Origin of the sequence: Ideonella paludis (assembly GCF_018069865.1) — a bacterium.
Taxonomy (GTDB): Bacteria; Pseudomonadota; Gammaproteobacteria; order Burkholderiales; family Burkholderiaceae_C; genus Ideonella; species Ideonella paludis.
In genome coordinates this window covers 57,672-288,357 of the sequence record NZ_JAGQDG010000001.1, presented here as the reverse complement: position 1 = coordinate 288,357, position 230,686 = coordinate 57,672, and the positions used below count along the sequence as shown (strand labels likewise).

Genomic DNA, 230,686 nt, shown 5'->3' with positions numbered 1-230,686 from the left:
ATGCGCCCTGCACGGCCTCGGGCATTGTGCGGCGCCACCCGGACATTGCCTGGCTGCGCCGCCCCGAGGATGTGACGGCGCTGGCCCGCACCCAGGCCGAGTTGCTGGACGCGCTGTGGCCCCTGCTCAAGCCCGGCGGGCGCTTGGTCTATGCCACCTGCTCGCTCTTCAAGGCGGAAGGGCAGCACCAGATCGACGCATTTTTGCAACGCATCCCCCAGGATCAAGCCCGGCTAGACCCGGACTCTCCTGGCCATTGCCTGCCGCTGCCGGACAATGGCGCGGCTGCGACGGCTGTCGCCGCAGCCGACGGTTTCTTCTATGCGGTGTTGCACAAACCGACATCCTGAAGCGCCGTTTGACCCCCACCGGTCTGCCCTTTTGCTGCCATTGACGTGAACCCATTCGCTGCCCTGCTGGCTGTGGCGACCCGCCTTGCGCGTGGTCTGGCCGCGGCCATGGGTGCGTGGTGCATGGCGCTGTTCTTGCTGCTGCCCAGTGCGGCGGTGCAGGCGCAGAGCATGGAGCTGCCGACCTTGACCTTAGAGCGCCAAGAAGGCGCGCTGGTCTTGAGCTTTGTGGCCAAGCCGGCGCTGTCCAAAGCGGTGGAGGAAGCGCTGCAGCGCGGGGTGCCGGTCTATTTCGTGGCCGAGGCCCAGGTCAACCGGGTGCGCTGGTATTGGCGCAATGAGCGCATCACCCGGGCTTCGCGCACGTGGCGGCTGTCGTACCAACCCTTGACCTCGTCTTGGCGCGTCAGCTTTGGTGCGCTGAGCCAAAACTTCCCCAGCCTGAGCGAGGCCCTGGCCACCGTGACTCGGGCCACCGACTGGAAGATTGCCGACCCCGAGCAGTTGGACCTGGGTGAGCGCTACGAGGTGGAGTTCAGCTACCGGCTGGACGCCAACCAGTTGCCGCGCCCCATGCAACTCGACCTGGCGGCGCAGGCTGATTGGCGGCTGGCGATTGAGCGCAAGCTGAAGATCGACTACTGACATGAGGGTCTCGTCCAAGCGCTGGGGTTGGGGCATTGCCCTGCTGGCGGCGTCCGGGCTGGGCTTGGTGCTGGCAGCTTTGCTGTCACTCTTGGCCCAAGGGCCTGAGCGCTATGAACGCCATATTGGTTGGCTGTTCGTGGTCAATGCCGTGGTGGCCACGCTGCTCTTGGTGGTCATCCTCGTGGCGGCTGTCCGCTTGGTGGTGCGCCTGCGCCAGGGCAAGTTCGGCAGCCGCCTGCTCATCAAGTTGGCCGGCATTTTTGCGCTGGTGGGCGTGCTGCCCGGCGCGCTGATCTACACGGTGAGCTACCAGTTTGTGTCGCGCAGTGTGGAGGCCTGGTTCGATGTGCGGGTGGCCCGCGCGCTGGATGCCGGCCTGGCCTTGGGCAAGGGCACCTTGAACGCGATGGCCGACGACATGGGCGAGAAGGTGCGAAGTGCAGCCTTGCGCCTGAGCGAGCGCCGCAATGGCGAGCCTGAATTGGCCGCGCTGGAGCGCCTGCGCGAGGAATTGGGCGCCCAGGAAATGGCCATCGTGGGCGCCTCGGGGCAGATGTTGGTGACGGTCAGCACCCAGGCCGATGCAGAGCTTGAGCGGCCTTCGGCCTTGCTCTTGCGCCAGGCCCGGGGCAGCCGGGTCGCCACCGTGGTGGAAGGCCTGGAGGACGAAGTGGGCGGCAGCCCCAAAGTCGTCTCCAGAGTCCGCGTTTTGGTGCCCGTGCCCAGCAACAGCCTGAGCTTGGTGCCCGAAGGTGAGCGCTTCTTGATGGCGGTGCGGGTTTTGCCCGAGGCCTTGGCCCGCGATGCCTTGATCGTCCAAGCTGCCTACCGCGATTATCAGCAGCGCATCTTGGCGCGTGATGGTCTGCGTCGCATGTACATCGGCACGCTGACGCTCTCCCTCGTGTTGTCGGTGTTCGGCGCGGTGTTGCTGGCGGTGGTGCTGGGCAACCAATTGGCCAAGCCGCTGCTGCTGCTGGCCGAGGGCATGCGCCAGGTGGCGGCGGGCGACCTGAGCGTGAAGCCGGTGTTTGCCTCGCGCGACGAGCTGGGCGGCCTGACCCGCAGCTTTGCCGATATGACGGGCCAATTGGGCAGCGCGCGCGAGCAGGCCGAAGCCTCGCTGCGGCAGTTGGAGAGCGCTCGCACCCGGCTCCAAACCATTTTGGACAACCTCACGGCGGGCGTGATTGTGTTTGACCGCGACAAGCACATCGACACCGTCAACCCCGGCTCCACCCGCATCCTGCGGGCACCCTTGTCGGCCTATGTGGGCCGCGGCTTGGGCGAGGTGCCCGCGCTGGAGGCCTTTGCTCAAGCCGTTTGGCAGCGCTTTGATGCGCATGAGACAAGCCCAGAAGACGGTGAGCGCGACCACTGGCAAGACGCGTTTGAGCTGCGCGTGGGGGCCGACGACGATGTGCTGACCTTGCTGGTGCGTGGCGCCGACCTGCCGCGCGGCGCGCGGCTGATGGTGTTTGATGACATCACCGAAGTGGTGTCCGCCCAGCGCTCGGCCGCCTGGAGCGAGGTGGCGCGCCGCTTGGCTCATGAGATCAAGAACCCGCTCACGCCCATCCAGCTCTCGGCCGAGCGCTTGCAGCACAAGCTGGAAGCCAAGTTGGAGGCCACTGACGCCGCCATGCTCAACCGCTCGGTGGCGACCATCGTCAACCAAGTGCAGGCCATGAAGCAGTTGGTCAACGAGTTCCGCGACTATGCGCGCCTGCCCGCAGCACGGTTGGCCGCCATTGACCTGAACGCCTTGGTGGCCGAGGTGCTGGCCCTCTACGGCAACGAGCAAGACCTGGGGCAGTTGCAGGCGCGCTGCGAGCCGGCGCTGCCGCACATCCAAGGCGATCCGACGCAATTGCGCCAGGTCATCCACAACCTGGTGCAGAACGGTTTGGACGCCGTGTCGGGCCGCAGCGACGCCCGTGTGCAGATCAGCACCGAGCTGGCGCGCTTCGAGGATGGCCGCCCGCGAATGGTTCGCCTTAAAGTGACGGACAATGGGCCGGGATTCAGCGAGAAGGTGCTCAAGCGCGCCTTTGAGCCTTACGTGACCACCAAGAGCAAGGGCACCGGCCTGGGGCTGGCGGTGGTCAAGAAGATTGCTGACGAACACGGCGCGCGCGTTCGCATCGGAAACTTGGCCCCCACTGACGGGAGCGAGGCATTGGCCGGTGGTGCGCAGGTTTCGTTATCATTTTCAAGTTTTACAGCAGAGCAGGGACACCTTCCGGGGTCTGGCACCAGCTAAACCCCGCAGGCAAGGGACTTCATGGCAACCATTCTTGTAGTCGACGACGAAATGGGCATCCGGGCCCTCTTGTCGGAAATCCTCACCGACGAAGGCCACGCGATCGAGATCGCAGAAAACGCCACGCAGGCCAGAGCCGCGCGTGAGCGCAGCCGCCCCGATTTGGTTCTGCTGGACATCTGGATGCCCGATGTCGATGGCATCACCTTGCTCAAAGAGTGGGGCGCTACCGGTCAGCTGAACATGCCCGTCATCATGATGAGCGGCCACGGCACCATCGACACGGCGGTTGAAGCCACCAAGTACGGTGCCACCGCCTTCCTCGAAAAGCCCATCACCTTGCAAAAGCTGCTGCGTGCGGTGGAGCAGGGCTTGGCCAAGGCACCCGCCCGCGCGCCTGGTGCTTTGGGCAGCATCAGCCCCATCAGTGTCAATGTGCTGCCGGGCCAGCGCCTAGAGGCCGACCTGACGGTGGAGTCCGCCATGACCGGCGGCATGGGCCTGCCCAGCATGCCCGTCGATTTGGGCCCTCAGAGTGAACAGAGCTTTGACCTGGACCGCCCGCTGCGCGAAGCCCGCGATGCCTTCGAGAAGGCTTACTTCGAGTTCCACCTCGCCCGCGAGAACGGCTCCATGACCCGCGTGGCCGAGAAAACCGGGCTGGAGCGCACCCACCTCTATCGCAAGCTCAAGCAATTGGGCGTCGATCTCTCGCGCAACAAACGCGGCGGTTCGCACTGAGCGACGCCTGAATTTGCACACGCGGCCTCACAAAACAAGACAGCGCAAAAAGTCGTGCTAGAATAGCTGTCTTTCGTGGCCTGGTAGCTCAGTTGGTAGAGCAGCGGATTGAAAATCCGCGTGTCGGTGGTTCGATTCCGCCCCAGGCCACCAAAGAAATGCGGGATTAGCTCAGTTGGTAGAGCGATACCTTGCCAAGGTATAGGTCGAGAGTTCGAGCCTCTTATCCCGCTCCAAACGCACAGCAAAAAGCCAGGTTTCACGACCTGGCTTTTTTGCTTTTCAGCCCTGTTTTCTGCTCCGCTTGGGCGCTGCATCTGCGCCCAAGCCTGCGCGGGTGCCGCTCAGGGCGCGTCGCTGGCGCACACCCGGTTGCGGCCGCTGCTCTTGGCTTCATAGAGCAGCAGGTCGGCGCGTTGCAGCAGCTCATGCGCGGGCAGGCCGGGCGTCAGGCACAGGCCCACGCTGCAGGTGCAGCTCAGCACCCGGCCATCATGGGCGGTGGGCGACTCTTCCAGGGCTTGCCTGAAGGCCTCTGCCCGCGCTTTGGCCTCAGCGGGTGTGGTGGTGAGCATCACCGAGAACTCTTCGCCGCCCAGGCGCGCCACCAAGCCGTCATTGAAGTGGCGGGCCAGCAGTTGTGCCATGTGGCGGATCACCGCGTCGCCCGCCGGGTGGCCGTAGGTGTCGTTGACCTTTTTGAAGAAGTCGATGTCCAGCATCAGCGTGGCATGGACTTGGCCATTCACCGCCGCACTGCGGGCATGCAGCGGCGCTTGGTCATAGAAATGGCGGCGGTTGAACAGGCCGGTCAGGGCGTCGCGCGTGGCTTGCTCGCGCAGCGTGGCCACGCTGTCGAGCATGGCGATGTTCTGATTGACGCGGGCGCACAGCTCTTCATAGGTGAAGGGCTTGCCCAGGTAATCATTGGCGCCGAGCTTCAAGAAGCGGGCTGAGAGCGAGTTGTCGTCGCTCGACGAGACGCCAACGATGGCCAGGTGTTCGCGGTCATGCTTGCGGCGCAACTGGCCCACCAGGCCAAAGCCGTCCATGCGCGGCATGTGGCAGTCGGTGACCACCAAGCAGATGTCCGGGTGCTCTTTGAACACCTCCAGCGCCTCTTGCCCGTCGGCCGCCAAGTACACGGTGAGCTGCTGGCGCTCCAACCAGTTCTTCACCAGTTGGCGGGCCGCTGCGGAGTCGTCCACCACCAGCGCGGCTTGGCCGCGGTTGCACCAGAGGCGTCGGATCTGGTCGGCCACATAGCGAAAGACTTGGGTGTTGTCCTTGATGACATAGTCCACCGCGCCGCGCAGCAGCATGGACTCGCGCAGGTCTTTGTCGAAGCTGGCCGTCACGCCGATGGCGGGAATGTCAGCAGCGGTCAGGGTGGAGAGAATCTTGCCCGCGTCGGCGTCGGGCAAATGCAGGTCGGCCACCGCCACAAAAAAGGGCGCGTCCGCACCACGGGCGTCGATCAGCTTCCGGGCCTCGGCCAGCGTGCCCGCGGCTTCCACCGTGCAGCCCAGGCGCATGCGCAAGGTCTGGGCGGCCAGGTCGCGCACCAGCGCCTGGTCTTCAATCAATAGCACCGCACAGCGGCTGGCCAGCTCGTGGGCTGCGCTCATCGTTCACTCCCGTCTGAAGGGCGGCCTGCCACGCAGACCGCTGACGGGTTTTTCGGCCAAAAGACCTGACTCTGAAGGGGGTGTTGGCGCCGCCGCAGGGGCCTCAGGTGGCCAGGGTCCAGGCCAGTCCCAAGGCCGCGCACAGCGCCAGCGTCTCCATCACACTGCGCTTGAGCTTGAACAGCGCCAGCACGGCCACGCCCGCAATGACTGCGGCCGCCCCATCCAGCCCCCCTGCCCAGCCCTGGGGCCACAGGGCGTGATAGGCAAAGAACAAGGCCAGGTTCAGCACCACGCCCACCACGGCGGCGGTGATGGCGCTCAAGGGGGCGGTGAAGTGGAGCTTGCCGTGGGTGGACTCCACCAGCGGCCCGCCGGCCAGGATGAAGATGAAAGACGGCAGAAACGTGAACCAGGTCACCAAGCACGCGGCTACACAGCCGGCCAGCAGGCGCTGATCTGCCCCCCACAGCGCGGCCAGCTCGCTGCTTTGCCAGCCGCCCACAAAGCCCACAAAAGCCACCACCATGATCAGCGGCCCGGGCGTGGTTTCGCCCAGCGCCAAGCCGTCCATCATCTGGCGGCCATTGAGCCAGCCAAAATGCCCGACCGCCCCTTGATACACATAAGGCAGCACGGCATAGGCGCCGCCAAAAGTCAGCAGCGCGGCCTTGGTGAAGAACCAGGCCATCTGCGTCAAGGTGCCTTGGCTGCCGTAGAGGCTCCACAGCAGCCCAAAGGGCAGCAGCCACAGCAGCGCTCCGGCGGCCACCACCCCACTCAGGCGCCCCGGCGAGAAGCGGGCATGGGCGGGCGTAGGCGTGTCGTCGTCGATCAAAGCAGGGCCATAGCTGGCCTTGGCGCTGCCATGGCCACCGCCTAGGCTGAACTCATCAGGCCGCAGCCGCCCCCCCACAGCGCCCACCACGGCGGCCGCCAGCACAATGGCCGGGAAGGGCACATTGCCCGCAAAAATGGCGACGAAGGACGCGGCCGCAATCCCCCACAAGGCGCGGTTCTTCAAGGCCCGGCTGCCGATGCGGTGGGCCGCTTGCACCACGATGGCGGCCACGGCGGGCTTGATGCCGTAAAAGAGGCCCGCCACCAGCGCCACATGCCCCCAGGCCATATAGAGCCAGCTCAAGGCGATCAAGATCAGCAGCGAGGGCAGCACAAACAAGGCGCCGGCCACCACCCCGCCCCAGGTGCGGTGCATCAGCCAGCCCAGGTAGGTGGCGAGCTGCTGGGCCTCGGGCCCCGGCAGCAGCATGCAGTAATTGAGCGCATGCAAAAAGCGCTTCTCGCTGATCCAGCGGCGGCGCTCCACCAGCTCGCTGTGCATGATGGCGATCTGACCGGCCGGCCCACCAAAACTGATGAAGCCCAGCTTCAGCCAGAAGCGCAAGGCCTCGCCAAAGCTGACGGGGGCGGGAGCGACTTGAGTCGCTGTGTCGCCGGGCGTCATCGCGGCACCTGGAGTGCGGCGCGCGCGGCCAATGCCGGGCCGCGGGCGATGCAGCCCTCGACATGGTCATTGACCAAACCCATGGCCTGCATGAAGGCATAAGCGGTGGTGGGGCCCACAAACTTCCAGCCGCGCTTCTTTAAGTCTTTGGCCAAGGCGATGGCCTCGGGCGAGGTGGTCAGGGTGCGCAGCACGTCGGGCGTCAGCTTCTCAGGGCGGCTGCCAGGCGCGGGCTCAAAGCGCCAGAAATAGGCGGCCAGCGAGGGAAACTCTTGCAGCAATTCTTGCGCGCGGCGGGCATTGTTGAGGGCGGCTTCGATCTTGCCGCGGTGGCGCACGATGCTGGCATCGGCCAGCAGGCGCTGCACATCCTGTTCGTCAAAGCGGGCCATCGCGGCCGGCTCAAACTGTGCAAAAGCGGCTCGGAAGCCCTCACGCTTGTTGAGAATGGTCAGCCACGACAAGCCCGACTGAAAGCCCTCCAGGCAGATTTTTTCGAACAAGCGTCTGTCGTCGGTGACGGGAAAGCCCCATTCATGGTCGTGATAGGCGGTGTAGTGCGGGCTGGCGGCACACCAGCCGCAGCGCAGGGGCGTGGCGGTCATCAAAGGTCTATCTGTAGGTGCTGGGCCCAGTGTCGCGTCAGGGGCGTCAGGGCGCGGGCCAAGCGCCGCTCGTTGAGCAAGGCGCGGCCTACAGGGTGGCCGCCCAGGCGGGCGGCGGCGGCCAGCAGGGTTTGGTCGATCAGGTCGCGCTGGGCTTGGCTGCCGCCTAAGCGCCAGGCCTGGGGTCGCAGTGCATGCAAGGCGGCCAGGGCTTGGGCGAACTCGCCGCGTGCAAAAGCCAGCAGGCCGCGCATCAGCGGCAGGCCGACCTCGCGGGCCGGCAGGTGGTTGCTGCGTCGCACGTCTTCGGGCTCAAAGGCGCGGGCCGCGCAGCGGCCCAGCCATTGCTCGGCGCGGCCGGGCTCACCGGCCCCCAGCAAGGCCAGCACGCCATGCACATCGTGAAAGGCATGCCAGCCGGCTTCGTCCTTGCCCAGGGGCCACGCGTCCACCAATTGCGCAAAGCAGGCCTGCACGTCCATGCCCAGCAATTGCATGCGCCACAGCAGGGAGGCCGCGTCCATGCGCCGCAGAGCACTGTTGAGTGCCGGGCGGCTGAAGTGCGCATCGACCAGACGCTGCGCGCCGGCCATGTCCATGGCCTCCAGCCGGAACAAGCCCATATGCCACCACAAATGCCCGGCCAGCAAGCTGCCCTCCGCCCAACCCGGCTGGTGGTGGCGCAGCCAGGCCGCACCATCTTCACAGCGCCCTTGCATCTCCATCACATGGGCCACGGCATGCACGGCCCAGGGTACAGGGCGGCCGGGGGCAGTGGTGGCGCGGTGGCCCATGTCCTCGGCCAGCGGAAAGAGGTTGTTCTCTTGCAGGCCGAAGGCATAGAGGCCTAGCGCATAGGGGTAGAGCGGGTCGGCTTCGTCCCACTCGGGCAAGGCCTGAGCGGGGCGTTGGCGCAACTGCACCGTGTCGCCCCGCACCAAGTCCCACTCGTGGGCCCAGAGCAAGGCCAGCGCATCCCGGGGTTGGTCCAGCAGCAATTCGTCCCACAGCCGGCAGGCGTGGTGCCAGCGCCCTTCGGCCAGGGCCGCCACCGCAGCCAGGTGAATGCGCTCGCGGTCTACCGCGTCTTGGCTCAAGGCCTGGGCTTGCTCCAGCAGCAGGCCAATCTCATGGTCGTGGCCGTGGTCGCGCAAACTCAGCAGGTGGCCGGCTCGCATCACCAAGGGCAGCAGCCACTGCGGGTCGGCATCGTGGGCGCTGCCCAGCTCTGTGAGCGGGTCAGCGTCAAAAGCCATCATGCGCCGCAGCGCTTCTTCCACATGCCGGGCCGCCTGCTCGTCGGCGGTGCCGAGCAAAAGCTTGCGCGAGTCTCTGAGCAGAGGCGGGGCAGGCGGTGGCTTGGTCATCGGCCTACTGTATCGCGTCTGTTAAGCCGTCTCGTGACAAACCGGTTTCAGCGGCCAGGGGCGTTGCGCGGGCCTGAGCTGCTCCCAGAGGGCGGCCATGCGCAGCACCCCCAGGTCGTCATGCCGATGGCCGATGAACTGGACGCCCACCGGCAGGCCTGCTGAGGTGTAGCCTGCGTTGACGCTGATGGCCGGTTGCTCGCTCATATTCCACGGTAAGGTGTAGGCGATGTGCTCAAAAGGCCGCTCGGGGTCGTTCAGCGGGCTGGCCCATTCAGCGGCAAAGGCCACATCGGGGCTGACGGGTGAGAGCACAAAGTCCAGCCCTTGGCAGGCGGCCACGGCGCTGTCGCGCAGTACGCCCATCTGGCTGTAGCCCGTGAAGACCTCGGCCGCGCTGAGCCGCTCGCCGCGGCGTATCCACTGGCTGATGTAGGGCAGCACCTGGGCCTGGCGCTCGGGCGGCAGCGCGGCGAAGTCCAGCCATGAGCGCATGCGCCAAAAATTGTCCAGGCCGTCGATCATGGCGCGCGTCATGAAGGGCGCCATCGGCACCAGGGTGGCACCGGCAGCCTCCAGGCGGGCCGCAGCGTCGAGCACCACAGCGCGCACGCTGTCCGACAGCGGCGTGCCCCAGCCCGGGTCCAGCCACAGGCCAATGCGCAAGGCCCGTGGGCTCAAGCCGTCGAGCTGCAGCCACGGAATGTCTTGGGGCGGCAGGCTCATCGCGTCACGCCAATCGGGGCGCGAGAGGGCCGTCATGGCCAACGCAGCATCGGCCACGCTGCGGGTCATGGGGCCGGCCACGCGCCCGGCATAGGGCGGCTGGATCGGAATGCGGCCCAGGCTGGGCTTGAAGCCCACGATGCCGCACCAACTCGCGGGCAGGCGGATGGAGCCACCGATGTCCGTGCCCAGGTGCAGCGGCCCGTAGCCTGCGGCCGCTGCTGCAGCCGCCCCGGCGCTGCTGCCGCCGGGGTTCAAGCGCGTGTCCCAGGGGTTGCGGGCCAAGGCATGAAAGCTGGACAGGCCCGACGACAACATGCCCCAGTCGGGCATGGTGGTCTTGGTGATGAACACGGCGCCGGCTTCGCGCAGGCGTGCGGCGGGAGGGGCGTCGGCCGCGGCTGGCGTCAGCACGGTGGCTGCACAGCCCAGCGGTGTGGCGACGCCTTGGGTGGCAATGTTTTCTTTGAGGGTGACGGGCACGCCGTCCAGCGGCCCCAAGGCCTGGCCGCGTTGCCAGCGCTGCTCCGAGGCCCGGGCCATGGCCAGTGCGGCCTGCTCATCCGTGGCCCAGGTGGCCCGAAGCACTGGCTCACAGGCCTGCATCTGGGCCAGCACCGCTTGGGTCACCTCCACGGGCGAGCATTCACCCCGCGCATACAGCGGACCTAAGGCGCTGGCCTCTAAGGCGTGCAAGTCGCTCACTGCCAAGAGACCGCCGCCATGTCGTTGGCGAAGATCGGCGAGTTGTGCCACAGGCCCTTCAAGCCCTTTTTGGCCACGGCCGCTTGCTGAGGGTTGAAGATGTAGACATTCACCGCATCGGTGGCCAATTGCTTTTGCATCTGCGCGAACAGGCTGCTGCGTTCTTTGGCATTGGTGCTGGCCGCATGTTTGGTGGCCAGATCGCGGAAGGCCTTGCTGTCATAGCCGTAGTAGTACTTGGGGTCGGTGTAGATCATGTAGTCCAGCGGCTCCACATGGTTGATCACCGTCAGGTCAAAGCTGCCCTTGTAGGCGCCTGACAGCCATTGCGCCCACTCGACGTTTTCCAGCTTGGCTTGGATGCCGACCTTGGCGAGTTGCGCGGCCAACACTTCGCCGCCTTGGCGGGCGTACTGCGGCGGTGGCAGGGTCAGGGTCACCTCCAGCGGGGTTTTGACCCCCGCCTCCTTCAGCAAAGCGCGGGCTTTGTCGGGGTCATAAGGCGTGGTGGCGGTCAGGTCCACATAGCCCGCATCGGTGGGCGCAAAGTGGCTGCCGATGGGCACGGCTTTGCCATCCAGCACGCCGTCGATGAAGGCCTTGCGGTCAATGGCGTGGGCCAGGGCCCGGCGCACGCGCACATCGTCAAAAGGCTTGCGCTTGTTGTTGATGGCCATGATGCCTTTGCCGGCCGTCGCCCCCATCGTGACGGTAAAGCGCGCATCGCTTTGAAATTGCTTCAGGCTCTGGTTGGCCAAGCCACGTGGAAAGCCATCCACATCACCGGCCAGCAAGGCCGCCACCTGGGCGGCTGGGTCGCTGATGAAGCGGAAGGTCACTTTCTTGAGCTTGATGGCGCTGGCCTGGCGATAGCCGTCAAAGCGGCTCAGCACCACCGCATTGCCCTTCTTCCAGTCCTCAAACTTGAAGGGTCCGGTGCCGATGGGGCGCTGGGCTGTGCCGGCGGCTGACTTGGCGTCCAGCATCACGGCAGGGTTCTCGCCCAGGCGGAAGAGGAAATTGCCGTCTGGGTTGTTGAGGGTGAAGATGACGGTGTGGGGGTCGGGCGTGCTGACGGACGCGATGTTGTCGAACAGCGCCTTTTTGGCCTTGTTGGTCGAACCGTCGGCCTTCGCCCGCTCGACGGTGAATTTCACATCCGCCGAGTCAAAAGCCTCGCCGTCATGGAACTTCACGCCTTTGCGCAGGGTGAATGTGTAGGACTTGCCATCGGGCTCCATGCTCCAGCGCTCGGCCAGCAAGGGGCTGATCTGGCCGTCCACGTTGATCTTGGTGAGACCTTCCAGCACGTTGAGGTGGACGATCTCGCCGATGGCTGCCGCCGGCGCGACGGTCGGGTCCAGGCCTGGCGGCTCCAAGACCATGCCGACCACGGCCGAGGTCTTGCTGCTTTGCGCCTGGGCAGCCAAAGGGGCCAAGGCGACCGCGCTGGCCCCCAAGGCGCAGGCCAGTGCCCATGAGTGCAGGGGGTCATTGGAGATGGAGGGGCGCATGACGTGGTTTCCTTGGAATGAGGACGGGCGCATGGTGCCCGAAATTTAGCGCGTTGCCGGTGTTCGGCGCACAGGGTTTCCCGAGCGATGGGCAGAGGGCAGGTCAGGGCGGCGGAAGGGGTAGGCCTGGATGGAGAACATTGCTCTCGCGGGTGAGATTTGCATTTGCTGCCAACTTTGCCACGTCCGATGGGGCTAATCGCGGGCGAAGTTCTGAGGAGGGGCTGGGGCTAATCGCAACAAAGCGTTAAATTCTCTGGTCTGTCACGCAGACCCTGGGCTTGCCGTGATCAAGCCGTGGGCTCGGGTGGTCGATATGACGCCTTGGGCCACGATGTCGGGGTCTGAGTGGGCTGGAGTTGTACGCCATGAATACAAAAATGAATCGCTGGTCTCGCGCGCCCCTGTGGGCGGCTGTTTACGGTGTCTTGTTGGCCTTGACTGCCTGTGGCGGCGGCGGGGGCAGTGAGGTGGAAGAACCTGCGGCCAGCGTCGATCCGGATGAGCGCCGCGCGCCCACCGCAGCCCGCTCACCCCTGAACGCCCAAACCGCTGCGACTGCGCGCTGGTCTGCGCCGACGAAGCTGAGCCTGGTGCCCTCGTCGGGCTCGGTGCTGCCCAATGGCAAAGTGTTGCTGTGGTCGGCCAATAACCCCATGTCGTTTGGTGGCGGTGGCAGCACCTACACCACGGTCTATGACCCGGTGTCCAACACCGCCAGTGATCGGCTGGTGCAAGAGACGGGCCATGCCATGTTCTGCACCGGCACCACGCTGCTGGCCGATGGTCGTTTGCTGGTCAACGGCGGCAGCGACTCTGCGGCCACCAGCATTTATGACCTGAATGCGAACAGTTGGTCGCGTGGCGGCGAGATGAACATCCCCCGCGGCTACCAGGCCAACACCTTGCTGCAAGACGGCTCGGTGCTGACCTTTGGGGGCTCCTGGAGCGGCGGCACGGGTGGCAAGCACGGAGAGGTCTGGTCGTCGGGCTCGGGCTGGCGCACGCTGAGCGGCATGCGTATCGACTCCACCCTCACCAGCGACGGCCCGTGGGGCGGCGACTCCCATTACTGGCTGGTGCCTGCGGGCAATGGCAAGGTCTTGCATCCTGGCCCTGGTGTGCGCATGCACTGGCTGGACACCGCAGGCACGGGGGCGACCACCTACATCGGAGATCGGACTGACCCGTCCGTGCAAGGCGGCGCAGACGGCCCCAGTGTGGCGGGCAACTTGGTGATGTACGACATCGGTCGTGCGCTGAAGACGGGTGGTGTCCACAAGCTGGGGACGCCGGCTCGCAACAATGCCTTTGTGATCGAGTTCGACAAGGGCGTGTCGGTGCGCAAAGTGGCCAATATGGCCTTCCAGCGCGTCTATCACAACAGCGTGGTGCTGCCCGATGGCCGGGTGGTCGTGATTGGCGGCCAGACTTTTGAGGCCTCTTTCACCGACAACGATTCGGTGATGTCGGCCGAGATTTGGGACCCCACCACCGAGACCTTCACCACCTTGCCCAGCGCCATGTCGGTGCCTCGGAACTATCACAGCATCGCCATGCTGCTGCCGGACGGCCGTGTGCTGTCGGCGGGTGGTGGCTTGTGCGGTGGTTGCGCGGCCAACCATGCCGACTTACAACTGCTCTCCCCGCCTTACCTGTTCAATGCTGACGGCAGCGCCGCACAGCGCCCAGTCATCCAGACTGCGCCGAGCACGGTGAAGTACGGCTCGGTGGTGAACGTGGCCATGAGTGGCGCAGTCACCGACTTTGCGATGGTGCGCCTGGGCGCCACCACGCACACGGTCAACAACGACCAACGCCGTGTTCCGCTGGTCTCGGCCAGCATCGGCAACAACATCTACAGTGTGCAGATCCCCAGCAACCCCGGCTGGTTGCTGCCAGGCCCATGGATGCTGTTTGCGATGGACGCCAACGGTGTGCCTTCGGTGGCCAAAATCGTCACCATCAGCGCTGACGGTGTGCCGCTGATCCAGCCGGTGCCCTCGCGCAGCACGGACGCCTATTCGCCCGTCAGCTTCAACGTCAATGCCACGGCCTCACAGCCCGGCTTCAACTACAGCGCGACAGGCCTGCCGCCCGGTGTGACCATCGACAAGACCACGGGCGTGGTGTCGGGCGCTCCCACGGCCGGCGGCACCTACACCGTGACCGTCAGAGCAGCCAACAGCAATGGCGTCACCTCCACCACCTTTGAGTGGGTGGTGACGGGTGCTAGCAGCCAAGGCTCGGGCCTGATCGGCCGCTATTTCAATGGCCAAGCGTTGGGTGGCACCGCGGTGTATCTGCGCACCGAGAACGTGGACTTCGCCTGGAGTGCGGCTCCGGCCCCCGGCGTGGCGGTCAACGACTTCTCCGTGGAGTGGTCAGGCCAGTTGCAGGCCCCCACCAGCGGCACTTACCAGTTCCAAACCATCTCCGATGATGGTGTGCGTCTCACCTTGAACAACGCTTCGCTGATCGACAACTGGGTCAGCCATGCCACCACCACCAACACCAGCGGTTCGGTGCAATTGCTGGCCGGCCAGCGCGTGCCCATCTCTTTGAAGTACTTCAACGGCAATGCCTCGGGCACGGTCCGCCTGCTGTGGAAGAAGCCGGGCGCCACCGGTTTTGAGGTGGTGCCTGCTGAAGTGCTGTTTGGCGACCTCAGCATCGCCACCGGCCTGCGTGCGACTTACTTCAACAACACAACCCTGTCTGGTGTGCCGGTGTTGAGCCGCGTGGAGACGCCGAACTTTGACTGGGGTTTGGGCTCACCCGGCCCGAATGTGCAGCCCGATGGCTTCTCGGTGCGCTGGCAAGGCAGCATCGTCATCAGCACCAGCGGTGACTACGAGTTCCGCACCGAAGCCGATGACGGCGTGCGGATGTGGGGCGGCGGCATTGTCGACCCGGTGATCAACCGCTGGACCAGCCCTGGCGCTGTGGTGGGCGACACCGTCGGCCCGGTGGCACTGGCCGCTGGCCAGTTGGTGCCGCTGACCTTGGAATACTTTGACCAAGACAAGGCCGCCGTGGTGCGCCTGTTGTGGAAGACGCCGGGCTCCAGCACCTTTGTGCCGGTGCCTGCCAACAACCTGCTCTCCACCCTGGCCAATGCGGCGCCGGTGGTGCCGGCCATGACCAACCGCGAAGGCCTGCGCGGCGTGCCAGACACGCTGACCATCACGGCCCGCGACCCCGAAGCTCAACCCTTGGTGTACACCGCCAGTGGCCTGCCGCCCGGCATGAGCATCGCCGCCGATGGCGTGATCTCAGGCACCCCCACCGTCAGTGGCGTCTACAGCGTCATCGTGGTGGCCACTGACCCGGCACGCATGGCCGGCGAGGCCAGCTTCACCTGGACCATCAAGGAGCCCCTGGCGGAGGTGGACCCGATCGAGGCGCCGCCCATCTTGGCCGGCCAGACGGCCAACTATCGGCCCGTGGTCAAGGGGGCCGGCAGTGTGGAGTACCTCTGGCAGTTTGGGGACGGCAGCGCAGACCCTGCTGCGGCCACTTCACCCAATGCCGACCACACCTTCACCACGCCGGGCTTGTATGTGGTCAATCTGATCATCCGCAGCACCGTGGATGGCAGCCGCAAGACGGTGACCTTCCGTCAAGCGGTGACCACGCCCGTCACGGCCAAGGCGCCGCTGGCCAGCACCAACATCTTGATCGAGCCGCGCACCGATGTGGCGCCGCGCTTGTGGGTGCTCTCGCCCGACAACAACACGGTCAGCGTGTTTGAGCTGCCCAGCATGAACCGCTTGGGAGAAGTCTCGACCGGTGGCACCGGCCCCACGAGCCTGGGCCTGGTGCCCAATGGGCCGGTGGTGATCGTCAACCAGACCAGCGGCAATTTGGCGCTGATCGACCAAAACAGCGGTGGCATCTCCGGCTCGCTGCCCACACCGCGCGGCTCGCGGCCTTATGGCATCGTGTTCTCACCGCTGGGCGATTTCGCCTACGTCAGCCTTGAGGCGACCGGTCAGGTGGTGAAGTACGACCTGACGGGCGCCGCGGTGGGCACCGTGACGGTGGGTGGCAATCCGCGCCATCTGTCGATCTCGGCCGATGGCTCGCGTTTGTTTGTCTCGCGCTTCACCACGGCCCTGCAGCCGGGTGAAGCCACCGGCAAGGTGCGCGGTGACCTCAACGGCGTGAAGACCGGTGGTGAGGTGATTGAAGTCAGCACGGCGGCCTTCACCACCCAACGCCGCATCGTGCTGCAGCACAGCGACAAGCTCGACACCTCGGTCACGGGCAGCGGTGTGCCCAACTACTTGGCCGCGGCCGTGATTGCGCCCGATGGTAAGTCGGCTTGGGTTCCTTCCAAGCAAGACAACATCGGCCGCGGCATGCTGCGCAGCGCTCAGCAACTGGACTTCCAGAACTCGGTGCGCGCCATCAGCTCGCGCATTGACCTGACGGCCAACCAAGAGGACTACGCCGCCCGTGTGGACCACGACAACGCGGGCTTGGCCTCGGCGGCGGCGTTCCATCCCACGGGGGCCTACCTCTTTGTGGCGCTGGAGACCACCCGCGAAGTGGCCGTGGTGGACCCGGTGGGTCGCCGTGAGCTGTTCCGCATCAATGTGGGCCGTGCCCCGCAAGGTCTGACGCTGTCGGCCGATGGCCGCACGCTCTATGTCCAGAACTTCATGGACCGCAGCGTCAGCGTGGTCGACCTGAGCCCGCTGGTGCGCAATGGCCTGCTGGAGAGCAAGCCCATCACCACCGCCTCAACCGTGGTGACCGAGGCCTTGCCCGCCAACGTCCTGCTGGGCAAGCAGTTGTTCTACGACGCCAAGGACACCCGTCTGGCCCGTGATGGCTACTTGAGCTGCGCGGTCTGCCACGCCGATGGGGCGGACGACGGCCGGGTGTGGGACTTCACCGGCTTTGGTGAAGGCCTGCGCAACACCGTGGACCTGCGCGGCAAGGCCGGGGCCCAAGGCTTCCAGCACTGGAGCGGCAACTTTGACGAGATCCAAGACTTTGAAGGTCAGATCCGCAACTTCGCCCAAGGCTCTGGCCTGATGAGCTACAACGACTTCTATGGCGGCACGCGCAGCACGCCTTTGGGCGATCGCAAGACCGGCCTGAGCACCGACCTGGATGCCTTGGCGGCCTATGTGAAGTCCTTGACCACGCCGGTCGACAGCCCATGGCGCCAGGCCGATGGCAACCTCACCGCGACAGCGCAACTGGGTCGCCAGACCTATATCAATGCGCAGTGCGCTAGCTGCCATGCCACCCCTGGCTTCCCGGGTTCTGCGACACCGCTGCGCGATGTCGGCACCTTGAAGGCCAGCAGCGGCAACCGCCTGGGCGCCGCGCTGACCGGCATTGATGTGCCCTCGCTGGCGGGTGTGTGGGCCAGCGCGCCTTATCTGCATGACGGCTCGGCCGCCACGCTGGAAGATGCCGTGCGCGCCCACACCAAGAACACCATCCAGCCGCCTGCCGGCGAGATGGCTCAGTTGGTGGAGTACCTGCGCCAGATCAACGCGGACAGCGGCGCGCAAGCGCAAGCCGCAGCCCGGGCCAAGGCCGCCTCGACGGGCACGGGCGGCCTGAAAAAGGGCGGCGGCGGTTAACGCGTTCTGCGCTGTTTTCTTCCCAACACACAGGGGCCGCAGGGCCCCTGTTCTTTTTCAGAGCGCCGCTGCCAGCAGGCTTTGGGTGTAGGGGTGTTGAGGGTGGCGCAGCACTTCGTCGGTGGGGCCATGCTCCACCACCTGGCCGTGTTGCAGCACCAGCACCTCATCGCAGATCAAGTCCACCACCGCCAAGTCGTGGCTGATGAAGAGGTAGGTCACGCCATAGCGCTCCTGCAGGTCTTGCATCAGGTTCAACACCTGGGCCTGCACCGAGACATCCAGGGCGCTGACGGGCTCATCGGCGACGATGAGCTGCGGGCGAGTGATCAAGGCCCGGGCCAAGGCAATGCGCTGGCGCTGGCCGCCTGAGAACTCATGCGGATAACGTTCGGAATCAGTGGCATTCAGCCCCACGGCTTCGAGCATCTCAGCGACGCGGGCGTGCTGCTCGGCGCTGGACCCTAGGCGCAGGCCGCGCAAGGGTTCGGCCACGCTGTGGCCAATGCGCATGCGCGGGTCCAGCGAGCCAAACGGGTCTTGAAACACCATTTGAAAGCCGCGCCGCGCGGCCCGCAAGGCGGTGGGCGAGAGGCGGTGCAAGTCCTGCCCCTCAAAGCGCACGCTGCCGCAGTGGGGCGCCTCTAAAGCGCAGACCAAGCGCGCCAGGGTGGACTTGCCCGAGCCCGACTCCCCCACCACGCCCAAGTTCCGCCCCGCAGGCAGTGTGAAGCTGACGGATGCCAAGGCTTGAACCGTGGCCAGCCGCCAGCCCGCCGTGCGCGGCAAGGCATAACGTTGGCTGAGGGACTCGACCTGCAGCAAGGGCGTGCTCATGCAGCCTCCAAGGGGTGCCAGCAGCGCACGCGGTGCGAGGAGGCCTCGTCCATGCGGGGGGCTTGCTGATGACAGCCGGCTTGCGCCCGCCCGCAGCGTGGGGCAAAGGCGCAGCCTTGGATGTGAGCGGTGCTGGCGGGCACGCGCCCGGCCAGCACCGGCAGCCGCGTGCCCCGGGGCAGCCCCAAGCGCGGGCGGGCTGCCATCAAGGCTTGGGTGTAGGGGTGGCGGGGCCGGGCAAACACCGCGTCGGTGGGGCCCATCTCCACCACCTCACCGGCATACATCACCGCCACCTGCTGCACGCGCTGGGCCATCACCGCCAGGTCATGGCTGATCAGCAGCAAGCTCATGCCGTGCTCGGCCACCAGGTCACGCATCAGGTCCAGCACCTCGCGCTGCACATGGGCGTCCAAGGCGGTGGTGGGCTCATCAGCCACCAGCAGCTCCGGCCCGCAGGCCAGCGCCATGGCCAGCACCACCCGCTGGCGCTGGCCGCCCGAGAGTTGGTGCGGATAGGCCCGCAGGCGCTGGGCCGGCTGCGGCATGTGCACGCGCTCCAGCCATTGCAGGGCTTGGGCTTCGGCTTCGGCGCGGCCCAGCCGCTGGTGCAGCCTCAAGCCCTCGGCAATCTGCTGGCCAATGGTGTGCAGGGGGTTCAAGGCGGTCATCGGCTCTTGGAACACCATGGCCACCCGAGCCCCGCGCCAGGCGCACCATTCGGCTTCGTCCATGCGGTGCAGGGCCTGGCCGCCCCACCATAGCTCGCCGCTTTGTTGGGCGCCTTCTGGCAGCAAGCCCATCAAGGCCAGGGCCGTCATGGACTTGCCGCAGCCCGACTCGCCCACCAGCCCCAGGGTCTGGCCCTTCTCCAGGCTGAAGGACACCTCACGCAGCACCTGCGCGCCGCCGGGCAGGCGGACTTGCAACTGGTGCACCTGCAAGCCGCTGTGGGCGGTGGTCGGGGCGGTGGTGGGGCTCATGGCGTGGGCCGGGTGGGCGGCAGAGGCACCCAGCCCTCCGGTATCGCGGGCAGCGAGGGCCGAAACCAATCGACGCTGGCCAGCAACTGGCGGTGCAGCGCATCGAGCGGCGGCTCAGGCGCGTGCTCGGTGTAGCCCAGCGCGGCCAGTTGCGGGGCCAAAATCTGGCTCAGCCGCCAACGCTCAAACGGGCTCAGGCCCGAGCGGCCTTGGCGCTGCGCGACGGCCGGGTCCACCTCGCCCATGGCCCCGCGCTTCCAGGTTTCAAAGGGCATGAGCAAACGGCTTCGGCCCAGGCGGCGGCTGCGCCGGGGCGCGCGGTGCAAGAAGGCGCCGATGCGGGCCAGCTCCTCTTCGGGCTGCAGGCTCAAGTCTTCCAAGCGCACCATCAGCAGGGCTTCTGGGTGTGCTCGCGCAAACTGCCAAATGTGCTGCTGCGTCCAAGCCCAATCGCGCGCATAGTCTTCAATCGGCCGCCAGGTTTCGCCCCAGCCTTTGCCAGGCTCGGCCAGCTCACGCCGTGAGGCCAAGGCCGTGAAGGGCGAGCGCACCATGGCCACAAAGCGTGCTTTGGGAAAGAGCTTGAGGATGCGCTCCATATGCCAGACATGGCCGGGTGTTTTCTCCAGCCACTGGCCGTCTTGCAAGGCCTGGGCCGAGGCGGCTGTGGCGGGCAGCAGGGCTTCCATCAAGCGCATGAACAGCGCGCGCACGGGCGTGCCGCGCGCAGGCAGCAAGGCCTCTCGCTCGGCCTGCTTGAGCGGCAGATAAGGCGATAGCGAGCTCAGCAAGCCCTCGGCCTGGCGGCGCGTCAGTCGCTCGCCCTCGGGCAGGTGCTCGGGCAGGCACTCAAAGTAATGCGTCTCCGGCACGGTGGGCAAACCGAAGCGCTCGGCCACCAAGCGTTGGCACAAGGTGGTGCCTGAGCGTGCGAAACCAACAATAAAGGTGGGCATGAGCAGCTCCTAGCGATGGCGCAGTTTCGGGTCCAGCAGGTCACGCAGGCCGTCACCCAGCAAGTTGAGCCCGAGCACCGTGGTGGCAATCGCCAAGCCGGGCCACAGCGCCAGCAGCGGCGCATTGAACAACTGCAGTTGTGCGTCGGCCAGCATGCGGCCCCAACTGGGCTGCGGCGCCTGAGTGCCCAGGCCCAGAAAGGCCAGTGCGGCCTCGGCCAAGATGGCCAGGGCGCATTGGATGGTGGCCTGCACAATCAGCGGTGCGGCGATATTGGGCAACACATGGCTGCGGGTGATGGCCCAGGTGCCGAGGCCCGACAGCCGCGCAGCGAGGATGTAGTCTCGCGCCCAGACATTCAGGGCCGCCGCGCGTGTGACCCGCATGAAGACAGGGATGTTGAACAGCCCGATCGCGATGATGCTGGTGGCCAGGCCCGGGCCTTGGGCGGCGGCCAAGAGAATCGCGGTCAGCAGGGCCGGAAAGGCAAAGCCAAAGTCCACCGCACGCATCAGCACTTCGTCCACCCAGCCGCGCCGTGCGGCGGCGAGCAGCCCCAAGGCCAGGCCCAGCACCAGGCCCCAGCCCACCGCCAGCAAGCCCACCATCAACGCACTTTGCGCGCCCACCATCAGCTGCGAGGCGATGTCGCGCCCCAAGCTGTCGGTGCCCAGCCAGTGCAGGCTGCTGGGGCCTTGCAGCTTGTTAGGAATGTCCAACTCAGCCGGTGGGTAAGGCTGCCAGACCAAGGACAGCAGCGCCACGCCCGCCACCAGCGCCACCAGCACTGCGCCCAGCATGAAGCTGCGGTGGCGCAAGGCGCGCTGCCCCAGCGTGGCGGGCAGGGGCGGCGTGGCTGAGGGCGCGATGTGGGCCTGGCCTTGCGGGCTCATGAGCGGCCTCGCTTCAGGCGCGGGTCCAGCCACAGATAGAGCAGCTCCACCACAAAGTTGATCAGCACCACCAAGGCCACCAAGGCCATCACCACATCGCGCACCAAGACCAGGTCGCGGTTGCTGATGGCCTGGAACACCAGGCGCCCGACGCCGGGCAAGACGAACACGTTTTCCACCACGATGGTGCCGGTCAGCAGGTTGGCCATTTGCAGGCCCATCACGGTCAGCACCGGCACCATGGCATTGCGCAGCACATGCCGCCACATCACTGCGCGGCGGCTCAAGCCCTTGGCCCGCGCGGTGCGCACAAAGTCTTCGCGCATCACTTCCAGCACGGCCGAGCGCGTGACCCGCGCCAAGATGGCCGCCTGCACACAGGCCAGTGCCAAGGCGGGCAAGAGCAGCGCCTTCAGCCCGGCCATGAGCCCGCCACCGTCGTCCTCCGACCAGCCGGGAAACCCACCCGCGCCCACCCACTGCAGCTTCACCGCAAACAGCAAGATCAGCAAAATCGCCAGCCAGAAGTTGGGCAAAGCCAGGCCCACTTGCCCGGCGCTCATCACGGCCACATCGCCCAGGCGGCCGTGCCGTGCGGCAGCATAGACCCCGAGGCTGAGCGCCACGATGACGGTCAGCACCATGGCCATCAGCGCCAAGGGGCCGGTGACCTGCATGCGCTCGGCCAGCAGGGCAAACGTTGGCTCGTCATAGGACAAGCTGATGCCCGGCTGGCCTTGCAGCAAGCCGCTGACCCACTGCACATAGCGTGTCGCTGCGGGTTGATCCAGCCCCAGCTTTTGCGTGAGTGCCGTCACCGCCTCGGGCGTGGCGGATTCCCCCAGCATCACCTCGGCCGCATTGCCCGGCAGCCATTCCAGGGCCGCAAACACCAAGGCCGAGGCCACCAGCAAGGTCAGGCTCAGCGAGGCCAGTCGGCGAAGCAGCAGGGCAAGGGCACCCATGAGGGGAGGGTTGGCGTGGAGGGCGTGAAGGGCAGAGCTGCTTATGATGCCCGTAAAACCTCGACGCTTTGCGGGACTGCGCCATGTCTACCCTCTATCCCCCGAACTTGCAGCCTGCGGCCTTGGACGCCCGTGCGAGCCTCTTGATTGGTGGGCAATGGCGCGAGGCCACCCACACGCTGACCCTGCTCGACCCGTCCAGTGGCCAGGCGCTGACCCAGGTCGCGCGTGGCGGTGCGGCCGAAATCGATGCGGCCGTGCAGGCCGCGCAGGCGGCGCTGGTGGACGAGCGGCCCGAGGCCTGGGGCCGCTGGAGTGCGGCTGAGCGGGGGCGCCTGCTGCAAGCCATTGGCCGCGCGGTGGCCGAACACGCCCCCACCTTGGCGCACTTAGAGGCGCAGGATGTGGGCAAGCCGCTGCAGCAAGGCCTGGCCGATGCGCTGGCCTTGGCGCGCTACCTGGAGTTTTATGGCGGTGCGGCCGACAAGGTCAGCGGCGAGACTCTGCCCGTGGCGCGCGACCTCACGGCCTTCACGCTGCGCGAGCCGCATGGGGTGACAGGCCACATCGTGCCCTGGAACTACCCCATGCAAATCATCGGCCGCTCGGTGGGCGCGGCCCTGGCCATGGGCAATGCCTGCGTGCTCAAGCCCGCCGAGCAAGCGTGCCTGACGGCCCTGGCCTTTGCGCACTTGGCGCAGGCGGCCGGTTTGCCACCCGGCGCCTTGAATGTGGTCACCGGTTTGGGCGAAGAGGCCGGAGCGGCGCTCACCGCCCACCCGGGGGTGGCGCATCTGTCCTTCACGGGCTCAGTGGCGGTGGGCCGTGCGGTGCAGCGGGCGGCGGCCGAGCACACCATCCCCGTCACCTTGGAGCTGGGCGGCAAGAGCCCGCAGATCGTGTTTGCCGATGCCGACCTGGACGCGGCGCTACCGGTGCTGCTGCAGGCCGGTTTGCAAAACGCCGGGCAAACCTGCTCCGCCTCGTCACGCATCTTGGTGCAGGCGGCCGTGTTTGATGAGGTGGCCCGGCGCATGGCCGAGGGCTATCGCGCCCTGCGGGTGGGCCCGGCGCTGAGCCGGCCGGATGTTGGCCCCTTGGTGTCGGCCGAGCAACAAGCTGCCGTGCTGCGCTGCATTGACGTGGCGGGGCCCGCCCAGGTGCTGGCCCAATGCTCTTTGCCCGCTGATTTGCCAGCGGGGGGCTTTTATGTGCCGCCCACGCTGCTGGCGGGCTTGCCGCCCGAGCATGTGCTGGCGCAAGAAGAGATCTTTGGCCCGGTGCAGCTCTTGCTGCCCTTTGAGGACGAAGCCGAGGCAGTACGCATCGCCAATGGCACACCCTATGGCCTGGTGGCAGGGGTGTGGACCCGCGACATCAGCCGCGCCATGCGTTTGACCCACAAGTTGCACTGCGGCCAAGTGTTCATCAACAACTATGGCGCGGGCGGCGGCGTGGAGCTGCCCTTCGGCGGCGTCAAAGCCTCAGGCCACGGGCGCGAAAAGGGCTTTGAAGCCCTGTATGGCTTCTCGCGCACCAAGACCGTGGCCTTGCGCCACGGATGAGGCTCACTCAGTCGTTCAGGCCGTCGTGGCGGGCCGCGGCGGCGTAGAGGTCGGCGGCAAAGCCGGGGTCCGAACGCTCGACGCTGCGCGCCAGGCCACGCACCGCTTCGGCGTCACGCGAGCGGGCCAAGCGGGCGGCGCGGATCTTGGGGGCGCTGCTCAGGCGGGCCAGCAAGCGGGCGCCCGACAGAAAGACCTCGGCGGCGACACGGGCGCCACGCGGGGCGGTGATGCGGGGGCTGAGGCTAAAGGTTTGGGAGGTGATGGCAGACATGAATGACTCCTGCGGTTCAGGGCGTGAAAGACACCAGGGCCGATCAGGCGCGGGTGTGCGGGGTGCCCAAGCGGCGCAATTCGGCAGCCAAGGCGGGAAGATCGGGTTCGTACTGCTGGGCCAGATGGCGCAGATGCGGGGCGGCACGCAACTCGGCGGCACGCACCAGGGCGCGGCTCAGGTCTTGCCACGCTTGGTCCACTTGCGCTTGCAGAGCCTGGCGCAGCGACACCGCGCGCATGGCACGGGCTGGGCGGGGGGCGGGGGCAAACGTGAAAGTGGCGGCGGTCATGGCAATCAGCAGATCAAAGAAGAGATGGGCTGAAGCATAAGGGTTTGCACTAATGAGTGTCTATTGAATAATTGGCAGAAGTGATATCAATAAACCGAATATCTTGAGCAGCCTTAACTTCCGCACCCTGGACCTGAACCTTTTGCGCGTGTTTGACGCCGTGATGGCCGAAGGCAGCCTGACGCGCAGCGCTGTGGTGCTGGCCATGACGCAGCCGGCCGTCAGCCATGCGCTCAAGCGCCTGAACGAGTCGGTGGGGGAGCCGCTGTTTGAGCGCACCGCCCACGGCATGCGGCCCACACCCCTGGCGCAAACCTTGTGGCCGCAGGTGCGCGCGGCGCTGGGCACGCTGCAACAGGCTTTTGCGCCCAGCGCCTTTGACCCGGCGCGCGACCGCGTCGCCTTCCGCCTGGCCATGGCCGACGCGACCGCCGCTTTGCTGATGCCGGCCCTGGTGCAGGCCATTGAGGCACAACAGGCCCTGGCCAACTTGCGCGTGGTGCCCTTGGCCACGCGTGACCCACGGGCCATGCTAGAGCGCGGCGAGGTGGATGTGGCGGTGGGCTACTTCCCCGACGCCATGGCCGCTCTGCTGGCCCAGGGCGACGACGCGGCCCTGCGCCACCAGCGCCTCTACGACACCCACTATGTCTGCGTGATGCGCCGCGGCCACCCGCTGGCTGACCAACCGTTGACGCTGGAGGCCTATTGCGCTGCCCACCACTTGCTGGTGAGCTTCTCAGGCCGGGCCCATGGCTTTGTGGACCAAGCCTTGGCGGCCGTGGGCCAGCAGCGCCGCATTGTGTTGACGGTCAACCAGTTCTACACCGCTGGGCGCGTGGTGGCCGGCTCCGACTTGCTGACGGTGCTGCCGCAATCTTTTGTGGAAGCCACAGGTGCTGCGGATGCCTTGGTGGTCAAACCCTTGCCGCTGCCGCTGGGGCGCGTGCATGTGGAGATGATGTGGCACTTGCGCAAAGACGCGCTGCCCGCCCAGCGCTGGTTGCGCGGTCTGCTGGCGGGCATTGAGGGGCCGATGGTGGGCTGAACGCGGTGGCGTTAGCGGCCCATCAAGAGCAGCAGGCCGATGACGGCCGGCAAGGTCTGGATGAAGACGATGCGCTTGCTGGCCGTGGCGCCGCCATACAAACCGGCCACTGCCACACAGGCCAAGAAGAAGACCTTCACGCCAAAGCCCGCGTCGCCCAGCACCAAGCCCCAGATCAGGCCTGCTGCCAAGAAGCCGTTATAGAGGCCTTGGTTGGCTGCCAGCACCTTGGTGGCTTCCGCAAACTCAGGCGTCGTGCCAAAGGCGCGCCGCGCACGCGGGGTGGTCCAGAGAAACATCTCCAGCACCAGGATGTAGATGTGCAGGGCTGCAATCAGGCCCACGACGATATTGGCCGCCAGCATCATGGGCGTCTTCCTCAGTGAAAGCGGGTGATGCTAGCGGCGAGGTGCGGCGCGTTGTGGAGGGGGCGGTCTAAACCGTCGACGAGGAGAACTCGACTTGCAATCGGTGCCCTAAGACCGTTGGTGCAGCCGCAGCGCCGCTGGGCTTCCCCGCCGCTCATGTCCTCCGTCGTCAGCCTACGGCTTCCTCCTCCCCCTTTACTTCGCTCTGGGGAAGCCCAACGTCACTGCAGCCGGAAAGGTTGATGCGGGATGACGCTGAAGGCAGAAGAGGCGCGGCTCGGTGCCTATCAAATCACTACGGACCTCACCCCGCGCCAGAGCGGTCGGCGGGCAGGCATGGTGACAAACTCAGCAAGCTCACGAAAGTCGCCGCATTACTCGGGAAAACACACAGCGACATACCGACATGCGGCAGGGCTTGGGGGTGTGGTGTAGCGAAGTAAAGAAGGAGGCCGAAGGCCGGGTGACATGAGCGGAATCACGCCCCCAAGCCCTGCCGCACGCCTCAGCGTATGCACGCCTCCCGAACTTTGCGGTACGACTCAACGCTTGCACGAGTCGCCGCAAGCGCCGACACCTCGCGAGGTTTTACTTCAACACCTCAGCCATCGCCTGCGCCGTGCGCTCCACATTGCGGCTGTTCAAGCCGGCCACGCAGATGCGGCCCGAGCGCACCAAGTAGACGCCGAACTCCTCGCGCAGACGGTCCACCTGAGCCGGGGAGAGGCCGGTGTAGCTGAACATGCCGCGCTGGGTCAGGAAGTAGCTGAAATCACGGCCCGGCACCTTGGCGCTGACGATGGCATGCAGTTGCTCGCGCATTTGGCGGATGCGCACGCGCATCGCATCCAACTCCTCGCCCCACTGCGTGAACAAAGCTGGGTCGTTCAAGATGGTGGCCACCAGTTGGCCGCCATGCAGCGGCGGGTTGGAATAGTTGCGACGAACGGTGAACTTGAGCTGGCCCAGCACCAACTCCGCCTGCGCCTTGTCGGGGCACACCACCGACAGCGCGCCGCAGCGCTCGCCGTACACCGACAAGCTCTTCGAGAAGGAGTTGGCCACGAAGAAGGACAAGCCCGCATCGGCCAGGGCGCGGATGGCATAGGCGTCTTCCACCATGCCGTCGCCAAAGCCTTGGTAGGCGATGTCCAAGAAGGCGATCAGGCCGCGCTCGCGCAGCACCGGGATCAGCGCGTCCCACTGGGCGGCGGTCAGGTCCACGCCGGTCGGGTTGTGGCAGCAGGCATGCAAGAGCACCACACTCTTGGCGGGCAGACCTTGCAAAGTCTGCAGCAGCGCGTCAAAGCGCAGGCCACCCGTGGCCGGGTCGTAATAGGGATAGGTGTTGACCGTCAGGCCCGAGCCTTCAAACACCGCGCGGTGGTTGTCCCAGGTCGGGTCACTTACCCAGACGGCGCTGCCGGGGAACCAGCGGGCAATGAAATCTGCCCCCACCTTCAAGCCGCCAGACGAGCCCACGGTTTGAATCGTGGTCACGCGGCCTGCCTTCAGGGCGGCATGCTCGGCCCCAAACAGCAGGTTCTGCACGCCGCTGCGGAACGCGGCCAGGCCTTCCATTGGCAGGTAAGGCTTGGGGCCCACATTGGCTGCAATGCGCCGCTCGGCCTCTTGCACCACACCCATCACCGGAATGCGGCCCGCATCGTCAAAATAGATGCCAATCGACAAATTGATCTTGCCCTCGCGCGGGTCCTTCTGGAAGTTCTCGTTCAGGGTCAGGATCGGGTCGCCGCCATAGGGCTCGATGTGGGCAAACATGGGCTGTCTCGCAGATGAGGAGGAAAAGGAGTGCGCCCATTATCGGTGCAGCCCCACCTCCTGCGGCCCTGCGGTGGTGGGGGCCCGCCAGGTGCCCAGCAGCTGGTCCCACAGCGGCACACTGGTGCCATAGTTCAGCGCCTCGTCCGGCTGGGTGCTGTGGTGCAGGCGGTGCGCCTCGGCGCTGCCAATCAACCAGGCCAGGGGGCCGATGCGGCCGGCCACATTGGCATGCACCGCCACGCCTTGCAGCAGCATGAACATCGTGGCCCAGGCCAAGGCCTCCGCGCTGAAGCCCAGGGCCCACCACGGCAGCCCCCGTGAGGCCACATTCCATGCCAGGTTCAGCGGGTGCACGCGCACGCTGTTGCTGGTGTTGACCTGCGTGGGAGCGTGGTGGAGGCGGTGCCAGCGCCAGCCCCAGGCATTGCGGTGCGCCCAGCGGTGCAGCGCATAAGGCCCCAGCTCGCCAGCCAGCACGGCCGCCGGCACGGCCAGCCCCAGCGGCCAAGACGCTGCCCAGCCGGGGCTGTGGCCCAAGCTGGCCAGCACCTGGGCCAGCCACAGCCCGCCATGCTTGAGCATGCCGTCCACCACGGCAGCGGCCAGCAGCAGCGCGGCGTCCATGCTCATGGCCCGGGTGGAGGGCTGCCAATCGCGCCGATAAGGCCAGCGCCGCTCGGCCAGGCCAAAACCCAGCAAGCACAGCCCCAGCCAGACCGCCGTGGCCGTGGCGGGGGCCCCGTGAGCCAGGAGTGCTGCACCCACCGGTGTCCACAAGCCCAGGGCCAACAAGTGCGTCCAGTTCCAGCGCATGCGGTCGTCACAATCCATGGTCGAATGCCTTATCGTTGATGCCAAGCCTCGACTCTCTGCCCTGATGCCGCTGGCTGCATTAACCGCGGTTCATGTCTGTGATGACGCACGCCACCCCTCCTGACACCTCGACCTCGACCCCTGCCTGCGCCGTGTGCACGCCGGATTGGCTGGCCCAGCTCTTGGCCGAAGAGCGGCTGCGCGCCTATTGGCAAGCCTTGCCGCGCCTCAGCTTAGCGGCGGGTCAAGCCTGGCTAGCCGCGCCTGCAGCGGTGGCGGCCTGCTGGGTGGAAGAGGGCCTGCTGGCCACCGTGTTCGCAGGCCCCGACGGCCGCGAGCGGGTGCATCACTTTCACCCGGCGGCCCATTGGCTCGCCCCGCCGCTGGGCTTGCCGGCACAGGCTTGGCGCATCGAAGCCCAAGTGCCCAGCCGCCTGCTGGTGCTGAGCCCTCAGCAACTCGATCAGGCCAAGTCCTTGGAGGCCCGCGTGGCCGACTGGCTGCTGCAAGCCCTGATGGCCGAACGCCAACGCCTGACCCAGCGCGAACACCAATGGCTGATGCTCAGCGCCACCGAGCGCTATCTGCAGGTCTTGCAAGACGCGCCCTCGTGGCTGGAGCAGGTGCCCCAACACCGTTTGGCCAGCTATTTGGGGCTGACGGACGTGGGGCTTTCGCGCATCCGAAGGCGATTGCGTGAGGGCGCTTTGGCGGGGCCGGCCTCTTAAGGTGGCCCATCCCACCGCACCCACCGCCCATGCGGATGGCTGCGCGCCACATGGCGCGCTTGCAAGCCTGCTGCACCCGCTTCGGCCGTGACCCAAAAGGTCTGGGGGTGGGCCTGCTGGCGCCCGACGCCTTCGACCGGTGCAAGCGCAGGCGGCGGGCCAAACAGCGTGGTGGTAGTGACCACGTCCTCAGCGCTGACCCAGGTGGCGCGGTAGCGCTGCAGCAGCCCTTGCAGGGCAGCGCGGTGCTCGACTAAGTCAGCGGCGCAGGCGTAGTACAGCACCCAGGTGTTGAGGATGATGGGCCAGGTGTCTGCCGGCAGACCGGCCAGCCAACGGCTGAGCGTGTCGATACAGGCGGCACCGGCGCTGGCCTGCTGCAACTCGGCAGGCTGGGTGCGGGCCAGAGCGACCGCCGCATCCAAGCGTTGGCGGCGGGCCGTGTCGCTGGGCCACAAGCTGGCTTGCAGCCAGCGCACCGCTTCAGGCTCTTGCACATCGATCAAGGCGGGGTCCACCCCGGCGCGATGGCTGAGCGTGAACGCGGTGGGGGCCGTGGCGGCCTGCGGCCAGGGGCCGATGAGCTCGCAGTCCAGATGAGGCGCCTGCGGGAGGCCTGCGTTGACGTGCCCTGATGAGCGCCCGTGCTGATGCAGGCGGAAGTTCATCCACGGCAGGCCCAGGTTCAGGCCTGCGCTGCAACCAAAGTCGAACAGGGCCATGCGCACAGGGGTGGCGTGATCGGCCCGCAGACGGGCCAAGGCCATGTCCTGCAGCACCAGCCACAGCACCGCACAGCGCCCCACTTCGTTGGTCTGGGTGCTGCGCGTCTGCACCTGATGCGCCAGCGCAGTGGCGTGGATCTGCAGAAAGTCTTGCAGCGCTTCGGCCAAGCCCGGGGCATCAGCCGGCTTGTTGCCGCCCGCGCTGGCAAACCAAGCGCCCAAGGCTGAGGGCGCCGCCAACACTTGATCATGCACGGCGGCCAGCAAGAGGTTGGCTTTGCGCTGGGTGGGCGGTGCGGTGGCCAGCCAAGCACAGGCCTGGGGGGAGTCAGCCAGCAGCGCACACAAGCGCTGGTACAGCGGTTCTTCAGGGCAGTGGTGTTGGCCGAACTCGCGCAGCAGCGCGGGGATGTCATGCGTGTCCATGGCCTAGGAGCTTAAACACTGCGGCCATGCTCAAATGTCCAATGCTTGACATTCAGCCTAGAAAGGAGCGCCACGCACCATGGCAGACCTGAGCACCGCCCATCCCGCAGATTGGTTGGCGGCTATTGGCTGCCCCGTGGCATGGACGGCTGCGCAGCGCCAGCACCTGCAGCGCCTGGTGCCGCTCAAGCGTTTGGCCAAAGGGCGATTGGTCTTCGCGCAAGGCGCGCGCGTGACGGCGCTCTATGGCGTTCACAGCGGCGTGTTGGCCGCCCGCTTTCAGGGGGTGGATGGCCAAAGCTCGGTGCTGGCGCAATTGCCCCCGGGCGAGCTGTTCGGCCTGGCGGCCTTTGCCACCGCGCGCCCGTCCAGCTACGAAGCCCAAGCCCTGCGGGCCAGCACGCTGTGGGTCTTCGGCCCTGAAGCCTATGCCTTGCTGATGGACGAGGTGCCCGCCTTTGCGCGCTGGTTGATGGCCGAGTTCGCGCGGCGCTTTGATGGCAACCTGCAATTGCTGCAAGCTGCCCGCCACCGCAGTGCGCTGGAGCGTGTGGGCACGGTGCTGCAAGCGGCTGCACATGCGCAAGGGGATGCGGCGAAGACCCCAGATGGCGCACTGCGCTTGGCCATCACCCAAGCCCAAATTGCCGAACAAGCCGGGTTGAGCAGGCAAACGGTGAGTGCGGTGTTGGCGCAACTGGAGCAGGCAGGCAAGGTGCGGCGAGGTTATGGAGCCCTGTGGTGGTGGCCCAAAGGTTGACTGTTCGATCTTGGCGATGGCTGAGGAGTCACTGGTCTGAAGGCCTGTTGGTCCTCGCCCAGCGGAGGAAGCCCATACCAACCAGCATAGATGCACCCGGCGCCGCACTCGCCCAAAGAGCCAATTGCCATGGTGTGGCGGGTAACGGGAACTGAGCGAACGTCGTGGCAAGGAGCCCGACAAGGACAAGACTCGTCAGAAGTCGCCAAGTGGGTGTGTGGGCAATCAGGAAAGCGCAGCAGGCACCCAGCCCAAAGGAAACCGCTCGGATAAGGGTGTCTCCTGCCCAAAACGAGGTCACTCCAGCCACCAGAACAACCGAGGACTGCTGCGAGTCAGCATCGAGCCAATCCAACGACCTGAGGGGTAAGGTTGCGCCGATCAGCACTGTTGCTCCCAAGGAGACGAGCAGACCAAGCAAGGTCAGGAACCAGACAGCGTCAGTGAACGGGCGGGAATGGCGCATGGGCAGAGGCCGCGAATGGGTGATGGTGCCATTGTCGTCAAAGTGTAGGTTCACAATGCGCCTATGCTCCACCACCTCTCGCTCGGCGTTCGCGACCTCGCACACGCGGCAGCGTTCTACGACGCTTTGCTCTCCCCCTTGGGCTTTCGCCGTGTGTTTGAAGACGAAACGGCCGTCGGCTATGGCTGGGAGGATGGCAAGGACAAGCTGTGCCTGAAACTGCGCGACGAAGCCTCAGCACCGGGCCCAGGTTTTCATGTGGCCTTCAGCGCGCCCAAACGTGTGGCGGTTGAACAGGCGCATGCGGCTGCTTTGCGAGTGGGCGGCCGTGACAACGGCGCACCGGGCTTGCGGCCGCACTATGGCGCGCATTACTTCGCCGCCTTCTTGATCGACCCCGATGGTCACGCCATTGAGGTCGTGATCAACGCCCCTGCGTGACACACGCCGGCAAATAGGCCTGCACAATCTCTGGTGCCATGCGCAAGGCGTGCGGTTGCCCATGAGACGCGTCCCTTGGGGCACGGGCGAACAATATCAGGTGTCCGTCGCTACTTCGTCCCACGGCGCCCCACCGTATCCGATGATCCAATTGATTCCGTGGTGCCGCTCCTGAATGATGCCGATGTTCACGTTCGGGCAATCTCGATCATTGATGCGTGCGTCGCGTGCAGTCCAGTGCAGGTCGAGTAGCTCGTTTGACATTTCCCACAGTGACTCGTCTGATCGTCGGCGCGCACCTTCAATGAACTGCGTTGCAGATTCCTGAACCCAGGGCGGAAGGAGCGCCTTGAATGCAGCAGGATCGCAAACTTCCGTTGCGGCAGGAATTTTGGGCACCAAGTCCAGTGACCACAGCAGAAGCAGCAGGGCTTCACTTCTCCAAGAAGCATTGATGACTTGGCGCTCATTGGGCTCATCGGCTGTGATGAAGTCCAACTCGTTGGGCGAGAGCTCGACCCATAGGCCCGAACTCCTCAGCCATGCCACTAACTTCTGCTTGTCGTCACCGAGTGCGATGGCGACCACACACATCAGCACCAAGGCGCGCCTCGCAATGGTTTGGGCATCTCTCACACTGTCTTCCGGCGGATCGTCGAAGTCTTGGCCGTCCATCTCGGAACTCCTATTGAGATAGGAGGGCGCGAGCGGGTGAGCTGAAGCGGGATCTCGGGGCCACTTGACAAAGTGGACTCGCTGCGCATCTTGATGCGTGACCTCAAAGCCATGGCGCAGGTAAAAGGCTTGGGCGCGCACATTGACAGCCAAGGCCCGAAGCCGAACGGGTTTTCCAATGGCTTGTGCGGTAGCCACCACGTCAGCCAGCAATGCCGCGCCAACACCGACGTTGCGATGTTCATGGCCCAGGTAGAGCTTTTCGAGCAGCACGGCATCGTCCTGCTCTTTCACGGCAATGACACCAATGGGGGCACCGTTGAGCTCAACGATGAAGTGATGCTGAGGATCGAACTGCGCGATGAAGCCGTCCGGGTCGGCGGCGGGTAACCAGCAACCCCAGGTGGCCTCGGCGTAGGGCCGCATGGCATCTTCTTCAATGCGGTAGGCCAGCGGGCCATCAGAGGCCTTGGCGGGGCGCCACGTTAACGAGTGAGCTTGCGTCACTGCGGCAGTCTCCTGCTTTGAGGGGAAGGGTGGCATAGCGTAACCAAAGCCAGCGCATCCTTAGGTTCATCCACCCTTAACTGCTGCCCGGGTTCGCCGCCGTCTTGATCGACCCTGATGGTCACGCCATTGAGGTCGTGATCAACACCCCAACGTGACACACGCCGGCAAATATGCCTGCACAAACTCCGGCGGCATGCGCTTGGGCGCGCCGCTGCTGATGGCGATGCACACCAATTGCCAGCGGCCGCGCAGCACAGTGGTGGGGCTGCTGTCGCCGGGGTTTTGACGTAGCAGTTGAAAGTGGCGCTCCATGCGCAGCTTGCCGTCGCCGGGTAGGAGCCAAGTGGCCAGGGTCAGGGTGTCGCCTGCAAAGGTGGGCAGCAGGTAGTCGTACTCGCCACGCTGGATGGCCATGGCGCGGTCTAGGCGGTGGTAGTCGGCCAGGCTCAGGCCCAGCGCTTCGGAGTGCGCCCAGCCGATGCGTTCGCACCATTGCACGTAGACCGCGTTGTTGGTGTGGCCCAGGCCGTCGATGTCGGCCGGGCCGGGTGTGACGGCGAGGGTGAAGGGGTGAGGGTGGTCCCAAGTCATGGGCGCAGCATAGCGTCAAGCGCGTGCGGAGCGGCATGGGTGGCGGCGCTTCCCCACAAGTGTGGAAGAAGTGGAGTGGCGTCCTCTCTAGCATCCGCTTCGTCCATCAAACACGTGGAGGATTGCGATGAAAGCAAAGATGAGGGCGGGCGTTTTGGTCGGTATGGTCGGTGCGGTGTGTAGCCTGACCGTGATGGCTCCGCAGGCCTGGGCTGCCGCTGGGCAAGACATGGCCTACTATCCCGCCGAGTGGGGACGCATAGGGGCCAATCTGGTGACTTGGGATGTGGCTCCTGGTCGAGCCCTTGTGCTGTCGACCGTGGGGCGGCACCTTGGCCGCTATGTGGCCGACGACAAAGGGCGAACCATCACCTACGACCAAGCCAAAGTCATTCCGAACTACAGCACTTACTACGACAGTTGCAGTCAGTTCGTGCAGACCTCATACACATCCACCCGCATTCGCTTCAAGCAGTCAGAAGGCTCAGCGGACATGGGCAAGTCGCTCATCACGGCGGATGCTCAAGAGGTGGTGGAGACCGGCTGCGACAAAGGGCTGGTGGTTTGGTCGAGCACGGTGGACGATGCCGACACTTATGGCTACAACCATGTGCTGATGAGCCTCCGCCAAGGCCAGGCGGATTTGAAGGTCGGTGCCCGCATTGCCGGCATGAAGTCTGGCGCCATTTCAGACGGCAACGCGGCCTACATGTCCCCTGCGGACATTGCCACGCTGACGAAGGGCCGAGGCCTGCAGTTTGCTGATGCAAGCCAGACCTTCAGCTACCGTGTGGATGCACAGGGCTGGTGGGTCTTGGATCTGCCCAGTGGGCAGCGGGCGTACACGCGTCTGCAGACGGATGCGCAAGGCGGCCAAGTGTGGCTGATGGCCGATGTCGTGAATGGCAAGAAGCAGTGGGTGCAAAAAGCCTTGATGACGTCGGCGAAGCCGTCGTCCAAGTTTGGCAGCGTAGACGTTGCCGCGCGCAACTGGGAAGCGGGCTTTACGGTGGATGATCCGGGCTATGGGTTCTTCACACGCTTGCGCGCAGACGGCAGCGGTGAGCGAGGGAACCTGGATCGCGCCACGGGCGAGTTCATAGGGTCACCCTTGAACCGTTGGAGCTTGCAAGACGGCAAGGTCGTGCAAGACATTCGTGTATCGAGCGGGGCCTATAAGCGCTACAGAACCTGGCAATCCGTCAACAAGGTGGGCGATGTGCGTTGGGTCTTGGAGGACGATAGCTCCGTTTATCCCGACGGCAGCCCAGGCCCTTATGTGACCTTTAAACGGGTGCATCCGCAGCTGGACCGTGGCGATCCCCCTGCGGCCACGCAGCGCTCGGCAGGTGGCATGGTGAAGGGCCCGCAAGAGCTGGTTCAGGCGCAACGTGAGCGCCTGGGGCGAAGGAGTCCGCTCTGAGCGTGGGTGAATCCCCGGGCCCTGTGCATGCAGGGCCAGCGGTCAGCCCTTGAGCGCCGCCTCAATGTCGGCGGCCATCTTCTCAGGCGCGTCCTGCGGCGCATAGCGCTTCAGCACGCGCCCGTCTTTGCCCACCAAGAACTTGGTGAAGTTCCACTTGATGGCCTCAATGCCCAGCAGGCCCGGCTTCTCGGCCTTGAGCCATTGGTAGAGCGGGTGGGCGGCTTTGCCGTTGACCTCGATCTTGGCCATCATGGGGAAGCTGACGCCATAGTTCATCTCGCAAAACGAGGCGATCTCTTCATTGGCGCCGGGGTCCTGGCCACCAAACTCATTGCTCGGGAAGCCCAACACGGTCAGGCCTTTGCCGCCGTATTGCTCGTGCAAGGCTTGTAGGCCCTTGAACTGTGGCGTGAAGCCGCATTGGCTGGCGGTGTTGACGATGAGCAGCACCTGGCCCTGGTAGTCGGCCAGCTTCACCGGCTGGCCGGTGATGGATTGAGCGTCGAAGTCGTAGATCGTAGGCATGGTGAGCGATGGGCCTGTTGGGGCCTCTCTGGCGTGTGGGGCTGTGATGCTAGTCCCGCACCGTGCGCGCCGCTGAGCTGCGGCCCCTAAACCCGGGATGGGCTCAGGGCTTGCACCCAGGGGCGCCCTTCAGGGGGGATGGGGGCTCGCACGCTCAAGGGCGCAACGCTGCCAGCGCCGCACTGGCGATGATCAGCGCACCCCCCAGCGCCAGTTGCGCGTCCATCTGACCAGCGCCCAGGGCCAGGGCGGAGCCGGTGGCCCAGAGGATCTCGGTCAGCATGATGATGGAGGTGGCTTGGGCGGGCAGGCGCGAAGCACCGTACTGCAGCGCCAGGTTGCCGGCCAACATCACCACCACCAAGCCCAGCACCCAAGCGATCCACGGCGCGGCCGGCGGCGGCAAGCCTGCATAGCCCAAGCTCAGAGCCAGCACGCCCGAGACAATGGCACCGCCCGCAAACATGGCCAAGCCTCGTGCTGCCTCGCTGCGGGCGGATTCGCGCCGCAGCATGATGTTGTTCAGCGCAAAGCTCAGGCCGCCCAGCAGGCCCAGCAAGTCGGTCGGGTGCAGGGTCAGCGAGAGGCCGCCTTGGCGCGGCCACAGCACCATCAGCGCGCCGCCCAAGGCCAGCGCCACACGAGCCATGGCCATGGGTGTGATGCGCTCTTTGAGCAGCAGGCGCGCCAGCAGCACAGCCCACAGCGGCATCAGATAAAACAGCAGCACCACGCGCACCACATCGCCCTGGGTTACGCCCCAGTTGAAGCTAGCATTGGTGGTGCCGGCGGCCAGCACAATGATCCACAAGCTGGGGTGGGTCAGCACCTCTTGCCAGGCGGCGGGGCGCCAAACCGTCAGCACGCCCACCGCCAGGGTGAAGATGGCGGCGGTGGCCATCAAGGGGTGCAGGCCAGCAGCCTCCAGTTGGCGCATGGGCCACCACGCCAGGCCCCAGACCATGGCATTGATCAACAATGCGCCGACGGCGGGCAGAGGCAGGCGCGCAGGGCGATTCACGATGGGTCAGACGGGCCAGGGCCCGTTCAGGCTTGGCCGCGGGCGGCGCGGCGCTTGCGCCACCACATCACACCCAGCACCACCGCACCAATGCCCAGCAGCGCAAAAATGCCGTACTGGAAGCGGTGCAGGATGGCGAACATCCAATCGAAATTGCGGGCCCCAAAATAGCCCAGGTAGACCCAGATCGGCACGCTGATCAGGGCGGCCACGCCGTCCATCAAGAACCAGGTACCAAAGCTGACCCGGCGTGTCATGCCGGCGGTGAAGAACACCGGGGTGCGCAAGCCCGGCAGAAAGCGGGCCACAAACATCACCCAGCGGCCGTACTTTTCAAAAGCGCCCTGGGCGGCCTCGAAGCGCTCGGGGGTGATCAGACGCCGGACCCAGCCCCAGCGCATCACGCGCTCGCCCTGATAGCGGCCGACCAAAAATACCAAGCCATCGCCGATCATCACCCCGGCCATGCCCACGGCAAACATGGTGTGGACGTCGGCATAGCCCAAGCCGGCAATCACCCCGCCCGTCACCAGGGTCACGTCTTCAGGCACCGGGACACCAAAGCCACAGACCAGCAGCATGGTGAACACCGCCAAGTAGCCGTACTCGGTGAAGATGGGGAGCAGGACGTTGAATACTTCCATGAATCTCTGTGAACAGGGCCTGCTGGGGGCCGCGTTGGGCGGCCACGGGGCGCCACGATCCATCGCGGCCCGCCTTTATAGCAGCATCGGCGCAACCCGCCTTGACCTAGGCTTAGTGAATTGTTCGGCAGGGCCTCTGGCACACTGACTCGCTTGCCCTGTTTTGCGCCCGTGCTGCCATGCCCCGTCCTATCGAAGCCCTGATCCATCCCGACGCTCTGGCCCATAACCTCGGCCGTGCCCGCGCGCTGGCGCCCGACGCCAAAGTCTGGGCCGTGGTCAAGGCCAATGCCTACGGGCATGGCATCGAGCGTGCGTTTGAAGGCTTGCGGGGCGCGGACGGCTTTGCCCTCTTGGACTTGGCCGAGGCCCAGCGCCTGCGCGACCTGGACTGGCGCGGCCCCATTCTGCTGCTCGAAGGGGTGTTTGAGCCGCGCGACCTGGAGCTGTGTTCGCGCCTAGGCCTGTGGCATGCCGTGCACTGCACCGAGCAAATCGACTGGCTGGCCGCCCACAAAACCCATGTGCCGCATCGTGTGTTCTTGAAGATGAACACCGGCATGAACCGCCTGGGCTTTCGGCCTCAGGCCTTCCGGGCCGCCTGGGCCCGGCTGAATGCGTTGCCGCAGGTGGATGAGATCTCGCTGATGACACACTTCTCTGACGCCGACGCTGACCGCTTTGGCCAAAACGGCATTGCCCACCAAGTGGCAGCCTTCCATGAGGCTACGCACGACCTGCCGGGTGAGCGCAGCCTGGCCAACAGTGCCGCCACGCTGCGCCACTGTGCCGACGCAGGCGTGCGGGCCGACTGGGTGCGCGCCGGCATCATGAGCTACGGCGGCGTGCCGGACTTCCCCGAGCACGACGCCGCGCACTGGGACTTGAAGCCGGCCATGACCCTGCGCTCGCGCCTGATCGCGGTGCAAGAGGTGCAGCCCGGCGAGAGCGTGGGCTATGGCTCCAGCTTTGTGGCCGAGGCGCCTCTGCGCATCGGCGTGGTGGCCTGCGGCTATGCCGATGGCTACCCGCGCCACTGCCCCACCGGCACCCCGGTGCTGGTGGACGGTGTGCGCACTCGCACCGTGGGCCGCGTGTCCATGGACATGCTCACCGTGGACATCACCCACCTGCCCGCCGCCCGCCTGGGCAGCGAGGTGACACTGTGGGGCCAAGGCCCCCAGGGCTCGGCGCTGTCCATCGACGAGGTGGCCCGTGCGGGCGGCACCATCGGCTATGAGCTGATGTGCGCGCTGGCGCAGCGGGTGCCGGTGCGGGTGGACGAGGGCTGAGCAGGTGTGAAGGGCTTGGCGCGGGCTGTGGGGTGCAACCCACGCCCAGCGACAAGGCCTCACGCTAGGACTCGTTTGCCGCTCGTCTTGCGGCACCCTCTGGGGTACGGTGCGCGCATTGTTCACACCATCATTACCAGAGGACGTCGTATGGGAAGCGCATTGGCCACCTTGTTTGTGGGCTTGATCGTGGGTGCTGTGGCTCGGCTCTTGATGCCGGGCGATCAGAAAATCGGTTGGATCCTGACCTGTGTGCTGGGCGTGGCGGGGTCCTTCTTGGCCAGCACGGCCGGGCAGGCCATGGGCTGGTATGCGCCGGGCCAAGCGGCGGGCTGGATCGCCTCGGTGCTGGGCGCGCTGGCGCTGCTGTTTGTGGTGGGGCGTTTGGCGCGCGGCCAGGGCTGAGCACGCCGCGCCCGTGGGGGCTTGACGAGTTTTCTACAATCTCGTGATGAACACCTCCACCTCGCCCTACACCCGCGCAGCGGCCTTGCCCGCACTTCTGGCGTCCCGCATTGCCATCATTGATGGCGCCATGGGCACCATGATCCAGCGCTACAAGCTGGGCGAGGCGGACTTCCGCAACGCGGCCTTGCAAAGCCACCCCAAGGACCTCAAGGGCAACAACGATTTGTTGGTGCTGACCCGGCCCGATGTGATCCGCGAGATCCACGAGCAGTATCTGGCGGCTGGGGCCGACCTGATCGAGACCAACACCTTTGGCGCCACCTCCATCGCCCAGGACGACTACGACCTGGCGCCCCTGGTGCGCGACATGAACCTGGCCGCTGCCCGCATTGCCCGCGCGGCGGCGGATGCTTACAGCACGCCGGATCACCCGCGCTATGTGGCGGGCGCCTTAGGCCCCACGCCGCGCACCGCCAGCATCAGCCCCGAGGTCAACGACCCGGGCGCGCGCAATGTCAGCTTTGACCAGCTCAAGGACGCCTACAAAGAGCAAGCCCAAGCCCTGCTGGACGGCGGCGTGGATGTGTTCTTGGTCGAAACCATTTTTGACACCCTCAATGCCAAGGCCGCGATCTTTGCGCTGGACGAGCTGATGGAAGAAACGGGCGAGCGTCTGCCCGTCATCATCTCCGGCACCGTGACCGACGCGTCTGGGCGCATTCTTTCGGGCCAAACCGTGGCCGCGTTCTGGCACTCGGTGCGCCACGCCCGGCCGCTGGCTGTGGGCCTGAACTGCGCCCTGGGCGCCACCGTGATGCGGCCCTACATCGAGGAGCTGAGCCGCGTCGCGGGCGACACCTTCATCAGCTGCTACCCCAATGCGGGCCTGCCCAACCCCATGAGTGACACCGGCTTTGACGAGACGCCGGAGGTGACGGGCCGGCTGATGGGCGAGTTTGCCAAGTCGGGTTTCTTGAACATTGTGGGCGGCTGCTGCGGCACCACGCCGGATCACATCGCCGCCATCGCGGCCAGCGTCAAGACCTACCGGCCGCGCAGCCGCCACGACCCGCTGTTCAGCAGCTTGGCCGCTTAAGCCTGCCGGGCAGACGCACTCGCAGGCGGGCGCGTCAGTAAGGGCCGAAATCGCCGCCGACCATGGGCCGGGTCATGGCCGAGTCTTCGTCCGGGGCTTGGCGCGGCTGTTGCGCCGCGACTGTCTGGGCCTGCGCCCGCGCCGCCGAGCCGTGGATGACCTGCAGCAGCTTGCGCTCCAGGGCGTCGATCTCGTCTTGCATGGCGCGCACCAGTTGGCAGTAAATGCGCTGCTGGCGGCCGCTCTCGCGCAGACGCTCGGCCAAGCGCTGGGAGACGGCGATCAGCAGCTTGGTGGCCACTTCCGGGGCGTCATCCATCAGGCGACGCAAGGAGCGGCGTGACAGCGCAGCCCCTGTGACGGGCGAGCTCGCGACACAAGAGGCCGCACGCGGCGCGCCATCCAGCAGGCCCATCTCACCAATCAAATTGCCAGGGCCCAGCACCGACATCACGATGGGCTCGGTGCGGCTGACCACGGTGCTCTCCACGGTCACATCGCCGTGCAAGATCAGCAGCATGTAGCCGGTTTGCTCTTGGTCGCCCTCGCGGAACAAGAGCGCACCGTCGTCGTAAGACACCAAGCGCATATAGCTGACCACGCAGCGGGCCTCGGCGGCTGTCAGCTCTGAGAGTGCAGTGGGTGTGCGCAGCAAGGCCTCGGCCTTGGCCGCCAAGGTGGGCTCTTCGAGGATGGAGCGGGGCGCCAATGCGCCGTGCTCGGAGGCGGTGGAATCCATGGTCGAACGATAACCGCTTCAGCGGCCCTTGCGGCCTAGGTAAAATGGGGGGTTCCAAGGAGCGTTGCAGCAGTGCGGAATGCGTCACTGTCAGGCTTGGGCCATCCGGTCATGCGGACGATAACCACGCTCACCCCCGGGTGAGGTGCGTCTTGTGCAGCCGCGGCTTCCTGGGGCATTTTGAGCCATCCCGCCTGAATTGCCATGCCCAACTCCTTTGCAGCTCCCTCTCCCATGCGCCTGTCTGGCTTGGAGCCTGTCGTTCTCGACGACAACTCTTTGTTCCTGAACATCGGTGAGCGCACCAATGTCACGGGCTCCAAAGTCTTTGCCCGCATGATTCTGGAAGGGCGCTTTGAAGACGCGCTCTCGGTGGCCCGCCAGCAAGTCGAGAACGGTGCCCAGGTCATCGACGTCAATATGGACGAGGCCATGCTGGACAGCCAGGCGGCCATGGTGCGCTTTTTGAACCTGATCGCCTCGGAGCCTGACATTGCTCGTGTGCCCGTGATGATCGACTCGTCCAAGTGGAGCGTGATCGAGGCGGGCCTGAAGTGCATCCAAGGCAAGGGCATCGTCAACAGCATTTCGCTCAAAGAGGGCGAGGCCGAGTTCATCCGCCAAGCCACGCTGGTGCGCCGCTATGGCGCCGCCGCCGTGGTGATGGCCTTTGACGAGCAAGGCCAAGCCGACACCTTTGCACGCAAGACCGAAATCTGCGAGCGCGCCTACCGGGTGCTGGTGGACAAGGTGGGCTTCCCCGCCGAAGACATCATTTTTGACCCCAATATCTTTGCCATTGCCACGGGCATCGAAGAGCACAACAACTACGCTGTAGATTTCATCGAGGCCACGCGCTGGATCAAGCAGCACCTGCCTGGCGCCAAGGTCTCGGGCGGCGTGTCTAACGTCAGCTTCAGCTTCCGTGGCAACGAGCCGGTGCGTGAGGCCATCCACACCGTCTTCCTCTACCACGCCATCAAGGCGGGCATGGACATGGGCATCGTCAACGCCGGCATGGTGGGCGTGTATGACGAGCTGGACGCCGACCTGCGCGAGCGGGTCGAAGACGTGGTGCTGAACCGCAGGCCCGATGCCACGGAGCGCCTGCTGGAAGTGGCCGAGCATGTGAAGGGCGTGGCCAAGGACGACACCGCCCGTCTCGCCTGGCGCGCAGCGCCCGTCAAAGAGAGGCTCTCTCACGCGCTGGTGCACGGCATCACCGAGTTCATTGAGGTCGACACCGAGGAGGTCTGGCAGCAGATCAAAGCCGAGGGGGGGCGCCCCTTGCATGTGATCGAAGGCCCGCTGATGGCCGGCATGAATGTGGTGGGCGACCTCTTTGGGGCGGGCAAGATGTTCTTGCCGCAGGTGGTCAAGAGCGCGCGGGTGATGAAGCAGGCCGTGGCCCACTTGCTGCCCTACATCGAGGCCGAGAAGGCCGCGCTGATTGACGCCGGCGGCTCGGCACAAGCCAAGGGCAAGATCGTGATTGCCACCGTCAAGGGCGATGTGCACGACATCGGCAAGAACATCGTCTCGGTGGTCTTGCAGTGCAATAACTTCGATGTGGTGAACATGGGCGTGATGGTGCCGGCCCAGGCCATCTTGGCCAAGGCCAAAGAAGAGGGCGCCGACATCATTGGCCTCTCCGGCCTCATCACCCCCAGCCTCGAAGAAATGCAGCATGTGGCCGCCGAGATGGAGCGCGACCCCTACTTCCGCGAGCGAGCCATGCCCTTGCTGATCGGGGGCGCCACCACCAGCCGCGTGCACACGGCCGTCAAGATTTCGCCGCACTACAGCGCGCCGGTGGTCTATGTGCCCGATGCATCCCGCGCCGTGGGCGTGTGCTCCGACCTGCTCTCGCCCGAGCGCTCAAGCGACTACGTGGCTGAAATCAACGCAGATTATGAGCGGGTGCGTCAGCAGCACGCCAACCGCAAGGCCACACCCTTGGTCAGCCTGGCCCAGGCCCGGGCCAACAAGGCGCAGATGGATTGGACCGTGGCGCCGTCTAAGCCGCGCTTTTTGGGTCGCCGCGTGTTCAAGCAGTACGACCTCGCCGAGCTGGCCGCCTGCATTGACTGGGGCCCTTTCTTCCAGACCTGGGACTTGGCCGGGCCCTACCCGGCCATCCTGCAAGACGAGGTGGTGGGCGACGCGGCCCGCAAGGTGCTGGCCGACGGCCAGGCCCTGCTCAAGAAGATCATCGATGGCCGCTGGCTGCAGGCGCATGGCGTGATGGGCTTCTACCCGGCCAACACGGTGGACGACGATGTGATTGAGGTCTATGCCGATGAGACCCGCCAGCAGGTGCTGCTGCGCTGGGCGCCGCTGCGCATGCAGACCGAGCGGCCGGTGGTGGACGGCGTCAAGCGCCCCAATCGCTCACTCGCCGACTTCATTGCGCCCAAGGGCACGCAGCCCGACTACATCGGCCTGTTTGCGGTGACTGCCGGCCTGGGCGCCGAGGCCCGAGCCGCAGCCTTTGAAGCTGCGCATGACGACTACTCCGCCATCATGCTCAAGGCTCTGGCCGACCGCCTGGCCGAGGCCTTTGCTGAGCGCCTGCATCAGCGTGTGCGCACCGAGCTGTGGGCCTATGCGCCCGATGAGCAGCTCACGAACGAGCAACTCATTGCCGAGCAGTACCAGGGCATTCGCCCCGCACCGGGCTACCCGGCTTGCCCGGACCATGGGGTCAAGGCCGAGATGTTCAGTGTGCTGGCCTGCGACGAGATCGGCATGGGCCTGACCGAGAGCCTGGCCATGACACCGGCGGCCAGCGTCAGCGGCTTTTACCTCGCCCACCCACAGGCGGCTTACTTCAATGTGGGCCGGATCGGCGGCGATCAGGCCGAGGCCTGGGCCGCTTCGCTGGGGGTGGATGCCACGACGGCCTCGCGCCGCTTGATCACCGTGCTGGACGACAAGCCGGGCGCGTCGGCATAAAAGCTGGCATTGAGCTGGGTCTCGCGGATCACGAAGGCCCGATAGCGCTGGAAGAGGTCGGCATCGACCTCGCCGGCGTGGGTCCAGAAGTGGTCGAGATTGCCCACCTGCACCATGCCGGGCACATTGTAGAAGGCGTCCCCCAAGGTGGCCACCGGCGTGCCGTGGAACAAAGACTGCAAGCCCGTGGTGCTATTGACGGTGACCACGCCTTTGGCGGCCTTGAGCAAGGTGGGCAGGTGCAGGTCGTGCACGTAGCGCACCCGATCGCTGAGGCCGAACTTGGCCGCCGCCACCGCAATCTGCCGGGTGAAGTCGTTGTAGGGCCGGTCCATCGGGTGATGCTTGAAGACCAGCCAGTCACCGTGGTCCGCACGGGCGGCAAAGGACTCCATCACATCATCGATGAAGGGCAGCATGGACTCGTAGCGCGAGTGGTGCACGATCTGGCTGTCGTTCTGCACTTGAAGCGGCACCAAGAAAAAGCGCTTGTGTCGCTCGGGGGCGGTCAGTGCTGCCCACGTGCCTCGCTCCAGAAAGCGGTACTTCCATTTGCGCCAGTCGCCTCGCAGCCACAGCAAACCTTCCGGCACGGGTGAGAGGCTGCGGTGGTGGCTGTAGTGCGGGTACTGGGCCCGGGCTTTGTGCATGGCCCAGCCGTAGCGGGCGGCACATCGGGCCATCGTGGCAAAGCTCTGGCCGGTGGGCAGGGGCGCGGGAGTGGGCTCTAGGTCGAGCTGGCGATAAAACTCAGCCTCGGTCGGCAAAGAGGACTGGGCATTGACGCCGCCACGCTCCAGCGTGACGTAGTCCGGCCGAATATAGCCTTCTTCGAACACATAGACGCTGATGCCGGCCTCTTCGGCGGCTTCAATCGCCTGGGCATGCAAATGCCGGGATTGCCCGAACAGCACCAAGGCGTCAATATTCAACTCCGCCAGCAGCTCGCGAATGCGATGAGGCCAAGCGGCCAGCGGTGCCTGGAAGCGAATGACACCGGGGCCGTTGAAGTCTTGATCGTCGCCGCCGTTGAAGTTCACCTTCCAGACGGCCTGCCCCTGCGCGCGCAGCACCCCGGCCAGCCGTTCAAAGAACGGCCCCATCGGGCCTTGCAGCAGCAAGGTGCGCTGGTGGCTCAAGAGGAGGTGGAGAGACCGGGGAGGCATGGCGGTGATCTGAGGTGATCACAGGAAGGCCATTGCCGGGCGCAGTGGCTCCGTAGCGGCTCATGCCGCCTTAGACAAACTGTGCCCGGGCCAACGATCCCCCTGTGCTTTGCATCAGTCTAGCGGCAATGCCGCCAAAAGCAGACCCCCAATTTGGATGTCTCTGAGGGGTTCAGTTGGACGGGTTGGCACTATCTCGCAGCCGTTTGCCCCAGCGCAAGGCCATGCGCCAGGCCTGCCGCGGCAAGGTGGTGGAGGTCGGGCCTTCGGTGTCTCGCCAGTGCTGCAATTCATCCACCGCGCGCTCGGGTGTGCAGAAGTGGCCGCTGTGTCGGCTGACGTAGCTGGGATAGAGCACCAGGGTGGCCGCCGTCAGGCTGTCTAAATCTAGGGGGCGGCGGGGGCGCATCAAAGGCTGGCGGTCGTCCGTCAGGCCCCAGCCCGCATAGAAGGGGCAGCCCCATACCACCACGGGTGTGCCGCGCAACAGGGCCTCAAAACCAGCCAGCGATGTGAGTACGTGCACCTGATCTACCAGGCGCAGCAGCTTGTCCATGGGCGTGTCCGTGATGATTTCATCGCAGAAATGGACGGCACGGGCCTCTTTGGCGCCCGGCTCCCTGAGCTGTGCCACGACGTCCGGATGAGGCTTGTAGATCAGGTAGGCGTCGGGGCGTTCGGCACGCACCGCCTTGAGCAAGCCCAGGTTGGTGTTGATGCCGGGCGCGCCCCAGCGCAGGGCGGCGTCATCTTCCACCTGGCCGACCACCAGCACCACCGGCCGGGGGGTGTCGGGGCGGCTCCAGGCGGTTTGGCCGACGTTGTACTTGGTCACCCCCAGCGCCAAGATGCGCGCTCGCAGTTGCGCGGCGCGGGCCTTCAGGGCGGGGCTGAAGTCGGTGTTCAGCAGCAGGTGTTCCAGGTCGGAGGGCTGGCTGGCGTTGTAATAAAGCCCGCTGCGGTCCATCACCCACGACAGCGGGCGCACCAGGTCGGCGCCCAGGCCCACCGAGCGCAAAAAACCGTCTTCCAGCCGCACCACCTGCACGGGCGGGGTCAAGCCTTGCGCGGCGGGGGGCAGTTCACGCTGGCCCCACAGCACCAAGGTGCTGCCGGGCGCAATGGGCTTGCGTGGCCCTTGGAAACGCACCTCGCTGCCGGCGAAAAAGTCCTCCACGATGGGCCGTTTCCAGGCCGAAAAGCCCACCGCCACCACGCTGGGCGCAAAACGCTCGCGGCAGCGGCGCTGCAGGCCGACCCAGCTCAGCAGGTCTTCCACCGTGCAGGCCTGGCCCGTTTCCGGGCTGATGTAGCGCGGGTAGCGCGCCAGAGCGGCATGGGTCAGGGCCGCCAGGGAGCGGGCCTCGCGGCGCGCTGGGGCGGGAAGTTCATCCTGCGTCAGGCCCCAGCCGGCGTAAAACGGCATGCCAAAGCAGCGCACCGGCTTGCCCCAGAGCAGGGCCTCAAAGCCCATTTGAGAGGTGACGGTGTAGACCGCCGCCACATGCTCCAGCAAGCCGGGTGGGTGGGCATCGGTGGCCAGCCATTGCAGGCGCTGACGGGCGGCTGGGCTCAGGGTTTGACTGATTTGGCTGAAGTGCCCACGCTTGCGCCCGGCCAACACATCGGGGTGCACCTTCAGCAGGATCCGCGCCTGGGGGTGTTCGTCCAGGGCTGCCTGCAGCATCTGGGTGAAGCTGGCGGCCCTGGCCTGGCCGTAGGCGATCGACGCGTCGCCAAAGGTTTGGTCCACCACCAGCACATCGCCGTCGCGGGCCCATTCCGGGTGCTCGCGGGCATGGTTGTACTTGGAGGCGCGGGCCTCGCGCCAGGCGTTGACCAGGGCTTGGCCCCGAGCGGCCTCTTCCGCCGAAAGCGGCTGGCGGATCAAGGTCTCCAAGCGCGAAGGCTGGCTGGCGTCGTAGTAGATGCCTTGGTCATCCACTACCAGGGAGAGCGCCGGGCTGTCCGGCCCCAGCGCCATCGAGCGCAAAAAACCGTCTTCCAGCCGCAAAATCGGCAGGCCTTGTTCTTGGGCCCAGGCTTCGGCGCGTTCGGCGCTGGGCTTGCGGCCCCAGGCCAGCACGGCTTGGGCGTCGCCCACAAAGCGCGGGCGGGCGGGAATGACCCGCACCGGCGCCAGCAAGTCCGCCAGGGTCTCGTTGCTGGCCAGCAAACGCCCGTGCGCCAGCACGGCGCTCAGGCCGTGCAGCGGGTCTGCGGCATCCAACTCAGACATCAAGGGCTCACACAGGCGGGTGTCGGCACCCGCAGACGGTATCAGAGCCCTGAGGCCGCGAAGTGGGGGTTGTCCCAGCCGGGCTTGCCATAGCCCAGCAAGGCGCCGTCCAGCGTGCAGACCTTGCCGCCGGCGGCGCGCAGCACGGCATCACCCGCGGCAATGTCCCATTCCATGGTGCGGCCCAGGCGCGGATAGAGGTCGGCTTCGCCGGCGGCCACCAAGCAGAGCTTGAGCGACGAGCCAGCGTTGGTGCGCGAGGCCACGGTGCGGCCGTTCAGGAAGGCGTCGAGCGCGGTTTCATCGCCGTGCGAGCGGCTGGCCACCACGGTCAGGCCCTCGGCAGGCACGCTGCGGCAGGCGATGCTGCGGCGGCCTTGGGCGTCTTCCAGCCATGCGCCGTGGCCCTCGGCACCCCCGAACAGGCGGCCAATGGCGGGTGCATAGACCAGCCCAAGCACCGGGCGGCCTTGCTGGATCAGCGCGATATTGACGGTGAACTCGCCGTTGCGGCTGATGAATTCCTTGGTGCCGTCCAGTGGGTCTACCAAAAAGAAGCAGTCGCTCACTTCCGGAATGTGCCCTGCTGCGACGGCTTCTTCGGCCACCACCGGAATGCCGGGCGCCAGCTTGTCCAGGCCTGCCAAGATGACGGCTTCGGCCTTTTGGTCGGCCACGGTGACGGGGGAGTCATCGCCCTTTTGGGTCACGTCGAAGTCGGTGGCATAGATGTCCATGATGACTTGACCCGCGTCCCGGATCAGGGGCGTCAGGCGCTGCAGCAGGCCAGGCAAATCGTGGGCGACAGGGTGGCTCATCGTGTGGGCTTTCAAACAAGGGATGGGGCATTGTGCCTATCGCGTGCAAGAATTCGACCCCTAAAACATTTACTGTCCGGGTTTCCCTTGGATCACGCAGACGCCTCCGCACTCGATGTCAACGCACTCAATGCCCGCCGCAAGCGGGCGGTGCAGTTGCGCGTGGATGGGCTGAGCCTGACCCGCATCCAGGCTGAGACGGGTTTGTCCGTCCCCACCATCATCAAGGCCTACAAGGCTTTTGAGGGCGGCGGCTGGTCTGCCATTGAGGTGGCGGCCCGGGGCCGGCCCAAGGGCGAGGGCCGAGTGTTGGCGCCTGAGGCTGAGGCCGCACTGCGCGAGGCCGTTTTGCAAGGCCCGCCCGAAGCCGTTGGCCTGCCGGCCGGTTTGTGGGATGCCGCCGCCATTCAAGCCTTCAGCCTGCGCCGCTGGCAAGTGGCGCTGGAGGCGCGATCCGTCTCGCGCTTGCTGGCGCGCTGGGGCTTGAGCGTGCAGCCCTTGCGTGAGACTGCGCAGCAAGACCCAGACGCCCAGCGCTGGTGGCAAGAGGTCTGGATGCCCGCTCAAGGGCTGGCCTCTCGCCCTAAGACCGCCGAGCGTCTGCTGTGGATGGGGGCCTTGGCCCACCCGCAGCGCCCCGCCCCTGCGGGCTTGTTGGTGGCGGTCTGCCCGCGCGGCACGCTGCGCTGGCTGCCGGTGGCGCAGATGGCCCGCGCCACCGCCTATCAAGATTTTCTGGCGCGCCTGCCTGCGCTGCGCGCCGGCAACTGGCACGTGTTTTTGGCTGGGCCTGACCTCAGCCGAGCGCCCGAACTGACCGCTTGGATGTCGGCCCAGGCCCATCTGCGTGTCGAGCCTTGCCCGGTGCAGCCGCAATCCCGCGCGCTGGCTGAGCCGCAGCCCGAGCCCAGCCTCAAGGCCCCGGTGGCCTTGCTGCCCGCTGCGCCGCCGGCCAGGGCGTCAGCCCCCGCCATGCCGCAGCGCGTGGCGCGTTCTTTTTTTTCTACCCCCCAGCCTGTTCATCCGCCCGAAGAAAGGGACCATCCCATGAGCTTGACCCATTTGCAGCGACTGGAGGCCGAGAGCATCCACATCATGCGCGAGGTTGTCGCCGAGGCCGAAAACCCGGTGATGCTGTATTCCATCGGCAAAGATTCGGCCGTGATGCTGCACCTGGCCAAGAAGGCCTTCTTCCCTTCGCCGCCTCCTTTCCCACTGCTGCACGTGGACACCACCTGGAAGTTCCGGGCGATGTACGAAATGCGGGACCGCATGGCCAAGGAGTTGGGCATGGACCTGCTGGTGCACCACAACCCTGAAGCCAAAGAGTTGGGCATCAACCCCTTCACGCATGGCTCGCAAATCCACACCGACATGTGGAAGACCCAGGGCTTGAAGCAGGCGCTGGACAAGTACAACTTTGATGCGGCCTTTGGTGGCGCGCGTCGCGACGAAGAAAAGAGCCGCGCCAAAGAGCGCATCTTCTCCTTCCGCTCGGCCCAGCACCGTTGGGACCCGAAGAACCAGCGCCCTGAACTCTGGCGCCTCTACAACGGCCGCAAGCAAAAGGGTGAGTCGATCCGCGTCTTCCCGATCTCCAACTGGACTGAGCTGGACATCTGGCAATACATCTACCTGGAAAACGTGCCCATCGTGCCGCTGTACTTCGCGGCCAAGCGCCCGGTGGTGGACCGCGACGGCACTTTGATCATGGTGGACGACGAGCGCTTCCCCTTGCGCGAAGGCGAAGTCCCGATGATGAAAAACGTGCGCTTCCGCACCTTGGGGTGCTACCCGCTGTCAGGCGCGGTGGAGTCCGAGGCCGACACCCTGCCTGCCATCATTCAAGAAATGCTGCTGACCAAGACCTCGGAGCGTCAGGGCCGCATGATTGACCACGATGCGGCGGCGTCGATGGAGAAGAAGAAACAGGAGGGGTATTTCTAACCCCCCGGGATAGTGCCCCCACGCTCCCTGCCGGTCGCTGCCCCCCGAGGGGGCGCTCGGGTTGCTGAGGGAAACCCTCGCTTCCCGAGGCCAGACAGGCACTTCGACGCGCGGAGCAATTTCACAAGCACGCGCACGTCAACGGACACACGTATCAAGGAATCACCATGGCCCACGTTTCGGACCTGATCTCCACCGACATTGAGCAGTACCTCAAGCAGCACGAGAAGAAGAGCTTGCTGCGTTTCATCACTTGCGGGTCGGTCGACGACGGCAAGTCCACCGTCATTGGCCGGCTGTTGTATGAGTCGAAGATGCTCTTCGAAGACCAACTGGCCGCGATTGAGAACGACTCCAAGAAATGGGGCACGCAAGGTGGCGACATCGACTTTGCCTTGCTCGTCGACGGCTTGGCCGCAGAGCGCGAGCAGGGCATCACCATCGACGTGGCCTACCGCTTCTTCAGCACCGACCGCCGCAAGTTCATCGTGGCCGACACCCCGGGCCACGAGCAGTACACCCGCAACATGATCACCGGCGCCTCCACGGCCGATGTGGCGGTGATCCTGATCGATGCGCGCAAGGGCGTGCTGACGCAAACGCGTCGCCACAGCTATCTGGTCAGCCTGATCGGCATTCGCAAAGTGGTGCTGGCGATCAACAAGATGGACTTGGTCGACTACTCGGAAAAGGTCTTTAACCAGATCAATGAGGAGTACCGCGAGTTTGCCAAGCAGATCGGCCTGGGCGACATCACCTCTATCCCGCTGTCGGGCTTGAAGGGCGACAACATGACCTCGCCCAGCGAGAAGACGCCCTGGTACCACGGTCCCACGCTGATGGGCTTCTTGGAGACCTGCGAGATCGACGAGACCCGCCTGCAGAAGGAAGCCTTCCGCCTGCCGGTGCAGTGGGTCAACCGCCCCAACCTCGACTTCCGTGGCTTCTGCGGCGTCATCACCTCCGGCCAAATCAAGCCGGGCGACCGCATCCGCGCGCAGCCCTCGGGCCGCGAAAGCACCGTGTCGCGCATCGTCACGCTCAATGGCGACTTGCCGCTGGCTGTGGCCGGCCAAAGCGTGACCATCACGCTGGCGGATGAAATCGACATCTCGCGCGGCGACGTCATCTCCTCGGCCGAGTCGCCCGCTGAAGTGGCCGACCAGTTTGAAGCCACGCTGGTGTGGATGCACGACGAGCCCATGCTGCCGGGCCGCCCCTACCTGCTGAAGATCGGTACTCAGACGGTGCCCGCCACGGTGACCGAGCCCAAGTACAAGGTCAACGTCAACACCATGGAGCACTTGGCAGCCAAGCAGTTGGCGCTGAATGAAATTGGTGTGGTCAACCTGGCGCTGGACCGCCCGATTGCGTTTGACCCCTACACCGCCAACCGCGACACCGGCGGCTTCATCCTCATCAACCGCCTGACCAACAACACCGTGGGCGCGGGCATGATGCACTTTGCGCTGCGCCGCTCGCACAACATCCACATGCAGCATGTGGATGTGGACAAGGCGGCTCGCGCCAAGGCCAAGGGTCAGCGCCCTGGCGTGTTGTGGTTCACCGGCCTCTCGGGGGCGGGCAAATCCACCATCGCCAACTTGGTGGAGAAGAAGCTGCACGCCATGGGCCGCCACACCTATTTGCTGGACGGTGACAACATCCGCCACGGCCTGAACAAGGACCTGGGCTTCACCGAGGCAGACCGCGTGGAGAACATCCGCCGCATCTCCGAAGTGGCTCGCCTGATGGTGGATTCGGGCTTGATCGTGCTGACGGCCTTCATCTCGCCCTTCCGCTCTGAGCGGGCGATGGCGCGTGGCCTGATGGGCGAAGGCGAGTTCATCGAGGTGCATGTGGACACCCCGCTGGCGGTGGCCGAAGAGCGTGATGTGAAGGGTCTCTACAAGAAGGCCCGACGCGGCGAGATCGCCAACTTCACCGGCATCTCCAGCCCCTACGAGCCGCCTGAGAACCCCGAGCTGCGCGTCAACACCACGACGCAATCGCCCGAGCAAGCGGCCGACCAAGTGATCCTGCGCTTGAAGGCGCTGGGCTTGATCGACTGAAGCCCTCAGGCCTCGTCGCCTTGACGTCCGCCTTCTGAGCGCCCCTGCGGGGGGGCTCAGACAGGCTGGGACGTCCTGGCGTTTTGTTGAGAGGCAGGCGCCTTGCTGTCGGCGCCCTCTACCGTGAGCCCCCCCATGACGTTTGATCAAGGCCTTGTCTTCGCCAGCCTCGCTTGGCTGGTGGTGGAGTTGGTGCGCGACAAAAAATCGCCGGGCATTGTGTTTGCCTGTGTGGCCTTTTTGTATGTGATGCTGGACTACATCAGCATCAAAGACACCCTCAAGCAGTTCACCAACAACGGGCTGATCACGGTGGTGGTCTTGTTGCTGCTGTCCATCGTGCTGGACAAGAGCCGCATGCTGGAGCTGATTGCCGACCGCTTGGTGCGCGGCCCTTATCGCTGGGCCTTGGTCAAGCTCTATGGCGCCACCGCGCTGTACTCGGCCTTCCTGAACAACACGGCTGTGGTGGCTTCGCTGCTGGGGCCGCTCAAGTCCAACCGCGAGCACAGCGCGTCGCGCTTGCTGATGCCCATGTGCTTTGCCGCATCTCTGGGCGGCATCTTGACGCTGGTGGGCACCAGCACCAATTTGCTGGTCAACAGCTTGTTGGTCGGGCGCAGCATGCCGGAACTCAAGCTCTTGGACTTGTTTCCTGTGGGCATTCTGATCGTGGTGGCTTGCGGCTTGGTGATGGTCTTGGTCTATCCCAAGCTGCTCAAGGCACAACCGCCCGCCGAAGAGTCTGCCAGCGACTATTTCCTAGAGGCCGAGGTACTGCCCGACTGCCCCTTGATCGGCAAGACCATTGAAGAAGCGGGGCTGCGCAATCTGGGGCATCTCTTCCTGACCGAAATTCTGCGGGGCGAGTATGTGATTGCCCCGGTGGAGCCTGATCGCTTTGTGAATGCCGGTGACGTCCTGGTCTTCACGGGCGATGTGACGCGGGTGGATCTGCTGGCCCGCTTCCCGGGCTTGCGCACCCATGCGCATGACGACCATTTGCCGCTGGCCAATTTGGTGGAAGTGGTGGTGGCGGCCGGCTCCATGCTGGCGCGACGCACCATTCGTGAAGTCGACTTCCGCGCCCACTTTGATGCCGCCGTCATCGCCGTGCGACGTGGCAGTGAACGCCTGGGCGGCTCCATCGGCAACATGCGCCTGGAGGTGGGTGACGCCTTGGTGCTGGTGGTGGGGCAAGACTTTGAGAAGCGCAACAACCTCAGCCGCAACTTCGTCATCGTCTCTCAGCGCGAAGTGCAGAAGTTCGTGGACCCGCGCAAGAGCTGGTTCTCGCTGATCGGCTTTGTGGCGGTCATCGGCCTGTCGGCATTTGGCGTCTTCGATTTTCTGAAGGGCATGCTGGCGCTGCTCGCCGTGTTCCTGCTCTTGGGCTTTGCGCGGGTCGATGACTTGCGGCGCAATGTGCCTTGGGAGCTGATCATGATCATCGCCTCCTCGCTGGTCATCTCCGAGGTGATGGTCAACACCGGCGCAGCCACGATGATGGCCTCGGGCTTGCTGGCCGGGGCCCAAGATGCAGGGCCTTATTGGGCCTTGGCGGTGCTCTTGGTCGTCACCTGGATCTTGACTGAGCTGATGAGCAATAACGCCGCAGCAGCGCTGGCCTTTCCGGTGGCGGTGGGTGTGGCTGAGCAATTGGGCCTGTCTCCCATGCCTTTTGTGATGGCGGTCTTGTATGGCGCCAGTTGCAGCTTCATCACGCCTTATGGCTACCAGACCAATCTGATGATCATGGCCCCTGGCCGCTACACCATGGGCGACTTTGTGCGCACAGGTTTGCCGGTCGCGATCGCCTTTTTGGCCGTGGCTTTAGTGGCAATTCCGGTGTTTTTCCCCTTCAAGTAAGCAAGCGTTACGGCCTGCTACAGCAGCCTGGGCCGAGGGCCGATACCCCTGTCTGATCGACGCCGTGTGGACGGTGTCTTCGGAACAAGGTGGTCATCATGGGCAATCGGTCCCCCGCGCTGCTGGCGCGTGCAGTCATTCCGCGCCGTCTGGCGCAGGCCTTCAGTGCAGCGGTCTTGCTATCCCTGGCTGCATGTGGGGGCGGTGGCGGCGCTGAGCCCGCCGCCGGCTCCAACGAAACGCCACAAGGCAGCAAGCCTGCGCCCGCGCCGGCTCCCACCCCCACCAACCCGGCGCCAGCGCCCCAGCCCGCACCCGCACCCGCGCCGGTAGCACCTGCGCCCAGCCCGACGCTGCCCACCCGTGCCGACGCATTTCGCTTGGCCACACAAGCCACTTTCGGCCCCACCGAGCCCGTGATCGCGCAGATCCAGACGGTGGGCGCACCGGCCTGGGTGGACGCTCAACTGGCCTTGCCAGCCACGACCACGCACTTGCCGCGTTGGCGCGCGGCCACCGCCAAGGCCAAGCTGCTGGATGCCAAGGCCGTGGCCTCCTCCAATGAGTTGATCTCGTCGTTTTACGAGCGCGCGCTGAACGCCGACGATCAGCTGCGTCAGCGGGCTGCGTTTGCGCTCTCGCAGATTTTTGTGGTGTCACAGGCCGAGCTCGGTGAAGAGCGCGCCGAGGCTTTGGCGGATTACCAGGACATGCTGGCCCGCAATGCCTTTGGCAACTTCCGCACGCTGCTGCAAGACGTGTCCATGCACCCGGCGATGGGCCTCTACCTCTCGCACATCAAGAACCGCAAAGGCGACCCCTTGACCGGCCGCCAGCCCGACCAAAACTTCGCCCGCGAAGTGATGCAACTGTTCTCCATTGGCCTGTACCAACTGCGGCCCGATGGCAGCGTGGTGCTGGACGGGGCGGGCAAGCCTGTTGAGAGCTACAGCGCCGATGACATCGTGGGGCTGTCCCAGGTCTTCACCGGCTTCAGCTGGGGCGGTCCGGACCAGCAGAACCAACGTTTCTGGGGCTCCCCAGGCTATCTGGATGCCAACCGCTATGCGATGCCCATGCAAGGCTACTCGCGCTTCCATGAGCAAGGTGCCAAGTCCTTCTTGGGCACCGGTGTGGCGGCGCAGGGCGTAGCCGACCCAGCGGCCAGCCTCAAGGTGGCCATGGACACCTTGTTCAACCACCCTAATGTTGGGCCTTTCATCGGGCGCCAGCTCATCCAGCGTTTGGTCACCAGCCACCCCAGCCCGGCCTATGTGAGCCGCGTGGCGGGCGTGTTCGACAACAATGGCCTGGGCGTGCGTGGCGACATGAAGGCCGTCTTCAGGGCCGTGCTGCTGGATGAAGAAGCCCGCAGCGCCACGGTGGCCCAAGATGAGCGTTACGGCAAGCTGCGCGAGCCCGTGCTGCGCCTCACCGCCTATCTGCGCGCCTTCGGCGCCAAGTCCGACAGCGGCGTCGTCCTCATGGGCAACACCGACGACGTCACCACCCAGTTGTCGCAGACGCCCTGGCGCTCGCCCAGCGTGTTCAACTTCTATCGCCCAGGCTATGTGCCGCCAGGGGGTGAAGCCGCCGCCTTGGGCCTGACGCTGCCAGAGATGCAGATCACCTCGGAGGGCAGCACCGCCGGCTATGTGAACTACATGCTCTTGGCGCTGGAGCGTGGCGTGGGCCTCAAGGGGGCAGACGGCAAGGCCACACGGCCCGACCTGCAGGCCGACATCTCAGCGGCGATCGCGCTGGCCGACCGGCCCGAAGCCCTGCTGGCCCATGTTCACTCGCGCTTGCTGCCTGGGGGCGCCTCGGCCACCTTGAGCAACGAGACCTTGGCCGCCATCAACTCGGTGACCATCCCCGCGCCCAAGAACAACAACACCGCCGCCATTGAAAGCGCCAAGCGCAACCGTGCGCTGACCGCTTTGGCCCTGACCTTGGTCAGCCCTGAATTCATCGTCCAGAAGTGAACCCCATCATGACGCAACGCTCTGATCTTCTTTCGCGCCGCGAGGTCCTGCGCCGCGCTTCAGCGCTGGGCCTGGTGGCCCCGGCTGCCACGGGTTTGGGCCTGGGCTTGGCGGCCATGGGCAATGCCGCCGCTGCGGGTGCCACGGGCTACAAAGCGCTGGTGTGTGTCTTCATGACCGGCGGCAATGACGCCATGAACATGGTGCTGAGCACCGACGCAGCCACCTGGCAGCGCTATGACAGCGTGCGCGGCGGTGTGGCCGAGATCGCGCTGGCCGCGCCGGGCACGCCCGCCAAAGCCAGCAGCACGGTGCTGCATGAGCGCTTGGGCGGTGCTTTGGGTGTGACCGCCGTGGGCGGCGAGGGCTTGGCCTTCCACCCGGTGATGGGCGGCGTGCGTGACCTCTTCAATGCCAAACGCATGGCTGTGATGGCCAATGTCGGCCCCATGATTGGGCCACTGACCAAGGCCAACTACCTCAGCGGTGTGGGCGCACGCCCGGCCAAGCTGTTCTCGCACAACGACCAACAGACCATGTGGCAAGCCTTCGGCGTCGAGGGCAGCACCAAGGGCTGGGGCGGCCAGTTTGCGGACCTGCTGATGTCCGGCAACCAACGCGCCATGTTCAGTGGTGTGTCGGTCGCTGGCAATGCGGTGTGGCTCAACGGGGCCACCGTGCGCGGCTACCAAATGGGCCCAGCCGGCCCGGTCCGCTTGGGCGGCACCAGCGGCAAGGTGTTTGGCTCCACCGTGGTGCAGCAAAAACTCCAAGCCATCACGCGCAGCGCTGCCAACCCGCAGTTGTTGGAGCGCGAGCACGCGGCCGTGATGGCCCGTGGGCAAGATGCCGAGGCCGTGCTGTCCAGTGGCCTGCCCGTCAACGGCCCTTGGGGCACCACCGGCCAAACCGCCACCACCGACCCGCTGCTGCAGTATGTGGAGCCCGACACGGGCAAGTCGGTGCTCAACCCCTTGGCCTACCAGTTGCAAGCGGTGGCGCGCACCATCGCTGCGCGCGACACCTTGGGCATGACGCGCCAGGTCTTCTTCGTCAGCATGGGTGGCTTTGACTCGCATGACAACCAGCCCATCGCGCAGGCCCGCAACATGGCCAAGCTGGCGCATGCCCTGGCCTACTTTGACCGCACCTTGAGCAGCATGGGTGTGGACCAATCCGTCACCACCTTCACCGCCAGCGACTTTGGCCGCACCTTCACCAGCAATGGCGATGGCACCGACCACGGCTGGGGCGGTCATCACTTGGTCATGGGGGGCGCCGTGCGCGGCGGTGCGCTCTATGGCCGCATGCCCATCTTGGGTGCGGCCGACGGCAAGGGCGGCTACGACAGCCCCGACCTGCTGCCCTCGGGCGTCATCCTGCCCACCACCAGTGTTGATCAATACGCCGCCACGCTGGGCCGCTGGTTTGGCGTGGGGGATGCCGAGTTGTCCACCATCCTGCCGGGGCTCAACAACTGGTCGGCGTCGAGCCGCCAGTTGGGCTTCGTTTAACCCAGCACGGCGTCTCTCAGCAAGGGCGCGGCTGCGTCCTTGCCGGAGAGCAGCGGCGCCATGCCCACGTTAGGCCAGGCAATGGCCAAGTCGGGGTCGTCCCAGCGCACCGCGCCTTCGGCTTGCGGGGCGTAGTAGTCGGTGGTCTTGTAGAGAAAGTCGGCCGACTCGCTCAGCACCAAAAAACCGTGCGCCAAGCCCGCAGGGATCCACAGCTGGCGCTGGTTCTCGGCGTTCAACTCCACACCGACCCACTGGCCAAAGGTGGGGCTGTCGCGGCGAATGTCCACCGACACATCAAACACCGCACCGGCGGCGCAGCGCACCAGCTTGCCCTGGGCGTGCGGTGCGCGCTGAAAGTGCAGGCCGCGCAGCACGCCCTTGGCCGAGCGCGAGTGGTTGTCTTGCACAAAGGCCGTGTGGCCACCCACGGCGTCATCAAAGATCTTCTGGTTGAAGCTCTCCATGAAAAAGCCCCGGGCGTCGCCAAACAGCTTGGGCTCAAAAATCAGCACGCTCTCAATCGCGGTCTTCAGCACATTCATCTCTTTGCTCCTTCAGGCTTTGCGGGGTTTGACCAAGGCGGCGGCGCGCTTGGCTTGGGTGCGGGCCACCTCCACATCGGCGTCATGCACCAGGGCCACACCCATGCGGCGTTTGACAAAGCTCTCCGGCTTGCCGAACAGGCGGATGTCGCTGTTGGGCACCCGCAGGGCGTCGGCCACACCGTCGAACACAATGCCGGTGGCCTCGACGCCGCCGTAGATCACGGCGCTGGCGCCAGGGCTCTTCAGTGAAGTGTCGACGGGCAAGCCCAAGATGGCGCGGGCATGCAGCTCAAACTCGTTTTGCCACTGGGTGGTCAGGGTCACCATGCCGGTGTCGTGGGGGCGGGGCGAGACCTCGCTGAACCACACCTCGTCGCCCTTCACAAACAACTCCACCCCAAACAGGCCTTGGCCGCCCAGGTTCTCAGTGATGGTGCGGGCGATCTCGCGCGAGCGGGCCAGCGCAGTGGGGCTCATGGGGTGGGGCTGCCAGCTCTCGACATAGTCGCCGCTGACCTGCACATGGCCGATGGGTTCGCAGAAATGCGTCTCGACTTGGCCCTCAGCGCCCAAGGCGCGCACCGTGAGCTGGGTGATCTCGTAGTCAAAGTCGATAAAGCCTTCGACGATCACCCGGCCGTGGCTGACCCGGCCACCGGCCATCGCATAGTCCCAAGCCTTCTGCACATCGGCGGGGCCGTCAATCTTGCTTTGGCCCTTGCCCGAACTGCTCATCACCGGCTTGACGATGCAGGGGTAGCCAATGCCGGCGTCGATGGCGGCTTGCAGCTCGGCCAGCGAGTCGCAAAACTGATAGGGGCTGGTCGGCAGCTTCAAGGTTTCGGCGGCCAGGCGGCGAATGCCTTCGCGGTCCATGGTCAGGCGGGCGGCTCGGGCGGTGGGGATGCAGCGCACCAGGCCTTCGGCTTCCAGGGCTTCGAGCACCGGCGTGGCGATGGCCTCGATCTCCGGCACCACCAGCGCGGGCTTTTCGGCCTCGATCAGCGCCCGCAGTTGCGCCGGGTCGCTCATGGTGATGGTGCGGGCATGGTGGGCCACCTGCTGGCCGGGTGCGTGCTCATAGCGGTCCACCGCAATGGTCTCCACGCCCAGGCGCTGCAGCGCAATCAGCACTTCTTTGCCCAGCTCGCCTGAGCCCAGCAACATCACACGGGTGGCAGAGGGCGAGAGCGGGGTTCCTAGCGTTGTCATGGGCGGGTAGAGCAAAGGTTGAGGGCAAGCCCTGATTGTCGCTGCGTCTGCCCACGCAAAGCTTGCGGCATCATCCATCCATGGCTTCATCTGTGCTCACCTTGGATACCTTGCGCCGCTATGCTGTGGCGCGCAGTCTTTTCACGCCCACCACTTTGCCCAAGGCCTTGGCCCGCTTAGGCTTTGTGCAGGCCGACCCGCTGCGCGCCCCTGCCCGGGCCCAAGACCTGACCCTGCGCCACCGTGTGGTGGGCTACCGCGCGGGCGACTTGGAAGCCCGCTACCCCAAGCTGCCGATTGAAGAAGACTTTTTCGTCAACTACGGCTTTGTGGCGCGCGAGCTGCACCACCTGATGCACCCGCGCACGCCGCGCACCGTCTGGCTCCCCAGACAGGTCCAGCAAGCTCAAGAGGTGCTGGCCTTTGTGCGCGAGCGCGGCGTCGTCCGGCCCGCCGAGGTGGACGCGCACTTTGACCACGGCAGCGTCACCAACTGGTTTGGCGGCAACAGCAAGGCCAGCACCCAGTTGCTGGAAGGCATGCACTACCGCGGCCTGCTGCGTGTGGCGCGCCGCGAGGGCGGCCAGCGCCTCTATGCCGCGCGCGAGCACCAGCCCAGCCCCATGAGCCGCGACGCCATCATGGACGCCCTGGTCGATGTCATCGTCGCCAAATACGCCCCGCTGCCCGCCGCCAGCCTGGGCCAGTTGGTCAGCCACCTCTCGGGCGGCGTGCCGCAATGGCGCGACCACCGCAAAGCCGCCTTGCAACGCGCCCGCGCGCGCCTGCCCAGCGCGGTGGTGGACGGCATCACCTGGTTCTGGCCAGAAGGCGAAAACCCCGCCGCCAGAAAATATAGCGCAGATGAGCAGGTCAGGCTCCTGGCCCCTTTTGACCCCGTGGTCTGGGACCGCCGCCGCTTTGAACTGCTCTGGGGCTGGGCCTACCGTTTTGAGGCCTACACCCCCGCCGCCAAGCGCGTGCGCGGGCATTACGCCCTGCCGCTGCTGTGGCGCGACCAGGTCATCGGCTGGGCCAACGTTAGTGCCAAAGGCGGCGTGCTGCAGCCTGATGTGGGTTTTGTGGCGGCGGCGCCTAAAGACAAAGCCTTCAAGCTGGCCTTGGAGGATGAGTTGCAGCGCATGGCCGTCTTTTTGGGCTTGGGTGAATGAGCTGCACCATTCGCCCAGCGCGCGCTGAAGACGCCACAGATATTGCGACGCTCTTCCTCGCCACGCGAAAGGCCTGCATGCCTTATGCGCAACTGGCCCACGAGGATGACGACGTGCGCCACTGGGTGCGCGAGGTCTTGCTGCCCGCCGGTGGCGTGAGCGTGTTGAGCGACGGCGAGCAGGTTCTGGGCTTTGTGGCCAGCAGCTTGCAGAACGGCGAAGCGTGGATCGACCAGCTCTACGTGCAGCCCCACCTGCTGCGCCGGGGCGCGGGCTCTCATTTGTTGCAGCATGCGCTGAAGCAGTTGCCACGGCCTGTCCACCTGTACTGCTTCCAAGCTAATGTGGGGGCCAGAGCCTTCTACGAGCGGCACGGTTTTCAGGCCGTGGCCTTCAGCGATGGGGCTGCCAACGAAGAGCATTGCCCCGATGTGCGCTACCTGCTGACATGAGCCGAATCGCGTTAGCCCGCGCACTGTCCCTCATCGGCCACCCCGGCGTGGTGATGCCTCTGGCGCTGATGGTGTTGTCACGCCAAATGGGGGCTGCAGCGCAGGCCGCTTTGGGGGTGGCGGTAGGCATCACGGCGCTGGTGGTGCTCTACAGCCTGTGGCAGGTGAGGCGCGGCGCCTGGGCGCATGTGGACGCCTCACAGCGGCCAGAGCGTCTGCAGCTCAATCGTTTTGTCGCGGCGGTCTTGCTGGGCTCGTCGGCCTTGGCTTGGCTGAACGGCGCGCTCGCCTTGGGCGTGGGCCTTGCCGCCAGTGGCGGACTGGTGCTAGTGGCCCTGGCCCTACAGCGCTGGTGCAAGCTGTCGTTGCATGTGGGCTTTGCGTGCTTTGCAGCGGGTTTGATGTGGCCCAACGCTGTGGCCCTCGGTTTCGGTGCACTGCTGGCCGGTGGGGTGGCGTGGTCGCGTTTGGTGCTGCAGAGGCATGTGCCCAGAGACCTTTGGGTGGGGGCGGCGGTGGGAAGCTTGGCCGCGCTGCTGGTGCACGGGGTTCTGCCTGGGCTTCAATGAGTCCTCCACAAAGCATGCACCCATCAATAGGCGTTACGAGGCGCCGACACAGCGCTATAGTCATTGGGCTCGGAGCAAAGGTACCCTCCCGTAACTGCACAAGGCAGTTCAGTGAAATGCATGTTGCGCCAACGCTGACGCTGACCTAAGCAGAGGCTCAGTAGCCTGTTGCGGTCGAGAGGGCTTTCGGGCGACTGGCGTTTTTGACACGAAAGTTAGGCCCATGAGAGTTCGAGCGCTCCGAGTCATTCTGATCGCAGTTGTGGTGGTCTTGCTAGCAAGCTTGGCCCTGTTGCTGTCTGGCCGCAGGGTCTTGATCTGGGAGGTGAGAGTCCTTCCGGGCGATCATTACGCCGTTCCGGAGCATGGTGATCTTGGGGCTGCCAACAATGCCAGCCTAGTGTGCCGTTACTACACTGGTCGAAGCATTCAAACGTCGGTCTTTTGGTACTCCTCGAACGGGCTGTTGGGAAAGGACCAGTGCCCTTTCATAATGGCGAGACTATAGGAATCTGCGGCAGCGAAGAGGCTTGTAGACAAAAGCTTGAGCAGCTTGGTCTTTGCCAAATGGGGCTCATGGAGCAGCACGGCTGTGATCTCTCCGCCCAAGCGATCCCCTGCAGTGGATCATCCACTTCATTAGAACGTTATTTAGTAGCATGAAAGTCACCGAGAGACTTGTTGATGCACAGCTATTCGCTGCCACAATAAATTCTCAACTCGATGGGTTGCCCCTTCCCAATGAGACACGCGAATGCATTGCCACGGCGTTGTTTCAATTGACCATCGAACACTTCAATGCAGTAACGGTTCTGCTGGAGCGCAACTTGGGTGGAAGTGCTGCAGCTTTAGTGCGCCTTCAATATGAAGCCTTGATTAGAGGCTTGTACTTCTGGCACGTTGCCAGCGACGCAGAAGCCAAGAGCTTCATTGAGGGCAACGATCCCCCAAAGATCAAAAAGATGATTGAACGACTAGAACAGATGCCCCCATTTGTCTCAGGCGCTTTGTCAACCGTGCACGCACGTGAGTGGACCGCCATGAATTCATTTACCCATGGTGGCAGCGCCCAAGTCTTGCGTCGTTTTCAACAAGGCAATCTGGCAGGCCAAACAACGGATTCCGAGGTCAAGCACATCCTCAAGTCTTGTCAGTACGCAGCATACGTCGCGGCATTTATGGTTGCAGCAGCTTGCCGGTCGTCTGATGCAGCGAAGAGAGTGTCGGATGCCCATGAACGTCTGGGGTTTGATCAATGGGCATAGATCCCAAGGAATCGCGCGGGAAGCTAACTGGTCAGGCACTTTGGGTCCCTTCGCTGTGCGCTGCCGCTCTCTACGTCCAACACTAGTCCTACAACATGCCAGACGCTCTCCGTCTCCAGTTCGAGCGCGATACCGATGGTACGGGCGAGTTGTTTGCCGGAATCCACTCCAGCGGCTTTGCCGGTTCAGGGTCTGCTTGGTTCCTGGAAACGGAACTCCTCGAGTTGGCGAAGAAACTTGCCGTTGCATTTCCATTGCCTGACGATGCACCGCTTGGAATGCACGGTGGATTCTGGAGTAAGTCCGGGGGTGGCATCGAACAAGAGCATGTTGGCATTACGTTCTACCCTGTTGGTTCCACCGGCCAAGTCGGTTGCCGCGTCAAGCTCAACACTCCGGTTCAAGAACACGACAGGGCTGAAGGGCAATCGTCTTTGACGGTTGAGTTGCTCACCAACTATGAACAACTTGGTGCATTTGCTCGGTCCTTAGAGCGTCTGGCAATTGGCGGTGCGGATGAAGCAGTTCTCGAAGCAGTGGGCTAACACCGCGGGCAATGCCGCTGCCTCCGACTGCTGGGTACTCAGTGATTGCCCGTCGCGCAGAACCCTGACCGACAATGCCAACCCGCATGAAAACCATCGCCACCCCCTCCCTCACGCTTGAACCGCAGCTCGCCGTGCACGCGCCAGAAATGTTCTCGGTGCTCAGCGATCCCGCCATCTATGAGTTCGAGAACCAGCCCCCCGTCAATGTGGAGTGGTTGACCACGCGGTTTGAGCGCCTGGAGAGGCGCACGTCGCCGGATGGCAGCGAACACTGGTTGAACTGGGTCATTCGCCTTGAGTCAGGTGCCCTGGCCGGCTACGTGCAGGCCACCGTCAACGCTGACCGAACGGCCTACGTGGCTTATGAGCTTTCCAGCCGGTATTGGCGTCAAGGCATCGGGAGCAACGCGGTGCGCGCCATGATGCAGGAGCTGCGCGACAGTTATGGCGTCTGCACTTTCCTGGCCGTCCTGAAGACACGCAACTTTCGCTCACTCGGGTTGCTGCAGAAGCTGGGCTTCGAGCCGGCCTCCGAGGCACTCGCAGCGCAGCATCGTGATGAGTCCGATGAGTCGGTCATGGTGCTGGCCTGGCCCGTGAATGCTTCAGTGCATCACGCTCGTTGAGCGCTCAGGCCCCTTCACTGCCCTTCGCCGCCAGCACCGCCGCCGCCACCTCCGCAAACCCTTGCCCACGCTCAGCCTGCGTCACATAAGTGGGCTTGTGCTGTAGCTGCGGCATGAAGCGCTCGATGTTGGCCACGCCCACGCTCAGGGGCATGTGCTGGAACATGATTTGGTCGTTGCTGGAGTCGCCCACGTACAGCCATTCTTCAGGGGCAAATGCCACACCACAGAGCAGCGGCACAGCCCACTGTGCGGCGGTCCATTTGTTGTGGGTGCCGATCCAGCCATTGATGTGGATGGAGCTGACGGTGGCGGTCAGGCCGTGGGCGCGCATCACGGCCACCACCTGGGCGATCTGCTCGGCGCTCAGGTGGTGGTGCTCGCTGTGGTCCACGGCAATGTCGGTCAGGCGCCCGGCGCTGTCGGTGGCTAGGTGGCTGCCGGGCACCTGGCGCAGCACGTCAGCGGCGCAGGCTTGCAGGAGCAGGGCATTCGCGGCGCGCGTGGCCGCGTCTTGGGTGAAGTGGTGCTGCAGCGTGCCTTGGGTGCACGTCAGCAGCACGGCGCCGTTTTCGGCGACGATGCTGCGCACCGGCCAGGTTTGAGCAAAGGTTTCGCTCCAGCCGGCCGGGCGGCCGGTGATGGCGATCACGGGCAGGCCTGCTGCGGCGAGCTGCTGCAGCGCGCTCAGCGCGGCGGGTTCGATGGCGCCGTCGCGCGTCAAGGTGTCGTCGATGTCGGTCAGCACGCCGCGCAGGGCGCGCAAGGCGAGGGCCGGGACTTGGGCCCAGTCTTGGGGTGAAGCAGCGCTCATGGCGGGGGAGTGTCCCATAGGCACTGCGTGGCCTGAGGTTTCTTGATCTTGCTCAAGACGGTCCGCGGGCATCGTTTCATCATCAATGGTTGCTTGAACCGGAGAACCAACCACCATGGCCACTCGAAAAACCACCGCCTCCGCCGCCCGTCAGGCCGCCGCAGATTCTTCCGCCAGCCGGCAGCCGCGTGGCGCGGCCTCCGCAGCGGCATCGCCGTCACCGGCGCGGCGCCCGCGCGCCAAGCGTCAGGAAGGACATGCCGTGGCCAAAGCTGCCACCGCCGCTTCCATCGTGCGCGCCGAGGCCTTGAAGGATGCGGTTCAAGCGCGGCCCAAGGGTGAGGATGCCAGTGTGTTGATGAGCCGAGTCCAGGCCTTGCTGGAGGGGGCTTCGCCCGATGAGCAGCGCGCCTTGCGCCGCGCGCTGCAAACCGTGGCCGACCCCCAAGCCAAGGCGCAGGGCAGCGACCCTGATACTGAGCTGGCCCCTGGCTGGCGCGATGGCGCTTACCCCTACAAACACTTGCTCTCGCGCCGCAGCTATGAGAAGCAAAAGTACCGCCTGCAGGTGGAGCTGCTGAAGCTGCAGGCTTGGGTCAAAGAGACGGGCCAGCGCGTGGTGATCTTGTTTGAGGGCCGCGATGCGGCGGGCAAGGGCGGCACCATCAAGCGCTTCATGGAGCATTTGAACCCTCGCGGTGCGCGCGTGGTGGCGCTGGAAAAGCCCAGCGATGCCGAGAAGGGCCAGTGGTACTTCCAGCGCTACATCCAGCACCTGCCGTCCAAGGGCGAGATCGTGATGTTCGATCGCAGTTGGTACAACCGCGCCGGTGTGGAGCGCGTGATGGGCTTTTGCACCGATGCCGAGTACGACGAGTTCTTGCGCCAGGCGCCCGAGTTTGAGCGGCAACTGGTGCGCTCGGGCATCCACCTCTTCAAGTTCTGGTTCTCGGTCAGCCGCGAAGAGCAGCGTCGCCGTTTCAAAGAGCGCAAGACCCACCCGCTCAAGCAGTGGAAGCTCAGCCCCATCGACATGGCCTCGCTGGACAAGTGGGACGACTACACCCGCGCCAAAGAGGCCATGTTCTTGCACACCGACACGCCCGACGCGCCGTGGATGGTGATCAAGTCCAACTGCAAAAAACGCGCTCGCCTGAACGCGATGCGCTTTGTGCTGCACCGCCTGCCCTATACCCAGCGCGACCTGGCCACCATCGGCCCGGCAGACCCGCTGATCGTGGGGCGCCCCGCCCTGGTGGCCAGCGCAGCTGACGATCAACTCGTGCCCAGCGGAGGCATGGAGGGCTGAGCGCGCGCTTCAGCGGGGCGTGTAGTAGGCCCCGAAGTAGCGCAGGCCAGCGGCGGGCCACACGCCCAGCATGTCGGGTGGGGTGGGCTTGAGCCCTGCTTTGGACGGGGCTCGGCTCAGGGCCAAGCCGTGGCCCAGCGGGTTGCTGGCGTCTCGCCAGCTCAAGGCCTCGACCGCATTGCCGCTGAGGCCCGTGACGCTGTTGACCTCCTTGGTGGTCTTGGCATATTGCGTGCCCTTGCGCAGCACGGCCGTGCCAAAAGGGTGCGGTGCATAGAGGTTGGGGCCCAGCGTGTTGTTGCCCGCCGCAGCCGCGTTGTCCACCGTGAGGGCCGTCGCGCCGCTGCGCTTGACCGACAAGGTGTTGTTGTAGACCTTGTTAAGCGTGGTGCGGTTGGTCGCGGTGCTGGCCGCCTTGCTCAGGGTGATCTCACCGCTGGCGCTGGCCGGGCGAGCGGTGTCTTGGGCGTTGTCATGGGCGGTGTTGCCATAGACCTCATTGCTGCTGGCATCGAACAGCGCAATGCCCGCGCCATCATTGGCCCACACCACGTTGTAGGCGATCACATTGCGGTCGCACCACTGGTCGGCCTGAATGCCGTTGCCGTCCCAGTGCAGGATGCGGTCGCGGTTGGCAAAGCTGAAGTTGTAGCGGATGAGGTTGTCATCGCCGCTGTCCTCGGTGGGGCTGGCGCTGAAGAGGTGGATGCCGGTGGCGCCGCCAATGCCGCTGCCATGGTCGCTGACGATGTTGTGCTCGACCACCCAGCGTGAGCTGCGCAGCTCCACCCCATGATGGCCGTTACGCCGAATGGTATTGGCGCTGATGCGTGAGGGCACGGCTGTGGGCGTGGTGATCTGTGCCACCGAGAGGCCATGCGTCTGGTTGTCTTCGATCACATTGCCCTCAATGTTGAGGGCCTCGCCGGCGCCATCGCTGACGTCCACGCCCATGTAAGAGCGGCGCAGGCTGTTGCCTTGCACCGTGATGTGGTGGCTGCCTCTGCGCAGCACCACGGCGCCCCAGGGCGAGCCCTCAACCACAAAGCCCTTGAGCCGAACGTGCGCAGCGCCTTGAAAGTCAAAGGCGCTCGTCACCAGGGGCGGTGTGGCGGCGTTGGCGGCTTGAATCTCAATGGGCGCGCTGGCCGTGCCTTGGCTGGTGATGGTCACCGGGCCGGCATAGGTGCCCGCAGCCACCTGCACCAACGTCCCTGCGGCCAAGCTGGCCCAAGGCACGCCCTGAAGACTGCTGTAGACCTTGGCGCCGGCTGGAGCACCGCTCGCTGGCCCCACCCACACCAGCGGGGTGGCCAGGGGCGCGAGGTCGGCCGCTTGGGCTTGGGTTCGCTCACTTTGCAGCAGCGCGGCTGAGGTGTCGGGGGGGTCGCCGCCGCCGCAGGCCGCCAGTGCGGTGGTCAACAAGGCCAGCAGCCCCGCCAAGGGCCAGCGGCGGCGCGCCCATGGGGCGGCAGCGGCCCGAGGGGCCGCCAGGGATGAGGCAGGGCACACGACGAACTCCCAATAAAAGCAGAGTGATCAGCTCGTCGCCCAGCCTCCCAAAACATGAGTCGTCGAGTGCGCTGGACTATGCCCGCGCACAAACCCCACCGGGTAGTCGTAATTCACGCCCCGGGTGGGCCTTACGTTTGCTTTCAGGTGTGCCGATGAAAGCGCGCCAGGGCCACACCGGCCAGCACAAAGAGGCTGCCGAAAATGCGGTTCATCCATTGCATCTGCCGGGGCGAGCGCAACAGGCCCAGCAGCTTGGAGGCCAGCGCCACATAGCCCGTCATCACCGCAAACTCCACCGCGCCGAAGGTGGCGCCAATCGTGAGGTACTGCGCCAACAGGGGGGCTTGGGTGTCCAGGAACTGCGGCATCACGGCCAGCAAGAACACCGTGCCCTTGGGGTTGATGGCATTGACGGACCAACCGCGCAAGATCAAGCCACCGCTGGGCGTGGCGCCCGGTGCCGCCTCGACCAAGGGCTTTGCGGGGGCGCGCCACTGCTGAATGCCCAGCCACACCAAGTAAGCCACCCCCAGCCACTTGACGGCATTGAAGGCCAGGCTGGACGTGGCCAAGAGCGCACCCAGGCCCACTCCCACCACCAAGAGTTGCGTCCACACTCCCAACATCAGGCCCAGCGCAATGCGCTGGCCTTTGGCAAAGCCGTGGTTGAGCCCCGCACCCATGGCCGCAATGGCGCCGGGACCAGGGGAGAGACTGATCAAAACTGTGGCCACAAAGAAGGGCCACCATGCCTCAAAGCTCATCGGACACTCACATCAACAACAAGAGTGTTGCGAGTGTAGTGGGCGCGGCTCAAGGCGCCGTGTAGTAGGCGCCGAAGAAGCTGTAGCCCGCCTGCGGGGCCGTCCCCTGCAGGTCATTGCCGGTGGGTGTGAGGCCATTGCGGCTGGGCTTGCGGGTGAGCTTCAGGCCGTGGCTCAGCGGGGCATTGAGGTCACTGAAGGACAAGGCCTCCACGCCGTTGCCGCTGCTGCCCAGCAAGGCATCCACCTCACTGGCGCTGCGGGCTGTGCTGCTGCCCTTGCGCACCACGGCGGTGGCCTCTGGGTGGGGCACCCACAGATTCGGCCCGATGCTGTTGGGATTGGCTGCGGTGGCCGCATCAATCGTCAGGCCTGCGGCGCCACTGCGCGTCGGCACGATCAGGTTGTTGTAGACCCGGTTGTTGGCATTGCGCAAGCTGCCGGCGGCGGAGCTGCTGAGAATCAGGTCGCCCGCTGCGCTGGCCGCGCGGCCTTGGTCTCGGGCATTGCCGATCAAGGTGTTGTTGTGCGCTTCGTTGTTGACGGCGTCAAACAAGATCAGGCCCGCGCCATCATTGCCCCAGGCCACGTTGTAGGCAATCACATTGCCATCGCACCATTGGTCGGCTTGGATGCCATTGCCGTCCCAGTGCAGCAACTGGTCCACATTGTTGAAGCTGAAGTTGTAGCGGATGACGTTGTTGTCACCGGTGTTCTCGGCCGCATTGCGGCTGAAGAGGTGGATGCCCGAGGCCCCACCAATGCCGCGACCGCTTTCGCTCACCACATTGCGCTCAATCACGTAATGCGAGGTTTGGATCTCGATGCCGTGGTGGCCGTTGCGGCGGATGGTGTTGCCCGCCACGCGTGAGGTGGCGGCCTGCGCGGTGTTCTCTACCGCAATGGCTACGCCGTGGGTTTCGTTGTCCTCAATCAAGTTGTCGACGATCTGCAGGCCTTCGCCCGCGCCATCGCTGATGTTCACGCCCATATAGGACTGCTTGAGCGTGTTGCCCTCAATGGTGATGTGGTGGCTGCCGCGCCGGATCACGACCGCGCCCCACGGCGAGCCGCTGACCACAAAGCCTTTGAGCTTGACATGGGCCGCGCCTTGGAAATCAAAGGAGCTGTTCACCACCGGTGGGTTGCTGGTGTCGGCCGCGCGCACTTCAATGGGCTGTGCCGCTGTGCCTTGGCTGGTGATGGTGATGGGGCCTGCCTGTGCACCAGGCCCGACCACGATCAAGGCGCCAGCGGGCAAGGTGGCCCAAGGCACGGCCTGCAGGCTGGCCCGCACGGTGGCGCCAGCCGGTGCACTGCTGGCCGGCCCGACCCACACCACGGCCGTGGGCGGCGGTGTGGGGGCCGGTGTGGGTGCAGGGGCGGGTGCGGGTGTTGGTGCGGGGGAGGGCGCCGGCGCAGGCGCTGGTGCCGGCGAGGGGGCCGGTGCAGGGCTTGGGCCTCCGGCATTGGGGTCCGGGCTGCCGCCGCCGCCGCCGCCACAGGCTTGCAGGCCCAAAAAGCTCACGCACAGCATCAGCCAAGCCAAGCGAGACCACCGTGTGGTGGAAGAGGGCGTGCGTCGTGGCGTGACGAGTCGAGTGTGTGGCATGAGACAACAGGGCAGGTGAGCCAATGTACGGCGTGTCAGGTGCGCCAAAGGGGCGGCCGCCAAACCGGCAAAGTGCTGAGCCTGTACTCTGACAGAGAACGCTGCCCACTGCTGCGAGAATGGCGCGGACTTTGCCCGGCTTCTCGCCAGCTTCACACCTGCTTACCTTTCCAATGTCCCGCGTCAAGACCCTCTACACCTGCAACGAGTGCGGCGGCACCAGCCCCAAGTGGCTCGGCCAATGCCCGCACTGCAAGGCCTGGAACACGCTGGAAGAAGGGGTGGCTGAGCCTGCAGCGGGGCCGTCCAAAAACCGTTTCACCGCGCTGGCCAGCTCGCAGCCTGTCACCACCTTGGCGGCCATTGAGGCCTCGGATGTGGAGCGCACGCCCACGGGGCTGGATGAGCTGGACCGCGTCTTGGGCGGCGGCATTGTGGAGGGCGGTGTGGTGCTGATCGGTGGCGACCCCGGCATTGGCAAATCCACCTTGCTGCTGCAGGCCGTAGAGGCCTTGAGTGCCCGCATTCCTGTGCTCTATGTCACGGGCGAAGAGTCGGCCGCGCAAGTAGCGATGCGGGCGCGGCGCATGGATTTATCCGGCCAGCAGGTGCGCGTGGTGGCCGAGATCCACCTGGAAAAAATCCTCGCCACCATTGAGGCGGAGCGCCCCAGCTTTTGCGTCATCGACTCCATCCAAACGCTCTACTCCGACCAGCTCTCCAGCGCGCCGGGCTCGGTGGCCCAGGTGCGCGAGTGCGCGGCCCAGCTCACCCGCGTGGCCAAGGCGCGCAACTGCGCCATGGTGCTGGTCGGCCATGTCACCAAAGAAGGCGCGCTGGCCGGCCCACGCGTGCTGGAGCACATCGTCGACACCGTGCTCTATTTCGAGGGCGACACCCACAGCAGCTTCCGCTTAGTACGAGCCATCAAGAACCGCTTTGGCGCCGTCAATGAGATCGGCGTGTTTGCGATGACCGAGCGCGGGCTCAAAGGCGTCTCCAACCCCAGCGCCATCTTTTTGTCCACGCATGACGAGCCAGTGCCCGGCTCTTGCGTCTTGGTGACGCTTGAAGGCACGCGGCCCTTGTTGGTGGAGATCCAGGCCTTGGTGGACAGCGGCGGCCCCAGCCCGCGCCGCCTGAGCGTGGGCCTGGACCGCGACCGCCTGGCCATGCTGCTGGCGGTGTTGCACCGCCATGCGGGTGTCTCTTGCGCCGATCAAGACGTGTTTGTCAACGCTGTGGGCGGCGTGCGCATCACCGAGCCGGCGGCTGACCTGGCCGTGATGCTGGCCATCCAAAGCAGCTTGCGCGGCAAGCCCCTGCCGCGCGGCTTCATCGCCTTTGGCGAGGTCGGCTTGGCGGGCGAGGTGCGGCCCGCGCCACGCGGCCAAGAGCGCCTCAAAGAAGCCGCCAAGCTGGGCTTCTCGGTGGCCGTGGTGCCGCGCGCCAATGCGCCCAAAAAGCCTATTGAGGGGCTCACCATTCATCCAGTCGACCGCATCGAGCAAGCGATTGATGTCTTGCGGGGGCTGCTGTGATCCAGCTCGGCCGCGTGGCCCTGCCCACGCCCATCATCCAAGCGCCGATGGCCGGCGTGCAAGACGCACGCTTGGCCCTCGCGGTGATGGACGGTGGCGGCTTGGGCTCGCTGCCAGCCGCGATGTTGGCGCCCGAGGCCTTGGCTGTACAAATGCATGCCCTGGCCGATGGCGCGCGCGGCCGCCCGTGGGCGGTCAACTTCTTCTGCCACACGCCCCCGGTGCATGAGCCTGCGCGGGAAGCGGCTTGGCTGGCGCACCTGGCACCGCACTATGCGGCCTGGGGGGTGGCGGCGCCCGCGCTGCCGCTCAGTGCTGCGCGCCAGCCTTTCAGTGCGGAGTCTGCCGCCTTGGTCGAGGCCTTGCGCCCGCCTGTGGTCAGCTTTCATTTCGGCTTGCCGCCTGCGGATTTGCTGGCCCGCGTCAAGGCCACCGGCGCGGTGGTGATGTCTTCGGCCACCACGGTGGACGAAGCACGCTGGCTGCAAGCCCAGGGCGCCGATGTCGTGATTGCCCAAGGCCTGGAAGCCGGAGGCCACCGAGGCCACTTCTTGAGCGAGGACTTGAGCCTGCAAGGCGACACCCTGGCGCTGCTGCCCCAGGTGCGGGCGGCGGTCAGCGTGCCGGTGGTGGCCGCCGGGGGCATTGCCGACGCTGCTGGGGTGGCGGCTGTGCTATCCCTGGGCGCGGTGGCCGCGCAGGTTGGCACGGCCTATCTGTTGTGCCCGGAAGCCACCACCTCGGCCCTGCACCGAGAGGCCTTGCAAAGCCCGGCTGCCCAGCAGACTGCACTGACCAACCGCTTTACCGGCCGGCCTGCGCGGGGCATCGTCAATGCCTTCATGGCAGAGGAGCCCATGAGCCCGCTGGCCCCGGCCTTCCCTTTGGCCACGGCAGCCCTGGCCCCCTTGCGGGCGGCGGCCGAGGCCCAAGGGCGCTGTGACTTCACGCCCTTGTGGGCCGGGCAAAATGCAGCCCTCTTGCGCACGGGCCAGCCCCTCAGCGCCGCCGCGCTGACCCAGCGCCTCAACCCGCTGTGAAGAACATGACCCCTAAGCCTAGAAACGGCAGTTGACCGCTTTGCTCCGCATGCAAGTCCTTCTCACTACTGCAAAATGTGTTCACGACCATGCTCACCGCTTGGGTGAGGGCGCTACACGGTCGCCAGCCCCGCGCTGCGACGCGCCAGCGGCGTTGCTCCTCCTTGCGGGCACAGGCCCGCTGCGTCGTCGCGCCTTGCTGGCGCACCGCATCACGGCACTTTCGACCGTGTCCAACTGCCGTTTCTAGGCTAAGGGCTCTGCAGCCGCAGAGCGAAGGATGACTTTTGCGCTTCAATGACTCTCTACTGGTGCGCCATTTGGCGAGCTTGGCCCCTGGAGTGCCGGCCCCTGCCCCTGCCGACCCCGGCGTGGCGCAGCGCATGGCGCAGTGGCTGAATGTGGCGGACGCCATCACCTTGCATGCGGCGCAGCAAAGTGTGGCCCAGACGCCGACGCTGCCCAAGGCCCAGCAGGGCAAGGTTGCGGCCGCAGACTTGCAGCAGGCGTTGGAGCGCACGCGCCACACCCTGCGCGCCAGCATCACCCGCCGCGAAAAGACGCTGGACACTGAGTACCCGCTCTACCACCAGCGCTACCAAGACGAGCAACGCCGCATGGAGATGAGCGTGCAGGCCTTGCGCGAGCATGTGCGCCAAGGCCTTCTTGCACAATCCTCGCCGCGCTTGGCGCAGTTGGTGGCCATGGACACCCTGCTGGGCCAGATGCTGGCTGCGCGCGAGCAGCGGCTGCTCGCTGGTGTGCCCAGCTTCTTAAAAACACGTTATCAGCAACTGCGCACTCAACATCAGCCCGCCGCTGCCGATGGCCCTGCCCAAGCCCTGGTGCCCGTGCACCCGCAGGCCGCTTGGCTGGCTCAATTTGTCAACGAGTTTGAGCAGACCCTGCTCGCCGAGTTGGACCTGCGTCTGCAGCCCATCCTCGGTTTGCTCGAAGCCCTTGCCCAAGAGTGAGTGGCGACACCCGACCTGACCTGATATGCATGCTTCTTCTTCGATGAATCGACCCCTTCTTGCCCTGCTGTTCGCCGTGGGTCTGCTGGCCATTTTGGGTGTGGCGGCGGCGCTGGCCGGCTCCAGCCCGCTGGGACTGGTGATGACGCTGGTGATTGCCGGTGTGTATGTGCTGGGTGCCATGGAGGTCCGACGCTTTGCCCAAGCCACTCAGGGCTTGAGCCAGGCGCTGCAAGACATGCCGCCCTCCCTCGCCCGCCTGGAGGAGTGGCTGGGGCGGGTGCCCCCCGCGTTGCAAGCGGCGGTGCGCCAGCGCGTCACCCAAGAGCGCGGCCAGCTCCCGGGCTTGGCGCTCACGCCTTACCTGATTGGCCTCTTGGTGATGCTGGGCATGCTCGGCACCTTTTTGGGCCTGGTCTTCACCTTCAAGGGCACGGTGTTTGCGCTGGAAGGCTCGGCCGATTTGGCCGCCATGCGCGCCGCGCTGGCCGAGCCCATCAAGGGCTTGGGCCTGGCGTTTGGCTGCTCGGTGGCGGGCGTGGCGGGCTCGGCGCTGTTGGGTGTGATGACCACCTTGGCACGGCGCGACCGCGCGCACGCCCTGCGCGCCTTGGACGATGCGGCCGCCACCACGCTGCGACCCTTCTCACTGGCCCAGCAGCGCGAGGCCACCTTCTTGGCCCTGCAGCAGCAAGCCCAAGCTCTGCCGGACATGGCGCGCCAGATGCAAGCCCTGCCGGAGCTGGCCCTGCACCTGCAGGCCTTGCCCCAAGTGGCGCAGCAGGTGGAGGCGCTGATGAGCCAACTGGCCGCGCGCAGCCAACAGATGGACGAGCAACTGCTGGCTCGCCAAGCCCAGTTCCACCAAGAGGCCACCACCGCCTACAGCAGCTTGGCCCAGAGCGTACAGCACAGCTTGAGCCACAGCATCGACACCGCCGCCAAAGCGGCCCACGAGAGCCTGCAGGCCACGGCCCAAGCCGCCACCCAGACCTTGCAGCCCATGCTGCAAGAGACCTTGGCTCAGATGGCCGCCGAGTCGCAGCGCTTGCACGAGCGGGTCAGCGCTGTGGTGCAAGCCCAGTTGGACGGCTTGGCCCAGCAGTTCAGCCACAGCACCGCCCAGACCCACCAGACCCTGGCCCAAACGCTGACCCAACATCAGCACAGCAGTGCCCAGATGCAGCAGGCTTGGGAGGCGGCGTTGGCCCGTTTTGCCGGCAGCTTTGAGGAGCGCGCCCAAGCGCTGATGGCCCATCTGCACAGCTCGACCACCGAGGCCCAGGCAGAGCAGCACGCCCGCTTGGAAGCGCTGCAGCAGGCCTGGGCTCAAGCTCAGTCTCAGCAAGAACGCGGCAGCAGCAGCTTGCTGGCGGGGCTGGAGGGCGCTCAAGCCCGCTGGGCTGCGCACTTTGATGAGCGCGCCACGGCGCTATTGGCCCAATTGCAGGCCGCAGGGGCCCAGGTCCAAACCGAGCAGGTCCAAGCCCAAGCGCAGCAGCAGCAGGCCTGGACGAACAGCCTGCAGGCCCTGACCCAGGCGCTGAAAGCTGAGTGGCAGCAACTCAGCGCGCACACTCTGGCCCAGCAGCAGCAGGCCAGCCAGGCCGTCGCGCAGACGGCGCAGCAGCTCAGCGAGCAGGCGCAAGCGCAGTCGCAGCAGCTGCTGGCGCAGGTCACCCAGCTCCTTCAGCAGTCTGAAGGTTTGGTGCAGGCGCGCACCGCCTCGGAGGCCCAGTGGGAGCAAGGCCAGCGGCAGCAGATGGACGAGCTGGCCACGCTATGGCGCAGCGAGCTCTCCGCCCTGCGCGAGCAAGAAGACCAGCGCGGCCAAGCCGCAGTGCAACGCCTGGGCACCTTGCAGGCTGAGCTGGCCAGCCATGTGTCCACCCAGCTCGCCACGCTGGGCGCCGCGCTGGAAGCCCCGATGACGCGCCTGATGCACACCGCCTCTGAAGCGCCCAAGGCGGCCGCCGAAGTGATTGCCCAACTGCGCCAGGAGATGAGCCAGTTGGCCGAGCGCGACAACCACACCTTGCAAGAGCGCCACAGCCTGGTGGCCCAGATCAGCGAGCTGCTCAGCAGCGTGCAGCACACCACCGCCCAGCAGCGTGACGCCATTGAAACCCTGGTGAGCGCGGCCTCTGCCACCCTGCAGCAAACCAGCCAGCAGTTCACCCAAACCCTGGGGGCTCAGGCCGAACGCAGTGAAGCGCTGGCCGCACAAGTGGGCGCCAGTGCTGCGGAGTTGGCGGCGCTGGGCGATGCCTTCCACCAAGGCGTGATGCTGTTCGGCAGCAGCAATGAGCAACTCATGGCCAGCCTGCAGCGGGTGGAGAGCGCCTTGGCGCAATCCATGTCGCGCAGCGACGAGCAACTGGCCTACTACGTGGCCCAGGCGCGCGAGGTCATCGACCTCAGCCTCAGCGCCCAGCAAAGCATCGTCGAAGACCTGCGCCAACTGCGCCCGGCCCGGGGCACTCAAGCGCCGCTGCCTCTGGGGGTTGAAGGGTGATGGGCGGGGTGGGGCTGGACGACGCCGACGACGACAGCGGCGACGCCACCAACGCGCCCATTTGGGCCGTGTTTGGCGACCTGATGTCGGGCCTGCTCGGCGTGTTTGTGCTGGTGCTGGTGGGCGTGATGGTGGTGCAGATGGACCTGGTGGCCAGCCTGCAAGCCGAGGTGCACAAGCGCGAGCAAGAAGAGGCCCGCCGCATGGCCCTGGAAAAGGCCTTGGCCGGTCCTCTGCAAAGCGGCCGCGTCACCCTGAACGATGGCCGCATCGGCATCAGCGGCGCCGTGCTGTTTGCCCTGGGCTCGGACGAGCTGCGGCCGGAAGGCCGCCAGGTGCTGCAAAGCCTGGTGCCGCCGCTCAAGGTGTACTTGGCCGAGCGCGACGAGATGCTGATGGTCAGCGGCTTTACCGACGACAAAGCCGTGCAGCAGGGCAGCAAAAAGTTTGCCGACAACTGGGAGCTGTCGGCCCAGCGGGCCTTGACGGTGACCCGCGCGTTGATTGAGGAAGGCATGCCGCCTTCGCAAGTGTTCAGCGCTGCCTTTGGCGCCGAGCAGCCAGTGGCCTCCAACGCCGACCCGCAAGGCCGCGCCCTCAACCGCCGGGTGGAGATGGCGCCAGTGCCACGGGTGGCGCGCAAGCCTGCGGCGGCTGCCTCGGCCTCAACCACGCCAACCGCTTCCGCAGCCTCTGCGCCATGAGCACCGCTGCGCCATCGTCCCCTCAGGCATTACCGGACGTGCAGGCGGCACTGCAGGCCTTGCGCCAAGCCGGTGCCCCGCGCTGGGAGCCGCTGCGCTGGCAGTATGTCGCCTCACTGGCCGAGCGCCTGCAGGCGGCTCCACTGGGCCAGCAGGCCTTGCTGCAAGCCAAGCTGGCGCAAGGCCTAGCCGATTGCCAAGCGCGCCTGGCGCAACGCCCGCCAACTGCACAACCCGGCGCCAAGCCCAAGCGCCCGCCCAGTGCCCTGGCCCAACTCAACCAAGCCGTGGCCCAAGCCGCTGCTGGGGGTCTGCCGGGCGGGCCTAGCGCGACCCAAGCCAGGCCCGAACTGAAAAGCGCCCAGCGCTTTCGCGAAAGCTGGGCCGTGCTGTGTGCCGAAGAGGTGGTCGACCAAGCCTCCACCCAAGCCCCACAAAACGCCGGGCCACTGAACGCCCACAGGCTGGTGCTGCACACCCTGGGTCTGCTGCGCGACCTCTCCCCCGACTACCTGCGCCGCTTCTTGACCCACACCGAAACGCTGATGTGGCTGGAGGGGCAGCAGGGGCGCGCGGCGGCGGGTGGGGCCCCAAAGACGCGGCGGTGAGGGCCGCTGCAGCGACAATTGCGCCATGCAAACCCCCGCCCCACCCTACTACGCCGTCATCTTCACCAGCCAGCGTACCGCCGTCGATGACGGCTATGGCGACACCGCAGAGCGCATGGTGGCGCTGGCGGCCCAGCAGCCGGGCTACTTAGGCGTGCAGAGCGCGCGGGGGGCGGATGGGCTGGGGATCACGGTCTCCTATTGGCGCAGCTTGGAAGACATTGCGGCCTGGCGCAAACACGCCGAGCATACCGACGCGCGCAATGATGGCCGGGCGCGTTGGTACAGCCATTACGAAACCCGCATCACCAAGGTGGAGCGGGCCTATGCTTGGGACGCGGCCTCGGGGCAGGCGCCTGCCGAAGCCTCTCGGCCAGATTGAGGCTGCGGGCCGATGCACGCACGGCCTAATCTCAGCAAAACGCGCAGCAGAGTACGCAGCACAGCACGCACAGAACACAGCACGACAGCAGGAAAGAACAAGCGATGGACAAGCGAGTAGGTTGGGCCCTGGCCGTGTTGGCGGTGTTTGTGGGCTGGTGGCAATGGGGCGGCTATGGTGTGGTGTTGGCGCTGACGGTGGTGGTGTTTTGGCTGCTGCTGCAGTTCTACCGCGCGCTGCGGGTGATGCAGGCGGCGGGCGCCGCACCGGTGGGCCATGTGGCCAATGCGGTGATGCTGCATGCGCGGCTGAACACCGGCATGACCTTGCTGGAGATCCTGCCGCACACGCGCAGCCTGGGGCAGAAGCTGAGTGACCCGCCCAATGAGGCCTTTGCCTGGACGGACGCCAACGGTGACCGGGTGGAAGTGACGCTGGTCCATGGCCGCTTGACCCAGTGGCAGCTGATCCGGGCGGCAGCGCCTGAGGCGGAGGCTGCGGCGGGGGCCGACGCGGCGCAAGCTCCGGCTCAGCCCGGCGCCTAAAATCGGCGGTTTCGGGCCAACCGAACCGATTTATTCTTTTTCAAACTTCTTCAAGGGGCAGACGCACCATGGGCATGGACGACCGCGACGGCAAGATCTGGATGGACGGGCAGATGGTGGACTGGCGCGACGCCAAGATCCACGTGCTGAGCCACACGCTGCACTATGGCTGCGGCGCCTTTGAAGGCGTGCGGGCCTACAAGACGCCCAAGGGCACGGCCATCTTCCGCCTGCGCGAGCACACCGAGCGGCTGATCAACTCGGCCAAGATCCTGCGCATGAAGATCCCCTTCACGGTGGAGCAGCTCGAAGAAGCCCAAAAAGCCGTGGTGCGTGAAAACGGCCTGGAGACCTGCTACTTGCGCCCTCTGACCTGGATCGGCTCTGAAAAGCTGGGCGTCAGCCCCAAGGGCAACAAGATCCACTGCATGGTCGCGGCCTGGGCCTGGGGTGCGTACCTGGGTGAGGAAGGTCTGAAGCGCGGCATCCGCGTCAAGATCAGCAGCTACACCCGCCACCATGTGAACATCACCATGACCCAAGCCAAGGCGGTGTCCAACTACACCAACTCCATCCTGGCGAACATGGAGGCTACCGACGATGGCTATGACGAAGCCATGCTGCTGGACTCGGCCGGTTTTGTCTCTGAAGGTGCGGGCGAGAACCTGTTTGTCATCAAGAACGGCGTGGTCTACACGCCTGATCTGTCGGCCGGTGCGCTCAACGGCATCACCCGCAACACCATCTTCCACATCTGCCAAGACTTGGGCCTGAAGCTGGTGGAAAAGCGCATCACCCGCGACGAGGTCTATATCGCCGATGAGGCCTTCTTCACCGGCACCGCCGCTGAAGTCACGCCCATCCGCGAGCTGGACCGCATCGAGATCGGCAGCGGCTCACGCGGCCCCATCACCGAGAAAATCCAAGCGGCCTTCTTTGACATCGTCAATGGCCGTAACGACAAATACGCCCACTGGCTGACCTTGGTCGCCTGAGATCAACCCCACTCAAGAGAAGCTGCCATGAGCGAACAAGCTGTTGTTGAAGTCACCGCCGCCGAGCTGCAAGGCCCCGGCGTGATCGCCTGCCCCAACCCCAAAATGGCCCTGTGGAGCACCCACCCGCGCGTCTTTGTGGACCTCTCGCATAACGGCGAGGGTAAGTGCCCTTATTGCGGCACGGTTTATCGCCTGAAGGCGGGCGAGAAGATCGCCCACGGTCATTGATGACCACGCTCTACGGCATCCCCAACTGCGACACCGTCAAAAAGGCCCGCGCCTTTTTGACCGAGCAGGGGCATGCCCACAGCTTTCATGACTTCAAGAAGGCCGGCGTGCCCGCTGAGCGCCTGCCCGCCTGGGTGGCTGCGGTGGGCTGGGAGAAGCTGCTGAACCGCCAGGGCACCACCTGGCGTAAGCTGCCGCCCGAGGTGCAAGCCCGGGTAGTGGATGCCGACTCGGCCATGGCGTTGATGCAAGAGCAGCCCAGCGTCATCAAGCGCCCGGTGGTGGAGTGGCCCCAGGGCCAAGTCAGCGTGGGCTTTACGCCCGCTCTTTTCGCCGATTTGCTCAGCGCAGCTTGAGTCCGCCTTGAGGCTTTCTTGAGCCGAGCGGCCGACGTCTCTGAAACACTGGCCTCAGCGCCTTGCGAGTGCAAGGCTACTCTGTGCCACATTCAAACGAGAGAAGACGTCGATGAGAAAACTCCTGACAACGCTGGCGCTGTGCGCCGTGGCCAGCACGGGCTGGGCTCAAACCGCCACCGAGCTGGTGGGCACTTGGCAACTGGTGGGCCTCAAAGACCCCAAGGGCAAGACCTTGAACATCGAAGAAGCCTTCGGCACCAAGCAGGTGTTTCAAGTCTTCGCGGCGCCCAATGGTTTTGAAGGCGTGGTGGGCGATCAGCGAGCGCGTGGCACCTGGGCGCTGTCACCCGACAACAAGACGCTGACCGTCAAGGTGGAGCACATGTTGGTGAAGTTTCGCATCGAGAGCTTCACGCCTCAGACCCGCGTGATCTACGCCGACGAGCTGGGCACGCTCAGCTACGAAAAGCGCTGAGCCTTTTGCCTCTGCCGCCCAGGCTTCAGCGGCTGTGCGTGGTCAGCCGCGCCAGCGGCAAAGAGGCCGACACGCCCGGCTGGACCGACTTGGCTGGCAAGCTGCCCGCGCCGTCATAGGTCGGGTTCTCACCGCTGCGGCGCAAGGCCACGCCCACGGCCAAGATGTCGATGGCCAGCAGTTGCAGCACGCGGCTGACCATGGGCAGATGCGTGGAGACATCTTCCTCATGGTCCACCGGCAGCACCACGTCTGAGCGCTTGGCCAGCGGCGAGTGGCTGGAGGTGATCGCAATCACCTTGGCGCCGCGTTGGTGCGCCACTTCCACCATGTCCAGCAGGTCTTGCAGCGTGCCGCTGCCCGAGATCGCAATCACCACATCGCCGGGCTCCAGCACGGCCGCGCTCAGGCTTTGCACGCGCGGGTCGGTGCAGGTGCTGGTGGGCAGGCCTAAGCGCAAGAACTTGAATTGAGCGTCCTGCGCCACCATCGCAAAGTGGCCTTGCGCATGCAGCTCGATCCGGTGGGCGCCGTCCAGCAAGGTGATGGCGCGTTCAATCGCCTCGCGGTTGAGCTGCTCGCGCACCCGCAAGATGGCGGCTGCCGTGTTGGACAAGACTTTCTCGCCCAGCTCCACCGTGCTGTCTTGGCCGGTGACCTGGGTGTGGGTGATGGGGATGGTGCCCGTCAGGCCCGAGGCCAGGCGCAGCTTGAAGTCCGACAGGCCTTCGCAGCCCAGCGAGCGGCAAAAGCGGATCACCGTGGGCTGGCTCACATCGGCCGCGCGGGCAATGTCGGCAATGGGTGCATTCAGGGCTGCGCGCGGGTGGGCCAGCACATGCGAGGCCACGCGCTTCTCGGCCGGGGAGAGCTTGTCTAAGGAGCGACGAATCTGCTCCAAGATGGCACCGCCCACCCGCGTTTCCAGCGTGCGCAGTTGCGCATCCAAAATGGCCGACACGCCCATGAAGGTGGCGTTGTTGGCGGTGATCACATAGGTGGGGATGGCCCGCACATAGTCGCTGAAGCGGCCGCGCTCTTCAAAGCGGGCGCGGAAGGGCGAGCGCTCGAAATAATCGCCCAGGCGCGGCACGATGCCACCGCCGATGTAGACGCCGCCAAACGCCCCCAGCGTGACGGCCAGGTTGGAAGCCGCTGTGCCCAAGATGCCGCAGAAGGTGTCCACCGTGTCGCGGCACAAAGGGTCCACCCCGCTCAGCGCACGCTGGGTGATGTCGGGTGCTGTCAGCGGCGGCAGAGCTTGGCCGCCTTGCTCGGCCAGCGCGCGGTAAATCAGCTCCAGGCCGGGGCCCGAGCACAGGCGTTCAAACGAGACATGGCCGTACTGCTTCCAGGCATGGCGCAGGATGGCGATCTCGCGCTCATCGCGCGGCGAGAAGCTGCCGTGGCCGCCCTCGGTGCCCAGCGCCACCCAGCCGCCCGAGGCCGGGATCAAGCCCGACAGTCCCAAGCCCGTGCCCGCCCCCAGCACGCCCACCACACTGGGCTCACGCGGCACCCCATGGCCAATGGCGCGGCGCTCATCGGCCGAGAGGCGCGGCACGGCCATGGCCAGCGCGGTGAAGTCATTCACCACCACCAGGGTCTCAAAACCCAGTTGCTCACGCGTCTGCTCAATCGAGAACTGCCAGTGGTAGTTGGTCATGCGCACCAAGTCCCCGTCCACCGGGTTGGCAATCGCAATGCCCGCATGGCGGATGGCCGTCGGCTCCTCCAGTGTGGCCAGATAGGCCTGCACCGTGCTCAAAAAATCCGCATGCTCGGCACAACGCAAGGAAGCCACCTGCTCCAGGTGGCCCGGCGCGGTCTCCAGCGCAAAGCGGGCAAAGGTGCCGCCAATGTCGGCAATCAGACGGGGGCTGTCATAGGCGCTCATGGGGGGATTGTCGCTGCTGTGAACTGCCCGCAGTTCTACCACTTGCCAGGGCTCGCGCCGCCGCATACAAACGACGCTTCATTGAAAGGACACCATGCTCAACCACGTCATGCTCGGCTCCAACGACATCGAGCGCTCCAAGCGCTTTTACGACGCCGTCCTTGGTGTCTTGGGGGCCGGTGAGCCCATCCGCAACGTGGCCCCCTCCGGCCACACCCGGCTGTTCTATCGCCACGACGGCAGCACCTTTGGCATCAGCGAGCCCATCAACGGCGAGCCTGCCACCTATGCCAACGGCGGCACCATCGGCTTCAAGTGCCACTCGCCCGAGCAGGTCAAAACCTTTCACGACGTGGCCGTGGCCCACGGCGGCCAGTCCATCGAGCAGCCCCCCGGCTTGCGCTCCGGCAGCATGGGGGACTTGCACCTGTCCTATGTGCGCGACCCGGATGGGAACAAGCTGTGCGCGATTTATAGGGTGAAGGCTTGAGAAAGTGTCCGCAGCGCCCTGCATGAAGGTGATTTACAAAATCACCTATCCGAACGGAAAAATCTACGTCGGGAAAGATGCTACGGACAGCATCAATTACTTCGGGAGCGCCAGTGACGCACTCATTGCCAAAGACTTCACCCGCGAACAGCGTCGAGACTTCCAGGTTCGTAAGCAAATTCTTTGGGAGTCTGAAGTTGCCACGCTGCAAGAGCTGAATCGCAAAGAGATTGAGTTCATTTTGGCCTTGCGGGCCAACCATCCGCAGGTCGGGTACAACCAGTGGCCCAAACCTCAAGAAAGTAGGCAGGATCAAGCCGCTGAGTGACCCCTGCAGCGTCCTTGGGCTTTAGAGGCCTCCTCAATCATCCAAGGAATGCCCCGCCCCAATCAGCGCTGGGTTGTTGGCGGTGATGACCCAGGTGGGGATTTGGCGCAGGTAGTCGGTGAAACGGCCTTTTTGCTCGAAGCGCTCGCGGAAGGCGCTGGCTTCGAAGGCGTCGCCCAGGCGGGGCACGATGCCGCCGCCCACATAGATGCCGCCGCGTGCGCCCAGGGTCAGGGCCAGGTTGCCGGCCACATTGCCTAGGAAGCTGCAGAACAGGTGCACGGCCTCGACACACGTCGGGTTGGAGCGCAGTTGGGCGGCCTCGGTCACATCTGCTGGGCTCAGGCGCAGCGTAGGTGCGCCGTCCAATTGGCACAGGGCTTCGTAGAGATTGACCAGGCCTTGGCCGCAGACGGCGCGCTCGGCCGAGGCATGGCCAAAGCGCTGGCGCAGCACGGCCAGCACCGCAGCTTCGCGGTCATCCGTCGCAGCCAAGGTCACGTGGCCGCCTTCACCGGCCACGGGCACATAGTGGCCATCGCGGCCACAGACCAAGCCGGCCACTCCCAGGCCGGTGCCGGGGCCCAGCACGCCAATCGGCTGGCCCAGCACGGGCTGGCCACCACCCACGGCGCGGCGGTCTTGCGGGCCCAGCACATCCAGGCTGGCGGCCAGGGCGGCAAAGTCGTTCAGCACCACCAAGCGCTTCACGCCCAACTCGGCCTGCAAGGCGGTGGTCGAGAACGCCCAATGGTGATTGGTCATGCGCACTTCATCGCCGGTGACGGCGGTGGCAATGCCAAAGGAGACGGCGGCCGGCGTGGGGTGTTGGTGTTCGGCCAAGTAGTGCTGGATCACCGCCGCCATAGAGGCGTAGTCGGCACAGGGGTAGGTGGCCACATGGGTCAGCGCCGCGCCAGGCGCAGCCTGCCAAGCCCAGCGCGCATTGGTGCCGCCGACATCGCCGACCAGTCGCGGAAAGAGAGGCTCCAGAGCGCCGAGCATGTTCATGAGATCCAGCGGCGCCCAGCAGCAAGAGGCCCAGCGACGCGATGTAGTTTAGGTACGCGCGCAATGGTACCAAAGCCCCGGCTCAGCGCTCTATAAGGGAGAGCACTGTCTTGGGGGCCAAGGTGGCGGCTTGGTGGCCGTAATCGTGATGTAACTCGACTACGTGTCACCGGCGGCGGTGCGGGGTGGGGCGGGGCTCAGCCCAGCCGCCCGCTGGTCTTGGCCATCAGGCCCAAGACGCGGCCAGGTTCAGGGCCGACCATGTGCCAGGTAAAGCGCCAAGCCCAGTTGGGCGAACCCATGGTGCCGGGCACATTCATGCGGTGCGTGCTGGGCAGGCCCAGCACGTCTTGCAGCGGGAAGATGGCCATGGCCGACACCGAGTTGCAAGCGGCGCGCATCATGGCCCAGTGCACATCATGCGGGCCGCAGGCCAGGTAGGTGCCGGCAAAGTCGCGCTCGGCATCGGTCGCGTTGTCCCACCAGCCCCGCGCGGTGTCGTTGTCGTGGGTGCCGGTGTAGACCACGCTGGCTGGGGTGTAGTTGTGCGGCAGGAACTCATGCGTGCCGTCACCCCCAAAGCCGAACTGCAGAATCTTCATCCCCGGAAAGCCGCAGGCGTCGCGCAGCGCAATCACATCCTCGGTGATGAAGCCCAGGTCTTCGGCCAAGATGGGCAGCGGGCCCAAGGCGCGCTCGATGGCCTCAAACAAGGCCTTGCCGGGGCCAGTGCGCCAGGTGCCCACGGTGGCGTCGGGCGAGCTGGCGGGAATAGCGTAATAGCCGGCAAAGCCGCGGAAATGGTCAATGCGGAAGACATCGGCCTGCCCCAGGGCGCGGGCCATGCGGGCAGACCACCACGCATAGTCTTCCTCGGCCATCTTCTCCCAGTTGTAGAGCGGGTTGCCCCAGCGCTGGCCCAGGGGGCCCATATCATCGGGCGGGCAGCCGGCCACGTCTAGGGGCTGGAACTGCGCATCCAGCTCATACAGGTCGGGGCGGGCCCAGCAGTCGGCGCTGTGGTGGGCAATGAAGATGGGCAGGTCGCCCATGATGGCAATGCCCTTGCTGTTGGCATAGGCCTTGACCTCGGCCCACTGCCAGTCAAAACACCATTGCACAAACTGCCAGAACTGGATCTCGGCCGCATGCTCTTTGCGCGCCTTGGCCAGGGCTTTGGCGTCGCGGGTGGCCAGCGGCTTTGCCCAGGTCCACCAGGGCTGGCCTTGGGCCGCCGTCTCCAGGGCCATGAAGAGGGCGTAGTCGTCCAGCCAAGAGGCCTGCTCTTGGCACCACTCGGTGTAGCTGGCTTGGTCGGCCGCGCTGGCCGCCGCCACAAAGCCGGCGTGCGCTTGGCGCAGGTGGGCCATGCGCCAGGGCACGACCTTGCCAAAGTCGGTGCGATGGGCGTCAAAGCCGCCCTCGGGCAAGACCGGCGCAGACATCCAGCCCCGAGCCATCAAGGGCTCAAAAGCCACCATCAAGGGGCTGCCTGCAAAGGCCGAGACGCTTTGGTAAGGGCTGTCGCCAGGGCCAATGGGCGTGGTGGGCAGCAACTGCCAAATGGTCTGCTTGGCGCTGGCCAGCCAGTCGACAAAGTGCAGGGCGCTGGGCCCGAAATCACCCGTGCCATGCGGCCCGGGCAGGGAGGTGATGTGCAGCAGCACACCGGAGCGCCGTGTAGCAAGGTTCATGGGCAGGCGGGGGGTGGAGGTGTGAAGCGCAGGCAGCGCTGTGGTGGCTTTGGAGGCGGCGGGTGCGGAGGATGCCATGGCAGGGTCTCGCAAAGAGGGAGTGGGTGTCAGATGGGGCAGTGCTCAGCCACCCGCAGGCTGCGCGCTGGCAGCTGCAAAGTACCGCGCACCGGGCTGGGGTGGGGCTCGCCGCTGCTGCACAGGGCCACGCGCCACAGCGCGTCGTCGGGCAGGTGCAGGGTGCAGGGCGTGTCATCGGGGTTAAAGGCCAGCAACAAGGTGGGCTGGCTCGCGCCGGGGGCGGTGTAGATGCCCGCAAAAGCGGCACCGGGGCTATGGGCCGAGTGGTGCCACTCGTGCAGGTTCAGCTCATGGCCGGCGGGGTGGCGCCAGTGCACGCGGCTGGCGGCTTGCGGCGCGGCCTCGGCCGCGTGCCAGGGGCGAGGCCAGAGGTCGGTGTGCAGCGCGGGCAGGCGCCGGCGCAGCGCCAGCACTTCAGCCACAAAGTCCATCAAGCCTGTGTCGGCCTGCGCCCAGTCCAGCCAGGTGGTGGGGTTGTCTTGGTTGTAGGCATTGTTGTTGCCGCCTTGGCTGTTGGCCAGCTCGTCGCCCGCGCACAGCATGGGCGTGCCATGGGCCAGCAGCAGGCTGGCCAGCAGGGCGCGGCGGGTGCGCTCGCGCCGCCACAGCACCTCGGGGTCGCTGCTCGGGCCTTCGGGGCCAAAGGGCTGGCAGAGCTCGCCGTCGCGGCCGTCGCGGTTGCCTTCGCCGTTGGCTTCGTTGTGCTTGCCTGCATAGCTCACCACATCATGGGTGGTGAAGCCGTCGTGCACGGCAATGAAGTTGATGCTGGCTGAAGGGCGCCGCTGGCTGGGCCCAAACACCGTGCTGCTGGCGCAAAAGCGCTGCGCCATCTGGCCCCGGTTCACGCCGCTGTTGAGCCACCAGCCGCGCTGGGTGTCTCGGAACTTGTCGTTCCACTCCATGAAGGGCGGCGGAAACTGCCCGAGCTGATAGCCGTCGCCCGACGCGTCCCAGGGCTCGGCCACCATCAGCGCCTGGCTCAGCAGGGGGTCTTGGCGCAGGGCCGTGAAGAAGGCGGCCTCGGGGTTGAAGCGGCCGCTGCGGTCGCGGCCCAGCACCGGGGCCAAATCAAAGCGGAAGCCGTCGACGCCCATCTCCCGCACCCAGTAACGCAGAGAATCGAGCACCCAGCGGCTCACCAGGGGGTGGGCCACATTCAGGGCATTGCCGCAGCCCGTCAGGTTGCGCAGCCGCGCCGGGGCGTCTGGCTCATGGGCATACCAGTGGCGGTTGTCCAGCCCGCGCCAGCACAGCGTGGCGCCTTGCTCGCCGCCTTCCGGCGTGTGGTTGTAGACCACGTCCAGCACCACCTCCAGGCCTGCGGCATGCAGGCTGGCCACCATGGCGCGGAACTCGCTGGCCGCCGCGCGTGGATCATTCGGCGTGGTGGACCAGCGTGGGTCCACGCTGAAAAAGCCCAGGGTGTTGTAGCCCCAGTAATTGGGTAGGCCCAGGGCTTGTAAATGGGGCTCCGACAAGCACTGCTGCACCGGCAGCAGTGACAGCGTGGTCACGCCCAAGCGCTGCCAGTGGGCGATGGCGGCCGGGTGGGCCATGCCGGCATAGGTGCCGCGCAAGGCGGCGGGGATCTCGGGGTGCTGGGCGCTGAAGCCTTTGACATGCACCTCGGCCATCACGCGCTGCGCGGCGGCCACACGCGGCCGGTTATGGTGGCCGGGGGCGTCGGCCGCGGCCGGGGCCACGCGGCTTTTGTGGGCCAGCGCGGCGTTGTCGCGCTCATCGCGCTGGTGGGGGTTGTGGGCGGCATGGCCCAGGTGCTCGTCGCGCCAGGCAAAGCCCTCGGTGGGGGCGATGATCTCGCGGCCCCAAGGGTCCAGCAAGAGCTTGGCCGGGTTGAAGCGGTGGCCTTGCTCCGGTGCCCAAGGGCCCTGCGCCCGCAAGCCATAAACCAGGCCCGGCCCCGCACCGGGCAAAAAGCCATGGAACACGCCGGCAAAGGGGCCGTGCAGCGGCCAGCGGGCCAGCTCGCTGCGGCCATCCGCGCTGAAGACGCACAGCTCGATGCGCTGGGCATGGTCCGACCACACCGCAAAGTTCACCCCGCCGTTCATGGGCGTGCTGCCCAGCGGCTCGGGGTGGCCTTCCTGCAGCGTTTGCACGGCCAGCACAGCGGAGGGGTCGAAGACTGAAGCGACGGACATCGGTTGTGCTCAGGCCGCAGGGTGCAGGAACAAGGTGGCCAGGGGCGGCAGGGTCAGCACCAGCGAGGCCGAGCGGCCATGCGAGGGCAAGGCCTGCACCACCTGCGGCGCAGAGGCATTGCCGGTGTCACTGCCGCCATAAAGGCTGGCGTCGGTGTTCAGCACCTCCACCCAGGCGCTGGCGCCGCCCTCGTCGGGCCCGGGCACGCCGATGCGGTAGCCCACGCGCGGCACGGGCGTGAAGTTGCACACCACCATCAGCGGCTGCCCTTGGGCATCTCGGCGCAGCCAGACATAAACGCTTTGCGCATCGTCATCCACCACCAGCCACTCAAAGCCTTGCGGGCTGTCGTCGCGCTGGTGCAGGGCCGGTGTGTGGCGCAGCAGGTGGTTCAAGTCCCGCACCAGGTGCTGCACGCCTTTGTGCGTGCGCTGTTGTAGCAGCGGCCAAGGCAGGGCTTCGTCGCTGCGCCACTCTGTGTCTTGCGCAAACTCCTGGCCCATGAACAGCAGCTTCTTGCCGGGGTGGCCCCACATAAAGCCGAGGTAGGCGCGCACATTGGCAAAGCGCTGCCAAGTGTCGCCAGGCATCTTGCCCAGCAGCGAGCCTTTGCCATGCACCACCTCGTCGTGCGAGATGGGCAGGGCGTATTTTTCAGAGAAGGCGTAGGTCAGGCCAAAGCGCATCTTGTCGTGATGCCAGCGGCGGTACACCGGGTCTTCGTGGATGTAGGCCAGGGTGTCGTTCATCCAGCCCATATTCCACTTGAAGTGAAAGCCCAAGCCATGCTCGGGCGGGGCGGTGACACCGGGGAAGGCGGTGGACTCTTCGGCCACCACGATGGCGTCGGGCACCAGGGCGCGCAGCGTGCCGTTGATGTGGCGCAGCAGCGAGATCACCTCCAGGTTCTCGCGCCCGCCGTAGATGTTGGGCACCCACTCGCCCGCGTTGCGCGAGTAGTCGCGGTAGAGCATGGACGCCACCGCATCCACCCGCAGCCCGTCCACGCCAAACACCTCCAGCCAGTACAGCGCATTGCCGCACAAGAAGTTGCGGACTTCGTTGCGGCCAAAGTCGTAGATGGCGGTGTTCCAGTCGCGGTGAAAGCCCTCGCGCGGGTCGGCGTATTCAAACAGCGGCGCGCCATCAAACTGCGCCAGGCCGTGCGCGTCGGTGGGGAAGTGGGCGGGCACCCAATCAAGGATCACGCCCAGCTCGGCGGCATGGCAGGCCTGCACAAAGCGCGCAAAGCCCGCCGCATCACCAAAGCGTGCAGTGGGCGCGAACAAGCCCAGGCATTGATAACCCCAAGACGGGTCATAAGGGTGCTCGGCAATGGGCATCAGCTCCACATGCGTGAAGCCCAGGCTGGCGGCATAGCCGGGCAGCTCGGCGGCCAGGCGGTCCCAGTCGAAAAAGCCTTGTGCATCGGTGCGGCGCCAAGAGCCGACATGCACCTCGTAGATGCTGATCGGCGCGTCGGCCCGCTGCCGCATGGCGGCTTGGGGCCAGCGGGGCGCCGGCGGCGTGAGGGCGGGGGCGATGCGGCTGGCATTGGCGGGGCGCAGGTCGGCCGCGCGGGCAAAAGGGTCGGCCTTCAAGGGCAGCAAGTGGCCTTGGGCGCTGACGATCTCAAACTTATAGGCTTGGCCCACCTGCGCATCGGGCACAAAGACCTCCCACACACCCGCCTCCACGCGGCGGCGCATGGGGTGGCGGCGGCCGTCCCAGCCGTTGAAGTCGCCCACCACGCTGACCCGCTGGGCATGCGGTGCCCACACCGCAAAGCGCACGCCGTCCACGGCTTGCTCGCTGTGCAAGGGCGCCAGGCTCATGGGGTGAGCTCCCAGCATCTGCCAGGGTCGCAACAAGCGGCCTTCGCGCCATGCGATCAGGTCGGCCTCATCCAACAGCAGGCCAAAGGCATAAGGGTCGGGCAGTGTTTGGGTGAGCGGGCCGCTGGCGCTGGGCCAGGTGATGCGCAGCAGATAGGCGGGCTTGTGGCCCGCTGAGCTCAGCTTGGCGCGGGTCTTGGGCAGCTTGGCCTCGAACACGCCCTCAGGGTGCACGGCCTGCAGTGTGCCCAGCACTTTGTCGCCCGCTGCATTCAGCACCTCCACGCCCAAGGCCCCAGGCTGCACGGTGCGCACCCACAGCGCGCCTTGCTCGTCCGCATGCAGGCCCAGCACCGCGAAGGGGTCGGGGTGGCGGGCTTGGATCAGGGCGTTGAGCGCGTCGGCGGTGAGGGCGGGCATGAGGCAGCAGGGGTCAGCGAAGGATCAGCGTGGGGCAGGGGGCAGGCTTTGGGCAGACCAGACGCGCTCGACGTACTCGGCCACCGTGCGGTCAGACGAAAAGCCGCCCATGCCCGCGATGTTGAGCACGGCCTTGCGGCCCCACTCGGCGGGGTCCGCATACAGCGCATCCACGCGCTCTTGGGCGGCGAGATAGTCGGCAAAGTCGGCCATCAGCAGATAGGTGTCGCGCTGGGTCAGGCTGTCCACCAGCCAACGATAACGCTCAGCATCGCCCTGCGAGAAGGTGCCGTCGCCAATGGCGGCCAGCACGCGCTGCAGGCGGCGGTCTTGCTCGATGTAGAGGCGCGGGTCGTAGCCCAGGGCTTTGAGTTGGTCCACGGCTTCGGTGCGCAGGCCAAAGATGAAGAAATGCTCTTCGCCCACGGCTTGGGCCATCTCGATATTGGCGCCGTCCCAGGTGCCAATGGTCAGCGCGCCGTTGAGGCTGAACTTCATATTGCCGGTGCCCGAGGCCTCGGTGCCAGCGGTGGAGATTTGTTCAGACAAATCGGCCGCCGGCATGATGATTTCGGCCAGGCTGACGCCGTAGTTGGGCAGATAGGCCAGCTTGAGCTTGTCGCCCACGCGCGGGTCGCTGTTGACCACGCGGGCAATGTCATGCGCCAAGGCAATGATGCCCTTGGCTGCGTGATAGGCCGAGGCGGCCTTGCCGGCCAGCACCACGGTGCGCGGCACCCAAGCAGCGTCTGGGTTGGCAATGATGGCTTGGTAGCGCGCCACCACATGCAGCAGGTTGAGCAGTTGGCGCTTGTATTCATGGATGCGCTTGACCTGCACATCGAACAAGCTGTCGGGGTTGACCACCAGGCCTAAGTCGCGGCGGATGCGCTCGGCCAGGCGCAGCTTGTTGGCGCGCTTGGCGGCTTGCACCTCGGCCACCACCTTGGCTTTCCTGGCCAGCGGCGCCAGCTTTTGCAGCTGCGCCAGGTCTTGGCGCCAGCCCGTGCCCAAGTGCTTGTCCAGCACCGTGCTCAGGTCGGGGTTGGCCTGGGCCAGCCAGCGGCGTGGCGTGACGCCATTGGTCACGTTGTGGAAGCGTTCGGGGTGCAGGCGCGCATAGTCGGCAAACAAGGTTTGCACCATCAGCTCAGAGTGCAAGGCCGACACGCCATTGACCCGGTGCGAGGCCACCACGGCCAGCGAGGCCATGCGGACGCGGCGCTCGCCCTGCTCGTCGATCAGCGAGATGCGTTGAACCATGCCTTCGTCGGCACCGGCCGCGCGGGCTTCTTGCAGATAGCGGTGGTTGATCTCATAGATCAGCTCCAGATGGCGCGGCAGCAAGGCCTCCACCATGCGCACGGGCCAGGTCTCCAGCGCCTCGGGCATCAAGGTGTGGTTGGTGTAGGACACCGCCTCGCGGGTGATCTGCCAGGCCTCGTCCCAGTTCAGGCCATGGTGGTCCAGCAGCACGCGCATCAGCTCGGCCGGGGCCAGGGCCGGGTGGGTGTCGTTGAGGTGGATGGCCTCAAAGCGGCCCAGCTTGTCCAAGCTGCCATGCTGGCGCAGGTGGCGGGCCACCATGTCTTGCACCGAGGCGCTGACCAAAAACGCCTCTTGCTTCAGGCGCAGCAGGCGGCCGGCTTCGGTGCTGTCGTCGGGGTAGAGCACCCAGTTCAGGGTGTCGGCGGCCAACTGGTGGCGCCCGGCGGCGGCATGGTCGCCCCGGCAGAAGGCTTGCAGGTCGATGGGCTCGGCGCTGCTGGCTTGCCACAGGCGCAAGGTGGCCACGCGCTGGCTGTGGTGGGCCGGGACGATGAAGTCATGGGCCTCGGCCACCACGCGCTCGGCGGGCACCCAGCGGCGGGCACCGCCTTCGGTCACCACGCGGCCGCCAAAGCCCACGTGGTAGCGCAGCTCGGGGCGGGGCACATCCCAGGGGTCGGCCAGGCGCAGCCAGTCGTCTGGCACTTCGGCTTGGCGGCCGTCTTGAATGCGCTGGGCAAACATGCCGAAGCGGTAGCGCAGGCCATAGCCAAAGGCCGGCAAGCCCAGCTCGGCAAAGCTGTCCAAGAAGCAAGCGGCCAAACGGCCCAGGCCGCCATTGCCCAGGGCAGCGTCGGGCTCGCGCTCCAGCGCGTCGCCCAGGCTCAGAGACTCGTTGTTCAGCGCAGCTTCGACGCTGGGTGCCAGGCCCAAGGCGGCCAGGGCATTGCCCAGGGCGCGGCCCATCAAGAACTCCATCGAGAGGTAATGCACGCGGCGTGAGGTGCTCACCGCACCGGGCGCGGCGGCTTGGGCGTCTTGGGCCTGGGTGTCGGCCCAGCGCTGCAGCAGCACCTCGCGGCAAGCCAGGGCGGCGGCCGAGAACGCCGCCGGGGCAGTGGCGCTGCCTTCGGCGCCTTGCTGGGCCAGCACGCGGCGCAGCGCGGCTTCAAAGGCGGGCACCAGCGGGTTGGCGGGGGTGGCGACGGGGGCAGACGAGGTCACGGTAGACATGGCAGGGGGGATCTCCTGTTTTGACAGACGGAAGTATCGGTGTCTCGCTCCGCTTTGTGTAGTCCAAATGTAGTTTGACTACATCGGGTATTCCCGGAGTGTCTGATAAGTTATTGATTCAACGGGTAATGACCTCTTGATTTGCTAGGCTGTTTCGTTGTGAAATGCCATCTATCGCTGTACGTTGTCTACATTTGCTGCCGTCGCCCGTCTGGGCTCTCGGGGCTTGAAAGGAAGTTCTGTGGCTGAGGTTTTGCTTTCTGGTGTGCGCAAGGCGTATGGCGATGTGACCATTCTCAAAGGGGTGGATCTGCACATTCGCGATGGCGAGTTCATGGTCTTTGTCGGCCCTTCGGGTTGCGGCAAGTCCACTTTGCTGCGCACCATCGCCGGCCTGGAAGACATCACCAGCGGTGACCTCTCTATTGGCGGGCGCCGCGTCAATGACGTGCCCCCGGCCGAGCGCGGCATCGCCATGGTCTTTCAGTCCTATGCGCTCTACCCGCACATGAACCTGTTCGACAACATGGCCTTTGGCCTGAAGTTGGCGGGCATGAGCCATCAAGAGATCCACGACGCCGTGCACCGCGCCGCCAAGGTGCTGCACATCGACCATCTGCTGGACCGCAAGCCCAAAGACCTCTCGGGCGGCCAGCGGCAGCGGGTGGCCATTGGCCGCGCCATCGTGCGCAAGCCCCAGGTTTTCTTGTTTGACGAGCCGCTCTCCAACTTGGACGCTGCGCTGCGTGTGCGCATGCGCTATGAGTTTGCCAAGCTGCACGAAGAGCTCAAGACCACCATGATCTACGTGACCCACGACCAGGTCGAGGCCATGACCCTGGCCGACCGCATCGTGGTGCTGAGTGCCGGCAAGGTGGAGCAGGTGGGGGCGCCCATCGAGCTCTACGAGCACCCCTGCAATCTGTTTGTGGCGGGCTTCATCGGCTCGCCCAAGATGAACTTCCTGGCCGGCGAGATCGTGGCGGCAGATGCGGCCGGTGCGCAGGTCAGATTGGGCAACGGCGTGGTGCTGCAGGCGACGGTGAACGCCAGTGGTGCCAAGCCCGGCGACAAGGTGACCCTGGGCATTCGCCCCGAGCATCTGGCCTTGGCGGGCGCGAACGCGCATGGGGCGCAAACCTTGACCGCCCCGGTGACTTTTGTCGAGGCCTTGGGCAGCAGCACCCAAGCCTATGTGGATGTGCCCACCTGCGCCGTGGGCACCGAAACCCCCGAGCCCTTCAGCGTGCTGCTCGATGGCCGCACACCGTTGGCCGCTGGCCAAGCCCTGGCCTTTGAAGTGCCGCCCGAGTGGTGCTATGTCTTCAACGCTGAGGGCCAAGCCTATCCGCGCCTGGCGCCCAGCGCCGGGGCCATGCGCCAAGCGCGGGCCGCATGATGCGCCGCCTCTCTATGGCGCTGGCGCTGTGTGCGCTGCAGGGGGCTGCCCAGGCGGCGCCGCCCGAGTTGCTGGTCTGGATCAACGGCGACAAGGGCTATAACGGCCTGCAAAAAGTGGGCGATGCCTTCACGGCCCTCAGCGGCGTGAAGGTGGTGGTGCAACACCCCGAAGGCGCGCCCGACAAATTCCAGGCGGCCGCCGGTGCCGGCAAAGGCCCGGACATCATGTGCTGGCCGCATGACCGCACCGGCGAGTGGGCCCGCAGTGGCCTGATCGTGCCGCTGCGCCCCTCCAGGGCGGTGCGCGACGGCATTGACGAGGGCGCGTGGCAGGCCTTCACCTTCAAGGGGCAAGTGTGGGGCTACCCCTTGTCCATTGAGGCCGTGGGCCTGATCTACAACACCGCCCTGGTGCCCAAGCCGCCCAAGAGCTTTGACGAGGTCATCGCGCTGGACAAGCAGCTGAGCGCCCAAGGCAAAAAAGCCATCCTCTGGGACTACAACAAGAGCTTCTTCAGCTGGCCGCTGTTTGCTGGGGCGGGCGGCGAGATTTTTGGACGTAACGCCAAAGGTGAGCTGGACCCAAGCCAAGTGGGTGTGGCCAACGAAGGGGCGCTGAAGGCCGCCACCTTGTTGCGCCGTTTGCTTGACGACGGGGTGATGGCGCGGGGCGCGCGCTATGCCGAGATGGAAGCCGGCTTTGCCAAAGGCCAAGTGGCGATGATGATCTCCGGCCCCTGGGCCTGGGACAACGCCCGCAAGGCGGGCATCAACTTTGCCGTGGCGCCCATTCCGGGCCTCACGGCGGACAAGCCCTCCAAACCCTTTGTCGGCGTGCTGGGCTGCATGATTGCCGCGCCCAGCCCGGTCAAAGACATTGCCCGCGAGTTCCTGGAGAACCACCTGCTCAAGGTCGAGAACCTGAAGATCGTCTCGGCCGATGTGCCCCTGGGCACCCCGGCCAACAAAGCCTATTACGCCGAGCTGGCCAGCGACCCCGCCATTGCCGCCACCATGGCCAATGCGCGCCTGGGCCAGCCCATTCCCAACATCCCTGAAACCGGCCGCTTCTGGCCGGCCATGGACGCCGCGCTGGAGGCCATCACCCAAGGCCGCCAAAGCCCGGCTGACGCGCTCAAGGGCGCGGCCGCCCGCATGGAGAAACGTTGACCACCATGCGCACCGCAGTCTCTTCTTCCTCCTCCTCGTCCTTCTCAGCCTCGCGCCTCTTGGGCTGGGCCTTGGCCGCGCTGGGCGCCCTGGCTTGGGCCTGGCTGGTCTTTCGCATCCACCTGGCGGGTGAGCCCCTGTGGGCCGTGGCCGCCGGTGTGGGCGGCATGGTCACGGGCTACATCTACCTCTCGCCCAAGACCTTGGCCGCGCGCTACCTCTTCCCCGGCGTGGCCGGCATGCTGCTGTTTGTGGCCCTGCCGCTGGTCTTGACGGTGCGCATCGGCTTCACCAATTACTCGGCCACCCACTTGCTCAGCGAAGAGCGCGCCCGCGCCTATCTGCTGGCCCAAACCCAGGTGGACGAAGCGCAACTGCAGCGCTTCACCCTGCATGTGCAAGGCGTGCAGCACCGCTTGGTGTTGACGGGGCCGGATGGGATGGCGCGTTGGCAGACCCCGCTCTTGAACCTGGGCGCGGCACAAAGCGTGACGCTGGAGCCGCGTGCCGAAGGCGACGCCCTGCCCAGCGCGCCCCTGCCGCTGCGCGAGCTGATCGCCCAGCGCGAGGGGCTGATGGCCCTGAGCCTGCAAGCGCCGGGCGCGGCGGATGTCTGTCGTTACGCCGGCGTGGGCGAGTTTGCGCCGCTGCGTCCGCTGTGGGTGGCGGGGGCCGATGGCAGCCTGACCCGCCAAGCTGATGGCGTGCAGTTTGCCGTCAACCGCGACGAAGGCTTTTTTGAGCATGCCGCCAGTGGCGAGCGGCTCTCACCGGCCTTCAAGGTCGATGTGGGCTGGGCCAACTACAGCCGCATGTTGGGCGACCCGGACTTCCGCGGCCCCTTTGTGCAGATCTTCATCTGGACCGTGGTGTTCTCTGCACTCACCGTGCTGTTTGCCACCGCCTTGGGCATGACCTTGGCCGTGGCCTTGAACTGGGAAGCCCTGGCCCACCGCACGCTCTACCGCACCTTGCTGTTCTTGCCCTATGCGGTGCCAGGCTTCATTTCCATCTTGGTCTTCAAAGGTTTGTTCAACCAAAACTTCGGCGAGATCAATGCCGTGCTCGATGCCCTGTTTGGCATCCGCCCGGCTTGGTTCTCCGACCCCTTCTTGGCCAAGGTGATGCTGCTCATCGTCAACACCTGGCTGGGCTATCCCTACATCATGATTTTGTGCACCGGCCTGCTCAAAGCCATCCCGGCTGATCTCTACGAAGCCAGCGCGCTGGCCGGTGTGGGCCCGCTGACCAACTTCTTCAAGATCACGCTGCCCTTGGTCATCAAGCCGCTCACGCCTTTGTTGGTGTCGGCCTTTGCCTTCAACTTCAACAACTTTGTGTTGATCGCGCTGCTCACCGACGGCCGCCCGGACTACCTCAACACCAAGCTGCCGGCGGGCACCAACGACATCCTCGTCAGCTACACCTACCGCATTGCCTTCACCGACGCTGGCGCCAACTTTGGCCTGGCGGCCGCCATCTCCACCATGATCTTCATCATCGTGGCGGCCATGGCACTGATCAACCTGCGACTGACCAAGGCGGCAAAGTAATGGCCATCGTCACTGGCAAGAAACAACGCATCCGCGTCTGGGCCACGCATGTGGCGCTGTGGGCCCTGATTGCGCTGACCCTGATGCCGCTGCTGGCGGTGCTGTCCATCTCGCTGCGGCCGGGCAATTTCGCGACGGGCGACATCATCCCGCGCGACATCACCTTGGAGCACTGGGCGCTGGCGCTGGGCATCCCCTGGACGCGCGCCGATGGCGTGGTGGTGCAGCCGCCGTTTCCGGTGCTGCTGTGGCTGTGGAACAGCATCAAGATCGCGACGATCTCGTCGCTGCTGATCGTCACCATCTCCACCACCGCCGCCTATGCCTTTGCGCGGCTCAAGTTCCGCTTTAAGGCGGGCCTGCTCAACAGCATGCTGCTGCTGCAGATGTTCCCGGTGGCGGTGGCGCTGATTGCCATCTACGCCATCTTCGACGGCCTGGGCCAGCATGTGCCCTGGCTGGGTGTGGAGACGCACACCGGCCTGATCGTGGCCTATCTGGGCGGCGTGGCCACCCATGTCTGGACCATCAAGGGCTACTTCGACACCATCCCTGTCGAGATCGAAGAAAACGCCAAGGTCGATGGCGCCACGCACTGGCAGGCCTTCCGCTTGGTACTGCTGCCCATGGCCGTGCCCATCTTGATGGTGGTTTTTGTGCTGGCCTTCATCGGCACCATCATCGAGTATCCCGTGGCCAGCGTCTTGCTGCGCGAAGAGCCCAACCTGACCCTGGCCGTGGGCTCCAAGTACTACCTCTATGAGCAGAAGTATTTGTGGGGCGACTTTGCGGCGGCGGCCGTGCTCTCGGGCTTGCCGATTACCGCCGTGTTCTTGCTGGCCCAGCGCTGGATTGTCTCGGGCCTGACGGCCGGTGGAGTCAAGGGATGAGCCTCAAAGTGTGGGCAGGTGTAGCCGCTGCATGGGTGGGCGTGGCGGCCATTGCCGCGCCTTCGGTCTATGAGCAGCGCGAGCAAGACTGGCGCAACGGCGCGGTGGTCTACCAAGTGTGGGTGGACCGCTTTGCGCCCGCTGCCAACCTGGAGGCCAAGCGCCACCTCTACCCTGCGCCCAAGCGCCTGCGCGCCTGGCATGAGCTGCCCACCAAGGGCGAGTTTTTGCCCCAGGCCAAGGTCTGGAGCCATGAGATCGACTTTTGGGGCGGCGACATCGCCAGCCTGCGCGGCAAGCTGGGCTATGTGCAGGGCTTGGGCGTGGACGTGCTCTACCTCAATCCCATCCATCTGGCCTACACCAACCACAAGTACGACGCGCTGGACTACCAGGCCGTCTCGCCCGAGTACGGCACGCGGGACGATGTGAAGGCCTTGGCCGCTGACCTGCATGGCCGGGGCATGAAGCTGGTGCTCGACGGCGTGTTCAACCACATGGGCCGCAATTCGCCCAAGTTCCAAAGTGCGCTGGCAGATGCACGCAGCCCCTATCGGGATTGGTTTTACATCGGCCCGCAGTTTGAGAAGACCGCCCAGGCCCGCGTGTGGTGGGGCGCCATCAATCTGCCCGAGCTGAACCTGGAGAACCGCGCCGTGCGCAAGCATGTGTTCGCCGCGCGCGACTCGGTCATTAGAAGCTACCTGCGCGATGGCGTGGACGGCTGGCGCCTGGATACCGCTTTTGAGTTTGGCACCACGATGCTCGGCCAAATGACCCAGGCCGCGCACACCGAGAAGCCCGGCTCGCTCTTGGTGGGCGAGATCGTCAACTACCCGGCGGGTTGGCTCACCGCGCAAGGCAGGCAGCCGCCCGCTGCCGATGCGGTGATGAACTTCACCTTGCGCCGTGTTTTGTTGGATGTGGTGGAGCGCAAGCTCAAGCCCGCCACCGCACAGCGCATGATCAGTCGCATGGTGGCGGACAGCGGCATCGAGCCCCTGCTCAAGAGCTGGACCCTGCTGGACAACCACGACCTGCCGCGCATTGCCAGCCGCCTGCCCGACGAGCGCCAGCGCCGCTTGGCCCAGGTGCTGCAGTTCACCCTGCCGGGCTCACCCAACCTGTGGCAGGGCAGTGAGATCGACACCCTGGGCGATGGCGACCCCGAGCAGCGCGCTCCCATGCGCTGGGACGTGGTCGAGGCCGGCCACCCCGCGCTCAGCTTCACGCGGCAACTCATTGCCCTGCGCAAGGCCCACCGTGCCCTGCGCGTGGGCGACTGGCGGCCCATCGAGGCCGACCAACTGCTGGCCTTTGAGCGCCACACCGACCGCGCCATGGACACCGTGCTGGTGCTGGCCAACCCCAGCGCGCAAGACCTGACCGAGACGGTGATGGTGGCCAATTCGGCCCTGATGAATGCCACCGGCTTTCAAGACCTGCTGGGCCCGCCGCCCGCAGAGCGCCCCCACCTCGACGCCGGCTTGCTGCGCTTGACCGTGCCCGCTGGCAGCGTGCGCGTGCTGCGCCCGGTGTTTGAGCCCGTGAGCGGCTACACGCCCTACAAGCGCACGCCTTGAGCGCGCCTCCACCTCATCCAACATGACCACGCAAGACCCCCGCGCCAATCGCCACGACCAGGCCGCCGCCGGCCGCTATGAAGCCCGCGAGGCCGACTGGCGCAACGGCGCCATCGTCTACCAGGTGCTGGTGGACCGCTTTGCGCCAAGCGCCCATTTGGAGGCCAAGCGCCACCTCTACCCCGCGCCCAAGCGCCTGCGCGATTGGGCCGAAGTGCCCACCCAGGGCCAGTACCTGGAAGACGTGAAAGTCTGGAGCCACGAGATCGACTTCTGGGGCGGCGACCTGGCCAGCACCCAGGCCCATCTCGACCATGTGCAAGGCTTGGGCGTGGACGTGCTCTACCTCAACCCCATCTGTAGCGCCTACACCAACCACAAGTACGACGCGCTGGACTACCAACAGGTCTCACCCGAGTACGGCACGCGCGAGGACGTCAAAGCCCTGGCGGCCGACCTGCACGGCCGAGGCATGAAGCTGGTGCTCGACGGCGTGTTCAACCACATGGGCCGCAACGCGCCGATCTTTCAGCAAGCGGCTGCCGATGCGGCCAGCCCGTATCGTGCCTGGTTTGACTTCAACCCCGCCTATCCCAGCGGCGTGCGCTGCTGGTACAACGCACAAAACCTGCCCGAGCTGGTGATGGAGCACCCGCCTACCCGCGAGCATTTGTATGCCGGGCCAGACTCTGTGGTGCGCAGCTATCTGCGCGACGGCATTGACGGCTGGCGCCTGGATGTGGCGCACGACATCGGCTTCAATGTGCTGGAAGATCTGACCCAGCACGCCCACGACGAGAAGCCCGGTTCGCTGGTGGTGGGCGAGCTGTGGACCTATCCGCAAGAGTGGTTCCCCAGCGTGGACGGGGTGATGAACTTCAGCACCCGCGAAATCATCTTGCGCATGGTCCAGGGCAAGCTGCCGGTGGCCACCGCCGCGCGCATGTTGAACCGCCTGATCGCCGATGCCGGCGTGGACAACCTGCTCAAAAGCTGGTTGATGCTGGACAACCACGACACCCCGCGCCTGGCCACCACCGTGCCCGACCCCACGCTGCGCCGTTTGACGCAACTGCTGCAGTTCACCCTGCCCGGCGCGCCCAACCTGTATTACGGCTCAGAAGTGGGCATGACCGGGGGCGACGACCCCGGCATGCGCGCCCCTATGCGCTGGGACCTGGTGCGCGAGGACCAGCCCGACCTGCAATGGACGCGCCAGCTCATCGCCCTGCGCAAGGCCCAGCGCGCGCTGCGCGTGGGGGACTTCCGGCTGATTGAATCCACCCGCCTGCTGGCCTTTGAGCGCCACACCGACCGCATCGGCGAGTCGGTCTTCGTCATCGCCAACCCCAGCAGCGAGCCCGTCACCGAGGTGCTGCTGCTGCCCAACTCCAAGGTCATGAGCAACGCCCCCTTGCGCGACCTGCTGGCCCCCGGCAGCGCCACGCCCAACCCGCTGGCCGCCTTGCTGGAGGTGAGCCTGCCGCCCGGCGGCGTGCGCGTGCTGCAACCCGATGTGGCCCCCATCACCGGCTACAGCACGTATAAGCGGGTCCAGTGAACGCGCCCGAGTCTTTTGTCTCCCCCGGCTTAGACGCCCAGCGTCTGGCCGAGGCCCGCGCCTGGCAGGCCCGCGCCCAAGCCGGTGAAAACCTGCTCTTGGGCGACGCCCGCGCCTTGCCCGCGCCGGTGGCCCAACTGGCCGCCCTGCAAGACGACAGCCCCGGCGTCAAACAGGTGTGTGATGGCGGCCTGACGGCCGTGGTGCGCTGTTGGCAAGACGAGCAAGGCCGGCGCTGGGCCATCAAGCAGGCGCGGCCGCAATCGCGCGTGCGCAATGCCGACGGAGAGACGGCCTTTGTGAATGAGCTGCTGCGCCACGGCGAGCTGCGGGCGCTGCAGGCCCAGGGCGCGCGCCTGACGGGCGTGCACCTGCCGGTGTGGGGCTCGCTGCGCCACGGGCTCTTGGTGTCGCCCTGGATCGCCCGCGCCCAAGCCCCCACCGCCACCGACCCTCGGGTTCTGACGCAGGTCTTAACCAGCGGCTGCGCCCTGGCCGTGAACGGCTTTTTTGACTGGGACCCCAGCCCCGGCAACCTGCTGGACGATGGCCAGCAAGTCTGGCGCTTCGACCTGGGCTATTGCTACCGCTTTGACCCCCGTTTGGGCTTCAACAGTGCGGGCGATGGGGTGCATGCGGGCAACGCGCTGCCGCTGCACCACGTGGCCGAGCGCATCGAGACCCGCTGGCTCTCCGGCGCTTGGCTGGATTTGGAACAACGCCGGGGCTTGGCCGCTGCGGTGGAGGCCGCCCGCCTCTTCAATGCGGCCGTGGCCCAGGCCTACGCCCATGCCGCCATGGCCCTGGTGGCCAAGGGCGGCCAGGCCGCGGTGATGGCCGCCTGGCAGCAACTGGCAGCCCAGCGCGCCGCCGCCACGCGCGACGACGCTGCGGCCCGTGCCTTCTATGTGCGCCAGAGCTGGCATGCGCATTGGCACGACGTACAGGACGACTTGAGTGGACGCAGTTGCACGGCCACCACCTTGGCCCGTTTGGATTGGCTGCGCGAGGCCAGCGGCCAACATGCCGAGCTGCTGAGCCCGGATGTGCCCGCGTTGGCCGACGAGCCCCGCCGCCAAGCCCTGCGCAGCCAACTGGCGCAATGGGTGCAAGAAGCCTCGGGCTGCCGGGTGGACAGATCTTGACGAGGCCTCAGCAGCCGCTGCCCCCGCCAGCCTCTGCACCACCGCGCCTTTGGCCCATCGCGTGGCCGCTATTCACTGAGCTGCTCTTGGGCCTGGGCGTGGGCCTGCTGGGCACGGTCTGGGCCGCGCGCCTCGGGCCGGCCGCAGCGGGTGCGTTTTCTCTGGGCATGCAGGTGGTGGCCTTGCTCTTCCTGCTCTTCCGCATCGTGGGTGCGGGCGTGGGCGTGGTGGTGGCCCAGCGCCTGGGCGCAGCGCGGGCCGACCAAGCGGCCGAGGTGGCCCGCGCCTCCATGGGCGCAGCCACCGTGCTGGGCGGCGCCGCCGCCGTGCTGGCCTGGGTGGGCGCGGCCCACTGGCCGCTGTGGCTGAACAGCCCGCCCGAGGTGGCCCAGCACACCACACCCCTGCTGCAAGCCCTGGCCCCCGCCCTGCTGCTGGACGCCTGGGTGGCCTGCGGCGTGGCCGTGCTGCGTGCCCACTTGGCGGCCCGCCGCACCCTGGGCGTGGTGCTGTTGATGCTGGCCCTGCAACTTGGCTTGTCCCTGTGGTGGATGCCGGCCGAGCAATTTGGCCTGGTGGGCTTTGCCGCCGCCTTTGCCGTCAGCCGCATCGCTGCGCTGCTGGCGCTTTGGGGGCTCTGGCGCGGCGTGGGCCTGCACCTGCGCGCCTCAGACCTGTGGCGCTTGCCCCGCGAGCCGCTGCGCGACGTACTGCGCATCGGCGCCCCGGCAGCGGCAGAGAACATCGCCTACCGCCTGGCCTTTTTGGCCAGCATGGCCGTGGTGGGCCAACTCGGCACCGGCGCCATGGCTGTGCACGGCTTTGTGTTCCAACTCGGCACCCTGGCCATGCTGGGCGGCATGGCCGCGGGCCTGGCCGCCGAAGTGGTGGTGGGCCACTTGGTGGGTGCCGGCCGCCTGCGCCAGGCCGACCACCTGCTGCGCCGCGCCTTGGGCCTGGGCCTCGTCTTCAGCACCCTGCTCGCCGCCGCCATGGCCGCCACCGGCACGTGGTGGCTGCACTGGTTCACCCAAGATACCGCGCTGATCCAGCTCGGCCTGACCCTGATGTGGTGCCACGTCCTCGTCGAGCCCGGCCGCACCTTCAACCTCGTCGTCATCAACGCCCTGCGCGCCACCGGCGACGCCCGCTACCCCGTGATGGTCGGCTCCGGCGTCATGCTCATCGTGCTGGCCGGCGGCTCCTGGCTGCTGGGCCTGGGCTTAGGCTGGGGCCTGGTCGGTGTGTGGCTGGCTTACGCGGCGGATGAGTGGCTGCGGGGCTTGCTGATGTGGCGAAGGTGGCGGAGCTTGGCGTGGGTGAAGGGGGCGAGGGGGGTGAGGCGCAGGGGGGCACATTGACGACGAGCGGCTCAAAGGGGCTTGGAGATTGAGGAGAGATGTCGGATGGATGCTTGAGGGTAACTTTCACGTCTCATGTGATCTGGCTATGATGACTTTGCTCTCATCGAAGCCAGCAACTCGCTCAAGACCGCTCTGGCCTGGAATAGTGGCCAGCATCGAACAGGTCAATGAAAATATGAAACGTGCCATGCATGTATCCTTTGCATCGCAATTGGTATTCGAGATTGCGGCTTCATAAACTCGGCGTGGCCTGAAAGTGATTGGTAGCCGACGTTGGCGCCCGATCATGCTTTTGGGAATTTTGCTGGCTTTCATGTCGGTCTATTTAAGCTTGATGGCTCGTACGGTGCCGCATTCCGCATGCTGAAGATCATCGCAATCCTAGTTCTCAGTTCTCAGCTCTCCGTCGCGGTCGAGACTGACGCCGGCTGGCAAGAGCGTTCGTTTCCGAATAGCGTCGACGGGGCCTCGCAGTTGATGGGCTTCGCTGTAGAGACCATCGGCAGTCCAGAGGACGGAGTACGAGTCGCAGTCGGATGGCTTAATGACAACGACAACGACGAACACATCATCGACTTGCTAGCGAAATCCGGAATTAAGCATGGGCTCACGAGCCCGGATGATGTTCGGAAGGCCGCAGTTGCGAATGGTGTAGCAGAGACATCCGCCTTGGCCGTGGCGCACGCGGACATTGCGAGGTTTGGCTTCCTTTATCGTCGCAAGCCCAAGTAGCGCAACCAAGCGGTGCGACAAGTCGATGTAACAGCGCTAGCGCGGTCAGCCCTCCAACTCTCCCAGCTTCAATCACGGAGAGATGCTATGGTCGATGACGGCGCTGAACAACCCCCCAACGTCTGGCCACTGCCCAAATTCCACTTCCAAGTGAAGTGGGATTCGGCAGTGATGTCCTTCGCTGAAGTCTCCGGCCTGGATGTCGATGTGCAGTCCATCGAGTACCGCCACGGCGACAGCCCGGTGTTCTCGGCGATCAAGATGCCGGGCTTGAAAAGGGTCGGCAACGTCACGATGAAGCGGGGCGTCTTCATCACGTCAGACAACAAGTTCTGGGACTGGTTTAATCAGATCAAGATGAACCCCATCAAGCGGGTGCCGGTGACCATCAGCCTGCTTGACGAAGAGGGCAAGCCCACCATGGTCTGGACCTTGACCAATGCTTGGCCGACCAAGGTGACCGGCACCGATCTGAAATCCGAGGGCAGCGAAGTGGCGATCGAATCGATAGAGATCGCGCACGAGGGTTTGACCATCGCCAACGCTCGAAACTCATGATCTGCTGATGCCGAGGCAAGCAGCAGAGCTTGCCATTGGCCACTCGATAGCCGCTACGGGCAGTGCAAGTGCAGGGCGCTGACACCATAGGGATGGCTTGGCCTCGGTACAGCTTGCGCGCCTTGACTCCGCGTTATGCTTGCCGCTCAAAGCAAATAGACCGGGAGGACACCGATGCAATACCTTGTCATTGTGGGCGCATTGTTTTTCGCTGCGCTCGTTTTGCCCCTGCAGGCCAGTTTGGTCTTGCTCATGGGCTTTATCGTGATCACCACCATTGTGAGGATGATTACCAAGCTGGTGGTGGATGTGGAGGTCACCACCGGCGAGGCTGCCAAAGCGGTCAGCATTGCCTTCGCGCTGCTGGGCGTGGCGCTGTTTACCTTGCTCAGTTTTGTCAAGGGCACCGGCGTGAGCAGTTTCCTCGGCCTTTCTGCCTTGTCTGTGCTGGCTGCTCTGATGCTGTGCTACTCGCTGGGGTTCAAGATCGGTCTGCGGATTCCACTGCTTCCGGCCATGATCGTGGCGGGCTTGTCTACGGTCGTCTCTGCAGTGGCGCTGTATCTTCTCAAGCGCGTGATGAATGCAGCATAAGCGCGGTTTGGGTGGGCCAGTTGTTTGACCGTGTTGAGAAGCGTTTAGGAGCGACAGCATGTGGGGCTTGAGTCAACAACCGCTTTGGGTGCGCGTGCTGGCCGGCGCGATGTGGCTGGCGGGGCTGTTCATGCTCTGGTTCGTGTGTTTGCTCGGTTTCGCCTTTTCTGGTGGGGCTGTCATGCCAGGCGCCTGGGTCTATCCCTTGGTCGGGGCGGCCGCCGGCCTGTTCACGGTGGCGTTCTTCATGCAGCGCTGGCGCGCCTGGACGGCGGGCGCGGCGGCGGCGGTGGCCCTGGCTGCGATGGGCTTGGCGGGCTGGAGCGAATGGCAAGCGCGGCAAGAGGCGGCCTACCTGCGCATCAGCGCGGCTGAGCCGGAAATGCACACCTACCAGCCCCGTCCCAACAACCCACGCTTGGCTCGGCTGGACAGCCCAGCCGCTCTGCAGTTGGGTGCCGAGCATTTGCCGCGCATGGACGGTGCCACGGCGCTGTATCCGCTGTATGCCGCCTTCACTGCGGCGGTGTGGCCGGGGGCGGCGCCTGAGGTGTTGGATGAGCGGGTTCAGGTCAACAAGACATCGGTGGCGTATGAGCGCTTGTTCAAGCGTGAAGCCGACATCGCTTTTGTGGCCGGCCCCAGCAAAGCGCAGCGCGCCAGTGCCCAGGCTGCCGGGCTGGACTTGCACCTCACCCCCATCGGGCGTGAAGCCTTTGTGTTTTATGTGGCGGCCGACAACCCGGTGCGGCAGTTGAGCAGCGCCCAGATCCGCGACATCTATACAGGCAAGATCAGGGACTGGTCTGAAGTGGGCGGGCGCGCGGGGCCGATCATCGCCTTTCAGAGGCCAGAGGGAAGTGGCAGCCAGTCCATGTTGCAAAAGATCATGGGTGAGACGCCCCTGATGCCCGCATTGACTCACCATGTGGTGCAAGGCATGGGCGGGGTGGTGCAGCAAACCCGCGACTACACCAACTACCCCGGCGCCATCGGCTATTCCTTCCGCGTGTTTGTCACCCGCATGCTGCAGCCCGGTGGCATTCGTCTGCTGGCGGTGGATGGCATCGCACCCACACCCGCCAGCATCGGCGATGGCAGCTACCCCTACGCCACAGAGTTCTACGCGGCCACGCTGGGCCCCCCGCAAGGCGAGGCCCAGCGCTTCATTGATTGGATTCGCTCTGAGCAGGGGCAAACGCTGGTGGAGCGGACGGGGTATGTCCGCTTGCCTGTGAATTGACAAATAAGTCATTGATTTAAAAAGATTCACCGTATAAAGTGCAAAAACAATTTTCGTACGGTGATGCTTTACCTCCCCCTGTCCGACAACGCCGCTCGCCAGGCCATTGACGCCACGGCCATCTTTCAGGAATGGCGTGTTGCGCAGAGGGACGCGAGCCGCTTTTCAGGCGGCATGTACTTCAAGCGCGAGGGTGACTACGAGTACTTGGTGCGCACGCGCTCAGACAACCGTCAGCAACGTCTGGGGCGGCGTGACCCAACTACGGAGGCCCAGTGGGCCGCGTTCACTCAGGGTAAGCAGCAGGCCCAAGAGAGACTCACTGCATTGGCACAAGCGCTGCGCGAGGCCGAGCGCATGAATAAGGCCCTGAAGGTTGGGCGGGTTCCGACCCTGGTGGTAGACCTGATGAACGAACTGGAGCGCTCAGGCTTGGCGCCTTATTTCACCGTGGTGGGCACACACGCCATGTACGCCTATGAGGCCGCAGCATCCGTGCGATTTCAGGCGGCGGCACTGGCCACCCAAGACGTGGACTTGCTCTGGGATGTGCGCAAGCGAGTGCAGTTCTTCAGCACGATGGGCCAACTCGATACTTCCGTATTGGGGGTGCTTCAGCGCGTTGACCCCAGCTTCAGGCGCATGGAGGGGCAGTTGGAATCAGCGATCAACAACCGAGGCTTTGCGGTCGACTTTTTGCGGCGGATGGCACAAGCAGACGACCCCCACCCGGTGCGCTTCTCAAGTGATGAAGACGATCTGTGGCCTGTTCAGGCCAAGCAGGCCGAGCAATTCTTGCAAGCTCCGCGCTATGAGGTGCCGGTGGTTTCCGTCACGGGCCGCATGGCCCTGATGAGCACCGTGAAGCCCAGCATTTTTGTGGCGTTTAAACGCTGGTTATCAGAGCTCGCAGACCGGCCCCCTGCCAAGCGGCGGCGGGACCGCTTGCAGGCAGACACCGTTCAACGCCTGTTGGATGAGAGCCTGCTGCTGGACATCGCTACAAGCTAGGTTGGCTCGCACGCCCAAAAAAAAGTAGCCGCCCTCAGGCGGCTTCTCCAGGCTCAACGAGAGGCCTTGCGCCTCCATCACCCCTTGAATTTGCTGAACACCAGCGTCGCGTTGGTGCCGCCAAAGCCAAAGCTGTTGGACATCACCGTGTCCAGCGGGCCGTCATAGCGCTCGCGCAGGATGGGCAGGCCTTCGGCCGCTGGGTCCAACTGCTCGATGTGGGCCGAGGCGGCAGCGAAGTTGTTGTGCATCATCAGCAGGCTGTAGATGGCCTCTTGCACGCCGGCGGCACCCAGGGAGTGGCCGGTCAAGGACTTGGTGGAGCTGATGCGCGGCACTTTGTCGCCAAACACGGTTTTGGCCGCACCCAGCTCGGCCAGGTCGCCCACGGGCGTGGAGGTGCCGTGGGCGTTGATGTAGTCCACGGGGGTCTTCACGGTGGAGAGGGCCTGCTGCATGCAGCGGGCGGCACCTTCGCCGCTGGGGGCCACCATGTCGTAGCCATCCGAGGTGGCACCAAAGCCCACCAGCTCGGCCAGGATGGTGGCGCCGCGGGCTTGGGCGTGCTCCAGGCTTTCCAGGGCCAGCATGCCGCCGCCGCCGGCGATGACAAAGCCGTCGCGGGTGGCATCAAAGGCGCGGGAGGCGGTGGCCGGGCTGTCGTTGTACTTGCTGGACATGGCGCCCATGCCGTCAAACAGCAGCGAAAGCTCCCAGCTTTCTTCCTCGCCGCCGCCGGCGAACATCACGTCTTGCATGCCCCAGGCAATGAGCTGTGCGGCATGGCCGATGCAATGCGCGCTGGTGGCGCAAGCCGAGGTGATGCTGTAGTTGACGCCCTTGATGGCAAAGGGCGTGGCCAAGCAGGCCGAGACGGTGGAGCCCATGGTCTTGGTGACCATGAAGGGGCCCACGCGCTTGATGCCTTTGTCGCGCAGGGTGTCTGCGGCCCACACTTGGTTGGCGCTGGAGGCGCCGCCTGAGCCCGCCACCAAGCCGGTGCGCGGGTTGGAGACTTGCTCGGGTGTCAGGCCACTGTGCGCAATGGCTTGCTGCATGGCCAAGTAGGCGTAGCCGGCGGCATCGCCCATGAAGCGGTACTGGCGGCGGTCGATCACCTCCTCAAGTTTGAGGTTAGGGCGGCCGCTGACCTGGCTGCGCATGCCTTTCTCGGCATAGGCGGGGTTGAACTGAATGCCCGAGCGCCCTTCGCGCAGGCTGGTGGTGACTTCGTCGGCGTTGTTGCCAATGCTGGAAACAATGCCGTAGCCGGTGACGACAACGCGACGCATCAGAAGTTATCCGTCGAAGTGAACAAGCCCACCTTGAGGTCGGTGGCGGTGTAGATCTCGCGGCCGTCGGCATACATGTGGCCGTCGGCAATGCCCATGACGAGCTTGCGCTCGACCACACGCTTGAGGTGCAGCTTGTAGGTCACGGTCTTGACGGTGGGCAGCACCTGGCCAAAGAACTTGACCTCGCCCGCACCCAGCGCCCGGCCGCGGCCAGGGTTGCCGCGCCAGCCCAGCCAAAAGCCAACCAACTGCCACAAGGCATCCAGCCCCAGGCAGCCCGGCATGACGGGGTCGCCTTCAAAATGGCATCCAAAGAACCAGAGGTCGGGGTGGATGTCCAGCTCGGCCTCGATATAGCCCTTGCCATGGTCGCCGCCGGTGTCGTCGATGCGGACGATGCGGTCCATCATCAACATATTGGGCAGGGGCAGGCGGGCATTGCCCGGGCCGAACAACTCGCCCCGGCCGCAGGCCAGCAGTTCCTCGCGAGAGAACGCATGGCGTTGCTGCTCACGCAGAGTGGGAGAGAGGGCCACGGGGGCCGCGGCGGCTACAGGCGAAGTGGACTCAGACATGATCTTCAGATTAGAGAGACCTCTCGATTATCCCCCGTCGCAAGCCTGTTTCCCGCCGCCCTTGGGCAGACGACTTTCAGGCTCCGCCGGCCCGCCGGGCTCAGGCTGCTGCGGGGGCGGCGGTGATGGCCCACTGCCAGGGGCCGATCTCTGCCTCTTGGCCCTGCAGGTGGTAGCGCTGCGGGGTGGCCGAGACATTGACCACCACCTGCACCCAATCGGCGTTTTGCTGGCGTTTGAAGGCAAATACCTGCGGGTTGCCGGCATCCAGCAGCGAAACGGGCGCGCCGTACTGGCCATTGGCCAGGGCCGGATGCGCCTTTTTGAGGGCGATCAGCTCGCTGTAAAAGGCCTGACGGGGGAAGCCGGCCCAGGTGATGGTGTCTTTCTCAAAGAAGGCCAGGCGGCGGTCGAGCTGGCCTTCTTGGCCGCCGTAGATCAAGGGCATGCCGGGCAAGGTGAAGCTGAGCACCGCAAAAGCGCCATAAGCCGGGCCATACAGCTCGGCGTCGGTGCCGTGCCAGGAATTGATGTCGTGGTTGCTGGTAAAGCGCATGCGGTAGGCATGGGCCGGAAAGGGTTTGGCCGTGGGCTGGCGCACCCAGGCGCGCAGCGCGTCGGCGCCTGCTTTGCCGCTGCCGATGGCTTTGAACACGTCTTGCAAGTCCCAGCCATAGCTCATGTCAAAGGCCTGCTCGTGCAGTTCGGGCTCGCTCCATTCGGCCAGCATGAACATCGGCTTGATGGCGTCCAAGCGGCGCCGGGCCTCGTTCCAAAACGCGGTGGGCACCAGGCCCGCCACGTCGCAGCGAAAACCGTCCAGGTCGCACTCGCGCACCCAGAAGGCCATCTCGCCAATCATGGCCTCGCGCAGCGCGGCGCTGTCGTAGTTAAGGGCCACCACATCGCTCCAGTACTCGACTTGCGGTGTGCCTTCATTGAAGGTGACGGGAAAGATCTCGCCCTGTGCATTGAGCTTGTACCAATCTTTGTGCTGGCTCGTCCACGGGTGGTCCCAGGCGGTGTGGTTGGCCACCCAATCCAAGATCACCTTCATGCCGCGAGCATGGGCGTCTTGCACCAGGGCTTTCACATCGGCGAGGCCACCGAACTCTGGGTTGACGGCGGTGTAGTCGGCAATCGAGTAATAGCTGCCCAAGCTGCCTTTGCGCTCTTGGCGGCCGATGGGCTGAATGGGCATCAGCCAGAGAATGTCCACGCCCATCTTCTGCAAGCGGGGCAGGTGCGCCTGGAAGGCCCCCAGCGTGCCTTCGGGTGTGTATTGCCGGATGTTGACTTCGTAGATATTGGCCTGGCGGGTCCAGGGCAAGTGGGGCATGTCGGCAGTGGGGGCGGCAGAAGCAGTCATGGGGTGAAGCAAGTAAGGGCTGGCGGCCGAGGCGGCCAGCAGGGTGTTGAAGGTGCGGCGTTGCATGGCTCAGCCTTTGACTTCAGCCTTTGACGCCGCCGGCCGCCAGGCCAGAGATCATCCAGCGCTGGGCCAGCAAGAACATCACCGTGATGGGCAGGCCCGAGAGCAGGGCGGCCGCAGCAAAGTCGCCCCAGCGGAAGTTGTGCTCTTGCACAAAGAGCTTGGCGCCTACAGCCAAGGTGAGTTGGTCTTGCTGGCTCAGCAGCACCGAGGCCACGGGGTACTCGATGATGGCGCCGATGAAGGCCAGCAAAAAGACGACCGCCAAGATGGGCAGGGCCATGGGCAGCAGCACGCGCCAAAAGGTTTGCCAAACGGTGGCGCCGTCCACCCGCGCGGCCTCTTCCATCTCGGCCGGGATGGTGTCGAAGTAGCCTTTGATCGTCCAGACATGCATGGCAATGCCGCCCGAGTAGGCCAGCACCAAAGAGGCATGGGTGTTCAAACCAAGGGCCGGAAAGGCCTGGCCCAGCCGGTCAAAAATGGCATAGATGGCCACCAAGGCCAGCACGGCCGGGAACATCTGCATCAGCATCAAGCCCGTGAGCAACTGGCGCCGGCCGGTGAAGGTCATGCGCGCCAGCGCATAGGCGGCGGTGGTGGAGAGCAGCAGCGTCACCGCACCCGAGAACAGCGCCACCTTCACCGAGTTCCACAGCCAGCGCAGCACCGGCAGATCAGGCTCCACCATGCGGCCGTCAGGCCCCATGAACGAGAAGCCCAACACATAACGCCAGTGCTCCAGGCTGATGCTGTCGGGGATCAGCGAGCCACTGGCAAAGTTGCCGGGCCGCAGCGACACCGACACCACCACCAAAAACGGAAACACCACCACCGCGCACAGGCTGAGCAAGAACAGGTGGGCGGCCAGCTTGCGCCAGCGCTGCGAAGGGGCTTGAACGATGGCCATGGCGTGTGCGTTCTCTTCAGCGCGCGGGCGCGTCGTTGATCTTGGTGAACTTCATCTGAACCAGGGTCACGGCTGCCACCAGCAAGAAGATGACGGTGGAGATGGCCGAGGCCAGGCCGAACTGTTGGCCCGAGTCTTGGAAGGCGATGCGCCAGGTGTAGCTGACCAGGATGTCGGTGGTGCCGGCCGGGGTGGTGGCGTCGAGCTGGTCGGGCCGGCCATTGGTGAGCAGGCTGATCAGCACAAAGTTGTTGAAGTTGAAGGCAAAGGCGCTGATGAGCAGCGGCGTCAGTGGCTTCAAGATCAAGGGCAGGGTGATGCGGTGGAAGTTCATCCACGGCCCGGCACCGGCCACGGCAGAAGCCTCATACAAGTCAGACGGAATGGCCTTGATGAGCCCGGTGCACAGCACCATCATGTAGGGGAAGCCCAGCCACACATTGACGATGAGCAGCATGGTCTTGGCCAGCAGCGGGTCGGAGAACCAGGCGGGCTTGATGCCAAACAAGGCGTTGAGGATGAGGTTGATCTCGCCCAGGTTTTGGTTGAACAGGCCCTTGAAGATCAAGATAGAGATGAAGCCCGGCACCGCATAAGGCAAGAACAGCACCACGCGGTAGAGGCCTTTGGCCTCCAGCGGCTCCCAGTTCAGCAGCACCGCCAAAAACAAGCCCAGCGCGGTGGCAAACACCACGGTCAGGCCCGAGAACACCACCGTCCACACAAACACGCTGAAGAAGGGCTCCCGAAAGCGCTCGTCTTGCACCAAGCGCGCATAGTGGGCCCAGCCCACATTCACGCGGTAGCCGGGCTGCAGGCGCTCGCCCTCTGCGCTGGTGAAGAAGCCTGTGTCGGGGTTAGGCGCGTAGCGGGTGCCGGTGAGGGCGTCTTTCAAGGCCCCGTCGGGCTCGGCCTGGTAGAGCGATTGGGTTTGGGCAAACTCGCGCAGCTTGATCAGGCTTAACGTTTGGTTCGAGGGGGTGGTCAGCGTGAGGGGGCGCAGCGCGTCGAGGTGCCCCACCACCTCGCTCAGCGGCAGCGCTGGGGTGGGCGCGCTGCTGGCTGTGGGGCGCATCGCCACGCGCTGCGGGCTGGCTGCGCTCAGCGTGAGGGGCGGGCTTTCCAGCGCGGGCTCTGTGCCGGTGGCGGCCAGGCGGATCTGCACTTGAGCGCCCACCGGGTGCAGGCTGAAGCTGCGCTCGGTGCCCTGCAGCACCAGGCGCTCTTCCAGCAAGACCTCGCGGGCGCGTTCAAAGTCCAGCAGATTGCGCATGCTGTAGTTGGTGAAGCCCAGGCTCAGGGTGTAGACCATGGGGAAGATCACAAACAGCAGCGCCGTCGCAATGCCGGGCAGCACATAGCGCAGCGCGCCGGTGCGGGGCGAGGTGTAGGTCCACAGCGCCAGGGCTGAGCAGGCCAGCAAGACCACGGCCAGCAAGGTCTGGCCCGAGGCATAGACCTGCATCACGCCCCATAGCAGCACCAGGGCCGAGAGCGCACCCAGCGCGGCGCGCCACCAGGCCTGCTTCATCAGCGTGTTCATCCGGCGTCCCTCACTCGGCGGGCGGCCGAGCGCATTGCGTCGGCCGCGTTCTGGCGGCCTTCGGTCAAATTCAGCAACGAGGTCTTCATGGACGACCAGAAGCGGCCCATCTCGGGCACGGCCGGCGTGGGCACGCCTTGCAAGGCCGAGTCCATGATGCCGGCGATCTTGGGGTCTTGCGCCAGTTGGGCATAGAGGGCTTGGCTTGCGGGGGCACCCAAGGGCTCCGCGTCGTTCAGGTGGCGCAGGCCTTCAACAGTGAGCAGATAGTCTTCGATGAAGGCCACGGCCAGCTCGCGTTGGCGGGTGGCGCGGTTGATCATCATGCCCTTCACGCCCACAAAGGGCACCGCCGGCTTTTGGCCCACGCGCGGCAGCCGGGCCACGCCAAAGTCAATGCCCGCACGCTGCAGGTTCACCCACGACCAGGGGCCGTTGAGCATCATCGCCACCCGGCCTTGGGCCATCGCGGCTTCCATGTCGGGATAAGTGGCCCCGGCCGGCATGCGGCCTTCGCGGATCAGCCGGGCCAGCAACTCGGCGCCTTGCACCGCGCCCGGGTGGTCTATGCCCACATCGCGCACGTCATAACTGCCGTCTGCGCGCGCCTTGAAGGGGTAGCCGCCATTGGCGGCCAGCAGCGGCCAGGTGAAGTAGTTGTTGGTGTAGTCCCAAAGAATGGCGCGCTTGCCCTGCCGGGCCAGTTGATCGTCCAGCGCAATGATCTCGTCAAAGCTGGCCGGTGGGCGGCTCACCAAGGCCTTGTTGTAGATCAGCGTGATGGCCTCCAGCGCGATGGGATAACCCCATTGGCGGCCACGCCAGGTGAAGCCCTGCCAGCCCAGCGCGGCGATGTCTTGGCGCAGGCGGCGCGAGGGGTGGACCTCATGCAGCAGGCCGCCCGCCACCCACTCGCCCACTCGGTCGTGCGCATAGATGTAGATGTCCGGCCCCTTACCGGCCGACGAGGCCTGTTGGAACTTGGACGGGCCGTCTTGCGGGTCTGGCGTTTCCACCACCACCGGCACACCGGTGTCGCGGGTAAAGGCCTCGGCTACCCGCCGCATGCCCTTGGCGCCTTCGACTGTGAACCAAACAATCAGTGGCTCACGGCGCTGCCCCGCCCTCGCCAAGCCGGGCAGCGCGCCAAGCCCCAAACCCCAGGCGAGGGCGCTGGCAGAGAGCTGGCGGCGATGTGAATCCATGAGTCATGAAAGTAGTTTGACTACATTCTGACATCGATTGCAATGTGGTGCCTCATGGATTCCACGCATGAGCGACGGGCGGGCGTTGTGATTTGTGTAGTTGAATTACTTCTGAGGGGCAGCCAGGTGCCTCGCCAAGAACTTCTCAACTCGGCTCCAAAAGTTGATCTGAGTTTCCTCGTCGGCCCAGCCGTGCCCAGCATCCGGAAACACCACCCACTCGACATTCGAGTTGTGGGGTTTGAGGGCGTCGCGCATCTTTTCGCCGTGGATCAAGGGGACACGTTCATCTTTGGCGCCATAGACCATCAACAATGGTGCTTTCAGGCGAGAGGCCTGGTGCAGTGGAGAGGCGGCTTTGAGAAGGTCGGCATCTTTGACGGGGTCGCCCAGCAATTGCGGCAATCCGTACTCTTTGATGGCATCGGTCATGTCACTCCAACTGACCGAGTAAAGCAGTTGTGGGTCTGACACACCCACCCAGTTGACGCCACAACGGTAGAGTTCAGGCTCCTTGATCAGGCCCATCATGGTGGCATAGCCGCCGTAGCTCGCGCCGATGATGCAGATGCGTTGCGGGTCGGCAATGCCTTGCGCAATGGCCCAACGGGTGGCGTCGGTGACATCGTCCTGCATCGCCAATCCCCACTGCTTCCAGCCTGCCTTGAAGTGGTCGGACCCAAAGCCTGTACTGCCTCTGAACTCTGGCTGCAGAACGGCATAGCCGCGAGTGGCCAGCAGTTGAACCTCTTCGTTCCAGCGCCAGTCGCCGCCACGCGACCATGGGCCGCCATGCACCATTACCACCAGTGGCAGACCCTTCTTGCTGGCGCCGGGCGGCAGGGTCAGGTAGGTCGGGACCTCACGGCCATCCCGGGCTTTGATCCGGACCAAGTCCATCTCACCCATCAGCCTGCCCTTGAGGTCAGGCCTGGCTTCGCCAAGTTTGGTGAACTTCTTGGTGTCGCGGTTGAAGACGTAGCTGACCCCGGGGTTGCGGTCGGAGAAGCTGCGGACCAGGACATGGGGGCTGTCGCCTTGGCGTGCAAAGCTCAATTCATTGACGGCTGCAGGCAGCGCTTTGTCCAGCGCGTCCTGGAGCGCTTGGGCGTCTTTTTGCAGCCAGAGCGTGACTGATGCGTCTGCCGTAAAGCGCAGGCCCACGAGTTGCTGTTGTCGCTTCAAAAAGGTCGGGAAGATGTCGAAACCCTCCACATGGGCGACAGGCGTCGGTGCGGGCCGCTGAGTTTTGAAGTCCCAACGGTAGACCCCCGCAAACCCGCCCTTCTGGCGACTACTGACATAGAGTTGATCTTGGCTATCGATCGCGAGCGGTACGATGTCCCCTTCCAAGGAAGCTTGATCGCTGAGCACCCTCCAGGGGCCGCCAACATCGCGGTATTCCATGGTTAAGCGTTGCCGGCGGTCGGTGCTGACCGCGCGTAACTCGTCTTGATCGTCAAACACCCAATGTGAGGCATGCGGGGGTGAGTCCACATCGACCCATCGCCCGGTCACCGTGTTAAGGCGCTTGATTCGTCGGTAATCGGCGCCCACCTTCTTATCCCATGCTTCGACCAAAGTCACCCAGACGTCGTCACTGTCAGCCTTGGCTGAGCTGCGCAGGAAGCGGGTGCCTTGCGGCAGCATTTCACGCGCATCAGGGCGCTTGGCAAAGTAAGAGACTGACTCCACCAACTCTTTGAAATTGCTGCCGTCTGCATTGACGGCAAAGAGACCGGCATTGAAGTCCCGCTCGTTGGCGGGCAGCAGCCAAACCGCCAAGTCAAACACCAGGCGGTTGTTGTTCACCCAATTCACGTGCCCCACCGAGGCATCGTTGAAGCTGGCGACGACCGTGGATTGCTGGGTGCTGAGATCCAGGACAACGAGCCGGGCTCGTTGGTCTTTGATGCGGACCTTGAAAGCCACTTTGTCTCCCTTGGGTGACAAGGTGGCGCCGGAAAAAACGGGCTCCTGAAACAGGGACTTGAGGCTGGGGGGCGGCGTTGTGGAGGCTTCTGTCTGTGCCAGCGCAGGGCTACAGAGCCCGAGTGCCACCACCATGCTCCAAGCTAGGCGATACGATGTCAGCATTAGTGAGTTCCTTGCTCTCTCTTTGCGTTGCGCAAGCGCTCAAGCCATGTTGACCTTAGCTGCGGCGCAGTGTTTGGCGATATACGCCTCATGGTCTGGCATCACGTTCACGCACTTGGCAATGACGGTGCGCACACTTTCGAGGTAAGCGGCGGTGTCGTCGGTCGGTTGTAGATCCGCCAAGGGGTTGTAGGCTTCCACCGGCTGGTTTTGCCCTTCGAGTACCTGCAGCCAACCGTCTTCGGTGAAGAGCTCATCGTCGATGCGCAGGACCCGACCGCGGGCGCGGTACAGCTCGATCTTGTGTGCCAAGGTGTCGGGCACGGACATGGCTGCACAGGCTTTCCAAAACTCGGCATCACTGCGCTGATTCACCTTGTAGTGCAGGATGACGAAGTCGCGGATGCGCTCGATCTCGAAACGACTCTGGCGGTTGTATTCCTTGATGTCGACCGGATTGAAGCCTTGATCTGGGAAGAAGTTAATCAAGCGCTGAATGGCTGACTGGATCAAGTGGATGCTGGTGGACTCCAGCGGCTCCAAGAAGCCGCTTGATAAGCCGATGGCCACCACATTCTTGTTCCAGCCTTGCTTGCGCATACCGGTGGTGAAGCGGATAGGGCGCGGGTCAGCCAGCGGCTTGCCGTCCAGGTTGCTGAGCAAGGTGGCCGCCGCTTCGTCATCGCTGATGAACTGACTGCAATACACATGACCATTGCCGATGCGGTGTTGCAGGGGGATGCGCCACTGCCAGCCGGCCTTGTGCGCCGTTGCACGGGTGTAGGGCAGTAAGCGCGGCGCAGACGAGCATGGCACCGCCAGGGCGCGGTCACACGGCAGCCAGTGCGTCCAGGGCTCATAGCCGGTCTTCAGTGTTTCTTCGATCAGCAAGCCGCGGAAGCCTGAGCAATCGATGAAGAAGTCACCCTCTACCCGCGCGCCACTCTCCAACTGCACGGCATCCACATGGCCATCAGGCTCACGTTGGCTGACATGAACAATCTTGCCTTCAATGCGCTGCACGCCGCGCTGCTCAGCGATGCCGCGCAAGTAGCGGGCATAGAGGTTGGCATCAAAGTGGTAAGCGTGGGCAATGTGGTTGAGGGGCGAGTTAGCAACCTCATCCGTCGCGGGCATGAACTTGTTGGCCTTGGCCGCCATGCGCGTGATCGAGTATTGCTCCAAGGGCTGGGCACGACCCAGGGCGCGCATCTTGCGCCAGTACTGGTCAAAGCGCGTGGTCCAAAGGTCTTGGCCTATCTTGCCAAAGCCATGCATATAGCGGTCACCCAGCTGGCCCCAATTCACAAACTCGATGCCGAGTTTGAATGTGCCTTGAGTGGCGCGCACGAAGTCGTTCTCGTCAATGCCAATGATCTTGTTGAACAACTGAATCATCGGGATGGTGGCTTCGCCGACCCCGATGATGCCGATGTCATCCGACTCCACCAGCTTGATTTGATAGCGCCCCTTCAGGATGGTGGCCAGCGCCGTGGCGGTCATCCAACCGGAGGTTCCTCCACCGACGATTACGATGGTCTTGATCAAAGCGGGCTGCATCGCGAACACCTTTGCAAAAGCAATGAAAACGGGGAGCCATCAGGCTCCCCGCGAGGATATACGAGGTGTCTATGCGCTAGGGCATCAACACCTGTGTTCCTGATGTCGATCAGAACTTGTAGTTCACGCCGAACAGATAGGACTTGCCGAAGACCTTACGCTCTGTCGTGGCACCCGAGGTGACGTCGTACTGAGCGAACTCTTCGTTGGTCAAGTTGTTAGCCTGAGCCAAGATCGACAAGCCTTTCAGCGGACCCGATTCGAACTCGTAGTTGGCCTGCAGGTCCACCACGGTCTCGCCCTTGATGAAGGTGTACTTCTGCTGGTCTTGGTAGTCCGAGATGGAGCCCAAGTATGCAGAGCGATTACGCCCGGCAACGGCGATCTGCCAACCATGGTTCTCGTAGTACAGGCGCAGATTGGTCACTTCCTTGGACAGGCCAGGCAGCGGGATGGTGGGCGAGCTCACGTTCTGGGTCGAGAAGCCGGCCGAAGCCAACTTGAGCGAGCTGGACGTGTTGGAGTAGTTCACCTGAACACCGAAGCCATTGAGCGCTGGGGTCAGCAGAGAGAACGGCACGTTGACGGCCAATTCCACACCGCTGATGGAGCCGCCGCTGCCGTTGATCGGCTGAGTCAGCCAGCCCACTGTGCCGGAAGGGGGGACGACCGTGTTCGGTGTAACGAAGGGCGCGTAGTCGAACGGCTTGGCAACCCTCAAGATGTAGCTGGACAGTTCCTTATGGAAGCCTGCAACGCTGACGTAGCCCTTCTTGCCAAAGTACTTCTCAAAGGACAGGTCGATGGCGTTGGCGCGGAAAGGCTTGAGTTGTGGGTTCCCTGCCGAGCCGTTCAGCAGCGCCACTGTACCGCCGCTTCCATCCAGCGCTGGTGCATCGTTCTTCACGCCGAAGTCCAGGCCGGCCTTCATGTCTTCCATGTTCGCGCGTGCCAGCACTCGACCCAACCCAAGGCGCAACACTTTATCCCCGCCCAGGTCGGCGGTCAGGTTGAGGCTAGGCAGGAAGTCGTTGTAGCTTGCACCGCCAGAGATGGCGGTGTAGCCGCAGGTGTGATTGCCAGTATTGCAGGTGTTCTTGTCCACCAAATAACCCAAACCGGTCTGCTTGGTGCTGATCATCTGCAGGCCGACATTGCCGCGAATCGGCAAACCAGCCACAGTGGAGTCTAGGTCGCCCTTGATCATCAAGGTGTTGACCTTCTCCTCAACACCCCAGCTCTTGCCAACGATGTCCGAGTCAGTCCAAGGATTCAGGCGGTAGACCGAACCCAAGGTCCCCACCGGGTTGAAGTTCAAGGTCGGAATGCCCGTCAGGCCGCCAACACCCACGCTTGCACCGGGCATGTCAACCGCGGCCAAGCGGTTGATGTAGTTGCCATTGGCGTCAACAGTGCCATTCACAAGCAATGCGCCCTCATTCGTGACGCGCTCCTTGGTGCGCTTTTGAAGGTTGACGCCCACATCGACGGCTGTCAGAGGACCCCAGCTCAGGTCACGCTTGCCCGACAGGCGCAATGCGGTGATGTCGTCGGTGGTCTTGGGGTTGGCGTAGTAGCCGGCTTGGGCGGCAGAGCCACCTGCCCAACCTTGAACGTCAGTCAGCTTGATCAGGGCAGGGTCGGCGTAGTTCAAGCCGCTGGTGTACTTCACGTCCGTGAAGTTGGTGCCATTGAAGCCGCTGAAGGAAATGGTGTCGGCGGCGTTGTAGGTGTTGCCTGCCAAACCAGCCGTGGTTTCAAAGCGAACGGAGTCCTTCACGACTTGGGAATAGGACAGGTCGCTCTTCAAGGTCCAGCCACCTGTCTTCAAGGTGTTGGCCCAGCCAATCGACTTCAGGGTGTCGGTGTAGTCTTCATTGTGGTTACGGATCACACCCTTCCAGTTTTCAAACGTGCCGGAAGTAGCGATGCCGTTAGACACAGTGGCGTTGATCAGCTTGCCGCCAACGTCGTTTGCACCAGCAGACAATCCGCCCAATGGGCCTTCCAGGCCCCGCTTCTTCACGGAGAAATCGCCCTTGGAGTAGAACAGGTCCAAGATCGACTCAAACTCTTTGTTGGGCTTGTACTGGAACACGCCCATCACACCGGTACGCTCGGAGTCGGTCGTCTCAATGTCGGTGGTGAAACCGCCAGGGGTCTTCACTTTGCCGCCGTTGTAATCCACGTCAGCTGCCCAGCCGCCCCAGCTGTTGAAGTTGGCGCGTGCGCCGCCACGGGTCTTGGCTTGCGTCAGACCCAGGGCCACGCCGATGGTGCGATCAGCAAACTGGTCGATGTACGACAGGGCGAAGCGGTCACCATCACCTGTGGTGAAGCCGGGCTCATTCACCGCCTTGGTGGCATGCTCTTTGCGGTAGTTCACCACCACATTGCGCTGACCGAAGGCCAGAGGGCGGACGGTTTGAAGGTCGATGGTGGATGACAAGCCCAGGCCCGCCAAGCTGGCGTCTGGGGTCTTGTAGATCACCACGCCGCCCAACAGCTCGGACGGGTATTGGTCGAATTCCACACCACGGCTGCCTGCTGTAGAGGCTTGTTCACGGCCGTTGAGCAAGCCGCCGTTGAAATCAGGGGACATCCCGCGAACGCTGACTTGTTGCGATTTGCCGGTCACGGCGCTGCGTTGCGCGGTCACGCCAGGGAGGCGGGAAATCGATTCAGCGACAGATGCATCAGGCAGCTTGCCGATGTCTTCTGCAGAAATGGCTTCGACGATCTGGTCAGAGTTCTTCTTGACGTTGATCGCGTCCTCAATGCCCTTGCGAATGCCCTTGACCGTCACGGTCTGGGTTTCGGTCGAGGCGGCGGCTTGGGCATAGGCCTGGCCGCTGATCAGGATCAGCACCGAGCAGGCGGCGGCGATGGGGGTCAGGGCCGGTGAGTGGCGGCCGGCTTCAAGCGGGCTGCGCGTTTGGCGAGAGCGGGTCATTCAAACCTCCTGGGGCTGAAAACAACGAGATAAAACGTGGCGGCCAAGGGCCATGAGCCGACACGGGGACCTGGGATCGATGGTCAGTGTGTACCAAAACTAGATTTACATGAAGCGGACGCAAACCCTAATTCACGACGCCTCCGTGCTTGTTTCCTAGGGGTTACACGAATCTTCTCCCCGTTAACTAGGGAAAGCACTAGGGTTGGTGTGGCGCCAATGCCGCAATTTTGGTCTTCAGGATGAAGGTGAATGTAGTCAAAGTACATCTCCAAGGAGGGGTTGGCTTACGGCTGGAGGCGACTGTTCACTAAGATGGCAGCCTTCAAGAACAGGAGACGGCATGGCATCCAAGTTTGGGCAGGGCGGACGGGCTCACGGCGACAGGCCGTATCCGGGGCGAGGGGAGCGTGCGGATCGGGTGGTGTGGCCCGTGCTGCGTCGCTGGCGCGCGTGCTTGACGCTGCTGTTGGCAGGGCCTGCGGTGCTGTCGGCTCAGCCCGCACAGAACCTGCGCCTGCATGTGCCCTCGCCTGATTGGCGCGACCAGATCATTTACTTTGCGCTGACCGACCGATTTGCCGATGGCAACCCCGGCAATAACGACCAAGGCGCGGGGGTGTACAAGCCGGGCCGCTTGGCCTACTACCAGGGCGGCGACTTGCAGGGCTTGCGCCAGCGCCTTGGCTATGTGCAGGGCCTGGGTGCGACGGCTTTGTGGATCACGCCGCCGGTGCTCAACCAGTGGTGGGATGGGCACTACAGCAGCTATCACGGCTACTGGGCGCAAGACTTCACCAAAGTGGACCCGCATGTGGGCACGCTGCAGGACTATCGCTTGCTGAGTGATGCGCTGCACCGCCGTGGCATGTACTTGGTGCAAGACATCGTGGTCAACCACACCGGCAATTACTTCTACATCAAGCCAGGAGCCCCAGCGGGGCAAGAGGCGCAGCATTGGGTGCCGCACCCGGGCTCGCGCCCCACCTCCGCGCCGACGCAGAAGCCTTTCGACATGAATGATGTGCGCCGTGCCGAGCACCGTGCGGCGGGCATCTATCACTGGACCACGGATGTCACCAACTACCAAGACCCGCATCAGTTGCTGAACTATCAGATGGCGGGCTTGGACGACTTGAACACCGAGAACCCGGTGGTGCGCCGTGTCCTGCGCCAAAGCTATGCGCATTGGATCAAGGAGGTGGGGGTGGATGCCTATCGGGTGGACACGGCGTTCTACGTGCCGCCTGACTACTTTGCCGATTTGCTGTACGCCAAAGACCCCAAGGCACCGGGCTTGATGCAGGTGGCGCGCCAAACCGGCCGGCGCGACTTCTTTTTGTTTGGCGAAGGCTTTGCCATCGATAAGCCCTATCAAGACAGCGAGGCCCAGCGCATCGAGCGCTACATGAGCGGCCCCAAGGGCGAGGCGCTGCTGCCGGGCATGCTGAACTTCCCGCTCTATGGCAGCGGCTCCGAGGTTTTTGGGCGTGGTGCGCCCACGGCCGTGCTGGGGGACCGCATCACCCGCATGGTCAAGATGCATCCTCGCCTGCACTGGATGCCCAGCTTTGTGGACAACCATGATGTCGATCGCGCCTTGGCCGGCACCTCAGTGCGCGGGCTGGAGCAACACCTGCTGGCACTGATGACGCTGCCGGGCATCCCGGTGCTCTATTACGGCACCGAGCAAGGTTTTGCTCAGCCGCGCACGCCCATGTTTGCGGCGGCCCGGCCCGACGGCAAAGACCAGTTCGACACCGCACACCCGCTCTACCAGCGCATTGCGGGGCTCACCGCCTTGCGCAAGGCGCACAGCGTGTTGCGGCGCGGTGTGCCCACGGTGCTGACGCAGCAAGCGAATGGGCCGGGGGCTTTGGTCTACAAGATGGTGCACGGGGCGGATGTCGCAGTGGTGGCCTTCAACACCGCGCCGTATCCGGTCTTGGTCGATAGCCTGGCGCTCGGCCTGCCGGCGGGCCAGCGGCTGGAGGCGCTGTACGGCTTGGACGGCATGCCCGCCTCCTTCACGGTGAATGCCCAAGGCCAAGCGCACTTGACCCTGCCGCCCCATAGCGGCTTGGTGTGGCGCTTGGTGCCGGGGGGCGCGGCAGGAGCTGCGGCCGTGGCGCCCAGCGCGGGTCCGCGCATCGACGGGCAAGAGGCCGTGCGCACGGTCAGCGGCGCCTTTGAGGTGCAGGGCCAAGGTGCCAGCCCAGAGTCGGGCTGGCTGTGGGTGGTGGATGGCGATCTCTCGCAGGCTCAAAGCGTGAGCCCGCAGCCCGATGGCCGCTGGCAAGCGCGGGTGGACACCTCGGCCATGATTGACCCGGCCATTGCGCACCGGGCGGTGCTCTGGCACCCAGGGCGCCAGCAGCTGTCGCCTCCCCTGATGTTCAACGTGAAGCTGCCCTGGCAAACCGCTTTGGATGTGGAGGACCCGAAGGGCGACGACCGAGGGCCTACGGGCCGCTATGTCTACCCCACCGACCCGAGCTGGGGGCCGCATGCCCAAGCCGACATCCGCCAGGTGCGTGCCGAGGTGGCGAGCGGCGCCTTGCGCCTGAGCATTCAGATGAACGAAATCACCCGCTCATGGAGCCCCGCGCTGGGCTTTGACCATGTGATGCTGACGGCCTTCATCGAGCTGCCTGATGAGCCGGGCGGCGCCACCGTCATGCCGCTGCAGCGCGGCACGCTGCCCGAGGGCATGCGCTGGCACCGGCGCCTGCGGGTGGGCGGGTGGTCGAATGCCTTGTTCTCGCACGAGGGCGCCAGCGCCACCTCCGAGGGCCGAGCCATCGCACCGGCTGCCGCGCTGCGCGTGGATGCGGCCACGCACACGATCCACTTGACGTTGCCAGCTTCGGCGCTGGGGCAGCGCGCGTCGCTGAAGGGTGCTCGCGTCTGGATCAATACCTGGGATTGGGATGGCGGCTACCGCGCGCTGTTCAGCCAGCCGCGCAGCCACAGCTTTGGCGATGGCGGCGGCGATGCCCAAGGCCCGCTGTGGATGGATCAAGTAGGGCCGTTGACTTTGCCGTGAGGTGGCGGCCTCAAGGCAAGGTCAGTTGCAGCACTCGCTCACGGGCCCACGCGGCGGCTTCCTCATGCAGAAGGTGGACCGTGCGGGGGTGGCTGTCAGCCCATGCTGTGCTGTAGCTCAGGTCGGCGACGCCGCTGCGAGCCTGCAGCCGCAGGGCTTTCTCGGTGACCTCGCCGCGCGCGTGGCACTTGATCACGGCCAACCGCAAACACATCACCTGCAAGGCGCGCAAGGGGTCTTCCACGACGGCGCCTAGTTTGCGCAAGCCGCCGCGCTGGCCCAGGATGAGCTGGCTGAGTTGCTGCTGCTGGCTTTGCGAGAAGCCGGCAATGTCGGCATGGGCGACGATGTAGGCGCTGTGGCGGTGGTGGTCGTGGTGCGAGACGGTCATGCCGATCTCATGCAGATCCGCGGCCCAGCGCAGCTCGTGCCGGCGCTCGGGGTCGGCCTTGGGGCAGGCTTGATCGAACAGCGCGAGTGCCACCTTGCGCACGCGTTGGGCTTGCGCCGCATCCGCGCCAAAGCGCTCCAACAGGCCCGCCACGGCGGTGTCGCGCAAGTCTTCGGCCTCGGGTTGGCGCAGCGCACGCAGGCGCTCATGCAGGTCGATGATCACCCCCTGGCGCAGGGCGCCCTTGGCGGGCTGCATGGCGGCAATGCCGAAGTGGGTGGCCAGGGTGTAGAGGATGCACAGGCCCCCGCCAATCACGGCGCGCCGGTCGGGCTTGAGGCCTGGCAGGTCCAGCGCATCGACATGGCCGGCCTCCAGGCAGCGCTCGATCAGCCAGCGCAGGCTCTCTGGGGTGATGCAGCCATCCGTCACGCCGCAGGCTTCCAGCACTTCGGAGACGGCACCCGCCGTGCCGGAGGAGCCCAGGGCTTCATCCCAGCGGCGGGGGTTGAAAGGGGCGAGGGCTTCTTCAAGCTCGGCCCCCGCTGCAATCTGGGCGGCGCGAAAGGCTTCAGGGGTGAAGCGCCCCTCCGCAAAATAGCGCATGGACAGACTGACGCTGCCAATGCCGAAGGACTCGGCGGTGCTGGGCGTGCGCCCGGCGCCTAAGATCATCTCGGTCGAGCGCCCGCCAATGTCCACCACCAAGCGGCGCCGGTTGGACGGCTGCAAGAAGGCCACACCCGCATAAATGAGCCGAGCCTCTTCGCGCCCAGAAATCACTTCAATGGAGTAGCCCAGCGCCTCTTGGGCGCGGGCCAAAAAGGCGTTGCGGTTGCGCGCCTCGCGCAGGGTTTGGGTGGCCACGGCGCGCACGCGGGCGGCCGGCATGCCTTGCAGGGCTTGAGCAAACTGCTGCAGGCAGGCCAAGCCGCGCTGCATGGCGGCTTCGGTCAAGTGGCCTTGGGCGTCCAGGCCGGCGCCCAGGCGCACGGTTTCTTTGATGTACTGCAGGCGCTTGTAGCGGCCATCGCGCACGGTACCGATCTCCAGCCGAAAGCTGTTGGAACCCATGTCGATGGCGGCCAGGGCATCGCGGCTGAAAAGGGAGGCGCTGTGGTAAGGCATGGCGCGATTGTGCCGCTGCTTCATGAGGGAGCTGCTACACCGGTCTGCCCGGTGTGCACCGAGGCCAGGCCTTGTCGCGCAATGGTCACGCAAGGCGGCCTTCGTACAATGCGGCCACCATGCCTCAATCCCCCGCGCGCGCGCTCGAATTCATCCTCACCCTGTCCTGCCCCGATACCAAGGGCATTGTTCACAGCGTCTCTGGCCTGCTCTATCAAGCAGGTTGCAACATCATCGACTCACAGCAGTTTGGCGACGTGCAAGGCGAGGGCTCCACGGGCTTGTTCTTCATGCGCGTGCACTTTGAGGCGCCGGCCCATCTGGCTGATGCCCGCACCTTGGCGCAGTTGTTCGGCCATGTGCGCACGCAATTCAGCATGGCGGTGAAGTTCCATGCCGTGAGTGACCGACCCAAGGTCTTGTTGATGGTGAGTCAGCACGGCCATTGCCTGAATGATCTGCTGTTCCGCTGGAAGAGCGGCCAGCTGCCGGTGGACATTCCGGCCATCGTCTCCAACCACACCACTTTTGCGGACCTGGCTGCCAGCTATGGCATTGCCTTTCACCACCTGCCGCTGCCGACGGGCTCGGACGCCGCCACCAAGCGCGCCCAGGAGCAACAGGTTGAGCGCTTGATCGACGAGCACGACGTGGACCTCGTGGTGTTGGCCCGCTATATGCAAATCCTCTCGCCCGAGTTCTGCCAGCATTTGGCCGGGCGCGCCATCAACATCCACCACAGCTTCTTGCCCAGCTTCAAGGGCGCCAAGCCTTACTACCAAGCCCATGCGCGTGGGGTGAAGCTGATCGGTGCCACCGCCCACTACGTGACGCCGGACTTGGACGAGGGCCCCATCATCGAGCAGGATGTGGCGCGGGTGGAGCATTCGCTCTCGGCGGACGACCTGACCGCCGTGGGCCGCGACGTGGAATGCGTGGTGCTGGCCCGTGCCGTGCGCTGGCATGTGGAGCGCCGTGTCTTGCTCAATGGCCACCGCACGGTGGTCTTCCGCTGACCCCACTCCACCACGACCACCATGCCACGCCACAAAGCCCAAACCGCTGCCCTGATGGCCTCGCCCGACGATGTCGAGGCGCAGTTCTATGAAGCGTTGCGCGAGGCCGATATCGACAAGTTGATGGCGCTGTGGACGGAAGAGGACGACATCGTCTGCATCCACCCCGGTGGCCCGCGCATGGTGGGCCATGTAGCCATCCGCGCGGCATTCGAGGCGGTGTTTGCCAATGGCGCGATCCAGGTGCACGCCGAGAACGTGCGGCGAGTGCAGTCCCTCAGCAGCTCGGTGCACAGCGTGATGGAGCGGGTCGATCTGCTGACGGCAGAAGGGCCCAAGGTCGGCTGGGTGATGGCCACCAATGTCTACTTCAAGACCACCCAAGGCTGGCGCTTGGCTGTGCACCACGCCAGCCCCGGCACACCGCATGCCCCGCCCGAGGTGGTTGAGGCACCGTCGGTGCTGCACTGAACGTGCCCTTGCAGCACTACCAAGCCCCTTGGTGGCTGCCGGGCGGCCATGCGCAAACCATCTGGGCTGCGCTGTGGGCGCGGCGCGGTGTGGTGGAGCCTCTGGCCTTTCAGCGCGAGCGCTGGGCCACGCCGGATGGCGACTTCATCGATGTGGACTTTCGCTTTGGTGAGCGTGCTGCGCCGTGGGTGGTGTTGTTCCACGGTTTGGAAGGCTCCTCGCAGAGCGCCTATGCGCAGGCCTTTGCGGTCTGTGCACAGCAGCGCGGTTGGAATTTTGCGGTTCCTCATTTCAGAGGTTGTTCGGGCGAGTTGAATCTGGCGCCTCGGGCGTATCACTCCGGCGACTTTGAAGAGATTGGCTGGATCTTGTCGTGCTTGCGGGCGCGCTCGGTGCACCCGCTGCGGGTGGCTGGGGTCTCGCTGGGCGGCAATGCCTTGCTGCGCTGGGCCCAAGAAGCCGGTGAGGCGGCTGCACAGACCGCCAGTGCGGTCGCCGCCATCTGTTCACCCATCGACTTGGCCGCTTGCGGCCATGCCATCTCACGAGGCTTCAGCCGACAGGTCTACACGCGCATGTTCCTGCGCTCCATGAAGCCCAAGGCACTCGCCAAATTGCAACAACACCCCGGCTTGTTTGACCGCGACAGATTGCTGGCGGCGCGTGACCTGTACGAGTTCGACAACCTCTTCACCGCACCGCTGCACGGCTTCAAAGACACCGAGGACTATTGGGATCGGGCGTCCGCCAAACCGCATTTGGCGCGCTTGCGCATTCCGGCGCTGGTGCTGAATGCTCGCAACGACCCTTTTGTGCCGGCCGAGTGCTTGCCCCGCGTGGGCGAGGTGGGGGAGTTTGTGCGCTTGTGGCAGCCCGAGGCCGGTGGCCATGTGGGCTTTCCGTCAGGGCGCTGGCCCAGCCAGGTCGTGACCATGCCCGGCGCCGTATTGGACTGGCTGGCTCAACCCCACTAAGCTGCGCTCATGGACGACATTGTCAAAGCCGCCTTGGCCAAATGGCCGCATGTGCCGGACTGCGTGGGTTGGCTGGCGCTGGATGCGCGCGGTGATTGGTATATGCGGGACGACCGCACGCAGGCGGCCGGGCCTTTTCCGGCCGTCAAGGGCAGCAAGATCGTCCACGACAAGCTGCGCGAGTTCATTGGCCGCAATTACGAGGCCGATGCCGCAGGCTGCTGGTTTTTTCAAAACGGGCCGCAGCGTGTGTATGTGGAGCTCGAAGCGGCGCCCTGGGTGTGGCGCCTGCACCGGCACGACGATGGCGCCTTGGCTTGCGAGAGCCACACAGGACAGCCCGCTGCGGTGCAGCAGGCCTGGCTGGACGAGGAGGGGCGGCTGTTCGCGCTGACCACGCTGGGATTGGGCCTGGTGCACAGCCAAGACACGGGCCTGGCCGCTGAGGAAATCGAGGCTGGCCGCTGGGTGTTGCATGAGATGCCCTTTGGCCACATGCCGCAGCACTTCGGCTACATCCTGAGCCCGCAAGCCGCCCGCCGCTGAGGCACAAAAAAACCACCCGAAGGTGGTTTCTTGTGGGGCCGCTGCGCGGCTGCTGGAAGAACGCTGCTTACTGCGCGGCGCTGGCGGCAGAGGCGGCGGCCGGTGCCTTGGGCTCGTCGAACTTGGCGCCACCTTGGTTGGCCATGTAGACCACGGCACGGCCGATCTCGACATCCGAGAAGTCGCCGCCGCCTTGGGCGCCCATCGCGCCCTTGCCCTTGAGCGCAGAGGTCAGCAGCGCGTCGTAGCCCGTTTTCACGCGCGGGCCCCAAGCGGCGGCATCGCCCACCTTAGGTGCGCCAGCAGCGCCGGAGGTGTGGCAGGCCGAGCATTGGGCTTGGAACACTTGCTCGCCAGTCTTGAGCACGGCGTTGTCACCGCCCACCTTCAAGGTCACGGCGCCGATGGGCTGAATGCGTTGAGCCACGGCTTCTTCGCTCAAAGCTTTGGTGCCGGGGGCGCTCTTGTTGCCGCTGGCGACGAAGTTCACCAAAAGAATGATGCCGATGATGGGCACCACAAATGAGGCCACGACCGACCACACCAGTTGCTTGGGGGTCTTGATGGGCCCTTCGTGCGGCAGATCGTGCTGGGCGTTGTCGTGAGCGTCGCTCATGGAATCCTCGGTCGCTGGCTGTAAGAGATTCAGCGCCTACAGCGCTGAGTAAGAGGCCTGAGCACAACTCAGGGGCTTGATGTCGCGCGGGGGCGCGGCAAGAAAGCCGGTCGATTATAGCGGTGCTCAGCCCGTACTTTGAGTGCCGCGGCCTACGCCGCTTTGGCGCTGCTAGAATGCACGCTTCAACTCCCATGACAGGCGCCCGTAGCTCAGTGGATAGAGTACTGGCCTCCGAAGCCAGGGGCCGCTGGTTCGATCCCAGCCGGGCGCGCCACATCACCTTCGTCGAGCATGGCTCCGAGGTGGCTACGAGTCCTCCGGGCCGGCACTGAGGGGAGCACCCCACAGTGTTGCGATGTTTTGCCGCATCGCACCGCAAGCTCCGCCCCCGCGCGGCAAGACGACGGCGAGTGCCAGAAAGGAGCGGCTATGGTGACAGGACGGTTCCATTCTTGGCCCATTAGGGGCTCACTCATCATGGTGGTTGGCGATTCTTTTTGGCGGCGTGAGGCACGTCCTGGGCTTTGGGCTGGGATCCTGGTCGCAAGCCTGTTGGCCCTGGCGGGGTGTAGTTCCACACCCACGGCTCCGGCCAAAGCGGACAAGCCACCCGTGGCGAGCAAGCCAGCCCGGGTGGCCCTGCCACCGGGCGCCGATGGTCCGCCTGAACTGCCCGGTCCAGACCCCGCCACCATTGCCGATGCAGCGCCCAAGGTCGAGCCCATTCGACAGGGCGGGCCCAACAAGCCGTATGAGGTGCTGGGTGAGGCCTATGTGCCGCTGACCAAGGATGAGCCCCTGGTGGAAACCGGCTTGGCCTCCTGGTACGGGCGCAAGTTCCACGGTCGCCGCACAGCCAGTGGCGAGGTCTACAACATGCACGCCATGACGGCCGCCCACAAAACCATGCCCATCCCCAGCTATGCGCTGGTGCGCCATGTGGCCAGTGGGCGTGAGGTGGTGGTGCGCATCAACGACCGCGGGCCGTTTGTGGCGGGGCGGGTGATCGACCTTTCTTATGCCGCCGCGGGCAAGCTGGGAGTGCTGGGTGGAGTGTCTCCGGTGGAGGTGCGGCGTCTGACCCACGACGACATTCGCGCCATGGCTGAAGGGAGCGGCTCGGTGCAGGCGGCTGCGCCGGCCGTGCCTGCGCCCAGCGCGCCGCCTGTTGCGGTGGCCAAGGCCGTCGCGACGCCTGTGCCGCCTGCGATGGCGCCACAAGCCACCGAACTGCCTGGCAAGTCACCCACCACCGACCGTGCCTACACCACGGCGGCGGTGGGCTTCTGGTTGCAATTGGGCGCCTTCGGCCGCGCTAACGGCGCTTACAGCTTTCAGCAAAAGGTCTCCGCGGGGCTGGATTGGCTGGCACCCTTGCTGACCGTCTTTGCCGATGGCCGCTTGCACCGCCTGCAGGCCGGGCCTTACCCCAGCCGGGAGGCGGCGCAAGAGGCTGCTGCTCAAGTGCGTGCAGCCTTGCAATTGGTGCCCTTGGTCGTCGAGCGTCGCTGAGCTGGGCGGCCTGCAGGCTTGGCCGCGCTGCGCCTTGTCTGTCGCAGGTGCAGCCTGTCCGCTCTTCCGTGCAGCGTGTCGCTTGCGGGCTGACGTGGGCTCGGCGGGCCCGTACAGTGGCTCCATGGTGACTCCGCGACGAGTGACCTCGACCCAGTAGCTTGGTGAACGCCCATGAACACGACTTCCCAACCCCCTCTGCACAGCAGCAACCGCTGGCAGCGCTTTGCCCGAGCCACGGTGCAAGGCTTCCACGCTTACGCCAATTGGCTGGTGAGCATCACGTGGCGGCGGTTCGCGGTGTTGTCGGTGCTGCTCTTGATCTTGGCGGCCATCCTTCAAGAGGTGCCGCCGTTCAGCTGGCGCTTCACGGAAACGATTGAACACCCCGTCACGCAGGCCACGCCGCCCAAGCCGAAGCCGACGCCCAAGGCCCCCGAGGCGCCCAAACCACCCGAGCTGCCGGCCTCAGAGGCCTCGCCGGTCGCCCCTGCGGAGGTGCCGTCAGCACCTGCCAAGAAAGGGCCTGGTTTGAAGATTGGTGGTGAGCGGGTCGACATCACCATTGACGAAAACGGTGTCCGAATCCTGTCGCGAGAGAAAGCCGCAGCAGCGTCAGGCGCAGCCGCCTCAGCCGCCTCGGCCCCACAAACCAAAGCCTCAGAGGGCCAGTTCGGGGTGGTGGTCAATCATCAGCCGGTGGTGGAGATCACGGCGGGCGACAAGGGCGTGAAGATCACCTTGCCGCCGGGCGCTGACGCCGAGGCCGTGCGTGAGGCGATTGATCAGGCGCGCCAGGATGTGGTTGAAGCCTTGGAAGCTGAGCGCGAAGTGGAAGAGGACTTGGCCCGCGCGGTGGAGCGCGGCAGGCAGGTCTCGACCCGCGAAGTGCGTCTGGGCGACGCCCTGCCCCAACTGGCCTTTCTGTGGATCGTCGCGTCCATCATCCTGAAGATCACCTACAAAGGCCGCATGCAGGCCGAGGTGAAGGCCGCCCAAGCCACGGAGACTGCGGAGGCCGAGTCGCTGCGCCGCCAAGTCTTGGAGGCCCGGGTCGCTGCCATGCAAGCGCAGGTCGAGCCCCACTTCTTGTTCAACACCTTGGCCTCGATCGACTTTCTCATCGAGACGGACCCACCGCGGGCCAGCCAGATGCAGAAGAACCTGATCGCCCTGCTGCGCGCCAGCATGCCCACGATGCGTGACACCCATGAAGGCGGCTCGCGCGACCTGGGCCGTGAGCTGGCCGTGGTGCGGCCCTATGTGGAGATCTTGAAGGTCCGCATGGAAGAGCGGCTGGAGGCCAGCATCGAGGTGCCAGAAGGTTTGTTGTCTGCCGAGTTCCCGGCGATGATGATTCAGACCTTGGTGGAAAACGCCATCCGCCACGGCTTGGAGCCCAAGGCAGAAGGCGGCAGCTTGCGCATCGCGGCCGAAATCATCCACGGCAAGCTGAGCGTCACAGTGGCTGACACGGGCGTGGGCTTTGGCAACGCTGCCACTGCGGGTACAGGCGTGGGCCTGGCCAATATCCGCGAGCGCTTGCAACTGCTTTATGGCAACCAAGCCAGTGTGACCGTGGTCGCCAATCAGCCCTGCGGCACCAAAGTCACCCTCACCGTGCCCTACAAGACACTGGCCGCAGAGGCTTGAGCGTGTCGCCGACTGACAGGAGAAGATCATGAGATTCATTGTTCGTTTTCTGCTGTGCGCCTTGCTGGTGGGCGTGCTGGCTGCGGTGGTGCTTGGCGGCTTTGCGCTGGAGCTGGCTGCAGGCGCTTGGCCGGATGTGTCCATCGTCATGGATGACGAGGTCTACCGTTGGCCGGCGCCCAGCGCCGAAGGATTTGGATGGTGGGTGGCAGGGCTGGCGTTGGCGCTGGTATTGGTGGTGCTGATGGTGCCCTTGATCCTGCTGTTGGGCTTGGCAGTGCCCTTGCTCTTGGTCGTGCTGATGCTGGGTTTGCTTTTTGCAGCAGCGGCCTTGGCTGTGGCACTGGTGTTGTCGCCTCTGTGGCTGCTCGTGTGGGCGCTGTGGCGCGCACTGCGCCCAGCAGCGCCACAGGTTTTGGCAACACGGGCCTGACGGACCGGCGACTACACAGGCCCCACTATCATGACAACCATGACATCTACTGCTCCCAACGTGTCGGCCCCCCGTGCGGTCTTGGCCGATGACGAACGCTTGATGCGCGACCAACTCCGAGCCCGGCTGGCCGAGGTTTGGCCAGACCTGACCATCGTGGCCGAGGCCAAGAACGGCCTAGAGGCGGTGGAGCTGGTGCAAGAACATCGGCCCGATGTGGTGTTCCTCGACATCCGCATGCCCGGCATGACAGGCGTGCAGGCCGCGCGCGAGATTGCCCAGATGGAAACGGGCGACGATGAAGTTCTGCCCGAGATCGTGTTCATCACGGCCTACGACCAATACGCCGTCGAGGCTTTTGAGCAAGGGGCCACCGACTACATCCTGAAGCCTGCCGAGGTGGAGCGGCTCAAGCGGATGGTGGAGCGTTTGCAGGCGCGGCTGAAGGCGCGAGCGCACCCGGAGTCTTCAACGGAAGATGCTCCGGCACCTTTGCAGCAGCTCTTGCACCGCTTGGCGGCCAACACAGGCGGCCAACCGCGCACTTATCTCAAGTGGATTCAGGCCAATGTGGGCGCGGCCATTCAGATGATCCCCATCGAAGAGGTGCTGTTTTTCATCAGCGATGAAAAGTACACCCGGGTGCAGACGGCGACCGTCGAGGCCTTGATCCGCAAGCCCATCAAAGAGTTGGTGGATGAGGTGGACCCTGAGCGCTTTTGGCAGATCCATCGCTCAACCTTGGTGGCCGTGCCTGCCATTGCCGGCGTCACGCGGGACTATCGTGGGCGCCAGATCGTGGCCGTCAAGGGCCACACGGAAAAGCTGGAAGTCAGCCGCAGCTACGCCCATCTCTTCAAGGGCATGTGACGCGACAACGGCGCCCGAGAGCGCCGTGTGGGGAGTCAACAGGGGCTGCGAAGGGGGGCAGCTTAGCGCGCCATCTCCAAGGAGTAGACACCGTTGACGTTGCCGGTGCCGCCGGACTTCCAGGTGACACGCACATACAGGTCCAGCGGGGTCTTGCCCTTGTTGGTGTAGCTCATGCTGTCAACGCGGCCAGCCGGGAGGTTGCCGCCCGTGGCCAACACAGTGCCGGTCAGATTGCGAATCTCGATGTCGAGGTTGGCATCTTGAAGCGGCAGGATGCGCGCCGAGAAGGCTGCGCCCACGGGGAGCGTGACCTTGAAGACATCGGCGTCCTTGAGCGGCCCGACATTGCCCAAGATGCGCACGGCCGGCGCCGTGATGGATTGTGCGGTGGCGTGGGTGTTGTTGGGTTCAGCCTCGGTCACGTTCACCACATTGGTGTTGGCGCTCAAGAAGGCCCTCTGGGTGAGCAGGGCTGCATCCACGATCCCCGTGCCGCAGGAGGCGCAGGCTGCAGGGAAGGCGCGCACCATGCTGCGCAGCAAGGTCTCGGTTTCATAAGGCATCAGGCTGGGTCGACGCGCCAGCAGCAAGGCCGCAGCACCGGCCACATGAGGCGTGGCCATCGATGTGCCTTGATAGTACTGGTAGGAGTCGTTGCCCGGGGTGGTGGCGCCGGTGTTCAGTGTTGACAGCACGCCGTCTGCGGCCCCTGTGCTCATGCTGCCACCCGGTGCGGCCACGTCGACCACCGAGCCGGTGTTGGAGTAAGACGCCTTGCCGCCCTTGCGGGTGGTGGCTGCAACGGTGATCACGCCGCGGCAATTGGCGGGAGAGAAGTTGTTGGCCGATGCATTGGAGTTACCGGCAGCGACGATCACCACGGCTCCGCGGCTGCGAGCCGTGTCGATCGCAGTTTGCAGGGTGGCCGAGCACGGGCTCATCCCGCCCAGCGACAGGTTGATCACGCGCGCAGGGTTGGGGTTGTTGCTGACGCCTGGCACCGAGGCGCCGGCGGCCCAAGCGATGCCATCAGCGATGTCAGAGTTGTAGCCGCCGCCACAGCCCAGGGCGCGGATCGGCACGATCTTGGCGCCCGGGGCCACGCCCACGCCGCCAATGCCGTTGTTGGCCACAGCGGCGATGGTGCCGGCCACATGGGTGCCGTGCCAGCTGCTGTTGCGGCCGTTGCAGCCATCGCCCACGTCGCTGGCGTCCATGTCGCGGCCATCTCCGTCCAACGAAACGGCGGCGGTTGAGATCATGTCCGCCCCCGGCAGCAGATTGGCCACCAAGTCAGCGTGGGGGCGTACACCGGTGTCGATCACCGCCACGTTGATGCCCGTGCCGATTGACAGGTCCCACGCCGCTGGCAGGCGCAGGCCGCCGGAAACCTCGTGGTAATGCCACTGCAGGCCGAAGTAGGGGTCGCTGGGCACGGCTTGAGGCTGGGCGATGTAGTCCGGCTCGGCGTACAGAATATTGGGGTCATCCGCCATCAACTGGGCAGCGGTGGCCTGCAGGGAGGCTACCGAGCGCTTGCGGTCCAGCTTCAGCACTTGAGCGCCGTTGCCGTTGTGATGCACGGCCACGGCTTGCAGCCCTGCGCGAAACAGGCTGGCGTGGCTGGCGCTGCTGATCTGGGCGGCCGAGTAAGCCTGAGCGCGGGTGTTGGCATTGCGGTAGCGGATCACCAAGCGATCCGTGCTGGCGCTGGAGATGGGGGCCAGCAGGCGCGCCGGGGCCGTGGCGCGCAGCTCGGGCTCCAAGGGCTCGCTGACCTGGAAGCGGATGCTGCTGTTGGGCGCGGCCACTGCCAAAAGGCTGGCGAGCGACAGCGCGCCCATGAGGCCGACTCGGCGAATGTGGGGAAGAAGAGGGAGAGACAAGAACTGCATAGGACGCTTTCGCCGGTAAAGGTTTCGGGCCCTCTATCGCCCGCTCGATCCATGGCTTAAGCGGCCCCGCTGTCGACATGCGCCAATTAATTGACAGTCTGCGTCGGCTCTAGAGGCCGCTAAAACGACGCCTTGAAGGTCTGTACCCCGCTGGAAACCCATCAAAAGCGGGCAAGCGACACAATAGATGCCACTGGTCTTAGATTTAGAAGGGCGAGCTGGATGACTGAGGTTCTGTTCGAGGCGTCACCCATCGACGCACCGGCCTCGCTGTTGGGTGAGTCCCCGTTTTGGCATCCCGATGAGGCGGCGTTGTATTGGTGCGACATTCCGGGCAAGCGATTGAACCGCTTTCACCCCCCGTCGGGACGGCACACGTCTTGGGTCTTCGATTGCGAGCCCGCGTGTTGTGCCCCCATCTTGGGCGGTGATTTGCTGCTGGGTATGCGGGACGGCCTATGGCGTTTCAACCCGCAGACGGGTCAGCGCACGCCCTTGGCGCCAGCGCCTTACAACCCCGCCCATGAGCGTTTCAATGATGGCAAGGCAGACCCGCAAGGGCGGTTCTGGGTCGGGACGATCTATGAGCCTCGTGATCCCGCTTTGGCGCACCTCTACTGCTGGGATGAGGGCCGCCTGACCGAAGTGGCGGGGGGCGTGACCGTCAGCAATGGCCTGGCCTGGAGCCCGGATGGCGCGACGCTGTATTGGAGCGACACCAAGAGCCATCGCGTGCGAACTTTTGCGATGGATGTGCGCACAGGGCAACTGAGCCAAGAGCGAGAGTTTGCAGCCTTCCCCGTTAAGCAAGTGGGGCAGGATCTGAGCACTTATGGCGGGCGGCCCGACGGCGCTGCTGTCGATGTGGAGGGTTGTTACTGGACCGCAATGTTTGAGGGTCAGCGTCTGCTGCGCCTCTCGCCAGCGGGGGACGTGCGGCGTGAAGTCCGCTTGCCTGTGCGGTGCGCCACCATGCCGGCCTTTGGTGGCCATGACTTGCGCACGCTCTATGTCACGACAGCGCAAGAAGGTCGCCCCGCGACAGAGCTGGCCGCGCAGCCATGGGCGGGGCGGGTGCTCCAACTGCGTGTAGAGGTGCCCGGCTTACCCGTTAACTTTGCGCGTTAGCCCGCCGACGCTGAAAGGCTGCGCCAGCAGCGACAGACCCACGGCAGCGCTGTTCTGTCAACAGTAGCCCTGCCTGGTTCGGGATCAAGCGGGGGCGGCAGCGCGGGGTTTGCCCCTATAATTCCGAGGCTTTGCTGCTCTTAGCCCAAGGATTTGCTCAATGTCTCAGCGGCGTGATGAATCATCTGGACCGCGCCCGGACCCTTGGGCTGACTTGGAAGATGAGGGCGCAAAGGCGCCGATCAAGCCCCTGACCCGTCAAGAGGCACAGGCTTTATCGGCCAAGAACCCGTCCGTTTCACCATGGCGGGTCATCGCAGCGCAAGCTGTGGTGGGTGGGGTGATGGCTGCTCTGGTGGCGCTCATCACTCGTGAACAGGGGTTTGTGTGGTCGGTGCTGTATGGCGCTGCCACTGTGGTGGTGCCGGGCGCTTTGATGGCGCGCGGCATGACCAGTCGGCTCAGCAGCCTGGCGCCCGGCGTTTCCGCCGTCAGCTTCATGTTGTGGGAGTTTGCGAAAATCGGCGTTTCGGTGGCCATGCTTGCCTTGGCCCCGAAGCTTGTACCCGGTTTGAGCTGGCCAGCGCTGCTGGTGGCTCTGGTCGTGTGCATCAAGGTTTATTGGGTCGCGCTCTTGTGGCGAGGCCGAGCGAAGATTTAGAGACTGGACGAGGCGAAAACATCATGGCAGCTGAAGGCCGAGCACCGACCGCGGGCGAGTACATCGTCCACCACCTGACGCACTTGCAGAACCACAAGCCGTCTGGCCCGTTCGATCTGACGGTGCTGAACTACGACTCGCTGTTCTATTCCACATTGTTGGGTCTGTTGGGCTGCTTCCTGCTTTGGAAGGCGGCTCGCAAGGCCACCTCTGGCGTCCCGGGTCGCTTCCAGGCGGCGGTGGAGATCTTGGTTGAGATGGTGGACAGCCAAGCCAAGGGCATTGTTCACAACGCCGAAAGCCGCAAGTTGGTGGCTCCTCTGGCCTTGGTGGTGTTTGTCTGGATCTTCCTGATGAACGCCATGGACTTGCTGCCGGTTGATCTGCTGCCTGTGTTGGGCGAGTTGATGGGCGTCCACTACCAGCGCGTCGTGCCGACGGCCGACTTGTCCATCACCATGGGCTTGTCTGCGGGTGTGTTGCTGGTGTGCTTGGCCTATAACGTCAAGATCAAGGGCTTGGGCGGCTGGATTCACGAGCTGTTCTCTGCACCCTTCGGCTCCCACCCTGCGCTGTGGATCCCGAATTTCTTGATGCAGATGATTGAGTTTGTCGCCAAGACCGTCTCTCACGGCATGCGACTGTTCGGCAACATGTATGCCGGCGAATTGATCTTCTTGCTGATCGCCCTGATGGGCGGCGCGTTCGCCTCGGTGGGCCTGGGGACGGGCATTGGTCTGGCCATTGGCCAAATCATTGCCGGCTCGGCTTGGGCGATCTTCCACATCCTGATCATCACCTTGCAGGCCTTTGTGTTCATGATGCTGACGCTGGTGTACATCGGCCAGGCGCATGACGCTCACTGACAGTGCATCGCACTGATCTGGATATCTCGTTTTCTTTTTTCCTTACTTAACCTCTCGACTAGGAGTCATCATGGAAGTTATCAGCTTTGTTGCTCTGGCCGCTGGCCTGATCATTGGTCTGGGCGCTGTGGGCGCTTGTATCGGTATCGGCATCATGGGCAGCAAGTACTTGGAATCTGCCGCACGTCAGCCTGAGCTGATGGGCGAGTTGCAGACCAAGATGTTCCTGTTGGCTGGTCTGATCGACGCGGCCTTCATTATCGGTACCGGTATCGCTCTGTGGTTCGCTACGGCTAACCCGTTCTTGGGCCAGATCGCCCAAGCTATCGCTGCAGGCGCGAAGTAATTCGACATTGTCGAGAGAGGCTGGTGTGCGCTTTGCGGCGCACACCTTGCTGAAGATTCCCTCACCGTTTGAGGCCATCAAGTGAGCATCACCGGAACCCTCATCGTCCAGATGATCGTCTTTGCGATCCTCGTCTGGTTCACGATGACCTATGTGTGGCCGCCGATCGCCACCGCACTCGATGAGCGTGCGAAAAAGATCGCCGAAGGCCTTTCGGCTGCTGACAAAGCCAAGGCTGCGTTGGCGGATGCCGATAAGAAGGTCGTCGCTGCGTTGTCGTCCGCTAAGGATGATGCCGCCAAGCGTTTGGCTGACGCAGAGCGTCTGGCCCAAAGCCTGGTGGAAGAGGCGAAAGCCCGCGCATCTGAAGAAGGCGCAAAGATTGTGGCTGCTGCCAAGGCAGAAGCCGAGCAAGAAGCCGTCAAGGTCCGCGAGACCCTGCGCGAACAAGTTGCTGTGCTGGCCGTCAAGGGCGCAGAGCAAATCTTGAAGCGCGAAGTCAATGCTGGCGTTCACGCTGATTTGTTGAACCGTCTGAAGACGGAACTCTGATCATGGCTGAGCTTGCAACCATCGCCCGCCCTTATGCCGAGGCCCTGTTTCGGGCCGTCGGTGGCGACAATGCCCAAGCGCTTGCTTCGCAGCTTGAAGCTGTGGGCCAAGTGTCGGGCAATCCGCAACTGCGCCAGTTCGCCGACAGCCCTAAGGTGTCTGCCCAGCAAGTGTTCGATTTGGTTGCCAGCGTGGTCAATGCCACGATGTCGCCCAAGATCAGCAATCTGCTGAAGGCCGTCATCGACAACGGTCGTCTGGTCGCGCTGCCTGAAATCGCCGCCCAATTCCGCGCGCTGGTCAACGCCAGCTCCGGTATCTCCGACGCCACCATTTACAGCGCCTTTGCCTTGGATGCAAGCACACTCGCTGAAACGGTCGCGACCCTGGAGAAGCGCTTCGGTCGCAAGCTCAATGCCACGGTTGTCATTGATGAGTCTCTCATCGGCGGCATTCGTGTGGTGGTGGGTGACGAAGTGCTGGACACCTCGATCAAGGCCCGCTTGGAGCAAATGAAAGTGGCCCTCACCACCTGAGTGGTGGGTTTGCGCGATCTGAACTTCATCCAACCCACGCGGCACATCCATTTGACGACCGTCTGAAAAGGTCGTCACGCTTTCGGAGAAAGCAATGCAACTCAATCCTGCAGAAATTTCGGAACTCATCAAGAGCCGTATTGAAGGCCTCGGCGCCTCGACGGACATCCGCAACCAAGGCACCGTGGTCTCGGTGACCGACGGCATCGTCCGCGTGCACGGCCTGTCCGACGCGATGCAGGGCGAAATGCTGGAATTCCCGGCTGGTAAGGACGGTCAACCCTCCTTCGGCTTGGCCCTGAACCTCGAGCGCGACTCTGTCGGCGCCGTGATCTTGGGTGAATACGAGCACATCTCTGAAGGCGACACCGTGAAGTGCACGGGCCGCATTCTGGAAGTGCCGGTCGGCCCCGAACTGATTGGCCGCGTGGTCAACGCGCTGGGTCAGCCCATCGACGGCAAGGGCCCGATCAACGCCAAGATGACCGACGTGATCGAAAAGGTCGCTCCTGGCGTGATCGCCCGTAAGTCGGTGGACCAGCCTGTGCAAACCGGCCTGAAGTCGATTGACTCCATGGTGCCCGTCGGCCGTGGCCAGCGCGAGCTGATCATTGGTGACCGCCAAACCGGTAAGACGGCTGTCGCGATCGACGCCATCATCAACCAGAAGGGTCAGAACATGACCTGCGTTTACGTCGCGATTGGCCAAAAGGCCTCGTCGATCAAGAACGTGGTGCGCGCTCTGGAACAAGCTGGCGCGATGGAGTACACCATCGTCGTGGCAGCGTCGGCCTCTGAATCTGCTGCGATGCAGTACGTGTCGGCCTACTCGGGCTGCACGATGGGCGAATACTTCCGCGACCGCGGCCAAGACGCCCTGATCGTTTATGACGATCTGTCCAAGCAAGCTGTGGCCTACCGCCAAGTCTCGCTGCTGCTGCGCCGTCCTCCGGGCCGTGAAGCCTTCCCTGGCGACGTGTTCTATCTCCACAGCCGTCTGCTGGAGCGTGCCGCTCGCGTCAACGCCGACTACGTCGAAGCTTTCACCAAGGGCGAAGTCAAGGGCAAGACTGGCTCGCTGACCGCGCTGCCCGTCATTGAGACACAAGCCGGTGACGTGTCCGCTTTCGTGCCGACCAACGTGATCTCGATCACCGACGGTCAGATCTTCTTGGAAACCAGCCTGTTCAACGCCGGTATCCGCCCTGCGATCAACGCCGGTATCTCGGTGTCCCGCGTCGGTGGTGCAGCCCAGACCAAGCTGATCAAGTCGCTGTCCGGTGGTATCCGTACCGACTTGGCCCAGTACCGTGAATTGGCGGCTTTCGCCCAGTTCGCGTCTGACCTGGACGAAGCCACTCGCAAGCAGTTGGACCGTGGTGCTCGCGTGACCGAGTTGCTCAAGCAAGCTCAGTACTCGCCCCTGTCCATCAGCCTGATGGCTGCCACGCTGTATGCCGTGAACAAGGGCTATATGGACAGCATCGATACCAAGAAGGTCTTGGCGTTCGAATCTGGCCTGCACCAGTTCCTGAAGTCCAGCCACGCTGCTCTGCTGGCCAAGCTGGAAGCGGACAAGGCCATGGACAAGGCTGCTGAAGAAGAACTGAACGGCGCCATCGCCGCTTTCAAGAAATCTTTCGCCTAATGCCATTGACCGGTGGGACGAGGCTGAGCGCTTTTTCCTAAGCAAACACATCGCCCCACCCCCAACAGGAGAACAGTCAAATGGCAGTCGGAAAGGAAATCCGCGGCAAGATCAAATCGGTGGAGAACACCAAGAAGATCACCAAAGCCATGGAAATGGTGGCCGCGTCCAAGATGCGTAAGGCGCAAGAGCGCATGCGCAACGCCCGCCCCTACAGCGACAAGATCCGCAACATCACGGCCAATCTGTCGCAAGCCAATCCGGAATACCACAGCGCCTACATGCGCACCGACGGCAAGTCGGGCGTCACCGGCTTTGTGGTGGTCACGACGGACAAGGGCTTGTGCGGTGGTTTGAACACCAACATCTTGCGTGCTGTCACGAACAAGATGAAGGACGTGCAAACAGCCGGCGGCAAGGTCGAGGCTGTGGCGATCGGGTCCAAGGGCTACGGCTTCTTGAACCGCATTGGCGCCAAGGTGATCTCGCAAGCCACAGGCTTGGGTGATGCGCCCCAACTCGAAGCGCTGATCGGCCCCCTCAAGGTCATGCTCGACGCCTTCGTGGCAGGCAAGGTGGATTCGGTGTACCTGTGCTACACCAAGTTCATCAACACCATGAAGCAAGAGCCGGTGGTGGAGCAGTTGTTGCCGCTGTCGGCAGACGCGCTGAAGCAGTCGGAAGCCGAAAAGAAGGCCTACGGCTGGGATTACATCTACGAGCCGGATGCGGCCACGGTCATTGACGAGTTGCTGACTCGTTATGTCGAGGCGCTGATCTACCAGGCGGTGGCTGAGAACATGGCCTCTGAGCAATCCGCTCGGATGGTGGCCATGAAGGCTGCGACCGACAACGCCGGCACGCTGATTGGTGAGCTCAAGCTCATCTACAACAAGACCCGCCAGGCAGCGATCACGAAGGAACTCTCCGAGATCGTCAGCGGCGCCGCCGCGATCAGTGGTTGATCAGGGCCCCGCAGCCCTCAGCAGCCCGCTACAGACATCGAATTTAGATTGAAGGACCTGAAAATGACTCAAGCCCAAGGCAAGATCGTTCAGTGCATCGGCGCCGTCGTGGACGTGGAATTCCCGCGCGACCAGATGCCCCGCGTCTATGACGCTTTGAAGATGGAAGGCTCCGCGCTGACCCTCGAAGTGCAGCAGCAGCTGGGTGACGGCATCGTCCGTACCATTGCGCTGGGCTCTTCGGACGGCCTGCGTCGTGGCGTGATGGTGACCAACACCGGCAACCCCATCACCGTGCCCGTGGGCAAGGCGACCCTGGGTCGCATCATGGACGTGCTGGGCACGCCCATCGACGAGCGTGGCCCTGTCTCGCAAGAGCTGACCGCCTCCATCCACCGCAAGGCCCCCACCTATGACGAACTGAGCCCCTCGCAAGAGCTGCTCGAGACCGGCATCAAGGTGATTGACTTGATCTGCCCGTTCGCTAAGGGCGGTAAGGTTGGTCTGTTCGGTGGCGCCGGCGTGGGCAAGACCGTGAACATGATGGAACTCATCAACAACATCGCCAAGGCTCACTCGGGCTTGTCGGTGTTTGCGGGTGTGGGCGAGCGTACTCGTGAGGGTAACGACTTCTATCACGAGATGGCCGACTCTGGCGTGGTGAACCTGGAGAACCTGGGCGAGTCCAAGGTGTCCATGGTTTACGGTCAGATGAATGAGCCGCCCGGCAACCGTCTGCGTGTCGCCTTGACCGGTCTGACCATCGCTGAGTCCTTCCGTGACGAAGGCCGTGACGTGCTGTTCTTCGTGGACAACATCTACCGCTACACCCTGGCCGGTACCGAAGTGTCCGCGCTGCTGGGTCGTATGCCTTCTGCCGTGGGCTATCAGCCGACGCTGGCGGAAGAAATGGGCCGTCTGCAAGAGCGGATCACCTCGACCAAGGTCGGCTCGATCACCTCCATCCAGGCCGTTTACGTCCCTGCGGATGACTTGACCGACCCGTCGCCTGCAACGACCTTCGCTCACTTGGACGCCACCGTCGTGTTGTCGCGTGACATCGCTGCGCTGGGTATCTACCCCGCCGTGGACCCGCTGGACTCGACCTCGCGTCAAGTGGACCCGAATGTGGTCGGCCAAGAGCACTACGAAACCACCCGTGCCGTGCAGTCGACGCTGCAGCGCTACAAAGAACTGCGCGACATCATCGCGATTCTGGGTATGGACGAGTTGTCTCCTGAAGACAAGCTGGCTGTCGCCCGCGCTCGTAAGATCCAGCGTTTCCTGTCGCAGCCTTTCCACGTGGCCGAAGTGTTCACGGGCTCGCCTGGCAAGTACGTGCCCCTGAAGGAAACCATCCGCGGCTTCAAGATGATTGTGGCTGGCGAGTGCGATCACCTGCCTGAGCAGGCCTTCTACATGGTGGGCACCATCGACGAAGCCTTCGAAAAAGCGAAAAAGATGCAGTAAGACGGCGCATTCGGGTCTGATGCGTCGTTGGCCTCCTCGCCGTACAGGGAGTACGGCTGTGGGGGCCGCCTAGCCTCAAACCCGACTGCTTGCTTCCTGCACCTTTTCCCTCATAGAAAGAACGATCATGGCAACCATTCATGTCGACGTGGTCAGCGCAGAAGAAAGCATCTTCAGCGGTGAAGCCAAGTTCGTCGCGCTGCCGGGTGAGAACGGTGAGTTGGGCATTCTGCCCAAGCACACACCGCTGATCACCCGCATCAAGGCGGGCGCGGTGCGCATTCAGCGTGCCGACAATGGCGAAGAAGAGTTTGTGTTTGTTGCGGGTGGCATTCTTGAAGTGCAACCCAACAACGTGACCGTGTTGGCCGACACCGCCATTCGCGGCAAGGACTTGGATGAAGCCAAGGCCAACGAAGCCAAGAAGCTGGCGGAAGAGGCCATGAAGAACGCCAAGAGCGACATCGACCTGGCCGCTGCGCAAGGCGAATTCGCTGCGATGGCTGCTCAGCTGGCTGCTATCCAGAAGTTGCGCAAGCAACGCTGATCAAGACTCGCCCGGATCGTCAGATCTGGGCGCACCCGGCACCGTCATGGCGCCTCTGAACCCGCATGCCGCAAGGCCTGCGGGTTTGTGTTTTTTAGGGCCTGTTGACCTACAAATCCAACCCGCGTGAGCCCTACGGGCCATGCCAGTCTAGGCGCGCTGCGCCGCCCGCACCGCTGTGCGGGCAAGCGGCGCAACAACGAAAGGCGTGGCCTGTAGGACTCACCCTGAGGGCGGGGCGTCCATGGGTGCTGGCGGGCGTTGCTCACCTTGCCCGGACACCACAAGCCCGGGCTGCGGATCGCGCCTACTCCAGCGCCCTTGGACACTCCTGCGCGGGCAGGATTTATAGGTCAACAGACCCTAAAGCACCCACGGTGCGTTGGGCAACTCGTTCGGGTTGGCGGCGGCCTCATCCACCACCGGAAAGTGCTCCTGCAGCAAGGTGCCCACGGTGGTGACGGCCTGGGTGAGGCCGGCCTCAAAAGCCCCTTGGCGAAACTCATCGCGCATCGTCGCCACCAAGGCCGCCCACTGAGCTTGGGGCACGCGCGCACTGAGCCCTCGATCCGCTAGCACTTCGATGGCATGGTCGGCCAAGAGCACGTAGATCAAAACGCCGTTATTGGCTTCCGTGTCCCACACACGCAGGCTGCTGAAGAGCTCGATCGCACGCTCGCGCGAACGCAGGCCGCGCCGCAGCAACTCCATCGGTAAGCTGGCTTCCACGCACACCCTGATCTCGCCGCTGTGCAGCTTTTCGCTGGCGGCCACCTGTGCTTCAACGCGCGCCAAGGTACCCGCACCCAGCAGCTTGGGCACGTCGTCGGTGTCGAGCCAAAAGTGCTGCCACCAGCGGCTCAAAGCAGTTGCGCCCATCTCACCAATCTCCCGAGGCGCCACCGCCTCCAAACTCTCCGCCGCCACCGGAAGAAAAGCCGCCGCCCCCGCCCCAACCTCCGCCGCCGCCACCACCGCCCCAGATCACGGGGCCGCCGCCTCGCCGCCCACCTCCCACGCCCAATACGCCCACGAAGATCAGCGCCAAAACGCCGGCGACAACGCCAAGAAAGAGACTGGTGGTGATGAGCCCGGCCAACGCGCCCGTGCCGACACCGGTGGCCAACACGCCAAGCTTGCGCCCTAAGATGCTGCTGAGCACACTGCCGGCCACGGGGACGCCGATGAAGAGCAGCATCGCCACCTCTTGCCAGCCCCACTTGGCCTGCTTGGCTTTGCCGCCCCGGGCTGCCGGGGCGGGCAGGTGCTCACCCCGAATCCGGGCCATCAATTGATCGACCCCTTGGTTCAGGCCGCCCGCGTAATCGCCAGCCTTGAACGCGGGCCGCAACGCTTGGTCAATGATCTGTCGGGCAGCGAGGTCCGGCACGGCCCCCTCGAGATCCTTGGCCACTTCAATGCGCATGCGGCGGTCGTCTTTGGCCACCACGATCAGCACACCGTCGCCCACACCTTTGCGGCCAATCTTCCAGTGGTCCGCGACCCGATAAGCAAAGGCGGCCAAATCTTCCGGCTGGCTGGAGGCCACCATCAGAATGACCAACTGTGGCCCCGACTCAGTCTCGAAGCGTGCCAGCTTGGCCTCCAAGGCTTGCCGCTGCGCGTCGCTCAAAGTGCCTGTCTGGTCCATGACCCGCGCGCTCAGCGCAGGAATGGGCTGCAGGTCTTGCGCCCGCGCGCGGCCCTGCAGCACGGCGAAGAGCGCCAACGCCAGCGCCAAGAGGGGCCAAAGCCGGCCCCCTTTCCATGCACTGCGCCAAGCCAAGCTCGTCATGACCGGGTCACTTGGCGGGCTTGTCGAAGCTCACCGCCGGCGGCGCCGAAATTGCCTTCTCGTTTTCCACCGTAAAGGTGGGCTTGACCTCGTAGCTGAACACCATGGCCGTCAGATTGCTTGGGAAGCTGCGGGCCAGAACGTTGTAGTCCTGAACCGACTTGATGTACTTGCCGCGGGCCACGGTGATGCGGTTCTCTGTCCCCTCCAACTGCACACGCAAGTCTTGAAAGCCTTGATTGGCCTTCAGGTTGGGGTAGTTCTCTGACACCATCATCAGGCGGCTCAAAGCACCCGTGAGCTCACCCTGCGCAGCTTGAAACTTCTGAAAGGCTTCAGGGTTGTTCACGAGCTCCGGTGTGGCTTGAATCGATGTGGCTTTCGAGCGCGCCTCGATGACCTTGGTCAGCGTTTCTTGCTCAAAGTTGGCTTCACCTTTGACGGTCGCCACGATGTTGGGAATCAAGTCTGCACGCCGCTGGTACTGGTTCAAGACTTCGGACCACTGGCTCTTCACCTGCTCGTCCAGCCGCTGAAAATCGTTGTAACCACAACCGCTGAGGCTCAGAGCGCTCGCGGCCACAGTCAGGGCTAAGGCGCTACGCTTGAGAGAAGACAGTGTCATGTGAGGCTCCTTGTCTGAGCAATTGATAGGACGCCCCATAAATGAGGCTCGTGAGTCAAAAATCAAGGGGCGCTGATCAGCGCTTTGCGCCTTGTCCGCCATCAAGTGGGCAAGATCAAGCCAGCGGAGATAATCGCCAGATGTTCGCACCGCTCACCAATGACACCTTTCTGCGCGCCTGCCTGCGCCAGCCGACTGACCATACGCCGCTGTGGCTGATGCGCCAAGCCGGCCGCTATCTGCCGGAGTATCGGGCCACGCGGGCCAAGGCCGGCAGCTTCATGGGCCTGGCCACCAATGTCGACTACGCCACGGAAGTGACCTTGCAGCCCTTAGAGCGCTATCCGTTGGATGCTGCCATCTTGTTCTCCGACATCTTGACCGTGCCGGATGCCATGGGGCTGGGCCTGAGCTTTCAGTTGGGTGAGGGGCCGAAGTTTGCACACGTGGTGCGGGATGAAGCCGCTGTGGCCGCGCTGCGCGTGCCCGACATGAACAAGCTGCGCTATGTCTTTGACGCGGTCACCTCGATCCGCAAGGCGCTGAATGGCAGGGTTCCCCTGATTGGCTTCTCGGGCAGCCCGTGGACGCTGGCCTGCTACATGGTCGAAGGGGGGGGCTCGGATGACTATCGCCTGGTCAAGTCCATGCTCTACAGCCGGCCCGATCTGATGCACAAAATGCTGGCCATCAATGCGCAGTCGGTGGCGGCCTATCTGAATGCCCAAATCGATGCCGGCGCCCAAGCCGTGATGGTGTTTGACAGTTGGGGCGGCGTGCTGGCGGATGGGGCCTTCCAAGAGTTCTCTCTGGCCTACACCCAACAAGTCGTGGCAGGTTTGCAGCGCGAGAAAGACGGCCAACGCATCCCCGTGATTGTGTTCACCAAAGGTGGCGGGCCTTGGCTGCAGCAAATTGCGGGCATTGGCGCCGATGTAGTGGGCCTCGATTGGACCGTCAATCTGGCTCAGGCGCGAGCGGCTGTGGGGCACCAAGTGGCCTTCCAAGGCAACTTAGACCCCAACGTGCTGTTTGCCCCGCCGGAGGCCATTCAGCGTGAGGCCATCAAGGTGTTGGACAGCTTTGGTCGTCCACAGAAGGCCGATGGCAGCTGGGATGGCCACGTCTTCAACCTGGGGCATGGCATCAGCCAATTCACCCCGCCAGAGCATGTCTCGGCCTTGGTGGAAGCGGTGCACACCCACTCTCGAAAGCTGAGGGCTTGAGGCCGTCTGGCAGGCGGGGCTTGGTCGATCTGACAGGATGCCAAGCCACCAGTGCTGCACAGTGAGTGAGCGCTCAGGTCTTGACTTATCCCCACTTTTCCGGGAACGAAGCGACTAACTTGCCACACTGTGCCTTAGGCTGCCAAAAAATCTAGACTTCACGTACTAAGTCATTGATAGTAAAAGACATTTTGGGATTGCCGCAAAACCGGGCAACTTAAGGCGAAGGCCAGTGGATCAAGGATTTAGCGCGGGTCAAGTCTGGTTTCCCACAAAGTTATCCACAGAAAACGTGGGTAACTGGGAAAGGGCTTCACAATCATGAACTTAGCGCAGAACGCTCAGGTGAAATCAACGAAGCCCCAACAAGGCGACCGGCTTTGAGCACCGAAATGATGCAGCGGCTACGTGTGGCCGTAGAGACCCCGCAATATGCCGGTTTAGCCCGTGCGCTTGACTACGCTTGCCCTCACCACTTGCCTGCCGGCACCCTGGTCAGAGTGCCCTTAGGACAGCGCAATATACCCGGGATCGTGTGGGCGGGGGCGCCAGATCAAGAAGCCGCTGAGGCTCGACCCTTGGCGAGTCTCAAGCCTGTCGCCGAAGTGATGCAGGCCCTGCCCCCGCTGCCACCTGTCTGGTGCGATCTGGTGGACTTCACGGCCCGCTATTACCAGCGGGCTGTGGGCGAAGTCGCGCTCTCGGTGCTGCCCCCAGAGCTGCGAAAGCTTGACAACGCTGGTTTGGACAAGCGCCTGCGCCTGCTGGCCAAGCGGTCTGGCTGGGCCATGCCAGAGCCCGAAGGCTCGCTCCCCCCGCGTCGCAAGTCCGCCAAAGTGCAGAGCAGTCGACCCGGGCCCGCTGAGCCAGCGCCGCCCCCGCCGCTGCCAACGCTGCAGCCCGAGCAAGCGCAGGTCTTGGCGACTCTGGCCGATGCCTTTGAACAAGCCCAGCCGCCTTGCCACCTGCTGCATGGTGTGACGGGCAGCGGCAAGACCGAGGTCTACCTGCGGGCCGCCCAACACGCGCTGGATCTGGGGCGCCAAGCCCTGGTGCTGGTGCCTGAGATCAACTTAACACCACAGTTAGAGGCACGCTTCGCTGAGCGATTTCCGGGGCGCCGCCTGGTCTCACTGCACAGCGGTCTGACTCCCGCGCAGCGCTTGGCGAATTGGCTCACCGCACACCTCGGACATGCGGACCTGGTGCTGGGCACCCGTCTCGCGGTCTTCTGTCCCCTCCCGCGCCTCGGCTTGATCGTCGTCGATGAAGAGCACGACCCCAGCTACAAACAGCAAGATGGAGCGCGCTATTCCGCGCGCGATCTGGCGGTGTACCGGGCTTGGCTTGAAAAAGTCCCCGTGGTGCTCGGCTCGGCGACACCCTCCTTGGAGAGTTGGCAGCATGCACAGACCGGCCGCTACAAGCTGCTGACCATGGCGCAACGGGTAGGGCAGGGCGAGTTGCCTAAAGTCCGAATTGTGGACATGAACCTGCAGCCCCAACCGGCGCCAGGTCAGCCCGCCGCACCGCTGAGCGAGCCGCTGCTGACCGCCGTGCGGGCGCGGGTTGAGCGTGGTGAGCAAAGTCTCTTGTTCCTGAACCGACGGGGCTTTGCGCCGGTGCTGAGCTGCACCGCCTGCGGCTGGAAGAGTGGCTGCCCGCACTGCAGCGCCTGGCGCGTGTTCCACAAGCTCGACCGCACCCTGCGCTGCCACCATTGCAGCTTCACCGAGCGTGTGCCCAAGGCCTGCCCGGACTGCGGTAACCTTGATATTCAGCCGGTCGGTCGAGGTACCGAGCGCCTCGAAGAGCAGGTCGCCGAGTTGCTGCAAGGCCTAGAGCGGCCAGGCGGCGGGGCGGTGCGGGTGGCCCGCATTGATGCTGACACCACCCGCCTCAAAGGAGCACTCGAGCAGCAATTGGCGGCCGTGCATGACGGCAGCGTGGATGTCTTGATTGGCACGCAGATGGTCACCAAGGGGCACGATTTTCGCCGTGTGACCTTGGTGGCGGCCGTGAACCCTGACAGTGCGCTGTTCACCGCCGACTTTCGAGCCCCAGAGCGCCTTTTCGCCACACTGATGCAGGCCGCAGGCCGCGCCGGCCGAGACGCCGCCGCTGCGGCCAGCAGCGAGATGTGGATTCAGACCTGGAGCCCCACTCACCCTCTGTTCACTGCCCTGCGCCAGCACGACTTTGCGCGCTTTGCCGCCTCGCAACTCCAAGAGCGCGAGATGGCAGCGCTGCCACCGTTCTCGCACCTCGCGTTGCTGCGCTGCGAGGCTCGAGACGCTGCGGTGGCCGAGGGATTTCTGCGCCAGGCGCGCGACATGGCGCAAGCCTTGCTGACAGAACAGGCTGCTGACGGTCAGGTCACGTTCTATGCCCCCGTTCCGCCCCATGTCGCCAAGGTGGCCGGGCTAGAGCGGCGTCAAATGCTCATCGAGGCCAGCACACGGCCCGGCCTGCAGCGGCTGCTGGCCGCATGGATGCCGCAACTGCCGGCGCTGCGAGGCCAGCACAAAGGGCTGGCGCGATGGGCGATGGATGTGGATCCCCTCAGCATTTAAGGGCGAGGTGCCTTATCTCGGGTTGACACCAAACCCCCATGCCATCAGCGTGAAGCTCCCAACGGCCAACACGGTCGAGCCCAAAATGATCCGCGCAATACGGCCGGCGTCTGCGCCATGGCGCTCCACCAGCAATGAAACGTTGCTGGCGCTGGGAAGCGCAGCGGCCAAGGTCAGTACCGTAAGTTGAGCGTTGCTCAGTGGCGCACCCAAGCCGCGTGCGGCCACACCCAAGATCAGGATGAGCAAGGGATGCAGCAGCAGTTTGATGGCCACAATCGTCATGACGCTGCCGGCATTGAAGCGGGTCCACCCATCGCGCCACGCTTGTGCTTGGGGCTTTCGGCGCCTTGGCGCGCCCAGCAAGCGGCTGAGTGAATCTGGTGAGGTGGGGGCTGCGCCACCCACATCAGAGAGCGGCCAAACTGAGGGCATGGTGCTGGCATCTGGGTCCACCAGCACCGACTCTCCGCGGGCGGCGCGTTTGGCCATGGCCATGGCGCGCTCGCGATGATCTTGGGCGGGCGCCGCTCCCGCAGCTTGGGCTTGACCGGAGCGCCAAAGCACGGCGCCGATGGTGAACAGGGCGACGGGGCTCGCTGCGTTAGCCAACATGTTGACGACCGACAGCACGGGGCTGGGCACCTCCAATTGCAAGACCCCTAAAGTGGCGCCAGCGGCAATGGACCAAGGTAAAGGGTTGGAGACTGCTGCCTTGAGGGATTGCAGCAGCGCCTTGAGCGGGCTTTGTCCACTGCGTTGCCCAGTCTGCGCCAGCGCCAGGCAGGCCGAGCTGGTGATCATCATGTCGGCCAAGATGGTGCAGATCACCGGGCCTGCAGCCTGCGGCCCGAGCAGGGCGACCAGCAAGGGCACACCCATGAAGCCGGTGTTGGGGAAGGCGGCCACCAAGGCGCCAAACGCGGCGTCCTTCATGCCCACCCGCCGCGACAGTGTCATGGCAATGGTGAAGAACACGACCAAAGCGGCGGCGGTCAAGTAGACCGCGAGCACGCTGGGGTTCAGCAACTCCAGCACAGGCGTGCTCATGCCAAAGCGGAACAGCAGACACGGCAAGGCAAAGAACAGCACAAAGGCGTTCAGCCCGCCGATGGCCGACTCCGGCACGATGCGGCGGTGGGCGGCCAAATAGCCGCAGAGCACCAGCGCAAAAAACGGCAGTGTGGTGAAGAGGATGGACTGCATGCGAGCTGCGAGTATCGCAGCCCAGGCCGTCCATCATTGCTGCGGCTTGTTACTGCATCAGGGCGTCGGCGTCGGCCACCGCCAGGCGATGATCGGGCAAGTGCGCTTCCAGCCAGGCCAGATCCAGTTGCAGCAGGTTCACCAAGGCCGCTTGGCTTTGCAGGAGGCCTTCTGTGGCGGATACCCCGGCGTCGCGGGCGTCCGCAATCACGCTGGCCAGGCGCAATGCCGCCCCCAACCGGCAGAAAGGCTTGACCTCCAACGGGTCTGCCGCCGCATTAAAGGCCTGTATCAAGGCCGTGGGAAAGCGCCAGTGCCGGGCCAATTCGGCGCTGATCAAGGGATGGCTCACGCCCATGCGGGCTTGCTCTTGGCCAATGCGGCTGTCCAACTCCGTGCAGTGGGAGGCGACTTCGGCCATGCGCTGGGGCTCCACCAAGATCATCAACAATTGCCCGGTGCGCAGCATCAGCCCCCCTAGATAGGCCGTGTCTTCGTCAGCGTCCAGCCAACGAGCAAGAGGTTGCGCATAGGCGGCAGTGGCCATGGTGCCGCGCCAAAAAGCCTTGCGATCAAAGCCGGGGATGTTCGGGAAGGCGCCGGCCATGCAGGCGGACAAGGTCAGGTCTCGCAGCGTACGCAGGCCTAAAGCCGCAGCGGCATCTGGCAACGAAGAGACGCTGCGAGCTGGGCTGTAGCGGGCGGAGTTGGCCAATCGCAAGACCTTGGCCGACAGCGCTTGGTCTTGGCCCACCAGGGCGGCTAATTCGGGCAGTGAGAGGTCGTCTCGGTCGAAGGACTGCAGCAGCTTGTGCGCCACTTCGGGCATGGCGGGCATGGCGGTGGCGCGTTCGATGTAGGGAGCGATGGCGGGCATAGAGGCGGGTCCTCGGCAAGTGTTGGTCTCCTCAACTTCGACCCACCTTGCGCCCGCCTTGAGCAAGGGTTGCGCTCAATCCTTCACGACTGCGGGGCGTCCAGCCTCGACCACGTAGCGGGCAGCGATACGCACGGCGCTATCCACTTGCAAGGCGTCGTCGACCGCCATCAAGCGAGCCTCCAAGCGCTTTTCACTCAAGGTGAAGCCGATATAGCCGCGCGCATCGCCTCGGGCGTAATGCACATGGGGGTTGAGCTTGGCCGCGGCCTCAATACGAGCCTGTGGCAGAGACAAGCTGCTGATGGAGGTGCCGCAGAACTCGGTCGCCACGACCGGACTGCGCGGGTCGTGTGCGTGGCGGTGCAACTCCGTCACATAGTGGGTGTGAACATCGCCGCCCAGCACGACGGCACCTGCTAGCTTGCGCTCGGCCACCGTGTCCAGCAGGCGTTGGCGGGCGGGGGCGTAGCCGTCCCAGCCGTCGGTCCAGACCAGGCCGCCGTCGGCACCAGCCGGGTCGCTCCAGGCGAACGGGGCCATCAAGGTTTGCTGTGCCAGCAAGTTCCAGGGGCGCTGGGTGTCCCAGGCCTGAGCCAGCCAGCGCTCTTGCTCGCGGCCCAGCAGGCTGCGCTCTGGCGCGGCCAACTCAGGGCAGCTTTGGCGCGTGACGGTGTTGGAGCCACCGCGACTAGGCTTGGGGCAGGCTTGGGGATCTCGGTACTGACGGTCGTCCAGCAAGAGGATGCGGGCCAAGCGTCCCCAATTCAAGGCGCCGTAGATGCGCGCATCGCTGCCGCTGGGGCGCATGGCTTTGGGCAATGGCAACGCCTCCCAGCAGGCCTGATAAGCCGCCGCGCGCTGCAGCCCAAAGTGCGGCTGCAGGCTTTGACCCTGCAGGCCGGCATAGTCGTTATCCACCTCATGGTCGTCCCAGATGAACAACCACGGGCAGGCTGCATGGGCGGCTTGCAGCAAGGGGTCACTCTTGTACTGCTGGTAGCGCTGGCGGTACTGTGCCAAGGTGCTGACCAAGCCTCCGTAGTGGCGTCGCAGGGCATCGGGGCGCGAGCCGTACTCGTAGATGTAGTCGCCCAGAAACATCACCAAGTCAGGTTCGTCCAGGACGACCTGCCGCCAGGCGGCGTAATGCCCCATGTCGTAGCGCTGGCAGCTTGCAGTGGCGAACTTCAACGTGGTGCCAGCGTCCGGCGCGGGCGCCGTGCGGGTGCGGCCCACCATGCTCTGCCCGCCCAAGGCATGGAAGCGATACCAAAACCAACGGTCGGGTGGCAATCCGCTAAGTTCGGCATGCACGCTCCAGCCCCAGGCGGCTTCGGCCACTTCAAGGCCTTTGGCCAGCACGGTCTTGAATTGCTCATCGGCGGCGATCTCCCAGCGCACCTCAACGCGCTCTGGCAGGTCATGGCCCGACAGTTGAGTCCACAGCACCATGCCATCGGGCCTAGGGAATCCGCTGGCCACGCCCAGCGAGAAGCGTGGCACATCGGCAGCCCGCGCCCAGGGGATGAAACAGGCGCCCAGGGCCGTCAAGCTGTGGGTCAAACACGCTCGACGTGTGGGAAGGAGTTCTGGGGGCATGGGGTGGCCTTTTGCAGCGCGAGTGCCCGATGCTAGCGCTTGATCTGGCGCAATGGGGTAACAGGCTGGCGTCAGGGTTTGCGCCTCACAATGGCCTGTGGCCCCAGCGGCTCCGACTACCTAGATCATCTCAGTGCCCAACGCCTTCAATTTCTCGGCCTCGCCCTTTGATGGCCTCTCCAATGACGAGCGCCAACTCGTGCGCGACAGTGTGGACATCGCTTACTTCCAAGAGGGTGAGACCATTCTGGAGCCCGGTGTACTGCCGACGCATCTGTTTGTGGTGATCAAGGGTGTGGTGCATCAGTTGGATGGTGATGAGGTCGTGGCCAGCTTTGGCAAAGACGACACCTTTGATGGGCGCTCTCTGGTGGCCGGCAAGGTCAGCAGCCGATTTGTGGCCAAAGAAGAGGTCCTGGCCTATCAGCTCACCCGCGATGCGGTGACGGAGCTGATCTCCCGCAATGCCACCTTTGGCGCCTTGTTGTTTGCGGATCTCTCCAACAAGCTGAGTGCCCTGTCCAAACGCTCCAGCCAGCACGAGATGCAATCCCTGGCCATGGCCCGGGTGCATGAGGCGGCCGTTCGGCCCATCACCGAAGTCGATGCTGATCTCGACATCGTGGCGGTGGCTCGGGTCTTCAATGATGAGCGCACGGATCGTGTGCTGGTGCGCGACCGCCGCAGTGAGCCCGAGCGCCTGGGTATTTTCACGACCACCGGTTTGCAGCGCGCCATTCTGCATGGGCGTCCTCTGCATGAGTTGCCGGTTCGGGAGTTGGCGACCTTCAGGCTGGTCACCGTGCGGCCTGAGGCCTATCTCTTTGATGCCCAAGCCATGATGATCCGCCACCAAGTGCGGCGAGTGGTCGTCTCTGAGTTGCTGCCCAGTGGCGGTGAGCGCATTTTGGGCACGCTCGACCAGCTGGATTTGCTGAGCTTTCTGTCCAACCACTCCTATCTCATCACCCGCCAGATTTTGGAGGCCAAAGACCTGGCGGAGCTCAAGCCTGCGGCGGGGCAGCTGACGCGCTTGATCGCCCTGCTGCACCGCGGTGGCACACCGGTGCGCTTGATCGCCCGCTTGGTGCAAGAGCTGAATGCGCAGTTGTTTGATCGGGCCTGGCACTTGATTGCGCCGCCGGAGCTGGTGGCCAACTCTTGCTTGTTCGTGATGGGCAGTGAAGGCCGCGGCGAGCAGTTGCTCAAGACCGACCAAGACAATGCGCTGGTGCTGCGTGACGGCTACCAAGCGCCGGCAGACCTGGCTGAGATTTGCGAGCGCTTCTCTGCCACGCTGGCCGACTTTGGCTACCCGGAGTGCCCAGGCCGCATCATGGTCAACAACCCGACCTGGCGCATGCAAGAGTCCGAGTTTGCGCAACTGGTGCGGCGTTGGCTGATGACGCCTGATGCCGAAGGTCTGATGGCCTTGGCCATCTTCTTTGATGCCCATGCCGTTTGCGGTGACGCAGGCCTGCTTGAGCGCGTGCGCGGCGAAGTGTTCCGCTTGGTCTTGGACAACGATGTGCTGATGGCGCGCTTCGCGGCCGCCATTCATTCCTTTGACCACGCCCACGGCTGGTGGAACCGGCTGCGCCTGCTGGGCGAGGATGATGCACTGTTTGACATCAAGAAGGCCGGGCTCTTCCCCTTGGTGCATGGTGTGCGCAGCTTGGCCTTGGCCCATCGCGTGACGGCCACCGGCACCGAGGCGCGCATCGATGCCTTGGCCGCAGAGCACCGCCTGCCGCCCGACTTGGCCACCTCCATGGTGGACAGCCTGCATCTTTTCATGCGCCTGCGCCTCGATGCAGGTCTGCAAGCTCTGGAGCGCGGAGAGGCCTATCGCGGCATCGCGCTGGACCAACTCAGCAGCTTGGACCGCGACTTGCTGAAGGACGCATTGGCTGTGGTCAAGCGCTTCAAGAACCTCTTGTCCCAGCGCTTCCGTCTGGACATGCTGTGAGCCGAGGTCAGCCATGAGCACGGTGACGACGGCCCTGCCTCAAGCGCCTGCCTGGTGGCAGCGCCCCTGGCAGCGCCTGCAGCGCGAGTGGATGCTCTACCACTTGGGCGACCAACGCATGCGCTTCCTCTATGACGAGCCACCGCCCGACGAGTGGGTTTCGGTCGACTGTGAAACCACCGGCCTCAACCCCAGCCGGGATGAAATCATCGCTATTGGGGCGGTGCGCATCGTGGGCAACCGGGTGATGACCAGTGATCGCTTGGAGTTGTTGGTGCGACCGTCGAAGGCCATTTCGGCCGAGGCCACCAAGGTGCACGGCCTGCGTCAACGTGATGTTCAAGATGGTCTGGAGCCCGACGAGGCCATGCGCCAGTTACTGGCCTTCATTGGCGCGCGGCCGTTGGTGGGCTACTACCTGGAGTTTGACGTGGCACTGATCAACCGTGCCATCTTTCCGATGCTGGGCGTGCGCCTGCCCCAGCCCAAGGTGGAGATTTCCTCGCTCTATTACGACTGGAAGCAGCGCCAATTGCCCCCTTGGCAGCACGGTGCCAGCATCGACCTGCGCTTGGCCACCTTGATGCACGACCTGGACTTGCCGACCCGGCGGGCCCATGACGCGCTGAACGACGCCATCATGGCCGCGCTTGCATTCGTCAAACTGCGGGCTTTGCTGCGCTGAGGCTGTTGGCACTGCGGGCTTTGGCCCAGCCTCTGTCTTAGGGGGCTTGCGGGTGCCACTCGAACGCGGACGCCACTTATACTGGCCCTTTCGCTCGCCCGCTTGACCGCCCCGCTCCATGCTGAAGAAGAAGACACTGCCCGCCGCGCGACGGCTGGCGCGCTTGCCCCAGCATGATGGGCTGCCCGTTGAGCGTGAGGTCCTGGTCGCCTTGGGTGGCCTTGGGCTGACTTGCTGAAGCCCTTGGCATGCGCATGCGATGGCCCGACACCGCTAGACCTCCCCGAGGCGAGCGCGTCGCGCTGCCCACGCCAGCCTGCTGGCGCCGCGGAGCTTTAGGGCGCAGGGCTTGCACTCACTCGCTTTTTCAGGAGACCCCATGACGACGTTGCACGATATTCGCCGCTGGTCGACGACTGCACGTCCGGTTTTCATTTGTGGGCTCGAGCGCTCAGGAACTTCGATTCTGCAAGTCTCTCTGAGTCGGCATCCCGAACTGTTTGCCGTCAAGGACGTCTACGAGACCTTCATCTTTTTGAAGCCACGCTCGGCCTTGCAAGACCCCGCGCCGCAAATGACCCAGGCCTATCTGCAAGGTGAGGCGCAATGCAGCCGCTTTCGCAGTTTTGTGGCCAGCCTTGGTGGCGAGAAGGGCGAGCTGTCTGAGGCTGATGTGATCCGGGCATTCTTCTACTTCGCCGCCCACTATGTTTACCCCGGTCGCCAGCCCCTTGAGAAGACACCGGCCCATGTGCGCAAGTTAGGCCGCATGCTGGAGCTGTTTCCGCTGGCCCGCGTCGTGGTGTGTACCCGTGACCCGGTCAGCATCGTGGCCAGTTACCGCAAGCGCTTGGCCGCCGAGAAGGCCTTGGGCAAGGGTGTGGATGAGTGGGGCTGGTTGGACCGCACCGCCGAGCAACTGATCGGCCACTTTGAGCAGATCACCGAGAGCATTCTGGATGCGCGCCAGCGCTGGCCTCAGCAGGTATTTGTCGCCCCCTACGACTGGATGACGAGCACGCCCGAGCTGGCCTTGCGCGCCATCTGCGACTTTGCGGGCTTGGCCTTTGTGGCCGAGGTTTTGAAGCCCAAAGAGGTGCCGGGCCGCCAGGTTGACGAAATGCTCTCCAAGCCCATCACCCGGCGCGAGCCCGACATCGATACCTATGTCGATGCTGACACCGAGCGCATGATCCTCGAAAAAACTCAGGCGATGCGCATTGTGTGGGATCGACCTGGCTTGCTGGCTGGGTCAGACTGATAACTTCTAGCGCCAGCCCATCCCACTTTTTCCCGAGCGTTCGACCATGATCATCTCTCCCAACCTCCGATTTGTCTTTGTGCATGTCCATAAATGCGCGGGCACCAGCATTGAGACGGCGCTGGCCACTCAGTTGGGCGTCAATGATCTGGTGATTGGCTCCACCGAAGACGGGGAAAAGCAAAAGACCTTTTTTGCCGACGTGCTCAAGCTGCGCAAGCACTCCACGGCGCAAGAAGCCAAGGACTTGTTGGGAGAGGCCCGGTGGAAGAATTTCTTCACTTTCGGGTTTGTGCGCCAGCCGGTGGATCGCCTGCGCTCTTTGTATGCCTACGCCAAGGGCTTGGCCGAGCGCAACCCGCTGACAACCGAGGAGCAGGCTGCGCTGGCCGCTAAGGGCGAGTTCCCTGCACGCCATCCTTATAAGTTCAAGGCGGTTCAAGCCGCGGTCAGCGCCCAGAGCTTTGACGCTTTCGTGCGCAATCCCCGCACCTGGCAAGACGCCGGTGCCAAGCCGCAATGGCAGAGCCTCTGTGACGCCGAAGGCGTGGTCATGGTCGACATGATTGGCAAGGTTGAAAAAATTGGCGACGACTGGGCACGCGTTCAAAAGCGCTTGAAGTTCACCGCACCTTTGGGCCTGCAGAACAAGAGCCCGGAGCTCGTGGCGGACGAGCTCAGTCCTGAGGCTTGGCTGATGATCCGCAAGCATTACCTGCGCGACTTCAAGATCTTTGGCTACACCGTGCCGCCTCAAGTGGTGCAGGCCGGCCCCAAGGCAGGCGGCAAGCCGCAAGGTGGCAAGGCCAATGCGTCGGCGGCGGGCAAGATTCAAAGCTCAGGCGCTGCGGCGGCTTGATTCGTCTCAGCCTGTGCGCGGCGCAGGCGGTCTGGTTTTTTCATGAGGTTGCGATGGCGGTTGTCTGCGAGCGTCTGCAGTATTTGTTTTTCGTGAATCCCCTGACGGGCTCGCAAGCCATCACGCGGACGCTCATGGAGCATTTGCATGGCGAGCTGTTGCCGCCCGAAGACGTGGTGCGTCGGGGCAAAGTGTTGGCACGCCGGCAAAACACGACGCCCAAAATGGTGCTCGCCGCAGAGCTGCTCTCCGAGAGCGAGTTCAAGGCGCTGCTGAAGTTCACGGGGGTCCGTAATCCCTTTGACCTGCTGGTCGCGCGCTACCTCAAGCAAGGGGGAAGCCGCCCCGGCGAAACACCCGATGAGGCAAGCGACGGTAAGGCTGCAGGCCTCAGTTTTTCCGCTTGGCTGAGGCAGACCCATGAGGCGCTGATCAAAGAGAAGCGCGAGTCTCGGGCCCAGCTCAACTATGCGGATCAAGTGGATGTGGTGATCCGCTTTGAGGCCCAGCAAGCCGGCTTTGACGAGGTTTTGCAGCGGCTTGGCGTCCACGAACCCTTGGCGCTCTACCCTGACCCCGACAAACCCGGCCCTAAGACCTTGGATTACGCCGCTTTTTACAAGGGCGAGGACGTGGACCTGGTGTCTCGTCTTTATGCCAAGACCTTGAGCCGATTTGGCTATCGTTTTGATTCGGAGAAGACGGCATGATCATCAATCACACGGGCAGCTTTGTGTTCGTGCACGTGCCCAAGGCGGCAGGGACGTCCATCTCGCGCCTCTTCACCAAGTTCAGCACCTATCGCGATCTGGAAGTGGGCGGCACACCCCTGGGTGAAGCGGTGCAGCCCTTTTTCAAGCGCCGCTACGGCCTGGCGAAGCACTCCACGGCGCAAGAAATTGAAGCCGTCATGGGTGAGCAGCGCTTCGGCAAGTACTTCACCTTTGCCTTTGTGCGTAACCCCTACACCCGGGCCTTCAGTATCTTCAACTACCTGCATCGGCAGCAGGACCGCAAAACCCTCAAGACCCTGGCGGCCGTCAGTTCGCTGACCGAGTTCGGTGAGTTTTTGCGCTCTGAGTATTTCGCGGGCGACGGCATGGACCGCATCTTGCGCCCTCAAACCTTCTGGACAGACCTGCCCTCGCAACGCGCGCTGGACTTTGTCGGTTCGGTCGAAGCGATTGACGCTGATGTGGCCTACATCCTGAGCCACACCGTGAAGGCCGGTAAGAAGGCGGCCCATTCGGAGGAAAGCAGCGAGGTTCAGGCACGTAATCGCAGTACAGAGAACCCCAACGCCCTGTGGGACTTGTTGCGCCAAGACCCAGAGGCCGAGCGGCTTATCTATGAACGCTATCAAAGCGACTTCGAGCGCTTTGGCTACGAGCGCCTGGACATGAGCACGAACGCGAGCTACGACGAGCGACGTCTGCGCGACCGCGGCGATCAGGCGCACTTGAAAGTGCTCGACATCAAGCCAGCGCTCACGCCTGAAGAGGACGCCGCAGCCGGCCCGCTCATCAAGCGCAAACCCAACGGCGCCAAAAAGGGCGGTGGCCCCAAGGCCGAAGGTAAAAAAGGCCCAGGCCCCAAGCGGGGCAAGTGGGTGGCCTGAAAAACCCATTCGCGCTGCTGCTGGCCCATGGCGGCCAGTGGGCAATGGGCAGCGCGCAGCGCCGCCGCTCAATCAACGTGTGTTGGGGGCGGCCGCTTCTTCTTCAGTGCAGGCGGCTGTTGAGCCAGCGCTTGAAACGCTCCACTTGGCCCAGGTATTCGCCTTCAAAGGCTTGTTGAGAAGCCTGGGCTTGGGAGATCAAGGTCTGTACCAAGGCCGGATTCGGGGCCTGGAAGTTCTGCAGCAAGTAGTCCACCATGGCCTGCGGATCAGCAACGATGGGCAGCTGCCAGAGGTGGCTCAGGCCTTGTGCGCCGGAGGGGGTGGTCAGCACCGGCTTGCCGTAGCTCAGCGGCTCGACGGTCTTGATCTTCAGCCCCGTGCCGCCCACCATCGGATTGATGGCAATGTCGATGGCGTCATAGAAGGTATGCAGCTCTTTGACAAAGCCCAGCTTGATGAGCCCCGGCATGTCGGGGATGTGCTTGCAAATGCCTCCAGCCACCACCATGGGGTGTGCGAATTGGCTGCCGACTTGGCGCAGCTTGGCCGTGAAGGCCTGCATGCTGCGGACGTTCCAGTCATTGCCGCTGCCCAGATAACCAAAGGTTAAGGGGCGTTGCGTGGTGGTGGCCTGGAAGGGCCGCACGCAGGGCTCGATGTAGGGCAAGGACAAGATATTGCGATGCCCGCGGGTGGCCAACTCTGCGGCCTCTTCCTTTTGGATGGCCAGCGCCACGTCGGCACGTTGAATCGCACTGTCTTCTTGGCCGATGGTGGTGCTGAACCAGTGGGGCTCTAGACCGGCTTGCCGGTACTTTTGAGCGCGGTCCCCGAAGATGTCATGGGTGTCCAAGACTTTGGCGACCTCCGGTCCAAACTGCTTGAACAGGGGGGTGTACCAGATGTAGTTGACGTGCACCACTTGGTAGGCTCTGAGCGCATGCATCTCGCGGCAGGCTGTGTCGAGCTGTGGGTCGTACCAGTCGGCGATGTGGCAGAGATGCTCGGGCTTGTACACGCGCTTGGACACCTTGGGCGGAACGACGCGAACTGTGCCGAAGATTTGCGAGAGCGTGTGCGAGAGCGCAGGGTCGAAGCCTTCGTCGCAGTGATAGAGCAGGTCGACTTCGAGGCCCAAGGCTTTGTAGAGGCGTGCCATTTGCATGGCGCGGCGCGCATTGCCTTGGTCTGCCGGGCTGAGGCGATTGAAGGTGACAAAGAGAACACGAGCGCTCATGCCAGATCCGCAATGAATTCGGCTGCGCCGATGTCACAGAAACCGTCGCCCGGCACGGCGGCACGCGGCAGCGAGAGGTGGAGCAGGGCGTCTCGGCCTGCGGCCAGCATGGGCAGGCGCAGGGACAAGATGGCACCCTTCTCGGTGTACTGAAGGTCAGACGGGCTCAGTTCGTGGTCCGCGATGCAGATCTCACAGTCATCGACCCGTGCGCGGACATTGCGCAGCAGCAAGCGGGCGGAGGCGCAACCATCCCAAGGCACCATCAGGCTGCCCAGGCCCCGCGCATTGATCAGGGCACGACGTTCGGTCACGACATGGTGCACCAGTGTCTCCCCGGCACAGGCAATGACCTGTAGCGGGTCCACGCGCAGCCGCAAGCGCGGCAGGCCGGAGGCGGTTTCCAGGTCGAGCTTGAGGTGCACCGATGCGGGCACGCGCCGGCAGAGGTGCTCGGCCAAGGCCGGACCAAACTGTCTTGACCCTGTGGGCCAGACTGCCAAAAGGGCGTCACTCATCAAGACTTTAAGCCGGCTGGAGTCGGCGGCTTCATGCAGAGCATGTTGGCGCAACCAAGCGTCAAAGGTACTCCAGCCGCCGGCGCTCGGCTCCCCATAGACCAGCCAAGCCCCTGGGCGGTCAGCGCAGGCCTCGACCACACGCAACAAGTCGGCAGCGTCGCGCGGCTGATGTGGGATGCACACCATGCGCAAGGCGGCTTGACCGAGTAACTCGACAGACTCGGCGGCTTGGCGCTGGGCATCCAAGCGCAGGCGCAAGCTCGGATTGGCCTCGCCATGTGCCACGAAGTCCTGGAACGGGCCCAACTGAGCTTGTACCCAGGCGACTTGTCGGCAGGACTCGATCAGAGGGAAGATGCGATGGGCCTTGTGCATGACCACCACCGGTCCTGGTGGCAGCAAGGGGCTGGCGGCGGTGGCCAGCAGGTCGATCCAAGCTTCGGCGTGACTCATTGCATGGCCCACACATCATCGAGCCATTGGCGTAGGCGCGGATACAGCGCCTGTGGGCTCAAGGCCTTGGCTTGGGTGGCTTCCTTGTTTTGGCGTGACTGACGTGCTTCACCTCGCCCACGCTGGGCATGGCTGCGCAACAGGCCATCGGTCAGTGCGGCGACTGCACCCGCTCCCACAGGAATGGTTTGAACTGCGGCCGACTCGAACTCCGGATAGGCGCCGATGTTGACGGTGATGACGTCGCCACCGCCCATGGCGGCGCGGGGCAAGATGCCGGATGACTCGCCATAGGTCGGAAAGCGCAGCACCAAGGAGAGATCGGCGCGGCCCAGCAAGATGTCCAGGTCTTGGGCGCTGAGATAGCCCGTGACCTGAGGGCGGATGCCCGTGGGCCAGAGCGCATTGATCCGCTCTGAGAGGCGGTACTCTTGCTCGCGCTCTTCGCCAGCAAAGAGCAGCTTCATGTCCGGGTGACCTTGCGCCGAGGCTTCTCGAAAGGCCATCAAGATCTCATAGAGCATCTTGTTGCCGCTCAGAAAACCTGGGACCAAGATGAGGAAGTCTTCGGGCTGGATGGCGTATCGCGCCAAGACCTCAGCCACTTGCGCAGCGTCCGTCGGTGGTGGAGGGGGCAGCACAAAATGCGGCATACGCAGCAAGGGCCGGCCTTGGCTGTGCCCGAGCGCGACACCGGTGGCACCGCCACGCAAGCGCCGCTCAGCATAGGCGGTGTGCACCATCACCCCTTGGGCTGACTGGCATAGGCGCTTCACCATCAGGCACTCTTGATAGACCAGCCCAGGAGTTTTGGCCAGGCTGCCATCACCATGGAGAAAGTCAGTGGGGACGGCATAGTCATCCGCGGCTAACCAAGCGCCCATGATGGCATTGCTGCGCGATTGCTGAGCGGCCACTTGGTGCAGATAAAACAGGGAGACGTCATGGATGATGACGGCGCCCGGGAACTGGTGGACATGGTCCAGCATATAGGCGCAGTCCCCGTTGTTGCCCACGTTGTAGAGCACCTGAGCCTGGCGGTCGGGTTGCCGTGCCAAGAAATGCGCTTCGCTCACGACTTCAACGTGAGGCATTTGCTCCATGGCTCGGCGCGTCTCGGCCGCATGCCCACTTTCTGAGACCACGCAGACTTGAAAGTCGCGCGCCAACAGGGGCAGGTACTCCACGATGTAGTCGGCAAGCCCGTTGCGCTGAGGCGGCAGCGGCGAGAAGACATACAGACGCCGCCGAGCGACGCCTTCTCGAATAGGGGGGGCGATGTCTGGCACGTGAAACTGCTGCAGGCTTTGGGCTTAGCGACTCGTGGCGCGCAGGCTGCTGGCGGGCAGCGACGCGGTCTTGGCGGCGGAAGATTCGCGCTCAAGATTCGTTCTCTGCAGGCTCAACATGTCTGAACAGATGGCAATGATTTCGCTCTTCATGAAGGCCAGACGTGCTGGCAAGGCTTCATTGTTCTGGTTCAGCACCATGTGCTTGAGAAAGGCCACTTCGGCTTCCAGGCTGGCGATTCGGCGGTCGGCTTCGCCGAGCACTTGATTACCGATGTGCACCGGGTAGCTGGCCATGGGCTGCCCCGAGGCACTGATGATGTGCAAGTGATTCAGGCCATCCTTGAGCCTGTCCGCGCGCAGCGGCACAGAAAACAGATGGACGCGACCATCGGCAGACTGCTCGTAGATCGGCAGTGGATCGGCGGCATGCTCGTTGAGCTTGACTTGCAAGTTCGGGCGAACACCCGTGCCGAGCTTGTCCTTGACCACGCCATGCACATAGCCGGCATTGAGATGCTTGAACTGCACTTCGAAGAGCAGGTCCGCGGGCGTGCCTTGCGTCAAGCGCATCAACTCGTGGGGGCCCTGTAGCGCATGTTCAAAGAAAGTGGCGCCCCGGGAGCTACGCAGCTCTAGGCGCAAGGACATCGCACTGAGGTGCGATGGCAACAGGCATTCTTGAGGAATTCTGAGCTCGAAGGCTGAGTTTTCTCTCGAGGGTAGGCGCAGCCCAGAAAGGTCCCGAGCCAGCTCGAAGACAGACAAGTTAGCGACAGCGGTGTTGACACATTGACCGTCGAGCAGCAATTGCACGACATCGAAGGCTGCATCTACATCGGCGGGAACCGAGAAACCAATCACACGACCCAGGCTCCAATCGATGCGGGCCTCGGCAGGTGTCATGTGTGGCGCCACGCTACTAGCGGCGGTGTCGGATTTGTTCATGGACTGCGACTTAGAAGTGGGTTACTCGGCTACGGCTCAGCGCAAGTGAGACCTTGTGTCTCAGGTGTCTGTCACAGACCATCCTCAAAGACGCCTTCCAGCCGAGGGGCTGCTACAGGCTCGGCTTCAACGTCAAGCGTGAATGTCATGCGGCGAATCTCGATACTTCCTCGCGGCGTCGGGTTGAACACAAAATGAATGTCAAATGCCTGGATGTCCGATGCACTGATACGCCCCAAAGATGCTTTGCTGATGCAAACCTGATTGGTTCGGACATCCAGATGAGTCTCTGTCCACTCACCGCCGACGTTGATGCTGACCTTGCTGCTCAATGTCACTTGTGCTGTGCTGCTGACCTCGATCAGCATTCCGAGTTCGCACTTGCCCGCATCAAAGCCTGCCAGGAAAGAGCGGGCGTCAACGACAAGTGACAGCCAGTCGCCATGAAACTCTGCAAAATTAATGATCAAGCTGTAACGGGAATCAGCTTGCCTTGCCAAGGGCTGCTGAACGAGCTGCACAAGGCCTTGGTGCTGATCACAATAAAAGTGAGTCTCAGCGGACAGCATTTCTCCAGCGGGGGGGTTGCGTCGATAAGTTTGGGCAGAGGGGCTCATCAAGAAGCCCGGCGTCAGACACAGCTTTCCTTGGCCGTTCAGAGGGTTGGTATCGGCTCTCAGCAGCAACGACGCTGACGCTCCCCCGACCAGTTCGCAAAGCTGATCGACGGTCTCATTCATTCGGTGTTGCAAGGCGCGCAACTCAGCAGTCAGCAAGTGGGCTTTGGCGAGTCGCGGAGGGCTGTCCTGATGGCTCATGGCGGTACAGAGTGGTTGGGCTCGTGGCGAAGGGCTGAGCGGTGCAGAAGCTTCGGATGCTAATGGGGGGATCGGCGGCCGCCATCCCCTAGATCCATTGAATCAGGCGGGGCCTTGCTCTGCACTTGGGAGGGTGGGGGCTTGGTAGCCAAACTTTTCGATGATGAAGCGTTCGCGCTCTTGAACTAAGCGGATCGTCGCTTCGTCGTAATAGGCGTTGGTGGGCAAGGGGCGCTCCGACACATTGCGTTTGCGAGCCGAGCGCACATTGGCGATCTGCTCCTCGGTCAAGACCACGCCGGAGGCGGCCAGTGCTTTGAGGAAGTCGTCTTCCAGGTGCTCACTTTGGATGAAGTGATTGACCCAGCAGCGCTCTGCGTCCAGCCGCTTGGCCATGGCGAGCGACTTGTATTCCGGGCCCAGTTGGTCGGTATCGCGCACAAACAGTTTGAAGTAGCGGTAGCTCATCAGCCCGCAGCTCTTGCTCAGGGGGTTGCGGCGGTAGCCAGACTCCACGATACGTCGAGCCGCAGGGGACATCACCACGGCCATCCACTCGCGAAAGGCGTCGACATTGCCGGGGTCTGCGTACCAAAAGTTTGCGGCACGCTCCGCAGAGGCCAGTGCGGGCAGTGGCTTTCTCATACCCATGCCCTTGCCTTTTTTCAATCCGGCCTGAGGCTTGGCGCTGGGGCTGTCGTCCTCGTCCTCGTCATCAGACGCTGCAGCTTGCTTGCCCTTGGTTTGCCAGCGGGCAGGGTCGATCAGTCGCTGATAGAGCACGCCCTTCTTCTGGCAGCCATAGGTCCACAGCGAGACGTACCAGCTCCAAGGGTTACGCACCGAGCCCAGAATGGGTAAGCCCTTGGCCAAGATTTCTGGCGTCGGCGCATTGTGTTTGCCTTCGAGCGAGCCGCCAAGCAACTCTGTGAGCAGATGCCGTACGTGCGTTGAGCCGGTCTTCTGCAGCTCAATGAAAATCAGTTTATCGGAGACGAACACGAGAGGGCTCCTGCTAGGGGAAAGGGTGGTGGGTCAGCGAGTCAGCACAAGGCAGGCGTTGGAGCCACCAAAGGCAAAATTACTGGACATGGCGGCCTGCAGTGGCGGGCCATGACGTGCGTGAAGTGGAACGAAGTCGAGGTCTAACGCCGGATCAGGCTCGTAGAGATTGGCCGTCGGTGCGATCAAGCCGTCATTGAGGGCCACGATCAAGGCCAGCAATTCAGCCGCCCCTGTGGCGCCAAGCATGTGGCCATGCAGTGCCTTGGTTGAGCTGATGGGCAGGCCATGGGCGTGCGAGCCAAAAGCCAATCGAATGGCCTGAACCTCTGTGGCGTCGCCCAGTGTGGAGGCCGCGCCGTGGGCGTTCAGGTACTGAATATCCTGTGCTTGCAGGCCTGCATCACGCAAGCCATTCGTCATGGCGCGCGCTTGACCCTGTGCGTCGGGTTGCAGCAAGTGCGTGCCGTCAGAGGTGGCCCCATAGCCCGCAATGCGGGCCAGAATGCGGGCACCTCTGGCTTTGGCCTGCCGCTCTGACTCCAGCATGAAGATCACCGCACCTTCGCCCAAGACGATGCCGTTGCGATCCTTGGCAAAAGGGCGGCATGAGCGCTCGGCCCCATCGGGGTGGACGGGGGCCAACATGCGCATGGCCTCCCAGCCTCGGTAAATGAACTCGGAGTATGTGGCGTCGCTACCGCCCGCCAATGCGCCATCCAACTCGCCAGATCGAATCAGCCGAACCGCATTGCCGATGGCTGTGTTGGAGGAGGCGCAGGCCAGAGCAATGGCTTGGGCCTCGCCTTGGAGTCCAAGCCGGATAGAGACATGATTCGCCACTCCGTTGGCCAAGCCCCGGGCGATGGTGAAGGTCTTGAGGGTGTTTTTCTCCTGCAAGGAGATACTGCCCTCCATGAAGGTGTGGGCCGTGTTCTGGCCCGTCCCCACAAAGACGCCAATGCGCTCGCGGTCCGCTGTGCTCAGGTCGAGCCCGGCGTCGGCAACGGCTGCCTCAGCCGCAAGGATGGAGAGTTGCGCGACAGGGTCAATCAGGCTGCGGTCCAGCCGAGAAAAGGCACTGGCGTAGTCCTCTGTCAGGCGGGCCACAGCGCGCAAATGGCCATCGGGTGCCGCATGGCTGGCCACGACGGGGGTGCCTGATGCAAAGACAGCGCGAACGTCCTGCAGCGTATTCCCCATCGGGGTGCGCAGGCCTACGCCCGTGATGACCACCTCATTGCGCATGCTGGGTGGCGACGAGGTGATCAACCAAGGCCAAAAACTCCGGCAGCGTGATGGCGAGCTTGGGCAGTTCGACGAACTCGATGTTCAGCTCGTCTTCAATCTCGTCCAGCAGGCTGACCACGGCGACAGAGTCCAGCTCCAAGTCTTGGAATCCTTGGGCTTTCTGAACGTCCTCGAGGGTCTTGCCGCGGGTGTATTCCAGAATCAAGTCAGCGACTTTTTGGTGAACGGGAGTCATGAGTCGGTACGTCGCAGTACGGGAGCGATCGAGCCCTGGAGTAAAGCGCCCCGCGCGAGGGCGGGGCGAGCTTGCACGTGGGGCGGCGGCATGAGAGGTGCCGCCACGGTGCTTATTTGCCGGAGTCGAAATACTCCAACGAACGGCGCCAGATCGGGCCAGAGAAGTTCTTGGACTCGAAGCCGTGACCACCTTCCCAGTCGTCATACAGCAGGCCCATCATGGTGCCGTCCGTGGACACGCCGCCAGCTGACGGGTTGATGGACATGAACTTGCACATCTTGGAGAAGTGCTTGTTGTACATGGGCGGGTCTTGCAGGTTTTGTGCGCAAACGATGCGGACATCATTGCCCTGCTCGGCGGCGCGCTTGATGGCCGACATCGGGTGTGTGCGCCACGGTGTTTCATTGGCCATGCGGACCCAGTCATCCGTGGTGCCGCCCATGGCTTCCATGGCGGCTGCGATGATCTTGCGGAACTTCTCGGTGAAGAAGGGGGCGCAAATGGCGACAGCCCGAGCCACCTTGCGTTGAGTGGCAATCAACATGGCCGCAGTGCCGCCGGCCGATGCACCCATGATGATCACGCGATCAGTGCTGATGCCAAGTTCCTTGCAGACCTTGTCGATCATGGCGTTCAACTCGGGCACCAAGTCGTGGGATGCGCTGCCCAAATACAGGCCAGCGCGCGGCACTTCGCCGCCCCAGTAGGTTTCGGTCGCTGGGTCAGAAACGGCCAGAATCGGCATCTTGTAGAGCGCATCCCAGTCGCGACGCAGGAACTGCATGCGCTTGACATCGGTGTCTTTGCCAGCGCCGCGCGCGCCGCTCAAGATCACCAAGAGGCGATCAGCCTTCTGGCGCGTATTCAGGGATGAGGTGACGGTGAAGTGGCCCGTCTTGACGCGCAACACGCGCATGTCTTCGCTGCCCGCGAGGCCCCAGTCTTCGTCCATGGTCAAGACGGTGGCGGGCTCCTGTACCCAATCACGCTTGGTGCCGAGGGCGCTTACGGCTTCATCAGGGGCTTCCGGTTTGATTTGGTACATGAACTGATCTCTTTGGAAAAAATGACCAGTCATGGTAGCTCGCAAGGGCTGATCCGGGCATCCCTACTCTGAAAGTTGAGATGTAGTCGATTGACTGCTGCTGGTTGGCCCTTCAATCTTGTACTTGTAGCGCTTCATGCCAAGCTGGCAGATGGATTCAAGTCGCTGCAGCTCTTCTGGGGTGAGCAGTGACTCCTCCGCGTGATCGGAGTTTCTGATGTTGAGATCCGCAAAAGTGGCGGCGTTAAACGGCTCACCCAGGAAACTCAGAATGGACTCGATGTGAACCAAGGGGTTAGCCACAAAGTCCTCATAGCGCAATTCATGAACGCGTTCGGGAAAGGCGCGCTTCAGGCCCTTGATGATCTGCACGGATTCGTGCCAATAGTTCGCAGACCCCACGATACTCTCAACCTTCACCACCTTGCCGATTCGCAGACTGGCGGCAACATTTCTAGGGTCTCGCACGATATGAACGAACTTCACCCTGGGCATGGTGGTGGCGATCAGCATTGCGCCGTAAACGTTTTGTGGAGTCTTGTCGAACCATCTGGTCGCGCTGGGCTTGTTCTTCGCCAGATAGAGACGCATGTATCGATGATACAGATCCGCCCGACTGTTGCTTTTGGCGAGCAGTTCCCTGAACTCATCTTCCGTAACTCCGTCCAACTCGCGATGCTTCTTGAGAACCTGATTGTTACTGAGCGTCCGATTCAAGGCGTCAGTACCGAAGGGGTCTCCCCACCGGAAAAAATGAGTCTCTTCAGGGCAACCCAAATTATCATGAAGCCTAAGCGCATCTCGGAGCATCGTGGTGCCTGAGCGTACGCATCCGACAATAAAAAACGGGGCGGGGCTTGTTATTGGTGGCATAGGTGTTGTCGTTCAAGATTGCTCTAGCCCAGGGGTGTTAATGCCCCTGAAGTATTGACAATGTAGAAGAATAATGTCTACATTTGGTGTCTGAAAGGAGGTGGACCGGTATGAATGCACATCAAATCGACACATGGATTGAGGCTCAACTTAAGCATCGGCTACCTGCTGATTTTCAGAATATTAGGCAATTCATCATCGATGACGCTGCGTTGGTGGAGATGGATTCGCTAAAAGACATCAGTATTTTTGATGCCGGGAGAGTGGAGTTTTTGAGTGTTAATAATTTTGACCGGACGCTTGCTTTAAATGTTGAGAGTAAACGATTTTCCCCAGTGAATCCAAAATATCGCCCGGCCATAGGGCGGAGAAATTCAGAATTTGCTAATCTGTTAATCGCAATGAATATGAGTGGAATCTATATAAGCAACTGGTGTGATGCGCAGGGGTGGAATTATAAAAAGACACTACCGGGGATGAATGGGCTGCCGATCATACAGTACTGCAGGCGAGTGGCTCAGCGGGATCAGGTCTGCTTAATGCCGCTCGGATACGACTATATGGGGCCGGGTAGCGGAAATATACCTGAAGGTCCTGATTTGATTCCATTTAAAGAGAAGAAAAACGTTTTGACTTGGAGGGGTAGGTTCAGCGGAACTTACAGCGATTGGAATTCAGAGATGTGGTGGGCGGAATCCATGTTCAGGGAAGCGGCTGAGATAAGCGAAGAGGATGTGCTACGTATTAATTCCTGCGATCGAATGAAAATTGTAAATGCCCTGAAAGGAAAACAATGGGCTGATGTCAAACTAATAACCACACCTCGTGAGGCAGAGGCTGTAATAAAAAATAAATTACTGAGCTCACTTTTTGCAGGGTGCACCGCGACCAGAATTCCAATAAGTGAACAGAGGAAATCAAAGTTCTTGTTGGTGGTGGATGGTAATGATATCGGTACCAATAAATACTGGAGCCTTCTCTCTAATTCCGTGGTACTCATGGTAAGGAGTCAGTGGGAAACCGCTTTGGATGCGGGGCTTGTGCCTGAGAAGCATTTTGTCCCCGTTGAGCCCAGTCTAGATTCTATTGAGGCTGCCATTGATCGCTTGGCAGGCGACGAGGAGCGCTGTCTTGAAATGATCAATGATGCCCATAAGCTATTGAAGCCAAATTTAAATGTTAGACTGAGAGAGGCGGTGGACTATCTGACGCTTAAAGAGTACTCCGAAAAGTTGATATTCCCTTTCGGTAGGAATGTAAATGGATCATTCGCTAGGCCGAAATAATTTACTCTGGTGCCCTGTAGTGCTGTCCTAATAAATCGTAATCGGCTGCGAAAATTCGCTTCAACTTTATCAATGAATCAGGCGAGAGGCGCGACTTATCAATTTTTGACCCTCCTCTTTGAGCGTGTCTAATGGCGGCTGATTTTTTTGTTATTTGCATTAAATCCGAGAAAAAATCATTGAGGCGCTCGAAGGGGTATACATTTGTGTAGCATTCCAAAGTTGGGATGTATTCTGAAATGGGTCTAAAATGATGATCGATGGTGGCGACAGCCCGGTAAGACTCAAAATTCTCGACAAACACATCTATATCCGGGGTGGTCGGCAAGTTTTTTGCAAGGAATGCCGCGCCGTTTGGCTGTCGCAGAATGTACTCTTCAGTCAACTCTTTGTGATGCAACACTCGATTCGAGTAGCCCGAGAGAAAGCGCTGGATTGGGTCTCGAACGACGATGATCCGATGATCGGCAAAATTAATAGGCACTAATCGACGATCAAAGAATTGATGTACATGAGTGGAGTCGTCGATCAGTGATGGAGTAAATGGTTCGCCATGCATAAGTTCAAATAAGAACTCTTTAATTGATGTGCATGCAACTTTAGGGATCGGTGTATATCCTAAGGAATGACTGTTAACCAGTATTCCGTCGATGTATGCTGGTGAAGGGGCGCTAAACTCTATGGCGCCAATACTTGAGCGCTCATCGCCTGAGGCCGCAAGAACTTCAATTCTGGGCGACTGATTTGCTATCAATTTTACTTCTCTGAATCTGCAAAACTTGGCCGCTGCATCATCTGGATAGATCTTCGCAATGACTGGAGATGACTGCCCCCATATCAGTGGGTGCAGAGTCTTATTCATCTCTAAGTACAATTGATCTGAGGCTTTTTGTTCTTTGAGATAAACAGATCCTGCCCAATTGAAGGACTGGTTCGGCCATACATTGTGTGGCAGAGGTGACGATCTAAACTCCTTCACCATATCTTTCTCATCGGTAATCCTGAAAATGGGGCGAAGTGGTTTTACTGTCTTGCGGACGTCCGGCAACCAGTACGATTCAGCTCGAGAAAGATCCCCCAGTAGTTCCCCGTCATAATTAGGGTTGAATTCGAATACGCGAGAAAGATGTTGACGCAATAATGAAGTGAACTCTGTAGAGGAGTCATTGTCTAGCCTCCATGGCGCCTGATCGATATCCGAGAGGTTTGTCAATGGGAGGTCGTGAAAGTGCGTAGACTTCGACTCCAAGAGATCAATGGCCCCTCGAATGAGTAACCGATCTTGAAGCTCACATTTTATGGCAGCTGAACATATTTCCCGATCCCTTTCCTTAAAATTGGCGCAAATACTGATGTAATGCCTAAGTCGCAGAAAGGGATCATGCAGGTAAAGGAAGGACTGCGTGTAACCAGCACGTGTCAAGCTTGAAATGCAAGCGTAAACGAAATCCTGATGGGTATCGCACGGGATCTGTTGAAGAACATATGGCACATCCGGGAGAAGTTTAAGTGCCTTTTGAGATAGATTTTTAGAATGCCAGGCGGACCCCCAGCCACTATCTTGATCAGTGATATGGTCAATATCAAGTGGATTCAAAGCGAAACTCAACTTCGCCAGATCCGGATTTAAGAACGCAATTTCTGAGGCGTGAAGGGTCCGATCCGTCCAGATCCAATGCTTCGCGGTGTTTCTGTGGGTGAGGTTCATAGATTAGTTGCCCGTGGCATTCTTGTAATCTAGATAAGAGCTGAATTTCTTTGAAGTCTCTGTTGATAGAGGGCTGTTGCCCTCTGTGAGCATGCCAAGATACTTCTGATACTCCTCTGCATCGTTGAAATGCTGCCGCCGTTGCACCTCGTTCAAGACCTTTTGCTTAAATCCTGCATGATATTTGAAGTGCGCAAAATAGCACGGCGACGCACATGCCTCTATATTGGAGACATAGTGCAATCCTTCCGAAAGACGCATCCACGGGAAATACTTTAGAATGGCGACTTTCTGTGAAGTATAGAGATTTGGTGCGGAATCTTCTATCAATCGATGACGCAGCCCACTTAGCCATGTTGCGCTGTTAGAGAAGCAGCCAGAGCCCAATTTCCAACGAATCAGCGGTTCACCTTCAAAAAGTGGTGCCAATTCGAAAGGCGGGCCCATTCGAAAGTCGCAATCATCTAGGGAACCACCAGGGTACATGTCAATCATAAAAACATTTACCGCGGTATGGCCAGTCTTTGAGATCTCGCCAAGCCATGCACTGACATCTTGCTCTTCCGTCGATGGGAAGACGAGAAATTCATCTATGTCTGCCAATATTACCCATTTCCCCAAAGCATGCGAAGACAGCACCGCTTGCTGCCATGCTACGCCATAATGGGATTTCTTATACTCGGTATCGGCGCTGTAAAGCAAAACATCAGGCTGCTGGAGCAAATATGCGCGAGTACCATCATCGGATAGATTGTCGACAATAATAAAACACTGCACGCCAATCGATCTGTAATGTGCCAGAAAGTGAGGCATCAGTGTCATTTCATTCCGGGCAACAGAGACGACAATCACCTCTGCGTCTATGGCCTTGGTAACCTTGTCATGATCGCTCAATAATTCAAGTTGATTGGTGCCGTCCGCTGCGTAGACTTTGGGCTCGGCGTAGCTTGGCCATATTTTTTCTGGCCTCAAGATTGAGCTTGACTGAAGATCGGAAATCTCAGGTATCTTCTCTGCATCATCGAGATGGCAGACCATTGTGGGAGACACCTGTGAGGGGTAGAAGCTGTTGCTGAAGGCGCAGACGCGGACAGGATCATCGCCAAACCGTCTCCTTACCAGCGTGTCATAACCTTCTTCAGACAAGTTTATGCCCTTGAGCGATAACAAATCGCCAATCAGTTTATCTTCCATATAGGCGCTTCGCGTGAGTCTAGCGCCTTCGGTCGAAGACAGTGCTTGCAGAACCGAAAACATGGCAAATCTAGAAAGGAAATACCCAGAACCACCGTCAGCATAAACTGATGGCTCGGGTGACTTGTCCAGAGAGTTTTTGGCGAGCGTAGACTCGGAGCGTGCACGATGCCAACTTCGGTCAGTCGTACCAAGTCCGCGAGTTAACTTGCGCCCAAGGTAATGGTGGCCCCATTGAGGGGACTGATGGAACAGTCGCTCGACTGCCACGTGGCAATCATCATCGATCTTGAATAGATGGCTGAAGTTTGTGTTGTTGTAGACCCACTTAATTAGCGCAATTGACTTTTGCGGTAAGGACTCATAGTTGTCGAGAACGTTAAGTGAAAGCACTCTTCCATCAAAAGAGTCATCGCCGTTGCCAACAACAATTATCCAAGGAATTTCAAGCTCATCCAGCTTCTTGGCCCACGTGTTCTGTATGGCAGCGATTCTGGATGATAGATACTTGTTGCATGTGTAGATGGCTACAAGTGTACTTTTAACTGGATCCCGTGATCTTACGGTTGGATGCGCAAGCTTGGTCGGGCCTGAGCATACCTCAGAAATATCATCACCATACCTTTCGCAAAGAAGCCTTCTAAATTCAAAGGCTATGCGGGCCACATCTTTGGGTGCATTTGGGTTGGCTTGCCAGTCAATAAGTAATTGACATGCCTGTAACAATGCAGATGGCGGTACTGATTGATTTGCGGTGTCGTGGAAAAGTTTGAGCCAATGCCTGCTAACTTCCGCAAGTGTGACTTGATCGCTGTTGGTTTCGTTGAATCTATGCTGCCGTTCTGCAAATAGAGCAGCGATCAGGACTCCAATGCCATGAGCCTCAATGCCGCACAATAGCGGAAGCTCTTTGGGGGTAATATTTGCCTGAATTGGTGACTGTTTCCACAGCCCTTCGATCAGTGAATTTTTTCTCGAAGTAAAATAGGTTCGGGGGACGCCTGAGCAGCGTTCAACTATCTCGGTTGCAGCCGCTGTTTCAATGTTGTCGACAGAAGACGCATGGAAGTGCGACAAGAATCGAATAATTTCATTCGGAGATGTCGTACAGGCGGCCGAAACACCCTTTTGTAGCTCAGTCTCGCTATTTGGCTTGGTGTTCAGAGCGGCGCACAGGGCGGCATCCCTCAGCGCAATGCTCGCATCCAACGATCCTTTCAAAGCAGCGGGTAGAACCGCCTCTATAACGGTGCTGAGCTGCGGCGTTGATTCAGTAAGAGCGTAACGAAAGCGAATGAAATTCCGATGAGCAATCTTCAACTCGGCCGGCCAAAATGAAAAACCGTCCCAGCGCTCTGCCAGGGTCTTCCAAAAGTGGGGATTGAATTCGTAATGAAGTATGATTGTCGTCAACGCTTTGTATGCAAATGACGAGGTGATCCTTCTGCTCAGCATAATGAGAGAGGTGGCGGCATCAACCAGATGCTTGTCATGGCTGCGACGCCAGTAATCAAAAGACTGGGCTTCTAGAACATTTAGAATTGCCGACGCGGTTGTTTCTGCTTCATACTGATGCTGTGGCGTAGACGGCCATGCGTGCAGTAGTCGACGGCATGCTGTGGCGATGCATTCCGTGTTGATCCATCCCTTTGCCTCATACGCGATCTTGGAAGTCAGCTGAGTTGCTAACGCATAATCTGCAGTCCAAGTGGCCTCGGGAATTTGAAGTGACAAACTCCAAGCATTGGTATCGGCAGCCATGACCTTCAATCTTGAAATGTCAAGAAACGGCCGTATTTCAAAGTATCGATCTATGCCACAAAAATATGGAATTAAGGCGCATGTCAACTGATGCCTAACTTCCGCGTCGATATCAGAGCGCTGCCAAATTTCCTGGAAGGCCTCTTTGGCATTCGAGCCATCCTCTTGGACTGCTGCATTGAAGGCACGCAGCAATCTCCAGAGTTCAATAGTTGAGATTGCATGGCGAGGTGGATTGAGTAATGGCGCTTCGTCCTTAAGCTCTTCTTCTACCTTGACCCCGTATATTTCAGCATGGTGACGGAACCAGCTTCGGACAGATCTCTCCAGCTTTACTTCTTGCCTGCATGCAAGGAAATGCTCTAGGCACAGTAAAAAATAGTATTGACCTTCTCCTGAGAGGGTAAGTACTTCCCTTGGAAACTGTGTGCCACCTGATTTAAGGTAACAATCCTTCAGGATGCTGGTAAGTTTCGATAGATCCCATACAATATTTTCCTGGGTGAGTCTGCACGAGCCCGCCCAAAGCTCCAACGAGACAGATGATTTCTCTGATGCGTGGCCCCAAATGCTGGCGGGAATAGAGATTTCAAAGCCTAGATCTGTGCGATTAAGAGATTTGGCTTCTGCAACATCTGATCGGTTTACTCTGATGGGTTCGATCTGAACCTCATGCCCATTGACGAACAGTTGGAATGCTTGGGCCAAATTTGAATCATCTGCGATCCATCCTGTCCAAACCAAGGATCCTGATTGCTCTAGCAATCCCTCCGGGGCGGGCTGTTGGAGTTTAGGCCAATCTCTCCAGCCAAGTTTTCGGGCTAATAATTTAAAGTACGAAAGGTCCTCTTCCTTTAGCTGGCTTTGTCTATCTTTCGCTGCCAATTGATTTAATAATGCGAGCGAAATATTCGAAAACTCTGTGTGACTGGAATTCGCTTCTAGTTCGGATGGCCAATCACTTAATGTGTGAGCCAGCTCTAAATGTTTTCTTTCGTTGCCGGCGCATAGCATTACTTCCCGAGCTTGGAGTTCGCCCGAGTCATCCCAGAGCGACAGGGGCAAGGCTATCCTGAAGCCAAAGCTGAGTTGGTCTGATGCGCCGATGGCTCGGCAGACATCAAGCCGATGAATGTGAGTCGCGGTGACTTCTTGAACGACGTCATCAACGAGAAGGTGGAATGCTTCAGCTGGAGCTAATTCGGAAGAGGCAGCCCATCCAATGACTGAAGTTGCAAGGACTTGTTCTACAGTGATCTTGTAGGTAATGACAGGTGGCCCGCTGTGAACTGCTTTCTTGCCCAGAAGTTCGCTAATTCTTTTCATTGGCTATGCTGCCTTGTACAGGTCAAAGTGTGTGTGTTGCGCTGCATCTGGATGTGCAGTCATCAGTCGAGCTGCCAATTCTTCAGGAGCGGAGGCGAGCCACAGAGGAAGCACAAGGTGCTGACAACTGTGATCTTGAGTTCGCGCTGCTTGCGCTCCCAAGTCAAAAACCGCAACGCGTCGGTTGCTTTGAAGTGCTGCAGACAGTACGTAGCAGTAGGTTTCAGGCCAAATTGAGGGGATAAAGATCAGATGAGGAGCGTGGTCGCTGATGCGATCTGGTAGTTCCTGATCAAAGTATCGGCCCAGCAGTTCGACCCCAGCGTCATTGAGGCAAGCATCGTCCATTGAGTATCCTAGGAGCGCTAGTTCCATCGGCAGCTTGCGATTTTGAATGGAGAGTGCTAGGCGGCGCAGTACGTCGTATCCCTTGATTCTGCTGATCGCACCGATGGCGAGCACACGCAAGGGCTCGTCGGGCCTCGGGGTCGGGAAGACCATTCCTTCTGCAGATTGAATCACCTCGTGTGGCTCGACGTGCATCTCAATGTGAGGTGCCATGTGTTGCAGCCTTTGCTTAACATCATTGGAGGGCACAATCACTCGATCGGCGGCCTCTAGGAGCCGAAGTGCACCAGAGCGCCAAGTCTGGATAGTGCCAGTGGTGCGCAGAAGATCGTCTTTTTCGAGGCATGCATTGCAAACATGTTCTGGCGGCTGTGCGCAGTACTGCCCCTCTGAGTTCACAAGATTTACGCGAGGACATATCGCATAGTAATCATGGATTGCCATGCGTAAGCGCACATTGAGTTTGCGGCTGCAGGCAATCAACAGGTCTCCCATTCCGCTCGGGAAATCAATCAGATGGTGAACATGGATTTCGTCGATAGAGAGAGCCTCCAGCACTTCCTCAAAAAACTGCGAAGGTAGAGGCGGCAAGGCGGCCAAGCTATGCAAACGATACAGAGCGGGGTTGACCAGTGCGACACAACCTGGTTGGTGGGAAGGGCGTAGCTCAAAAACGCCTTTGCCTTGATCTTGTAGTGCTTTGGTTTGCTCGACGATGTGCCTTTCTGTACCTCCACCACGGTTGTGGCATACCAATAGCACGTTGCTGCGTTCGGCGCAGCGCTTGAGTCGAGCCAAGTCGATCTGAGCGCGATAGATCCAGGCCGGGTCGGAAGCGATGTGCCGATGAATGTCCGCTTCGTAGTTTGGGTAGAGCCTACTCAGCGTCTTGAGTGCAGCTGCGGTACGCACGGACGCCTCTCCCTTGAAGCTCACCGATCCCACATGGCGCACATACACACCGCATGCAATGCCATGTCGCCAGCCGTGTCGCAGCATGCGCTGGCATAGATCGTTTTCCTCACCGTACCCGCGCCCAAATCGACGCTCGTCCAGCAGCCCCACTTCGTTCAAAGCATCACGGCGGATGAACATGCAAAAGCCAACCCCGGTGGGGGTGTAGGCCACTTGGTCGGCATTCACCTCCGCAGCCAGTGCGTCGATCTCCGCATGGGTGACTTCGAGTGGGCTGCGGTTGTCGGCCTGGGGTTCCGGGTAGCTGCAAATCGTCGCATTGTTGGACAGCGGCGTGATGGTGGCCAACTCGGGCCGGCGCTGGGCGATCTGCACCAGCCGGTCCAACCAATTGCCATAGACCTCGGTGTCGCTGTTGAGGATGACGACATCTCGGTCGCGCTGCAGCCGAAGCCCAAGGTTGACGGTCTTCACAAAACCCAAGTTGGTCTTGTTTTGCTCCAGCGTGAACAAATCGCGCGCCGCCAAATTGCGCAGCTTGGCGTTGAGGATTTGGTCGGGGCCAGCGTCATTGATCACCACCACGCGGTGCGGCGTCTGCACCGGCGCTGTCAACACGGACCACAGGCAGCGCAAGGTTTCTATCGCTCCGCCGTGAACCGGAATGATCACGTCGACCAGCGGTGTGCTGGGCCAAGTTCGGGGCTGCAAGTCGACCCAGTACGTCGGGTCGAGTAAATCTTGGTCGGCCTCATCGTGCGGGTGGGCGTGGGCCGCTACAGCCTGTCCTGGCTTGCTGTTGGCGCTCTGCAGCGCTTGGTCATGCAGCAGGTGAGCCAGTGCGCCACTGGCCAGCAAGGCCAGGGGGTTGTCCTTGGCCACGCGAAGCTGCGGCTGGCTGTTCAACAGGCGCCGCAGGTCCAGCCCTGGCAGCGGGCTGCGGCCTTCCCGCCAGCCCCAGTTCTGGAAGTGCTCCAGGGGGTCGCGCCCTGACTGCATCACATCGGGGTTGGCTTGCAGGTAGTACTCGCCGTCGAACCACGCTGTCGGATAAATGCCCTGATGCCTCAACACCAGGCCGTAATGCAGCAGGCGATTCAGGCCGTGACGCTCACCGCAGTGGGCGTCGTAATGTTTGAGGTCAAACATCGGGCTGGGGGTGAGCCCCGCAGCATCGCCATACAGCACGTAGTGCCGCAAGGCCGACAGACCTTTCAGGTCTGCCGTATTGATTTGAGCCAAGTAGTGCTTGCGGTCAAACAAGCCCAAACTTCGAGTGACTTTGACTTCAAAGTCAATCAGCGTCTGGCCTCGCCCCAAGAGCCTGCCGGCGGCACGCAGCACACGGATGCTTTGCAGCATGACCTGTGCGTGCGAGCGCTTGCGTGGAACCTCAATGACGACGCCCATGACCGCCTGCTACTACTCTAGGCGTACGCTGACCAGCGCTTACTTGGCGGAGATCGAGCCGTTCAAGACGCCCGCCGACACCGCCAACTGGTACAGCACGGAAGTGATGCCACGGGCCACTTCAACCCACTTGGTTTCCACCTTCGGGAACACCATGATCTCGTCGCCGGGGCCAGGGATGCCGCCATTGGTGTCGATCGTGCCATTGGTCTTCAAGATCAAGAGCTTGTTGCGGTCGGCGCGTTGGGTGAAACCGCCCACCAACTCGACATAGTCCGCAGCAGCCGCATTGGGCGTGTAGACCATGGTGTTGGGGAAGAGCACTTCGCCGGACACGGACACGACATTGCTGCGCTCCGGCAGACGGACCACGTCGCCGTCTTCCATCAGCGTCTCCGCAGCAGCCTCCTTGGAGCTCAACACCACCTGGCCCTTGGGCTGGATGGTCTTGGCGCGTTCGATGAACTGCATGATCATCTCGGACTCGCTCTTGCGCAACGTGGCTTCCTCGTTGGTGGCAGAGCGGCCCGTCAGTGCGGCGGCCTCCAGACCACGCAGGGTGGAGTCCAGGTTTTCCTTTTGACGTTGGGCCACTGAGCGACGGTACAACTGCAGCGCGTCCATATTGGCTTGCGGTGCGGGGTTGATGCGCTCAATCACATCCTTCAGGCGTGCACCGTAGGGCAAGATGAAGGTGCGCTCGCCTTGGTGGGCGCCGTCGATCCGGACCTGAATGGTCGATGGGAATTTGTCGGCGGTCAGCGTGACTTCGTCCCCTGCTTCCACCATCACTTCATTGGCCTTGGCCAGCGGGTGATATTCGCTGCGCTTTTCTGGGCCAATGGAGCGCACGATGTTGATGTGCGTCGCATTGGGGGTGGGCGAGGCCATGGCCAGCAAGTCGGCTGCTTTGATGCGGGCCTCGGCCAGCTCAAAACGGTAGGCGTTCTGGGCTTCCCCTTGCACCGTCACCGTGTGCTTGCGTGCGGCCACCACCACGGTGTCGCCGTCATGCAACTGCATCTGCTCGATCTGGCCCTTGAGCAAGAAGTTATAAAGGTTCAGGCGCGAGCGCAGCTTGCCGTTGCGCATCACATCCACGCTCAGGTAGCTGCCGCGCTCGGTGTCGATGCCGCCAGCCTTGTCCAGGTAGTAGAGCACCGAGTCAGAGGACAGGCCGCCGTAGAGGCCGGGGGCGCGCACAAAGCCCGTGACATAGACCTTGACGGGCTGCGCCGCTTCCAGAGTGGCATAGACCCCCACATTGGCGCGGAACACGCGCTTGATGGTGGTCTCGACCGACTGGTTCAACTCGCCGTTCCGCACCCCTGCCACCTTCACCGGGCCCACATTGGGAATGAAGATATTGCCCTGCGGGTCGACGAGCTGGGTGGACTCATGGGTCACTGCGCCCCACAGGCGCACCAACACGCGGTCACCCGTCGCCAAGGTGTAGTCGGGGTTGAAACCAGTGAAGGTCACCGAGCCAAAGCGCCCGCTGAACATTTGCGAGCCAAACATCACCGGCAGTCCTGCCCCGGCGTTGGGCTGGGCGGGCAGTGGGCCGGGGGCCATGACCGTGCTGCTGGTCGGCGCCGGGGTGGGCGCCGTGGCGGCAGGGGCTTGCTGTGTTGTGGTGGCGGTGCCCGTGGTCGTCGGGGTGACCGGCGTCTGGGCTTGCAGGGCGGCGCAAAGGCTGGTGCCCAAAGCCAGGGCAATGATGAGGCGATTCTTCATGGCAGTCATGGCTTCAGTCCTGGTGTTCACGGATCGCGGCAACCATCAGTCGCACGACGGTGTAGACAATGATGCAGAGCACCAAAATGGTGAAGAGGTTGTAGAGCTTGGCGGGGTACTCCGCCGTCTCCGCTTTGGCGGGAGCACCCACCACGATCAGGCTCTTGAGCTTCTTGCTGGCCTCAATGCGGGCCGCTTCCAGGCCTGTATTGGCCGAGCGATAAGCGTCTTCGGCGAAGGCCGCTTGAAGCTGGAGGTTCTGGAACTCCACGCTCAAGGCGCCAATCTTGTCGCCCGCTTGCGCCGAGGTGGTGCGGGCCTTTTCCGCCTCCAACTGGGCACGGTTGGCAGCAATTTGGTCGCGCACAGCCTGTACCGCCGGCGCGTCGTTCTGCATGAAGGCCTGTTTGTTCTTCAGGTCCGCCTCAAGACGCGCGATGGTGGCTTGCAGTTCGGCCGTCAAGGCGTTGGCAGCTGTCTGCTGCGCCTGTGGGTCCAGAACCTTGTGCGTGCTTTGGAACTGCACGACCTTGTCTTTAGCGGCCTGCAGGCGCGCCGAGGCGCTGGCCAATTCGGCCTCAGAGAACTTCATTTGCTCACGGCCAATGCGACGAGAAAACTCATTGACGAAGCGTTCGCAGGTCTCGAGCAAAGCCAGATTGATGGCCTCGGCCGTGGCGGGGTCAAAGCCTTGGGTGCGAATTTTCAACAAGCCGTTGAGGTCGTTGAACTCCAGCTCGACCCGAGACTTCCAGTAGCGCTGAAACCACTCTTGGCTGGCGCTGGGCCAGAGGCGGAACAACAAGTCGGCGCGGGGCGCCGAGTAGTGCTCGCGCAGCTTCAGCTTGGTATCAAGCTCGCGCAGCACTGCCTGCGACTGGATGTAGTCGATCAGGTAGAGCGTGTCCACGTACGCGGCCAAGCTGGTGCCCGTGCCGACGGCCAGTGGCGACGAGCCGCTGGCCACAGAGGCCGAGCCTACCGCCACGATGGACTCGCTGACATAGCGGTCTGAGGCGATCAGCGTGTAATAGATCGTGGCCAAGGCCATGGGCAGGGCAATCAGGGCCAGCTGCAAACGCTTGGGGGTGAAAGACGCAGCCTTCATGATTCGGACTCCTCCATCAATTCCTTGAAGGCGGCAATGCCCTCATCAACATCGTCAAAAGTCATGGCTTGCCCGTTATGCACCATGATGACCGAGCTACACAGATCTTTGATCTCCTTGTGGTTGTGGCTGACCAAGATCACGCCAGCACGCTCCAACTTCTCTTTGAAGACGCGGGAAGCCTTCTGGCGAAAGATGGGGTCTCCGACAGCCAGCACTTCGTCGATCAGGTAGTAGTCAAAGTCAAACGCCATGCTGCACCCGAAGGTGACGCGTGAGCGCATGCCGGGCGAGTAGGAGCCCATCGGCAGGTCAAACCAATCGCCGATCTCGGCAAAGCGCTCGACGTACTCTACTTTTTCTTTCATGGCGGCGCCTGTGGCCCCCATGATGCGGCAGACGAAGCGGACGTTGTCGCGCGCCGTCAAGGAGCCTTGGAAGCCGCCACCCAACGCGACAGGCCACGAAATGCTTTGGTCGGTGATGACTTGGCCACTGTCTGGCGCGTCGATGCCGCCCAGCAGCCGCAGCAGGGTGGACTTACCCGCTCCGTTGCGGCCGATCAAGCCTATGCCCGAGCCTGTGGGCAGCTTGAAATTCAGGTTCTTGAAGACATAGCGGCGCCCGGCGGGCGTCGGATAGGACTTGGTCAGGTTGCGGAGTTCGATCATGGTCTAGGCCTCAGGTGGTCTTGGACAACAGACGAATCCGATTGACGTGGTAGAGCACCGCGCCCGTGAACAACAAGCCCAAGCCGAGGCACAGCGGGTAAGTCAGATTGATGCCTCGGTGCGGAATGTACGTGGAGAAATAGTGAACGCGGCTCAGCTCGACCAGGTGCAAAAACGGGTTCCACAGCAGGTACTCATACAAAAAGTGCGGGAAGCTGCTCAGGGGAATCAGCACGCCCGACATCAAATACAGGGGCGTGGAGATGGCACGGATGAAGAACTTCACGCCGGGCCGGCGATGCCCCACCACGGCCGAGATCAGGGAGAGCGCAATGCCCCACATCGCAAACAGGGCGCAAATGCCCAAGAACTCCAGCGGTTTGTTCGGGAAGTAGCGATAGCCCCACCACGCAAAACCCACAGACAGCATCACAAAAACGAAGGCGTACAAAATACCCTCCATGGCCCATCGAGAGGCCATGGCATCCAGCGGTTTGACCTGCCTATACGCCAGCAGGCCGCCATTGGCCTCCACCGCGGACATGCCTTGCATCCACATATTGCGGCAAGCAAAAAATGGGATCATGGCCACCACCAGGTAGACGGCGGGCTCGATCATCACTCCCACATAGCGGTCACGCAGCGCGACCCGCAAGCCCAGCATCACACCAATGTGGATCAAGGGCTCCAGCAGCACCCAGAACAAACCGATCAGGCGCCCGCCAAACCGTGTCTTGAGCTCTCTGAGAATGAGCGCAAGCCACACGGCTTTCTGGATCTGAAACGGAGTTCTTTTCATTGTTGCTTGACACCTGCGCCTTCAAGGAAGGCGGGATTCTCGCTTGTGGGCCAGGGTGACGACATCGTTTCGTGACCCCTCCACAGGCTGGACCTGCTTACGGTGACGCAATGCCTCCCATTGGACCACCAGGGCGCATTGTCGCGGAGTCGATGGCCCCACGCGCCCGTTAAACAGGGGATGGACACCCCAAGGCCTGGATTGTGCGGGTAAACACGGAGCAATCGCGGCCTGACAATCCGCCCATGCTCAACATCCTGTTCATTCACCAGAACTTCCCGGGGCAGTTTCGGCACCTGGCGCCCACTCTCGCGGCGGCTGGGCACCGGGTGGTGGCGCTGGGCATGCATGCCCGCCCGGGGCTCAAAGGGGTGGATCATCGGACCTACGCCGTGCAGCGGCGGCCCGTGGCAGGCCAGCACGCCTTGTTGCGCGAAAGCGAGGCCAAGGTCTTGCGCGGTGAGGCCTGCGCCGTGGCCATGTTGGCCTTGGCCAGAGAAGGCTTTGTGCCCGATCTGGTCGTTTGCAACCCGGCCTGGGGCGAGGCGCTGTATGTGAAGGATGTATTCCCTGCCGCGCGCCTGGTCTGCCTGATGGAGTTTTTCTACGGCACGCCGGACGCTGACGTGGGTTTTGACCCCGAGTTCCCGGTGGGAGGCGTGGAGTCCCGCCTGCGCCAGCGCATGAAGAACATGGCCCTGACCGAGGCGCTTTTGACCATGGATCAGGGGGTTGCGCCGACGGCCTGGCAAGCCTCGCGCCTGCCCAACCCATTTCAGCCCAAGGTGGAGGTGGTGTTTGACGGCATCGACACCCAGGCCTTGCGTCCTGACCCGCAGGCACGCTTTGAGCTGCCCGCCCTGGGCTTGGCCTTCGCGGCGGGCGCCCCCTTGATCACCTTTGTGAACCGCAATCTGGAGCCCTACCGGGGCTACCACCGCTTCCTGCGCGCCTTGCCCACGGTGCTGAAGCAAGTCCCCGACGCGCAGGTGGTCTTGGTCGGTGGGGACGGCGTGAGCTACGGCGCTCCTGCACCCCAAGGTCAGACGTGGAAGCAGATTTACTGGGGCGAGGTGGCCGCGCAGCTGGACGCGAGCCGGGTCCACTTTGTGGGCCAACTGCCCTACGCGGACTACCAAAAGCTGCTGCAAGTCTCGGCGGCACATGTGTATCTGACCTATCCCTTTGTGCTGTCCTGGAGTTGCCTGGAGGCCATGAGCCTGGGCTGTCATGTCATTGGCAGCCGCACGGCGCCAGTGCAGGAATACATTGAGGACGGCATCAATGGCCATTTGGTGGACTTTTTCGACACGGAGGCGCTGGCCGAGGCCATGATCCGTGCCTTGGCGCAGCGCGGGCAGGACGCCGCCTTGCGCCAAGCGGCGCGGCAGACCGCGGTCAGCCGCTGCGACCTGCGCACAGTCTGTCTGCCCCAGTGGCGGTCCGTTCTGTCTCGCACGATGGGGAGTCCGGTGTGACGGTGCGACAACTCCTGCGGCGTTGGCGGGCCCCACAGGCTCAGCCGCCCGCCAGCGACCTGCAGTCGGCGCGGCGCATCGTGGTGCTGGAGGAGGGCGCCAGCCCCAGTGGCGACTACCTGCTCTATCCCTGGTTGGCGCAGCGCGGGCTGCCTGTGCATCGCTGTGATTCCCGTTTGCCGCCCCAGGCCGGGTTGCTGGAGGCGGGCGACTTTGTCGTCATCCTGCGCTATTTGCCCTCTGCTTGGCTCAAGCCGCTCGGGCTGGCGCGGCCCCAACTCGCGGGTCTGGCCTGGTTCATGGACGATGACCTGTGGGACCCGGCGGTCCTGCCGGGCTTGCCCAAAGCCTATGCCCGCAAAATCAGCAGCCACGCCCTGCGCCACCGCCATTGGTGCGCGCAAATGCAGGCTCAGCTTTGGGTGTCGACCTCGGCTTTGGCCGCTAAATATGCATCGCATGCGCCCGTGCTGCTGCCCCTGGCGCCGCCGCCCGCACTCACGCGGGCGCAGCCTGAGGCCTTGCTTTTGGGCTATCACGGCACAGCCTCGCACCATGCAGAGCTGGCCTGGCTGCACCAAGTCTTGGTCTCGCTGATGGCCCGCAGCACCACCTTGCATGTGGAGTTGTTCGGTGACCTCGCCATCAACCGGCAGTTCCGCGACCTGCCTCGCGTCTCCGTCTTGCATCCCATGAGTTGGGAGCGCTATCAGCACTACACCGCCAGCCATCGCCTGGACATTGGCTTGGCGCCCCTGCAGCCCACGGCCTTCAACCAGGGCCGTGGCGCAGTGAAGTTCTACGACTACGCGCGCATGGGCGCCTTTGGGGTCTATGCCGACGTGCCGCCCTACCGGGGCTTTGTGCAGCATGGCCATGACGGCTTGCTGCTGCCCATGGAGGTCGAGCAGTGGGTTCAAACTTTGTTGCAGCTCGGCCAAGACGCAGAGCTGCGCCAGCACTTGGCAAAGGGGGCGCAGGCCCGAGCGCTGAGCGGGCCGGGCTGACCGCCTGTCGCCGCCAGGCCCCACATGCCCCACAAGCGCCCCTGCTGGGGGCGCCAGTCATCCCCCGGGCAGTGCGCGCCGGTATTGAATGGCCTCTGCGATATGCGCTGTCTCCACCTCGGCGCAGTGCCCTAAATCTGCAATGGTGCGGGCGAGGCGGATCACGCGGTGCAGGCTACGGCCCGACCAGCCCAGCCGCATAGCAGCTGCCTCCAGCAGGCCGCGCGCACTGGGGTGCAGACGGCTGTGCAGCTCCAAGTCGCCCGGGGCTAGCAGGCTGTTGGTGCACGCTTGGCGGGCTTGCTGCAGGCCTCTGGCCTGGGCCACGCGCGCCATCACCACCGCACTCGCTTCCTCGGCACCGGCTGCACTCAGCAGGGCTTGAGCCGGCACGGCCGGCACCTCGACTTGCATGTCAATACGGTCCAGCAAAGGGCCCGAGAGCCGGCCCTGGTAGCGGGCTACGACATCCGGGCTGCAGCGGCAAGCCTTGGCCGCGTGGCTGCCCGCACCGAGCCAGCCGCAGGGGCAAGGGTTCATCGCGGCAACGAGCTGAAAGCGGGCCGGAAAGTGCGCCTGGCGCGCGGCGCGCGAGATGGTGACATGGCCGGTTTCCAAGGGCTCTCGCAAGGCCTCCAAGGCTTGACGAGGGAATTCAGGCAGTTCATCCAAGAACAGCACGCCGCCGTGGGCCAGGGAGATTTCGCCAGGGCTTGGCGGCGAGCCCCCGCCCACCAAGGCCACCGCGCTGGCGCTGTGGTGGGGGCTGCGAAAAGGCCGTTGCCCAAACTGCGCCGGGTCAAAGCCGCTGGCTGACACACTGGCCAAGGCGGCGCTGGCCAGGGCTTCGTCGTCGGCCATGTCGGGCAGCAGCCCTGCCAGCCTTTGCGCCAGCATGGATTTGCCCGAGCCCGGCGGGCCCACGAGCAAGAGGCTGTGGCCCCCGGCCGCTGCAATCTCCAGGGCGCGCTTGGCTTGGGCTTGGCCGCGCACATCTGCCAAGTCGAGCGAGGTGCGGCGAGCACTGCGCGGCAGGGCTGCTGGGCGGGGCAAGCGCAGGCCGCTGGGCTCGCTGCGGGCAGCGTCTTGCGGGGGCCTGGGCAGCAGCGCCTCCACGACATCGGTCAAATGACAGGCACCGCGCACATCAACACCCTCCACGCGGGCAGCCTCGACGGCGCTGGCCTGGGGGAGCACCAAGATGCGCCCTGCAGCCGCTTGACGGGAGGCTAGTGCCAGAGGGAGCGCCCCCCTGATGGGGCGTAACTCACCGGCCAAAGAGAGCTCGCCCGCAAACTCGCAGTGGGCCAGCAGTGTGCTGTCCAGCAACTCTTGGGCGGCCAAGATGCCCAGCGCAATGGGCAGATCGAAGCGGCCGGACTCTTTGGGCAAGTCAGCCGGAGCCAGATTCACGGTGATCCGGCGATTGTGCGGAAAGGCAAAACCACTTTCAGACAGAGCTGCTCGAACGCGCTCTCGGGCCTCTTTGACTTCGGTGTCGGCCAAGCCCACCAGCGTAAAGCTGGGTAGACCATTGGCCAGGTGCACCTCCACTTGCACCTCAGGCGCAGACAACCCATCGAGTGCCCTGCTCCTGACCACCGCCAGCGACATCGCTGCCTCCTCCCGGCCTGGGCTATCGCCCGGCGCCCTGTCCATTGGGAGGTTGTGCCTTCCCGCACGTACTCCTCAACTGCGCGGTCGATTGTGGGCTGGCCGGGGAGGCCACCAATCCCCCCCAAAGGAGGGAATTCGGGGGAGTGGGGGTGGCTCTTGGTGCACCGCCGCGGTGCGATCTTGGGGGTATCCCGCACTCTCGCACCACAAAGAGGCGCTGGCGCGGGGCTGCGCGAAGACGGTGCGACCCGACAGCCCTCAGGGTGTGGCCGACGGTCGGAGGTGTTGGCATGGTTGGCACGGAAGCTGCTTTTCTCCGGGCAAACCCTGTTTCTTTGCCATCACTTCCAGGAGTCCACCATGTTCAAGCCTTCCTTGCTCTCCCTCAGTCTCGTGGCCGCTCTCGGTGCCTCTGCCGTGCCCGCACTGGCAGCCGATGACTTCTCCCTGAGCTACAACGTCAGCGCCACCACCGACTACCGCTATCGCGGCATTTCGCAGTCGCGCCTCAAGCCTGCGCTGCAAGGCGGTGTGGACCTGGCGGGCCCCAACGGCCTGTACGCCGGCGCATGGGCCTCGACGATCAAGTGGGTCAAGGACAGCGGCGGCGGTGCCAACGTCGAAGTCGACCTCTATGGTGGCTGGAAGGGCGAAGTCGCCAAGGGCCTGACCTTGGATGTGGGCGCTCTGGCCTATGTCTACCCGAGCCACGACCTGGCCGTGAGCCCGAACACGGGCGAGATCTACGGCGCGCTGAGCTACGAGATGTTCACCCTCAAGTACTCGCACAGCCTGACCAATCTGTTCGGCTTTGCCGACAGCAAGCAAAGCGGCTACCTGGACCTGAGCGCCAGCTTTGACCTGGGTGGTGGCCTCATGCTGGCGCCGCACATTGGCCGCCAAACGGTCAAGAACAGCGGTGACTTCAGCTACACCGATTACTCGGTGTCTCTGAGCAAGGACTTCTCAGGCTGGGTGCCCAGCCTGACGCTGGTCAGCACCAGCACGGACGCCTATGTGGGCGCCAATGACAAAAAGCTGGGCAAGACCGGTGCGGTCTTGGCGGTGAAGTACGCGTTCTGATTTCGACAACACAGGAGACATCTCATGAAAATGGTCACCGCCATCGTCAAGCCCTTCAAGCTGGACGAAGTTCGCGAAGCCCTCAGCGCCATTGGTGTGCAGGGCATCACCGTCACCGAAGTCAAAGGCTTTGGGCGCCAAAAGGGCCACACCGAGTTGTATCGCGGCGCCGAGTACGTGGTCGACTTTCTGCCCAAGGTGAAGGTTGAGGCCGCTGTGGATGACGATGTGGTCGATCAAGTCATTGAGGCCATCGAGGGCGCGGCCCGCACCGGCAAGATCGGCGACGGCAAGATCTTCGTCGCTCCGCTGGAGCAAGTGCTGCGCATCCGCACCGGCGAGACCGGCAAAGACGCCCTCTGACCGCAGCCCCCTTCGAATCTAGACGTGAGAACTTTGCTATGAGAACTCTGATTGCTCACATCGCGCTGGGGCTAGCGGCCCTGGGATTTGCGATGACCTCGTCGGCGCAAGACGCCGCCGCTTCCGCCGCATCCGCAGCCGCCCCCGTGGTGGCTGCTGTGGTCGAAGCAGCCTCGGCGCCTGTTGCGGCAGCCTCTGCTGCTGTGGCTGAAGCCGCCGCTGCACCGGCAGCCGCAGCGCCCACCCCGAACAAGGGCGACACCGCTTGGATGATGGTGGCCACCTTGCTGGTCATCTTGATGACCGTGCCTGGCCTTGCGCTGTTCTACGGCGGCCTGGTGCGCAGCAAAAACATGCTGTCTGTGCTGATGCAGGTGCTGGTCACCTTCTCGATGATCGTCGTGCTCTGGGCCATTTACGGCTACAGCCTGGCCTTCACCGAGAACAACGCCTTCATCGGTGGTTTTGATCGCCTCTTCCTCAAAGGCACCTGGGACAACGTGGCCGGCACCTTTGCGAACGCCGCCACCTTCAGCAAGGGTGTGGTCATTCCTGAGATCGTGTTTGTCGCCTTCCAGGCGACCTTCGCCGGTATCACCTGCGCGCTGATCGTCGGTGCGTTTGCCGAGCGCATCAAGTTCTCGGCCGTGTTGCTCTTCACCGCCCTGTGGTTCACCTTCAGCTACTTGCCGATTGCCCACATGGTCTGGTTCTGGATGGGCCCTGACGCCTACACCGGCGCCGATGTGGTGGAGGCCATGAACGCCAAGGCCGGCTACATCTGGCAGATGGGTGCGCTGGACTTTGCCGGCGGCACGGTGGTGCACATCAACGCCGCGGTGGCGGGCTTGGTGGGTGCTTACATGGTGGGCAAGCGCGTGGGCTACGGCAAAGAAGCCATGGCACCGCACAGCCTGACTCTGACCATGGTGGGCGCTTCGCTGCTGTGGGTGGGCTGGTTTGGCTTCAATGCCGGCTCGGCCCTGGAAGCCAACGGCTTTGCGGCCCTGGCCTTCGTCAACACCTTCATCGCCACCGCCGCTGCGGTGCTGACCTGGTCCATCGGTGAAGCCCTGCACAAAGGCAAGGCTTCGATGTTGGGTGCGGCTTCCGGCGCTGTCGCAGGCTTGGTGGCCATCACCCCGGCGGCCGGCAATGTGGGCGTGGGCGGTGCCTTGATCATCGGCGCACTGGCAGGCTTTGCCGGCCTGTGGGGTGTGTCGGGTCTGAAGCGCATCTTGAAGGCCGACGATTCCTTGGATGTCTTCGGTGTGCACGGCGTCTGCGGCATCCTCGGCGCGCTGTTGACGGGCATCTTTAACAGCCCCAACCTGGGTGGCCCCAGCGCGGTGGCTGACTGGACCACGGTTGCCATGATCACACCCGACGCCTACACCATTGCCGGCCAAGTCTGGGTGCAGGCCAAGGCGGTGCTGATCACCGTGGTCTGGTCGGCTGTGGTTTCGGTCATCGCCTTCAAGCTGGTAGACATGACCCTGGGTCTGCGTGTCACTGAAGAAGAAGAGCGCGAAGGTCTGGACATCAGCTCTCACGGCGAGACGGCTTACGGCCGCTGAACGTCTCCGGTTAACGTCCTAAAGCGAGTTCGGGGGAGTGCCTGCAAGGGCCTCCCCCGTTTTTTTTGTGACGACAACTTGAAACCAAGGCCTCACGGACCGATCTGCAAGAATCGCCTCCTTAAGCCCACTTTCATTGGCCAACCATCATGGTTCCTCACCTCGTCACCGCTCTCACTGGCCCCATCAACGAGCTGGAGCAGCGCATTCTGGAGTCCATGCCCGCCATCGAGCGCTGGTTTCGCCTGGAATGGATGGAGCACACGCCGCCCTTCTACAGCTCGGTGGACATCCGCAATGCAGGCTATCGCTTGGCGCCAGTGGACACCAACCTGTTCCCGGGCGGCTTCAACAACTTGACCCCTGAGATGCTGCCGCTGGCCGTGCAGGCGGCCATGGCGGCGATTGAGAAGATTTGCCCCGAGGCCAAGAACCTGCTGCTCATCCCGGAGCGACACACCCGCAATATGTTCTACCTGATGAACGTGCAGCGGCTGATGCAGCTCTTCGGGCAAGCGGGCTTGAATGTGCGGCTGGGCACTTTGGATGAATCCATCACCGAGCCCACCGCACTGGACCTGCCCGATGGCTCGAGCCTGACGCTGGAGCCCTTGGTGCGCACCAAGCACCGCTTGGGGCTCAAGCATTTCGACCCCTGCACGATTCTGCTCAACAACGACCTCTCCGCGGGTGTGCCCAAGGTCTTGGAAAACCTGCACGAGCAATACCTGCTGCCCCCGCTGCATGCCGGCTGGGCCACGCGCCGCAAGACCAACCACTTCCGCAGCTACGAAGAGGTGGCCAAGAAATTCGCCAAGCTTTTGGGCATGGACCCTTGGTTGATCAACCCCATGTACGCGCACTGCGGCGAGGTCAACTGGGAGGAGGGCACCGGCCTGGAATGCGTGCAGACCCAGGTCGATGCCCTGCTCACCAAGATCCGCCGCAAGCACAAAGAGTACGGCATTGCCGACAAGCCCTTTGTGGTCGTCAAGGCCAACAACGGCACCTATGGCATGGGCATCATGACGGTGCGCGATGCCAAAGAGCTGGATGAAGTCAGCCGCCGCACCCGCAACAAGATGGGTGTGGTGAAGGACGGCCAGGCCGTGACCGAGGTCATCATCCAAGAAGGGGTGCCGACCTATGAGCGCGTGAACGAAGCCGTGGCCGAGCCGGTGGTCTACATGATCGACCGCTATGTGGTCGGCGGCTTCTACCGTGTGCATGCCGACCGCGGCATTGACGAGAACCTCAACGCGCCGGGCGCCAGCTTTGTGCCGCTGGCCTTTGCTAACAGCCACCAATTGCCCAAGCCGGGCGAGCGGCCAGGGGCCAGTGCCCCCAATCGCTTTTACATGTATGGCGTGATCGGCCGCTTGGCCATGCTGGCGGCGGCCTATGAGCTGGAAGCCACAGACCCCGATGCCGAGGTCTATGACTGACCGCGTTGGGAGGCGCTGATCACTGGTTCAGGCGGATCTTGTACTCCAGCACATTGCCCCAGATCGGCTTGTAGTTGCAATCCAGTTGGCCCGCGGCATTCACGGGCTTGAAGTTCCACGACAAGATGGAGCGGGCATTGCGAGCCAAGCCGGTGGTGGGCTGCACGGTTTGCAGGTTGTCCACGGCATTTGCAATCACCGCAAACTGCCAGCTTGGCGCCAAGGTGGAGTCGGCCAGGTGCACGCTGTCTTGGCCCACCGGCACAAAGCCTGCGCCGGCATCGACGCAGTGCAGCACATACTCGCGGCTGCCTGGGTTGGCGGCCAAGCCGAAACCAAAGTTCTGCTTGATCTTGACCGGGCAGGCAAAGGCACGACGCTGCGGGTCATAGCCGCAGCAGCTCATTTCTTCGTAGTAGAGGCTGCCGGTGTAGGTGGCCTTGGCACCGCACTGGTTGGCGGCCGCATAAAACGGGTCGGTGGGCGGAATGTTCTTGGCGTCCCCGGTGCCGCAGAAGCTGTATTGCTCGTACAACTGCGCCTGCAGCTTCAGGTTTTCAGCTTCACTGATTTTGGGGTTAGGCGCCAGTTGCTTGGCAATGGTGGCCAGCACATCGGGGCCACAGACCGTGCTGGACTGGGCCTGGGCTGAGAGGGCAGAGACGGCCAGCACGGTGCTGAGGCCGAGGGTGCGCAGGGCGCGGGTGATGACAGACATGAGACTCTCCTGGGTTTTATGGGCGCAGCCTGGTGCTGCGCCGCCAGTGTCTGGCCGCGGCCCTCACCGCCCCATCCCTTGGCCCTGGCTTCAAGGCCCCTAAGGTAGGCTTGAGGCTTCCCTAACTTTGTAGCGCTGCCCCATGCCACACACCGAGATCGACCATCTGGTCATTGCCGCCGACAGCCTTGCCCAAGGGGCGGCTTGGTGTGAGGCCACCCTGGGCGTGGCCAGCCTGCCGGGCGGCGTCCATGCGCTGATGGGCACGCACAACCGCCTGCTCAACCTCAGCAGCGCCGGCGCGCCCCAGTGCTACTTGGAGATCATCGCTATCGACCCGGATGCACCCGCCCCAGCCCGGGCGCGCTGGTTTGGCCTGGACCAGCCCGCGCTGCAAGCGCGGCTGCGTGAGCAAGGCCCGGAGTTGGTGGCTTATGTGGCGCGCTCTGCCATGGTGGAGATGCATCGTCATGGCCTGATCCAAAGCCGGCTGCAGCCTGGTCCGCTTTTGCGAGCCAGCCGTCAAACCGCCCAGGGTGTGCTGGAGTGGCAGATTGTGGTGCCCGACGATGGTCTGCCCTTGGCCGGGGGCGCGGTGCCCACCTTGATCCAGTGGAGTGGCCTGCACCCGACCGCTGCGATGCCTGACAGCGGCGTCAGCCTGAAGCTCCTGACCGTGCGCGGCCTACCCGACCAAGCGGCGCAGGTGTTGCGGTTACGGCCGGCGGTGCGGCGTGAAGCCTTGCCTGGCGCAGCACTCAGTGTGACGCTGAATACCCCGCGCGGCGAGGTCGCGCTGTCAAGCCACTGCTGAGCCTTCCGCAGCGATCTGACGCAAGGCCTGCTCAAACACCTCCGGTGGCTGACCGCCGGAGATCAAGTGCTTGTCGTTGATGATGAAGGCCGGCACCGAGCGGATGCCGGCCTGCTGCCAAAAGGCCTCGGCCTCGCGCACTTCGGCGGCAAAGCGATCACTGCTCAAGAGGCCTTGAGCCTCCTGCGTGTCCAAGCCCACTTCGCCACACAAACCCAGCAAGACCTCGTGGCTGCCAGGGTTCAGACCGTCGGTGAAGTAGGCGCTGAACAAGGCTTCCTTCAAGGCGCGCTGCTGGGCGGGGTTGACCTCATGAGCCCAGTGCAGCAGCCGGTGCGCGTCAAAGGTGTTCCAGGTGCGGCTGCGCTTGTCCATGCGGAAGTCAAAGCCCACGGCGGCCGCGCGCTCGCGAATGTTCTGCTGGTTGGCCTTGACCTGTTCCGGTGTCAGGCCGTATTTGCGCGACAAGTGCTCGGTGATGTCTTCGCCTTCGGGCGGCATCTGCGGGTTCAGCTCAAAGGGCTGAAAGCTCAAGGTCACGGGCTCAAAGCTGGGGCCCAAGCGCTGCAGCGCGATGTCCAGAGACTTCAGGCCCACCACGCACCAGGGGCAGACCACATCGGAGACGAGATCGATTTTCATGGCGTGGATTGTCTGCCGATCTCGCCGAAGCGTGCTCGCGCAGGGGTTCTTACTCCGCCTGGCGCCAAGCCCGTGGGTCACGGCTGCCGGTCAAGTTCCAGAGCGTGTGCAGCTTGTTGAGCCGCGCGCCGCCATCGCGGATCAGCGGCTGCCAGGCCACGCTCAGGGTTTGCGTGGACCAGGCGGACAAGAAGGCGTCGAAGGGGATGGAGACATACACCGCTTTGTCAAAGCTGCCTTCTCCAAACGCCGCCGAGGACACATTGGTTTTGGTGACCCAGGCGCCGATGCGCGCCCCGTTGGCAAAGCGCCGCGATACCTCCATGGTGGCCCCGCGGTCCCCAGCCAGGTATTGGCCCACCGAGACCTTGGCCTCCAGGCCCTGCCAGCCCGTGTCCCAGTAGGCGCTGACGTGGCCCGTGGTGACGCGGTAGTCGCGCACATCCCAGCGCTGGTCAAACTCGCGCTGGGCCACGCGGTTCACATCCAGCCCTAAGGCCCAGCGCCCGCCTTGGGGTCGCCATAAGACCTCCGCCCCAGCGCCCGCAAACATGGGCTCCAAAGCGCCCACATAGGCTAGGCTGAAGACATCTTCACCCCAGCGGTTCAGCTGGCTCAGTTGCGCATAAGGCAGGGTCACGCGGGCCTGGGTCAAGTACTCCCGCACCAAGGTGCGAACGCGTGGCAAGGCACTGGGCGCGGTGTAGCGGTAGCGCTCGTAGTTGTCCAAGAGGCGGGCCTGCAGCGTGCCTTGGGCCCAGGCCCCCTCCCACAGTGGGAGTTGGCCTTGCGCGCGGGCGCTCAAGGCATAGAGGTAGCCATCGGGGCCGCCCACATGCTGCTGATAACCCAGGCTGAAGCCCCCATTGCCTTGGCGCGCTGGGCGGTGCGCCTCCGCGCTGTCGGGGGCTGGGCGCTGTACGCTCTCTGGGGTGCTGTCCAGCACCGGCGCATGGCCCGTCCACGACCAGCGCGGTGCGGCCCAAGCTTGGCGCGCCACCGAGCGGCTGCTGACGGCCACACCTTGCTGCATCAGGATGAACTGGAACTGCTGGACCTCATCCGGTGCGCGTTCATGCAAGACGGCGACGCCGCGATCGAGACGCTCGTCCAAGCTGTTGCCCTGGCTGTTGTCCAGCTCGACCACCCAGGTGGCGCCGTCTTGCCATGCGCGTGCCACGGGCCAGCCGGTCTGCAGCGCGAGGGCTTGTAGTGTGTCGGCGCTGGGGCCTGCTGTGGACCTCGCTGCGGAGGGGGCTGGCAGGAGGGCAGGGCGGCTGACCGGCCAGGGCGCTGGCTCAGCGCTCTTGCTGCGCGACATCTGGGCCACGTTGGTGTGCAGGCTCAGGCCCAGCATCCATTGCCGGCCGCGCTCCAGCCCCAGGCTCAGCGCCCAGGGGCCGCGCTGCCAGACCAGCCCCAGGTTCACGGGGCTGCGTGCACCATCAACGTTGTTGTTGAGGGGCTCATGTTGATAGTCATTGCCGTCCAGCTCAGCCTTCAAGCTCAAGCCATCCCAGGGTGTGTGCCATTGCACGCCACCGAAGAGGGCCGTGCGGCCGGTGAACAGGCCCTTGAGGTGGGCGGTGCCACCACGGCCCACGTCCGCTTGGGCGCGTTGCTGGAAGCGATCGCCCAGCACGGCTAAAGGGTTGGCCAGGTTGCCGCGTGCGCCCAGATAGCCCCAGCCCAGCCCCAGGCTCAGGTCCAGCGAGCCCCAACGCTTGGAGGCCACCAGGTACTCGCCCGCAAACAGGCCAGTGCCGCCGGGGTCACGCAAGCCCAGCGCCAAGGCGGGCTGCCAGCGGCCTTCGTCCAACAGCCGCAGTTTGATCTCAGAGGACTTGTCCTTGTAGCCTTGATCGCCCGCGATGCTGGGGCCATAGAGCTTGTTGCTGATGTGCGTGTAGCGCACGGCCAGCTCCAACCCGTCAAAGGGGCTGAGCGTGGCGCTGGTCTGGGTGTAGGGCCAGGTGCGGCTCACGGTGAGCGCCACTCGGCCGGCCTCAGGCATGCGCGCCGACGGTGTTTGCAGCAGCCCGGTCATGCCCCAATCATTGGTGCTCAGGGGCAGATCCCGCGGAGGCGGGCTGATCGTCTCGCTCAAGGGGCGCGGGGCAGGCGTGCCCTCGGCCACACCTTGCTCGGCCAGCACCTGAGCGATGCGGGTGTTGAAGTGTTCGGGCCAATCTGGCGTGTCCGGGGGCACCCACAGCCAAGCGCCGGGGGCGGGGGCTTGCTGGCGCTGGGCATTCCAGTCGGCCACACCAAGCCGCTGGGTGCTGCCATCGGCTTGCACCAGCCACACCCAGTCCGTGCTGACCCCGCAGGCCCGCAGCACATCGGCGGCGATGCGCTCGGGCTGGGCCTGCACATCGCACGCCAAGCCCTTGGCCGTGACGACCCGCAGACGTTCAGGGCGTTGCGGTAGCACCAGCACATCGCCCTCAGCCGTCAAAGGCTCCAGCCCCGAGGCGGTTTGCATGCGCCAGGGGTCGGTGCTGGCCAGGGGGCGGCGGCCGGTGAGGGGGAGCTCGCGCAGCAGGGCCAGCAGCGGGCCGGTCTGCGCCTTGCGCAGCGCGTCGTCGGCGGCCCATGCGCTGATGTCGCGCAGCAGGGCTTCGCGCGCTTGACGCTGGGCACGGCGCGCTGCGGTGGACTGCCACATCAAGCCCGGCTCATAGACCGTTGCGGCAGCCTCGGGGTGATGCTGGGTCAGCCAAGCGCCCAGACGCTGCCCCGGCGGCGGCGTCACGGTCAGTGAGGTTGGCGCGTCTTGGGCCTGCACCGCCTGCATGGCGGCCCAGGCCAGGGCCGTCAGCCCCACTGGTAGCGAGCGGCTCATGGTGAAACTTGGCGCTCTGCGGGCCAGACTTGCCAGCTCAGGCACCAGTCCGCGGCCAAGCAGCGCTGGCCATAGACCACCTGATCTTGGGCATTGAGTGCCACGTGGCTGGGTGGCAGCAAAGCATCCATCCAGGAATCTTCTTGCCAGCGCAAGCCGTCCAGCGACCCCACCCATCGGTGAGCCGTGGGCGGTGCGCTGAGGAGCGAGCGTTGCCCGGTCTGGCGCAGGCCCATGCGATGACCCGGTTGAACATCCACGGTCTCAGTCACGGTGCTTGAACCCGTGCTTGTCTGGCGGATCACCCGCCAGTTGCGGGTGGGCTCGGAGACGCCCACCAAGCGGCCCTGTGCGGTGCGCAGCACCACGCCGTCCGCGCCGACCCACACGCTGGTGCGGCCCAGGGCACCGGGCTCATCGCCGACCCAGACCAACAAGGCCTCGCGGCCTTGCTGCTGCACCAAGAGGTAGCGCAGGGCCGGGTTCAGGGCGCTGTCGCGCACTGGCGCGGCGGTGCTCCACGCTTGCTCCACGGTTTGCCAGCCCGCACGCAGGGTGGGGCTGCAGCCCGTCAAGCCCAGGCTCACGCAGGCCACGGCGGTGGCCAGTGCTCGACAACTCACTGGCGTTCTCGCCGCAGACGCTTGCGTCAGTTCGTGCCGGTGGTGCCCGTGGTGCCGGTCGTCCCGGTGTCACCATCGCTGTTCAGCAGCACCGCGCCCACGCCGATCACGGCGGCCGTGCCCAGCACTTCGGTCCAGCCAATACCGCCCTTGGCGGCGGTCACGGCGGCCTTCACCGGAGCTGGGGCGACGGGCTTGGGGACCACGGGGGCTTGGGCCACGGGCGGCGCCGGCGGCGCCGGTGGCGCTGTCACCACAGGGGCGGGTGCCGGTGCCGGTGCTGGCGCGGGAGCCGGCTTGGCCACAGGTACCGGTGCGGGAATGGGGCGGGGCAGGCGTGCGCCAAACCAGTTGTCGCACTGCTTCATCGAGGCGCGCACCGGCACGCCCTGCTTGTCGTAATAGACATTGACCATCATCTCCGGGCTGTAGGGCACGTACTTGCCTTGCAGCTCTTTGGCCACGCCGTCACGCCCGCCGGAGCGACCTGCGCCAATGTCGCAAGCCCCACGGCTGTAGTCTTTACCGCTGTAATTGAGGGCCTGAGCAGCTTCGGCGGGCAAGCCCAGCTCCTTGAGGGGCATGGACTTCACGCTGGCTTCGCCCGCGCGCTTGAGGGGCGGCTTGTGGGTGAAGGAGGTGTAGAACTTGGCCGTGCCCGCGGCCACGGCCGCATCACACTCGGCGGCGGTGTCGTAGCCGACATTGCCATGGCTGTCCGTGACCATGCCAGCGCTCGCTGTGCCACAGGCCAGCACGGTGGCACCCAAGGCCCACAACGTCAGAGTTTTGCGTGTCAAGATGAAGTCCCTCCAAAGGAATAACAGCGGCACGAGGCACCGCAATGCCAACCAGCATAGTGAGCGGAGGCACCAAGCCACCTTGCGGACATTGTTTCTGTGCGCTGGGCCACGCAGGAGTATTCAAGCTTGGGCCTCAACTGAGGTGTCTGAGCGACAGTCCTGCGGACTATTCCCAGCGAGCTGGGTTGCGCTGCAAGCTGGTCAGCCCCGCACGCAGAGGCTACAGTCGGCGTCTTTGATCTCTACACAAGGAGTGAGCATGTCCATCATCGGCAAAGCAGGCTTGGTTCTGGCGGCGGCCTCGGTCGCTTTCTTGGGGGGCTGCGCCTCTAAGGGCGGCGAGGGCGGACACGGCCCCCATGCCATGGGCAAGGGCGCCATGGCGGCCGCCTCCTTGGGCCCGACGCAAGGCAGCGCGGTCACCGGTTTGGTCATGTTCCACGAGATGGATGGCCATTTGATGGTCCACGCCAAGGTCAGCGGCTTGAAGCCCAATGCTGAGCATGGCTTCCATATCCATGAGAAGGGCGACTGTGCGTCAACCGATGGCACCAGCGCTGGTGGCCACTTCAACCCCGATGGCAAGCCCCATGGCCCGCAAGATGGCCCGCGCCATGTGGGTGACATGCCGGCCCTGAAATCTGACAGCAAAGGTGTGGCCGACCAAAAGTTCATGCTGCATGGCCCCACGATTGCCGCCGGCCCCGCCAGCATCAACGGCCGCAGCCTCATCGTCCACATCGGGCCGGATGACTACAAGACCCAGCCCACGGGCAACTCAGGCGCACGCATTGCCTGCGGTGTGATCGCGGCCCACTGACTTAGGCCGGCGGCAAGGCCCCGGCCGCTTTGGCCGCCAGCTCTGCGCGGATGCGCTTGAGCCGGTCCTTGGGGTCTTCTTTGCTGCCCGCTTCATCGAGCTTCATCTCCTTGATGAAGCGGCTGGGAATGCCGGGCACCATCTCGCGGCCTTTTTTGCGGCGCCGCAGGGTGCTGACCACCAAGGTGCGCTGAGCGCGGGTGATGCCCACATACATCAGCCGCCGCTCTTCCTCCAGGCGCTCGGGCGTCATCTCCTCGGTGTCGCTCTTGAAGGGCAAGATGCCCTCGTTCACACCGGCCAGCACCACATGCGGCCACTCCAGCCCTTTGGAGGCATGCAAGGTGGTCAGTGTCACCATGTCTTGCTCGGCGTCGCCGCGCTCGGCTAGGCTCAAGATCACGCTGATGGTTTGCGCCACATCCAGCAGGCTCTTGCGCTCTGTTTCTTGAGTGAGCCCGCCTTCGGCGCTGATCTCGCCGCCGCAGCGCTTGGCCACCCAATCCACAAAGTCCATCACATTGCCCCAGCGCGAGGCGGCCAGCTTTTCGCTGTCCTCGCTGTCGTAGAGGTGCTTCTCGTAGTCGATCTCGGTGAGCCAGGTGGTGAGCACGGCGCGAGCATCTTCCGAGCCCACGGTGTGGCGGGCCTTGTATTCCAGGTCGTTCACATAACGGCCAAATTCATGCAGCGAGTCGATGGCCTTCTTGCTCAGCGAGGTGGCCAGGCTCTGCGAGAACAGCGCCTCAAACATGCTGACCTTCCACTTGGCTGAGAACTCACCCAGGGCGCCCAAGGTCTGGTGGCCGATGCCGCGCTTGGGCGTGGTGACGGCACGCAAAAAGGCCGGATCGTCGTCCTGGTTCACCAGCAGGCGCAGCCAGGCACAGAGGTCTTTGATCTCAGCCCGGTCAAAAAAGCTCTGGCCGCCCGAGACCTTGTAGGGAATCTGGGCTGCGCGCAGTTTGTTCTCAAAGGTCCGCGCCTGAAAGTTGGTGCGGTAGAGGATGGCGAAGTCACTGAACTTGATCCGGCCATCATTGCCGCGCAGGCCTTGGATGAAGGACACCGCACGTTCGGCCTCGTGCTCGTCCGTGTCGCACTCCGAGACGCGCACCGGCTCGCCGTCGCCCAGGTCGCTCCAGAGCTTTTTCTCGAACAGCTTGGGGTTGCCTGCGATCACCGCATTGGCGGCCCGCAGGATGGCGCTGGTCGATCGATAGTTTTGCTCCAGCGGGATGACCTTGAGCGCCGGGAAGTCCTCGGGCAGCTTCTTCAGGTTCTCGATGGTCGCGCCGCGCCAGCCATAAATACTCTGGTCGTCATCACCCACGGCGGTAAAGCGGCCGCGCCGGTCTTCATCCGGGTGGTCCACCAGCGCCTTCAGCAGTTCGTACTGCACGACGTTGGTGTCCTGGTATTCATCCACCAGCACATGGGCAAACAGGTCTTGCCACTTGCGGCGGGCTTCTTCGTTGTTGCGCAGCAGCTTGAGCGGCAGGCTGATCAGGTCATCAAAGTCCACCGCTTGATAGGCCACGAGGCGCTCTTCATACAGCGCCATCACCCGGGCGGCCAATTCCTCGTCGGCGTTCTGGGCGGCGGCCATCGCGGTGCTGCTGTTCAGGCCCTGATTCTTCCAGAGGCTGATGGTCCACTGCCACTGGCGGGCCAAGGCGTTGTCGGTGCAAGAGCCCGCATCGCGCAGCACGCCCAGCACATCATCGGCATCCAAGATCGAGTATTTGGGCTTTAGCCCCAGCTTTTCGCCATCCTCGCGCAGCATGCGCACGCCCAAGGAGTGAAAGGTGCTGATGGCCAAGTCTTTGGCGGCCTTGGGGCCGACCAGCGACTTGGCGCGCTCGCGCATTTCCAGCGCGGCTTTGTTGGTGAAGGTGATGGCGGCGATGCGCTTCGGGTGCAGCCCGGTTTGCAAAAGCCGGGCGATCTTGTGCGTGATCACCCGCGTCTTGCCCGAGCCGGCACCGGCCAGCACCAAGCAGGGGCCACCCAGGTAATGCACGGCTTCCATTTGGGCGGGGTTCAGGGTGGCTGCAGACATAGGGAAAACGCGAGATCAACAACGGAAGGTGGCGGATGATAGGCCCTCCACCCCCGCAGCTTGGCGATTTCAGGCCATTGCTGCGCATTCCGGAGCATGGCGCCTTGGCCCGCCGATCTAGATTGGAGGCCTTTCCAATGTTCCGGAGACACACATGTCGAACAGTACAAGAGCAGGACGTCGTTGGGGTGTGGGGGCTGTCGCTGCCCTGTTGGCGCTGGGCGCCGCCGGCGTACAGGCCGGGTCGGCCGCAGACGCGGTCAGCTACTGCAAGAGCACAGGGGGAAAGGTCGAGACCTACCGTTTCTATGATGCCGGTGGGCATGAGTTCGCCAAGCCCGCGCGCGTCTGCAACTACCCCGATGCCTCGGGCACCGACCCGTATGGACATGCCTTGATCGACCTAGCCACGCTCTATGCCGACAAGCCCACACTCGCGGCTTTGGCCTACTACGGCAAGCCTGCGTGGAATGGCAAGCTGAAAACCACGCCAGCCAAGGACTACTGCGTGCAGCTCGGCGCTGCCCCGTCCTTCCAGGGCTCCTGGAGCCTCAAGCCCGGTGGCGATCAGTCGGGCATGTGCATGTTTGAGGACGGCTCTTTCATGGAGGAGTGGACGCTGTTCTACAACCAAGCGGGCACACCACGTGGGGTGGATCTGGGCACCGTGATGCGCTTTGCCAATCCGGCCCTGCGAACCCGAAAGTAAGGCTCTCCCCAGTTCGCAGCTTGTAGACGGCACGAGGCGGCCGCAGAATCCAGGCATCCAGGGCGCGCGGGTCCTCCCGCGCAGGCCACAAGTGTTTTGGTGTCGTCGCGCTCACATGCCTACTCTGCCCTTGAGTTCCCGCTTGCTGCCGGCTGCAGCGCTTGCCAGGCCCTCCTTAATACCATGCGGTGTGCAGCGGGCCTGGAGCAGCGTCGATGGCGTGGAGTCCTACTTCGACCGGCTCAACCAGACGGCGCCATTGTCGCGCCGCACGGTGCAGGCCCGGGCCGGCGCCAGGGCAGTACTGTCGCAGACCTATGTGGTGCACCGCGACAGCCAAGGGCTGCCGCACTCGGATCACCCCTCAGCCCGCTTGCCGCAGTGCTTCTTGGGCGAAAGTCAGTCGTCGGCGTTTGATCTGCTCATCGACTTTCACCGTCCCGATGTGGCGCCGCTGTGCTACTCCATTGGCTTGCCTTTGGCGGGGCAGGTGAGCCTGCGATTGCAAGGGCGTTTGCTGGAGGTGCCGGCTGGTGCGGGCGTGTTGGTGGATCCGGCACATCTGGAGTACAGCCTCCTGCCGGCGGGCTTTCACATGGTCGAGATCTTTTTGCTCAAGAGCGACATGGCGCGCTTGGCGGCCGAGTGGCAACCTGGCTTGGATGGCCGTCAACTGCGCTTTGAGCCCTTGATGTCGCCCGCATTGGCGCAACGCATCTTGTTCATGGCCACGCAGGCGGCGCAGCACCTGGAGGCCGGGGCGGGCACGCCGGGGGCCGCCATGATGTTCAGACGCTGGGCTGACATGATTGGTTTGACCGTGCTGCACGAGCAATCTCGATGGAGCCCTGCGGCGGCCGGTCACAAGCCGCGCGCCAGCGGCGCTGTTCGGCGGGGGCTGGACTATATGCATGCGCATGCGGACGCACCCATCGGGTTGGCCGACATTGCGGAGGCCGCACATCTGAGTGTCAGCAGCCTGACCCGCCAGTTCTCTGCCGTGATGGGCAAGACACCCTATGCCGTGTTGCGTGACATCCGCTTAGAGCGTGCCCGGGCCGAGCTGCAGTCGGCCGCACCGAGCTTGGTGCGCGATATCGCTTTGCGCTGGGGTTTCCAGAGTGCGAGCAAATTCAGCAGCGCTTATTTACAGCGTTATGGCGAGCGCCCGAGTGACACGCGGGGGCGATGAACGCTAACGCGACAGTGTCGCGTCAGGTAAATAGTGCAGTGCATCAAATGCATCGTTTTCCCTAGGTGAAAACACTGCTGCAATGCAGCATGACTGGTCAGGCGGGGGTCAGCCGCCGCTCAGACACTTTCCCTCAAGGTCCGCACCTCTTTCGGGTGTGAATGGTCCCTGGATAGCCAGCGACCCTTGATCTTTGACATGGAGAGAGACTCATGACTGATCCCGTGGTGGCACGCATTCGTGCCAATCCCAAGTACCAGTTGCTGAAGTCCAAGCGCAATGCGTTTGGATGGTGGCTGGCCGCACTGATGATGGTCGTTTATTACGGCTACATCGCCCTCATCGCGTTCAACAAAGAGTTCCTGGCGCAGCCTCTGGGCGCCGGCGTGACCACCATCGGCGTGCCGATCGGCATGGGCGTGATCGTCTTCACCATTGTGATCACGGGCATCTATGTGCGTCGTGCCAACAGTGAGTACGACCAGTTGACCAAAGAGATTCTTGAGGACGCCTCCAAATGAACCAACTTCTCAAAACGTTGTTGGCCATCGTGGGCCTGGCGGGTCTGACCGCCGGTGCCTATGCGGCTGGCGCTGATGTGGGCCAGGCGGCCAAGCAAAGCACCAACTGGACGGCCATTGGCATGTTCGGCGCCTTCGTGGCCGGCACGCTCTGGATCACCAAGTGGGCTGCGGCCAAGACCCGCTCTGCGGCGGATTTCTACACCGCGGGTGGCGGCATCACGGGCTTCCAAAATGGCTTGGCCATTGCCGGTGACTATATGTCTGCGGCGTCCTTCCTGGGCATCTCTGCCGCGGTGATGGCTTCGGGCTACGACGGCTTGATCTACTCCATCGGCTTCTTGGTCGGCTGGCCTGTCATCACCTTCTTGATGGCTGAGCGCCTGCGCAACCTCGGCAAGTTCACCTTTGCGGACGTGGCCGGTTACCGCTTCAAGCAAACCCCAATCCGCGCTTTTGCGGCCTCGGGCACGCTGGTCGTGGTGGCCTTCTACCTGATCGCTCAGATGGTCGGCGCGGGTCAGTTGATCAAGCTGCTGTTCGGCTTGGAATACTGGATGGCCGTGGTCATCGTCGGCGCGCTGATGATGGTTTACGTGCTGTTCGGTGGCATGACCGCCACCACCTGGGTGCAGATCATCAAGGCGGTGCTGCTGTTGGCAGGCGTGACCTTCATGGCCTTCATGGTGATGGCGCAGTTCGGCTTCTCGCCCGAAGCGCTGTTCGCCAAGGGCGTGGCCGTCAAAGCCGCGATTGCAGCCACCGGCAAGGAGGCAGCGATTGCAGCGGCCGCGGCCTCGGCGGCAGCCGCCGCAACGCCGGAAGCGGCGGCTGCAGCCTCTGCGGCGATGGCCAAGGCCGTGGCGGTGAACCCCGAGAAGGTCGGCTTGGCCTTGATGGGCCCAGGCGGCTTCATCAAGGACCCCATCTCTGCCATCAGCTTCGGCATGGCTTTGATGTTCGGTACCGCCGGTCTGCCGCACATCCTGATGCGCTTCTTCACGGTGCCTGATGCCAAGGAAGCCCGCAAGTCGGTGTTCTGGGCCACGACCTGGATCGGCTACTTCTACGTGCTGATCTTCATCATCGGCTTCGGCGCCATCACCCTGGTCCTGACCAACCCTGAGTTCGCAGATACCGCCAAGGGCGTGATCAAGGGCGGCGCAGGCACGGCCAATATGGCGGCGGTGCTGGTGGCCAAGGCCGTGGGCGGCGATGTGTTCTACGGCTTCATCTCGGCCGTGGCCTTCGCGACCATCTTGGCCGTGGTGGCGGGCTTGACCCTTTCGGGCGCCTCGGCCGTGTCGCACGACCTGTACGCCACGGTGTTCAAGGGCGGCAAGGCGGACAGCGCTGCGGAGCTGCGTGTCTCGCGCATCACCACCCTGGCACTGGGCGTGCTGGCCGTGACCCTGGGCATTGCCTTCGAGAAGCAGAACATCGCCTTCATGGTGTCGCTGGCTTTCGCGATTGCGGCGTCGGCCAACTTCCCGGTGCTCTTCATGAGCGTGCTGTGGAAGGATTGCACCACCAAGGGTGCGGTGATCGGCGGCTTCTTGGGCCTGATCTCTTCCGTCGGTCTGACGGTGGTGTCGCCCTCGGTGTGGGAAGCCACGCTGGGCAACCCCAAGGGCTCGGCCTGGTTCCCCTACACCTCGCCTGCGCTGTTCTCCATGACCATCGGCTTCGTCGGTATCTGGCTGTTCTCCATCCTGGACAAGAGCCCGCAAGCCGCCAAGGAGCGTGCGGATTTCGAAGCGCAGCAAGTGCGCTCTGAAACCGGCCTGGGTGCTGCAGGCGCCAGCGGTCACTGATCTCGCTTTTTTGTGCAGGCCTGCGGGCCTGCCCCTTACACTCGCACGCACTTCACGGTCCGTGCGAGTTTTTCATTCATGAGCACCAAAACAGCGCTGATCACCGGCATCACAGGTCAAGACGGGGCCTACCTGGCAGAGCTTTTGCTGTCCAAGGGCTATATCGTGCATGGCATCAAGCGCCGCAGCAGCCTGTTCAACACCGACCGCATCGACCATCTCTACCAAGACCCGCATGTCGATGGGCGCCGCCTGATCTTGCATTACGGCGATTTGACCGACGCGGCCAACCTGACGCGCATCGTGGCCGAGGTGCAGCCCGATGAGGTCTATAACCTCGGCGCGCAAAGCCATGTGGCGGTGAGCTTTGAGGCCCCTGAGTACACGGCGAATGTGGATGCCCTGGGCACGCTGCGTTTGCTGGAAGCCATTCGCTCTTGCGGGCTGCAGGCCAAGACCCGTTTTTACCAAGCGAGCTCGTCCGAGATGTTTGGCCTGGTGCAGCAGACGCCGCAAACCGAGCAGACGCCGTTTCACCCGCGCAGCCCTTATGGTGTGGCCAAGCTCTACGCCCACTGGATCACCGTCAACTACCGGGAAGCCTGGGGGCTCTTTGCTGTCAGCGGCATCTTGTTCAACCACGAGAGCCCGCAACGCGGCGAGACCTTCGTCACCCGCAAAGTCACGCGGGGTCTGGCGCGCGTGGCACTGGGTTTGCAGGAATGCCTTTACCTGGGCAATCTGGAGGCCCGCCGCGACTGGGGCCATGCCCGCGACTACGTGCACGCACAGTGGCTGATGCTGCAGCAAGCGCAGCCGCGCGACTATGTGATTGCCACCGGCCATCAGCACAGCGTGCGCGAGTTTGTGCAGCAGGCGGCGGCCGAGCTGGGATTGGTGCTGAGCTTCTCAGGCCACGGCCCCGACGAAGTTGGCACCGTGGCGGGGCGGACAGCACGCGCCGATGAATGGGGCATCACGGCGCAAGTGGGCCAGGTGCTGCTGCGCATTGACCCGCGCTACTGGCGCCCCGCCGAGGTCGATACCTTGCTGGGTGATGCCAGCCTGGCCCGCGCCGAACTCGGCTGGGCGCCGTCCGTCAGCTTTGAGGCCTTGGTGACCGAGATGGTGGCGCATGACTTGGCACAGGCGCGCCGCGAGCAGGTGGTGCGCGATGCTGGCTTTACCGTGAACCGGCGCTTTGAATGAGCCTGGCCGTGCCCTGCAAAAAGTCTTGGTAGGCGGCTGCCAAGCCTTGCGCCAAGCTCACCTTGGGGCCCCAGCCCAAGGAGCGTAAGCGGCGGCTGTCCAGCAGTTTGCGCGGCGTGCCGTCTGGCTGCTGCGCATCAAAGCGCAAGCGGCCCTCAAAGCCCACGGTGCGAGCCACCAGTGCAGCCAGCTCGGCAATGCTGAGCTCTTCACCGCTGCCCACGTTGAGGTGCGAGCATGTCGCGGGCGCTTGGGCCTCCCAGGTGTCGCGAGCGGTCTCCAGCGCCGTCACGCAGGCCTGGGCCAAGTCGTCCACATGCAAGAACTCCCGTAACGGGCGGCCTGAGCCCCAAACGACGACCTCGTCCGCCGCCGCCAGCTTGGCCTCATGGAAGCGCCGCAGCAGGCCCGGGATGACATGGCTGTGCTGCGGGTGGTAGTTGTCCCCTGGGCCGTACAAATTGGTGGGCATCAGGCTGCGGAAATCGGCGCCATGCTGGCGCCTGTAGCTTTCGCACAGCTTGATGCCCGCAATCTTGGCAATCGCATAAGGCTCGTTGGTGGGCTCCAGCAGGCCGGTCAGCAGCGCTTCTTCGCGCAGCGGTTGTTCGGCCTGCCTGGGGTAGATGCAACTGGAACCCAAAAACACCAAGCGGCTGACGCCCGCGCGCCAAGCTTCATGGATCACCGTGCTGGCGATCACCAGATTGTCATGAATGAAATCCGCCGGGTAAGTGTTGTTGGCCTGGATGCCGCCTACCTTCGCAGCGGCCAGCACCACATGCTCAGGACGCTCGGCTTGAAAGAACGCGGCAACTTGGTCTTGGCGTCTCAGGTCCAACTCGTCCCGGCCGCGCAGCAAGAGCGTGGCGCGGCCATGCAGGGCTCTCACCACGGCGGAGCCCACCATGCCGCGATGGCCCGCCACAAACACCCGAGGCTGTTCGTCGCTCATGGGTGCCTCAGAAGACTTGTTCCTTGAGGATCTTCAGCAGGTACTGCCCGTAGCCGCTCTTGGCCAGCGGCGTGGCCAAGGCTTCAAGCTGCGCGTCGTTGATCCAGCCTTTGCGCCAGCAAATCTCTTCGGGGCAGCAGACCTTCAGGCCTTGGCGCTTCTCCAGGGTTTGCACAAAGGCACTGGCCTCCAGCAGGCTGTCGTGGGTGCCGGTATCCAACCAGGCGTCACCTCGGCCAAAGATCTGCACATCCAACTGCTGAGCATCCAGGTAGCGGCGGTTCAGGTCGGTGATCTCCAGCTCGCCGCGCGGGCTGGGCTTCAAGGCCTTGGCATGGTCCACCACCTGCTCATCATAAAAATACAAGCCGGTCACCGCATAGCGGCTTCTGGGGGCGGCGGGCTTTTCTTCCAAGCTCACAGCCTGCCCTTGGGCATTGAACTCGACCACGCCATAGCGCTCCGGGTCGGTGACGGGGTAGGCAAACACGGTCGCGCCGTGGCTGCGCGCCGCAGCGGCCTCCAGCCGGCGGCCCAGATCGTGGCCGTAAAAAATGTTGTCTCCCAAGACCAAGGCGCTGGGGGCGCCATTCAAAAAGCGCTCGCCAATCAAAAAGGCTTGGGCCAAACCATCGGGGCTGGGCTGCACGGCGTAACTCAGCTGAATGCCCCAGCGCGAGCCGTCGCCCAGCAGTTGCTCAAAGCGCGGCGTGTCTTGTGGGGTGCTGATGACCAAAATCTCACGCACACCCGCCAGCAAAAGGGCGGCCAGCGGGTAGTAAATCATCGGCTTGTCATACACCGGGATCAGCTGCTTGCTGATGGCCAGAGTGGCCGGGTGTAGGCGGGTGCCGCTGCCGCCGGCCAAGATGATGCCCTTGCGTGGTGCTGTGCTCATGGAGTCCTCTGCATGAATCGGTGATGCCCAGATTGTGGCCCGAGTGGCTGCTCCACCCCAAGGCACAAATGTCAATCCCCCGCCAATTCGCCGCCAGTGCGCTTCTGCCAATTGCCTAATCTTGGGGGCCCAGGGCATCATGAGGCCCATCTTGCTGCTGTCGCCATGATCCACCCCACCGCCGTCATCTCCGCCCACGCCGCCATCGACCCCACGGCCGAGATTGGCCCTTGGTGTGTCATCGATGGCCCGGTGCAGATCGGCCCACGCACCGTGCTGATGAACGGCGTGGCGGTCTATGGCGATGTGCGCATTGGCGCCGACAACCACATTGGCGCACACACGGCCATTGGCGGTCGGCCGCAGGACCCGGCTTACCAAAACGAGCCCACGCGGGTCGAAATTGGTCACCGCAATCAGATTTTTGAGTACGTCTCCATCCATCGCGGCACGGTGCGGGGCGACGGCTGCACCCGTCTCGGCGATGACAATATGGTGATGGCCTACAGCCATTTGGCGCACGATGTGCAAGTCGGCACCGGCAGCCGCATCACCGCTTATTGCGGTATCTCGGGCCATTGCCAAATCGGTGACCATGCGGTGATTTCCGGCATGGTGGGCCTGCAGCAGTTTGTGAGGGTCGGCGCCTATGCCTTTGTCTCAGGCCATGCCGCTATCACCCAAGATGTCTTGCCTTACTCGGTGGCCTTTGGCACGGCCTGCCCGGCCTATCTGCATGGCGTCAACCTGATTGGCCTGGAGCGTCACGGCGTGGCCAAGGCCGACCTGCACCGCCTGCGTCAGGTGATGCAGCTCTGGAAGGACACCAGCCGTACTGCGCAATCGGTGCTCGAGCATCTCCGGCAGCATTGGGGCGATCAGCCCCAGGTGCGCGAGATCATTGCCTTTGCCGCGGCCTCGACCCGAGGTGTGTTGCGTTGACTGGCCGGGCCGTCGACTTTCGCTTTGAACCCTATACGCCCGCGCAGCGAGCGCGCTGGAACAGCTTCGTCGCCCGCAGTGTCAACGGGACGTTCTTGTTCGACCGTGGCTTCATGGAATACCACGCCCAGCGTTTCGACGACGCCTCGCTGCTTGTCTGGCGCGGTGAGCGCCTGCTGGCCCTGCTGCCGGCGCACAGAGTGGGCGATCACTGTCTCAGCCATGCTGGCCTCAGCTATGGCGGCCTGGTGCTCGCCCAGCCCTTGGGGGCGGCCACCCTGCTGGCGCTGATGCAGAGTTTGCAGCGCCACTGGGCGGGCCAGGGCGTGCGCAGCCTGCTCTACAAAACGGTGCCTTCGATCTATCACCAACTGCCTTGCGAGGACGACCGCTATGCCTTGTTCCGCTGCCACGCGAGTTTGGTGCGGCGCGAGGTCTTGAGCGTCATCGGGCCGAGCCCCGCGCACTGGCCCAAAGCGAGGCGCAAGCCCTTGTCCGGCGCTTTGCGGCAACGCGGCGGGCTCACCCTGGCCCAGGTGCAAGGCGCAGATCAGCCTGCAGCCTGGGGCGCCTTTTGGGCGATGTTGACGGCAGAGCTGGCCGCCCGTCATCAGAGCGCACCCGTGCACAGCCTGGAGGAGATGCTGCTTTTGGCCCAACGCTTTGCAGGCCACATCCAGCTGCGCCTGGCCTGGCAGGGCGAGGCCGTGATTGCCGGCATGGTGCTGTTTGAAACCGCCACGGTGTCCCATGTGCAGTACATGGCGGCCAGTGTGGCAGCCCGGCGCTGCGCAGCGCTAGACCAGTTGATTGAGCAAGCCATCGTGCAGGCGCAGGCTGCAGGCCGATGGTTTGACTTTGGGCATTCCAACGAAGCCGGCGGGCAGGTGCTCAATGAGGGCTTGTGCTTTTACAAAGAGAGCTTCGGCGCCAGCACCGTGGTCCACGACCACTATCTTCTGCCATGTGACCCAGGAGCCTGATATGGCCCATGTGAATGATTGCAAGAGTGTCGAGCTGCGGACCATTTATGACCACCGCGGCTCCATCTCTTTTGTCGAGTCTGGCGTGGACTTCGAATTCCCCGTCAAGCGCGCCTACTGGACTTATGACGTGCCTTCGCGCGCCAGCCGAGCGGGGCACTCACACCGCCAGTTGCGTCAGTTGTATGTCGCCATTTCCGGCTCTTTCGATGTGCACCTGGATGATGGCGAGCATCAGCGTGTCGTCTCCTTGCGCCACCCCAACGAAGGCCTGCTGATGGTGCCGGGCATTTGGCGGGAGCTGCACGGCTTTTCCTCCAATGCCTGCTTGCTGGTGTTGGCGTCCGAGCTGTTTGATGAGTCGGACTACATCCGCGAACATGCCGACTTCATTGCCTGGGTCCGTGCCGGGCGTCCCTGAGCAGGGAGGGGGCATGCCCCTCCCGCAAGGGGTGCTTACTTCAAGCCGTTGCTGATGGCTTTGAGCAGCGTGGCTTGGCTGTCATCGCCGTTGAACTCCCAGAAGAAGGCGCCGCCCAAGCCCTTGGACTTGGCATAGCCCATCTTCTCGGTGATCTGCACCGGGGTGTCGAAGCTCCAGAAGGTGTTGCCATTGAAGATCCACTGTGCGCGGCTTTGTGGGTCCACATAGCTAGGCCAGCCCAGCGCTTTCAAGACTTTGTAGTCCTCGTTGCCCGCCTCGTACTTGGCGGGGGCGGCGACGCCCGGTTGGTAGAGGCCGTTGCTGACATTGGGCACCTGCGTCCAGCCCCGACCATAGAAGCCGATGCCGATGTTCAGCTTGGCTGCTGGCACGCCGCGATTCAGATAGGCCTGCAGCGCCGCATCGGTGTTGTAGGACCGAACATCGCCTGTCGACGGGTCATTGCTGGAGCCGTACAGCGGCGAGTGGAAGTTGGTCGCAGGCTCCCAGGTGCCGTGGAAGTCGTAGGTCATCACATTGATAAAGTTCAGGTAAGGGTGAAACTTGTCGGGGTCGATGACCCGGATCTTGTCGATGCCTGCGGGCGCTGCAATGGACAAGAGCAGACCAGGGCGGACCGCATCGAGCTGCTTGCGGAATTCCGCCAACAGGCCGGTGAAGTTCTCGCGGTCCTCAGGCCTGCCGCAAGCCAGCCCGCAAGCCACGGGATACTCCCAGTCGATGTCGATGCCATCAAACACGCCGGCCAAGGCGCCGGGGCCGCCCGCGTCCTCCACGCGAGGCAGGTCTCCCTTGATGTAGGCGTCAATGCAGCTCTTCACAAAGGCGGCACGGTTCTCGGGGCGTGCGGCCTCGGAGAAGCCCCGCGAGTAGGTCCAGCCGCCCAAGGAGATCAAGACTTTGAGCTTGGGGTACTTGGCTTTCAGCTTTTTGAGCTGCCCCCAATTGCCGCGCAAGGGGCTGTTCCACTTGTCGGCCACACCGTCCACGCTGGTGGCGGCATCAAAGCTCTTCGTATAGTCGGCGAAGGCGTCGCCGCCCACGCCGGTGTGCTCGTTGACGGGGGTGGTGATGCCGACCTCGCACTTGTTGTTGCGCACATTGCCAAAGGCATAGTTGATGTGGGTCAGCAAGGGGGCCGAGCCGCTGGTGTCGATGTTCTTCACGAAGTACTTGCGGTCGTAGATGCCCCACTGCGCAAAGTAGCCCAGCACGGTCTTGCCGCCGCCAGCCACCACTTTGTCGGTGCGCACGGTGATGGGCGCCGATGGTGCCGAGCTGCCGGCTTGGTTGAAGGCGACGATGCTGAAGCTGTAGGACGTATCGGCGGCCAGACCGTTCACCGTGGCCGCTGTGCTGGCCGTCTGAGTGGCGGTGCTGCTGCCCTGCAGAACGCGGTACTGCACGGTGCAGTTCGGCGCGGCGGCCACGGCGTTCCAGCTCAGCGACACGCTGCTGCTGGTCTTGGCGGGCGAGCTCAGGCCGCCGGGCGTGGCTGGTGCGGCCGCGCAATTGCCGCTGGCGGTGCTGGTCAGCAGCGCGCTGCTGGACGCTGAGACATTGCCGGCCTTGTCCTTGGCTTTGACGGTGTAGCTGTAGGCAGTCCCGGCGCTCAAGCCGCTGTCGTTGTAGCTGGTGCCGATGGGCGACGCGATCAGGCTGCCGCCACGATAGACCTCATAGTTGGCCACACCGCTGCCCGCATCGGTCGATTCGCTCCAGCTGAGCGTCAGGCTGCTGGCGGTGACGTTGCTGGTGGACAGGCCGCTGGGCACGCTGGGCGGCGTGGTGTCTGCACTACTGCCGTCACAGGCGCCCAGGGGCTTCCAGACGTCCCATTGGCCGGACTTCAAGGCCGGGCTTTCGTTTTGGGTCCACCACTTGGCTTGATAGGCCTGTTGGTTTTGCTGGACGACGGTGCCACCGCCATAGGCGGCGCTGCTTTGCCAGGTGGTGACGCCCTTGCAGTCGTAGGCCAGGGCGGCGCCGCTGGCCATCAGCGTGGCCAGGGCAGCCAGCGCCAGAGAGGTCTTGGGATGTTTCATGGTGCTCACTCCATTCATCGATAGGTGGATGATTGAGGCCACCGCTGGGGCAGCCTTCGCTTGAAGAAAGGGGGAACGCAGTGCAGCCCACAGACCGCGTTGCGTTCTGGCTGCCTCAGCGGCCCATTGCGGTGCTTGGCAAGCTCTGACGCATTGGACTGCGCAGTGCGACCGGGACGGTGCCGCGGCGCCCCTCCTGGGCCAGCACATAGCTCTTGCCGTTGAAGCTCACGATCCAGTTGCTGGGTGAGGGCATGGGCAAGTAGTAGTTCAGCTTGATCTGCACGCTGGCGCCGGGGGGCAGCGGCTGCCAGGTCGGCAGCTTGAAGGCCGCGCGATGGAAGTCGTTCTTCAGCCCGCCGATGTTGTGACCGGCCGGGTTGGAGCCGTTCGTGACGATCTTCAAGCCGAAGCCGCTTTGGTCAGTCAGCGTGGCCGGGATGGCGGTGGGCACATCAAAGCTGAAGTCAGTGCCGCCGGGCAGGGTTTGGCTGCTCTTGTTGGTCAGTGTCAGCGTGGGGTTGATCGGGTAGTTGGCGTCGCCCAAGGCGAAGCCACCGATGCTGACCTGCACATCCAGGGCTTCCGTGGGCATGGCCGCGTTGGTCAGGCGGTTGCCATAGGGCGTGGCGCTCTTGAACTTGTCATACAGCAGCTTGGTGAGAGTGCTACCCATGAAGTACTCGCCTCGCGTGCTGTCGTAGCCATAGTCCCCGGCCAACTCCCAGAACATCACGCCGCCAATACCGCGATCCGCCACGTACTGCGCCTTAACGCCCAGAGATTGCTCATCCTCGGTGGAGAGGAAGACGCGTTTCTGTGCGTTCCACAGCCAGGGCGACACCAAGGTGCTGTCGTAGTAACGGGTGTAGGTGCCAACCAACTGATCTTGCGGGTTGGTAGCGGGGTTCAGGCCATAGGCGGCAAGGTAGCTGCCCGATTTGCCAGCGGCCAGATTCATGGTGTGCCACAGTGGGTTGGAGCCCGCGGGCACTTCTTGGCCGTTGGCGTCCAGGTCACGCCAGAGGTTGTCCAAGCCAATGGCGCCGGCACCGCACTTCTGCACCGTGCCTCCGCCGGTTCCCGGAGGGCACTTGGTTTGGTCGGCTTGAGCCGCCGAGCCCCACAAGCCATTGGTGCCACCAGTCACATCCTTCCAGCCGCGGGTGTAGTAGGGCACGCCGATGTTGATGCGGCCGGCGGGCATCGCGCCACGGAAGTAGTGGTAAGCCCAGTCGGTGTTGAGATAGCCGATGCGTGCGTACTGGTTGGAGGTGTAGTAGTTCCAGGCGGCGAGCTCAGCGTCCTTGCCGTCGTCATACAGGGCTGCGTTGGGGCCGACGAACTGGTTCCACGCGCCATGCAGGTCATAGCTCATGATGTTCACGTAGTCCAGGAACTTGGTGACCTGGTAGTTCTCCATGCCGCGCAGCAAGTAGCTGGAGGCCGGGGCTGCCACGGTCAGCAAATAGTGGCGTTGGTCCTGTTGGCTGGCGGCGTCGAGCCGGGCGCGCAAAGTCTGCATCAGCACCACGTAGTTCTTCATCAAGGCCGCGCGGCGCGGGTTGCTGATCGCGAAGTCATCCGGGTTGCCGGCATCCTTCATGCTCGTTGCGTACTCATAGTCGATGTCCACGCCATCGAAGCCGTACTGACGGATGAAGGCCACGGCCGAGTCGGCAAAGGTGTTGATGCCGGCGGTGTTGGTGCTGCCATCGCTGTTCGTCGTCATGGTGTAGAAACCACCGCTGGCGATGCGCTTGCCGTTGGCATCAAAGTAGCCACCGGTCTCGGCCCAGCCGCCCACCGACACGAAGGTCTTGACCTTGGGGTATTGCTTCTTGAACTTGTTGAGCAGGTTGAAGTGGCCCTTGTAGCTGAAGGTCGGGTCCATCTCAGCGCCGGCCACGCCGGGCCAGGTGAGGCCCGTGGCGGGGTTGCTGGCGTCTGCGGCATTGCCCACAGAGAGCTTGTTGCTGCCATCCACGTGCGCAAAAGCGTAGTTGATGTGGGTGAGCTTGCTCCACGGGATGTTGCTGGCCAGGTAGGCGGGTTGGCCGTTCTTGCCGGTGCGCCAACTGGTGAAGTAGCCAATGATGCGGCGTGGCTTGTCGCTGCCCATCACCTCGCGGCCCTGGTCGTCGTACACCTTGCAATAAGCGGGTGTGGTGCCGGGGGTGGTGTAGAGGCCTTCGGGACGGCACTTCTCATCGCCAGCCACGCTGCCTTGCACCGTCACGCGGGCCACGGCGCTGTCGGTGCTGGCCCCTTTGTCGTCGGTGGCGCGCGCGGTGATGTCATTCACGCCGGCGCGGGCCGTCCAGCTCACCGCATAAGGGGCCGTCTGGTCCTCGGCCACCAGCGCGCCGTTGACATAGAAGCTGACCTTGCTCACGCTGCCGTCGCTGTCGGCGGCGTTGGCGCTCAGCGTCAGTACATCGCCAATGTTGGCGCTGCTGTTCGGGCTGGGCGAGGTGAGGCTGACCGTGGGGGGCTTGTTGACCGGGCCGCTGGCCACCGTGACGGTTTGCGCCTGGCTGGTTTTAGCGCCTTGGTTGTCGGTGACGGTGAGCGTGACGGTGTAGCTGCCGGCCTTGGCGTAGGTGCGCTGGGCACTGACGCCTGTGGCGTTGCCACCGTCCCCAAAGGTCCAGGCGTAGCTGGCGATGCTGCCATCCGGATCGCTGGAGCCACTGCCGTTGACGCTGACGGTCAGGCCGCTGCTGCTGGCGGTGAAGCTGGCCACCGGTGGCTTGTTGACGGACGTGCCGTCACAGGCCCCGAGTGGCTTCCAGACATCCCAAGGCCCCGACTTCAGCGCGGGGCTGTCGTTCTGCGTCCACCACTTGGCCTGGTAAGCCTGCGCGTTTTGTTTGACGATGGCGCCACCGTTGTAGGCGGTGGCAGAGAGCCATTCACTGACGTTCTTGCAGTCGTAGGCCATGGCGGGGGCAGCGGCGCTGGCGATCAGCGCGGCGACGAGGGGCAGAGGGCGTGGAGGCCACATGGGTTCAGTCCTTTCGGGAGCAGGGAAGGATCGAGAGGTGCGCGCTAAGGCCGCGCGCAGGCGCACCAGCACCTGCAGGCCACCCTAAGGGGTGCCGCAGGGGCAGGGGTCGGGGGATGAGGGATGCGCCGGCGTGAGTCCGGCGATGAGCCGCGCTTAGGGCTTCACAACGACATCGAAGTAGTGCTCGACGCAGCGTTGGTAGTCACCGGCCTTGAGTGAGAAGTAGGCTGTTTGGTAGCCCACCAGCTTGCAGGCAAAGGATTTGCCTTCAGGCATATTGGGTTGGTAGGACCAGTCTTGATCCCAGTAGATGTCCAGCGCACCGGCGCCGCCCACGGTGAAGGGCCGCTGGTTCGCACAGCCCAGTTCTTCGGTGCTCGCAATGGGCACGCCCAAGGCGGCTGCATGCTGGCGGTAGTAGGCGATGCGGTTGACCGACTGCGGCTTCTCGACGCCGCCGGTGTTGCATTCGATGCCACCATTGATGATGTTGGTGGTGGCGCCAAAGCCCGGTTTGATGCCGGCCGCCGTGTCCACCGCATTGGGCTTCCAGGTGCCATCGACCACATGCAGCATGCTGGGTTTGGGAGACGCCGGGTAGACATAGAAGAATACCGCTGAGGCAAGATTCAGCCAGGTGTCCGCCACTTGCTCGGGGTTGTTCAGCAGCACCTTCACGTCGCCGTACATGGCGTCCGAGAACGGCCCATAGTTGTAGTTGTAGGAGAGTTGCTTGGCGCCACGCCCAAAGTACTGCTTGAAGCGGCCTTGAGCATCCTTGCCGCAGGGCCAGGTCTGACCTTGCCAGGTGCTGGGCAAGCATTCGTTGTTGTAAGGGCAGCCGTAGGTGCTTTCGCTGCAGCCGGATTCACGCACGAAGTAAAGGGCCTGGCGCCACTCAGGAATGGGGTTGTTGCGGTCATGCGCGCCGGTTTCTTGGGTGAAATGGGCAAACATCGTGGCCAAAGTCTTACGGCAAATGGCGTCGGAGTCGCGTCCGTCGGTGTAGGTCATGCACACACCGGAGAACTTGGCCATGGCTTGCAGCAGCCCGGTGTAGGTATAGGACGGGTCGCGCAGCGGGAAAAGATACTCCCACTGGCTGGCGGGCAGCAGGCGCTCGACGCGTTTGACGTTCTCTGGGTTGCTGGCCAGGCCTGGTTTCACGGCTGCCACCACGGTGTTGTCGCGGGTCGCGACTGATGCTTTGACGCTGCGGAACAGGGGCGTGTCCGTCAGACGGGCTTCGGTGGCCAGCACATCGGCTTGCTTGAGCACGTACTTGCCAGTGACGGGGTCCTTGACCACGCTGGCCACCGTGACGCTCTGGGATTTGCTGTTCTTAGCGCCCTGGTTGTCGGTGACAGTCAGCGTCACGGGGTAGGTGCCGGGGGTTGCGTAGCTGCGGCTGGCTTTGGCGCCCGTGCCACTGCCGCCGTCACCAAAATTCCATTGGTAGCTGCTGATGCTGCCATCGGCATCTTTCGAGCTGCTGCCGTCCAGCGCAACGCTCAAGTGGTCGATGGTCGCTGTGAAGTTGGCGACTGGGGCCTTGTTGCCACCGGGGCCCCCGCCTCCGCCACCGCTGTTGCAGGTGCCGAGCAGCTTCCAAACGGCGCCGGCGCCGCTGTTGCTGGCCGGCGGTTGGTTCTGCGTCCACCAATTGGCTTGGTAAGCTTTGCCGCTGTCTTGTGCTTGCTTGCCTCCCGTGTAGATGGCACTGGCATTCCAGATCGGGAGCGCTGAACAGTCCACCACCTGTGCTTGAGCTGCCGCACTGCACATCAGCAGAGTGCCGAGCGCGGCCCTGGCCATCAGGCCGGTGGCCAAGGGCCGTTGGCCCGCTTGACCCGCGCAGAGAAGGCGGGGTGTCTTGGGGGCAGGGGAGGGTGCGCAAACCGTCAACATGAGGGTGTCTCCTTGGTTTATGGGGCGCGATCTGTCCGGGCAGTCGCTCCGGTGGCTGGGGTTCGGCGCCCTCCGCAATGAGAGGTGCTGACCCGTACCACTTGGTCTATAGTGGTATTAACTTTAGATACCACTTTTGAGATTTAAACTCAGGAAAACCCTCAAAAACAGCGTTTTGTCACGATTGTAAGAGTGCCACTTTGGTACCAAAAGCCATTGTGTATAGAGCCAGTGGAATGGCGCTAAGCCCGGCGCTGAGCCCGGCGCCGCGGCCGTCGATGCAAGCGGAGGGCGCCAGGACGCCCGGACGGACTCACCGTGTGCGTTAGCGGTGCGGTGCTTTGCGGGCCAGGAGGGCCATCTCGGCCGCTTGCTCTGGAAAGCGACGTCCTAGCTCAATCAAGCCTTGGATCTGCCGCGCGTTCCAGCCGCTCGTCACGGCGGCCATCTGCGGGTGAGTGAAGGGCTTGAACAAGTAGCCCTCCAGGGCCAGCGTGATCAAGCCTTGAGTCTCGGCCAGCTCGCGCAGGTCTTGCGGGCGAAACACCCGGGGTTGCCCCAGCCGCAGGTTGCGCTCGGACAAGGCCTCCGGTGCCTCGGCCAAGCCCATTTCCACCGCCAGCAGCCGGTGAAAGGAGTGAGCATTGGGCACGCTGATCAGGGCCAAGCCGCCCAACTTGAGGGGGGCCAAGGCCGCTTGCAGCAAGGCCTCGGGGGCCGCGGTCTCATGGATCACACCGGAGATCACCACCATGTCCGCCCAAGGGGCTGCGCCGCAGAGGCGCGCCAGCGCGGCATCGGCCTGCTCGATGTAGTCATTCACCACCGCCAAGGCAGGCCACTCGTCGGCGGCTGAGGTGGCTTGTGCGGCCCAGGCCGTGGCCGGCTCTACGGTCACCCACTGAGTGAATTCACAGCCTGCAGCGCGGGCGGCGGTGCTGAGCAAGACGGGGCCGCAGCCGACCTCCAAGACGCGGGCGGGGCGGTGCGCCAGCAGCCAGCGCAGGTTGTGCTCTTGGCGCGCTTGCAAGCAGACCGACTCAAAGTCCAACTCGGCATCGTGTCGGGCGGCATAGTCGTTGGCACTCAGGGCCTTGCCTTGCGGTGGGCTGCTCATGCGGGATGGGCCTCAAAGAAGCTGTGCACCGCGGCGCAGACCTGCATCACCTGTGCATCGCTCAGGTGCGGGCCCATGGGCAGGCTCAGTACTTGCGCGCAGAGCTCATCGCTGCGGGTGTGCGCCGCGGGCCGGTGGGCGGCAAAGGGCGCAAAGCCGTAGACGGGCCGAGGGTAATGCACCAGGGTTTCCACACCGCACTCACTCAAGAAATGCTGTAATTCCTCACGGGCAGTGGCCTGCACCGCATACACATGCCACACCGGCTGGCTGCCCGGCGCCGTGGCGGGCAGGCGCAAACCCGGTACTCCGGCCAGGTGCTGGGCGTACAGCGCGGCCACCGCTGAGCGCCGCGCATTGTGGGCGTCCAGCTTGGCCAGGCGTACCTGCAGCCAGGCGGCTTGCAGCTCATCGAGCCGGCTGTTGGTGCCCAGGCTCTCGTGGGCGTAGCGTTGGGTGCTGCCGTAATTGCGCTGTTGGCGCAGGGCATGGGCCAGTTCGTCGTCGTCGGTCAGCACCGCGCCCGCGTCGCCAAAGGCCCCCAGGTTCTTGCCGGGGTAGAAGCTGAAGGCGCTGAGCTGTCCAAAGCTGCCCACACGCCGCTCGCCCCAGCGCGCGCCTTGGGCTTGTGCGGCATCCTCGATCAGCACCAGGCCGTGCTCGGCGCACAAGGCCTCCAAGCCGGGGCCGTCGGCGGCATGGCCATAAAGATGAACCGGGATGACTGCGCGGGTGCGTGCGCTCAAGGCAGCGCGCACGCCGGCGGGGCCAATGTTGAAGCCGCCGTCCTCGGGCTCCACAGGCACGGGTGTGGCACCGCATTGCTGCACCGCCAGCCAAGTGGCGATGAAGGTGTGGGCCGGCACGATCACCTCATCACCAGGCCCAATGCCTGCCACCACCAGGGCCAGGCGCAGCGCCTCCAGGCCATTGCCCACGCCCACCGCATGGCGCCGGCCGCAGTAGCTGGCAAACGCCGCTTCAAAGCGGCTCAGCTCGGGCCCCAAGATCCAGCGCCCGCTGTTCATCACGCGGTGATAGGCCGCGTCGTAGGCGGCGGCGTCTTCGCGGTAGAGGGCTTGCAAGTCCAGAAAAGGCACCGTCATGCGCTGGAGTCTCCTGCCGCGGCCACCCAGCGCAATTCGCGCTCGGCCAGCCGCAGGTCGATGTCGTAGGGGGAAGTCACCACCGAGGTGTGTTCAAAGCCCGGCAGGCTGCGGCCTTGCAGCCAACGGTGTTGCTGGCCGCGGATAAAGGACAGGTCCAGAAAGGTCGGGCCATTGATTTCTTCTTTGAACAGCGTCAGCACTTTGGTGCCAGCTTGCGCCCACATCAAGTTGGTGAAGGCCGCCCCCGGTGGGCCCGCAATGCCGCGAGCTTGGGCAAACAGCCGCACCTGGTCCAACAAGCTCAGGGTCTCTGGCGCCACGCACTCAAAGCCGAGCCGGGTGGCGAGGTCGGCCACCGCCTGCTCTTGGGCAAAGGGCCGGCGCAGCTCGCCGCGCCGAGTCAGGTAGAGCAGGCGCTGTGGCGGGGGCGGATCGGCCGGGTTCAGCCCGGCGGCACGCCACAGGGTGTGGCGCAGGGCATCGACTTGGGTGGCGCTGGCCCATTCTTGCGGCGAGAGCACCAGCGCATCGTCCAAGACCAGGGCCTCATCTTGTCGGTAAAGACGCATCGCCTCCGGCGGAATGCCTGCGTCTTGCAGGCTTTGGAGCATCCAGCCCGACAGCTCGGCGGGCAACAGCGCGCGGCGGCCTTGCAGCAGACCTTGCGAGGCGGCCCAGTGCAAGCGCGCCAGGGTCAACACCATCCAGTGGTAGTAGTTGCGGTGGAAGGTGGCGTCCAGATTGGCCAGCACCAAGAGCGGCTCACTCACGCGCTGCGGGCTGGCGGGTTCGCGCAGCGTGGCGGCGCCCAGGCCTCGGCTGAGCAGGTCGGGGTGCGGGAAGGGAAACGCGCCCATCTGCCGGTGCCACGCATGGGGCAGCAGCAGGCCGCCCGCCGCCGTCAGCAACAGGTGGCCATGCCGAACTTGCAACCCTTGCAGCCGGACGCTGCTGAGTTGCGCGGGCAAGGTGGCGAAGTGCGCCGCTCGCACCTGGCCGTCCGGGCTGGCAATGCTCCAGGTGCCAGGCAGCGCCGGGTCTGCACACAAGTGCTGCTCACGCGCCCCTTGGGCCGCCAGCCAATCCGTCCATTCATGGGCGGGCCAAACGCGGCTCAGCGTGGCCAGGGGCAAGTGCTGGCGGGAGGCCTGTGCGGCGGCGGTGTCGCCGGCCTCCAGGGCGCAGCGCTCACGCAAGGCTTCAAACCCCCAATCGCCCAGCGGGGCAAGTTGGGCTTGGAGCTGCGTGATGTCGTGCAGCGCTTGCTTGGCTTGGCCCACGGCCCACTGCGCTTCGCACTGCCACCGGGCCAGGCGCAGGATCTCCTGGACTTGTGCGCCCTCGGTGTGATCTAGCCTTCGCAAGGCGAGTCGGCACAGGCTCAGCAAGTGAGCCAGCACTGCGTCGCATTGGGCGCTGGCGCGCAAGGGGTCGATGGAGCCCAGATCGGGGCCAAAGTCAAAGGGAAAGACGCCTTGCCAATGGCGCAGCTCCAGCGCACCTGCATTGGCCACGGCCCACAAGGTGCTTGCTGCATCGACCCACTGAGCCGCACTCAGCCCAGGCGGTGTCTCGAGGTGGCGCTCGAAGTGCGCCAGGGCCGCGAGACCTTGTTGCTGCAGGTCGGCCGCGCTGAGGGCGCTGTCATGTCGGGGCGCTGTTTTGAGCAGATCGGCCAGCGGTGACAAGGCCGCAGCAAGCGGCGCCAGGGCCGTCAGGCTGGGTGTCTCCGCGTGGGGCGTCTGTCCTGTCTGGGCCACGCTCAAGTGCTGCCATTGGGCTGCATTGGCGGGCGGCAGCGGCCCCAGGCGCGCCAGAGCTTGCAGGCAGTCTCGCGCCACCGCCGCTTGGCCCGACTCAAAAGCCCAGGTGGCCACACCACTCAAAAATGCGGGGGCGCTGGCGTGGCTCATGTCCACCCCTTGGCTCAAGGGAGCCAGCTCGGCGGGGCTGGCCCCACTGGCGGCCAGGGCCTGCAGCAGTGCCAGACGCACTCCCGGATGCGTGGGGTGCCGGGCCACGGCACGTTGGGCCCAAGGCCGCACGGTGGCGCCGCCCAGGTGGAGTGTCAAAGCCTGCAGCAGGCGGGCGGTGAGGTCGGCGTCGATCTCTGGCGCAGGCTCGGTGCTGCAGAACAGCGCCACGCTGCTCAGCAGCCCCGTGCGCAAGGCTGCCGACGCCAGGGCTTGCTGGCTGGTGGCGGGCAGGCGCGACAGCCACTGCGCGGCATCAGGCGCATTCATCCACTGGGCAAGCAGGGCCCCGATGCGGCGCAGGCTGCTCAGCGCCGTGTGGGTCCGTGCGCAGTGGGCCAGGCCTGCCACGGCGGCTGACTGCCAAGCGTCCTCAGGCTCGGGACGGCGGGGCCAGCGCTCCAAGGTGCTGAGCAAGCGTGTGTGCTGCTGGGTCTGGCGCAGCACACGCAGGTAGACGGGCAGCAGGCCGCTCTCCAAGCACTCGGCGTCCGTCTGGCCTTGCCAGGCCCAGGCTATGGCCTCGGCCACCAAATGGGTCAGTTCGGGGGCGGGGCTGTCGCTCTCACGCCACCAGGCCACCAAGCCCTTGGCCAGGCGGCGCCGTGGTGCGGGCAGAGCGGCGGGGTGTAGGAGCTTGGGGCGCAGATCCTCGCCGCCAGGAAAGGCGTGGCCGCTCTGGGCGGCCAACGCAGCCACTCGGGCGGGCAAGTCCAGGGTGTCAGGCATCGCGGCTCAGCGGCCACAAGCCCAACGCAAAGCGTCATGGGCTTGGGCAATGTGGACGGCATAGGGCGTGTTGACCAAGCTGGCGCGCTCAAAGCCCGGCAGGGGCTTGCCCAGGAGCCAGCGGTGCTTTTGCCCGCGGATGACCGAAATGTCTACAAAAGTGGGCAAATGGACATCGGGTTTGTAGAGCGCGACCACCTTGGTGCCGGCCTGTGCCCAGGCCAGGTTGGTGAAGGCTGCCCCCGGCGGTCCGGCCACTGCGCTGGCGCTGGCGAAGAGGCGAACTTGGTCCAGCAGCGGCAAGGTTTCGGGTGCCACGACTTCAAAGCCCAAGGACTCGGCATGGGCCACCACAGCGGGCTCGTTCATCAGCGGGCGGCGGTTCTCGCTGCGGCGCGAGACAAAAACGCGCTTGTCTGGATAGGGCGGCCGGGTGACGTCCAGCCCCGCGGCTTGCCACAGCCGCTTGCGCAGCAGCTCCAGCAGCGTGGGGCTGGTGAACTCCAGGGGCGAGATGACCAGCGCATCGCTGAGGTTCAGGGCCTCATCTCTGCTGTACGTGGTCCACTGCGCCGGGGTGAAACCCAGGTCCGTCAAGCTGCTGAGCATCCAGCTCGACAACTCGGCAGGCAGCAGCAGTTGGCGCCCTTGCAGCCAACCGGCATCTTGTGCCACCAAGATGCGCGGCAGGATCAGCATCATCCAGTGGTAATAGTTGCGGTGCTCCAGCGCGTCCATATTGGCCAGCACCACCACGGGGAAATCCACGGTGCGCGTCGCCGCAGGGCGGCGCAGGCTGGTGCCGCGCGCGCTGCTGCTCAGCACGTCGGGGTGGGTGTAGGGGAACTCACCCATGGTGCGGTGCCAGGCATGCGGGCGCAGCAAACCAGCTTGGGGGTGGATCAATCCATAAGACAGCCGAACCTGCAGGCCGGGCAGGCGTACCGCCTCTAAGCTCACCGGGGCGGTGGTGTGCGCATGTTCCGTCAGATGGCCCTCGGGCGACACCGTCTCAAAGCGTCCGCTGACAGTTTGGTCTTGCCAGGCCGATTCGCTGCTGTGCGCTTGGCCCGGCGCTTCACCCAAGGCCGCGCTCACCCATTCGGCCCACTCCCGCAGCGGCATCACCTCCGCGTTGGCTTCGTGCGGCATGGCCAGGCGCACGGCTTGGGCCTCGGCCACCAAGCCTTGGGCCAAGAGGCAACGCTCCTCCAAGGCCGTCAGCACGCTGCGGCCCATGGTGGGGCCCAGGCTGTATTGGGCGGCCCGCACCCAGGCCAGTGCCTCATCATGGTGCTCCAGGGTCAGCAAGGCCTGCACGCCCCAACGCAGCAGCTCCAGCCACACCCGCAAGCCCGCTTGGCGGGTCAAGCCACGCTCGGTTTGGGTGGCCATCTGGGCCATCAAGGCCACATGGCGCAAGGCCGCGCGGCGCAGGCTGGCGCCGAGGGCCGGGTCCAACTCGCCATAAGCGGGGCCACGGTGGTGGGGGTAGGCGGCTTCAATCTCCGACAAATGGCCGTAGCGCTGGTCGCTGATCTGCTGCAGCGTCCGGGCCAGTTGCAAGACCATGTCCACGGGCACCGTGTCTTGCTGCGGCCATTGGGTGCGGCAATGCGCCAAGGAGCGCTCGGCCAGGCCCTCCAGCGCCACCCGTGCACCGCTGTTGCGCACCGGCTCTGCGCCCAGCCAACTGCCCACCAAGGACAAGGCCTCGCTCAGCACACCGGTGTCTACGCCCTGCCAGCCGGCGTCGCTGTCGGCTTGGTCGCTCGGGGTTTCCAGCGCCTCTTGGACGGAGGAGCTTTGGCGCATTTGCAGGTGCGCCATCCGGGCTTGTTCGGCGCCCGTCAGCGGCCTCACCACACCAGCGCGCTGATAAAAGCGTTCAGCGTCCTGTGCATGGCCCGCAAAGAACAGCGCGTCGGCCATCCACAGCATGGCGCGGCGATAGCCTTGGTGGCTGGGTGCAATGGCCTCCACCAAACGCATGGCCACCTCGGGCGCTTCCCCTTGCCGTTGGGCCCAGCGGGCGCGCTCCAGCAGCACGGGGGCTGAGCCTTCAAACCAGTCGCTCGCCTGGGCCAGCCAAGCCGCCACCTGGGGGTCGGGTTCAAACTGGGCCAGGCAGCTCAAGGCCGAGGTCAAGGCCGGCTCCAAAGCGGGCGCGGGCTGGTGGGCGGACATCGCTTCGAGCAAGCGGCGCAGGGCGGGCAGGTCCACTGTGCGCACGGCCAGCGTCAGAACAGCGCTGTGCAGCACCACCCGGTCCGGGTCATGGGCGCTGCGCACAGCCAGGGGCAAAAGGCGCTGCAGCCAGCGTGCCGTCAAGCCCAGCTCGTTCAGGTGTGGGCTGTGTTGGGCCAAGGTGGCCAGCGCCCCGGCCAATTCGCCCGTCCAGGTTTTGCCCGGTGCCCACACGTCTTCCAGGGTGTTGAGCAGGCCCGGCGCCAAGTGCCAATGCTGGCCGCGCCGGATGCAGCGTAGGCAGACGCGCAGCAGGGTCTCTCGGTCTTCTGCCACCAACGTGGCGGGGTGATCGGTCAGCACCTGGGTCAGCAAGTCGGCTTGGCCGACCACGCCCTCGACTTGCAAGGCATGGACCAGCATGCTGCTCTTGAGGCGCTCGCTCCAGGGCGTGTCAGCCCAGCCGCGCTGCAGGGTCTCCAAAAAGCACAACACCGCTTCGCTGGACGGCGTGGGGCGGTTTTTGATCACGCCGCCGTGCAAGGCTTGCGCCATCGCCAGCCACAGCGCGGGGGTGCCGGTATCGGCCTGCAGCTTGCTGAGCAGGGCTCGCGCCTTGACCAGGGTGGGCGAGCTGGGTTGCGGGGCCGCCAGCAGTGCCACTAAGCGATCGATCAAGGGCAGGGCGTCTGAACGGCCGGGAAGGGGTGGCATCGAAGCGGGCAAAAAGAAGAGAGTGTTACAGGCCGGGGGGAGTCTGCCACCATCTTGGGGGCTTGGCATGTCTATGGGTGAAGGTCGCCTGACTTCGCACTAGGGGCTGCAGGGTGGTCTGCTTTCTTGTTACTATTTATAAAAATTCAATCTGAGGTGTGGCATCTTTCACGCTGCACCAAAATGAGGCGTCGTGACCAGGGGTTTCCCCTGGTGCTCCTCCATCACCGCCGGCCTTAGTCAGGGCCGGTTCCGCAGTTTGAGCCTTGGGATACCCCCACATGGACAGCAAAGCACAACGAATTCAGTCCTTGACCCGCGAGATTCGGGAGCAACTCGGAGACCAAAACGTCTTGGATGCGCTGGCCACGGAGCTGGCCATTCAGCGCATCGAGACCGACGAATTGCGGGATCGCGTGGTGCAACTGACGCGCGACCTGGAGGTCATTCGCACCGTTCAGCGCGCCCGTGACATTCTGCTGCCCGCCGCCAAGGCCGAGTATGAGCTGCGCCAGAGCGTCACCATCGACGCCACGGCACCGCTGCCGCCTACGGCCGGTTTGCATGTCGTGGAAAAGGACGGCAAAGGCACGGCCTTCCGTTGGAGCGGCCCCACGCCTCATTTCCAGTTTGAGTTGCAGTTGGATCGCAGCCAGGAGGCCGTGTTCACCTTGCACATTCCCCTCTGGGGCCGAGAGCGCGCCGCGCAGTTGCGCTGCGCCAGCGACGGTCTCGAGGTGGACCTGATCACTGAAGTGGGCCAGCGGGTCTTGATGCTCTCTGGGGTGTTGCCGGCGCGCGACTCCGTGGGCTTGACCACCTTGCGCTTCACGGTGGCCGCCTTGCACACCCCGCCGGTGCCCGAGGGCAAAGTGCCGCGCCAATTGGGCGTGCCGGTGCTGCGCCTGACCGCACAACGGGCCACTCCCGCTGAAATGCAGCGTTTGCAGGCCCTGGCGCAAGCGCCTTTGGCCAACGCGAGCGCCAAGGCCGTGAGCGCGGTTGCGGGCCAGTGAGTTCGCACATGCACGGCGATCAAATCCTGGGGGAGGTATTGGCCCAGCCGCCGGTAGCGGGTGGTGTGCGCATGGATGGCGCGGACATCTTGGTGCTGTCCCCCACGCCCACCCACCCGCCCGACCAAGGCAACCGCAAACGCATCTACGCCATCTGCAAGGAGTTGCAGGCGCGTGGCGCTCGGGTTCACTTTGTGTATTACCCGCAGGAATGGTGGTTCGAGTTTTTGCCACACGACCTGGTGGGGGAGATGACGGCCGCCTGGGACAGTTTTCATATCGTGCCCACCTCGCGCCACACCTACAACCCACCGGCCGGGCAGGACTACACCATCGACGAGTGGTGGGACGAGAGCATTGCAACCACCCTGAAGTGGCTGTTCAAGCGCCAGCACTTCGACGCCTTCATCGTCAACTACGCCTTCATGAGCAAGGCGCTGGAGCTGGCGCCGCCCAATGTGCTGCGCATCTTGGACACCCACGACCTGTTCACCGGGCGGCGGCAGTTGCTGGAGCAACACGGCCTGAAGCCCGAGTTCTTCTACACCACGCGCGAGCAAGAAAGCATTGCCGTGCAACGTGCGCAGTTGGTGTGGGCCATCAAGGACGAAGAGGCCGTCATCTACCGCAGCATGGCCAATGTGCCCTGCATCACCATGCCGCATGCCGAGCCCAGCGCGCCCGTCTCGCGCATTCGCCGCTTCGACGACGAAGGCGTTCTGGTCATTGGCATGCTCGGGTCGGGAAACGTCATCAACGTCCAAAATGCGCGCGCCTTTGTCGAGGCGGCGCTGCCTATTTTTGAAGCGCGTGGCGCCAAAGTCCTGATCCGCTATGTCGGCTCCATGTGCGCCCGGCTGGGCGAGTTGGCCAACATCGATGGTGTCGACTTGGCCGGCCCGGTGGCCACGGTGGACGCCTTCTACCGGGATGTCGATCTTGTCGTTATTCCCTTGGCGTTCAGCACCGGCTTGAAGATCAAGGCGGTGGAAGCCTTTGCGGCGGGCGTGCCTATTGTTGCCATGGGCCATGCGCTAGAGGGGATTCCCGTCGAGCATGCCTGGCATCAGTGTCAGACCATGGAAGAGGTGGCCGAAGTCTGCTGTGAGATCGCGCAGCGCCCTGAGCTGCTGACGGCCTTGACCGCGGCCACCCATGCCACCCATACCCGCATGCAACACCAGGTGCAAGCGGCCTTGGATGCCACCATTGCCCGCATCCACCGCAGGCCCACGGTGGTGGTCACGGTGGATCATGCTTTTTTTGACCCCGAGTCAGCCTATCGCGAGCAGATCTACCAAACCATCAACCTGCTGATGCAGCAGGCCCAGGTGGTGCTGTACGTCGACCAACTCCTGCCGCCGCATCAGACCACCTTGTTCGAAGCCTTCAATGGCTTGGCCGTGGATTGCAAGCTGGCGGTTGCTCCGCATGTCAGCCCGCCTCCTGGCCGCTCCTTGGGCCTCAGCCACATGGTGGTGTCTCTGCCTGAGTTGCTGGCGCGCAGCGCCCGGCCCATTTTGTGGGTGATGCGCTTCTGCCCTGAATTGGCCAATCTCAAGGACGAAGCCCTGCGCACCCCCTTGTTTTTGCGCATGGACGTGTTGCGGCAGTTGGGTTCGCCGCCCTCCGCCCAGGCCATCCAGGCACTCACCGAGAAGTGCCAAGAGACCACCTGGATTGAGTCGCACCCGGACGCGCCGCTGCCGAGCTTGCTCAGCCCGCAGGTGCGCCATTTGCTCGTGCCTTCTTGGCGCTGGAAGCCCAACCGCCTGCACCTGGGCGTCGAAGCCCCGGTGGTGCATTTCTTGGCGCGTGACGACCAGTACCCCTTGGCCCAAGAGCTGCTCAACCGCTTTGCCCTGCTGCAAGATGCCTTGCAGCCCGGCGTGGTCATCACGCCCAAGCCCCAGGCCACGGGCCGCGACGGCGAGGTCAAGCATGTCAGCCTGGGCGCATTGATGGGCCGGCTCAGCACCTTCAGGCCCATGCCGGCCTGCGTGATTGACCTCTCCGGCAATGCGTATGAGTTTGAAACGCTGCGCGAAAGCTATTTGCGCTGCCAGGTGCCCGTGATCGACACCCATCGCGCCGCCGGCGACGGCGCACCGCTGTCGCTGATGCAACTGATTGAGTTCTTGGTGGAGCTCCCCCAAAAGCTCGACCAGATCAAGCAGGCGGTTGGCGATGAGGTGTCGGTGCGATACGGCAATGATGCGGGATGGGCCAATGTGTGGCGTGCCGTGTCTGTGCGCAAGGCCTTGGGGTGACGATGCGCCCTGCTTGGCCCGACAATGCATGGCCGCAGCCCGTGTTGGGTGGCTGCGGCTTGCCCAGTGTTTTGGAGACTTTGTGAACATGACCGAGAAGAACAACAGTGGTTTGGCCCGTCTGACTGAAGAACAGCTCTCACGCGTTGTTTTCTTCATGGGGGGTGTGCGTTCCGGCACGACCGTCTTCAGGCGCATGATGGCGTCTCACCCCTTGATCCGCGACCGTGGCGAGATCTTCAACTCCAACAATCCGCTGGGCTACTTCAAGTTCTTGCGCGAGCAAGTGGCGCTGAACCCGGATCTCATCTTCCCCGAGCGCAGCCCCGAGGTCTTCCAGGCCTATTTGGTGTCCCTGCTGCCCAAAGAGCCCCAGGCCATTGCCCTGCTCGACATCAAGTACGAGCACCTCACCTTGCTGCCCGAAGCCTGGCAGATGCCCTTCACCAACCCGCCGCTGCTGCGCACCATCAAGCGCAGCAAGGTCAAGGTGATCCATCTGCGCCGCCAGCATTTCTTC

Annotated in this window: 190 protein-coding genes, 3 tRNA genes, 1 pseudogene and 1 riboswitch (2 of these 195 only partly in view); of the genes and pseudogenes, 105 read left to right on the top strand and 89 right to left on the bottom strand. The window is 63.9% G+C overall.

All coding sequences use genetic code 11. The annotated features are described in order from the left end of the window. The 6 genes from rsmB to KAK11_RS01175 all read left to right on the top strand — a co-directional run. On the top strand, window positions 1-350 hold the 3' end of the coding sequence (gene rsmB / locus KAK11_RS01200; RefSeq protein ID WP_246498190.1) for a 16S rRNA (cytosine(967)-C(5))-methyltransferase RsmB. Its footprint begins 949 nt before the window's first position; the window shows 350 of its 1,299 coding nt (coding positions 950-1,299); the start codon falls outside the window, past its left edge; its stop codon occupies window positions 348-350. 45 nt (window positions 351-395) lie between these two features. Next, window positions 396-995, top strand: coding sequence for a DUF4390 domain-containing protein (locus KAK11_RS01195; protein ID WP_310737721.1), 600 nt, complete (start codon window positions 396-398; stop codon window positions 993-995). Window position 996: 1 nt separating this feature from the next. Continuing rightward, entirely contained in the window at window positions 997-3,261 is a 2,265-nt protein-coding gene (locus KAK11_RS01190) for a sensor histidine kinase (protein WP_210805333.1), read from the top strand. Between the two features lie 21 nt (window positions 3,262-3,282). Continuing rightward, a complete protein-coding gene (locus KAK11_RS01185; protein ID WP_210805331.1) occupies window positions 3,283-4,002 on the top strand; it encodes a response regulator in 720 nt (239 codons plus the stop codon). 77 nt (window positions 4,003-4,079) lie between these two features. Then, window positions 4,080-4,155, top strand: a tRNA-Phe gene (locus KAK11_RS01180). Between the two features lie 7 nt (window positions 4,156-4,162). Continuing rightward, window positions 4,163-4,238, top strand: a tRNA-Gly gene (locus KAK11_RS01175). 108 nt (window positions 4,239-4,346) lie between these two features. Here the strand turns inward: KAK11_RS01175 and KAK11_RS01170 are convergent. The 6 genes from KAK11_RS01170 to KAK11_RS01145 all read right to left on the bottom strand — a co-directional run bounded on the left by KAK11_RS01170 (window position 4,347) and on the right by KAK11_RS01145 (window position 12,012). Beyond that, window positions 4,347-5,630 (bottom strand): response regulator, encoded by a 1,284-nt coding sequence (locus KAK11_RS01170; protein WP_210805329.1) that lies wholly within the window; start codon window positions 5,628-5,630, stop codon window positions 4,347-4,349. A gap of 103 nt (window positions 5,631-5,733) precedes the next feature. Next, entirely contained in the window at window positions 5,734-7,095 is a 1,362-nt protein-coding gene (gene chrA, locus KAK11_RS01165; protein ID WP_210805327.1) for a chromate efflux transporter, read from the bottom strand. Next, the gene (locus KAK11_RS01160) at window positions 7,092-7,700 is read right to left on the bottom strand and encodes a DNA-3-methyladenine glycosylase I (protein WP_210805325.1); all 609 of its coding nucleotides are present in this window, start codon (window positions 7,698-7,700) and stop codon (window positions 7,092-7,094) included. The genes chrA and KAK11_RS01160 overlap by 4 nt, the downstream gene beginning before the upstream one ends. Further along, on the bottom strand, window positions 7,700-9,067 hold the full coding sequence (locus KAK11_RS01155) for a tetratricopeptide repeat protein (RefSeq protein ID WP_210805323.1): 1,368 nt from the start codon (window positions 9,065-9,067) through the stop codon (window positions 7,700-7,702). Before KAK11_RS01155 ends, KAK11_RS01160 begins: the two co-directional genes overlap by 1 nt. A 21-nt stretch (window positions 9,068-9,088) precedes the next feature. Then, window positions 9,089-10,498 (bottom strand): amidase, encoded by a 1,410-nt coding sequence (locus tag KAK11_RS01150; protein ID WP_210806583.1) that lies wholly within the window; start codon window positions 10,496-10,498, stop codon window positions 9,089-9,091. Further along, entirely contained in the window at window positions 10,495-12,012 is a 1,518-nt protein-coding gene (locus KAK11_RS01145; RefSeq protein WP_210805321.1) for an ABC transporter substrate-binding protein, read from the bottom strand. Before KAK11_RS01145 ends, KAK11_RS01150 begins: the two co-directional genes overlap by 4 nt. 380 nt (window positions 12,013-12,392) lie before the next feature. On the opposite strand from KAK11_RS01145, the gene KAK11_RS01140 reads away from it, so the two are divergent. After that, window positions 12,393-17,618, top strand: coding sequence for a PA14 domain-containing protein (locus tag KAK11_RS01140; protein ID WP_210805319.1), 5,226 nt, complete (start codon window positions 12,393-12,395; stop codon window positions 17,616-17,618). Window positions 17,619-17,675: 57 nt separating this feature from the next. Here the strand turns inward: KAK11_RS01140 and KAK11_RS01135 are convergent, their stop codons facing one another. Genes KAK11_RS01135 through KAK11_RS01115 form a run of 5 tightly spaced genes read right to left on the bottom strand, consistent with a single transcriptional unit; the run spans window position 17,676 to window position 22,253 of the window. Continuing rightward, window positions 17,676-18,455: an ATP-binding cassette domain-containing protein gene (locus tag KAK11_RS01135; protein WP_210805317.1), complete on the bottom strand. Its 780-nt coding sequence runs from the start codon at window positions 18,453-18,455 to the stop codon at window positions 17,676-17,678. Next, complete coding sequence (locus tag KAK11_RS01130) at window positions 18,452-19,438, bottom strand: ABC transporter ATP-binding protein (RefSeq protein ID WP_210805315.1); 987 nt, start codon at window positions 19,436-19,438, stop codon at window positions 18,452-18,454. Before KAK11_RS01130 ends, KAK11_RS01135 begins: the two co-directional genes overlap by 4 nt. Further along, on the bottom strand, window positions 19,435-20,394 hold the full coding sequence (locus KAK11_RS01125; protein WP_210805313.1) for a sulfotransferase family protein: 960 nt from the start codon (window positions 20,392-20,394) through the stop codon (window positions 19,435-19,437). The genes KAK11_RS01130 and KAK11_RS01125 overlap by 4 nt, the downstream gene beginning before the upstream one ends. 9 nt (window positions 20,395-20,403) lie before the next feature. Next, entirely contained in the window at window positions 20,404-21,288 is an 885-nt protein-coding gene (locus KAK11_RS01120; RefSeq protein WP_210805311.1) for an ABC transporter permease, read from the bottom strand. Continuing rightward, window positions 21,285-22,253, bottom strand: coding sequence for an ABC transporter permease (locus KAK11_RS01115; protein WP_210805309.1), 969 nt, complete (start codon window positions 22,251-22,253; stop codon window positions 21,285-21,287). Before KAK11_RS01115 ends, KAK11_RS01120 begins: the two co-directional genes overlap by 4 nt. A gap of 83 nt (window positions 22,254-22,336) precedes the next feature. Between KAK11_RS01115 and KAK11_RS01110 the strand changes: the two genes are divergently transcribed. Further along, complete coding sequence (locus tag KAK11_RS01110) at window positions 22,337-23,818, top strand: aldehyde dehydrogenase family protein (protein WP_210805307.1); 1,482 nt, start codon at window positions 22,337-22,339, stop codon at window positions 23,816-23,818. A gap of 7 nt (window positions 23,819-23,825) precedes the next feature. Here the strand turns inward: KAK11_RS01110 and KAK11_RS01105 are convergent, their stop codons facing one another. Beyond that, complete coding sequence (locus KAK11_RS01105; RefSeq protein WP_246498188.1) at window positions 23,826-24,092, bottom strand: hypothetical protein; 267 nt, start codon at window positions 24,090-24,092, stop codon at window positions 23,826-23,828. A 43-nt stretch (window positions 24,093-24,135) separates the two neighbouring features. After that, window positions 24,136-24,384 (bottom strand): hypothetical protein, encoded by a 249-nt coding sequence (locus KAK11_RS01100; protein WP_210805305.1) that lies wholly within the window; start codon window positions 24,382-24,384, stop codon window positions 24,136-24,138. Between the two features lie 103 nt (window positions 24,385-24,487). On the opposite strand from KAK11_RS01100, the gene KAK11_RS01095 reads away from it, so the two are divergent. Then, the gene (locus tag KAK11_RS01095) at window positions 24,488-25,432 is read left to right on the top strand and encodes a LysR family transcriptional regulator (RefSeq protein ID WP_210805303.1); all 945 of its coding nucleotides are present in this window, start codon (window positions 24,488-24,490) and stop codon (window positions 25,430-25,432) included. Window positions 25,433-25,443: 11 nt separating this feature from the next. Here KAK11_RS01095 and KAK11_RS01090 read toward each other — a convergent pair whose 3' ends face one another. The 3 genes from KAK11_RS01090 to KAK11_RS01080 form a co-directional block, all read right to left on the bottom strand. Next, entirely contained in the window at window positions 25,444-25,800 is a 357-nt protein-coding gene (locus KAK11_RS01090) for a DUF1304 domain-containing protein (RefSeq protein ID WP_210805301.1), read from the bottom strand. Window positions 25,801-26,388: 588 nt separating this feature from the next. Further along, entirely contained in the window at window positions 26,389-27,582 is a 1,194-nt protein-coding gene (locus KAK11_RS01085; RefSeq protein ID WP_210805299.1) for an amino acid aminotransferase, read from the bottom strand. A gap of 39 nt (window positions 27,583-27,621) precedes the next feature. Continuing rightward, window positions 27,622-28,416 carry a sterol desaturase family protein gene (locus tag KAK11_RS01080; protein WP_210805297.1) on the bottom strand — a complete coding sequence of 265 codons (795 nt, stop codon included), beginning with the start codon at window positions 28,414-28,416 and terminating at the stop codon, window positions 27,622-27,624. 83 nt (window positions 28,417-28,499) lie between these two features. On the opposite strand from KAK11_RS01080, the gene KAK11_RS01075 reads away from it, so the two are divergent. Next, window positions 28,500-29,126: a Crp/Fnr family transcriptional regulator gene (locus KAK11_RS01075; protein WP_210805295.1), complete on the top strand. Its 627-nt coding sequence runs from the start codon at window positions 28,500-28,502 to the stop codon at window positions 29,124-29,126. On the opposite strand, the gene KAK11_RS01070 is transcribed toward KAK11_RS01075, so the two are convergent. Continuing rightward, complete coding sequence (locus KAK11_RS01070) at window positions 29,123-30,277, bottom strand: DUF2332 domain-containing protein (protein WP_210805293.1); 1,155 nt, start codon at window positions 30,275-30,277, stop codon at window positions 29,123-29,125. The genes KAK11_RS01075 and KAK11_RS01070 overlap by 4 nt on opposite strands. 79 nt (window positions 30,278-30,356) lie before the next feature. Between KAK11_RS01070 and KAK11_RS01065 the strand changes: the two genes are divergently transcribed. Then, window positions 30,357-31,037 (top strand): Crp/Fnr family transcriptional regulator, encoded by a 681-nt coding sequence (locus tag KAK11_RS01065; protein WP_210805291.1) that lies wholly within the window; start codon window positions 30,357-30,359, stop codon window positions 31,035-31,037. 529 nt (window positions 31,038-31,566) lie between these two features. Then, window positions 31,567-31,944 carry a VOC family protein gene (locus KAK11_RS01060; protein WP_210805289.1) on the top strand — a complete coding sequence of 126 codons (378 nt, stop codon included), beginning with the start codon at window positions 31,567-31,569 and terminating at the stop codon, window positions 31,942-31,944. 96 nt (window positions 31,945-32,040) lie between these two features. Here the strand turns inward: KAK11_RS01060 and KAK11_RS01055 are convergent, their stop codons facing one another. Both KAK11_RS01055 and KAK11_RS01050 read right to left on the bottom strand, forming a co-directional pair. After that, the gene (locus KAK11_RS01055) at window positions 32,041-33,126 is read right to left on the bottom strand and encodes a GNAT family N-acetyltransferase (protein WP_210805287.1); all 1,086 of its coding nucleotides are present in this window, start codon (window positions 33,124-33,126) and stop codon (window positions 32,041-32,043) included. A gap of 141 nt (window positions 33,127-33,267) precedes the next feature. After that, on the bottom strand, window positions 33,268-33,720 hold the full coding sequence (locus KAK11_RS01050; RefSeq protein WP_210805285.1) for an acyl-CoA thioesterase: 453 nt from the start codon (window positions 33,718-33,720) through the stop codon (window positions 33,268-33,270). A gap of 127 nt (window positions 33,721-33,847) precedes the next feature. On the opposite strand from KAK11_RS01050, the gene KAK11_RS01045 reads away from it, so the two are divergent. Then, window positions 33,848-35,143, top strand: coding sequence for a hypothetical protein (locus KAK11_RS01045; RefSeq protein WP_210805283.1), 1,296 nt, complete (start codon window positions 33,848-33,850; stop codon window positions 35,141-35,143). A 42-nt stretch (window positions 35,144-35,185) separates the two neighbouring features. Here the strand turns inward: KAK11_RS01045 and KAK11_RS01040 are convergent, their stop codons facing one another. The 3 genes from KAK11_RS01040 to KAK11_RS01030 form a co-directional block, all read right to left on the bottom strand. Then, window positions 35,186-35,671 carry a glutathione peroxidase gene (locus tag KAK11_RS01040; RefSeq protein WP_210805281.1) on the bottom strand — a complete coding sequence of 162 codons (486 nt, stop codon included), beginning with the start codon at window positions 35,669-35,671 and terminating at the stop codon, window positions 35,186-35,188. A 154-nt stretch (window positions 35,672-35,825) separates the two neighbouring features. Beyond that, a complete protein-coding gene (locus KAK11_RS01035) occupies window positions 35,826-36,692 on the bottom strand; it encodes a DMT family transporter (protein WP_310737720.1) in 867 nt (288 codons plus the stop codon). 26 nt (window positions 36,693-36,718) lie between these two features. Then, the gene (locus KAK11_RS01030) at window positions 36,719-37,336 is read right to left on the bottom strand and encodes a DedA family protein (protein WP_210805279.1); all 618 of its coding nucleotides are present in this window, start codon (window positions 37,334-37,336) and stop codon (window positions 36,719-36,721) included. A 179-nt stretch (window positions 37,337-37,515) separates the two neighbouring features. Here KAK11_RS01030 and alr point away from each other — a divergent pair, with 179 nt between their 5' ends. The 3 genes from alr to KAK11_RS01015 all read left to right on the top strand — a co-directional run bounded on the left by alr (window position 37,516) and on the right by KAK11_RS01015 (window position 40,132). Beyond that, window positions 37,516-38,628, top strand: coding sequence for an alanine racemase (gene alr / locus KAK11_RS01025; protein WP_210805277.1), 1,113 nt, complete (start codon window positions 37,516-37,518; stop codon window positions 38,626-38,628). A 150-nt stretch (window positions 38,629-38,778) separates the two neighbouring features. After that, complete coding sequence (locus KAK11_RS01020) at window positions 38,779-39,033, top strand: GlsB/YeaQ/YmgE family stress response membrane protein (RefSeq protein WP_210805275.1); 255 nt, start codon at window positions 38,779-38,781, stop codon at window positions 39,031-39,033. Between the two features lie 46 nt (window positions 39,034-39,079). After that, the gene (locus KAK11_RS01015) at window positions 39,080-40,132 is read left to right on the top strand and encodes a homocysteine S-methyltransferase family protein (RefSeq protein WP_210805273.1); all 1,053 of its coding nucleotides are present in this window, start codon (window positions 39,080-39,082) and stop codon (window positions 40,130-40,132) included. Between the two features lie 34 nt (window positions 40,133-40,166). Here the strand turns inward: KAK11_RS01015 and KAK11_RS01010 are convergent, their stop codons facing one another. Then, window positions 40,167-40,871, bottom strand: a complete 705-nt coding sequence (locus KAK11_RS01010; RefSeq protein ID WP_210805271.1) for a cyclic nucleotide-binding domain-containing protein — start codon at window positions 40,869-40,871, stop codon at window positions 40,167-40,169. Between the two features lie 50 nt (window positions 40,872-40,921). Next, a riboswitch (S-adenosyl-L-homocysteine riboswitch) is annotated at window positions 40,922-41,010 on the top strand. A gap of 65 nt (window positions 41,011-41,075) precedes the next feature. On the opposite strand from KAK11_RS01010, the gene metH reads away from it, so the two are divergent. Next, complete coding sequence (gene metH / locus KAK11_RS01005; protein ID WP_310737719.1) at window positions 41,076-43,826, top strand: methionine synthase; 2,751 nt, start codon at window positions 41,076-41,078, stop codon at window positions 43,824-43,826. On the opposite strand, the gene KAK11_RS01000 is transcribed toward metH, so the two are convergent. The 3 genes from KAK11_RS01000 to cysQ form a co-directional block, all read right to left on the bottom strand. Further along, window positions 43,727-44,992 carry a capsule polysaccharide biogenesis protein gene (locus tag KAK11_RS01000; protein ID WP_210805267.1) on the bottom strand — a complete coding sequence of 422 codons (1,266 nt, stop codon included), beginning with the start codon at window positions 44,990-44,992 and terminating at the stop codon, window positions 43,727-43,729. The genes metH and KAK11_RS01000 overlap by 100 nt on opposite strands. A 172-nt stretch (window positions 44,993-45,164) precedes the next feature. Continuing rightward, window positions 45,165-47,231 carry a capsule polysaccharide biogenesis protein gene (locus tag KAK11_RS00995; RefSeq protein ID WP_210805265.1) on the bottom strand — a complete coding sequence of 689 codons (2,067 nt, stop codon included), beginning with the start codon at window positions 47,229-47,231 and terminating at the stop codon, window positions 45,165-45,167. Window positions 47,232-47,272: 41 nt separating this feature from the next. Further along, complete coding sequence (gene cysQ / locus KAK11_RS00990; protein WP_210805263.1) at window positions 47,273-48,049, bottom strand: 3'(2'),5'-bisphosphate nucleotidase CysQ; 777 nt, start codon at window positions 48,047-48,049, stop codon at window positions 47,273-47,275. On the opposite strand from cysQ, the pseudogene KAK11_RS22110 reads away from it, so the two are divergent. The 6 genes and pseudogenes from KAK11_RS22110 to KAK11_RS00965 all read left to right on the top strand — a co-directional run. Next, window positions 48,029-48,586 (top strand): annotated as a pseudogene (locus tag KAK11_RS22110) (winged helix-turn-helix domain-containing protein); the annotation flags it as partial. The gene cysQ and the pseudogene KAK11_RS22110 overlap by 21 nt on opposite strands. Window positions 48,587-49,096: 510 nt before the next feature. Further along, the gene (cysD, locus tag KAK11_RS21660) at window positions 49,097-49,996 is read left to right on the top strand and encodes a sulfate adenylyltransferase subunit CysD (protein WP_246498292.1); all 900 of its coding nucleotides are present in this window, start codon (window positions 49,097-49,099) and stop codon (window positions 49,994-49,996) included. Between the two features lie 167 nt (window positions 49,997-50,163). Further along, window positions 50,164-52,068 (top strand): sulfate adenylyltransferase subunit CysN, encoded by a 1,905-nt coding sequence (gene cysN / locus KAK11_RS00980; protein WP_210805259.1) that lies wholly within the window; start codon window positions 50,164-50,166, stop codon window positions 52,066-52,068. Between the two features lie 135 nt (window positions 52,069-52,203). After that, window positions 52,204-53,937, top strand: coding sequence for an SLC13 family permease (locus KAK11_RS00975; RefSeq protein WP_210805257.1), 1,734 nt, complete (start codon window positions 52,204-52,206; stop codon window positions 53,935-53,937). Window positions 53,938-54,035: 98 nt separating this feature from the next. Next, on the top strand, window positions 54,036-55,922 hold the full coding sequence (locus KAK11_RS00970; RefSeq protein WP_310737718.1) for a DUF1800 domain-containing protein: 1,887 nt from the start codon (window positions 54,036-54,038) through the stop codon (window positions 55,920-55,922). 8 nt (window positions 55,923-55,930) lie between these two features. Further along, the gene (locus tag KAK11_RS00965) at window positions 55,931-57,436 is read left to right on the top strand and encodes a DUF1501 domain-containing protein (protein WP_210805255.1); all 1,506 of its coding nucleotides are present in this window, start codon (window positions 55,931-55,933) and stop codon (window positions 57,434-57,436) included. Here the strand turns inward: KAK11_RS00965 and rfbC are convergent. Both rfbC and purT read right to left on the bottom strand, forming a co-directional pair. Further along, window positions 57,433-57,981: a dTDP-4-dehydrorhamnose 3,5-epimerase gene (gene rfbC, locus KAK11_RS00960; protein WP_210805253.1), complete on the bottom strand. Its 549-nt coding sequence runs from the start codon at window positions 57,979-57,981 to the stop codon at window positions 57,433-57,435. The two genes, KAK11_RS00965 and rfbC, sit on opposite strands and share 4 nt — an antisense overlap. Before the next feature lie 12 nt (window positions 57,982-57,993). Continuing rightward, entirely contained in the window at window positions 57,994-59,196 is a 1,203-nt protein-coding gene (gene purT / locus KAK11_RS00955) for a formate-dependent phosphoribosylglycinamide formyltransferase (RefSeq protein ID WP_210805251.1), read from the bottom strand. A gap of 80 nt (window positions 59,197-59,276) precedes the next feature. Here purT and KAK11_RS00950 point away from each other — a divergent pair, with 80 nt between their 5' ends. The 6 genes from KAK11_RS00950 (at window position 59,277) to KAK11_RS00925 (ending at window position 63,828) form a co-directional block, all read left to right on the top strand. After that, window positions 59,277-60,368 carry a DNA glycosylase AlkZ-like family protein gene (locus KAK11_RS00950; protein ID WP_210805249.1) on the top strand — a complete coding sequence of 364 codons (1,092 nt, stop codon included), beginning with the start codon at window positions 59,277-59,279 and terminating at the stop codon, window positions 60,366-60,368. Further along, entirely contained in the window at window positions 60,365-60,820 is a 456-nt protein-coding gene (locus KAK11_RS00945) for a GNAT family N-acetyltransferase (RefSeq protein ID WP_210805247.1), read from the top strand. The genes KAK11_RS00950 and KAK11_RS00945 overlap by 4 nt, the downstream gene beginning before the upstream one ends. Continuing rightward, window positions 60,817-61,389, top strand: a complete 573-nt coding sequence (locus KAK11_RS00940) for a phosphatase PAP2 family protein (protein ID WP_210805245.1) — start codon at window positions 60,817-60,819, stop codon at window positions 61,387-61,389. Before KAK11_RS00945 ends, KAK11_RS00940 begins: the two co-directional genes overlap by 4 nt. 659 nt (window positions 61,390-62,048) lie before the next feature. Then, the gene (locus KAK11_RS00935) at window positions 62,049-62,654 is read left to right on the top strand and encodes a DUF6988 family protein (protein ID WP_210805243.1); all 606 of its coding nucleotides are present in this window, start codon (window positions 62,049-62,051) and stop codon (window positions 62,652-62,654) included. A 95-nt stretch (window positions 62,655-62,749) separates the two neighbouring features. Then, window positions 62,750-63,199, top strand: a complete 450-nt coding sequence (locus KAK11_RS00930; protein WP_210805241.1) for a hypothetical protein — start codon at window positions 62,750-62,752, stop codon at window positions 63,197-63,199. Window positions 63,200-63,285: 86 nt separating this feature from the next. Beyond that, window positions 63,286-63,828, top strand: a complete 543-nt coding sequence (locus KAK11_RS00925; RefSeq protein ID WP_210805239.1) for a GNAT family N-acetyltransferase — start codon at window positions 63,286-63,288, stop codon at window positions 63,826-63,828. A 4-nt stretch (window positions 63,829-63,832) separates the two neighbouring features. Here the strand turns inward: KAK11_RS00925 and KAK11_RS00920 are convergent, their stop codons facing one another. After that, window positions 63,833-64,642 (bottom strand): HAD-IIB family hydrolase, encoded by an 810-nt coding sequence (locus tag KAK11_RS00920; RefSeq protein WP_210805237.1) that lies wholly within the window; start codon window positions 64,640-64,642, stop codon window positions 63,833-63,835. A 115-nt stretch (window positions 64,643-64,757) separates the two neighbouring features. Between KAK11_RS00920 and ppk2 the strand changes: the two genes are divergently transcribed. Continuing rightward, window positions 64,758-65,951, top strand: a complete 1,194-nt coding sequence (gene ppk2, locus KAK11_RS00915; RefSeq protein ID WP_210805235.1) for a polyphosphate kinase 2 — start codon at window positions 64,758-64,760, stop codon at window positions 65,949-65,951. 9 nt (window positions 65,952-65,960) lie between these two features. On the opposite strand, the gene KAK11_RS00910 is transcribed toward ppk2, so the two are convergent. The 3 genes from KAK11_RS00910 to KAK11_RS00900 all read right to left on the bottom strand — a co-directional run bounded on the left by KAK11_RS00910 (window position 65,961) and on the right by KAK11_RS00900 (window position 69,842). Then, on the bottom strand, window positions 65,961-67,463 hold the full coding sequence (locus KAK11_RS00910) for a right-handed parallel beta-helix repeat-containing protein (protein WP_210805233.1): 1,503 nt from the start codon (window positions 67,461-67,463) through the stop codon (window positions 65,961-65,963). 143 nt (window positions 67,464-67,606) lie between these two features. Further along, on the bottom strand, window positions 67,607-68,230 hold the full coding sequence (locus tag KAK11_RS00905; RefSeq protein WP_210805231.1) for a LysE family transporter: 624 nt from the start codon (window positions 68,228-68,230) through the stop codon (window positions 67,607-67,609). A gap of 49 nt (window positions 68,231-68,279) precedes the next feature. Then, window positions 68,280-69,842, bottom strand: a complete 1,563-nt coding sequence (locus KAK11_RS00900) for a right-handed parallel beta-helix repeat-containing protein (protein ID WP_210805229.1) — start codon at window positions 69,840-69,842, stop codon at window positions 68,280-68,282. Between the two features lie 173 nt (window positions 69,843-70,015). On the opposite strand from KAK11_RS00900, the gene radA reads away from it, so the two are divergent. The 12 genes from radA to KAK11_RS00840 all read left to right on the top strand — a co-directional run bounded on the left by radA (window position 70,016) and on the right by KAK11_RS00840 (window position 80,211). Beyond that, window positions 70,016-71,383, top strand: coding sequence for a DNA repair protein RadA (radA, locus tag KAK11_RS00895; protein ID WP_210805227.1), 1,368 nt, complete (start codon window positions 70,016-70,018; stop codon window positions 71,381-71,383). Continuing rightward, a complete protein-coding gene (locus KAK11_RS00890; RefSeq protein ID WP_310737717.1) occupies window positions 71,380-72,423 on the top strand; it encodes an NAD(P)H-dependent flavin oxidoreductase in 1,044 nt (347 codons plus the stop codon). Before radA ends, KAK11_RS00890 begins: the two co-directional genes overlap by 4 nt. A gap of 287 nt (window positions 72,424-72,710) precedes the next feature. After that, a complete protein-coding gene (locus KAK11_RS00885; protein WP_210805225.1) occupies window positions 72,711-73,397 on the top strand; it encodes a DUF3348 family protein in 687 nt (228 codons plus the stop codon). A 43-nt stretch (window positions 73,398-73,440) separates the two neighbouring features. Then, a complete protein-coding gene (locus KAK11_RS00880) occupies window positions 73,441-75,912 on the top strand; it encodes a coiled-coil domain-containing protein (protein ID WP_210805223.1) in 2,472 nt (823 codons plus the stop codon). Further along, complete coding sequence (locus KAK11_RS00875; RefSeq protein ID WP_210805221.1) at window positions 75,912-76,616, top strand: OmpA family protein; 705 nt, start codon at window positions 75,912-75,914, stop codon at window positions 76,614-76,616. The genes KAK11_RS00880 and KAK11_RS00875 overlap by 1 nt, the downstream gene beginning before the upstream one ends. Continuing rightward, window positions 76,613-77,224 (top strand): DUF2894 domain-containing protein, encoded by a 612-nt coding sequence (locus KAK11_RS00870; RefSeq protein WP_210805219.1) that lies wholly within the window; start codon window positions 76,613-76,615, stop codon window positions 77,222-77,224. Before KAK11_RS00875 ends, KAK11_RS00870 begins: the two co-directional genes overlap by 4 nt. A gap of 25 nt (window positions 77,225-77,249) precedes the next feature. Beyond that, window positions 77,250-77,606 carry an antibiotic biosynthesis monooxygenase family protein gene (locus KAK11_RS00865; RefSeq protein ID WP_210805217.1) on the top strand — a complete coding sequence of 119 codons (357 nt, stop codon included), beginning with the start codon at window positions 77,250-77,252 and terminating at the stop codon, window positions 77,604-77,606. Between the two features lie 104 nt (window positions 77,607-77,710). Further along, on the top strand, window positions 77,711-78,151 hold the full coding sequence (locus KAK11_RS00860) for a hypothetical protein (RefSeq protein ID WP_210805215.1): 441 nt from the start codon (window positions 77,711-77,713) through the stop codon (window positions 78,149-78,151). Window positions 78,152-78,219: 68 nt separating this feature from the next. After that, the gene (locus KAK11_RS00855; RefSeq protein WP_210805213.1) at window positions 78,220-79,146 is read left to right on the top strand and encodes a branched-chain amino acid transaminase; all 927 of its coding nucleotides are present in this window, start codon (window positions 78,220-78,222) and stop codon (window positions 79,144-79,146) included. A gap of 27 nt (window positions 79,147-79,173) precedes the next feature. Beyond that, window positions 79,174-79,377 (top strand): zinc-finger domain-containing protein, encoded by a 204-nt coding sequence (locus KAK11_RS00850; protein WP_210805211.1) that lies wholly within the window; start codon window positions 79,174-79,176, stop codon window positions 79,375-79,377. Beyond that, window positions 79,377-79,733: an ArsC family reductase gene (locus KAK11_RS00845; RefSeq protein ID WP_210805210.1), complete on the top strand. Its 357-nt coding sequence runs from the start codon at window positions 79,377-79,379 to the stop codon at window positions 79,731-79,733. Before KAK11_RS00850 ends, KAK11_RS00845 begins: the two co-directional genes overlap by 1 nt. A gap of 112 nt (window positions 79,734-79,845) precedes the next feature. Beyond that, entirely contained in the window at window positions 79,846-80,211 is a 366-nt protein-coding gene (locus KAK11_RS00840) for a hypothetical protein (protein ID WP_210805208.1), read from the top strand. Window positions 80,212-80,236: 25 nt separating this feature from the next. Here KAK11_RS00840 and KAK11_RS00835 read toward each other — a convergent pair whose 3' ends face one another. After that, window positions 80,237-82,108: a glucokinase gene (locus KAK11_RS00835; RefSeq protein WP_210805206.1), complete on the bottom strand. Its 1,872-nt coding sequence runs from the start codon at window positions 82,106-82,108 to the stop codon at window positions 80,237-80,239. Between the two features lie 94 nt (window positions 82,109-82,202). Between KAK11_RS00835 and KAK11_RS00830 the strand changes: the two genes are divergently transcribed. Continuing rightward, window positions 82,203-82,598, top strand: coding sequence for a VOC family protein (locus KAK11_RS00830; protein WP_210805204.1), 396 nt, complete (start codon window positions 82,203-82,205; stop codon window positions 82,596-82,598). A gap of 22 nt (window positions 82,599-82,620) precedes the next feature. Then, the gene (locus KAK11_RS00825) at window positions 82,621-82,926 is read left to right on the top strand and encodes a GIY-YIG nuclease family protein (protein WP_210805202.1); all 306 of its coding nucleotides are present in this window, start codon (window positions 82,621-82,623) and stop codon (window positions 82,924-82,926) included. Window positions 82,927-82,959: 33 nt separating this feature from the next. On the opposite strand, the gene KAK11_RS00820 is transcribed toward KAK11_RS00825, so the two are convergent. The 5 genes from KAK11_RS00820 to KAK11_RS00800 form a co-directional block, all read right to left on the bottom strand. Continuing rightward, a complete protein-coding gene (locus KAK11_RS00820; RefSeq protein ID WP_246498187.1) occupies window positions 82,960-83,937 on the bottom strand; it encodes a glucokinase in 978 nt (325 codons plus the stop codon). Window positions 83,938-84,134: 197 nt separating this feature from the next. Continuing rightward, entirely contained in the window at window positions 84,135-85,709 is a 1,575-nt protein-coding gene (gene malQ, locus KAK11_RS00815) for a 4-alpha-glucanotransferase (protein WP_246498186.1), read from the bottom strand. Window positions 85,710-85,738: 29 nt separating this feature from the next. Then, entirely contained in the window at window positions 85,739-87,877 is a 2,139-nt protein-coding gene (gene glgX, locus KAK11_RS00810) for a glycogen debranching protein GlgX (protein ID WP_210805200.1), read from the bottom strand. 9 nt (window positions 87,878-87,886) lie between these two features. Then, window positions 87,887-90,133, bottom strand: coding sequence for a 1,4-alpha-glucan branching protein GlgB (glgB, locus tag KAK11_RS00805; RefSeq protein ID WP_210805198.1), 2,247 nt, complete (start codon window positions 90,131-90,133; stop codon window positions 87,887-87,889). A 24-nt stretch (window positions 90,134-90,157) separates the two neighbouring features. Further along, on the bottom strand, window positions 90,158-92,635 hold the full coding sequence (locus KAK11_RS00800; protein WP_210805196.1) for a glycogen/starch/alpha-glucan phosphorylase: 2,478 nt from the start codon (window positions 92,633-92,635) through the stop codon (window positions 90,158-90,160). A gap of 241 nt (window positions 92,636-92,876) precedes the next feature. Between KAK11_RS00800 and KAK11_RS00795 the strand changes: the two genes are divergently transcribed. From KAK11_RS00795 to KAK11_RS00735, 13 genes are all read left to right on the top strand, one after another. Further along, on the top strand, window positions 92,877-94,034 hold the full coding sequence (locus KAK11_RS00795) for an ABC transporter ATP-binding protein (RefSeq protein WP_210805194.1): 1,158 nt from the start codon (window positions 92,877-92,879) through the stop codon (window positions 94,032-94,034). Further along, window positions 94,031-95,206, top strand: a complete 1,176-nt coding sequence (gene malE / locus KAK11_RS00790) for a maltose/maltodextrin ABC transporter substrate-binding protein MalE (protein WP_210805192.1) — start codon at window positions 94,031-94,033, stop codon at window positions 95,204-95,206. The genes KAK11_RS00795 and malE (KAK11_RS00790) overlap by 4 nt, the downstream gene beginning before the upstream one ends. Window positions 95,207-95,211: 5 nt before the next feature. After that, entirely contained in the window at window positions 95,212-96,759 is a 1,548-nt protein-coding gene (gene malF, locus KAK11_RS00785) for a maltose ABC transporter permease MalF (RefSeq protein ID WP_210805190.1), read from the top strand. Continuing rightward, on the top strand, window positions 96,759-97,649 hold the full coding sequence (malG, locus tag KAK11_RS00780) for a maltose ABC transporter permease MalG (protein ID WP_210805188.1): 891 nt from the start codon (window positions 96,759-96,761) through the stop codon (window positions 97,647-97,649). The genes malF (KAK11_RS00785) and malG (KAK11_RS00780) overlap by 1 nt, the downstream gene beginning before the upstream one ends. Further along, window positions 97,646-99,232: an alpha-amylase family glycosyl hydrolase gene (locus tag KAK11_RS00775; RefSeq protein ID WP_210805186.1), complete on the top strand. Its 1,587-nt coding sequence runs from the start codon at window positions 97,646-97,648 to the stop codon at window positions 99,230-99,232. The genes malG (KAK11_RS00780) and KAK11_RS00775 overlap by 4 nt, the downstream gene beginning before the upstream one ends. A gap of 22 nt (window positions 99,233-99,254) precedes the next feature. Beyond that, the gene (locus KAK11_RS00770) at window positions 99,255-100,793 is read left to right on the top strand and encodes a glycoside hydrolase family 13 protein (RefSeq protein WP_210805184.1); all 1,539 of its coding nucleotides are present in this window, start codon (window positions 99,255-99,257) and stop codon (window positions 100,791-100,793) included. Next, window positions 100,790-101,938, top strand: coding sequence for a hypothetical protein (locus tag KAK11_RS00765; protein WP_210805182.1), 1,149 nt, complete (start codon window positions 100,790-100,792; stop codon window positions 101,936-101,938). The genes KAK11_RS00770 and KAK11_RS00765 overlap by 4 nt, the downstream gene beginning before the upstream one ends. Beyond that, entirely contained in the window at window positions 101,935-103,299 is a 1,365-nt protein-coding gene (locus tag KAK11_RS00760) for an MATE family efflux transporter (RefSeq protein ID WP_246498185.1), read from the top strand. The genes KAK11_RS00765 and KAK11_RS00760 overlap by 4 nt, the downstream gene beginning before the upstream one ends. A gap of 363 nt (window positions 103,300-103,662) precedes the next feature. Next, window positions 103,663-104,034 carry a hypothetical protein gene (locus KAK11_RS00755; protein WP_210805178.1) on the top strand — a complete coding sequence of 124 codons (372 nt, stop codon included), beginning with the start codon at window positions 103,663-103,665 and terminating at the stop codon, window positions 104,032-104,034. Window positions 104,035-104,121: 87 nt separating this feature from the next. Beyond that, the gene (locus tag KAK11_RS00750) at window positions 104,122-104,592 is read left to right on the top strand and encodes a phage tail protein (protein WP_210805176.1); all 471 of its coding nucleotides are present in this window, start codon (window positions 104,122-104,124) and stop codon (window positions 104,590-104,592) included. 264 nt (window positions 104,593-104,856) lie between these two features. Beyond that, window positions 104,857-105,186 carry a hypothetical protein gene (locus KAK11_RS00745; protein WP_210805174.1) on the top strand — a complete coding sequence of 110 codons (330 nt, stop codon included), beginning with the start codon at window positions 104,857-104,859 and terminating at the stop codon, window positions 105,184-105,186. 58 nt (window positions 105,187-105,244) lie between these two features. Further along, complete coding sequence (locus KAK11_RS00740) at window positions 105,245-106,429, top strand: PstS family phosphate ABC transporter substrate-binding protein (RefSeq protein ID WP_210805172.1); 1,185 nt, start codon at window positions 105,245-105,247, stop codon at window positions 106,427-106,429. A gap of 63 nt (window positions 106,430-106,492) precedes the next feature. Continuing rightward, window positions 106,493-107,440: a GSU2403 family nucleotidyltransferase fold protein gene (locus KAK11_RS00735; RefSeq protein WP_210805170.1), complete on the top strand. Its 948-nt coding sequence runs from the start codon at window positions 106,493-106,495 to the stop codon at window positions 107,438-107,440. 77 nt (window positions 107,441-107,517) lie between these two features. Here KAK11_RS00735 and fabB read toward each other — a convergent pair whose 3' ends face one another. From fabB to KAK11_RS00690, 9 genes are all read right to left on the bottom strand, one after another. Further along, complete coding sequence (gene fabB, locus KAK11_RS00730; RefSeq protein ID WP_210805168.1) at window positions 107,518-108,732, bottom strand: beta-ketoacyl-ACP synthase I; 1,215 nt, start codon at window positions 108,730-108,732, stop codon at window positions 107,518-107,520. Continuing rightward, on the bottom strand, window positions 108,732-109,310 hold the full coding sequence (fabA, locus tag KAK11_RS00725; protein ID WP_210805166.1) for a 3-hydroxyacyl-[acyl-carrier-protein] dehydratase FabA: 579 nt from the start codon (window positions 109,308-109,310) through the stop codon (window positions 108,732-108,734). Before fabA ends, fabB begins: the two co-directional genes overlap by 1 nt. A 100-nt stretch (window positions 109,311-109,410) precedes the next feature. Continuing rightward, on the bottom strand, window positions 109,411-110,745 hold the full coding sequence (locus KAK11_RS00720) for an alpha-amylase family glycosyl hydrolase (protein WP_210805164.1): 1,335 nt from the start codon (window positions 110,743-110,745) through the stop codon (window positions 109,411-109,413). 16 nt (window positions 110,746-110,761) lie between these two features. Further along, complete coding sequence (gene malG / locus KAK11_RS00715) at window positions 110,762-111,652, bottom strand: maltose ABC transporter permease MalG (RefSeq protein ID WP_210805162.1); 891 nt, start codon at window positions 111,650-111,652, stop codon at window positions 110,762-110,764. 16 nt (window positions 111,653-111,668) lie between these two features. Then, window positions 111,669-113,195, bottom strand: a complete 1,527-nt coding sequence (gene malF / locus KAK11_RS00710; RefSeq protein ID WP_246498184.1) for a maltose ABC transporter permease MalF — start codon at window positions 113,193-113,195, stop codon at window positions 111,669-111,671. Next, entirely contained in the window at window positions 113,192-114,400 is a 1,209-nt protein-coding gene (malE, locus tag KAK11_RS00705) for a maltose/maltodextrin ABC transporter substrate-binding protein MalE (protein WP_210805160.1), read from the bottom strand. The genes malF (KAK11_RS00710) and malE (KAK11_RS00705) overlap by 4 nt, the downstream gene beginning before the upstream one ends. Before the next feature lie 105 nt (window positions 114,401-114,505). Further along, on the bottom strand, window positions 114,506-116,332 hold the full coding sequence (locus KAK11_RS22105) for an alpha/beta hydrolase family protein (protein ID WP_210805158.1): 1,827 nt from the start codon (window positions 116,330-116,332) through the stop codon (window positions 114,506-114,508). A 204-nt stretch (window positions 116,333-116,536) separates the two neighbouring features. Next, window positions 116,537-118,057, bottom strand: a complete 1,521-nt coding sequence (locus KAK11_RS00695) for a tryptophan halogenase family protein (RefSeq protein ID WP_210805156.1) — start codon at window positions 118,055-118,057, stop codon at window positions 116,537-116,539. A gap of 109 nt (window positions 118,058-118,166) precedes the next feature. Beyond that, on the bottom strand, window positions 118,167-121,010 hold the full coding sequence (locus KAK11_RS00690; protein WP_210805154.1) for a TonB-dependent receptor: 2,844 nt from the start codon (window positions 121,008-121,010) through the stop codon (window positions 118,167-118,169). Between the two features lie 343 nt (window positions 121,011-121,353). Here KAK11_RS00690 and KAK11_RS00685 point away from each other — a divergent pair, with 343 nt between their 5' ends. After that, window positions 121,354-124,056 (top strand): alpha-amylase family glycosyl hydrolase, encoded by a 2,703-nt coding sequence (locus tag KAK11_RS00685; protein WP_210805152.1) that lies wholly within the window; start codon window positions 121,354-121,356, stop codon window positions 124,054-124,056. A 10-nt stretch (window positions 124,057-124,066) separates the two neighbouring features. Here KAK11_RS00685 and KAK11_RS00680 read toward each other — a convergent pair whose 3' ends face one another. Continuing rightward, complete coding sequence (locus KAK11_RS00680) at window positions 124,067-125,575, bottom strand: Ppx/GppA phosphatase family protein (RefSeq protein WP_210806567.1); 1,509 nt, start codon at window positions 125,573-125,575, stop codon at window positions 124,067-124,069. A 119-nt stretch (window positions 125,576-125,694) separates the two neighbouring features. Here KAK11_RS00680 and purU point away from each other — a divergent pair, with 119 nt between their 5' ends. Genes purU through KAK11_RS00660 form a run of 4 tightly spaced genes read left to right on the top strand, consistent with a single transcriptional unit; the run spans window position 125,695 to window position 128,582 of the window. Beyond that, on the top strand, window positions 125,695-126,591 hold the full coding sequence (purU, locus tag KAK11_RS00675) for a formyltetrahydrofolate deformylase (RefSeq protein WP_210805150.1): 897 nt from the start codon (window positions 125,695-125,697) through the stop codon (window positions 126,589-126,591). A 21-nt stretch (window positions 126,592-126,612) separates the two neighbouring features. After that, a complete protein-coding gene (locus KAK11_RS00670) occupies window positions 126,613-127,062 on the top strand; it encodes a YybH family protein (RefSeq protein ID WP_210805148.1) in 450 nt (149 codons plus the stop codon). A 2-nt stretch (window positions 127,063-127,064) separates the two neighbouring features. Further along, window positions 127,065-128,036 carry a YheT family hydrolase gene (locus tag KAK11_RS00665; protein ID WP_375140657.1) on the top strand — a complete coding sequence of 324 codons (972 nt, stop codon included), beginning with the start codon at window positions 127,065-127,067 and terminating at the stop codon, window positions 128,034-128,036. 9 nt (window positions 128,037-128,045) lie between these two features. Beyond that, on the top strand, window positions 128,046-128,582 hold the full coding sequence (locus KAK11_RS00660) for a DUF2946 family protein (protein ID WP_210805146.1): 537 nt from the start codon (window positions 128,046-128,048) through the stop codon (window positions 128,580-128,582). Window positions 128,583-128,649: 67 nt separating this feature from the next. Here KAK11_RS00660 and KAK11_RS00655 read toward each other — a convergent pair whose 3' ends face one another. Beyond that, window positions 128,650-129,198, bottom strand: a complete 549-nt coding sequence (locus KAK11_RS00655; protein ID WP_210805144.1) for a c-type cytochrome — start codon at window positions 129,196-129,198, stop codon at window positions 128,650-128,652. A 201-nt stretch (window positions 129,199-129,399) separates the two neighbouring features. Here KAK11_RS00655 and KAK11_RS00650 point away from each other — a divergent pair. The 5 genes from KAK11_RS00650 (at window position 129,400) to KAK11_RS00630 (ending at window position 133,669) form a co-directional block, all read left to right on the top strand. Then, a tRNA-Arg gene (locus KAK11_RS00650) sits at window positions 129,400-129,475 on the top strand. Window positions 129,476-129,813: 338 nt separating this feature from the next. Then, window positions 129,814-130,713 (top strand): septal ring lytic transglycosylase RlpA family protein, encoded by a 900-nt coding sequence (locus KAK11_RS00645; protein ID WP_210805142.1) that lies wholly within the window; start codon window positions 129,814-129,816, stop codon window positions 130,711-130,713. Between the two features lie 174 nt (window positions 130,714-130,887). After that, the gene (locus KAK11_RS00640) at window positions 130,888-132,366 is read left to right on the top strand and encodes a sensor histidine kinase (RefSeq protein ID WP_210805140.1); all 1,479 of its coding nucleotides are present in this window, start codon (window positions 130,888-130,890) and stop codon (window positions 132,364-132,366) included. 28 nt (window positions 132,367-132,394) lie between these two features. Further along, entirely contained in the window at window positions 132,395-132,799 is a 405-nt protein-coding gene (locus tag KAK11_RS00635) for a hypothetical protein (protein WP_210805138.1), read from the top strand. A gap of 39 nt (window positions 132,800-132,838) precedes the next feature. After that, window positions 132,839-133,669, top strand: coding sequence for a LytR/AlgR family response regulator transcription factor (locus KAK11_RS00630; RefSeq protein ID WP_210805136.1), 831 nt, complete (start codon window positions 132,839-132,841; stop codon window positions 133,667-133,669). A 62-nt stretch (window positions 133,670-133,731) separates the two neighbouring features. Here KAK11_RS00630 and KAK11_RS00625 read toward each other — a convergent pair whose 3' ends face one another. Then, a complete protein-coding gene (locus KAK11_RS00625) occupies window positions 133,732-135,516 on the bottom strand; it encodes a S8 family peptidase (protein ID WP_210805134.1) in 1,785 nt (594 codons plus the stop codon). 273 nt (window positions 135,517-135,789) lie between these two features. Here KAK11_RS00625 and KAK11_RS00620 point away from each other — a divergent pair, with 273 nt between their 5' ends. From KAK11_RS00620 to KAK11_RS00575, 10 genes are all read left to right on the top strand, one after another. Continuing rightward, window positions 135,790-136,695: an SMP-30/gluconolactonase/LRE family protein gene (locus KAK11_RS00620; RefSeq protein ID WP_210805132.1), complete on the top strand. Its 906-nt coding sequence runs from the start codon at window positions 135,790-135,792 to the stop codon at window positions 136,693-136,695. Window positions 136,696-136,855: 160 nt separating this feature from the next. Continuing rightward, the gene (locus tag KAK11_RS00615; protein ID WP_210805130.1) at window positions 136,856-137,356 is read left to right on the top strand and encodes an ATP synthase subunit I; all 501 of its coding nucleotides are present in this window, start codon (window positions 136,856-136,858) and stop codon (window positions 137,354-137,356) included. Window positions 137,357-137,379: 23 nt separating this feature from the next. Then, window positions 137,380-138,222 carry a F0F1 ATP synthase subunit A gene (atpB, locus tag KAK11_RS00610; RefSeq protein ID WP_210805128.1) on the top strand — a complete coding sequence of 281 codons (843 nt, stop codon included), beginning with the start codon at window positions 137,380-137,382 and terminating at the stop codon, window positions 138,220-138,222. Between the two features lie 70 nt (window positions 138,223-138,292). Beyond that, window positions 138,293-138,568 carry a F0F1 ATP synthase subunit C gene (gene atpE / locus KAK11_RS00605; protein ID WP_246498182.1) on the top strand — a complete coding sequence of 92 codons (276 nt, stop codon included), beginning with the start codon at window positions 138,293-138,295 and terminating at the stop codon, window positions 138,566-138,568. A gap of 81 nt (window positions 138,569-138,649) precedes the next feature. Continuing rightward, complete coding sequence (locus tag KAK11_RS00600) at window positions 138,650-139,120, top strand: F0F1 ATP synthase subunit B (RefSeq protein WP_210805126.1); 471 nt, start codon at window positions 138,650-138,652, stop codon at window positions 139,118-139,120. A 2-nt stretch (window positions 139,121-139,122) separates the two neighbouring features. After that, window positions 139,123-139,656 carry a F0F1 ATP synthase subunit delta gene (locus KAK11_RS00595; RefSeq protein ID WP_210805124.1) on the top strand — a complete coding sequence of 178 codons (534 nt, stop codon included), beginning with the start codon at window positions 139,123-139,125 and terminating at the stop codon, window positions 139,654-139,656. Window positions 139,657-139,750: 94 nt separating this feature from the next. After that, window positions 139,751-141,304, top strand: a complete 1,554-nt coding sequence (gene atpA / locus KAK11_RS00590) for a F0F1 ATP synthase subunit alpha (RefSeq protein ID WP_210805122.1) — start codon at window positions 139,751-139,753, stop codon at window positions 141,302-141,304. Between the two features lie 80 nt (window positions 141,305-141,384). Continuing rightward, window positions 141,385-142,269 carry a F0F1 ATP synthase subunit gamma gene (gene atpG / locus KAK11_RS00585; RefSeq protein WP_210805120.1) on the top strand — a complete coding sequence of 295 codons (885 nt, stop codon included), beginning with the start codon at window positions 141,385-141,387 and terminating at the stop codon, window positions 142,267-142,269. Between the two features lie 63 nt (window positions 142,270-142,332). Continuing rightward, on the top strand, window positions 142,333-143,739 hold the full coding sequence (gene atpD, locus KAK11_RS00580; protein WP_210805118.1) for a F0F1 ATP synthase subunit beta: 1,407 nt from the start codon (window positions 142,333-142,335) through the stop codon (window positions 143,737-143,739). A 127-nt stretch (window positions 143,740-143,866) separates the two neighbouring features. Next, window positions 143,867-144,286: a F0F1 ATP synthase subunit epsilon gene (locus tag KAK11_RS00575; RefSeq protein WP_210805116.1), complete on the top strand. Its 420-nt coding sequence runs from the start codon at window positions 143,867-143,869 to the stop codon at window positions 144,284-144,286. 363 nt (window positions 144,287-144,649) lie between these two features. Here KAK11_RS00575 and KAK11_RS00570 read toward each other — a convergent pair whose 3' ends face one another. The 3 genes from KAK11_RS00570 to KAK11_RS00560 are packed head-to-tail and all read right to left on the bottom strand — an operon-like array spanning window position 144,650 to window position 146,706. Beyond that, entirely contained in the window at window positions 144,650-145,165 is a 516-nt protein-coding gene (locus tag KAK11_RS00570) for a TPM domain-containing protein (protein WP_210805114.1), read from the bottom strand. A gap of 1 nt (window position 145,166) precedes the next feature. Beyond that, the gene (locus tag KAK11_RS00565; RefSeq protein WP_210805112.1) at window positions 145,167-146,081 is read right to left on the bottom strand and encodes a TPM domain-containing protein; all 915 of its coding nucleotides are present in this window, start codon (window positions 146,079-146,081) and stop codon (window positions 145,167-145,169) included. A 7-nt stretch (window positions 146,082-146,088) separates the two neighbouring features. Continuing rightward, the gene (locus KAK11_RS00560; RefSeq protein WP_210805110.1) at window positions 146,089-146,706 is read right to left on the bottom strand and encodes a LemA family protein; all 618 of its coding nucleotides are present in this window, start codon (window positions 146,704-146,706) and stop codon (window positions 146,089-146,091) included. A 140-nt stretch (window positions 146,707-146,846) separates the two neighbouring features. On the opposite strand from KAK11_RS00560, the gene hemE reads away from it, so the two are divergent. Continuing rightward, on the top strand, window positions 146,847-147,932 hold the full coding sequence (gene hemE / locus KAK11_RS00555; protein ID WP_210805108.1) for a uroporphyrinogen decarboxylase: 1,086 nt from the start codon (window positions 146,847-146,849) through the stop codon (window positions 147,930-147,932). Window positions 147,933-148,324: 392 nt separating this feature from the next. Then, window positions 148,325-150,505: a replication restart helicase PriA gene (gene priA, locus KAK11_RS00550; protein WP_210805106.1), complete on the top strand. Its 2,181-nt coding sequence runs from the start codon at window positions 148,325-148,327 to the stop codon at window positions 150,503-150,505. A 12-nt stretch (window positions 150,506-150,517) separates the two neighbouring features. Here the strand turns inward: priA and KAK11_RS21645 are convergent, their stop codons facing one another. From KAK11_RS21645 to KAK11_RS00535, 3 genes are all read right to left on the bottom strand, one after another. Beyond that, window positions 150,518-151,711 (bottom strand): AEC family transporter, encoded by a 1,194-nt coding sequence (locus tag KAK11_RS21645; RefSeq protein WP_246498181.1) that lies wholly within the window; start codon window positions 151,709-151,711, stop codon window positions 150,518-150,520. Window positions 151,712-151,760: 49 nt separating this feature from the next. Further along, a complete protein-coding gene (locus KAK11_RS00540; protein ID WP_210805104.1) occupies window positions 151,761-152,588 on the bottom strand; it encodes an HDOD domain-containing protein in 828 nt (275 codons plus the stop codon). Between the two features lie 75 nt (window positions 152,589-152,663). Then, on the bottom strand, window positions 152,664-154,154 hold the full coding sequence (locus tag KAK11_RS00535; protein WP_210805102.1) for an alkaline phosphatase D family protein: 1,491 nt from the start codon (window positions 154,152-154,154) through the stop codon (window positions 152,664-152,666). A 169-nt stretch (window positions 154,155-154,323) separates the two neighbouring features. On the opposite strand from KAK11_RS00535, the gene KAK11_RS00530 reads away from it, so the two are divergent. The 6 genes from KAK11_RS00530 to KAK11_RS00505 all read left to right on the top strand — a co-directional run bounded on the left by KAK11_RS00530 (window position 154,324) and on the right by KAK11_RS00505 (window position 160,582). Then, complete coding sequence (locus KAK11_RS00530) at window positions 154,324-156,159, top strand: DUF294 nucleotidyltransferase-like domain-containing protein (protein ID WP_210805100.1); 1,836 nt, start codon at window positions 154,324-154,326, stop codon at window positions 156,157-156,159. A gap of 13 nt (window positions 156,160-156,172) precedes the next feature. Then, entirely contained in the window at window positions 156,173-156,844 is a 672-nt protein-coding gene (locus KAK11_RS00525) for a 3'-5' exonuclease (RefSeq protein ID WP_210805097.1), read from the top strand. Between the two features lie 379 nt (window positions 156,845-157,223). Beyond that, on the top strand, window positions 157,224-158,105 hold the full coding sequence (locus KAK11_RS00520; protein WP_210805095.1) for a sulfotransferase family protein: 882 nt from the start codon (window positions 157,224-157,226) through the stop codon (window positions 158,103-158,105). A gap of 46 nt (window positions 158,106-158,151) precedes the next feature. After that, complete coding sequence (locus KAK11_RS00515) at window positions 158,152-158,964, top strand: sulfotransferase family 2 domain-containing protein (protein WP_210805093.1); 813 nt, start codon at window positions 158,152-158,154, stop codon at window positions 158,962-158,964. 53 nt (window positions 158,965-159,017) lie between these two features. Beyond that, a complete protein-coding gene (locus tag KAK11_RS00510) occupies window positions 159,018-159,674 on the top strand; it encodes a hypothetical protein (protein ID WP_210805091.1) in 657 nt (218 codons plus the stop codon). Continuing rightward, entirely contained in the window at window positions 159,671-160,582 is a 912-nt protein-coding gene (locus KAK11_RS00505) for a sulfotransferase family protein (RefSeq protein WP_210805089.1), read from the top strand. Before KAK11_RS00510 ends, KAK11_RS00505 begins: the two co-directional genes overlap by 4 nt. Window positions 160,583-160,685: 103 nt before the next feature. Here KAK11_RS00505 and KAK11_RS00500 read toward each other — a convergent pair whose 3' ends face one another. From KAK11_RS00500 to KAK11_RS00455, 10 genes are all read right to left on the bottom strand, one after another. Beyond that, window positions 160,686-161,822 carry a glycosyltransferase gene (locus tag KAK11_RS00500; RefSeq protein WP_210805087.1) on the bottom strand — a complete coding sequence of 379 codons (1,137 nt, stop codon included), beginning with the start codon at window positions 161,820-161,822 and terminating at the stop codon, window positions 160,686-160,688. Beyond that, on the bottom strand, window positions 161,819-162,796 hold the full coding sequence (locus KAK11_RS00495) for a hypothetical protein (protein ID WP_210805085.1): 978 nt from the start codon (window positions 162,794-162,796) through the stop codon (window positions 161,819-161,821). Before KAK11_RS00495 ends, KAK11_RS00500 begins: the two co-directional genes overlap by 4 nt. Continuing rightward, a complete protein-coding gene (locus KAK11_RS00490; protein WP_210805083.1) occupies window positions 162,793-164,085 on the bottom strand; it encodes a glycosyltransferase in 1,293 nt (430 codons plus the stop codon). Before KAK11_RS00490 ends, KAK11_RS00495 begins: the two co-directional genes overlap by 4 nt. A gap of 24 nt (window positions 164,086-164,109) precedes the next feature. Continuing rightward, window positions 164,110-165,033, bottom strand: coding sequence for a hypothetical protein (locus KAK11_RS00485; protein WP_210805081.1), 924 nt, complete (start codon window positions 165,031-165,033; stop codon window positions 164,110-164,112). Between the two features lie 71 nt (window positions 165,034-165,104). Beyond that, window positions 165,105-165,773: a hypothetical protein gene (locus KAK11_RS00480; protein WP_210805079.1), complete on the bottom strand. Its 669-nt coding sequence runs from the start codon at window positions 165,771-165,773 to the stop codon at window positions 165,105-165,107. 180 nt (window positions 165,774-165,953) lie between these two features. Beyond that, complete coding sequence (locus tag KAK11_RS00475) at window positions 165,954-166,853, bottom strand: hypothetical protein (protein WP_210805077.1); 900 nt, start codon at window positions 166,851-166,853, stop codon at window positions 165,954-165,956. 33 nt (window positions 166,854-166,886) lie between these two features. Continuing rightward, entirely contained in the window at window positions 166,887-168,101 is a 1,215-nt protein-coding gene (locus tag KAK11_RS00470) for a beta-ketoacyl-[acyl-carrier-protein] synthase family protein (RefSeq protein ID WP_210805075.1), read from the bottom strand. Then, window positions 168,091-168,339, bottom strand: coding sequence for a phosphopantetheine-binding protein (locus KAK11_RS00465; protein ID WP_210805073.1), 249 nt, complete (start codon window positions 168,337-168,339; stop codon window positions 168,091-168,093). Before KAK11_RS00465 ends, KAK11_RS00470 begins: the two co-directional genes overlap by 11 nt. Before the next feature lie 112 nt (window positions 168,340-168,451). Then, the gene (locus KAK11_RS00460) at window positions 168,452-169,387 is read right to left on the bottom strand and encodes a prolyl oligopeptidase family serine peptidase (RefSeq protein ID WP_210805071.1); all 936 of its coding nucleotides are present in this window, start codon (window positions 169,385-169,387) and stop codon (window positions 168,452-168,454) included. A 63-nt stretch (window positions 169,388-169,450) separates the two neighbouring features. Continuing rightward, window positions 169,451-170,197, bottom strand: a complete 747-nt coding sequence (locus tag KAK11_RS00455; RefSeq protein WP_210805069.1) for a sulfotransferase family protein — start codon at window positions 170,195-170,197, stop codon at window positions 169,451-169,453. Window positions 170,198-170,370: 173 nt separating this feature from the next. On the opposite strand from KAK11_RS00455, the gene KAK11_RS00450 reads away from it, so the two are divergent. After that, window positions 170,371-171,546 (top strand): glycosyl transferase family 90, encoded by a 1,176-nt coding sequence (locus KAK11_RS00450; RefSeq protein WP_210805066.1) that lies wholly within the window; start codon window positions 170,371-170,373, stop codon window positions 171,544-171,546. A 1-nt stretch (window position 171,547) separates the two neighbouring features. Here KAK11_RS00450 and KAK11_RS00445 read toward each other — a convergent pair whose 3' ends face one another. The 7 genes from KAK11_RS00445 to KAK11_RS00415 are packed head-to-tail and all read right to left on the bottom strand — an operon-like array spanning window position 171,548 to window position 184,490. Beyond that, the gene (locus KAK11_RS00445) at window positions 171,548-173,254 is read right to left on the bottom strand and encodes a sulfotransferase family 2 domain-containing protein (RefSeq protein WP_210805064.1); all 1,707 of its coding nucleotides are present in this window, start codon (window positions 173,252-173,254) and stop codon (window positions 171,548-171,550) included. A gap of 3 nt (window positions 173,255-173,257) precedes the next feature. After that, complete coding sequence (locus tag KAK11_RS00440; protein ID WP_210805062.1) at window positions 173,258-177,535, bottom strand: glycosyltransferase family protein; 4,278 nt, start codon at window positions 177,533-177,535, stop codon at window positions 173,258-173,260. Between the two features lie 3 nt (window positions 177,536-177,538). Continuing rightward, window positions 177,539-180,208 (bottom strand): glycosyltransferase, encoded by a 2,670-nt coding sequence (locus KAK11_RS00435; protein ID WP_210805060.1) that lies wholly within the window; start codon window positions 180,206-180,208, stop codon window positions 177,539-177,541. Between the two features lie 39 nt (window positions 180,209-180,247). Further along, a complete protein-coding gene (locus KAK11_RS00430; protein WP_210805058.1) occupies window positions 180,248-181,954 on the bottom strand; it encodes a polysaccharide biosynthesis/export family protein in 1,707 nt (568 codons plus the stop codon). Between the two features lie 4 nt (window positions 181,955-181,958). Further along, window positions 181,959-183,053 (bottom strand): KpsE/RkpR family capsule polysaccharide export protein, encoded by a 1,095-nt coding sequence (locus KAK11_RS00425; RefSeq protein WP_210805056.1) that lies wholly within the window; start codon window positions 183,051-183,053, stop codon window positions 181,959-181,961. Further along, a complete protein-coding gene (locus KAK11_RS00420; protein WP_210805054.1) occupies window positions 183,050-183,724 on the bottom strand; it encodes an ABC transporter ATP-binding protein in 675 nt (224 codons plus the stop codon). Before KAK11_RS00420 ends, KAK11_RS00425 begins: the two co-directional genes overlap by 4 nt. A 10-nt stretch (window positions 183,725-183,734) precedes the next feature. Then, window positions 183,735-184,490, bottom strand: coding sequence for an ABC transporter permease (locus KAK11_RS00415; protein WP_210805052.1), 756 nt, complete (start codon window positions 184,488-184,490; stop codon window positions 183,735-183,737). A gap of 278 nt (window positions 184,491-184,768) precedes the next feature. Here KAK11_RS00415 and KAK11_RS00410 point away from each other — a divergent pair, with 278 nt between their 5' ends. Further along, on the top strand, window positions 184,769-186,001 hold the full coding sequence (locus KAK11_RS00410) for a glycosyltransferase (protein ID WP_210805050.1): 1,233 nt from the start codon (window positions 184,769-184,771) through the stop codon (window positions 185,999-186,001). Then, window positions 185,998-187,008, top strand: a complete 1,011-nt coding sequence (locus tag KAK11_RS00405) for a glycosyltransferase family protein (RefSeq protein ID WP_210805048.1) — start codon at window positions 185,998-186,000, stop codon at window positions 187,006-187,008. The genes KAK11_RS00410 and KAK11_RS00405 overlap by 4 nt, the downstream gene beginning before the upstream one ends. A 57-nt stretch (window positions 187,009-187,065) precedes the next feature. Here KAK11_RS00405 and KAK11_RS00400 read toward each other — a convergent pair whose 3' ends face one another. Then, window positions 187,066-188,622 carry a YifB family Mg chelatase-like AAA ATPase gene (locus KAK11_RS00400; RefSeq protein WP_210805046.1) on the bottom strand — a complete coding sequence of 519 codons (1,557 nt, stop codon included), beginning with the start codon at window positions 188,620-188,622 and terminating at the stop codon, window positions 187,066-187,068. A 363-nt stretch (window positions 188,623-188,985) separates the two neighbouring features. Here KAK11_RS00400 and KAK11_RS00395 point away from each other — a divergent pair, with 363 nt between their 5' ends. From KAK11_RS00395 to gshA, 4 genes are all read left to right on the top strand, one after another. Continuing rightward, window positions 188,986-189,708: a TorF family putative porin gene (locus tag KAK11_RS00395; RefSeq protein WP_210805044.1), complete on the top strand. Its 723-nt coding sequence runs from the start codon at window positions 188,986-188,988 to the stop codon at window positions 189,706-189,708. A gap of 24 nt (window positions 189,709-189,732) precedes the next feature. Continuing rightward, complete coding sequence (gene glnK / locus KAK11_RS00390) at window positions 189,733-190,071, top strand: P-II family nitrogen regulator (RefSeq protein WP_210805042.1); 339 nt, start codon at window positions 189,733-189,735, stop codon at window positions 190,069-190,071. A gap of 38 nt (window positions 190,072-190,109) precedes the next feature. Beyond that, entirely contained in the window at window positions 190,110-191,648 is a 1,539-nt protein-coding gene (gene amt, locus KAK11_RS00385) for an ammonium transporter (protein ID WP_210805040.1), read from the top strand. 149 nt (window positions 191,649-191,797) lie between these two features. Beyond that, window positions 191,798-193,093: a glutamate--cysteine ligase gene (gshA, locus tag KAK11_RS00380; protein ID WP_210805038.1), complete on the top strand. Its 1,296-nt coding sequence runs from the start codon at window positions 191,798-191,800 to the stop codon at window positions 193,091-193,093. 19 nt (window positions 193,094-193,112) lie between these two features. Here the strand turns inward: gshA and KAK11_RS00375 are convergent, their stop codons facing one another. Beyond that, complete coding sequence (locus tag KAK11_RS00375; protein WP_210805036.1) at window positions 193,113-193,811, bottom strand: hypothetical protein; 699 nt, start codon at window positions 193,809-193,811, stop codon at window positions 193,113-193,115. Between the two features lie 142 nt (window positions 193,812-193,953). Here KAK11_RS00375 and KAK11_RS00370 point away from each other — a divergent pair, with 142 nt between their 5' ends. Next, entirely contained in the window at window positions 193,954-194,625 is a 672-nt protein-coding gene (locus tag KAK11_RS00370) for a VOC family protein (protein WP_210805034.1), read from the top strand. Here KAK11_RS00370 and KAK11_RS00365 read toward each other — a convergent pair. Genes KAK11_RS00365 through KAK11_RS00350 form a run of 4 tightly spaced genes read right to left on the bottom strand, consistent with a single transcriptional unit; the run spans window position 194,611 to window position 199,535 of the window. Further along, window positions 194,611-195,267 carry a DsbA family oxidoreductase gene (locus tag KAK11_RS00365; protein WP_210805032.1) on the bottom strand — a complete coding sequence of 219 codons (657 nt, stop codon included), beginning with the start codon at window positions 195,265-195,267 and terminating at the stop codon, window positions 194,611-194,613. The genes KAK11_RS00370 and KAK11_RS00365 overlap by 15 nt on opposite strands. A 49-nt stretch (window positions 195,268-195,316) precedes the next feature. Next, window positions 195,317-198,112 (bottom strand): YjbH domain-containing protein, encoded by a 2,796-nt coding sequence (locus tag KAK11_RS00360; protein WP_210805029.1) that lies wholly within the window; start codon window positions 198,110-198,112, stop codon window positions 195,317-195,319. After that, window positions 198,109-198,735 (bottom strand): hypothetical protein, encoded by a 627-nt coding sequence (locus tag KAK11_RS00355; RefSeq protein WP_210805027.1) that lies wholly within the window; start codon window positions 198,733-198,735, stop codon window positions 198,109-198,111. Before KAK11_RS00355 ends, KAK11_RS00360 begins: the two co-directional genes overlap by 4 nt. Before the next feature lie 26 nt (window positions 198,736-198,761). Then, a complete protein-coding gene (locus KAK11_RS00350) occupies window positions 198,762-199,535 on the bottom strand; it encodes a hypothetical protein (RefSeq protein ID WP_210805025.1) in 774 nt (257 codons plus the stop codon). A 262-nt stretch (window positions 199,536-199,797) separates the two neighbouring features. Between KAK11_RS00350 and KAK11_RS00345 the strand changes: the two genes are divergently transcribed. Then, entirely contained in the window at window positions 199,798-200,358 is a 561-nt protein-coding gene (locus KAK11_RS00345; RefSeq protein WP_246498179.1) for a superoxide dismutase family protein, read from the top strand. A gap of 1 nt (window position 200,359) precedes the next feature. Here the strand turns inward: KAK11_RS00345 and KAK11_RS00340 are convergent, their stop codons facing one another. Continuing rightward, window positions 200,360-202,420 (bottom strand): ATP-dependent helicase, encoded by a 2,061-nt coding sequence (locus KAK11_RS00340; RefSeq protein WP_246498178.1) that lies wholly within the window; start codon window positions 202,418-202,420, stop codon window positions 200,360-200,362. A gap of 154 nt (window positions 202,421-202,574) precedes the next feature. On the opposite strand from KAK11_RS00340, the gene KAK11_RS00335 reads away from it, so the two are divergent. The 5 genes from KAK11_RS00335 to gmd all read left to right on the top strand — a co-directional run bounded on the left by KAK11_RS00335 (window position 202,575) and on the right by gmd (window position 207,865). After that, window positions 202,575-203,129 (top strand): DUF333 domain-containing protein, encoded by a 555-nt coding sequence (locus KAK11_RS00335; protein ID WP_210805023.1) that lies wholly within the window; start codon window positions 202,575-202,577, stop codon window positions 203,127-203,129. A 190-nt stretch (window positions 203,130-203,319) separates the two neighbouring features. Then, window positions 203,320-204,321 (top strand): helix-turn-helix transcriptional regulator, encoded by a 1,002-nt coding sequence (locus KAK11_RS22100; protein ID WP_210805022.1) that lies wholly within the window; start codon window positions 203,320-203,322, stop codon window positions 204,319-204,321. A gap of 212 nt (window positions 204,322-204,533) precedes the next feature. Further along, a complete protein-coding gene (locus tag KAK11_RS00325; RefSeq protein ID WP_210805020.1) occupies window positions 204,534-204,842 on the top strand; it encodes a DUF485 domain-containing protein in 309 nt (102 codons plus the stop codon). Continuing rightward, window positions 204,839-206,656 carry a cation acetate symporter gene (locus KAK11_RS00320; protein WP_210805018.1) on the top strand — a complete coding sequence of 606 codons (1,818 nt, stop codon included), beginning with the start codon at window positions 204,839-204,841 and terminating at the stop codon, window positions 206,654-206,656. Before KAK11_RS00325 ends, KAK11_RS00320 begins: the two co-directional genes overlap by 4 nt. Before the next feature lie 78 nt (window positions 206,657-206,734). After that, the gene (gmd, locus tag KAK11_RS00315) at window positions 206,735-207,865 is read left to right on the top strand and encodes a GDP-mannose 4,6-dehydratase (RefSeq protein WP_210805016.1); all 1,131 of its coding nucleotides are present in this window, start codon (window positions 206,735-206,737) and stop codon (window positions 207,863-207,865) included. On the opposite strand, the gene KAK11_RS00310 is transcribed toward gmd, so the two are convergent. Beyond that, window positions 207,840-208,820 carry a GDP-L-fucose synthase family protein gene (locus tag KAK11_RS00310; RefSeq protein ID WP_210805014.1) on the bottom strand — a complete coding sequence of 327 codons (981 nt, stop codon included), beginning with the start codon at window positions 208,818-208,820 and terminating at the stop codon, window positions 207,840-207,842. The genes gmd and KAK11_RS00310 overlap by 26 nt on opposite strands. A 7-nt stretch (window positions 208,821-208,827) precedes the next feature. Then, a complete protein-coding gene (gene rfbA, locus KAK11_RS00305) occupies window positions 208,828-209,718 on the bottom strand; it encodes a glucose-1-phosphate thymidylyltransferase RfbA (protein WP_210805012.1) in 891 nt (296 codons plus the stop codon). A gap of 165 nt (window positions 209,719-209,883) precedes the next feature. Between rfbA and lpxA the strand changes: the two genes are divergently transcribed. The 3 genes from lpxA to KAK11_RS00290 are packed head-to-tail and all read left to right on the top strand — an operon-like array spanning window position 209,884 to window position 212,064. Next, on the top strand, window positions 209,884-210,660 hold the full coding sequence (gene lpxA, locus KAK11_RS00300) for an acyl-ACP--UDP-N-acetylglucosamine O-acyltransferase (RefSeq protein ID WP_210805011.1): 777 nt from the start codon (window positions 209,884-209,886) through the stop codon (window positions 210,658-210,660). Then, window positions 210,657-211,643 carry a GNAT family N-acetyltransferase gene (locus tag KAK11_RS00295; RefSeq protein ID WP_210805008.1) on the top strand — a complete coding sequence of 329 codons (987 nt, stop codon included), beginning with the start codon at window positions 210,657-210,659 and terminating at the stop codon, window positions 211,641-211,643. Before lpxA ends, KAK11_RS00295 begins: the two co-directional genes overlap by 4 nt. A 1-nt stretch (window position 211,644) precedes the next feature. Further along, window positions 211,645-212,064, top strand: coding sequence for a sugar 3,4-ketoisomerase (locus KAK11_RS00290; RefSeq protein WP_210805006.1), 420 nt, complete (start codon window positions 211,645-211,647; stop codon window positions 212,062-212,064). Window positions 212,065-212,099: 35 nt separating this feature from the next. Here KAK11_RS00290 and KAK11_RS00285 read toward each other — a convergent pair whose 3' ends face one another. The 7 genes from KAK11_RS00285 to KAK11_RS00255 all read right to left on the bottom strand — a co-directional run bounded on the left by KAK11_RS00285 (window position 212,100) and on the right by KAK11_RS00255 (window position 226,844). Then, a complete protein-coding gene (locus KAK11_RS00285) occupies window positions 212,100-214,133 on the bottom strand; it encodes a glycosyl hydrolase family 18 protein (protein WP_210805004.1) in 2,034 nt (677 codons plus the stop codon). Window positions 214,134-214,248: 115 nt separating this feature from the next. Beyond that, window positions 214,249-217,140 carry a chitinase C-terminal domain-containing protein gene (locus KAK11_RS00280; protein WP_210805002.1) on the bottom strand — a complete coding sequence of 964 codons (2,892 nt, stop codon included), beginning with the start codon at window positions 217,138-217,140 and terminating at the stop codon, window positions 214,249-214,251. A gap of 156 nt (window positions 217,141-217,296) precedes the next feature. Further along, window positions 217,297-219,051, bottom strand: coding sequence for a glycoside hydrolase family 19 protein (locus KAK11_RS00275; RefSeq protein WP_210805000.1), 1,755 nt, complete (start codon window positions 219,049-219,051; stop codon window positions 217,297-217,299). Between the two features lie 325 nt (window positions 219,052-219,376). Then, window positions 219,377-220,168, bottom strand: coding sequence for a methyltransferase domain-containing protein (locus KAK11_RS00270; RefSeq protein WP_210804998.1), 792 nt, complete (start codon window positions 220,166-220,168; stop codon window positions 219,377-219,379). Further along, window positions 220,165-221,274: a DegT/DnrJ/EryC1/StrS family aminotransferase gene (locus KAK11_RS00265; protein WP_210804996.1), complete on the bottom strand. Its 1,110-nt coding sequence runs from the start codon at window positions 221,272-221,274 to the stop codon at window positions 220,165-220,167. The genes KAK11_RS00270 and KAK11_RS00265 overlap by 4 nt, the downstream gene beginning before the upstream one ends. Continuing rightward, window positions 221,271-223,979, bottom strand: a complete 2,709-nt coding sequence (locus KAK11_RS00260; RefSeq protein WP_210804994.1) for a glycosyltransferase family 61 protein — start codon at window positions 223,977-223,979, stop codon at window positions 221,271-221,273. Before KAK11_RS00260 ends, KAK11_RS00265 begins: the two co-directional genes overlap by 4 nt. 6 nt (window positions 223,980-223,985) lie before the next feature. Then, a complete protein-coding gene (locus KAK11_RS00255) occupies window positions 223,986-226,844 on the bottom strand; it encodes a glycosyltransferase family 61 protein (protein WP_210804992.1) in 2,859 nt (952 codons plus the stop codon). A 317-nt stretch (window positions 226,845-227,161) separates the two neighbouring features. On the opposite strand from KAK11_RS00255, the gene KAK11_RS00250 reads away from it, so the two are divergent. The 3 genes from KAK11_RS00250 to KAK11_RS00240 form a co-directional block, all read left to right on the top strand. Next, the gene (locus KAK11_RS00250) at window positions 227,162-227,896 is read left to right on the top strand and encodes a hypothetical protein (protein WP_210804990.1); all 735 of its coding nucleotides are present in this window, start codon (window positions 227,162-227,164) and stop codon (window positions 227,894-227,896) included. Between the two features lie 8 nt (window positions 227,897-227,904). Beyond that, window positions 227,905-230,166 (top strand): glycosyltransferase, encoded by a 2,262-nt coding sequence (locus tag KAK11_RS00245; protein ID WP_210804988.1) that lies wholly within the window; start codon window positions 227,905-227,907, stop codon window positions 230,164-230,166. Window positions 230,167-230,254: 88 nt separating this feature from the next. Then, on the top strand, window positions 230,255-230,686 hold the 5' portion of the coding sequence (locus KAK11_RS00240) for a sulfotransferase family protein (protein ID WP_210804986.1). 372 nt of this gene lie beyond the right edge of the window; only the first 432 of its 804 coding nucleotides appear in the window; it begins with the start codon at window positions 230,255-230,257; the stop codon falls past the right edge of the window.

Bases quoted from the DNA above. Each gene is read 5' to 3' on its own strand.
- KAK11_RS01190 (WP_210805333.1), top strand. From the start codon at position 997: ATGAGGGTCTCGTCCAAGCGCTGGGGTTGGGGCATTGCCCTGCTGGCG.
- KAK11_RS01185 (WP_210805331.1), top strand. From the start codon at position 3,283: ATGGCAACCATTCTTGTAGTCGACGACGAAATGGGCATCCGGGCCCTC.
- KAK11_RS01170 (WP_210805329.1), bottom strand. From the start codon at position 5,630: ATGAGCGCAGCCCACGAGCTGGCCAGCCGCTGTGCGGTGCTATTGATT.
- chrA (WP_210805327.1), bottom strand. From the start codon at position 7,095: ATGACGCCCGGCGACACAGCGACTCAAGTCGCTCCCGCCCCCGTCAGC.
- KAK11_RS01160 (WP_210805325.1), bottom strand. From the start codon at position 7,700: ATGACCGCCACGCCCCTGCGCTGCGGCTGGTGTGCCGCCAGCCCGCAC.
- KAK11_RS01155 (WP_210805323.1), bottom strand. From the start codon at position 9,067: ATGACCAAGCCACCGCCTGCCCCGCCTCTGCTCAGAGACTCGCGCAAG.
- KAK11_RS01145 (WP_210805321.1), bottom strand. From the start codon at position 12,012: ATGCGCCCCTCCATCTCCAATGACCCCCTGCACTCATGGGCACTGGCC.
- KAK11_RS01140 (WP_210805319.1), top strand. From the start codon at position 12,393: ATGAATCGCTGGTCTCGCGCGCCCCTGTGGGCGGCTGTTTACGGTGTC.
- KAK11_RS01135 (WP_210805317.1), bottom strand. From the start codon at position 18,455: ATGAGCACGCCCTTGCTGCAGGTCGAGTCCCTCAGCCAACGTTATGCC.
- KAK11_RS01130 (WP_210805315.1), bottom strand. From the start codon at position 19,438: ATGAGCCCCACCACCGCCCCGACCACCGCCCACAGCGGCTTGCAGGTG.
- KAK11_RS01125 (WP_210805313.1), bottom strand. From the start codon at position 20,394: ATGCCCACCTTTATTGTTGGTTTCGCACGCTCAGGCACCACCTTGTGC.
- KAK11_RS01120 (WP_210805311.1), bottom strand. From the start codon at position 21,288: ATGAGCCCGCAAGGCCAGGCCCACATCGCGCCCTCAGCCACGCCGCCC.
- KAK11_RS01115 (WP_210805309.1), bottom strand. From the start codon at position 22,253: ATGGGTGCCCTTGCCCTGCTGCTTCGCCGACTGGCCTCGCTGAGCCTG.
- KAK11_RS01110 (WP_210805307.1), top strand. From the start codon at position 22,337: ATGTCTACCCTCTATCCCCCGAACTTGCAGCCTGCGGCCTTGGACGCC.
- KAK11_RS01105 (WP_246498188.1), bottom strand. From the start codon at position 24,092: ATGTCTGCCATCACCTCCCAAACCTTTAGCCTCAGCCCCCGCATCACC.
- KAK11_RS01100 (WP_210805305.1), bottom strand. From the start codon at position 24,384: ATGACCGCCGCCACTTTCACGTTTGCCCCCGCCCCCCGCCCAGCCCGT.
- KAK11_RS01090 (WP_210805301.1), bottom strand. From the start codon at position 25,800: ATGATGCTGGCGGCCAATATCGTCGTGGGCCTGATTGCAGCCCTGCAC.
- KAK11_RS01085 (WP_210805299.1), bottom strand. From the start codon at position 27,582: ATGTTTGCCCACATCGAGCCCTATGGCGGCGACCCGATCCTGACCCTG.
- KAK11_RS01080 (WP_210805297.1), bottom strand. From the start codon at position 28,416: ATGGATTGTGACGACCGCATGCGCTGGAACTGGACGCACTTGTTGGCC.
- KAK11_RS01075 (WP_210805295.1), top strand. From the start codon at position 28,500: ATGACGCACGCCACCCCTCCTGACACCTCGACCTCGACCCCTGCCTGC.
- KAK11_RS01070 (WP_210805293.1), bottom strand. From the start codon at position 30,277: ATGGACACGCATGACATCCCCGCGCTGCTGCGCGAGTTCGGCCAACAC.
- KAK11_RS01065 (WP_210805291.1), top strand. From the start codon at position 30,357: ATGGCAGACCTGAGCACCGCCCATCCCGCAGATTGGTTGGCGGCTATT.
- KAK11_RS01060 (WP_210805289.1), top strand. From the start codon at position 31,567: ATGCTCCACCACCTCTCGCTCGGCGTTCGCGACCTCGCACACGCGGCA.
- KAK11_RS01050 (WP_210805285.1), bottom strand. From the start codon at position 33,720: ATGACTTGGGACCACCCTCACCCCTTCACCCTCGCCGTCACACCCGGC.
- KAK11_RS01045 (WP_210805283.1), top strand. From the start codon at position 33,848: ATGAAAGCAAAGATGAGGGCGGGCGTTTTGGTCGGTATGGTCGGTGCG.
- KAK11_RS01040 (WP_210805281.1), bottom strand. From the start codon at position 35,671: ATGCCTACGATCTACGACTTCGACGCTCAATCCATCACCGGCCAGCCG.
- KAK11_RS01030 (WP_210805279.1), bottom strand. From the start codon at position 37,336: ATGGAAGTATTCAACGTCCTGCTCCCCATCTTCACCGAGTACGGCTAC.
- alr (WP_210805277.1), top strand. From the start codon at position 37,516: ATGCCCCGTCCTATCGAAGCCCTGATCCATCCCGACGCTCTGGCCCAT.
- KAK11_RS01020 (WP_210805275.1), top strand. From the start codon at position 38,779: ATGGGAAGCGCATTGGCCACCTTGTTTGTGGGCTTGATCGTGGGTGCT.
- KAK11_RS01015 (WP_210805273.1), top strand. From the start codon at position 39,080: ATGAACACCTCCACCTCGCCCTACACCCGCGCAGCGGCCTTGCCCGCA.
- KAK11_RS01010 (WP_210805271.1), bottom strand. From the start codon at position 40,871: ATGGATTCCACCGCCTCCGAGCACGGCGCATTGGCGCCCCGCTCCATC.
- metH (WP_310737719.1), top strand. From the start codon at position 41,076: ATGCCCAACTCCTTTGCAGCTCCCTCTCCCATGCGCCTGTCTGGCTTG.
- KAK11_RS01000 (WP_210805267.1), bottom strand. From the start codon at position 44,992: ATGCCTCCCCGGTCTCTCCACCTCCTCTTGAGCCACCAGCGCACCTTG.
- KAK11_RS00995 (WP_210805265.1), bottom strand. From the start codon at position 47,231: ATGTCTGAGTTGGATGCCGCAGACCCGCTGCACGGCCTGAGCGCCGTG.
- cysQ (WP_210805263.1), bottom strand. From the start codon at position 48,049: ATGAGCCACCCTGTCGCCCACGATTTGCCTGGCCTGCTGCAGCGCCTG.
- cysD (WP_246498292.1), top strand. From the start codon at position 49,097: ATGAGCTTGACCCATTTGCAGCGACTGGAGGCCGAGAGCATCCACATC.
- cysN (WP_210805259.1), top strand. From the start codon at position 50,164: ATGGCCCACGTTTCGGACCTGATCTCCACCGACATTGAGCAGTACCTC.
- KAK11_RS00975 (WP_210805257.1), top strand. From the start codon at position 52,204: ATGACGTTTGATCAAGGCCTTGTCTTCGCCAGCCTCGCTTGGCTGGTG.
- KAK11_RS00970 (WP_310737718.1), top strand. From the start codon at position 54,036: ATGGGCAATCGGTCCCCCGCGCTGCTGGCGCGTGCAGTCATTCCGCGC.
- KAK11_RS00965 (WP_210805255.1), top strand. From the start codon at position 55,931: ATGACGCAACGCTCTGATCTTCTTTCGCGCCGCGAGGTCCTGCGCCGC.
- rfbC (WP_210805253.1), bottom strand. From the start codon at position 57,981: ATGAATGTGCTGAAGACCGCGATTGAGAGCGTGCTGATTTTTGAGCCC.
- purT (WP_210805251.1), bottom strand. From the start codon at position 59,196: ATGACAACGCTAGGAACCCCGCTCTCGCCCTCTGCCACCCGTGTGATG.
- KAK11_RS00950 (WP_210805249.1), top strand. From the start codon at position 59,277: ATGGCTTCATCTGTGCTCACCTTGGATACCTTGCGCCGCTATGCTGTG.
- KAK11_RS00945 (WP_210805247.1), top strand. From the start codon at position 60,365: ATGAGCTGCACCATTCGCCCAGCGCGCGCTGAAGACGCCACAGATATT.
- KAK11_RS00940 (WP_210805245.1), top strand. From the start codon at position 60,817: ATGAGCCGAATCGCGTTAGCCCGCGCACTGTCCCTCATCGGCCACCCC.
- KAK11_RS00935 (WP_210805243.1), top strand. From the start codon at position 62,049: ATGAAAGTCACCGAGAGACTTGTTGATGCACAGCTATTCGCTGCCACA.
- KAK11_RS00930 (WP_210805241.1), top strand. From the start codon at position 62,750: ATGCCAGACGCTCTCCGTCTCCAGTTCGAGCGCGATACCGATGGTACG.
- KAK11_RS00925 (WP_210805239.1), top strand. From the start codon at position 63,286: ATGAAAACCATCGCCACCCCCTCCCTCACGCTTGAACCGCAGCTCGCC.
- KAK11_RS00920 (WP_210805237.1), bottom strand. From the start codon at position 64,642: ATGAGCGCTGCTTCACCCCAAGACTGGGCCCAAGTCCCGGCCCTCGCC.
- ppk2 (WP_210805235.1), top strand. From the start codon at position 64,758: ATGGCCACTCGAAAAACCACCGCCTCCGCCGCCCGTCAGGCCGCCGCA.
- KAK11_RS00905 (WP_210805231.1), bottom strand. From the start codon at position 68,230: ATGAGCTTTGAGGCATGGTGGCCCTTCTTTGTGGCCACAGTTTTGATC.
- KAK11_RS00900 (WP_210805229.1), bottom strand. From the start codon at position 69,842: ATGCCACACACTCGACTCGTCACGCCACGACGCACGCCCTCTTCCACC.
- radA (WP_210805227.1), top strand. From the start codon at position 70,016: ATGTCCCGCGTCAAGACCCTCTACACCTGCAACGAGTGCGGCGGCACC.
- KAK11_RS00880 (WP_210805223.1), top strand. From the start codon at position 73,441: ATGAATCGACCCCTTCTTGCCCTGCTGTTCGCCGTGGGTCTGCTGGCC.
- KAK11_RS00875 (WP_210805221.1), top strand. From the start codon at position 75,912: ATGGGCGGGGTGGGGCTGGACGACGCCGACGACGACAGCGGCGACGCC.
- KAK11_RS00870 (WP_210805219.1), top strand. From the start codon at position 76,613: ATGAGCACCGCTGCGCCATCGTCCCCTCAGGCATTACCGGACGTGCAG.
- KAK11_RS00865 (WP_210805217.1), top strand. From the start codon at position 77,250: ATGCAAACCCCCGCCCCACCCTACTACGCCGTCATCTTCACCAGCCAG.
- KAK11_RS00860 (WP_210805215.1), top strand. From the start codon at position 77,711: ATGGACAAGCGAGTAGGTTGGGCCCTGGCCGTGTTGGCGGTGTTTGTG.
- KAK11_RS00855 (WP_210805213.1), top strand. From the start codon at position 78,220: ATGGGCATGGACGACCGCGACGGCAAGATCTGGATGGACGGGCAGATG.
- KAK11_RS00850 (WP_210805211.1), top strand. From the start codon at position 79,174: ATGAGCGAACAAGCTGTTGTTGAAGTCACCGCCGCCGAGCTGCAAGGC.
- KAK11_RS00845 (WP_210805210.1), top strand. From the start codon at position 79,377: ATGACCACGCTCTACGGCATCCCCAACTGCGACACCGTCAAAAAGGCC.
- KAK11_RS00840 (WP_210805208.1), top strand. From the start codon at position 79,846: ATGAGAAAACTCCTGACAACGCTGGCGCTGTGCGCCGTGGCCAGCACG.
- KAK11_RS00835 (WP_210805206.1), bottom strand. From the start codon at position 82,108: ATGAGCGCCTATGACAGCCCCCGTCTGATTGCCGACATTGGCGGCACC.
- KAK11_RS00830 (WP_210805204.1), top strand. From the start codon at position 82,203: ATGCTCAACCACGTCATGCTCGGCTCCAACGACATCGAGCGCTCCAAG.
- KAK11_RS00825 (WP_210805202.1), top strand. From the start codon at position 82,621: ATGAAGGTGATTTACAAAATCACCTATCCGAACGGAAAAATCTACGTC.
- KAK11_RS00820 (WP_246498187.1), bottom strand. From the start codon at position 83,937: ATGAACATGCTCGGCGCTCTGGAGCCTCTCTTTCCGCGACTGGTCGGC.
- malQ (WP_246498186.1), bottom strand. From the start codon at position 85,709: ATGGCATCCTCCGCACCCGCCGCCTCCAAAGCCACCACAGCGCTGCCT.
- glgX (WP_210805200.1), bottom strand. From the start codon at position 87,877: ATGTCCGTCGCTTCAGTCTTCGACCCCTCCGCTGTGCTGGCCGTGCAA.
- glgB (WP_210805198.1), bottom strand. From the start codon at position 90,133: ATGCCCGCCCTCACCGCCGACGCGCTCAACGCCCTGATCCAAGCCCGC.
- KAK11_RS00800 (WP_210805196.1), bottom strand. From the start codon at position 92,635: ATGTCTACCGTGACCTCGTCTGCCCCCGTCGCCACCCCCGCCAACCCG.
- malE (WP_210805192.1), top strand. From the start codon at position 94,031: ATGATGCGCCGCCTCTCTATGGCGCTGGCGCTGTGTGCGCTGCAGGGG.
- malF (WP_210805190.1), top strand. From the start codon at position 95,212: ATGCGCACCGCAGTCTCTTCTTCCTCCTCCTCGTCCTTCTCAGCCTCG.
- malG (WP_210805188.1), top strand. From the start codon at position 96,759: ATGGCCATCGTCACTGGCAAGAAACAACGCATCCGCGTCTGGGCCACG.
- KAK11_RS00775 (WP_210805186.1), top strand. From the start codon at position 97,646: ATGAGCCTCAAAGTGTGGGCAGGTGTAGCCGCTGCATGGGTGGGCGTG.
- KAK11_RS00770 (WP_210805184.1), top strand. From the start codon at position 99,255: ATGACCACGCAAGACCCCCGCGCCAATCGCCACGACCAGGCCGCCGCC.
- KAK11_RS00755 (WP_210805178.1), top strand. From the start codon at position 103,663: ATGCTGAAGATCATCGCAATCCTAGTTCTCAGTTCTCAGCTCTCCGTC.
- KAK11_RS00750 (WP_210805176.1), top strand. From the start codon at position 104,122: ATGGTCGATGACGGCGCTGAACAACCCCCCAACGTCTGGCCACTGCCC.
- KAK11_RS00740 (WP_210805172.1), top strand. From the start codon at position 105,245: ATGTGGGGCTTGAGTCAACAACCGCTTTGGGTGCGCGTGCTGGCCGGC.
- KAK11_RS00735 (WP_210805170.1), top strand. From the start codon at position 106,493: ATGCTTTACCTCCCCCTGTCCGACAACGCCGCTCGCCAGGCCATTGAC.
- fabB (WP_210805168.1), bottom strand. From the start codon at position 108,732: ATGCGTCGCGTTGTCGTCACCGGCTACGGCATTGTTTCCAGCATTGGC.
- fabA (WP_210805166.1), bottom strand. From the start codon at position 109,310: ATGTCTGAGTCCACTTCGCCTGTAGCCGCCGCGGCCCCCGTGGCCCTC.
- KAK11_RS00720 (WP_210805164.1), bottom strand. From the start codon at position 110,745: ATGCAACGCCGCACCTTCAACACCCTGCTGGCCGCCTCGGCCGCCAGC.
- malG (WP_210805162.1), bottom strand. From the start codon at position 111,652: ATGGCCATCGTTCAAGCCCCTTCGCAGCGCTGGCGCAAGCTGGCCGCC.
- malF (WP_246498184.1), bottom strand. From the start codon at position 113,195: ATGAACACGCTGATGAAGCAGGCCTGGTGGCGCGCCGCGCTGGGTGCG.
- malE (WP_210805160.1), bottom strand. From the start codon at position 114,400: ATGGATTCACATCGCCGCCAGCTCTCTGCCAGCGCCCTCGCCTGGGGT.
- KAK11_RS00695 (WP_210805156.1), bottom strand. From the start codon at position 118,057: ATGCAGCCCGCTTTGATCAAGACCATCGTAATCGTCGGTGGAGGAACC.
- KAK11_RS00690 (WP_210805154.1), bottom strand. From the start codon at position 121,010: ATGACCCGCTCTCGCCAAACGCGCAGCCCGCTTGAAGCCGGCCGCCAC.
- KAK11_RS00685 (WP_210805152.1), top strand. From the start codon at position 121,354: ATGGCATCCAAGTTTGGGCAGGGCGGACGGGCTCACGGCGACAGGCCG.
- KAK11_RS00680 (WP_210806567.1), bottom strand. From the start codon at position 125,575: ATGCCTTACCACAGCGCCTCCCTTTTCAGCCGCGATGCCCTGGCCGCC.
- purU (WP_210805150.1), top strand. From the start codon at position 125,695: ATGCCTCAATCCCCCGCGCGCGCGCTCGAATTCATCCTCACCCTGTCC.
- KAK11_RS00670 (WP_210805148.1), top strand. From the start codon at position 126,613: ATGCCACGCCACAAAGCCCAAACCGCTGCCCTGATGGCCTCGCCCGAC.
- KAK11_RS00660 (WP_210805146.1), top strand. From the start codon at position 128,046: ATGGACGACATTGTCAAAGCCGCCTTGGCCAAATGGCCGCATGTGCCG.
- KAK11_RS00655 (WP_210805144.1), bottom strand. From the start codon at position 129,198: ATGAGCGACGCTCACGACAACGCCCAGCACGATCTGCCGCACGAAGGG.
- KAK11_RS00640 (WP_210805140.1), top strand. From the start codon at position 130,888: ATGAACACGACTTCCCAACCCCCTCTGCACAGCAGCAACCGCTGGCAG.
- KAK11_RS00635 (WP_210805138.1), top strand. From the start codon at position 132,395: ATGAGATTCATTGTTCGTTTTCTGCTGTGCGCCTTGCTGGTGGGCGTG.
- KAK11_RS00630 (WP_210805136.1), top strand. From the start codon at position 132,839: ATGACATCTACTGCTCCCAACGTGTCGGCCCCCCGTGCGGTCTTGGCC.
- KAK11_RS00625 (WP_210805134.1), bottom strand. From the start codon at position 135,516: ATGGGCGCGCTGTCGCTCGCCAGCCTTTTGGCAGTGGCCGCGCCCAAC.
- KAK11_RS00620 (WP_210805132.1), top strand. From the start codon at position 135,790: ATGACTGAGGTTCTGTTCGAGGCGTCACCCATCGACGCACCGGCCTCG.
- KAK11_RS00615 (WP_210805130.1), top strand. From the start codon at position 136,856: ATGTCTCAGCGGCGTGATGAATCATCTGGACCGCGCCCGGACCCTTGG.
- atpB (WP_210805128.1), top strand. From the start codon at position 137,380: ATGGCAGCTGAAGGCCGAGCACCGACCGCGGGCGAGTACATCGTCCAC.
- atpE (WP_246498182.1), top strand. From the start codon at position 138,293: ATGGAAGTTATCAGCTTTGTTGCTCTGGCCGCTGGCCTGATCATTGGT.
- KAK11_RS00595 (WP_210805124.1), top strand. From the start codon at position 139,123: ATGGCTGAGCTTGCAACCATCGCCCGCCCTTATGCCGAGGCCCTGTTT.
- atpA (WP_210805122.1), top strand. From the start codon at position 139,751: ATGCAACTCAATCCTGCAGAAATTTCGGAACTCATCAAGAGCCGTATT.
- atpG (WP_210805120.1), top strand. From the start codon at position 141,385: ATGGCAGTCGGAAAGGAAATCCGCGGCAAGATCAAATCGGTGGAGAAC.
- atpD (WP_210805118.1), top strand. From the start codon at position 142,333: ATGACTCAAGCCCAAGGCAAGATCGTTCAGTGCATCGGCGCCGTCGTG.
- KAK11_RS00575 (WP_210805116.1), top strand. From the start codon at position 143,867: ATGGCAACCATTCATGTCGACGTGGTCAGCGCAGAAGAAAGCATCTTC.
- KAK11_RS00570 (WP_210805114.1), bottom strand. From the start codon at position 145,165: ATGGGCGCAACTGCTTTGAGCCGCTGGTGGCAGCACTTTTGGCTCGAC.
- KAK11_RS00565 (WP_210805112.1), bottom strand. From the start codon at position 146,081: ATGACGAGCTTGGCTTGGCGCAGTGCATGGAAAGGGGGCCGGCTTTGG.
- KAK11_RS00560 (WP_210805110.1), bottom strand. From the start codon at position 146,706: ATGACACTGTCTTCTCTCAAGCGTAGCGCCTTAGCCCTGACTGTGGCC.
- hemE (WP_210805108.1), top strand. From the start codon at position 146,847: ATGTTCGCACCGCTCACCAATGACACCTTTCTGCGCGCCTGCCTGCGC.
- priA (WP_210805106.1), top strand. From the start codon at position 148,325: ATGATGCAGCGGCTACGTGTGGCCGTAGAGACCCCGCAATATGCCGGT.
- KAK11_RS21645 (WP_246498181.1), bottom strand. From the start codon at position 151,711: ATGCAGTCCATCCTCTTCACCACACTGCCGTTTTTTGCGCTGGTGCTC.
- KAK11_RS00540 (WP_210805104.1), bottom strand. From the start codon at position 152,588: ATGCCCGCCATCGCTCCCTACATCGAACGCGCCACCGCCATGCCCGCC.
- KAK11_RS00525 (WP_210805097.1), top strand. From the start codon at position 156,173: ATGAGCACGGTGACGACGGCCCTGCCTCAAGCGCCTGCCTGGTGGCAG.
- KAK11_RS00520 (WP_210805095.1), top strand. From the start codon at position 157,224: ATGACGACGTTGCACGATATTCGCCGCTGGTCGACGACTGCACGTCCG.
- KAK11_RS00515 (WP_210805093.1), top strand. From the start codon at position 158,152: ATGATCATCTCTCCCAACCTCCGATTTGTCTTTGTGCATGTCCATAAA.
- KAK11_RS00510 (WP_210805091.1), top strand. From the start codon at position 159,018: ATGGCGGTTGTCTGCGAGCGTCTGCAGTATTTGTTTTTCGTGAATCCC.
- KAK11_RS00505 (WP_210805089.1), top strand. From the start codon at position 159,671: ATGATCATCAATCACACGGGCAGCTTTGTGTTCGTGCACGTGCCCAAG.
- KAK11_RS00500 (WP_210805087.1), bottom strand. From the start codon at position 161,822: ATGAGCGCTCGTGTTCTCTTTGTCACCTTCAATCGCCTCAGCCCGGCA.
- KAK11_RS00495 (WP_210805085.1), bottom strand. From the start codon at position 162,796: ATGAGTCACGCCGAAGCTTGGATCGACCTGCTGGCCACCGCCGCCAGC.
- KAK11_RS00485 (WP_210805081.1), bottom strand. From the start codon at position 165,033: ATGAACAAATCCGACACCGCCGCTAGTAGCGTGGCGCCACACATGACA.
- KAK11_RS00480 (WP_210805079.1), bottom strand. From the start codon at position 165,773: ATGAATGAGACCGTCGATCAGCTTTGCGAACTGGTCGGGGGAGCGTCA.
- KAK11_RS00470 (WP_210805075.1), bottom strand. From the start codon at position 168,101: ATGCGCAATGAGGTGGTCATCACGGGCGTAGGCCTGCGCACCCCGATG.
- KAK11_RS00465 (WP_210805073.1), bottom strand. From the start codon at position 168,339: ATGACTCCCGTTCACCAAAAAGTCGCTGACTTGATTCTGGAATACACC.
- KAK11_RS00460 (WP_210805071.1), bottom strand. From the start codon at position 169,387: ATGTACCAAATCAAACCGGAAGCCCCTGATGAAGCCGTAAGCGCCCTC.
- KAK11_RS00455 (WP_210805069.1), bottom strand. From the start codon at position 170,197: ATGCTCCGAGATGCGCTTAGGCTTCATGATAATTTGGGTTGCCCTGAA.
- KAK11_RS00450 (WP_210805066.1), top strand. From the start codon at position 170,371: ATGAATGCACATCAAATCGACACATGGATTGAGGCTCAACTTAAGCAT.
- KAK11_RS00445 (WP_210805064.1), bottom strand. From the start codon at position 173,254: ATGAACCTCACCCACAGAAACACCGCGAAGCATTGGATCTGGACGGAT.
- KAK11_RS00440 (WP_210805062.1), bottom strand. From the start codon at position 177,535: ATGAAAAGAATTAGCGAACTTCTGGGCAAGAAAGCAGTTCACAGCGGG.
- KAK11_RS00435 (WP_210805060.1), bottom strand. From the start codon at position 180,208: ATGGGCGTCGTCATTGAGGTTCCACGCAAGCGCTCGCACGCACAGGTC.
- KAK11_RS00430 (WP_210805058.1), bottom strand. From the start codon at position 181,954: ATGACTGCCATGAAGAATCGCCTCATCATTGCCCTGGCTTTGGGCACC.
- KAK11_RS00425 (WP_210805056.1), bottom strand. From the start codon at position 183,053: ATGAAGGCTGCGTCTTTCACCCCCAAGCGTTTGCAGCTGGCCCTGATT.
- KAK11_RS00420 (WP_210805054.1), bottom strand. From the start codon at position 183,724: ATGATCGAACTCCGCAACCTGACCAAGTCCTATCCGACGCCCGCCGGG.
- KAK11_RS00410 (WP_210805050.1), top strand. From the start codon at position 184,769: ATGCTCAACATCCTGTTCATTCACCAGAACTTCCCGGGGCAGTTTCGG.
- KAK11_RS00400 (WP_210805046.1), bottom strand. From the start codon at position 188,622: ATGTCGCTGGCGGTGGTCAGGAGCAGGGCACTCGATGGGTTGTCTGCG.
- KAK11_RS00395 (WP_210805044.1), top strand. From the start codon at position 188,986: ATGTTCAAGCCTTCCTTGCTCTCCCTCAGTCTCGTGGCCGCTCTCGGT.
- glnK (WP_210805042.1), top strand. From the start codon at position 189,733: ATGAAAATGGTCACCGCCATCGTCAAGCCCTTCAAGCTGGACGAAGTT.
- amt (WP_210805040.1), top strand. From the start codon at position 190,110: ATGAGAACTCTGATTGCTCACATCGCGCTGGGGCTAGCGGCCCTGGGA.
- gshA (WP_210805038.1), top strand. From the start codon at position 191,798: ATGGTTCCTCACCTCGTCACCGCTCTCACTGGCCCCATCAACGAGCTG.
- KAK11_RS00375 (WP_210805036.1), bottom strand. From the start codon at position 193,811: ATGTCTGTCATCACCCGCGCCCTGCGCACCCTCGGCCTCAGCACCGTG.
- KAK11_RS00370 (WP_210805034.1), top strand. From the start codon at position 193,954: ATGCCACACACCGAGATCGACCATCTGGTCATTGCCGCCGACAGCCTT.
- KAK11_RS00365 (WP_210805032.1), bottom strand. From the start codon at position 195,267: ATGAAAATCGATCTCGTCTCCGATGTGGTCTGCCCCTGGTGCGTGGTG.
- KAK11_RS00360 (WP_210805029.1), bottom strand. From the start codon at position 198,112: ATGAGCCGCTCGCTACCAGTGGGGCTGACGGCCCTGGCCTGGGCCGCC.
- KAK11_RS00345 (WP_246498179.1), top strand. From the start codon at position 199,798: ATGTCCATCATCGGCAAAGCAGGCTTGGTTCTGGCGGCGGCCTCGGTC.
- KAK11_RS00340 (WP_246498178.1), bottom strand. From the start codon at position 202,420: ATGTCTGCAGCCACCCTGAACCCCGCCCAAATGGAAGCCGTGCATTAC.
- KAK11_RS00335 (WP_210805023.1), top strand. From the start codon at position 202,575: ATGTCGAACAGTACAAGAGCAGGACGTCGTTGGGGTGTGGGGGCTGTC.
- KAK11_RS00325 (WP_210805020.1), top strand. From the start codon at position 204,534: ATGACTGATCCCGTGGTGGCACGCATTCGTGCCAATCCCAAGTACCAG.
- KAK11_RS00320 (WP_210805018.1), top strand. From the start codon at position 204,839: ATGAACCAACTTCTCAAAACGTTGTTGGCCATCGTGGGCCTGGCGGGT.
- gmd (WP_210805016.1), top strand. From the start codon at position 206,735: ATGAGCACCAAAACAGCGCTGATCACCGGCATCACAGGTCAAGACGGG.
- KAK11_RS00310 (WP_210805014.1), bottom strand. From the start codon at position 208,820: ATGAGCGACGAACAGCCTCGGGTGTTTGTGGCGGGCCATCGCGGCATG.
- rfbA (WP_210805012.1), bottom strand. From the start codon at position 209,718: ATGAGCACAGCACCACGCAAGGGCATCATCTTGGCCGGCGGCAGCGGC.
- lpxA (WP_210805011.1), top strand. From the start codon at position 209,884: ATGATCCACCCCACCGCCGTCATCTCCGCCCACGCCGCCATCGACCCC.
- KAK11_RS00290 (WP_210805006.1), top strand. From the start codon at position 211,645: ATGGCCCATGTGAATGATTGCAAGAGTGTCGAGCTGCGGACCATTTAT.
- KAK11_RS00285 (WP_210805004.1), bottom strand. From the start codon at position 214,133: ATGAAACATCCCAAGACCTCTCTGGCGCTGGCTGCCCTGGCCACGCTG.
- KAK11_RS00280 (WP_210805002.1), bottom strand. From the start codon at position 217,140: ATGTGGCCTCCACGCCCTCTGCCCCTCGTCGCCGCGCTGATCGCCAGC.
- KAK11_RS00275 (WP_210805000.1), bottom strand. From the start codon at position 219,051: ATGTTGACGGTTTGCGCACCCTCCCCTGCCCCCAAGACACCCCGCCTT.
- KAK11_RS00270 (WP_210804998.1), bottom strand. From the start codon at position 220,168: ATGAGCAGCCCACCGCAAGGCAAGGCCCTGAGTGCCAACGACTATGCC.
- KAK11_RS00265 (WP_210804996.1), bottom strand. From the start codon at position 221,274: ATGACGGTGCCTTTTCTGGACTTGCAAGCCCTCTACCGCGAAGACGCC.
- KAK11_RS00260 (WP_210804994.1), bottom strand. From the start codon at position 223,979: ATGCCTGACACCCTGGACTTGCCCGCCCGAGTGGCTGCGTTGGCCGCC.
- KAK11_RS00250 (WP_210804990.1), top strand. From the start codon at position 227,162: ATGGACAGCAAAGCACAACGAATTCAGTCCTTGACCCGCGAGATTCGG.
- KAK11_RS00245 (WP_210804988.1), top strand. From the start codon at position 227,905: ATGCACGGCGATCAAATCCTGGGGGAGGTATTGGCCCAGCCGCCGGTA.